Raw genomic sequence first — 196,823 nt, 5'->3', positions numbered from 1 at the left:
TGCCTGGAGTGGAAATCAACGTCCAAATTGTACAAGCCATAAAAATAGACAAACTCGATTTTCATCGAGTTTGTCTATAGTCTGAAGCGGATGTCCGGTATAGGACATCCGCTTTTCTTATTTAAACTTTCTTCAGTTTAAATGGACTGACCATAAGTAATGATAATATAATCATGAGGGATAAGAAAAAGACCGGATGGAAATACGGGACGGCTAGATAACTTAAAGTAGCGATGCAGCCCGCAACCGTAATTGGCACTCCTGTAAAATATCCATTGCTTTCACTTACATTGAAGCGAGCGAGACGAAATGCGCCGCAGCCAATATAGAAAACCGTGAATAGTGTGCCAGGTGCTCCGAATTCTATTAATATTCCTTGGTATAATAATAGAGCTGGTGCGACGCCAAAGGATATGATGTCACACATCGAATCAAGTTGCTTACCCAATTCCGATTCAATGTTGAATTTCCGTGCAACCATACCGTCAAAGCGATCTGCAAGGGCAGCCAGGAAGATTAATAGCAGGCTTAAATTCAATTGGCCGTGCATTACGGCAATTATCGCAAATCCACCAAGGGATAAATTAATTAAAGTAAGTATATTTGCTGTTTGTGCTTTCACTTTTTTAATGGTTTGATCTAGGGCGTGTAATAAAAACATCTTTTCACTCCTTTCAAATGAAACAAATTAAAACAAAATATAGTAAACATAAGTATTTATTATATAATAATATTTTATTTAACACAATTTATGCAAGAGATTTTTAGAATAATTTTACAATTTGGAGTGGTTTTATTTGTTTCAGTCTTTGTATCGCATTCTTATTGAACTGACGAATGGTCAGTATTCATCAGGTTTATTAAAGCATTTTAGCCAATCTCGTTGGAGCAGGCCCTTAATTTTACTTTATGTAAAAACATTCAAACTTAATCAACAGGAATTTGGTAAGGAGGTAAAAGCTTATACTAACCTGCATGAGCTATTTACCAGGCAGTTAAAGGCGGATGCCAGGCCAATTACGGCAGTTCCTTCTGCGGTAGCTTGTCCTGTGGACGGTGTTCTTGAGGATTCGGGGGAGATACGCGCTGATAAAAATATCGTCGTTAAGGGAAAGGTATATTCAATGGAGGAAATGCTTGGGGATGAGCTTTTTTTGGAAAAGTACTTAGGGGGCAAATATCTCGTGTTATACTTAAGCCCGAGTCATTACCATAGGATCCATGCACCAATCAAGGGTTCCGTGGTCAAACGTTGGACCCTTGGAAGGAAATCGTACCCCGTTAATAAATGGGGGATGAAATATGGAAAAGAGCCTTTATCAAAAAATTACCGGACAATAACTGAACTTCAAAATGAAGCGGGAAGTCTGGCAATGGTGAAAGTCGGGGCCATGTTCATAAATTCGATCGTCATTACTGATGAATCGGATGAATTGGAAAAAGGACAGGAATTTTCTTATTTCAGCTTTGGGTCCACAGTGGTGCTTCTTTTTGAAAAAGGAAGTTTTGAACTTGAAGGAAACATATCCATTCCCGCAGATGTCCGTGTGGGTGAAAAAATCGGATTCATGAGAGCCGTCTAACTTCAAATGAAAATAAGAGGCTGACATTTGATGTCAGCCTATGTATTTCATATTAAAATATTGATCGGATTTTATGTGTTAGGGATCTTCGATGAATTTCCGTTTCTATGAGGCGGATGAAATCGGTACTCAACTTTAAATTCTGTGCTTTAAAATAGGATTCAAGCAACAGGTCATCAGATAGTTTTTGCATCAGAACGCCATTTGCGGCTGCTCACCTCCATTAGGGATTGCGAGGAATATTTTGGTGTTTCCTTGCATATATTGATAAGTCATCCTTGATGTACCCCTACTGTATCAGAAATAAACGTGGAGAACAATCGTTCTGTTATCCACAGTTGAAAGTGGATAACTTGTGGTTAAGTTGTTTACAAGGTGAGCGAAATGGTGCACATCAGTATGGAAAATGTTAGTAAAGTTATCCACAGTTTGAATAAATGAAATTTTTGTCGAAATCTTTTATGAATAAATAGTTCTTTTGTTCTGGTCATCCTGCAAATTTCCCGTTATTTAATGAAAAATGCCTTTCCATATCATAAAACATACATTATGATGTTTCTTTACCGTCAGCCTTTCTTTCCTAATTTTTTTTGAAAGTGTGCTGAAAATTCGATATGATGGAGACGGTAAATTTTAACGAAAATATAGAGGTGTCAATATGCTTAAATTATTTTTGCCGAGTGAACATGTTAAAAGCATTTTTAATATAGATCCTCAAGAATTGAAAAAAAGAGGGATTAAGGGAGTCATTACCGATTTGGATAATACTCTCGTTGAATGGGACAGGCCAACAGCCACCCCCGATTTAATCAAATGGTTCGACAATATGCGGGATCATGGGATTTTAGTGACGATTGTGTCCAATAATAATGAAAATCGGGTTCGGGCTTTTTCCGATCCGCTTCACATTCCGTTTATCTTCCAGGCCAGAAAACCGATGGCAAGAGCTTTCCATAAAGCCCGTAAGACAATGGGACTGAAATTGGAAGAAACGGTGGTAATCGGCGATCAGTTATTGACGGATGTATTGGGAGGGAACAGAGGCGGGTTTCATACGATCTTAGTGCTCCCTGTAGCACAAACCGACGAATTCAGAACAAGGATTAATCGTTATTTTGAAAGAAAGATCATGGCGTTTTTTAAACGAAAAGGAATGATAGAATGGGAGGATCACAATTGAACAATCATCAAGAATTAGTGTGCATCGGCTGCGGTGTGAAGGTCCAGACTGAAGATCCGAAGGAATTGGGCTTTGCCCCTAAATCAGCTCTGGAAAAGGAGACCATCGTTTGTCAGCGCTGCTTTAAATTGAAACATTATAACGAAGTTCAGGACGTTTCCTTAACAGACGATGACTTCCTGAAAATCTTGAATAAAGTAGGCGAAACCGACTCTTTAATCGTCAAAATCGTCGATATTTTTGATTTCAATGGAAGCTGGCTGCCTGGCCTGCATCGATTTGTAGGAAGAAATGATGTTCTTCTGATTGGAAATAAGGTTGATTTATTGCCTAAATCCGTAAAACCGAACAAGTTGATCAATTGGATGAAGCAATCGTCCAAGGAATTGGGTCTTAACCCGGTTGATGTCCTGCTTGTCAGTGCGGAAAAGGGAAAGCACATACTTGAAGCGGCTGATGCGATTGAGCGGTATCGCAGAGGTAAAGATGTCTATGTGGTGGGCTGTACGAATGTAGGGAAATCGACTTTCATCAACCGTCTTATAAAAGAAGTGAGCGGTGAAAGTGATATCATCACGACTTCCCATTTCCCTGGGACTACCTTGGATATGATCGAAATTCCTTTGGAAGATGGACAGGCATTGATCGATACACCAGGAATCATTAATCATCATCAAATGGCTCACTATGTGGATAAACGGGACTTCAAGGTGATTATGCCGAAAAAGGAAATCAAGCCAAGAGTGTACCAGCTGAACGAAGCGCAGACGCTATTTTTCGGAGGGTTGGCCCGGTTGGACTATGTCTCAGGCGGAAGGCGTTCATTGACTTGCTACCTTTCGAATGAATTGAATATACACCGTACGAAACTGGAAAAGGCCGATGAATTGTATAAAAACCATGCCGGCGAATTACTGACACCCCCACGGCCTGAACAAATCGAGGAGTTTCCGAAGCTGATTCCACATGAATTTTCCTTGAAAGATGGTAAAATGGATATTGTGTTTTCTGGTCTTGGTTGGGTGACGGTCAATGAGCCAGGAGCGAAAATCGTTGCACATGTTCCAAAGGGCGTCAATGTGATCGTTCGCAAATCATTAATCTAAATATAGGGGTCGTCTAGTCTATGAAAAAGATATATGGGGTAATGGGAGATCCAATTGCACATTCGATGTCACCGGACATTCATAATGATGCATTTGAAAAAGAAAATATAGAAGCGGTTTATCATCATTTCCATGTGACGAAAGAAGGTTTGATCGATGCCGTTAAAGGCATGAAAGCCCTTGGTATAGAAGGGTTTAACATCACGATTCCTCATAAGACTTCGATCATCCCTTTCCTTGATGAAGTGGATGAACTGGCCCTTGCAATCGGTGCTGTAAATACGGTTGTTAACAAAAATGGTCGGTTTATAGGGTATAATACAGACGGAAAAGGATTTTTTAAATCTTTATGCGATGAAATATCAGGTGACATCAAGGCTAAAAAAACGTTAGTGATCGGAGCGGGCGGTGCTGCGCGTGCGATTTATTTTACCCTCGTAAAAGAAGGGGTAAAGCAAGTTGATATTGCAAACCGGACAAAGGAAAGAGCGGCCCAGCTTGTTTCTGATTGCCCATATGATAAAGTATCGAAGGCACTCTCGATTATCGAAGCGGAAGAAAGCTTATCACAATATGATTTAATCATCCAAACGACTTCTTCTGGAATGAGCCCGGAATTGGATCATTCACCGTTAAAGGTCGACCAGCTTAAAACCGGTGCAATTGTCAGTGATATCATCTATAACCCTCTGCAAACCAAACTGCTGCGTGAAGCGGGGGAAAAAGGGGCGGAAACGCAAAATGGTTTGGGGATGTTCATCAACCAGGCCGCGCTCGCATTTGAGATATGGACAGGCATTATGCCGGATACAGCAAGAATGACAGATATTGTCTTGAACAAACTAGGAGGTAACACATGTTAACAGGAAAACAGAAAAGATTTTTACGATCAAAGGCCCATCACCTCAATCCAATTTTTCAAGTTGGTAAAGGCGGCGTCAATGATAATCTCATCAAGCAAATTGGTGAGGCGCTTGAAGTACGTGAATTAATCAAGGTCAGCATCCTGCAAAACTGTGAAGAAGACCGCAATGATGTTGGACTTTCTTTATCAAAAGGTGCACGGGCGGAATTGGTTCAGATTATCGGCAACACAATTGTGCTGTATAAAGAATCAAAAGAAAACAAACAACTTAAATTACCTTAAGGGACCTATCTATGAAAAAAATTGGAATTCTTGGCGGTACATTCAATCCTCCGCATATCGGGCATTTAATTATAGCGAATGAAGTGCTGGATGCCCTTGAGCTAGATGAAATCAGGTTCATGCCGAATCACGTTCCTCCACATAAGGAAAAATCGGAGGAAGTAACCGATATGGACAGGCTGGCCATGTTGGAAAACGCGATAGCCGGAAACTCATCTTTTTATATTGAGGGTATTGAAATAGAAAGAAAAGGCACATCTTATACGTATGACACAATAAAATTGCTGAAAGAACTTGAGCCAACCAATGAGTTCTATTTCATAATTGGCGCAGATATGATTGAGTACTTACCAAATTGGCACCGTATCGACGAGCTGGTGCATATGGTCAATTTCGTCGGGGTGAAGCGCCCTGGATATAACGAAAAGACCGTATACCCAATCACGATGGTGAAAGTCCCCCAGATGTTCATTTCGTCTTCCATGATACGAAGGAAGTTAAGAACGGGGAAAACCGTGAAATATTTAATAGCAGATCCAGTGGTGAAGTATATTAAAGGGAATGGTTTATATGAATCGTGAGAAAGCATTAGCACTTGTCAAAGAACAAATCACAGAGCGCAGGTACATTCATACCTTGGGTGTGGTCGAGTCTGCGATTGAACTTGCAAAACGGTATGGTGCCGACGTCAAAAAAGCGGAACTGGCTGCCATTTTCCATGATTATGCAAAATTTCGTCCAAAAGAGGAAATGGAGCAAATAATAATCGCTGAAAAAATGGACCCGGCGTTACTTGAATACAATATGGAGCTGTGGCACGCTCCTGTCGGGGCTTATCTGGTGAAAAAGGAAGCTGGCATTCAGGACGCTGAAATCTTGGATGCGATTGCCTATCACACGTCTGGCAGGGTTGGCATGAGCCTATTGGATAAAGTCGTATACCTTGCTGACTATATTGAGCCGGGACGTTCTTTTCCCGGTGTCGACGAAGTCAGGCAGACAGCAAAGCAAAATTTGGATCATGCTGTCATACAGGCTTTAAGGAATACAGTTGTTTTTTTAATGAAAAGAAATCAGGCAATTTACCCTGATACATTTAAGACATATAATGATTTGATCATGAATTTGAAGGAGAAGATGTAATGACTGAACGTGAACTTCTTGTAATTGCAGCAAAAGCGGCGGATGATAAAAGAGCGGAGGATATCGTGGCATTGAACATGCAAGGTATTTCCCTTGTAGCGGATTACTTTTTGATCTGCCACGGTAATTCTGAAAAACAAGTACAAGCAATAGCTCGTGAAATGAAGAGCAAAGCTGATGAATCAGGAATCAATGTAAAACGTCTTGAAGGTTTTGACGAGGCGAAATGGGTGCTTGTGGATCTTGGCGATGTAGTGGCCCACATTTTCCATAAAGATGAAAGAAACTACTATAACCTCGAACGTTTATGGGGAGATGCACCTTTTGAAGATCTAGAGAGTGAACTGACTTCATGACCTACGAACGCTTTGCCTATGTATACGATGAATTGATGAAGGACGCACCTTATGAAAAATGGCTGATGATCCTTACGGCGAAGCTGGAACAGTATGGAATTGGCGGAAGGAAAGTCCTGGATTTAGCGTGTGGAACCGGGGAAATGACCGTTGAATTGGCGCAACACGGATTCGAAGTCACCGGTGTGGATTTATCTGATGAAATGCTTCTTGTTGCTAATGAAAAAGCGGTTAAGCTTGGATTATCGATCCCGCTTTTCCAGCAGAATATGGCAGAACTCGAGGGACTTGGCCAATTTGATTGTGTCACGATTTTTTGTGATTCGCTGAACTACCTTCGCGATGAGGAGGATATAATCAAGACGTTCAGCCGGGTTCATGAGCATTTGAAGGATGGCGGATTATTTTTATTTGATGTCCATTCCATTTATAAAATGGAAGAAATCTTTCGTGATAATACGTTTGCTGTCAATGGAGAAGAAGTATCCTATATATGGGACTGCTTCCCAGGTGAAGAACCTTACAGTGTGGAACATGATTTAAGTTTTTTCGTAAGGGACGATGAAAGCGGTCTGTATGACCGATTTGATGAGTTGCATTATCAACGGACCTATCCGGTTGAACAATATAAAAAGTGGCTGGAGCAAGCAGGTTTTACGGTTTCTGAAGTTTTGGCGGATCTTGAAGACGCACCGCTTGAAGCGGAAACCGAAAGAATCTTATTTGTAGCCAGTAAATGATAAAGAGGTCAAGAGCCCCGGTTCGTACATCTTACTGTACGAGCGGAGGTCTGACCTCTTCTTTTTTTATACTTTTAGAAGGAGTTAAAGATATTGAATGCGAATATTAATAAGGATGGCCGAACTGCTTTTCAACTTCGTGAAGATCCTCAGCAAACTTTTCATGTGTCGCTTGAAAAAGATGATGGAACATTTCCCCGGTTTCAGCTTCTAAAACCTTGATCCCCTCACCTGTTATTCCACCCTTTACACAAACCTTTTCCTGTAAGGTCGGCAATGTATAAACCCCTTTACCGAGCAGATCCCCTAAGCCAACCAGCATATTCTCAGTCAAAGTCGTAGCCGTTTCTTTATCTATCTTCGTCGTTTGGCAAGCCGCGTCAATAAAAGCTTGTGCTAAATAGCTGAAAAAGGCAGGACCGCAGCTGACGATATCGGAAGCTACCCGGGTGATATCATTTTCAATGATGACCGGTGCCGATATGGCAGAGGCCAAATCAAATAAAGCTGACACTTTCTCCTTACTGCAACTCTTGCTGAAACTCAGTAACGATACCCCTGAACCCACACGGTTCGTTATGCTCGGGATAAAACGGGCACAAGGGGCATTCACGGCGGATTCAAGCTGGGAGACTGAAAGAGGGCTTGTGATGGAAATAACCAGCTGATCCCTTTTTATATGATGTTTGATGCCCTGTAATAGGCTGTTAATTTGCAATGGCTTTACACATAGAAAGATAAAGTCCGCTTGTTGGACGATTTCGGCTGCGCTTTCCGCAACCTTGATACCAGGGTGTTTTTCTTTCAGCACCAATGCTTTGGAAAGCGTGCGATTTGTAATGATTAGATCTGCCGGATTCAATATTTTTGCCTCCAGCCATGCCTCGATTAAAATGGTACCCATATTTCCGGTTCCGATAACACCGATTTTCTTCAATTCCGATCAACTCCTCTCACTTAAAGCGATTGATTCTCCTAAAAACACTATGTATTTTTAATCTGTCCTATGACAATGTATCGTGCGAAATCCAACAAGGAGGTAAAGAAATGGAAGGGATTTTTAAAAGGAAATTGATGATGATAACCGTTGCTGTGGCTTTTGTGGCAGCGGGTATTTACTTTTTTTTGCAACAAGGGGGGGATCAGGCTGATACGGAAGATATATTTTCCATTCCTGCTAAAGAAGCTGAAATTAAACAAAGTGAAGATGAAACGCCTTCCGAACCTGAAATCATTAAAGTGGACGTTAAAGGAGCGGTCAAGTCCCCAGGCATATTCACTGCACAGGCAGGTGACCGGGTAATCGATTTGATTTCGGCTGCGGGCAGTTTTACGGACAAGGCTGATAAGGATAAAGTGAATTTTGCCCAAATCGTCGAAGACCAAATGGTCATTTATGTTCCGGAAATAGGTGAAGAAGACGAGGGGAAGTTGGAGAATATACAAGTCGGGTCGTCTGGTGATGCCGTCTCTGGGAGGACATCAGGAGGACTGGTGAACTTGAATACAGCTACACAGGAAGATTTGGAAACCTTGACGGGAATTGGACCATCAAAAGCGAATGCGATCCTGGAATACAGGGAAACGGTAGGCAAATTCAAGGAGGTCGATGATTTGAAGAAGGTAACGGGAATCGGCGATAAAACGTTTGAAAGGTTACGGGAATCCATTTCGGTGAAATGAATGATTGAATATGCTACACAAATGGACAGGAAGAGGGTAAAATTGAAGAAAATCATTCTAGTGGTAAGGGGATTGAACATGAACAGAATTAGTTGGGATCAATATTTCATGGCGCAGAGCCATTTATTAGCTTTAAGAAGCACATGTACACGCCTCACTGTAGGGGCGACCATCGTCAGGGACAACCGAATCATTGCGGGGGGATATAATGGGTCCATAGCGGGGGGGACGCATTGTATTGATGACGGCTGTTATGTAATTGATAATCATTGTGTCAGAACGATACATGCAGAAATGAATGCCCTTTTACAATGTGCGAAATTTGGGGTACCTACTGATGGGGCAGAAATATATGTGACGCATTTTCCGTGTCTTCAGTGCTGTAAATCACTCATCCAAGCTGGCATAAAGGCTGTTTATTATGCAGAGGATTACAAAAACCATCCATATGCCCAGGAATTATTCAAACAGGCTGGTGTCAAGACCGAGAAGGTTGAAGCAAAAGGGGCCATCGATGTTAATGGAAAACAAAAAAAGGACTTTGTATTCTCATTGCTGGCTCAACTTGAACGATCAGACCTGGGAAAAGAAGATTTATTGGAGTTGGAAAAGCAGGCCAATCAAATATTTGAAAATTAAATAGGACGGGGGGCAGGCATGGCTAGACATCTTATCTTACTAGCCGTTTCGGCTACATTTGGTGTTACGGCCCATTCTTTTTTTAATGTAAGGCTGCTGATCATTATCCTTATTTTTCTCTGTTTCCTTTATTTTTCGTTGGGGTTAAGCGTGAAGGCCCTTAGTTTTCATTTGGTGATCATGGGGATATTTATAGGGGCCGCCTCCTTCTCCGATCACCGAAACAAAACGGCCTATCATGGAACGGAAAGCCGATTTATCATCACATTTACCGACCAACCGAATATAGATGGAAATTCGTTAAAAGGATTCGTGCGCGGTGAGAAAGGTGAACGGCTAGTGCTTCGTTATAAAATCACAACCGAATTGGAACAGGAAAAGCTGAGTCGGTTTCTGCGAATCGGTTTATCATGTCCGGCTGGAGGGACATTGCAAATTCCCGACAAAAACAGGAATGAAAACAGTTTCGATTACCAGCGTTATCTTTTCCGCCAAGGCATCCATTGGATATTCAAAGCGGATTCCATTTCATTTGAAGAATGCAAAAAGGCTGGAAACTCGATTCCAGTTTCGATTCGTAATTTGCGCCTGAAGGGAATCACGTATATTAGGGAACACTTTCAGGAAGAATCGAGTGGTTTTGTCACAGCTCTCATATTCGGCGACCAGACATATATAGATGAAGGCGACCTTACTAATTACCAGCGGTTGGGTCTGGTTCATTTACTGGCGATTTCCGGTCTCCATGTCAGTTTTTTAACGGGGATGTTATTTTACTTCGGCATCAGGGTTGGGATTACACGGGAAAGAATGATGGTGGCCATCTTAATCTTCCTTCCGGTTTACATGTTACTTTCAGGTGCCAGTCCATCTGTGGTGAGATCCTGTTTAATGGCTATGCTTTTCTTTCTAATCCTGCTATTCAAGAAGCGGATCTCGGCGGGTGCCGCTATCGGATCGACCTATATGGCATTATTGTTTTTTCGGCCTAATATGATCTATGATATAGGTTTTCAGCTTTCATTCGCAGTCACTTTCTCCATTATCATGTCTTCAAGCATATTCTTACAATATCCTAAGAAAACAACGCAGCTATTCATCATCAGTTCCATCTGCCAATTGGCAGCCCTTCCGATTTTGCTTTTCCACTTTTTTGAAGTATCCTTTCTTGGCGTGTTTCTAAACGTATTGTATGTTCCGCTTTATTCCATCATATTGCTGCCACTTTCACTGATTTCCCTCCTTATTCATTTATTGCTGCCTCCCTTGGGGCAACCCCTCCTATCATTATTGAATTTCACATTCGTACTCTGCAATAAAGCCGCGGATGCAGCATCGGATTTGCCGCTGGCTTCCATTCCGTTTGGAAAACCACCTTTCATCATAATGGCATTACTTGTTATTTCCCTTTTAGGGTTATACCTGACATGGGATGTATCTTTTGAAAAAAGTAAAATCTGGTGCGGAATAATTATTGTCCTTTTGCTTTTTCAATATAATTTACAAAGGTTTTCTCCTTTTGGTGAAGTGCAGATCATCGACGTTGGACAAGGTGACTCCATTTTAATTATCCTGCCGTTCAATCGCGGCAATTATTTGATTGATACGGGTGGACAAATTACATTTCCAATCGACACGTGGGCAAAAAAGCGAAAGAAGTTCAATACCGCAGATGATATCATTATTCCATTATTGAAAAGTAAGGGAATCCACCAATTGGATAAACTCATTTTAACCCATCCGGATGCAGATCATATGGGAAGTGCAAATGAACTGATTGAAAATTTTAAAGTTGGGGAGATCATCATTGGAGGCTGGAGTGAAGAGCAATATAGGGATATGGATTTTGTATCCACGGCAAGAGATAAAAAAATGAAAATGACTGTCCTGAGAAGGGGGGACAATTGGGTGGCGGGCGGAGCGCCGTTTGCTGTGCTAAGTCCATTTGAGAAAGAAGAAAATAAGAATGATTCATCCATAGTTCTATTCACGGAGCTTGGGGGATTGTCATGGTTATTAACCGGTGATATGGGAGAAGAAGGGGAAAAGGAACTATTGAGCACATTTCCGCAGTTGCAGGCGGATATCTTGAAGGTTGGACACCATGGCAGTAAAACTTCTTCTTCCGCGGCCTTCCTTGAACAGCTGCAGCCGAAAGCGGCGCTAATTTCAGTTGGAAAAGATAATGGCTACGGTCACCCTCATGGAGACGTAATTGGGAATCTGGAGAGAAATGGCATAAAGGTGTTCAGGACGGACGAGGATGGTTCTATTATTTACAAGTATTACAAAAGCAGTGGAACCTTTCGGAAGACACTCCCATAGTATGTAGAAAATCAAAAAGAAAGAGACTGCAGCGGCAGCCTCCATCAGGAAAAATAAGTGCATGTAGTTAAAGAAATCAGGATCCGACAGCTTTAATGACGACAGCTATGGTGAACATGGCAGCGAAAAATACAAAAGAACCGATGAATCCTATAGCGGAATCAGCGACGTCATCTGTTTTTGACTGAACATTCTTTTCGAATTCGTTCATTATTTACCCCTCCTATTTCTGCTAATAGTATAAAACATTACCAAAAAAAAATCTACAGGCTTCATTCCTTCATTTCCTTTACTGACAAGAGTTGTCACAAATAGTTTGGGATTTTGAGGTCAAAATAAAAGTACAAACAAAGTAAGCGAAAAAGAAAAGCTCATTTTTTGTTCTACATGAATACTTTACCCGCTTTCAAGGGAGATAACCCGGGCCTTTCTTGAAAGTGTTCATATAGATCCGGAACTAGCCCTTTTTATGGGCTAGTTCCCTTTATAGCTTGTCAAATGGTCCATCCACCTATACCATTAGAGAAGAATACATAGTAAAGAGGCGGATTCTATTGGTATTAGACGTTTGGAAAAGTATAAAAAAAGGGCAATTCGCGCCAATATACTTGTTATATGGGACAGAAGCCTATCTAATTAATGAAACGAAGCAGCTATTGATCGAAAATGTCCTTCACGAAGATGAGATGGATTTTAACTTTGCTCAATTTGATTTAGAAGAGACGCCTGTTGAAACTGCGCTTGAAGATGTCGAAACCCTCCCGTTTATCGGGGAAAGGCGCCTTGTTTTCATGCAAAACCCATTTTTTTTGACAGCTGAAAAAACGAAGTCAAGAGTTGAGCATAATGTGAAAAGACTGGAAGCGTATTTGGCTGACCCGGTCCCTTATTCTATTGTCGTATTGACCGCACCTTATGAGAAACTGGATGAACGGAAAAAAATCACCAAGGAACTGAAGCGTAAAGCGGTTCTCGTTGAAGCGAAGAAGCTTGGTGATCATGAGTTAAAGGGGTGGGTGAAGGAGAGGGTCGAAGCTTCTTCAGTCCAAATAGATGAGCAGGCAACAGAGCTTTTACTTGAACTTGCAGGAACGAATCTGATGATGCTGACGAATGAGCTGGATAAAATGGTGCTTTATGCGGAAGCTGAGAAACACATTACGGTCGAGATAGTGGAAAAGCTGGTCGCTAAATCCCTTGAACAGAATATCTTCACGCTTGTTGATCATGTGTTACAGCGAAAGATGGAGAGTGCCATGACGATACTGCACGATCTTCTCAGGCAGAATGAAGAGCCCATCAAGATCTTGAGTGTCATTGCAGGTCAGGTCAGGCTCATGTACCAAGTGAAGGAGCTTTCCCGTCAGGGCTATAGCCAGCAAAAAATTGCGGGTCAACTGAAGGTGCACCCATACAGGGTAAAGCTGGCACTTGAAAAGACGGGGAAATTCCAGGAACGCGAGCTGTTGAGCATCATGAACGACTTAGCGGAAGCGGATTATAAAATGAAGACCGGCCAAGCAGATAAGGCAATCACGCTTGAGCTGCTGCTTTTGAAAATTAGATGATAAAAAAGGTGACAGATATCCTGTCACCTTTTTTATGCAAAAAACGGCACAAAAAAAACGATCCGATTGGATCGTTTATTTTTTGTCATTATGCGTTAAGAGCGTTAAGTCTTTTCGCTAAACGAGATTTTTTACGGGCTGCCGCATTTTTATGGATTAATCCTTTAGATGCAGCTTTGTCTAATTTCACAGCAGCTGTTAAAAGAGCTTCTTTAGCAGCTTCAACGTTTTCACCAGCTAATGCAACTTCAGCGTTTTTCACTGTAGTACGCATAGTTGATCTAACAGTAATGTTATGAACGCGTTTTTTGTCGTTAATTTTTACACGTTTAATAGCAGATTTAATGTTTGGCATTCCGTTCACCTCCTACAAAGAAATCGAGATTATATGAACTCGACTTTTCAAATCCATATCAAATAGCACAAGTGATATTCTATCAGAATGCTCATAAATATGCAATACTTCAGATTGAGAATCGAAAAGGAATTATAATTTCGGGAATAAATTCATCTCGTCATCACTCATTGTACCAAAAAAATGAATAATAAAAAAGCAAAAATGACAGAATGTTTAAGAGAGACTATTGAAAATACTAGATTAGATACAATTCAAACATCAGGAGGCCGTTATGGAAAATAATTTGGACCTTAGTGAATACGGAATTCGTACAGATTTGGCGATAGAAGCAAAGGAAATTGCCCTTGAACATAAAGGTGTTGTAGAGGAAGTTGATGTATCCCGTATCGAAGGGGTCATTATTAAGGAAAAAGAAGTGGATGATCTGAAGGTATCCTTGGTCGAGGTCACGGCTGAGGGTGAAAAAGAAATCGGTAAGAAACAGGGCAGTTATTTGACCATCGAAGTGCAGGGCATCCGCCAGCAGGATACGGAAACGCAGCAACGGGTGGAAAAGGTGTTCGCCAACGAACTGGCTTACTTCTTGAAACGGAATAAAATCACTAAAGAAAGCAGTTGTTTGGTTGTCGGTCTTGGTAATTGGAATGTTACTCCCGATGCTCTGGGACCAGCAGTCGTTGAGAACCTTGTAGTCACAAGACATTTGTTTGAATTGCAGCCGGAGTCCGTCAAGGAAGGCTATCGGCCGGTCAGTGCGATTTCCCCAGGGGTGATGGGGATTACGGGAATCGAGACGAGTGACATCATTAAAGGAGTCATCGAAAAAAGTAATCCTGATTTCCTGATCGTCGTTGACGCATTGGCTGCCCGCTCGATCGAACGGGTAAATTCCACGATTCAAATTACGGATACAGGCATCCATCCAGGGTCTGGTGTTGGAAATAAACGAAAAGAATTGAGCCAGGATACACTGGGAGTTCCTGTTATAGCAATTGGAATACCTACCGTCGTGGATGCCGTATCAATTACAAGCGATACGATAGATTATATTTTGAAGCACTTTGGCAAGGAACTGAATGAAGGGGACAGACCATCACGATCGTTGGCACCTGCTGGATTCAGTTTTGGGAAGCGCACGAAGCTGACCGAAGAGGATATGCCAGGTGAAAAGGAGCGCCAAACCTTCTTGGGAATGATAGGTGTCCTCCCTGATGAAGAGAAACGGAAATTGATTTATGAGGTGCTGTCACCGCTTGGTCAAAATTTAATGGTTACACCGAAAGAAGTCGATGTTTTCATTGAGGATATGGCCAATTTGATAGCCAATGGTTTAAATGCAGCCTTGCATCATTCCATAAATCAGGATAATACCGGCTACTACACCCGTTAAATCACTTTCAGTGCCCAAAAATGGTGTTCTACCCTTTCTAGCAAAGTCATAGGTATTAATAGACAAGCTATAGAGAGGGTGGAAAGATGAAAAGAAGAAATTCCCCAGGAATCATAACAGCCGTTCACGGATCAACAATAATAAAAACTTTTCTAGGTATTCTCGCCTTGCTTCTTTTTGTTTTTTCAGTCAGTGGGGTCATGACCTCCCTAAGACCGGAGTATCGGATATCTTCTAATTCCGTACATACTGTAGCCAACCAATTCTCGGGAAAAATGCTGTTCTCGATGCTGGCCAATGAAAACCATTATCTTTTTAATGCCCTGCCGGAAGGTAAGCAGGAATCAGTGATCACGAATCAATTGATAAAAGTCTCGACAAACATTTCACTCGAGGACCCGCGAAGTTTACTTGGCAGGGAACTACCTGGCTTTTCGATTTTTGATAATGAGATCCTTGTTGCTGGGGAAGGCACGAATTATACGAATATGCCATATGAATCCTCGCCGCCAGTAGACGTCCTGAATGAAGAAAGGGATGCATCCCTGCAAAACCTCGATGAGATTGAAGAACCGGAAAAAGGAGCGGCCAATCAGCCGAAACAAACGACCAATGGACGGAAAGTGGTCGAGATTTACCATAGCCATAATCGGGAGTCATATCTTCCATATTTAAAAGGAGTGACCAATCCGGACCTGGCCTACCATTCTAAAATCAATATTACGAAACTCGGTGAACGGATGGTTGAAGATTTGGCTGATAAGGGGATTGGCTCCTCGCTCGATAAAACGGATATCATGGGAAACCTGAATAATAAAGGCTTGAATTTTACCAAATCCTATCAAGAATCCCGAAGGTCTGTTCAGACGGCATTGGCCAATAATAAAGATTTAGAATATCTGATCGATATTCACCGCGATTCAAAGCGGAAAAAAGATACGACAATTACGATCAAAGGTAACGAGTATGCCAAAATCGCCTTCGTGATCGGGGGTAATAACCCGAACTTTGAAAAAAATGCGGCGCTTGCCAATAAGCTTCATAAAGCATTGGAGAAAAAATACCCAGGTATTTCACGAGGGGTTATGAAACAGGGCGGATCTAGCCATAATGGTATATATAATCAAGATTTATCAGGCAATGCCATGCTTATTGAAGTTGGCGGTGTTGATAATACGTTCGAGGAAATGTACTTGACCGTTGATGCCTTTACCGATGTTTTCAGTGAATTTTACTGGGATGCCAAAGCAGTGGATAACCCAACCGGGGATTCGGAAGCGAAGTAATTTGAAAGGAGTTCTCTTATCATGGTTCGATTTTGGTTGAAATGTACAGGGATCGTGCTCGTATTATTCTTAGGTGTTCTGATTGGGATGCAGCAAGCGAACGACGGGATGAAAAAAATGAAGGGGTATGAAGATCCCTCTTTGAATAGTGCATTCATTATTAACCAATCGGACCAAGGGGAGCTGGAAGCGGATATCCTTGGCGAAAAAGTAACAAGTCATGATTTGGAGACGAAAAAAGAAAAACTTGAAGAAATGAAAGCCTTCAACTTTTTTTCATCGATCGGCAAAACGCTTGGAGAGTCCATATCAGGTGCCTTTCAAGCTCTGATTGATATGATCTAGGTATGAATAAGTTGAGTGTGCCCTGCCAAAAGGTTGCATCCGAATCCGGAATGCAGCCTTTTTTTATCCTTTGCCCTGCAATGATGCTTCTTTTGTAACTATTCTGTTGAATCTTGCATTTTCTATTGATATAATAAAAAATAGTGTATTGTGTCGACTAGTGGGAGTGAACGTCATGAATAGAGAAGAAAAATTAAAAAGACAATCAAAAATTCGTAACTTTTCCATCATCGCTCATATTGATCATGGTAAATCTACATTGGCGGATCGTATCATTGAAAAAACGAACGCCATGACTCAGCGTGAAATGAAGAGTCAGCTGTTGGATTCCATGGATTTAGAGCGTGAGCGCGGAATTACGATTAAATTGAATGCGATTCAATTGAAATATAACGCGAAAGATGGAGAAGAATATATCTTCCATCTTATTGATACACCGGGACATGTCGATTTTACGTATGAAGTGTCACGAAGCCTTGCAGCGTGTGAAGGCGCTGTCCTTGTTGTCGATGCGGCACAGGGTATTGAGGCCCAAACGCTTGCAAACGTGTATTTAGCATTGGACAACAACCTTGAAATCATTCCGGTCATCAATAAAATTGATTTGCCGAGTGCAGATCCGGAACGGGTGCGCGGAGAAATCGAGGATGTGATCGGATTGGATGCTTCCGATGCAGTCTTGGCTTCGGCTAAAGCCGGAATCGGAATCGAGGAGATTTTGGAACAGGTCGTTGAATTGGTTCCAGCTCCACAAGGTGATCCAGATGCTCCTTTCAAGGCGCTTATTTTCGATTCACTGTTTGATGCGTACCGCGGTGTTGTTGCCTATATCCGTGTTGTCGAAGGTTCTGTTAAAGTGGGAGACAAAATCAAAATGATGTCCACTGGCAAGGAATTCGATGTTACCGAATTGGGTGTCTTCAACCCTAAGACCCAGCTGTTGGATGAACTGAACGTCGGTGATGTAGGTTTCCTTACGGCATCCATTAAAAACGTTGGTGATACGACTGTTGGTGATACGATTACAAGTGCCGTGAATAGTGCGACAGAACCATTGCCGGGTTACAGGAAGATGAATCCGATGGTATATTGCGGTTTATACCCAATTGACGCATCGAAATTCAATGATTTACGGGATGCATTGGAGAAATTGGAATTGAACGATTCAGCGCTTCAGTTCGAAGCGGAATCATCGCAAGCATTGGGCTTCGGTTTCCGTTGCGGATTCCTTGGACTCCTTCATATGGAAATTATCCAGGAACGGATTGAACGTGAATTCAAAATCGATCTGATCACCACTGCACCGAGTGTTATTTATGATGTGGTCCAAACAGACGGAACGGTCCTGAAAGTGGATAACCCGTCTAATATGCCTGATGCTCAAAAGATCGAACGGGTCGAGGAGCCATATGTAAAAGCAACGATGATGGCACCGACGGAGTTTGTTGGGACGATCATGGAAATCTGTCAAAACAAACGCGGTAACTTCATTGATATGGAATATATCGATGAGACTCGTGTGAGCATTCATTACGAAATTCCATTATCTGAAATCGTGTATGATTTCTTCGATCAATTGAAATCCAATACAAGAGGCTATGCTTCATTCGATTATGAGCTGATCGGCTACAAACCGTCCAAGCTTGTGAAGATGGATATCTTATTGAATTCTGAAACTGTCGATGCTTTAAGTTTCATCGTTCATAAGGACTTTGCTTATGAACGCGGTAAAGTCATTGTTGAAAAATTGAAGAAGCTGATTCCAAGACAACAATTTGAAGTGCCGATCCAAGCGGCAATCGGGCAAAAAATCATAGCCCGTTCTTCGATTAGTGCAATGCGCAAAAACGTATTGGCTAAATGTTACGGCGGCGATATTTCCCGTAAACGTAAGCTGCTCGAAAAACAGAAAGAGGGTAAAAAGCGGATGAAACAAGTAGGTTCCGTTGAAGTTCCGCAAGAAGCTTTCATGGCTGTTTTGAAAATGGATGATACGACACCCAAAAAATAAATAAAATAAACGATAGTTAGAAAAAGAGGGTAGAGGAGATCTAGCCTCTTTTTCTATCGACTCATTCGATTAAAAGGTTGTGAACACAATGATCAAAAGCGCCTACCTCCATATACCATTTTGTGAACATATTTGTCATTATTGTGATTTCAATAAAGTATTTTTGCAGGGGCAGCCGGTCGACGAATATTTACAGATGATGAAAAGGGAAATGGTGATGCAGCTTTCCAAATACCCGACTGCAGGTTTGGATACGGTTTTCGTCGGTGGAGGGACACCGACCTCTCTAGATGAAAAGCAGCTTGCATTCTTATGTGAAGCAATCAATGAAACCCTTCCCTTTGATGCTAAAAAGGCTGAATATACATTCGAAGCCAATCCAGGGGATCTTTCGAGGGAAAAACTCGAGATACTTTATGATTCAGGGGTCAATAGACTTAGCTTTGGTGTGCAAAGCTTCAATGATGAATTATTAAAACGAATTGGCCGGACTCACCGGGCTCTAGAAGTATATGAAACGATTCATTTGGCTCAAGAGGTTGGCTTTACGAATATAAGCATCGACTTGATTTATGGATTGCCGGGCCAAACGATGGAAGATTTCAAGGATACGCTGGATAAAGCGATTGCCCTTCAATTGCCGCACTATTCCAGCTACTCATTGATCGTTGAGCCGAAGACGGTTTTTTATAATCAGATGCGAAGGGGTAAATTAAACCTGCCGCCGCAGGAGCTCGAGGCTTCGATGTATGAGAGGCTGATGGAAGAGATGGAGAAGCATGGTCTGCATCAATATGAAATCAGTAATTTTGCCCGAGCAGGGTTTGAAAGCAGGCACAACCTGACATATTGGGATAATGCGGAGTATTATGGGATTGGTGCAGGTGCACATGGCTATACTGGGGGTAAAAGGGTGGCCAATCATGGGCCTGTTAAGAAATATATCATGCCATTGCTGGCGAACGAGCTGCCTGTGTTGGAAGAACACCCTGTACCGCTTCATGAACGGATGGAAGAGGAGATGTTTTTGGGGCTCCGGAAAACGGAAGGAGTTTCATTGGAAATCTTTAAGAATAAATTTTTTGTTGAAATGACGGAGATTTTCAGGAAACCGCTCGAAGAAGGGTCGGTAAAGGGTCTGCTAAAGGTGGAAGACGGGTTTGTGCGCTTGACTGAGCGGGGCAAACTGCTGGGAAATGAAGTGTTCCAATCATTTTTAGGCGTTATTGATTCCGACTGAAGGAAATCTATGTTATTTTAACGATGAATTAGCGGTTTTCATTGTTGACATCATAAGCTTCATTTGATAATTTATTAGTATATTAGCACTCGATGAGACAGAGTGCTAACAGAGGTGATCATACATGCTAACTGATCGTCAATTATTGATTCTACAAGTGATAATCGAGGATTTCATCCATTCTGCCCAGCCAGTCGGGTCACGAAGCTTGTCGAAGAAAGATGAAATTACGTTCAGCTCTGCCACAATTCGCAACGAAATGTCTGATCTTGAAGAAATGGGATTTTTAGAAAAAACCCATACTTCTTCCGGTAGGGTCCCTTCTGAAAAAGGGTATAGATATTATGTGGATCATTTACTTTCTCCTCAAGCTCCGAAAAAGAATGAAATGAAGATATTAAAATCCGTTTTTGTAGAACGAATTTATGAATTGGAAAAAATCGTTCAGAAGTCAGCGAAAATCCTTTCGGAACTGACGAATTATACGGCGATTGTACTCGGGCCAAAAGTGAATGAGCATAAGCTGAAAAAAATCCAGATCATTCCTTTAAGTCCTGAAACGGCAATAGCCATCATTATTACGGATACAGGTCATGTGGAAAATCGAATGATTTCCTTACCGCCTTCTTTTGATATAAACGAAATTGAAAAGATGGTGAACATATTGAATTCCCGCTTGGTCGATGTTCCGCTAGTTGATCTAAAGGATAAGATCTATAAGGAAGTTGCAGTTCTATTGAGCCGCCACATTCATAACTATGGATCGATGGTCTCGATCCTTGCGGAGACCCTGACGGACACAAAGCCCGAAAAAATATTTTTCGGCGGGAAAACGAATATGCTGAGGCAGCCGGAGTTCCATGATATTGCTAAAGTAAGCACGCTTTTATCGATGATTGAGCAGGAACAGGGATTTTATGAACTCATTACTCAAAATCCATCGGGCATCCACGTCAAGATCGGCCGTGAAAATCAAAACACAGTGCTCGATGACTGCAGTTTGATTACGGCAACCTACTCAATCGGGCAGGAGCAAGTTGGCACATTGGCCATATTGGGTCCAACGAGAATGGAATATTCGAGAGTGATCAGTTTGCTTTCGTTTTTCTCGAAAGATTTAACGGCCCTGATGACAAAACTGTATCAAAAATAGTAGCAAAGGTAATATTGTTAAGGTGGCGGAGGAGTATATTCCGCGGCCTCGCATATTACTTTAGCATAAATTGTATAACCCTTTTAGGGAGGTGAGATTGTGACAGAAAATAAAAACGAAGAACAAACATTGGAAAATGAAACAATCGAGGAAAGCGCTGCAGAAGCAGTTTTCGCTGAAGAAGAAATTCCAGCGGAAGAAAACCATGGCCAGGTTGAAAAGGATGAACTTCAATTGGCTCATGAAAAGATTGCCGAACTTGAGGCGAAAATCGAAGAAATGGATAACCGTTATCTTCGTCTGCAGGCCGATTTTGATAATTCAAGACGCCGTGCCAAGCTTGATATGGAGGCGGCTCAAAAATATAGAGTTCAAAGTATTGCTAGTGATTTGGTGGAGGCTCTTGATAATTTTGAAAGAGCTACAAAAATCGAAGCGGATAATGAACAGACAAAATCCTTGCTATCTGGCATGGAAATGGTCTATAAAGCGATTACTGATGCATTGACTAAAGAAGGCATCGAACCGATCAGTTCGGTTGGCGAAGAGTTCGATCCGCGTTTGCATCAAGCGGTCATGCAAGTTCAAGATGAAAACTTCGGTTCGAACATCGTCGTCGAGGAATTCCAAAAAGGATACATCCTTAAAGACCGTGTGATTCGACCTGCAATGGTAAAAGTGAACGAATAGGATTTTTACATATAAATAATTGGGAGGTAGTGAAACTATGAGCAAGATTATTGGTATTGACTTAGGTACAACAAACTCTTGTGTATCTGTACTTGAAGGCGGGGAACCAAAAGTAATCCCGAATCCAGAAGGAAACCGTACAACTCCATCCGTAGTGGCATTCAAAAATGGAGAAAGGCAAGTAGGGGAAGTGGCGAAACGCCAAGCGATTACAAACCCTAACACGATCATTTCCATTAAACGCCATATGGGTACCAACCATAAAGAAGTAATTGAAGGAAAAGAATACTCACCTCAAGAAGTTTCTGCAATCATCCTTCAATACTTGAAATCATACGCTGAAGAGTATCTTGGCGAAAAAGTTACTAAAGCGGTTATCACTGTACCTGCTTACTTCAATGATGCAGAACGTCAAGCAACTAAGGATGCTGGTCAAATTGCCGGCCTTGAAGTGGAACGTATCATCAACGAACCGACAGCTGCAGCACTTGCATACGGTTTGGATAAAACGGAAGAAGATCAAACGATCCTTGTATTCGACCTTGGCGGCGGTACATTTGACGTTTCGATCATGGAACTTGGAGACGGCGTTTTCGAAGTTAAGTCCACAGCTGGTGACAACCGTCTAGGCGGGGATGATTTCGACCAAGTCATCATCGATTACCTAGTTGAAGCATTCAAGAAAGAAAACGGAATCGACCTTTCAAAAGATAAAATGGCGGTTCAACGTTTGAAAGATGCAGCTGAAAAAGCGAAAAAAGATCTTTCCGGCGTAACTTCAACCCAAATTTCTTTACCGTTCATCACTGCAGGAGAAGCTGGCCCGCTTCACTTGGATGTAACGATGACTAGAGCTAAATTCGATGAGCTTTCTACAGGACTTGTGGAACGTACTATGGGACCAACTCGTCAAGCATTGAAAGATGCTGGTCTTTCAGCATCTGAAATCGACAAAGTAATCCTTGTTGGTGGATCTACACGTATTCCTGCGGTTGTTGAAGCGATCAAAAAGGAAATCGGTCAAGAACCAAGCAAAGGTGTAAACCCTGATGAAGTAGTGGCTATGGGTGCTGCAATTCAAGGTGGCGTATTAACAGGGGATGTTAAAGACGTTGTCCTTCTTGATGTAACACCACTTTCACTTGGAATTGAAACGATGGGCGGAGTATTCACGAAACTGATTGACCGTAATACTACGATTCCGACAAGTAAATCACAAGTATTCTCGACAGCGGCTGATAATCAAACGGCAGTTGATATCCATGTCCTTCAAGGTGAGCGTCCAATGTCAGCGGATAACAAAACTCTTGGTCGTTTCCAATTGAGTGACATTCCACCGGCACCGCGTGGAGTTCCACAAGTTGAAGTGACATTCGATATCGATAAAAACGGTATCGTGAACGTTCGTGCGAAAGATCTTGGCACGAACAAAGAACAAGCGATCACCATCAAATCATCTTCAGGACTTTCTGATGAAGAGATCGAACGCATGGTACGTGAAGCGGAAGAAAATGCCGATAGCGATAAACAACGTAAAGAAGAAGTCGAACTTCGTAACGAAGCTGATCAATTAGTTTTCCAAACGGAAAAAACGCTTAAAGATCTAGAAGGTAAAGTGGATGAAGCGGAAGTAACAAAAGCGAATGAAGCGAAGGATGAACTGAAAGCTGCAATCGAGAAAAATGAGCTCGAAGAAATCCGCGTGAAAAAAGATGCGCTTAACGAAATCGTTCAAGCTCTGACAATGAAGCTTTATGAAGAAGCGGCAAAAGCTCAGCAAGCTGGCGAAGCCGGTGCTGGCGAGTCTGCTAAAGACGATAATGTAGTCGATGCTGAATACACGGAAGTTAACGAAGAAGAGAAAAAATAAAAAGTGGCCCAATCGGGACACTGATATATTGGGCAGTGTTTCTGCCTGCCATTGTAAAAAAGTCAAAGTCAGGTTATCTTGACTTTGGCTTTTTTACAGTGAATGGAATCATTGTCGGGAAGTGCTACAATCACTGGTGGGGAATCGTTGGATTTTAGAGGGAAATGTATGCAAATTGGCGCTGGCAATACCATTTGCAAAAATGTGTTAAAGCCGTTTGTACTTTTCTAGTTGATTATTATCTTCGTTCAGTGATAATATTACCTTTATGTGAATCGAATCGGGAGTGGATTTTAGATATGAGTAAACGCGATTATTATGAGGTGTTAGGCCTTTCGAAGAGTGCTTCGAAGGATGAAATCAAAAAAGCGTATCGAAAGCTCTCCAAACAATATCACCCTGATATTAATAAAGCGGACGATGCTGCGGATAAATTCAAGGAAATCAAGGAAGCTTACGAAGTATTGAGTGACGAACAGAAAAAGGCCCATTATGACCAATTCGGACACACAGATCCAAATCAAGGCTTTGGCGGTCAGGACTTTGGCGGTTTCGGCGGTTTTGAAGATATTTTCAGTAGCTTTTTTGGCGGCGGCGGACGCAGGAGAGATCCTAATGCACCGCGTCAAGGGGCGGATTTACAGTATACGATGACGCTTTCTTTTGAAGAGGCTGCATTCGGAAAAGATACTGAGATCGAAATTCCGCGTGAAGAGGATTGTGATACTTGTAAAGGATCTGGTGCCAAACCAGGTACAAAAGTGGAAAACTGTTCACATTGCCATGGAACCGGTCAATTGAATGTTGAACAAAACACAGCGTTCGGAAGGATTGTGAACCGGAGAGCATGTCACCATTGTCAAGGAACAGGAAAAATCATTCCTAATAAATGTTCAACATGCGGCGGTGACGGAAAAGTCCAAAAACGTAAAAAGATCCAAGTCAAGGTGCCAGCAGGAATTGATGATGGCCAGCAGTTGCGTGTAACCGGCCAAGGAGAGCCAGGAATCAATGGCGGTCCGGCAGGAGACCTGTATGTAGTCTTCCATGTACGCAGCCATGAATTCTTTGAGCGGGATGGCGATGATATTTATTGTGAAATGCCGGTTACTTTTACCCAGGCAGCATTAGGCGATGAAATAGAAGTTCCGACGCTTCATGGAAAAGTGAAGCTGAAGATTCCTGCAGGTACACAAACAAGCACTCGTTTCCGTTTAAAAGGCAAAGGAGTTCCGAATGTCAGAGGATATGGCCAAGGAGATCAGCATGTGGTCGTATTAGTGGTCACGCCTAAGAAATTAACGGAAAAACAAAAGGACCTGCTTCGTGAGTTCAGTGATATCAGCGGACAAGGTGTAGATGAACAAGATGATGGCTTTTTCTCAAAAGTAAAGCGTGCTTTTAAAGATAGGTGAATAAAAGTAAAAGAACAAATTGGGAGTTGGTAGATTATGAAGTGGTCTGAATTTGCAATCCAAACAACGAATGAAGCGGTTGAACCTGTTTCGAATATTCTTCATGAGGCAGGTGCGAGCGGTGTTGTCATTGAGGATCCTCTAGAATTAGTCAAGGAACGAGAAAATGTTTTTGGCGAAATCTACCACTTAAACCCAGATGATTATCCGGATGAAGGTGTAGTCATTAAGGCTTATCTGCCTGTTAACAGCTTCCTTGGCGATACTATTGATGCTATTAAGGAATCAATCAATAATCTCCTTCTTTTTGATATAGACCTTGGGAAAAATGTTGTTTCAATTAGTGAAGTGAATGAAGAAGAGTGGGCGACGGCTTGGAAAAAATATTATAACCCCGTCAAGATATCCGAACGTTTTACCATCGTGCCAACATGGGAAGACTACACTCCAGTAAGCAGTGACGAATTGATCATTGAACTTGATCCAGGCATGGCCTTCGGAACGGGTACACACCCGACGACGGTCATGTGCATCCAAGCGCTGGAGCGTACAGTACAGCCTGGGGATTTAGTCGTTGATGTAGGAACTGGTTCCGGGGTTCTGAGCATTGCAGCTGCATTATTGGATGCAAAACGAATCCAGTCTCTTGATTTGGATGAAGTGGCAGTACAGTCAGCCAAGCAAAATGTGGAACTAAATAACGTCCAGGATAAAGTGTCCGTCTCACAAGGCAATTTACTGGATGGCGTGAATGAACAAGCGGATATCGTCGTGGCTAATATTCTTGCCGAAGTGATCATGCGTTTTACGGATGATGTAGCGAAAGTGGTTAAACCTGGCGGATATTTCATCGCTTCGGGAATCATTCAAACTAAGAAACAAGATGTGAAGGAAGCGATTATAGCATCTGGATTCACCATTGAGGAAACGATCTTGATGGAAGATTGGGTGGCAATAATCGCGAAAAGAAATGATTAATTGAAAAAGTTACTCTGATTATCGGGTTTTTTGATAGTCAGAGTACCTTTTTTTAGCTTGAATCTTTGCACGGCTTGCATTCTGGATTCCTGACTGTTAGCCTGTGAGTTTTTTAGACTAGACGAAGTAGGTGGCAGTGTGCAGCGGTATTTTCTTAACGAAGTAGACATCAATGGAAACACGGTGAAGATATCAGGCGATGATTTTCACCATATCGCCAGGGTGATGAGAATGGGACCAGGGGAACGGATCATCACGGTGAAAGGTAATGGCATGACAGCTATCGCGGAAATTTCGGAAATTACTGATGATGCTGTTATAGGGACAGTTACCGAATGGAAGAATGAAGAAAAGGAACTTCCTGTAAGGGTTGTGATAGCGAGCGGTCTGCCTAAAGGGGATAAGTTGGAATATATCGTTCAAAAGGGTACTGAACTGGGTGCCGTTGAATTTATCCCTTTTATTGCTGCTCGTTCGGTGGTAAAATGGGACCACAAAAAGGTAGGTAAGAAATTGGAGAGACTCCAGAAGATTTCAAAAGAGGCGGCTGAGCAATCCCACCGCACGGTTATTCCTGCCATCAAGGAACCGATGACGGCAGATCAGCTAGCTGGGTATGCAACTGGTTTCGATCATAAATTAATCGCTTTTGAAGAAGAGGCAAAACGGGGGGAAACTTCTGTACTCGCTTCGGTCTTGAAAGATATTACCGCTGGGCAATCCATCCTATTCGTATTTGGGCCTGAAGGTGGTTTAGCAGATAAGGAAATTGAAAAACTGACTGATGCCGGTTTTATGGCTTGCGGTCTTGGACCAAGAATATTAAGAACTGAAACAGCACCTTTATATGCACTTTCCGCTGTTTCTTATCATGTAGAACTTTTGAGGTGATGAAAAATGGCAACGGTCGCTTTCCATACATTAGGCTGTAAAGTGAATCATTATGAAACAGAGGCTATATGGCAATTATTCAAAACTGGGGGATATGATCGTGTTGAGTTTGAAAATGCATCAGATGTATATGTCATCAACACATGCACGGTGACAAACACTGGCGATAAGAAAAGCCGTCAGGTCATCCGTCGTGCCATCCGTAAGAACCCGAATGCCGTCATAGCGGTAACGGGATGTTACGCACAGACATCGCCGGCAGAAATCATGGCCATACCAGGTGTGGATATTGTTGTAGGAACACAAGACAGGGTTAAACTCCTTGATTACATTGAGCAATTCAAGGTGGAACGTGAACCAATCAATGCCGTAGGAAATATCATGAAAAACCGTGTATACGAAGAGTTGGATGTACCTGCTTTTACAGACCGTACACGCGCTTCACTTAAGATTCAGGAAGGTTGCAATAATTTCTGCACTTTCTGCATCATCCCTTGGGCTCGTGGCTTGATGCGTTCTCGGGATCCAAAAGAAGTCATTCACCAAGCTGAACAGCTTGTCGAGGCAGGCTATAAAGAGCTAGTCCTCACCGGAATTCATACAGGCGGCTACGGAGACGATTTAAAAGACTATAATTTGGCGATGCTGCTGCGGGACTTGGAAAAAGTCGATGGGCTGAAGCGCATCCGTATTTCATCCATTGAAGCCAGCCAAATTACAGATGAAATCATTGAAGTGCTGGCGAATTCGAAAAAAGTGGTACGTCATTTGCATATACCAATCCAATCGGGTTCCGATACAGTTCTAAAACGGATGAGACGTAAATATACGATGGATTTCTTCGGTGATCGAATCGAAAAGTTGAAAATTGCACTTCCGGGTCTTGCTGTTACCTCTGATGTCATCGTAGGTTTCCCGGGTGAAACCGAAGAAGAATTCATGGAGACATATAACTTTATAGAAAAATATAAATTCTCCGAACTTCATGTTTTCCCTTATTCAAAACGGACAGGGACTCCGGCTGCCCGTATGGAAGATCAAGTGGATGAAGATATCAAAAATGAACGCGTCCACCGCCTTATCGCGTTGTCCGATCAGCTGGCAAAAGAGTATGCCTCCCGATTCGAGGGGGAAGTTCTGGAAGTCATTCCTGAGACGAAGTTGGAAAATGGCCTTTATGAGGGCTACTCCGATAATTACATGAAAGTCGTCTTCCCGGCTTCGGAAGAAATGGTCGGTGAAATCGTCAAAGTGAAGATTACAAAGTCTGGCTATCCATTTAGTGAAGGTCAGTTCGTGACGGTAGTGAAGGATTTTCCGTTGCAACAAGCATCCAATATCTAAGACAGCGGTTAATCGCTGTCTTTTTTTTATCCTCTTTTTGATGTGTTTTCTTGGCACTTTCGGGTAAAGACTATATATATCGTCAAAGTGGAAAAACTATGGTATCATGAGAGGTACGTACAACTAGGTATAGATTGTTTTTGAGGAGGATTTATTAATGTCACAAAATGTAGCAGGTTTAATTGACCACACGTTATTAAAAGCAGATGCAACCAAAGAGCAAATAAAGGTATTATGCGAAGAAGCGAGAGAGTATAACTTTGCTTCCGTATGCGTAAACCCGACTTGGGTGAAATATGCAAGCGAACTTTTGGAAGGTTCAGAAGTGAAAGTTTGTACGGTCATCGGCTTCCCACTAGGTGCAACCACACCGGAAACCAAAGCTTTTGAAACGAAAGACGCCATCTCCAATGGCGCTCACGAAGTCGATATGGTGATCAATATCGGCGCATTGAAGGACAAGGATGATGAGCTGGTAGAGCGGGATATCCGTGCTGTTGTAGCGGCATCCACTGGTAAGGCTCTTTCAAAGGTGATCATTGAAACTTCTTTATTGACTGATGAAGAAAAAGTCCGTGCATGTGAATTGGCTGTAAAAGCAGGAACGGATTATGTGAAAACATCAACTGGTTTTTCGACCGGCGGAGCGACTGTTGAAGATATCACGCTTATGAGAAAAACGGTTGGCCCGGATATCGGTGTCAAAGCTTCAGGCGGAGTCCGCAACACGAGCGATGCCCAGAAAGTGATTGAAGCTGGTGCAACAAGAATTGGAGCGAGTGCAGGTGTCTCCATCGTAAAGGGCTTAACGGCTGATTCCGATTATTGATTTTAAAAAGGGACCGTATATAATAAGTCCCTGAAATAAAAAAGGCGGAGAAAAATATTTTATTTTTCTCCGCCTTTTTTTTATTACTTCCATAAAAAAATCGGATTGAAAAAAGAGAACCCGTATCATTTTTGGAACCCATAAATTCAGGAAAAAAGCTTATTGTGGATTTAATAAATATTAGGGGGTATCAAACAGGGATTAAACTTGCTTATATAAATGCATAAACAGGGGGAGGGAAATGAAAAAAGGTTTTTTTTATCATTAACACTACTTTAGATGAGTGGTGAAATTTTGCAGCTGCATATGATGTCCAATCTTCACACGAAGCTGCCCTAAAAGAAAGTCACTAATGACTTTTGGACAGCTCCTTATTTTTTTAAGTGTGGCCGATGCACCAAGAGAATGAGGTTGGAGAATTGCCTTGCTAATGGCAAGACGGCCAAAGAAGTCAAGATATTGAAAATGACACTGGCATGGGCCAGCTGTGTCCCCTTGTTTTCGGTGAAAAAGGCAGCAGTGCTTTCCAGGATGTCCACAAAAGGCAGGAATGCGGCAACACCGATGACGTTTAGCCAAATATGTGCATAAGCTGTGAAGGCAGCTTGTCTACCGGAACCGATGCTGGCCATGTATCCGGTGATGCAAGTGCCTATATTCGATCCGAGCATGATGATGATTGCGGAAGGGACGGATAACTCCCCATTCATCAAAAAGCTCATGGCTATTCCGATGGTTGCCGAACTGGAGTGAATGAGTGCTGTCAATAATATTCCTGCTAAAAGTGCATAGCTCATATGGCCCTCTATGTAATGGATGAGCGTTTGAATGGATGGATAGGCTGCAATCGGTGTCGAAAGCGTTTTAAAACCACTCATCGCCGCGAAGATGGCCGAGATTCCGACCAGTGACATCCCTATGCTTCTCGGTAATGCTTTTGGCATGAAGCAAAGGAAAGCGCCGCTTACGACACCGGGAATGATCCAACGATCCAGAGAGAAGCTCATGAACTCTGCTGTGAAGGTGGATCCGATATTCGTTCCAAGAATAATCCCGATTGTTTGCGGGAACGTTAAGCTTCCTGCGGAAACGAGGCCGACCGTCATGACCATGACCGCCGAGCTGCTCTGCAGGATCCCGGTAAATATGGTTCCGGCCATCAAGCCTTTCCATGGCTTATCCGTAACCTTTGAGAGAAAAGTTTTTAATGCGGCACCCGACATATTGAACAGTCCGATTCGTAAAACCGACATACCTGCCAAAAATATCGCAATGAATAAAAGGAATAAAAATAGCTCATGCATGACTGTCACCTCATAGTAAGCTTATGGCCCAATGACGGGAGACATGCTATAAATTGGATTTTCATGCAAGTTGAATCATCGTTTAGTGAAAAATTATGATAATAACATGATGATATTCAAAATAAGTTTGATTTTATTGGTTGACCTGCTAAAGATGATATATTATAATTGTTTAGTACATGTATAACATGTTGACAACTTGAGTTAGTGTGTTGTTTTCGGAGGGAGGGAAAGAGATGTCTAAAACCGTCGTTCGTAAAAACGAATCGCTTGAAGATGCTCTTCGTCGTTTCAAACGTACTGTATCTAAAGCAGGATCGCTTCAGGAAGCTAGGAAGCGTGAATTTTATGAAAAACCAAGCGTAAAACGTAAGAAAAAGTCTGAAGCTGCAAGAAAACGTAAATTCTAAGAGAGGGTGGAAAGATGAGTCTTCTCGAGCGTTTAAATAATGATATGAAACAAGCGATGAAGAACAAGGAAAAGGACAAACTATCTGTTATTCGGATGCTGAAAGCTTCTATTCAAAACGAAGCCTTGAAGCAGAGACAAGATTTAACAGATGATGAAGAATTGACAGTGCTCTCTCGCGAATTAAAACAACGCAAAGACTCCCTCCAGGAGTTTGAAAACGCAGGTCGTTCAGATCTCGTGGATAAAGTCCGCACCGAACTAGTATACGTAGAGGCATATATGCCTGAGCAACTTTCAGAAGAAGACATTTCTAAAATCGTTAAACAAACGATTGAAGAAGTCAATGCAACATCCAAAGCAGATATGGGCCGAGTTATGGGAGCTTTAATGCCTAAAGTTAAAGGTAAAGCGGATGGTTCTCTAGTAAACAAATTAGTACAACAACATCTATCTTAAACTCTAAACTTAAAACTCGAAACCTAACCGCAGGCAAATTGCCTGTGGTTTTTGTGTATTTCATGAATTTTATGCGTATATTATTGAAACGTAGCCCAAGGTAATGAGGGCACTTTTAATTTTATTTGCTTTTTTTTGAAACCTTTTTCATATACATACGTAATAACTAAAGAACAGAGTAAAGGGTTGCTTCATTTGCTCCTTATTCGAATTTTAGTTGCGTGCTGAATTTACTGGTAGGTTTTCTTCCTGAACATTGGAGGCACTTACCGCGTTTAATACGGGAAAGGGGGCGTTCCGTTGAAAATTTGGCGTTATTTATCTGTACTCTTATTTGGATTGCTGTTCACCATGTCTTCTTTTGGGGGGGCGACGGCATCTGCAAACGAGAAGATCGTGTACCATGTTCCAATTGAAGAAACGGTGGAAAGGGGACTCTCGGCCTTTTTGGAACGCGCGCTGACCACTGCTGAAGCAGCTGATGCAGATCTTGTCGTTTTCGAGGTGAATACCCCTGGAGGTGCTGTGGATGCAGCGGGGGAAATTGCAAAGTTACTGTCGGGTTCACCAATCAAGACAGTTGCCTACGTCAATAACAGGGCTTTATCTGCAGGGGCATACATTTCTCTAAGTGCAGATGAGATCTATATGGTTCCGAGCGCCACCATGGGATCTGCGGCTGTAATAGATTCAACGGGGAACGCTGCAGGTAAGAAAGCGCAATCTTATTGGTTAGCTGCCATGAAGACTGCTGCAGAACAAAATGGACGTGATCCCATATATGCACAGGCGATGGCGGATGTTGACATCGATCTACCCGAATATGGAGCGGAAAAAGGGAAGTTGCTGACATTTACAGCTGAACAGGCAAAAAAGGCTGGATATAGTGAAGGCACCGTCTCTGGGAAAGCGGAGCTGTATAGTATACTTGGAGTCGAGGATGCTGATATTCGGTCAATCGAAGAAAGCTTTCCTGAGAAACTTGCCCGCTTTTTGACCAACCCGATCGTCGTTCCCATTTTGTTAACGATAGCTGGAATCGGGATTGTGATGGAATTGTTTTCACCCGGTTTTGGAATTCCGGGGGTCATTGGAATCACCAGTCTTATCTTATTCTTCTATGGTCATCTTGTCGCCGGTATCACCGGATACGAATCGTTAGCGATGTTCATCATTGGGGTCATTCTCGTACTAATTGAATTTTTTATCCCAGGGGGGATTATCGGGCTGCTCGGATTTACCGCGATAGTGGGGAGTTTATTCCTCGCAACAGATGATCCGGTCCATATGACGATATCCTTGCTAATTGCGGTCACCGTATCCATTTTGGTATTCATCCTACTTGTAAAGGTGTTTGGAAAACAGATGAAATTTTTCAGGAAAATGATATTAACCGATGCAACAAAAACGGAACAAGGATATGTCAGCAATCCGAATCGTTTGGATTTATTAGGTGTAGAAGGGAAGGCCCTTACAGATTTGAGGCCTTCAGGAACAGCTTTGGTCAAAGAAGAAAGAGTGGATGTCGTGACCGAAGGAAGCTTTATTTCCAAAGGTTCGCCAATCATCATCGTTAAAGTTGAAGGATCAAGGGTAGTCGTCCGGGAAATTCCGGATTCTAATTAAAATTAAAAGATACAGGAAGGATGAATCATTAAGTGATAACTTCAGGAACGATATTTATTGTACTGGCAGTGATTGCTGCCATCATCGTATTGGCAGTGTTTTTCACATTCGTACCAGTAATGTTATGGATTTCCGCTTTAGCGGCAGGAGTCAAAATCAGTATATTTACATTAGTTGGGATGAGGCTTCGCCGTGTTATACCAAGCAGGGTCGTCAACCCGCTTATCAAGGCCCATAAGGCTGGAATCAATGTTTCAACGAATCAATTGGAGAGCCATTACCTTGCAGGTGGTAATGTCGATCGAGTGGTGAATGCATTAATTGCTGCAGAACGCGCCAATATCACGTTACCTTTCGAACGGGGTGCAGCCATTGACCTTGCCGGTCGTGATGTACTGCAAGCCGTTCAAATGAGCGTTAACCCGAAAGTGATCGAAACTCCATTCATCTCAGGTGTGGCGATGAATGGTATTGAAGTGAAAGCGAAGGCAAGGATCACGGTCCGGGCCAATATTGAACGCCTGGTCGGTGGTGCCGGTGAAGAGACGATCATTGCCCGTGTAGGGGAAGGGATCGTATCGACGATCGGTGCTTCGCAAATGCATACGGATGTACTGGAACATCCCGATTTGATTTCAAGAACGGTTTTATCGAAAGGGTTGGATTCAGGGACGGCATTCGAAATTCTTTCCATTGATATTGCTGAAGTGGATATCGGTAAAAATATCGGGGCCATATTACAGACGGACCAAGCCGAAGCCGATAAGAAAATAGCCCAGGCAAAGGCCGAAGAACGACGTGCGATGGCTGTTGCACTTGAACAGGAAATGGTTGCCCGTGTTCAGGAAATGAGAGCGAAGGTTGTTCAATCCGAAGCGGAAGTTCCGCTGGCCATGGCCGATGCACTGAAAAGCGGAAATCTTGGAGTGATGGATTATATGAATATCCAAAATATCACGGCCGATACGGATATGCGCGGTTCCATCAGTAAAATATCCGAAAATCCAAAAGATAACAACAATAACCATAATAATAATTAGGTCAGGGAAGGAAGGTCTTTAAATGGGAGATTTTATTGATTTCTTTCTCAAGAACCCATTCCTTATCATTGTCTTGATCGGTATTTTAACGTCCATGTTAGGAAAAAAAAAGCAGCCTCAGCAATATGATGATCCTAACACGCCTCCGAAAAAGAAATGGCAGGAGGTCATGCGGGAGCTTCAAGGTGAATTGCAGCAAGGGAATCCGCAGCAAAGGCCTGCCCCTGCTCCCGTAAGGAAAGTCGAACAGCAGGCAGCTCAGGCGGCCGAAGTGATCGATGAGACGACGAACGAAGCGAACAAAAGGATTGTGGAGCTTAGAAGGCTTCAGCAGAAGTACGATCAGGAGCGTTTATATCAAAAAGCGAAGGCGGATCAACTTGCATCAACGATTTCTGATAATAACAGTCCGGTCTATCGCAAAGGGCCGTCTTTTGGTAAAAAGCAGTTGATTGATGGCATCATCATGTCAGAAGTGCTGGGACCGCCAAGGGCGAAGAGAAGTCTTCAGAGGTCCAGAAGGTGATTCTGAGCCCCGGGCTTTTTTAAGCCCGTCATTAAAGGGGCATGAAAAAATAGACTTTCATTCACTTATAATTTTGTGCTAGAACCCTCTTTCATTTCATACATTGAGATGAAAGGGGGTTCTTTTTTATGGCTCGCAATTGGGGAAAAAAAGTGAAACAGCTTATGACCAAAACAATGGACCTTCCGCAAGATGTCATGATGGACCTGCCGCGAATTACAATGATCGGACAATTACATATTTATATTGAAAACCATCGTGGCTTATTGGCTTTTACAGACAGCGAAGTACGATTGATGCTGAAAAATGGGCAGTTGCTGATAAAGGGAAATGCCTTTGTCATAAAGACGATTTTGCCGGAAGAAATCATGCTCGAAGGCAAAATTGATAAGGTCTATTTTATCAATGAATGATCCCGGGAGGTCTCCATGAAAAACCAATGGACAAACTATTATACAGGCTATGTAAAGGTGAAGGCTTTTGGAAAAGGTGCAGAACGGCTGATTAATATGCTGACGAGAAGGGGGCTTCATATCTGGGATGTGAAGCGTGTAGGAAGTGAAACCCTGATTTTCCATATGGATATCAGGGATATCCCCAAACTACGTCAGGTCATGCGTAAGAGCGATTGTAAAGTAAAGTTCATGCAGGGAAAGGGTTTCCCTTTCCTAATGAAGAGAGTCATGAAAAACAGCGGGTTTTTAGCGGGGATGATCGCTTTCCTGCTTTGTATATTTGTACTTTCCAATATGGTATGGGGCATCGAGGTTCAAGATGCCAAACCTGCAACCGAGCATGCCATCCGGAAAGAATTGGACAAGATGGGCGTGAAGATCGGGAAAGTGCAGTTCTTTGTTGATGATGTGGATACGATTCAGCGTAAGCTGTCGGACCGGATTGGGGCATTGACATGGGTAGGGGTAGAGCTAAAGGGAACGACATACCATTTTCGGGTTGTAGAAAAACGGCAGCCTAAAGAGGTCGAGAAAACATCTCCGCAAAATTTGGTAGCTTCAAAAAAAGCGATCATCACTGATATGTTCGTTGAAAAGGGACAATCTATTGTTAATGTGAATGATTATGTAGGAAAAGGACAGCTTCTTGTTTCAGGATTGATTGGAAAAGAGGATAAACAGGAAATTGTATCCGCGCAGGGAGTAATAAAAGGGAAAACGTGGTATAAAGCGAAAGTGGAAGTTCCGTTAAAAACCAAGTTTTCTGTTTTTAACGGAGATGAAACGAGCAGGCACTTTTTGAAAATGGGGGGCTTTTCCCTTCCGGTATGGGGTTTCAAGGATCCGGGATACGAAAAACAGGAGAAAGAAACGACGGTGAGGCCTTTCCACTTTCTTCAATGGGAACTTCCCATTTCCTATAAACAAGAGACTTTGAGGAGCAAGGATGATATTGTACGAAGTTATACGGAGAAAGAAGCGGTGAAGGAAGGCAGGAAAATGGCTAAAGCGGAATTGAAAAAGCATTTAGAAGAGGAAGATGAAATCATCGAGGAAAAAATTTTGCACGAAAGCATGGAGAATGGTAAAGTTAAATTATCTATACATTACCAAGTTATTGAAGATATAGCGATTGGACAGCCAATCATTCAAGGAGACTAACGAATGGCAGATGATGTGAAAGTAATTAAGCTCGAAATAGAATCACCCAATGAAGCGATCGCATTATTGGGCAATGGAGATTCAAATGTAAAAGTGCTCGAAGAGGAGCTTGGCATTTCCGTCATAACCCGAGGTGAAGCGGTGAGTGTTGCCGGGGATATCGAGCGGGTAACGATGGGGGAGGAAATCCTCAAGGCATTATTGACAGTGGTCAGAAAAGGAATTGCAATCAGTTCCAGAGATGTGCTTTATGCAATTGAATTGGCAAGAAAAGGCACATTGGAGTATTTCGGTGAATTATATGATGAGGAAATCGCTAAAACGGCTAAGGGGAAATCCATTAAAGTCAAAACCATCGGGCAAAGATACTATATCCAGGCTATAAAGAAACAGGATCTAGTATTTGGAATTGGGCCTGCCGGAACCGGGAAGACCTACCTTGCTGTAGTGATGGCCATCAATGCATTGAAAAATGGACATGTTAAACGGATCATCCTGACACGGCCTGCCGTCGAAGCAGGGGAAAGCCTTGGTTTTCTGCCTGGTGATCTGAAGGAAAAGGTAGATCCTTATCTACGGCCGCTGTATGACGCTCTCCATGACCTCCTAGGGATGGAACAGACGCTAAGGATGATAGAGCGCGGAACGATCGAAATAGCTCCTCTGGCTTATATGAGGGGCCGTACGCTTGAAGATGCCTTTGTCATATTGGATGAAGCCCAGAATACGACGGAAGCCCAAATGAAGATGTTCTTGACCCGGCTTGGTTTCGGATCGAAAATGGTCATTACGGGAGATCGGACCCAGATTGACCTTCCGAAAGGTATGAAGTCAGGTCTAGTCCGGGTAGAAGAGATCTTGAAGAATGTTAAAGGCCTTTCCTTTGTTTATTTTGAACAAAGTGATGTAGTAAGACATCCGCTTGTCGCCAAAATCATTACTGCTTACGAGCAGGCGAAGTCATAAGAAAAAATCCGCCATTTCAATCGGCGGATTTTTCGTGATGTGTCTAAATGACAAACTTTATGGGGAAAAAGTGGATAAGAAGCTTCATTTATCAATACGAAGGTGAAAATTCACATAAAAACTGTTATGATTTTACATATCTAGAATAATAAACATCATTTTTTTAGGAGGACCTTCCTTGAATCGTATCCAGAAATTTTTCACTCAAATAAAAGGGCTGTTGGTCCATCGCTTTTTTCAAGTGCTTTTGTTCATCATACTCGGTTTGTTTGCGTATGGGTTAATGTTCTCCAATGTTAAGCCGGAAAGGGTCCAGGTAGAGCTTTTTAAGCCTGCGGAACAAACAATCCGTTCAACCAAGACTGTGGAAGATACCTATAAGACGGAACAGGAAAAAGAAGAGATTTCAAAACAGGTGGCGGATGTTTATTCTTTAAAAAAGGAATATGCCAAAAATAAAGTCGATTTGATTTCATCCATTTTCGATTCAGCAATAGAGGTGAATAAAGAAACGGACCCTGATGAAGATCATAAAGAAGATGAGGATAAAAAAGAGCTCGTAAAGACGGATGCTCAAAAAGTTTCCATATTAAAAGAAAAATTGACCGATGAAGTGAATAAAAATATCGAGGAATCCGTTTTCCAGGCATTAGTGCAGGCGGATGAAGATGAGTTGAAAATAGCGAAGGATTCAACCATTACAGCCGTGAATAATGTGATGAGCTCCCGAATCGCTGCAAGTGACGTCGAAAATGCCAAGAAGAAGGTTGTAGAGGAATTGGGTTATATGAGCATTAGCGGCGATATGAAAAAAGCCTCCACTTCCCTTGCACGTACGGCAATCATTCAGAATGTATTTTTCGATAAGGACAAAACCGAGGAACAGCGAAGGAAAGCGGTTGAAAGCGTGGAGCCGATCAGGATCCTTCAAGGTCAAATCATCGTTGAAGAAAATCAATTAGTGGACAGGGATGTATATAGGCAGCTTGAACTGGCAGGCTTCTTAAATACGGAGTCTACCATTTACCCGTATATCGGCCTGCTCTTATTCATATTCCTGACTTTTGCCGCTTTTTATTACTATTTCTACTATTCCATTTCCAAAAAGGATAACAAGTACAATCAGTTATTGATCTTCAGTCTTGTCTTTATCCTTTCAATGGCTACCATGAAAACGGTCAGCATTCTGGCAGACCTGAAAAACTCGAACTTGGAATACATTTTTCCGGGTGCCATGGCGGCCATGCTCATCAAGATTTTATTGAATGATAAGTTAGCGGTGGCAATGATCATATTGTTAGGTTCATATGGTACGATTATATTTAATGGTGATACACCTGGAAATCTGGATTTCTCGATGGGGCTTTATATCATTTTCGGGGGATTGACGGCAATCATCATTCTATCTAGGCCAAATTTCAAATCAAAGGTGCTGGTAGCGGGGCTGCTATTGGCTTTAATCAATATGGCATTTGTTTTTTCGCTCATTTTTATTATGGACAGCCATTATACTAGAATGGAGTACTTGTATTATGCTGCCGCTGCCATGGGTTCTGGAGTGGGTTCAGCCGTTTTGACAATGGGCCTGTTACCGTTTTTCGAGGCTGGTTTCGGGATCTTATCATCGATTAAGCTTATCGAGCTCGCGAATCCCAATCATCCGTTATTGCGGAGGATCTTGATTGAGGCACCGGGGACATATCATCACAGTGTAATGGTCGCCAATTTGGCGGAATCGGCTTGTGAAGCCATCGGGTCGAATGGATTGCTGGCAAGGGTCGGCAGCTATTATCATGATATCGGTAAAACGAAGCGGCCGCACTTCTTCATCGAAAATCAGATGAATGAAGAGAACCCGCATGATCGGCTGCAGCCGGAAACGAGCAGGGATATCATCATTGCCCATGCCGTCGATGGCGGGGAGATGCTGCGCAGTCACAAATTCCCGAAAGAGATTGTGGATATTGCAGAGCAGCATCACGGTACCACTTTATTGAAGTTCTTCTACCATAAGGCAAAAAAACAGGATGAGGCCACACTCGAAGCGGCCTACCGATATCCCGGTCCGAGGGCGATAATGAAGGAAGTAGCCGTCATCGGCATAGCCGATAGTGTGGAAGCGGCAGTGAGATCGATGAAGCACCCAACTCCGGATAAGATTGAAGAGCTGGTAAGTTTCATCATTCAGGACAGGATTTCTGATGGTCAATTTGATGAATGTGACATTACTATGAGAGAATTGAGTATCGTGAAGCATTCCTTATGTGAATCGCTGAATGGTATCTTCCACTCCAGGATTGAATATCCGGAGCCGGATAAATTAGGACAGAAGGTGAAAGAATGATTTTAGCTATCGATTTAATGGATGAAACGAATGAAGTAACGGAGGAAGCTCAGCGGCTTGTTGAAAGCATTCTGCAATTTGCGGCAAGAAAAGAAAACATTGAAAAAGACACCGAGCTGTCAGTTACATTTGTAGACAATGATAGGATTCGGGAAATCAATAAAGAATATCGACATAAAGATTCAGCTACAGATGTCATTTCTTTTGCACTTGAAGAAATGGGAGAAGATGAGGTGGAAATTGTCGGAGCGGAAATGCCCCGCATGTTAGGGGATATCATCATTTCCATTGAACGCACGAAAGAACAGGCTGAAGAATATGGTCATTCATTTGACCGGGAACTTGGATTTTTAGCACTGCATGGTTTTCTGCATTTATTAGGATTCGACCACATGAATGAAGAAGATGAAAAAGTGATGTTCACTAAACAAAAGGAGATCTTGGAAGAATATGGACTTTCAAGAGAAGGATAAAAAAAGGTATCCTTTATTAAAAAGTTTCTCTTTTGCCTGTCAGGGAATTTTGGAGGCTGTTCGGACTGAACGCAATATCAAGATACATTTCGCGTTAACGGCAATCGTCGTATTCTTTGGTTGTTACTTCTCATTGAATGGGATGGAGTGGCTTTTCATTTTAGCGGCCATAGCCGGTACGATTACGTTGGAGCTCGTTAATTCAGCGATCGAAAGGGTAGTGGACCTCGTAACGGATCAAATCCATCCGCTTGCCAAGCAGGCAAAAGATATTGCAGCCGGAGCTGTATTCATATATGCTATATTTTCTATAATAGTTGGATTGATTATCTTTTTGCCCAAGTTTGGCCTGTAGGTAGCCGAAATGGTACTCAATTTGAAAGGAAGATGTGAATTGAATACAAAAGAATTGATTGAGGAAGCTAAAAAAGCAAGGGATAAAGCTTATGTGCCTTACTCCAAATTTAAGGTGGGGGCAGCCCTATTAACCGCTGATGGAAAGGTTTATCATGGTTGTAATATAGAAAATGCTGCATACAGCATGTGTAACTGCGCCGAAAGGACAGCTTTATTCAGCGCTTATGCCCATAACGATAAAAAATTCACTAAACTTGCAGTCGTGGCTGATACCGATGGTCCCGTTTCCCCATGCGGGGCATGCAGGCAGGTTATTTCGGAACTGTGTGAAAAGGATATGCCGGTCGTTTTGACCAACTTACATGGGGATATAAAAGAACTAACAGTACAGGAATTGCTTCCAGGAGCTTTTTCACCGGAGGATTTAAATGGATAAACTATTTGATGATACACAAGTAAAAGGTTACAAATCAGGTTTCATTTCGATTATTGGACGACCTAATGTTGGAAAGAGTACATTTCTGAATCGGGTCATCGGTCAAAAGATCGCCATTATGAGCGATAAACCGCAAACTACAAGAAATAAGGTCCAGGGTGTACTTACGCAAAACGATTCACAAATGATTTTCATCGATACACCCGGCATTCATAAACCAAAGCATAAGCTTGGTGACTTCATGATGAAAGTGGCAACGAATACATTGAAGGAAGTCGATTTGATTCTCTTCATGATCAATGCGACTGAAGGATACGGACGCGGTGACGAGTTTATCATCGAAAAACTTCAATCCGTAAAAACGCCTGTTTTCTTGGTTGTAAACAAAATCGATGCGATGCATCCAGATGATTTACTTCCGATCATTGAAAAATACCAAAAGCTTTACCCTTTTGCTGCGGTCGTTCCGATTTCTGCGCTTGAAGGGAATAATGTTGATACACTGCTTGAACAAATCAAGGAACATCTGCCAGAAGGTCCCCAGTTTTATCCAGCTGACCAAGTGACCGACCACCCGGAACGTTTTATCATTTCCGAATTGGTCCGCGAGAAGGTACTGCATCTGACACGTGAGGAAATTCCGCATTCAGTGGCTGTTGTCATCGATTCAATTAAAAAAATGGACAACAGTGACACCATTAATGTCATGGCGACGATCGTTGTCGAACGTGATTCACAAAAAGGCATTGTCATCGGAAAGCAAGGGAAAATGCTTAAAGAAGTCGGTAGCCGTGCCAGAGTGGATATCGAAAACTTATTGGGCTCGAAAGTTTTCTTGGAACTATGGGTGAAGGTACAGAAGGATTGGCGGAACAAAGCAAGCCAGCTTCGCGATTATGGCTTCAATGAGAGCGAGTATTAATTAACAAAATTTACGCGTCATGAAAGTTCGGAAAACGGTCAAGCTAACCATATGGTCGGATATTCATATTGCTAGTTAAAAATGAAAGGTGGGCTTTATATGTTGGATTTTACCTGGGAGTTATTTACTGAAACAGGTAATGTGGACACCTATTTGCTGTTTAAGGAGATAGAAGTCGAGAGACAGGAAAGACACTTGGTATTGAATAATGAGCTAGCAGAAATTGATTTTCCTGTTTCATAGGTTAGTCTTGGCGAGCATGGGTGGTGTCTTGGTATGCTCCAAAAATGTGAGGGCATTGTCATAAGGCGAACTGCATATGGAGAAAATAACAAAATCATTACTATATATACCCGCGAGCTAGGAAAAATTGGCGTTATGGCTAGAGGAGCCAGTAAACCTAACAGCAGGCTTTCTGCAGTCACACAGCTTTTTTGCTCCGGGTATTTTCTTGTAACCACATCAACCGGACTCGGGAGTCTTCAGCAAGGCGAAATGGTCGATTCACTCCGTTTCATAAGGGAGGATCTTTTTGCCACTGCTTATGCTTCATATATTGTTGAATTGCTTGATAAAAGCGTCGAGGATAAGAAACCGAATCCATATTTGTATGAATTGCTTTCGCAAACATTGCATTACATAAACGAGGAATATGACGCAGAGGTTTTGAAATTCATTTTTGAAATGAAGATGCTGCCCGTCAATGGGATTAACCCAGTGCTGAATCAGTGTGCTGTTTGTGGTGAAACGGAAGGGGAATTCTCTTTCTCGCTTCGGGAAGCGGGCTTTATCTGTCACCGTTGTCTGGGGAAAGACCCTTATCATTATAAAATTTCACCTGCAGCCGTCAAATTGCTTCGAATCTTTTATTATTTCGATTTATCAAGGCTCGGAAACATTTCCGTTAAGCCTGAAACGAAAAAAGAACTTCAGAAGATCATCGATGCATATTATGAGGAATATTCCGGTCTGCATTTGAAATCAAAAAAGTTCCTGAAACAGATTGATACGATGAAAGATATGTTTTAGGATTTGACCTATTGACATTCCATGCTAGTTTGTATAAAATTCTAATCATCAAAATAAGAAGATTGCGTTGATGGAAAAGAGTATCTGTCATTCTCCATAAAAAGCGAACCCGGGACGGTGGAAGCCGGGATATGGATTTACAGGGAAGGGCGTTTCCGGAGCATGTAGCTTTGAAAAGAGGCCGTTTTATTAACGGCAATTAGGGTGGAACCGCGGGTATACTCTCGTCCCTATGCATTTCGCATAGGGACGGGAGTTTTTTGTTTGCCAAAATGTAATGGGTTCCGACCTTTAATTTTAAAAAGAGCCGCTTTAAATAACCTGGAGGTGTACGATGAATATTCAAAATATGATTTTAACGTTACAAAAGCATTGGTCTGAACAAGGCTGCATATTGATGAATGCTTATGATGTCGAGAAAGGGGCAGGAACGATGAGCCCATACACGTTCCTGAGAGCGATTGGACCGGAGCCATGGAGCGTTGCTTACGTAGAGCCTTCCCGCCGTCCTGCTGACGGCCGTTATGGCGAGAACCCTAATCGACTGTATCAGCATCATCAGTTCCAAGTGATCATGAAGCCCTCGCCTGACAATATCCAAGAGTTATATTTGGATTCATTACGCGCATTAGGGATAAATCCGCTTGAGCATGATATTCGCTTTGTGGAGGACAACTGGGAAAATCCATCACTAGGGTGTGCTGGTCTAGGTTGGGAAGTGTGGCTTGATGGAATGGAAATCACTCAATTTACATATTTCCAACAAGTGGGCGGCCTTGAGTGTAAGCCGGTTTCCGTGGAAATTACATACGGGATCGAACGTCTCGCCTCTTACATTCAAGATAAGGAAAATGTATTTGACCTAGAATGGACAGATGGATTCACAGTTCGGGATATATTTGGTCAGCCGGAATACGAACATTCGAAATATACGTTCGAAACCTCCGACCTTGATATGCTGTTTCAGCTTTTCACGATGTATGAAAAGGAAGCGCATCGCCAAATGGAAGAAGGACTTGTACATCCTGCATATGACTATGTTTTGAAATGTTCACATACATTTAACCTTTTGGATGCCAAAGGAGCCATCTCGGTGACGGAAAGAACGGGTTATATTGCCCGGTGCCGTAACTTAGCGCGTAAGGTTGCCAAAACCTTCTATGAAGAGCGGGAAAAATTAGGCTTCCCGATCCTGAAAGTGAAAGGGGAGAATACAAATGAGCAAGCGTGATTTGTTATTGGAGATTGGATTGGAAGAGCTGCCTGCCCGTTTTGTGACAGCATCAATGAAACAGTTGTCAGATAAAGTACAGCAATGGCTAACTGAAAAAGCGATTGAATTCGGAACGGTTGAAGCTTTTTCCACACCAAGACGTTTAGCCGTATTGGTGAAAGACGTGGAAGAATCCCAAAAGGATATCGAAGAAGAAGCAAAAGGTCCGGCTAAGAAAATCGCTTTGGACAGTGAAGGCAACTGGTCTAAAGCCGCATTGGGATTCGTCAGGGGTCAAGGCATGACTTCAGAGGACATTTATTTTAAAGAACTCAAGGGTGTGGAATATGCCCATGTGAATAAATTCATAAAAGGAAAGCAAACTGCTCAGCTTTTATCTGAGCTTGCTGAAATCATCAGCGGCATGACGTTCCCGAAAAATATGCGCTGGGCCAATCAGGAGCTCCGCTTCGTCCGTCCGATTAAATGGCTGATTGCCTTATTCGGCAATGACATAGTTCCATTTGGCATTGCTGACGTGGAAACGGGCCGTGAAACAAAAGGACACCGTTTCTTGGGCGATAGCGCAATCATCGAGCAGCCGGAACGGTATGAAGATACGCTAAAAGAACAATTTGTAATGGCGGATCCAGATAAACGCCGACAAGTTATATTGGATCAGATTAAAGAGCTTGAGCAGGAGAAAGGCTGGATCATCCCGGTCGATGAAGATCTGCTTGAAGAAGTCAATAATTTGGTAGAGTATCCAACGGTGTTATTTGGACATTTTGAAGAAGAATTCCTAGAGCTTCCTTCTGAGGTACTTATCACATCAATGAAGGAACACCAACGTTATTTCCCTGTTAAAGATAAGGACGGGAAACTGCTTGCTTACTTTGTAACCGTGCGTAACGGCGATGACCGCCATTTGGATAAGGTTTCTAAAGGTAATGAAAAAGTATTGCGTGCCCGCTTATCGGATGCAGCATTCTTCTATCAAGAAGATCAGAAAAAAGAGATTTCGGATGCTTTGAAAAAGCTTGACAGCATCGTTTATCATGAAGAAATTGGTACCTTAGCCGAGAAAACTGCCCGGGTAACTGCAGTGACCGGTGCCCTTGCGGATGCTTTGAATTTAAAGGCGGAAAAAGAAATGGCGCTTCGTACAGCGGCAATTGCCAAGTTCGATTTGGTGAGTCATATGGTTTATGAATTCCCTGAATTGCAAGGGTATATGGGTGAAAAATATGCTCTCTTAAAAGGGGAAGCCAAAGAAGTGGCCGCGGCTATCAATGAACATTATATGCCAAGACATGCGGATGACAATGTACCGCCTTCAGTCATTGGAGCGGTTGTGAGTTTAGCTGAAAAAATTGATACTTTGTCTTCATTCTTCGCTATTGGTGTCATTCCGACAGGTTCCCAGGATCCTTACGCATTAAGAAGGCAGGCGAGCGGGGTCGTCCAAATCCTAGCTGAGAAGAAATGGAATATTTCTTTAGAGGAGCTTATTGTTTTAGGCCTTGAAGGACTGGAATCAAAAGGCATCTTAAAACGTGATCTTGAAGAAGTTAAAGCGGATATGTTCACATTCTTTAAAGCCCGTGTCAAACACCTGCTTCAAGAACAGCAAATCCGTTACGATTTGATTGATGCAGTTCTGTTCAATGAGATCGGCTATATCCACTCTATCGTGGAACGTGCACATGTCTTGAATGCGAAAAAAGACGAAGCTGACTTTAAAGAAAGCCTGGAAGCTTTAAGCCGGGTCATGAACATTGCCGTAAAATGTGACAATAAGGTGACAGTCGACCCTAGTGCCTTTGAAAATGATCAAGAGAATGCGTTATACGTAAAATATCAAAAAGTTGCAATGCGTTATATGGAATCTAAAGATGAGAATGAGCGGTTTGAACAGCTTGTTTCGCTTCAAACGGAAATAGAGTCATATTTCGAGAATACAATGGTCATGGCAGAGGATGAAGCAATCCGCAATAACCGTTTATCCTTAATGAAGGAAATCAGTGATTTGGTTGCAGGTTTTGCTGCCATGAATAAAATCATCCTTACATGATCGAAAGGATGTATGGAAATCGGAAACACTTTAAATAAGGGTTTCCGATTTCTTAAAAAGATAAATGGTCATTAAATAGGACAAAAATGCCCTAATTAAATAATTTAGTATATAATTATTAAATGAATAACTTTTGTTACTTTACTCTGCGAAAGCAGTGGGGTGGTGATTATAATCCAATTGAATAAGCGTCAGGAACTAATTTTACAAATCGTAAAAGAAAACGGACCGATTACTGGAGAACATATTGCGGATAGATTGAACCTTACCAGGGCGACACTTCGTCCAGATTTAGCGATTTTAACGATGGCAGGTTTTCTTGATGCCAGGCCCCGAGTGGGGTATTTCTATACAGGCAGGTCTGGGACTCAGCTTTTGACAGATAGCCTCAACCATCTTTATGTACGAGACTACCAATCGATACCTGTCGTTGTTGACGAGGGCATTTCCGTATATGATGCAATAGTCATGATGTTTTTAGAAGATGTCGGAACAATGTTCGTCGTCGATAAGCATGCATTGCTTGTTGGTGTCTTATCAAGGAAAGACTTGTTGCGTGCTAGTATTGGGAAACAAGAGCTTAACTCCATTCCAGTCAATATCATCATGACTAGGATGCCCAATATTACAATGTGTTCAAAAGAAGACCTTTTGATTGATGTGGCCAAAAAATTGATTGATAAACAAATCGACTCATTACCGGTCGTCAAAGACACAGAAAAAGGCTATGAAGTAATTGGAAGGATTACAAAAACCAATATTACGAAAGCATTCGTAGCTTTGGCTGATGAAGGCTATTAGGGGGCTTGCAAAAGGAATGACGGAGAATATGAACGGTTCTATTATATATGTTGTATCGGATTCAGTAGGGGAAACAGCGGAATTGGTTACAAAAGCCGCTGCAAGCCAGTTCTCGGGATCTGCATTTTCCATAAAGAGAATTCCGTATATTGAAGATGAACAAAACGTGGATGAAGTGATATCACTGGCTAAGTTGGATGGGGCGATAATTGCTTATACTCTTGTCAAGCCAGCCATTAGAGCGTATATGAAAGCACAGGTCGAGAAAGAAAACCTGTCTGCTTATGACATTTTAGGGCCGCTCATGGACATCCTTCAGGAAAGGGCGCCAAAAGGGCCGCTTAATGAACCTGGTCTGGTGAGAAAGCTGGATGATGACTATTTCAAGCGTGTGGAAGCCATTGAATTTGCTGTAAAATATGATGATGGACGTGACCCTCGGGGCATTTTACGTGCGGATATCGTCCTTGTGGGTGTTTCACGCACTTCCAAAACGCCATTATCACAGTATTTAGCCCACAAACGCTATAAAGTGGCGAACGTACCTTTAGTGCCTGAAGTGGAACCTCCAGAAGAGCTGTTCCTGGTACCTCCTGAAAAATGCATTGGTTTAAAGATCAGCCCGGAAAAGCTGAACCATATTCGTAAAGAACGATTAAAGTCACTTGGGCTCAATGATCATGCCATTTACGCAAATGTGGAGCGCATAAAAGAAGAATTGACATACTTTGATACCATCATATCAAGGTTGAACTGTCCTATCATTGATGTAACCAATAAAGCTGTTGAAGAAACAGCCAATTTGATAATCAATATCCTTCAAAACAAAAACCGTTGATCCTTATAATTAAGGAAAATCAAAATGTGAGCTAGACACTCTTGTGTCAGCTCACATTTTAATGCCAAGGTCAAATAAGGGAATAACAAGAATAAGTTCAAAATAATTACATAAAATTCCTCTTGGTTTCCAAGTGTGAATCCGTTGATTTGCATGAAAAAACATTCGGAATTTAAATGTTGGCATCTTCTAATCAAATAGACTATAATAAAAAAAAGTGAGAAAAAAGTAATCTTAAGGTTTAGACTTAATTAATAAGGAATAAACTAAAGGTTAATGAGATGTCAAGGTTTTTATCATAAAAATAATTCGACATGTTCCGTATAATTCAGGAAGGGCTGGTCTTTTTCAAGGCAAAAGAGGTGCTTTCACTTAAATAAGCAGGTATTCTTTGAAGAATGATGTGTGCTCTTTTTAGAGGGAACCCTCTGAATCAATGCTGAAAATCACCATATCTTCATAAAGTTTAGGGGAGAAAAAGGATTATGCAGAAAGATGTAGAATTAGAAGGTATGAATAATAAACCTACGATACACGTCGATGCCGATGCATGCCCGGTGAAAGACGAAATCCTTCATTGTGCAAGTTTGCACGATGTTGAAGTCTGTTTTGTTGCATCATATAAAAATATGATGAATAACCCCGAAGGTAAATGGGTTTATGTCGATGCAGACAAAGAAGCGGCAGATCTTTATATAGTAAACTCAGTAAAAAAGGGTGATATTGTCGTTACTGCAGATATTGGTTTGGCTGGGACCCTGCTTCCTAAAAACGTTTATGTCCTTTCGCCAAGGGGAAAAGAATACACAGATGAGAATATTTTCATGCTCTTGGATATGCGTTATCAGTCGGCGAAACTCCGCAGGCAGGGGAAGCATACGAAAGGGCCGAAAGCATTCACAAAGGAAGATCGTGCATGTTTTACAAATAAACTTATGAAAACATTGTCGAACTTTGCAGGGAATTAGGAAACAGTATCGAATTAGAAACTATCACCAATATTGCAAGGTGGAAAAATGATAAATGGCCGTATAGAAGATGAGAAAATTAATCAAATTCGTGAAGCTGTTGACATTGTTGATTTAATTGGGGAGTATGTCCAGCTGAAGAAGCAGGGGCGCAATTACTTTGGCCTATGTCCTTTTCATGGTGAAAACTCGCCCTCGTTTTCCGTTTCAACGGAAAAACAAATCTTTCACTGTTTTGGTTGCGGGGCAGGCGGAAATATTTTTACCTTCTTGATGGATATAGAAGGCTACAGCTTTGTGGAATCTGCAAAAGTTTTAGCTGAAAAAGGAAATGTTCCTTTGGATGTTGAAATCAATAAGGACTCCAAGCGATCTAACATGCCGGCAGGCTCTCAGCAAATGGTTGAAGCCCATGACCTGCTGAGGAAGTTTTATCATCATCTCCTCGTTAATACGAAAGAGGGGCAGGATGCTCTCGAATATTTACTTAAACGCGGGTTTACTGAAGAGACGATAGAAAAATTCCAAATTGGATACTCTTTGGATTCATGGGACTTCGTGTCAAAGTTCCTTTTAAAACGCGGGTTTCCAGCGGAATACATGGAGCAGGCAGGGCTTATTATTTACAGGGAAAAAGACGAGTCATATTTTGACCGTTTCAGAAATAGAGTCATGTTTCCAATTATGGATCATCAAGGAAATACGATTGCGTTTTCAGGAAGAGCGATGGGGGACGATGAGCCCAAATATTTGAATAGTCCTGAAACGCCAATCTTTAATAAAAGTAAAACTTTATATAATTTCCATCATGCAAGACCACACATACGAAAGAAAGAACAAGCAGTCATTTTTGAAGGCTTTGCCGATTGCATTTCAGCAGTTGGCGCAGGTGTGGAGAATGCGGTCGCTACAATGGGTACTGCCCTGACGGACCAGCATATCCAGCTTTTAAAAAGAAATACTGACCAGATACTTATTTGCTACGATTCGGACTCTGCGGGATTGAACGCTGCCAATCGTGCAGTTAATATGCTACAGGACCATGAGTTTTCCGTGAAAGTCGCTCTCATGCCTGATAACTTGGACCCCGATGACTACATAAAGGAATTCGGTGAAAAAAGCTTTGTTTCTGAAGTAATAGGGGCCAGTTTAACCTACATGGCATTCAAAATGCATTATTTGCGCCGAGGGAAAAATGTAAATAATGAAGGAGATCGAATTCAATATATCGAAGAAGTCCTTAAAGAAATTTCGCGATTGCCCAATGCAGTGGAGAGGGATCATTATCTCCGGCAGCTATCCTCTGAATTTTCCCTTTCATTGGATGCGCTGGAACAGCAGCAGCGTCAGGTGTTCTTTACGGAACGCAAGAAGGGGACACTGCCGCAGCCAGCAGCTCCAAAGAAAATGGCCCTGCAATATGAGCATAAGTTAAAGCCTGCTCACCATAATGCTGAAACGAAGTTGATTGCCCATATGCTAAAAAGCAGGGATATGACTTTCAAAATTCAGCAGTTGCTTGGGCAAACGGTATTTCATGTAGATGAACATCAGGCAATCATCACCTATTTATATGCGTTCTATGAAGATGGACACGAACCGGATACAAGCTTTTTCCTTACTTATTTACCGGATCCAAACTTGAGAAGGATCGTTTCGGAAATAGAAATGATGTCAGTGAATGAGGAAGTTACCGATAAAGAACTGACCGATTGTATAAATCAAGTGTTGAAATACGAAAAGTTGTTAAAGATAAAAGAAAAACAAGTTGAAGAAAAAGATGCAGTTAGACGTAGTGATTATGTCACTGCTGCACAAATTGCCATGGAAATCATTAAATTGCGTAAAATGTTGTAGTCGTTTAGGTGTAAGTCCTGGAAGGAGGGGAACTAATGGCTGAAAAACCAGCACGTTCCAAACAAGTTGATAATGAATTTAGCCTTGAACAGGTGAAAGAAAAATTACTAGAGCTAGGTAAAAAACGGGGCTCTTTGACTTTAGAAAAAATTGCTGAAATGATTGGCGGTTTTGAGTTGGATTCCGATCAAATGGATGAGTTCTATGAGGTGTTAGCAGAAAACGGCGTCGAAATACTCACTGATGGTGAGGAAGACGAAGATGAAGACGATCCAGATGAGAAGAAACTTGCAAAAGAAGAAGAGTTTGACTTAAATGATTTAAGTGTTCCTCCTGGCGTTAAAATTAATGACCCAGTACGCATGTATTTAAAGGAAATTGGTCGGGTCGACCTTTTATCGGCAGAAGAGGAAATATCTCTGGCGACGAGAATTGAAGATGGAGATGAAGAAGCGAAACGCCGTTTGGCAGAAGCTAACCTTCGTCTTGTTGTCAGTATCGCCAAGCGCTATGTCGGACGCGGAATGCTTTTCCTTGATTTAATTCAGGAAGGTAATATGGGACTTATCAAAGCTGTGGAAAAATTTGATTACCGCAAGGGATTCAAATTCAGTACGTATGCAACATGGTGGATTCGCCAAGCGATAACCCGTGCCATTGCCGACCAAGCAAGAACGATCCGGATACCGGTGCATATGGTGGAAACCATCAATAAATTGATCCGTGTCCAAAGACAGCTTCTTCAGGATTTAGGACGTGAACCTTCTCCGGAAGAAATTGCGGAGGATATGGACTTAACTCCTGAAAAAGTTCGTGAAATCTTGAAAATAGCTCAGGAGCCTGTTTCATTGGAAACGCCAATAGGTGAAGAAGACGATTCACATTTAGGTGATTTCATTGAAGATCAGGATGCGACTTCCCCATCGGAACATGCAGCATATGAACTTTTGAAAGAACAGCTTGAAGACGTATTGGATACTCTTACTGACCGTGAAGAGAACGTCTTGAGACTCCGCTTTGGACTTGATGATGGCCGCACCCGCACACTTGAAGAGGTAGGTAAAGTGTTTGGGGTCACCCGCGAGCGTATCCGTCAAATCGAAGCGAAGGCGCTACGTAAACTGAGACATCCAAGCCGCAGCAAACGCTTGAAAGATTTCCTGGAATAGAATATATATATGCCCTTAACAGAGCCCTCTTTGAATGCCTAGCGTTCGGGAGCGGCTCTTTTTTCAATTTCGATGTAAAAATATTCTTGTAAGAACAATACTTATCCGTTTTTTCGTATAATGGAAATAAATTATGCAACAGAAACAATTTTAGAAAAAGCTAAGCCATTAAAAAGAAATGATCATCATGAGGATGTGAGATTCATGGATGAGATGCGAAAGAAAATCATCATTCAAGAAATAAACTCCTGTAAGGAAAGTCGTATACTTCGGGAGCAATATTGTAATTACCTGCTTGCATTATACTGTCAAGGCGAACTGCCGCCATCTAAATCGAATAAAACCGAAAGCAAAAAAAACGACATCTTTTCAAGGGTGTTGATTGGGACTCTTTTTGCATTTATTGTATTTTTGAATTATTTTACTGAAATACCCATAAGAATGCAAATGCTTATGACAACAATTTCAATTCTTGTCTTTTGGCTGGCAGTCCGCCGCTTTAACGGCAGGAAAATCATTTTTCAAATGTCGTTGATGGGAATGGCGCTATCATTGTTATTATTAACTGTCAGTTTGGCGGAATTGATGGCACCCGGCAAAGTGGGTATCCTTTATATTTTCTTGTTCATTAATTGCGGACTCTGGATTTTAATGGGCAATAAACTAAAAGCTGCTCCATTTTTCCATAGCGGCGGGAGGCCTGGGAGCACTGGTCACTCTTTACTTTTTATTAATATAACCAGCGGTTTTAAATAATGATTTTAGGGTAGTATGAAACATATGTAAGAAAAAGTAAAATGTTTGGAAATACACATAAGTTTTTGACAATTTTAAGAAATTATATAATATCTTCTATTTTTGGGCTTTTACTTGAAACTCTTTTCAAGTAAAATAATATATAGCTGTTTGTATATAATATTAATTATGGTAAGTTTAGGTTCTACATAGGGGAGGAAATACTATGAATCGCAATCCAGTAATGCCTTTTATTATTATCATGGTTTTTGGTATTGGACTTATGTTTTTACTTTCGTTTAAAGGTTTGGGTGATGCCAAAGATCTTGCTAAGGAAAAAGAGGGCGGCGAAAAGACAGAAGAAACAGAAAATGCCTCAGCATCACCTGAGGACATTTATAAACAAAACTGTATCTCTTGTCATGGTAACGCCTATCAAGGCGGTGTCGGGCCTGCTCTAAAAGGAGTTGGCGATCGTCTGTCGGTGGACGAGGTAAAAAACGTGATCACTAATGGACGAGGTGCAATGCCATCAGGTTTAGTCGAAGAACAGAACATTGACGCCATGGCCGAATATATTCATGGACTGAAATAAGTCATGAAACTGACTCAAGAAATCGTTGGAAAGCGAACTTTTTGAGTCAGTTTTTCATTTTTCGGAAAAGGAAGATTCCAGATGGAAGGTTTCTTTTGTCCACTGATAGTTGGGGCCCTATTTCTCCTTTCTGTAATTTTTCGATTGAACTTGGTATAATCGAATGGGAAACTAATTATAGTAAGACATTATTTGAATTAAGAGAGTTGATAAATATGAATCATGAAAAACTATCGATGAGATTAGAACGTGTTGCCATACATATACCAAAAGGAAGCATCCTTGCAGATATAGGTTCAGATCATGCTTACTTGCCGTGCTATGCGGTGACAAACGGCTTGTGTGACAGCGCTATAGCAGGTGAGGTTGTAGAAGGTCCCTATCAGTCAGCACGCAAGCAAGTGGCAATGACGGGGCTTGGGGACAAGATAGAGGTCCGTAAAGGAGACGGGCTTGAAGTATTGAATCCTGATGAAGCGACATGCATTACGATTGCAGGCATGGGCGGGACTTTAATATCAAGTATATTGGAAAGCGGAAAAGGGAAACTCGGCAAGGCAGAAAGGCTTATCCTTCAGCCTAATGTCGGTGCAGCGAATGTTCGCAGCTGGCTAATCGAAAACGGCTGGGAACTTAGTGGAGAGGAAATCCTTGAAGAAGATGGGAAAATCTACGAGATCTTAATTGCCAAAAAAGGGGACCCGCTCCGCCCTTATGGGGTAAACAAGCAAGCCGGCCTCACTTTCGGTCCATACTTAAGAGAGCAATTCAGTGACATTTTCATAAAAAAATGGCAGCTTGAGAAAAAACATTTGGAAAGAATCATCGAACAATTGGATGAAAGCGGAAGAAGCGGACTGGAAACGAAGCGCAATGAATTAAAATCTCAAATTTCAGTAATTGAGGAGGTGCTTAAAGGGTGAAGAAAGTGAATGGCCACGAAATCATTGAAACGTTTGAACAATTCTCCCCAAAGCATTTTGCAATGGAGGGAGATCCAATCGGGCTGCATGTCGGGCAGCTCAATAAGCCCGTTACTAAAGTGCTGATTGCCCTTGATGTGCTGGAAGAGGTTGTAGATGAAGCGATAGAACATGGCGTGGAATTGATCATCGCCCACCATCCGCTTATTTACCGACCATTGAAAAGAATCGATACAAACGCAGCTGGAGGCCGCATCATCGAAAAGCTGATCAAACATGATATCGCTGTTTATGCTGCACATACCAATTTGGATGTTGCTAAGGGCGGAGTGAATGATTTACTTGCAGAAGCGCTACAATTGCAGGACACAGAGGTATTGATTCCAACTTACGAGACAACTCTAAAGAAATTGGTCGTATATGTTCCAAAGACCGACGAACAAAAGGTGAGGGAAGCCCTAGGTAAGGCAGGGGCCGGAGCGATCGGGAATTACAGCAATTGTTCATTTTCGGGGGAAGGTACAGGACGCTTCTTGCCAGGTGAAGGCAGTGAACCGGTAATTGGCTCTAAAGGAAAGCTTGAAGAAGTAGCTGAAATGCGGGTTGAAACGATATTCCCGGAAAATATCGAGAAGAAAGTGCTAGCTGCGATGATTAAAGCCCATCCATATGAAGAAGTTGCTCACGATATATATAAACTGGAGAATAAAGGGGAGTCTCTTGGCTTAGGAAAGATTGGTGTACTTGCTGAAGAAATGACACTTGAACAATTTTCCGAACATGTGAAGCGGACTCTCGATGTTGAAAAGGTGCGTGTCGTTGGAGATTTGCAAAGTCCGATAAAAAAAGTGGCCGTTTTGGGCGGAGACGGCAATAAATACTTTACGACAGCGAAATTCAAGGGAGCAGATGTTTACGTTACAGGTGATATGTATTACCATACAGCCCATGACGCGATGATGATTGGATTGAATATCGTGGATCCGGGCCACAATGTTGAAAAGGTGATGAAAAAAGGTGTAGCACGAATCCTTGAAAAAATGTGCCGCGAAAAGAACTACGATGTGGAATTCATTCCATCCCGGCTGAATACAGACCCTTTCCGTTTCATTTAAATAACACGAAAAAGGCAGCCCTCAGTGGCTGCCTTTGTTTTTGTGCAATCATTTCTTCACTTTAATCTTAGGTAAAATCTTATGCAATGGCGTTTTCTTTTCGGTATTCCAAGTCGATTCATCATTTGCTTCGTATTGCTCTAGAAATGCGATAACTTCCTTCGTGATCGGAGTTGGTGTAGAAGCCCCCGAAGTGACGGCAACCGTTTCTGCATCCTTTAGCCATTCAAGGTTCAGCTCGGAAATGTCAGCGATTCGATAAGCTCTCGTGCCGGCAATCTCTTGGGATACTTGTGCAAGACGGTTTGAATTATTACTCTTGGGATCTCCGACAACGATTAAAACATCAGCTTCGCCAGCTTGCTCGGCAACCGCTTCTTGGCGAACCTGTGTCGCTAAACAAATTTCTTTATGGACTTCGGCATGCGGGAACTTTTCCTTGACCTTATCCATGATATCCAAAACATCCCATTGGCTCATCGTTGTTTGATTGGTGACGATGATCTTATCACTATTCAAAGTCAAGGCTTCCACATCTTCATCCTTTTGAACCAGGTGAACGACATCAGGAGCAACTCCGACAGCACCCTCTGGTTCCGGATGGCCTTTTTTGCCTATATAAATGATTTGATAGCCTTCCGCTTGTTTTTCCCGAATTAAGTCATGTGTTGCGGTAACATCGGGACATGTTGCATCGAGCGTCACAAGACCTTTTTTCTCAGCGATCTTCCTAATCTCAGGTGAAACGCCGTGAGCAGTAAAGATGACGGTTCCGCTGTCCACCTGTTCGATGATATCGTTGCGGTTGCTTCCGTCCAACGTGATGATGCCTTCTTCTTCGAACGCATCCGTCACATGTTTGTTATGCACGATCATTCCTAAAATGTAAATGGGACGTGGCAAGGTTTTATCTAAAGCCGCATTTCGGGCGATGACCATGGCATCGACAACGCCATAACAATAGCCGCGCGGGGAAATTTTAATCACTTTCATCTATGTGTCCTCCTTCAAGGCAAGAAACTCCCACTTTTTATACCTTTCTATTATATAAGACCATAGATGATATTACAAAACATCATATTTACATAAAATCAGTTATTGGAAAATTTTTTGCAGACATTATATATAAAGCTTGGGGCCGGATGTTCTATCCCTTTTCGTTTCGGTACGAACTTGGGCGACGGGGCTAGCTTCTTTAGCTTTATCTTTTTTCTTGGAATCCGTTTTTACCTCACTGTTTTTTTGTTCCTCAACCTTTGGCCCGCTTTCAACGGAAGCTCCCTCGTCCTCGGTCTCACCGGCTGATGATATGCTCCTGAAAACTTTCCACATGGAAGGCAGATTTTTAATCACTGGCCCGTATTGTTCCACCATAGGCGTGAATTGTTCCGCCGCCTGCAACACTTTTTGCGTGTTGGAAAGCATATTATTAAGCGAATCGGGGTTTTTTAATGTTTCTAAGATACCGCCTCCGCTGCTTCTTGAAGAACTTTTGTTAGTGGAAGCGGCTGGCGCAAACAAATTGGGAGAAGCTCCTTTTTGTTTCGACTTACCGAGTATTTTTGACAATAACCCTTCTTTCTTTGCTGGCGGCATTTCCTGCCGCTGCGGTTGGGTGAAAGGGCCTCGGAAACCTTGAGGTCCCTGTGGCATCTGCGGTCTGTTTTGAACCATCGGCCGCTGCATCTGCTGATAAGGATGGGGAATTTGCCGTGGCTGTCCGAATGGAGCAGGGTGCTGCTGCATCCTTCGACCATTGGGTGGCTGAAAACCGGGTCCGGGTTGACGATTTCTATTTGGGAACATAGGTTTCACCTCCTCAGTTTTTATATGCGGTGTAATCTTCTATATAAATTATGCAACTCGGCAAAAAAGGTTTGAGGAAAGAGTGACTGGGCAGTTGTGAAGTAACCGGAAAGAAGGTAAGATGGTAACGGTAGTCTTTTAGCTCCATGTCTGCGGGGGATACGCTATGACCAGGACAGGGGCTTTTCGTTTGCAAGAGTCCATTTTAAGAGAACTAACCTCAGCGCATGCGCTTTTGTGATTTAAGTAAATGGGTCACAGGGAAAAAAGTAGATGGCCTGACCATTATGGGTCAATCCCTATTTTCTTCACGAGCAACCCAGGCGCTTGCGCTTTTTGAGTAATCCAGCTTCAGCGCCTAGCTCGTTGTGAAAAAGAAGATTGCCCTCACAAGGCAAAAAGCGCCTTATGGGACAATCCCTATTTTCTTCACGAGCAACCCAGGCGCTTGCGCTTTTTGTGTAATCCAGCTTCAGCGCCTAGCTCGTTGTGAAAAAGAAGATTGCCCTCACAAGGCAAAAAGCGCCTTATGGGTCAACCCCTATTTTCTTCACGAGCAACCCAGGCGCTTGCGCTTTTTGTGTAAAATTTATTATAATAATAGGACATGTCTAATGACTGACAGGATAAAGGAGTTTTTTGATGAAACAAAATCAATTTGAACGATTTAATTTGAAAAGCTACATTCTAGATGCGGTTCGTACTTTGGGGTTCGATAAGCCGACGGAAATTCAAGAGCGCGTGCTTCCGTCGCTTTTAAAGGGAAGTAGCTTAATTGGCCAGTCGCAGACAGGTACAGGAAAGACACATTCCTATTTGCTGCCGATCATGAACAGGCTTGATGCTGGTAAAAATGAGGTTCAAGCGATTATTTCCGCACCAACCCGTGAGTTAGCGAACCAAATCTATAAAGAAGCTTTGAAAATTGCTGACCATTTCCCTGAGGATGAGCAGATTCAAGTCCGTTGTTACATCGGTGGTACTGATAAACAGCGAATGATTGATAAATTGAAGACACAGCCACAATTGGTAATTGGTACGCCGGGCCGGATCAAAGACTTGGTTGAAGCTCAGGCATTACAGGTGTATACAGCTAAAATGCTTGTAGTCGATGAAGCGGACCTTATGCTAGACATGGGATTCATTGAAGATGTCGATTTATTTGCATCACGTATGGCTGAAAAAATTCAAATGCTTGTCTTTTCGGCAACCATCCCAGAAAAATTGAAGCCGTTTTTGAATAAATATATGGAGAATCCAAAGTATGTTCAAGTGAATCCCAAGCAGGCGACAGCTTCGAAAATTGAACATGTTCTTATCCCGCTCCGCCACCGTAACAAAGAGCAGTTACTTCATGATATAATCGTTCGTTATAATCCATATTTGGCGATTGTTTTCACGAACACAAAGAAAATGGCGGATCATGTGGCTAATTCCTTGAGCGAAAAAGGATTGAATGTCGGTCGTATTCACGGGGATTTAACGCCTCGTGAGCGTAAAAAAATGATGAAGCAAATCAATGATTTGGAGTATCAATTCATCGTTGCGACAGATCTGGCTTCCCGTGGAATCGATATTGAAGGTGTAAGTCATATCATTAACTATGAATTGCCTTCAGATTTGGATTTTTATATCCATAGGACGGGTAGGACGGCTCGTGCAGGATATTCAGGCATTGCCACTACCATTTACGATACTTCCGATGAAGATTCATTGAACCGCCTTGAAAAAATGGGCATTCAGTTCCGTGATGCCGATATCCAAAACGGTGATTGGGTCGATATCGACGAACGGAATAAACGGAAAAACCGTAAAAAACAAAAATCTGATATTGATGTTAAAGCGACCAGGCACGTCAAGAAGCCAACTAAAGTCAAGCCAGGATACAAGAAGAAAATTCAACGTGATGTGGAAAACTTTAAAAAACGCGAACGTCGTATACAGAGAAAGAAATAGGGGAGAAATCAGATGCTGAAGATTGGATCGCATGTTTCAATGAGCGGGAAAGGTATGCTTCTTGCTGCGAGTCAAGAAGCGGCTTCGTATGGCTCCAACACATTCATGATCTATACAGGGGCCCCTCAAAACACAAGGCGTAAAAAAATCGAGGATTTGAATATCGAAGCCGGAAGACTGCATATGGAGGAGAATGGAATCAGCGATATCGTAGTCCATGCTCCGTATATCATTAATATAGGAAATACCACGAATCCAGCCACATATGAGCTTGGAGTCAACTTCTTACGCAGCGAAATCGATCGGACCGAAGCGATTGGCGCAAGGCAAATCGTACTTCATCCAGGTGCGCATGTTGGTGCAGGAAGTGAACTGGGAATCAAGAGAATCATCGAAGGTTTGAATGAAGTGCTGACTGCCGACGATAAAGTTCAGATTGCCCTTGAAACGATGGCGGGTAAAGGTTCTGAATGTGGCAGGTCTTTCGAGGAGCTGGCGATGATCATTGATGGTGTGACCCATAATGAAAAATTATCGGTTTGCTTCGATACTTGCCATACTCACGATGCCGGATATAATATCATCGAGGATTTTGATGGCGTACTGAATGAATTTGATAAATTGGTCGGTGTTGACCGCATCAAGGTCCTTCACATAAACGATAGCAAAAACGAACGCGGCACGCGCAAGGATCGCCATGAAAACATAGGATTTGGTTATATTGGTTTTAAGGCGTTGAATGCTATTGTTCACCATCCGCAATTAAGCAGTGTTCCGAAAATCCTGGAAACACCTTATGTAGGGGAAGACAAAAAAGACAAAAAGGCACCATATAAATTTGAAATTGATATGTTCAAGAATAATCAATTTGAAGAAGATTTATTGGAAAAGATCAGATTCCAACAATAATCATAATAGAAAAGGACGATTCATTGATAAAGATGAATCGTCCTTTCATTTTGCATTTGGAGTAAGTATGCTCAAATAAAGACTGTCAGCAACAGGCTTAAGATCTTTAAAAAGTGGAAGTAAGGTTATTGAAGAGGGATTCTATCTCCCTGGCTGTGCTTGCTCCGGCAACTTTTGTAATTTGACCAAGTACGTTCTGTCTTTGACGTATATCAAAAATGTTAATATTTTTACCGGCTAGAAGTGCAGTGATATCCTGTGCCTGTTTTTGAGTGAGTGCAACCTTATGCTGTTTAGCAAGGGAAAGCAGTTCATCGGGGCGTATATTGTTGATTTTATGATTGACCATCATTTCAAATAATTTCAAACGATCTCCTCCTTTGTTAAAACATATGAAGGAGGAAGTCGTATTTGAACATGAAACTTCGTTTTGTTTAAGGTAAATTGGTTCAGATGACATTTTTTAGTATTCAGGGCGTATCGGCACTTGTTAAGAAGACCGGATTCTTTACATCTGGACTTCTTTGATTTATACTAACGATTGTTAATCGTAATGATTCTTAAAAAATAGGTGATCTCTTTGGATAATGTAGTAAACCCCATAGTTAAATTTGAAGATATATCTTACAAATATACAAAAGATCTAGTGCTGGAACATGTTTCACTTGAAATTCCTAGAGGGGCCTTCTTAGCTATCGTCGGGCCGAATGGATCTGGTAAGTCAACGCTTTTGAAGTTGCTGCTTGGTCTGTTCAAGCTTCAAAAGGGCAAAATTGAAATATTCGGGGAAGACATACGACGCTTTAAAGATTGGCATAAGGTCGGGTTCGTTTCCCAAAAGGCAAATTCCTTCAACTCAGGATTCCCTGCCACTGTTTTTGAAGTGGTACAGAGCGGTTTGACCAAAAAAATTGGCTTGTTTAAGTTTGCAGGCAAAGAGGATAAGCAAAAGGTGAAGAAGGCTCTGGAATCCGTGGATATGCTTGAATATCAGAACCGTAATATCGGGGAATTGTCCGGAGGCCAACAGCAAAGGGTATTCATTGCCCGTTCACTGGTCAGCGAACCGGAATTGATAATATTGGATGAACCCACGGTTGGCGTTGATTCAAAAAACGTCCATCAATTTTATGAAATGCTTGAGATGTTGAATAAAAAATTAGGAATAACCCTGATTTTAGTAACCCATGATGTTGGTACTGTGACCGATAAAGTCACACATGTCGCCTGCTTGAATAAAAAGCTTCATTTTCATGGGGATGCCCGTGAATATAATGAATTGGATGAAGGTGAGCTCTCGTCCATTTATGGACATGGGGTCCAATTTTTAAATCATGATCATTAATATGTTTTGGAGGATAGCCCAATGATATCGGGGATATTGCAATTTGAATTTTTGCAGAACGCATTCTTGACTGGAATCATCATCGGAGCGATTGCGCCATTAGTGGGCGTTTTTGTCGTGGTAAGGCGGATGTCGATGATTTCCGATGCGCTCAGTCATGTAGCGCTTGCTGGTATAGCGTTTAGTTTATTGCTGCAGAAGAGCTTTCTATCTTTAGCAGGATTGAATCCACTTTATATTGGAATGGCGTTTTCCGTAGGTGGTTCATTATTCATTGAAAAATTAAGAGGGGTGTACAAGCATTACCAAGAGCTTGCAATCCCGATCATAATGTCCGGCGGCATGGGTCTTAGTGTCATTTTCATATCCATTGCAGATGGTTTCAATACCGATTTATATGGTTATTTATTCGGCAGTGTCAGTGCCGTCAGCCGAGCGGACCTGTATGTCATTTTGGCAGTGGGGCTAGTCGTAGCCTTGATGCTTACCTTATTGTATAAAGAATTATTCCTGTTATCTTTTGATGAAGAGCATGCAAAAGCGTCTGGAATACCTTATAAAGCGATTCATTTTATTTTTATTGTCATGGTCGCATTGGTCATTGCGGCTTCCATGAAAATCATTGGCATATTACTTGTTTCTTCGCTCATGACGCTCCCGGTAGCAGCTAGTCTCCGCTTTGCGAAGGGCTTTAAGCAGATGATTGGTTATTCGGTATTATTCGGTGAAGTTTCTGTCATTGGCGGATTATTCTTATCATACAACCTTGACCTCGCTCCCGGTGGGACCATTGTAATAATAGCTGTACTAATGCTCATCTTGTCAATTTTGTTTGATAAGTGGAAAAATCGATAGATGGGGGGATGTATTTTGAACGTAACTACTGCCATGCAACTTTTAAAAGATAAAGGTTTTAAGCATACAGGAAAGAGGGAGGAAATGCTTCAGCTTTTCTCTTCCAGTGATAAATATTTAACGGCCAAAGATGTATTGGAGAATATGAAACAGGATTATCCAGGTTTAAGCTTCGATACGATCTACAGGAACCTTTCCTTATTTGTCGAACTTGGCATCTTTGAAGCGACCGAGTTGGAAGGGGAAAAGCGTTTTCGTTTTACATGCGGTCATTCTTCCCACCATCACCACTTCATCTGTTTGAATTGTGGAAAAACGAAAGAAATCGAACTGTGCCCGATGCAGGAACTTCAGGAAAGCTTGAAGGACTACGATGTTTCGGGGCATAAATTTGAAATTTACGGACGCTGTCCCGCATGTAGCGTATCTTTGGAAGCATAAAAACCATTGACCTCCAGTCAATGGTTTTTTCTTGTCTCATTTTATAGTCGCCACTTTCCCTGTCATCCAATTATTCACCCAGGCTGAGGCTTCTTGCCAATTGTTGACCCGAATCACTCTTTCAGGCACGGGATCTTGGTTGTAGGGGGTATTAAATAAAATCACGGGTATTTTACACTCTTCCGAAATCGCCACTGCGTTATCGTGCTTGTCCTCTAAAAAGAGATCGACTTCGAATTTTTTGGCTGCAGCAATCTTATCGTGTGAACCTACAAGTTCTATATGATCATATAGGACTTGATTAGTCGTGAACCAATCCTTCGTTACATCCAATAAACGGGTGCTCCTGGCACTGATGAAATAAAGGTTGGCTTGTTCTGTCCATTTTTCCAATACATCTTTCGCACCCTCAGCCAATAATGATTCGGAATAGATGAGAGGCTCGGTCTCAATGAACCATTTAGTGAAATCCTCTTTTGGAACATTCACGAAAGGGAATAGGTCATATTCGGTAATGTCTTCATAAGCTAAATTCAGCTGAAAAGCTTTATTTAAAAAGGGGACCATGGAATCCGGTCTTGTGACAGTCCCGTCTATATCGATGCCAAAACGTTTTTTCATGATGAATCTCTCCTCATTTTCAGGTACTTGTAATAGTGTAACATATCCCCTCATAGCTTTGGTAAAAACCCGTATTTATTTCCAAGACATGAAACCATTTTCACGATGGTTCCTGCAATTTTTACATACACTATAAATGCTTCACAAACGAAAGTGAGGGATGCGCGAATGGAAAAAGATCAATACTCCAGTATTGACGATGAAATGCAATTGGCGAAAGAGGGCAGTGAACCATCCGTTGTGGATGATCAGCATCATGAACGGTATTATAATGAAGATACACCTGAGGATGACAGACGATATGAAAGTCGTGGGACCATAACCAATATGGATAACCGGTATCAGGAAGAAACGTCTGCCGAGATTTCAACACCTCCTCAGCGAATCAGGTCATTTAGAAATGATGAGCCTGCAGAGGATAATGGTTCGGGGTTTGTGGCATCAAAAGGAAAAGCGATTGGTGTCATAGCATTGATCATCTCCATTTTATCGTTATTCATGATGCCTTTCATATTAGGGATTGTAGGTATCATTGTAGGAATCGTGGCCAGAAGCCGAGGATCGAACCTGGGTACTTGGGCCATCGGCATAGGTGCAGTCTCCATCATCGTTGCCATATTCATCCTGCCGTTCTTTTAGCATCATTTAACCCTTTGATGTCATTATGCATCAAAGGGTTTTTCAAATAAAACAAAAAAATCCCGATAATGAAAATTCGGGATTTTTTTGTTTTATTTATTTAGTGAAGCTGCAGCAGCGGCTTCGGCTCTTTGTTTTTCATAGTACTCTTCAGCGATTTTGTCAATTTCCTTTTTCAGTTCCTCGACCATCGTCTCTTCAGGTACTTTACGTACGATTTGACCCTTTCTAAACAGTAAACCTTCACCACGGGCCCCGGCAATGCCGATATCGGCCTCACGGGCTTCTCCAGGGCCGTTTACCGCACAACCAAGCACTGATACCTTGATTGGTGCTTTAACCGTCTGGATGTACTCTTCAACTTCGTTGGCGATGGAAATCAAATCAATCTCGATTCGACCGCAAGTAGGGCAGGAAATTAAAGTGGCCATGTTAGAAGCAAGGCCAAATACTTTTAGAAGCTCCCTTGCCACCTTCACCTCTTCGACAGGGTCGGCACTTAAGGAAACACGCATCGTGCTCCCGATTCCTTGACTTAGGATGGCACCTAATCCGGCAGCGCTTTTTACGGTCCCGGAGAACAGTGTCCCTGATTCCGTGATCCCAAGATGTAAAGGATAATCGAATGCTTTTGAAGCTTTTTCATATGCCTCGATGGCTAAATTGACATCGGAAGCCTTCATGGAAACGATAATGTCATGAAAATCGAGGTCTTCCAGGATCTTGATATGGTGTAAAGCACTTTCCACCATTCCATCAGCAGTCGGGAAGCCATATTTCTCGATGATTTTCTTCTCAAGAGAACCAGCATTTACCCCGATGCGGATTGGGATTCCTTTAGCCTTTGCAGCTTTCACGACTGCTTCAACCTTTTCACGGCGTCCGATGTTACCAGGATTTATCCTGATTTTATCCGCTCCGCCTTCAATGGCCTTCAGAGCAAGTTTGTAATCGAAATGAATATCGACTACAAGAGGGATGTTTATCCGTTTTTTTATCTCAGAGATTGCATCAGCTGCCCTTTCATCCGGACAGGCGACACGTACGATTTGGCATCCGGCTTCTTCAAGACGAAGGATTTCTGCAACCGTTGCTTCAACATCGTGTGTTTTTGTCGTTGTCATGCTTTGTACAATAACTTCATTATTGCCGCCAATCGTTAAGTTTCCGACTTTAATTGGCCGCGTCTTGGTGCGATGTATGATTTCACTCAAGTGGAATTCTCTCCTTTAGGAAAAAATCAGTTTTGATTTTTAATTTGCTTCTCTGAAATATTGTATCAATGTACATACCGCTTGACAAGGAAATAGGACGCATAATCTTTTTTCAATATGAGATATTTCCTATTTCAGGATAAACCAGGTACTTGGAAATCCCCTTTAATGGTTCTTGTGAAGGCGCAAAACCCTTTTGACAGTTATTTATAAACGGGAATCTTATATGTTTTGCCAATCTGCATATTTTCGGGCTTCAATCCTTCATTCAAACTTTGAAAGTCAGCGATGATCGTTTCGATTGGCTGATTGGATCCGTCTTTTTCCGTTTCAACAATGGAGAGTAAGGTATCCCCGGGTTTCATGGTGATTTCTTTATAAGCGACAGATGGTGCGGATGCAGGCTGGCTGGCCGGTACGGCCGGTTCGCCTGTAGAGGCCGGTGGATGGGAAGCCGGCAGGGTACCCGTAGTCAAATCAAAATAAATAATAAATAAAGTGAAACAGAATGAGATAAAAAGAAGTAGCCGTTTCAATTTTCCATCCTCCCAAGCTTGTCTTTAATTCATCATACTTGGAGGGGACAAAAAATATGCCTAAAAATGGGCGATTTTTTTCAAAATGGAAAGTGAGATTGACCAATCATATTTTCTATTTCGGTTGAGTAACATCCTTATTATTTGAATGTGTGCTAAGAAAGGAGCGAATTTCCTTTGGGGTCAGACCAATCTTTTTTGCCTCCATTATGAGTAACAACCACTGTACATCAATATGACTCTCCTTCACGTCTACCACCTCTTAAATACTATTTCAACCATAAGTATAGGAATAACTTGGTGAGTATTTTGTCGAATTAAGTAGATATAAAAAAATGATTACTGTAGTCATATGCGGGCTCGATTTTATGCAAAAGCAAAATGATCCGGACCAGGTGGGTCGGATCATGGTTTAGACTAATGAGTTCTATCTAAATTTAACAAGTTGATTGGAACGGGTGTGCGGGACTCCTGCTTAGAAAAGAGCGTCTAAGGGAGAACCTGCAGGCGCAAAGCGGACCGCCGGCGGAAAGTTAGTGCCCTATGTTCCAATCAACGTTCGAATTTTACAAACCCATAAAAGACTGAAGGCAAACTTGATTTTCATCGAGTTTGCCTTCAGTCTGAGTTCGAAACTTTTTAATGTCAATTTCCGATCTTATTGGCTGACGTTTCTTTAATGGATAAATATAACATCACCAATGTCACAAACCAGCTAATGATGGAAGCGAATGGTACAATTGCTTGAAAAGCATCCATGATGGTGAAGAATATGGTGGCAAGCGTTATGCTGTATGCACCAATTCTCCAAAGATGCCGATAGGAAAGAGGACGGCCAAGAGCATTTTTGAAAAAAAGACCGAAAGCGGCAAGGATTGTCACTTTAATGAAGATTCCGCTAGCAGTAAACAGGTATAATATAAGTAGAAGCAATGGAAGGATGATCGGCAGCACAGATTCAACTGAATCAAGCCAAGTGGATATTTCCCGATTATCTCCCTCCAGAACTGAATATGGAGAGGATTGCACGTTGCCTCCGGATACGAAAACCAGATCAGACTTTAAAAGCGCGACAGCCTCATCAGCTTTTGCAGCTACTTCTTCCGGGGTCAGGGCTCCCGTGCCATCTACAAAAATTTGATATCCGTTTTTATTCAAGCTAAATGGCTCATCTTTTTCAGTCGTCAACGTGCCATTTTTGATTTCAAATGGCGGTAAGTCTTCGGATACTGTTTCGTGCATGGCATCTATCCCGTCAACCACCATTGTACCGAAATAAAAAGCTGAAGGGAGAAAGGCGATGAGACTTATAAAGAAAACGAATAAAATCGTTTTCCCGATACCTTGGTTTTGAAAGGAAGCGATATCTTTAGGAGAATATAAGCTTACCCACAGTTGTTTGAATATGTTCAATGTTTTCAGCACCTAACTATATAAGATTCCTAACCAATTTTAACTATATGGGAAAAATAAAACAACCTGTATTCCGCTTCATTGGTTTCAACCATCAGTAATGAGGTAATTATGGAGTGATAAAGTCAAATGATAAATGAAATGAGAAAGGGGCGTTTTAGTTATGGATACACTATTTTGGATAATAATTACCCTCATGTTCATAATGGGATTTGTCGGTCTGATTTTTCCAATCATCCCAAGTGTTTTGTTCATTTTCGGCGGAATATTGTTATATGGACTATTTTATTCTTTTGAACCATTTGGCTGGTTTTTCTGGACGGTCCAAATTTTATTCGTCATCCTTTTATTCGCAGCTGATTATATTGCGAACATGGTTGGTGTCAAAAAGTATGGCGGCACGAAAGCGGGAATTTGGGGCAGTACGATCGGGCTTCTGGTCGGGCCATTCGTGATTCCGTTCGTCGGAATCCTAATAGGTCCATTCATCGGGGCATTCCTGGCTGAGATAATAGTACATAAAAAAGACCCGGTTACTGCTTCAAAAATCGGCCTTGGTTCCGTTGTAGGCTTTATAAGCAGCGTAATCACAAAAGGCATCATTCAACTTCTGATGATTGGATATTTTATATTCGTGGTATTCTCATAGGAAATATAATCGAAAAATGAAAAATTGAGGCATAAGGTTTGAAACGGTTACAAAAATTTGATACTCTATTGCTAGCGAGCTTTAGGTATCTTTCGAGAACTGAAGCCCTCAAAAAAACAGCTTACATAGGGAGGAATTTTATTATGGCTTTTGAACTTCCACAATTACCGTATGCATATGATGCATTAGAACCACACATCGACAAAGAAACAATGAACATTCACCACACTAAACATCACAACACATATGTGACAAACCTGAACAATGCGCTAGAAGGCAACCAAGAACTTCTAAGCAAAAGCGTTGAAGAAATCGTCGCTAACCTTGACGCAGTACCTGAAGCTGTTCGTACAGCTGTACGCAACAATGGTGGCGGACATGCTAACCACACTTTATTCTGGGAAATCCTTTCACCTAACGGCGGCGGACAACCAACTGGTGAATTAGCGGATGCTATCACTTCAAAATTCGGAAGCTTTGACAGCTTTAAAGAAGAGTTCGCTAAAGCGGCTACTACTCGTTTTGGATCTGGCTGGGCTTGGCTTGCAGTCAACAATGGCGAGTTGGAAGTAACAAGCACACCAAACCAAGACAATCCATTATCAGAAGGTAAAACACCGCTTCTTGGATTGGACGTTTGGGAACATGCTTACTACTTAAACTACCAAAACCGCCGTCCTGAATACATCAATTCTTTCTGGAATGTTGTAAACTGGGATGAAGTTGCAAAACGTTACAGTGCTGCAAAATAATTTGTAATTAAAAAAGACAGGATTCCTTTTGTGAAAAGGAATCCTGTCTTTTTTTGTTTCTTTTATCCGAACGGGAAATTAAAGAAAAACAATATAAAGGCAACTCGTATTGCTGTTTCGCCAAAAGAAGTGAAAGAAATTCACGAGTAAAATCTTCAAATTCACGAGTAAAAGCCTAAAACTTACGAGTAAAAGCCTAAAATTCACGAGTAAAAGCCCGAAATTCACGAGTAAAAGCATCGAATTCACGAGTAACGCACAAATTCAAGAGTAAACACTCCATTTCCTGAGTGAAATCTCGAAACTCACGAGTAAAAGCCTAAAACTTACGAGTAAAAGCTCAAAATTCACGAGTAAAAGCCCGAAATTCACGAGTAAACACTCCAAATTCATGAACATCTCCTTCGTTCTTCGCCAATCGAAGAGTTTTCTTTACACTTTTTTATTTTTCAAGTTCAAAAGGAAAACAGTGTAAGTGCAACTACTTCTCTGCCTTCGTCAATCGAAGAGTTTTCTTTACACTGTTTCTGTAATGGGAAAGGCTATTAAGGAAAACAGTGTAAGTGCAACTGCTTCTCTGCCTTCGTCAATCGAAGAGTTTTCTTTACACTGTTCCTGAGTGGAAAGTATATTAAGGAAAACAGTGTAAGTGCAACTACTTCTCTGTCTTCGCCATCCGGGCTCGCCAATCGAAGAGTTTTCTTTACCTTTTTTTACATAAATTCTTTTGTTTTTTCAAACACTAGAGTGGAATTTAAAGGAGAGTTAAAACAATGGGTATTTTAGAGAGATGGTTGGGTGAAGCGGGAGGGAAGAAGGATCTGCACCTCCTTTTGTTTATTGGCGGGCTGTACAGCCTAAGTATTGCTTTATCCAATACATTCGTTAATGTGTACTTGTGGAAACAATCCGGTCAAATTGTTGATATTGCCGTATATAATCTAACCGTGGTGCTTTTTCAACCGCTTACTTTTGTCTTTGCTGGCAGGCTGGCGAAAAAGGTTGATCGAATCATTGTTTTGCGTCTGGGTGTAATCTTTTTGGCCCTATTTTATTTATCAGTCCTATTGGTCGGCACACGTGCTACGGATTTTCTTTGGTTGCTTGGAGGACTGTTAGGAATCGGTTATGGGTTTTATTGGCTTGCCTATAATGTATTGACTTTTGAGATAACTGAACCGGAAACAAGGGATTTCTTCAATGGTTTTTTAGGGATTTTATCATCACTTGGGGGAATGGTCGGTCCGATTCTTTCAGGGTTCATCATTTCGAGACTAGAAAAATTCACGGGTTATTCCATTGTATTCGGATTGTCTTTGCTTTTGTTTTCCGTTGCGGTTTTTCTTAGCTTTTCGTTAAAAAGACGTCCAGCGCATGGCAGGTACTATTTCCTTCGGATATTGCAAGAACGGAAAAATAATCGGAATTGGCTCTTGATCACTCGTGCTCACTTTTTTCAAGGGTTACGAGAGGGCACATTCATGTTCATCATTTCGATTACCGTTTTCATTCAGACGGATAGTGAACTTGCATTAGGGAGCTATGGTCTGTTAAATTCGGCCATATCATTCGTTGCGTATTTTTTTGCTTCACGGTATATAAAACAGCCGATGCGAAAAAAAGCAATTCTTATTGGAGGAATCCTGTTGTATGCAGGTGTCTTATTGATTGCATTTGATATCACATTCGGGAAGCTTCTCATTTATGGGGCAATTGTCGCTACAGCTTATCCTATTCTTTTGGTCCCTTATATATCATTGACTTATGACATTATAGGCCGCGCTTGGAAAGCAGCGGAAATGAGGATTGAATATATCGTTGTCAGGGAACTGTTCGTTCATATTGGAAGGATTGTATCCATATCAGGATTCATACTTTCCGTCATGATATTCGACCTAAAGCAATTATTGCCGATTTATCTGTTAATTGTCGGTGCTGGGCATACCGTGATATATTGGTTTGTACGGAAAATCGATATCATTGACCAAGATTGAAAAGAGGCCTTAAAGGCCTCTTTTCGATATACATGACTTACGGTTTTAGGATATATGAGCCGTAAGTCACTTTTTATGTAAAGTTCGTTAGATGTTTAATATTTCTAGAACACTAAGGTAGAAAAAAATATAAATGTTCTATAGAATAGTATAGGACCTATTATGACTATGTAAAAAGGATGTGTGGCTTAGTGTGAATAAAAAGAAAAAGAAAAAGACGCATGTGCCTTTCAGATTGAATATTCTTTTCTTTTTAGTGTTTGTTTTGTTTTCCGCTTTAATTTTACGCTTGGGTGTTGTACAGATTGTTTATGGTGATGATTACCGGCGTGAGATTGAAAGAACAGAGGAAGTGACCGTGAATAATTCGGTGCCCCGTGGGAAAATGTATGACCGGAATTTAAAACTGATGGTCGATAACCAACCACTGGATGCAATTACATATACACGAAAGCAAGGTACGAAACAAACAGAAATGGTGGAAACGGCTGAGAAACTCGCGAAGTTGATCGAAAAGGAAACAAACAAAGTGACTGAGCGCGATAAAAAGGATTTTTGGATTTTGAAAAATCCAAAGCTGGCCGAGAAAAAGATTACGGATAAAGAACGGAAAAAAGTGGAAGAGGGCGAGATGGAAGAAAGTGATTTGTATAAGCTTCAGCTTGATCGGATTACTGATGAAGAAACAAAGCTTTCTGAAAAAGATCTGGAAGTCCTTGCCATCTACAGGGAATTTGCAAGCGGATATGCCCTTACCCCGCAAATTGTGAAAAATAAGAAAGTAACAAAAGAAGAATTCGCCAGGGTGAGTGAAAACCTTGATTCTCTCCCAGGGGTCGATATATCTACAGATTGGGATCGTTTTTATACATATAATAAAACACTTAAATCTGTATTGGGTAAAGTTTCCTCATCTGAAGAAGGGTTGCCTAGTGAAAGCTTGAACTACTACCTTGCACGTGATTACAGCCGGAATGACCGTGTAGGTAAGAGTTATATTGAGGCGCAATATGAAGATATCCTCCAAGGGCAGAAAGCGAAAGTAAGGAATGTGACCGATAAATCAGGAAATGTTGTCGATTCCGAAGTGATTACTGAAGGTTCGCGAGGAAAAGATCTTATATTGACAGTTGATATGGATTTACAGCTTGCAACAGAGGAAATCATTGAAAAGCAATTGATTGCCAAGAAAAAAATGGGCAACACTAAGTTCTTGGATAGAGCTTTTGTCGTTATGATGGATCCTAATACAGGGGAAATTTTAACGATGGCGGGCAAGAAATATGAGAAGGATTCAAAAACAGGGAAATCTTCCATAGAGGACTTTGCATTAGGGAATATTACGACTTCCTATACAATGGGCTCCTCAGTAAAAGGCGCAACTGTTTTGACTGGTTATCAGCAAGGAGCCATTCAGCCAGGTACATACTTTTATGATACGAAGCTGAAGATTAAGGGTACAAAGGAAAAAGGCTCATATAGTAACTTCGGGAACATTAATGATTTGACTGCCTTAAAAGTATCCTCGAACGTTTATATGTTCAGAACGGCAATTAATATTGCAGGTGCGCATTATGTGCCGAATGAGCCATTGAATATTAGTTCTAGCGCCTTTTCGACCATGCGGAATTCATTTGCCCAGTTTGGCTTGGGTGTCCGCACGGGGATTGATCTCCCGAATGAAATGAGTGGATTCAAAGGTTCGGAAACGTCACCAGGTAAGCTGCTTGACCTCGCTATCGGACAGTACGATACGTACACACCGATGCAGCTTGTGCAGTATGTTTCAGCCATTGCAAATGGCGGTAACCGTATGAAGCCGCATATGGTTAAGGAAATCCGTGATCCTGTTGATAATAATGAGGAATTGGGTCCTGTTGCCGAAGACGTTTCACCAACTGTCCTTAATCGTCTTGAGATGAAGGAAGAATGGATAGAACGTGTGCAGAGCGGTTTCGAGAAAGTTTCGATGGAACAAGGCGGAACAGCTTATACTTACTTTGGGAATAAGTCATATACGGTAGCGGCTAAAACCGGAACGGCGCAAGCGTTCTATGATGGTCCGAACCGAGCGGATTATAGCGAACCTCAAGATACGATGAATATCACGTTGGTCGGCTATGCCCCTGCTAAAAATCCGGAAGTGGCTTTTGCTGTTGTTGTCCCGTGGGCTTATCAAGGACATTCGGGCCATAGCATGAGTAAAGAGATAGGTGAAGAAATTATGGATACTTATTTCGAACTGAAAAAAGAACGGGCTAAGAAGGAAAATACCGAAACCTCGACTGATTTGAAAGTGGAGAATGGTAAAGACGTTCAAGAGGACCAGGCTGAAGTTAGGAAAAGCCAGGAAAATGAATAAAAGGTTAACACACGTTTTTGGGTAAAACCGAAAACGTGTTTTTTTTGTCATAAAGTAAAATTGCTCAGTGGTGTCATGCTATCAGTATGCCTCGACCTTTGCACTTTCCCCTTATGAAAAAGACTTATAATCACTTCAGTTGGAGTTGGAGTAATTTTCCGCTCATGTAAACAGCCACTGGGCACAAAATAAGAGAGTGATTAAAGTATTAGATACTGTTGTTAATTACTTTCTGACTACCTTTACAATATATAAACAATTATTTACTGAACATTTACAATTGCTTTAAACGGAATTTACAGTCTGAAAGTATGATGTGATAGTAGGACAAAATATTCATACAAAATTCTTAGGGGGATATACAAATGAGACGTTTCAAATTTATGGCAATGACTGCAGTAATGGGTGGAGTAATCGCAGTGGCAGCTGGATGTGGATCTAATGATACTACAAACAGCGGTAAAGGAAATGAAACGGCTTCAGATCAACTCAAGGGCGAAGTGATTATGGATGGTTCATCGACTGTGTTTCCAATCATGGAGGCAGTTGCTGAAGAATATATGGCGGAACAACCTGATGTTAAAGTATCTGTAGGATCATCGGGAACAGGTGGCGGATTTAAAAAATTCATCGCTGGTGAAACGGATCTAAGTAATGCGTCCCGACCAGTCAAAGACGAAGAAAGTGCGTTACTTGATGAAAAGGGAGTTAAGTATACAGAAATGAAACTTGCGTTTGATGGTATTTCTATCGTTGTCAATAAAGATAATGAGTTCATCGATAAAATGACAGTTGACGAACTAAAAAAGCTTTGGGTTGACAATGGCTCAGTGAAGAAATGGTCTGATATACGTCCGGAATGGCCGAATGAAGAAATTAAATTTTACTCTCCGGGAACTGATTCTGGCACATACGATTATTTCAACGAAGTTATTTTAGAGGAAAAACCAATGGTCGAAAATGCGACTCTTTCTGAAGATGATAACGTTCTTGTACAAGGGGTCGAAGGTGACAAAAATGCGATTGGTTTCTTCGGATTTGCTTACTATGCAGAAAATAAGGATAAATTAAAAGTTGTATCCATTGATAATGGTAAGGGTGCTGTTGAGCCTACCCATGAAACGATTAAAAGCGGAGAGTATGCACCACTGTCTCGTCCTCTGTACACATATGTATCCAATAAAAGTGTAGCTGAAAAGGAACAAGTGGCTGATTATACTCAATTCGTCATTGAAAATGCTGGAGAGCTTTCTGAAGAAGTAGGCTACGTCAGCTTACCTGAAGAAGAGTACAAGAAGGATCTTGAAAAATTGAATGAACTAAAAAAATAATCTATTTAACAGGCTGCCCAATCTCTTCTTATAAATAGAGGGATTGGGTAGCCCCTTAATATTGCGTGTCTGAATGGAGGATACATGTTGGAACCGAAACAAACAGATACCTATTCTGTACAGCGATTGATTCTAGAAAAGAAAAGCAAAAAAAGATGGAATATAGAGAAATTCATTCCTAAGCTGTTGTTCCTTACAGCAGTGATTTCTGTATTTATAACCATTGGGATAGTCCTTACGTTGATTTTTGAAACTTTTATATTTTTTGAGAAAGTGTCCATCGTGGAGTTTTTAACAGGACATAAATGGTTACCCTTTGCATCCACGCCTTCCTTTGGGGTTATGCCACTTGTTGTTGGAACATTAAAGGTAACGGTAATAGCGGCGATAGTTGCAGTTCCGATAGGTCTAGCAACCGCCATTTTCTTGAGTGAATATGCATCTGAGAAAACACGGAGAATCATTAAGCCGATTTTAGAAGTTTTAGCTGGAATCCCTACTATCGTTTACGGCTTCTTTGCCTTAACCTTTGTAACGCCAGTATTGCGGGATATATTCCCTTCCCTTGACATGTTCAATGCCCTAAGTCCTGGGATTGTGGTAGGAATCATGATCATGCCGATGATTGCCTCTTTATCGGAAGATGCACTTGTCTCAGTACCGAAATCGATTCGTGAAGGTGCGTATGCTCTTGGTGCTACGAAACTGGAAACGACGATTAAAGTGGTATTACCAGCGGCTATGTCCGGTATCGTTGCTTCAATTGTCCTGGCTTTATCCAGAGCTATTGGAGAGACCATGATCGTAAGTGTCGCAGGTGGATCGACTCCAAGTATGAGTATGGACGTCACAAATTCTATTCAAACGATGACTGCCTATATCGTACAGGTGAGTACTGGAGACGCAGGGTATGGGACAACGATTTACTACAGCATATATGCGGTTGGAATGACACTGTTCGTCTTTACGCTTATTATGAATCTATTGGCGCAGTTCATCTCCCGCAAGTTCAGGGAGGAATATTAAAACATGAAACTGATAAACAAAAATCATGTTGTAAAAAAAATGCCCACTCGGCTGGCGGTTAACTCGATATGTAAAGGCTTATTCTTCTTAGCAACTTTATTTGGCCTTCTGGTATTGGCCATCTTATTTTATCGGATATTGACTCAAGGAATTGGTCATTTAAATTTTGATTTCTTCCAGAATTTCGCTTCTAGGAGACCGGAAGAGGCTGGTGTAAAGGCAGCTCTTATCGGTTCGATATGGTTAATGGCCGTCGTTACCCCAGTTTCCCTTCTTCTCGGTGTGGGAACGGCGATTTATTTAGAGGAATATGCACGAAAGAATTGGATCACATCTTTTATAAAATTGAATATATCAAACCTGGCAGGTGTTCCGTCAATTGTATTTGGATTGCTCGGTTTGACGGTTTTCGTTAGGGCTCTAGCCTTGGATCGCTCCGTGTTGGCAGCAGGTTTGACGATGAGTCTACTCGTCTTGCCAGTCATCATTGTTGCAGCTCAGGAAGCCATTCGTTCTGTACCGCGTGATTTAAGGGAAGCTTCTTATGGAATGGGTGCAACGAAATGGCAGACGATTTTGAAAGTGGTTCTTCCAGCTGCGATACCTGGTATTTTGACAGGTGGAATACTCGCTTTATCCCGGGCGATTGGGGAAACGGCACCATTAGTGGTGGTTGGTATCCCGTTGTTCATCGCCTTTTTACCGCAATCGGTCATGGATACATTTACGGTGCTACCGATGCAAATCTATAACTGGACATCCCGGCCACAGGAAGAATTTCAGCAGGTTGCGGCTGCAGGTATCATCGTTTTACTTGCTCTGTTAATTTTAATGAATTCGATAGCTGTCATAATCCGTAACAAATTCCAGAAAAGATACTGATTGGAGGAAGGAAAGAATGAATATGACATTAACGGGACCCAAAAAGGCTCCAACAGTTGGAATAGAAAATGCAAATGCAGATTCCGTTTTCTTAAAAGAAACGGTGTATGAAACGTCAGATCTCAATTTATGGTACGGTGAAAACCATGCTTTAAAAAATATTAACCTGGATATGTATCAAAATGAAGTGACCGCCATTATCGGGCCTTCAGGATGTGGGAAATCCACATACATCAAAACATTGAACCGAATGATTGAGCTAGTTCCGGATGTGAAAACGACAGGCCAGATTAAATATAGGAACAGAAATATCCTCGATCAGTCCTATAAGGTGGAAGATTTAAGGACACAGGTGGGGATGGTCTTCCAAAAGCCTAATCCCTTTCCTAAATCAATTTATGAAAATGTTGTATACGGACCAAAGATCCATGGAATTAAAAATAAAAAAATTCTTGATGATATCGTTGAAAAGAGTTTAAAAGGAGCAGCCATTTGGGATGAAGTGAAAGACCGTCTGCATGAAAATGCATATGGACTTTCAGGTGGACAGCAACAGCGCCTTTGTATTGCCAGATGTTTGGCAATCGAACCAGATGTCATTTTAATGGATGAACCGACTTCTGCCCTTGATCCGATATCCACCTTGAAAATAGAAGAACTGGTTCAAGAACTGAAAAAGGATTTCAGCATCATCATCGTTACCCATAACATGCAGCAGGCTGCGCGTATCTCTGATAGAACGGCCTTCTTCTTAAATGGGGAAGTCATCGAATATACTGATACAAACACCATCTTCTCTAATCCGAATGATAAAAGAACAGAAGATTATATTACCGGACGTTTTGGCTAATGAAAAGGAGATGCGACAATGGTTGTTCGTGAAAATTTTGAGCTTCAATTAAAAGAATTGCAAGAGAAAATAGTGAGGTTGGCTAATTTAGCTTCAGGTGCGATATCAAAATCATTTACCGCACTGGAAAACAAGAATGTTGAAGAGGCTCTTGAAGTTATTGATGATGATACAATAGCTGATTTACTAGAAGAGGAAATTAATGACTTTGCAATTTTGCTGATTGCTAAGCAGCAGCCGGTTGCGATTGATTTAAGGCGTATCATTGCTGCCATAAAAATAGCTTCAGATATTGAAAGGATGGCGGACTTTGGCGTGAATATCGCTAAATCAGCCATCCGAATCGGTGACCAGCCATTTATTCTGCCATTAACACCATTAAAGCAGATGCATGATATTACATTAAAGATGATTGAACTTTCGATAGATGCATTCGAGAAGGAAGATGTGGTTCTTTCAAGAGAAATCATTGAAATGGACGATGAGGTCGATCGCTTTTATGGAGAGATGATTCGAAGTCTCCTTCGACTTTCAGATGAAAAAAACCTTCAGCAGATCACACAACTTTCTTTAATTGCCCGTTATTTAGAAAGAACGGCTGACCATACAACGAATATAGCTGAAAACATTTATTTTCTGGTAAGAGGGAGATATATTGGCAGGAATGAATGAACCCTTCCTAATTTAAAAAAGAGAGGCTTTTTCTCGGACATCGTCCATTTAAAAGTCTCTCTTATTCTTTAATGGGTCAAAGTATTGGCCAATTGTCTATATGTCATATTATTAGTAACAACAAACTCGCCGATTTGTATTTTTTTTGAGAAATCACGGTTATTCATGTAAGCTTCAATTTCAACAGCATCATCGATGATTTTTTCCTTGGAAAGGCTATCGGCAATTTCGGTTGCGGTCATATTCGTTTTCACTTTAATTGTATAGGTGACGATGGAGGGATTTTTTTTGAAGCCTCTTTCTCCATTGAATCCTTATCCGGATCCTTTGGTTGGACGGTTTTTTTAGCTTCCTCCTTAGGAAGTGTAACGACGAATCCCTTCTTCACGAGCAATTCCTTAGCTTCCTCCGCAGTAGGGGTGGTGCCTTCGAATAATCCGGTGCTATAATGAAAGCCAGCAAAGATTGTTGTGGTAAAAATGATACCGGCGGAAAGACCTTGCAGTCTTGCTTTGTTCATTTTCATTCACCCCCTTTGCTGCTCGAGCACTGAAATGGTTTGTTCCTTCGTTAACGAGGATTGTCTAGCGATCTGGTCCAAAGAAAGTCCTTGATTATATAAAGATAGAACCTGGCTTTTTAGAATTTCATGAATGGGTTCGATATCATTGGGATTGACAGGTGATCTATCCTTTACAGGGGGAACAATGTCGTCCTGGATAACGAATTCCTCTTCAAGAATCTTAACCTTCATCTTTAATTGGTAGATATCCTGCATATACGTTAGTGTCATCTGTTCTAAATCTTCTTCTAATTTGGCAACTTTATCTGTACCGAAAAAGGAAATGATGAGAAGGACAATCGCTAATGAAAAAAGAAGGATGATAAGTGTTTCCATAGTTTTCACCTCAAAAGATAAATTTCGACAATATACTTATATTTTACACATAGTTTAAAAAAGTTGGAGATTTTCATATTCAAAATGGGCCGTATATTTCATTTATGGACTGTTTTTTAAAAAATATTGTCGAAAATCCTTATGAACGTCTTTGAAGAAAAAAAATTAGGTATTAAAATGGGAAAAAAACCTTTGAGAGATAACATACATAAAATTCGACAAAAAGTGTTTATTGTCCATCAGCCAATTCAGTGCTAACATAAAGATAGAATAAATCGAAAAAACAAAATATTTTGAATAGTTAAAAATCGGTCGACCTATAAGAAAATGGTGTGCGGATTCTAAAGTGGATTGTTTCACTGTCAGCGCCTAACGATAAGTTATATAAGGATAAATAAAGGGGAAGGGATGATTATTATGAATTCACTATTCGCGTATATGCCGCAGGATAACCAGGACATATTTCGTAAGGGTCTAAAGGCTGGACTATGGATGGATGAGAGTTTTGATTGGTATCCTGAGGAAGATATGATGAGTCATCCTAATGGAGAGATCCGGACACTTTCACAAACATATACTCAAGGGAAGGTGACCTTTTCGAAGTTCACGATTAGGAATACCTCATTCGAGACTAAGCGCCCTAAAGTGTTTTTTCACTATGAAAACGCTTTCGAGAGGCAGGCAGTAGCCTTTTACAGCCCGAATGAACGGGCGATTTTACATGTAGCCCCTCAATCGATTGCCTTATTGGGTGGATTGGTGAAAGGAAAAAGCATCTCTCAATATTGCATCCAAGGTAAGGGAAGCCTTTATCAAGAGGGATGCTTCAAATCATTGAAAGAAGGACTCCTTGCTTATTCACCGCTCGCCAAAGGGGAAGTTACCAGCGTGTTTACGTTAGAGACGGAAATCTTACCGAAAGAATGTGTGGAAGCTGTGGCTTGGGTCATTCATGCTGAAACGAAAGAAGAAGCGAAAGTTATAAATAATCAGCTCCTCCTGACGATGCAAAACGTAAACAATTAAGAATTCAAAAAAGTTAATGTTGGATTTCCCAAAAAACATACTAGCAATTCGCATTGAATAATGATATTATAGAAAAGTCCTATGTGAAAATGTCAATATGTTTGGAGGGAAATACACAATGCGCGTGAATATTACATTAGCTTGCACTGAATGTGGAGACCGTAACTATATTTCTAAAAAAAATAAACGTAACAATCCAGACCGTCTTGAGCTTAAAAAATACTGCTCAAGAGAAAAACGTAGCACGACTCACCGTGAAACAAAGTAAGCAACAGGATTTTTCCTGTTGTTTTTTTTATTCATTTTTTTAATTCCTTCTTTCTCAATTTCCTTTAGTGAATATTTTCAGAAAGACTAATGATTCGGCGATTTCCGACACGGTATTTTCGAAAATGAACAAATATTATGAGATAATGATAGAAGTAGACTAAAGGAGTCGGAAGAGATGAGAGAAAACAAGAATAAGCTCCGTCAAGAAGTTAGGTCCCGTTTAATGGAGCTGACTAAAGAGGAACATGAAGAACTATCGAGCAGAATCGCTGAAAACTTATTTTCACTGGAGGAATGGAAAAAAGCTGAAACAATTGGCATCACCATCTCAATCCCGCCTGAAGTTCCAACGGTACGGATCATCGAACAAGCATGGAGTGAAGGAAAAGAAGTGGCAGTACCAAAATGTGATCCAGAAAAAAAGACAATGGAATTCAAAAAAATTTCGTCCTTCAATCAGCTGGAGTCTGTTTATTACGGGTTGCTAGAACCAGTGGCTGATACAGCCAAGGCTCGCAAAGAGGAATTGGATGCAATGATCGTACCCGGTCTTGCTTTTACCAAGGAAGGGTATCGCCTAGGCTTTGGAGGGGGCTATTATGACCGTTTCCTATCCTATTACCGGGGAGATACATTGGCACTTACATATGAGCTTCAATTAATGGATGAACTCCCGATAGAGGTTCATGATATAGCGGTCGGCAAACTCATTACCCCATCCAGGGTTATACGCACATACGCCCATTAAGAAGAAGTTTATTAATTATCACTTTTAACTCATAAAAATCCTGTCCTGTATCAAACTATTGATAGGAGGGATTGTTATGCTTCGATTAATTATTCAAATCTTCTTGGTTGGTTTAGTTGTTTATGCAGGTTACCAAAACCGGTACCGCCTGATAAATGTTGTGCTGTCCAACGGCATACTGAGAAGATTTCTAGTGACTAAATCCTTGGATATGCCAATGTTCAGGGATAAAATGATGCAAAGCATGTTCACTCAGACCAAATGAGGATGCCGGCATCTTTAAAAGGAACCTGATCAGGGGTTCCTTTTTTATTTATAAGGATAGGGGAGAGTGGATTTTAAACAGTCTCCTTTTTACTTTTTACATGATTTCGTCTATAGTTTTAATTAAAGAAACAGGAATTTTAGAAGCTTAAGTTTCATTGGAAAGTGGGGAAGGTATTGGGATTTAAAGAGGATTATTTGTTTTGGGAAACCATAAGGGAGCTGTCTGCCCATTATGATTATCGAATGATCACTGTCACGGAAAACCATCAGGAGATTTGGCTTGAGAGCGATAAGAATAAGGAGTTTCCAGTCATAAGATTTATTCGACATGATTTGGATTGGGCTAATTGGCTGAAACGCGATATCGACCGAACATTGCATAATGGGGAAAGGATCAGAAGGAAATTATACAAGAAGCCCATAAACATATTAAGTATCTATGTTAGTAAATTCGCCCCGGTGGATGATCATGACTTTAGTTCACGGGTGGCTTCCTTAAAAAAAACGAATGTTCACACGTTTCTTCTAACGTGTGAAAACTTTCATGATTCGTTGCAAAACCTTGAACTTGTTTTGAAAAAACCACTTTCAATTCAAATTCTTGAAGAAAATGAAATAGATGAGGAAAAGGTCCTCGCAGTAAAGAAGGCCGCCATCTCGGAGTCAGTCAAAAAGGCTAAGGCAGAGCAGAAGGTATTTCAAAATGCCAATAAGCCATTCTTTACATATATATTCATGGCGATACAAATAGCAGTGTTCGTCTTGATGGAGTTTAATGGGGGCAGCACCAATTCCAAAACATTGATCGAGTTTGGCGCTAAATTTTCCCCTTATATCATGCAAGGGGAATGGTGGCGGTTCTTTACACCGATGATTGTCCATATCGGGTTCATTCATTTACTGATGAATACATTTTCGTTGTATTTAATCGGAGCTGAAGTTGAAAGGATTTACGGTAATGCCAGGTTCCTTATCATCTATATATTCGCTGGTTTCACTGGAACTTTAGGCAGCTTCATCATGACCCCGAATCTTTCCGCAGGAGCGAGTGGAGCCATTTTTGGCTGTTTTGGAGCACTTCTGTACTTTGGCATCGTCTATCCGAAATTATTCATGCGCTCGATGGGCTCATCGGTGATCGTGTTAATCATCATTAACTTAATATATGGTTTCACCGTTTCGGGAATTGATAATGCAGGCCATATCGGAGGTTTGATCGGAGGGTTCTTGGCTGCTGGAGTGGTCCATCTGCCAAAATCCAAGAATATCTTTCGGCAGCTGGCTTTTCTGATAGGGACGGTAATACTGACCTTTGCCCTGCTGCAATATGGTTTCAATCATCAGGAAAGTGCAGCTATAGATGATAATACCATGGCCATGCTGGCCCAAAAGTATATAGATGATGATGAAGAGGACAAAGCGGAAGAGATGCTATTCAAATATGTGGATGCAAATCCTGAAGCACCGCTATCGCTTTTTATGCTAGGAAATTTATCTTTTGATAAAAAGGACATATACAAAGCTAGGGATTATTATGAAAAAGCGATTGAAAGTAATCCGGATTTGCATGAAGCCCATTACAATCTTGCTTTAGTCTACATGAATCTCGAATCATTCGATCAAGCTAAGGAGCAAGCGGATAAGGCTATTGAGCTTGCCCCGGATAATAAGTCATACACTAAACTGCTGGCGAAAATTGAAAAGCAACTATAACTTTTGACGCAGCATGATTGGGGTACCGTCTTTCAGGGTAAACAAGACAAGTATTTCACTTTGATTCTTCGCCATAAGCAATAGGGGGGTGGTGCTGCCTTGTGGACTCACAGTGGATCCATCCTCCTTTTTTATTCCCAACACATAATTTTTGTAAAGTCCTTCCCATAGTTTTCCCACAATTTCCTCCCGTTTGAATTGGGGGAAGGCAGCAAGCCATTGATTTTTCTTTGAGGGCAAATCTGTTAAAGAGATGATATTATACTGTTCCAGATTAAGCTGAAAAGCTTGACCTGCTTTCTCCAAACCATTTCGAACCGTTTGATCTGTCAAGCCGTCCAGCGTTTTTTTCCACTGAACCTGTTCTTCTGAAAGTGGACGGTGGAAAAATTGAAAAACCGGTGTCGTTACTGTATAGAGTTTATCTTTACTGAGCTGCTGGGCACTGGTGAAAATTGTGTCACTCGGATGAACCTCGGCATAATGAAACGTTACCGCTTCATAACGCCCACTCTCGGATTCTTTAGATTTCGCTTTTTGAGAGAGTTCTTGTTTATTTTGGCGCCAATTTTTTAAAGCTCCTGCCAATTTTCCATTTTTGTATAAAAGCGATACGTCCTGACGTAAGTAAGCAGGCTGGTCCAAAGAAGAATCCACCCTCCAAGTGATGGTATAGGTGGAATCCCCGGTACCCTTCGGTGTCAGATGGGTGGAGGCATGTTCAAAATGGAGCGAGGAATCGATGGGAAAAAAAATGATGGTTTCCTCTGTCTGTTTATGATTTGATAAATAAAGGATGACAAAAATGGTGGTTAAAACCAAAAAGACCGTATACTTCAATTGTACTTTCATTTTTCCCCTCCGTTTTCACGCGTGATGAATGCATTAAAAACATTAAGTTGTTAAATCAAATCGAAAGAGTCCACATTCTTGATATTTCATCATATGAATACAATTGGACATGTATGAGGGGGGATGGGGGAAATTATCAAAGGGGAAATGGGCGCTTGTTACAAAGAGGCTGATTCGATATACTTTCCTATAGAAAAGAGTAAAGAGGTTTACTATGAAAACATATTATGATCTTCAACAATACTTGAAAAGATTTGGTACATTTATCTATATTGGTGATCGCTTAGCCGAGCTTGAACTGATGGAATCCGAAATAAGGGAAATCCACCGTATGCAGATGATGGATACGAAAGATTATCAAATGGCGATCCTTTTAATTAGGCAGCAATTGTCTCTTGAAAGGGAAAAACAGAAAAAAAATTGATAAAAAAGGTGAGAATGATGGAAAAGTGGCTGATGGGTGTGGATTTAGGCGGTACAACTACCAAACTGGCTCTGATCAATCTTTACGGAGAGATTATTCATAAATGGGAAATCGGCACGGACATCTCCGAAAAGGGAAAATTCATTACGATTAACATTGCCAAAGCAATTGATGCGAAGCTCGTGGAACTTAATGAACCGAAGAGTAAGATAGTAGGGATAGGGATGGGTGCTCCCGGGCCTGTGAAATTTGTTAACGGTTCCATATATGAAGCCGTCAATCTAGGCTGGAAGGACTATCCTTTAAAAGATTTATTGGAGGTGGAGACATCTCTTCCGGCTGTGATCGATAATGATGCCAATATGGCAGCTTTGGGAGAAATGTGGAAAGGTGCCGGTAATGGTGCCAAAGACCTCGTTTGTGTAACTCTAGGAACGGGTGTAGGCGGCGGTATCATCCATAATGGGCAAATTGTCCACGGTACCAGTGGGGCTGCTGGAGAAATAGGGCATATAACGGTCGTAACGGACGGAGGGGCACCATGCAATTGCGGTAAGACTGGTTGTTTGGAAACGGTTGCTTCGGCAACGGGAATCGTCCGTATGGCTTTAGAGGCCTTGAATACCGCCGATGAACAGTCAATGCTTCAGCAGAAAGTCGAAGAGGGAAATGCGGTTACTTCCAAACTGTTATTCCAATGTGCTGCAGCAGGTGATTCTTTGTCCAAAGCTGTGGTAAATAAGGTAGGCAATTACTTGGGGCTGGCACTATCACATGTTGGGAATGTCATGAATCCAGATAAAATCGTCATTGGTGGGGGCGTTTCGCAAGCGGGAGACATTTTGCTTGATCCTGTCCGTTCTGCCTTCGGAAAGTATGCATTCAAACGGGTTGGTAAATCAACGAAAATCAGCCTGGCCACACTAGGCAATGATGCAGGGGTAATAGGTGCAGCCTGGCTCATTAAAAGCCAACTGAATACGTGATCCCTTGCTGCCCTGTGGCAAACAGGGTTATGAGAAAAAGATGGAATTTTCAAAAAAGTTACCCGTTTTGAGGGGTGGGGGTCAATCGTTCCTGCTTTTGCAAAGGGGGGAGAACCATGACCCATGATTGAGGCGCTCTGCATCATGGCTCCAGCGCTTTTTCGATGAGGAGGGACCAGGATTGAAAAAGGTCTTCAAAAAACAGGGATATTCATTGTTTTGGGTCGTATTGATTTCACTTTGGCTTAAAACATATATTGCTTATAAAACAAGTTTTGAGATAGATATTGATAATTGGATCCAGGAGTTCATACTATTCATCAATCCTGTCAGTTTCCTCTTACTTACTCTTGGCGTGAATATATTTTTAAAAGAAAATAGAAGGACAGCATACTTATTGATCATGAGTTTTTTCATCACCTTCGTCCTTTTTGCCAACCTTGTTTTTTTTCGCTTTTTCAATGACTTTTTAACCATTCCCGTTCTTTTTCAAACGAGCAATATGAACGACCTTGGAAGCAGTGTACATGAATTGATCAATCCGAGTGACCTTTTGTATTTTGCCGATATTCCGGTCTTGATGCTTCTGCTGAAATACAAACCAAAAACATTCCATGAATGTCGATACAATCCCCAGGACCGTAAATTCTTTTTGTTAATGACTTTGGGAGTGACATTTTTTAACTTAGCTTTAGCGGAAGCGGTTCGTCCTGAACTCCTGACAAGAACGTTTGACCGCGAAATCCTCGTTAAGAATATCGGTACGTATCATTATCACGTTTATGATGCAATATTACAGACGAAATCATCAGCTCAACGGGCCCTTGCGGATGGCAGTGAATTGTCGGAAATTGAAAATTATGTCCGTGCGAATCAAAAAGAGGTTAATGATGACCTTTATGGTCTGGCAAAAGGCAAAAATGTGATCCTAATATCATTGGAATCCACTCAAAGCTTTGTCATCAACAAAACTGTCAACGGTGAAGAAATCACTCCTTTTCTGAACCAATTCATTAAAGAGAGCTATTATTTCAATAACTTTTATCACCAAACTGGCCAGGGGAAAACATCCGATTCAGAATTCATTATTGAGAATTCCCTCTATCCTTTAGGTAGGGGTGCAGTATTTTTCACTCATGCCCAAAATGAATACAAAGCCACCCCCGAAATCTTAACGGAAAAAGGTTACAATACGGCTTCCTTCCATGCCAATAATAAAAGCTTTTGGAATCGTGACATAATGTACGCTTCTCTTGGGTACCAACGGTTTTATGATAGTGATGAATACAAAGTCTCTGAAGGGAATTCCATTAATTGGGGTTTGAATGATAAATCGTTCTTCAAGCAATCAATCTCTCACTTGAAGCGGTTGCCTGAGCCTTTTTATGCCAAGTTCATAACGTTAACCAATCATTTTCCATTCACTTTGAATGAAGAAGACCGGACATTGGAACCATACGATTCGAATTCCAAAACATTGAATCAGTATTTTCCGACCGTACGTTATACAGACGAAGCCTTGGAACAATTTATCGGTGATTTGAAACGTGATGGATTATATGAGGAGTCCATTATTGTCCTATATGGTGACCATTATGGAATTTCGGAAAATCACAACTCTGCCATGAGCCAGTTCCTTGGGAAGGAAATCACGCCTTTCGAATCCATCCAACTTCAGCGTGTACCGTTCATCATACATATCCCTGGGCAGGAGGGGAAAACGATTTCCACCATTTCCGGCCAAATTGATGTAAGGCCGACTCTCCTTCATTTATTGGGGTTTGAAAATGATGATTATATCGAATTCGGCAAAGATCTATTTTCTGAAGAGAAATTAGAATTCACCGTTCTTCGCGATGGCAGTTTCATCACAAAGGATTATCTCTATACGATGGATACCTGTTATGATAAAAAGACCGGAGCGGCGACTGCAAAGGATTCATGTGAAGAGTATTTGGATAAGGCAAAGCAGGAGCTTGAGTACTCCGACAAAATCATTTATGGGGATTTGCTCCGATTTTATGAGCAACGTTGAAAAAGGAAACCTGGGGCAATCCGGGTTTTTTTGTTTTTTCAGGAGAATCAGTAGCATTACAATTATGAAACACGTGAGACTTCCTGAACATCTTTCTGTTTTTCGCTTCATAAAGATAAAACAATGAAAGGGGCGGAGGCTGAATGAAAGTTATGAGCAGAAGCGGGGATGATTTGGCATATTACAGTCAATTGTTCCAAATTCCTCGGGTTTTGATTGAGGATGCCAATCCCGCCATTACCGGCGGGGTTTTGCCAAATGGCATGGAAGTACAGATACCTGGGTACATTGTTCAGGAAGAGTCCCGGTTAGATATCGATTTTGCCGAAATCGCTTTACAATATCACCTGCCCATCGATGGGATAATATTGTTGAATCAAGATGGACAAAAACCTTTTTCCGTACCCGTCCGGGTGATGAATCCCATGATTGTCACCGACAAGCCCTATGAATATCAATCACTTCTTGACGATCTTGATATTCTATCTTTTCATTACCCCTTTATTAAGGTTGAATCGATCGGGAGGAGTGTGTTGGGGAAAGAACTACTTGAGGTAAGAATCGGTCAAGGTGAAAAGGTCATACATTATAACGGTTCATTCCATGCTAATGAATGGATCACTACGGCGGTTTTGATGAAATGGCTGAATGATTTTCTGCTGGCAGTAACGAATGATCGTACACTATGTGGAATGGATTGTATGCCCTTCTATCGGGATATGACCATTTCGATGGTTCCAATGGTGAATCCGGATGGAGTCGAGCTTGTCCTAAAGGGGGAGGAGGCGGCAGAGGGGAAGGTTGATGTTTTAAAAATTAATAATGGCAATCCTGCCTTTTATGCTTGGAAAGCCAATATCCGCGGTGTAGACCTGAATAATCAATATCCTGCCAATTGGGAGATTGAAAAGCGCAGAAAGATTCCGAAAGCCCCTGCCCCGAGGGATTTTCCAGGAGAGACCGCGCTATCAGAACCAGAAGCATTGGCCATGAAGGAGCTGGCAATAAGACGGAATTTTGAAAGAGTGCTTGCACTTCATACCCAGGGAAAAGAATTCTATTGGGGATATGAGGGCCATGAACCTGAACAGGCAGCGAATGTTGCGAGGGAGTTTGAGGAGCGCAGCGGATATCGGGCAGTGCAATATGTTGACAGCCATGCCGGGTATAAAGATTGGTTCATTCAGGAATTTAAACGCGGCGGATTCACAATCGAACTGGGAAAGGGCATCAATCCGCTTCCGCTATCCCATTTGCCTGGTATATATGAAGATTCTGTCAAGATTTTGATGGCAGGCCTATATATGTGATGCATCCTCCTAAGGAATTTACTTCCAAAAAAATATAAGATCATTATCCGCCACATTTTCTCTTTTTTACTTTATAATGAAAGAGAGTAAGGATTCGATTGGACAGTCCTTACTCTCTTTCTAATGTCTCGCTCACATATGCCAGGCGTTTTAGTTTTGAAGTGGGAGGTGTGTGGAGATTAAAGTATCCAAAGCGGCACTTTGTATGCGGCTTTCCATTTGTAAGATGTTGTGTTTCGTCCCATTAGTTATCTCCACTATCCTTCTTATCTCGGCTTGTGAGCCTTCCAAGGACCTTAGTAAACCCGTAAAAGATACGGAAAAAGAACACTCTCAATCTAACCTGGAAACTTCAGTAAGCAATTTAAAGGTCCCGACTGCAGAAACGGAAAAAATCGAAGCCATTTTTGGATGGCTCGATTCTAAAACCATTTTATATTCTGTGAAGCGGGATGGTAATGAATTATCCCAGTTGATGTCATGGAATTTGGAAACGAATGATACTTCCGTTTTCTATCAGCCGGCTTTTGCGTTTTCTGAAGTATCGATCAGTCCGTCTGGTACGCATATTTTGTTATCGTCCTTAACCTCTTCGGATAAAGCATCAATCACAATACTCGATAAAACGGGAAATCCATTGTATTCCGTGGCGATCCCAGCCTATGAATTAGCTTATGAGTGGAATTCATATAAAGATGGCCAGTTGTTTGTATCGAGTTTTAATGAAGATTGGACATACAGCAGTTATGTGTTGAATCCAGATGAACAAACTATGGAAACTCTGGACTTTCCGCAGCCCTTTGCTCAATGGGCAAGTGAAAATGAATTGATGTTTCTGGATTGGGACAAGGAAGAACCTGCTTTGACGGCTCCCCTAGAAAGAAAAGCGCTGAATGAGGATGGAGCGGACAGTCTTATGCTCGATGTCATTCACTTTAAAAAAATGAAACAAGCGCTGATGACGATTCAAGTGGAGACAGAAAAACAAGATCGGGGTACATATGCATTTTATGATTCAACAAACAAGCCGATCTTCTCTTTTTCCGTGCCGCTATTGAAAAGCTTTTCAGATTGGGTGATTCCATCCTATGATTTCATTGAAAGAAACAAGGAATTCATAACGTTCATTCCTAATGAATCAAAAGATGCGGACCAATATGAGGGAAGGTTTACCTTAACTAAATTAAATTGGGAAAAAGGCACACAAGAAGAATTGATGAAGGACATGGAAAATGAACCATTAAGCTGTTCGCTTGATGGCAACTTCTGCTTATATGGATATCAATTTGAGAAAATCATTGATATGAAAACCCATCAAATACAAAGATTGTTCAAACAAACATGATGACCTAAAACAAAAGCTCGCCGGATGGCGAGCTTTTTTCTTCAATGGGCAACAGGAAAACCGCTGTTGATGACAGTCATGACAGTGAACCAGCCAAACACGACTGCACTGCCGGCTGCAAAAATGAATCCTAAGAAGTTTCTCTTTTTTAATGAGGTAAACACAGCTGCTACTCCTAATATAGCCACAAGTCCGAAAACAACCATTAATATCATGTCAAAACCCCCTTTTTACGTAATGAATACCTAATCCCTAATAATATACCCAGAGAATAAAGCAACTACCAAAAATATGTAGAAAAGATTGCATTTGTTAATATCTTAATATTTTTTCAATTATTTGTCGAGGTTTAATAGGTGACACTTCTATGACTTGAGTAAACTGGATTAACATTAGCAGCTTAATTAGTGTAAGATGAAGATAGAAAATCATATTGGAGTTGATGGAAATGAAATGGAAACAAATTCCTCTAGGCCCGCTGCAAACGAATTGTTATGTAGTTTCCGATGGACAGGATTGCATCATTTTCGATCCGGGTGAAGAGCCACAGAAAATCATACAGTACATACAAACAAAAAATTTAAAGCCTTTGGCGATTTTATTGACACATGCACATTTTGACCATATCGGTGCTCTTGATGCTATTCGGGATCATTATGGGATACCTGCCTATATTCATGAAAAAGAGGCCAAGTGGCTGCTTGATCCCGCGTTGAATGGTTCCCAAAACTGGTTCCCTGAAAATCCGATGCGAATGAAGCCTGCCGATCACATCCTGGCAAATGAGCAGGAGCTTACTATTGGAGGATTCACTTTCGAAGTATTCGAAACTCCCGGACACTCACCAGGGAGCGTTTCGTATTATGTGAAGGAAGAACGTTTCCTCTTTTCAGGGGACGTCTTGTTCCAAGGAAGCGTTGGCAGAACCGATTTAATAGGCGGAAGCGAGGCAGTGCTGTTAAATAGCATTGAAACGAAGCTGCTGACACTTTCTGATGATGCTATCGTTTTTCCTGGTCATGGGCCTGTCACGACCATTATGGATGAAAAGAATACGAATCCCTTTTTGAGATAATGACTTTTGCAGGTGCCATATGGCACCTGTTTTATTTTTAGCATTTTATAATGTAAAAATATTGAAATGGGTCATTTCCGCAACTATACTGAATATAAAAAACGTTTTGACACTCACCGTTAAAAGGCTTAAAGAAATTTCTCGGGTCTTCCTAGTGTGGATGACTCTTCAGATTCTGCTCTGAAGTAAGATGCATATTTTACTATTTGCTGTAAACTTTCATTTTTTTTAATGGTGGCACTCTTAAGAACTGTGAGATGAAAAATTGAACATTTTGTGAACCTTAAATTTGTTTTCGTGTATGATTGTCGCTAAAAAAACTTATTTATGTGTTTTATTAAGAAAAAGGAAGGTTTAATTTTCAATATGATGGAAGAACATGGAGACGGAGGCTATTGTGTTGGAAAATCACTTGAAGGAATTGGTTGCAGGAAGCCCCCAAAAAAGAATTTCCTATCATGACTATATGGATGCTGTTTTATATACGCCAAATATAGGCTACTATGCACGCGCAAAAGAGAAAATTGGCTCAAGAGGGGATTTTTATACGTCTGGCAATGTTGGGGATGCATTTGGGAGATCACTGGCCAGGTGGTTCGTTTATTTGATAAAAAGGTGCGGAGTTTCACCAAGAATCATCGAGGTCGGCGCAGGGGACGGTAAGCTGGCTTATGACATTCTCGTTTTCATAAAAGAAATGGAACCGCAGATATGGGACTCTCTGACTTATATCCTTGTGGATGGCAGTCCATTTCATAGAAAGGTTCAGCAAGAACGAATAGGGATGTTCAAACAGGCTGTTTCTGCCGCCAGTTTAGAAAAATGCACGAATGTAAATGGAATCGTCTTTTCAAATGAACTTTTCGACGCCTTGCCTGTACATGTCATTGAAAAGTTTAAGGGAGCCCTGGTAGAGGTATTCGTCACTGAAAAAGAAGGCGATTTGATAGAAGTGAGGGAACCTTTGGACAACCCTGACATTCTATCTTACCTTACAGAACGAGCTATCACCTTAAATGAAAATCAACGATACGAAGTTCCGCTAAAAATGGTCCATGAATATGAGAAAATCGTTTCCTGTATCGAATCGGGTATTCTCCTTACAATTGATTATGGCTATACCGAAAGGGAATGGAAGGAGCCAGCTCATCTTCAAGGGAGCTTGAGGGGCTATTATCAGCATCAAATGATTAAAGATGCACTTATGTATCCTGGTGATATGGATTTGACGACACATATCCATTTTGACACATTAATCGAGATTGGAAAAAGAAAGGAGCTTTCCAATCAGGGACTTTTTCTCCAAAATGAATTCTTGCTTAAAGCAGGGATACTAGAGGAATTGAAGGACCATCAAGGAACTGATCCATTCTCGAAAACGGCAAAGCGTAATCGTGCAATTCGGGGGCTAATCGTTCCAGGGGGATTTAGTGAACATTTCAAAGTGTTGCTTCAATCTAAGAATTTAGCAGAAGATGTGAGGATCTTTCCTGAATGGTGACAAGTAAAAACCCATGAATCAAAATTCATGGGTTATGTAATATTGCTTGTTCTTAATGCGCAGTACCCGGAGTCATCATAAATACGCTCCAGTATGAAAATCCTGCAAAGAAAACGGTAAGATAGGCGCCGAAAACATAAATATACATGCGCTCAGATAATTTCAAATAACTTAAAAGTACAAAAAAGATCGTTTGTGCAAAGAAAAGCAAAGACGTTTGATGCATATGGCCAAGATAAAAGAAAATTGCCATAATTCCTGTCCAAAATCCACATACTCTGAACATGCGTTCCACCCGAATCCCTCCTTTTGTCTAGACGTGTACATTCTAAATAATTATAAATGAAATTGTAAGGTAATGTAAAGGATGCCTTTTGTTTCTATGTGAGAACCGAAGCCTGGTATGAGCATGCTGCACAATTGGACATCATATTTTCTAATTCCACAATATGGACATTCTCAAACAAGGCTTCGAACATTCCTTCTAAAAATGAGTTGTGCATGGAGCAGATTGTTCTTGGCTCCACTTCAGCAACTTCCTTAAACGGGCAATTGAAGATACGGAAGTATATTTTATTTTCTTCTTCGCTTGCTTGTATTTCAGGAGATAACCCTGCGATGGTAGCCGCATTTTTAAGCATGTTGACCTTTTCCCCAAAACCAAGTTGATCGATCGATGTCGAATTCAGGGCTAGTTGCTGATTGATCAATTCCTCCCCGAATGCTTTTCCCGTTTCATAAAATGCCTGTTTTCCTTGTTCCCCTAATGTCATCATCGTCTGGATGGCAATCCTTGAAAGCAGCTGATAGTTCCTATATGGAAAATGAAGCTGAATGACTTTATCAGATAATCGGTAAAGTCTGCTGGGACGACCGCCTTTCCCGGTCTTTCGGGCATCCGAGGTCAACATATCGATATCCTCAAGTTTTGACAAATGCAGACGGGCAACATTTGGGTGGATGTTAAAAGAATCGGCGATTTGCTGTACCGATACATCACCATGCTTGTTCACAATATGCTGATATATATAATATCTGGTGGGATCAGCTAACACGTTTGTTATTTTTAACGTTTGTTCCATTACACCCTCCTGCTATTCCATAGTTTAACTATGTCCATTATAATGCAGGCAGAAAAAAATGGAATAAGAGAAAGGGCAAACACCCTTTAGTTTAAAAAATGTTCACAAATAAAGCGGATTAATAAGCAAAAATATATACAATAATTGTACAAATGTTATACAATCATTATATAGATTATTAATGTATACAAAATGTGAACGGGGAGTGATTAGTATGGCACAGTTAACCTTCTTTTCGTATCCAAGTTGTACATCTTGCCGCAAAACAAAAAAATGGTTAAGGGCCAATCAAGTTTCCTTCGATGAGCGACATTTATTCAGAGAGACTCCAACTGTAGCAGAGTTAAAAAGAATTCTTGAATTGACATCGGAAGGGCTTGATGAAGTCTTAGCAACAAGAAGTGAAGCATACAAAGACTTACAAGTTAATATTGACGAAATGATGCTTTCTGATGTAATCCAATTATTAACAAAAGAACCGAAGTTATTAAGAAGGCCCATTCTCATAGACGGGCAAAAACTGGTGATTGGTCATAATGTAGACGCATTAAGAAATTTGGTTTCCCGAAGGCTTGATTTAAAAATGAGCATGTGAGATGATTCTCGAAGTTTTTTCGGGAATTTTTTTTTTTTTTTTCTGAAGCAGGAATTTGTCGTGGATTGTCGAATCCATACAACAAGAAACATAGGAGGTGATGAATGAATTGATATCGATTGAAAAGACCGCAGAAAAAATACTGACCCGTGCTGTACAGGAATCGGCATCGGATATCCACATTTTTTTTCGCAGGGAGGGACCTCTCATCCAATTCAGGATAGACAATAAGCTTGTTCCAAAGGAAACACTATCATTCTTTGAAGCTGAGAGGCTGATCGCCCATTTGAAGTTCCTTGCCTCGATGGATATAGGGGAGAAAAGGAGGCCACAGAGTGGTGCCATCACCATCAATTTGGCTAACCAGGTGGTCGGACTCCGCCTTTCCACTTTACCCACCGCCCATCTCGAAAGTTTGGTCATCCGCTTAATACCCCAACAGAATATCCTTCCTCTAGAACAGTTATCCTTATTTCCAAGCACCGTTCAAAAATTGATTGCACTCCTGAAGCATTCCCATGGCATGCTCATATTTACCGGTCCGACCGGCAGTGGAAAAACCACGACACTATATTCCCTGCTTCACCATGCCCATGAGATGATCAATCGAAATATTATTACACTTGAAGATCCCATTGAAAATGTATCCGAAAAGGTATTGCAAGTCCAAATCAATGAAAAGGCGGGCATTACGTATTCTGTCGGTCTAAAAGCTGTACTGAGGCATGACCCTGACGTGATTATGGTAGGGGAAGTCAGAGATGCAGAAACCGCTAAAATCGCAGTGCGTGCTGCATTGACCGGTCATTTGATACTGACAACCATGCATACAAGGGACGCCAAGGGCGCCATCTCCAGGTTACTGGAATTTGGCGTCAGCTTGCTTGAAGTTGAACAGAGTTTGATTGGCGTGACAGCACAGCGGCTGGTTGAATTGCGATGTCTTCCATGTAAAGGGGACTGTGCTTTAGCTTGCAAAATGACTGCCAGGAATAAAAGGGCAAGTGTTTATGAATTGCTATATGGAAAAAGCCTGGCTGAGGTTCTCCGGATAATGGGAGATGAAAAAGGAAAGGCAACGGTCAGCTACCGCCAATTGAAGGATGAAATCGGAAAAGCGGTTGTGATGGGTTATGTGGATTCCGAGGAATATGAACGGCTGGTATACGATGAAACCAAAAAGTAAATGGAAGGTAAAAGAACAGGCGGTCTTTATTTCGAAGCTAGGTGAATTATTGATTCATGGTTATCCTTTGGCGGACGCTTTACATTTTCTTGAGTTTCAGGAATCAAAGAAGAAAGCGGAAGACTTCACTCAGGCTAAAGCCGATTTAAGGAACGGTTACCCGTTGCACATGGTGCTGACCCATCTTGATTTTCATCCGCAGCTTGTAAGTTATATATTTTATGGAGAACAGTATGGCGACCTGGAACGGGCGTTGAAAGAAGGAGGGCGATATTGGAAGAAAAGAACCGAGGATATGGATAAAGTAAAAAAGTTAATGATGTATCCCGTATTCTTAGTCTTTTTTGTAAGCATCGTTTTTTATATTCTTCAGAGTGTTCTCCTTCCCAAATTCCAGACAATCTATTTCACGATGGATGTCGATCAGCATACTCTCTTAAAATTAATGTCAGCATCCACATTCATTCTTCCAGCACTCCCCTTCTTTTTACTCGGATTGCTCCTAATCTTGTATGTACTCAAACGATTTTGGTTTAACGGATTGTGCCCATTAAGGCAGCGAAGGATTTTGATGGGAATTCCGATATTCGGGACCTTCATCAAATTATACGAAACTTATTTTTTTGCTAGCCAATTCAGTGGCTTACTTTCCGGAGGGCTATCGATAAACGATAGCATCAAATTATTCTCGATAAATCAACAGCAGCCTTTTTACCAAAAACTATGCAATATCATTAAGGATGATCTGATCGAGGGCAGATCACTTGAAATGATTTTTCGGGAGCTCCCATATTTTGATGTGAATTTACCGGTGGTCGCTGCAAATGGTCAAAAATACGGCAGACTTGATGCGGAGCTGCTTCATTACAGTCGTTTTTTACTGGAGAAAATTGAAGAGAGAATGAATGCAATATTGAAAATCATTCAGCCTCTTATGTTTTCACTTATAGGTCTTTTGATCGTATCCATTTATTTGGCAGTTTTGCTGCCGATGTTCTCACTGCTCGAAGGTATATAGGATTTCATTTTTGTATTCCGGAGGTGAAAATGCTCGAAGGTCATCTGGTATTCAGATGGTTTCAGGAGCATGATGATATGTTGAAGAAAGTGATGAATGAACGAGGTTTTACACTAATTGAGATGCTTATTGTTTTACTGGTAATATCCATCCTTTTGATTATAACGATCCCCAATATCACGAAGAACCAATCTACAATCCAGTCTAAAGGATGTGAAGCATTCGTGAAGATGGCCCAAGCACAGGTACAGGCTTATGAGATCGACAATGCTAAACTGCCCGGAAGTATCGGTGAATTGGAAAGTCAAGGCTATCTCAAACAGACATCCTGTCCTAATGGGGATGAACTTAGTTTGGATAGTAAAGGAAAGATAACGGTCGTTGAGTAGGAGAGAAGTGAATATACGGCCTTCCAATGGGGGGTATACATTATCTGAAACCCTCATTGTCCTCGTTATTTTTGTACTTCTGATTTCCATCGGTCCTAATCTATATCCTAGCTTCACTAAAGGAATGGAAAATAGGCTATTCCTTTCTCAATTCCATGAAGATCTTTTCTATGCACAACAGTATGCCATCAGTCATGAGAGCTTGATTTACCTCCATATTGATAATACCAAAAAGGTTTATACCGTTTCGTCTTATAAGGAGGGGGTCGTTCTTGAGAGAAGCATACCAGAGGATATACAGTTTTTAAGTGGCACTTTGGGCTTCAGCTTTCATTTTAATCAGTATGGAAATGCTTCAAAAGCCGGAACGATTATGATTGACACCTCAAAGGGAAAGTACAAGTTGATCCTCAATATCGGTAAAGGGAGGTTCAGGATTGAGAAATTGTAAAGGTTACGTCTACCTTGAGCTGATAGCCGCATTTGCCGTTTGTATATTCCTGGTCCTTGCCATTTTACCAATTCTTGAAGAGTTATTGATGCATCGGAAAGATATTGCCGTAAGGACAGAAGCCCACCATTTATTATATGAAAGATTGACGGCGTTCATGGATGGGGAGATACAAGCAGTTGGTCAGGAAATCATTTATAAAAAAAAATCCTATGAATTGGTTTGGAAGGACCATGGGGATATCCCGGGAATGATTGAAGGGTGTATACGTTATGAAGATGAATCGGGTAATCTGGAATCCATTTGTGATGCTGCGAAAAAATGATGGCTTTACGATGATCGAAATGCTTTTTTCTTTAATGATTTTAATGACGACGTCCCTTTTTGTTCTACAGCTTTTTTCTATCATTCACACCCAGATGGGGTCCGTTGATAAATTGCACCCTAAAGAGTGGGAGGTCTTTACCATGCAAATGAAGCAGGAGGTCCGGAGTTCCAAAGTTCAGGATGTAATGGGAAATAAATTATATTTGCTTTCAGGTGAGCAATTATCATCGTTTGAACAATATGAAGATAAGGTCCGAAGACGAGTGAATGGAATGGGGCATGAGGTCATCTTGCAGAACATTTCGGAATTCCGGGTTGAGAAGGATGGCGGTGTCATTGTTATAAATATAACGGATAAAGCAGGAACTACTTTCAGTCGAAGATTTCACCCTTTCATTAGGAATGTTACGAAAGTCGATGAATAATCAAAAAGGAGTCGTTTTCCCGATGGTCATGATTGTAGCGAGTGTTTTCATCATGTTCACGATACTAATGATAGACCAGTTTATCATTGATAAAAAGTTTTATAAAGAAGTGGAAGAATCGCTTGTGGCCGACCATCTTGTCCATCTAGCCATCAAGGATGTGACGGCAGAGTGGGGCGAAGAGATCCCAAAAATCATCCAAGGTGAAATTTCATATCCCAATGGTGTGGTGCGGTATTCTTTGATGAAACAAGAAGATCCTTACGTATTTATCGAGTTTTCTTCCACGACTAAAAATGGCCGTGTGGGAAGGGTCATCATTCAATACGATAAAGAAGCGGGGAAAGTGAAAGAATGGTTGGAAAAGCAGGCTGTGTAATGCGTAAAATCAACACTCTTTTAAACGACGCGACAGGTTCACGTGTTCAGGGACCAAGCGAAGGAATAAAAGGAGCGTAAACCGGGCATAATTTGCATAGGGTGATGATTTTATATGTCTACAAATGCTTATATTAAATATTTGACGCAGCAGCTTGTCGAGTATTTTAATCTGACGAAAAAAGAACGAAAAGAAAAGCGCCGTCACAGAAAAGAGGATAAAACTCATGGTATGTCCCATTGGTTTGGCATTGTCCCTTTTGCTTTGTCGATGTTCGTAAGGAAAAATATCAAAAAGTGAAACAGATGTCCCGAACTTAGGACATCTGTTTCTTTTCGTGCTTTACTTATCCCAACGCCCTATCTGAAAGGTAAAATAATCCTCCGTTGATGATGGATATTCTGATGTTGGGTTCATATTGAGCTTTTAGTGCTTCTTTCTCGGTATAATAACTCTCACTTTTTTCGTCCATATCCTTGTAAAAATGCTCCAATAAATTCAAATCATTCTGCCAGCGCAGCATTGCTTCCTCCGCCCAGGAATGGTCATCATCCTCGAAACTGGTCCTGATGTATGTATCCAGTCTTGCCAATCCACTCTTGGGCATGATCAAAGGTGAAAGCGTAAAGGAGTAATCCGGTATTTTTGGGGTGACCTTTACCGGTAAAACCCGATGGTGAAACCTTTCCATGATTTCACCCGAGATTAAATTCAATCCGATCGACATGAAAGTATCTTTTTTACGGTCGCATTGATAGGATATTTTCACATTCAGGGTCAGCCAAGGAAACAAAGGATTATTTCCGCCGCCTTTTGATGGAGGAGTATCCTCAAAAAGTCTAGTATAACCTGCCAGCTTTTTGGTTGATTGAATAATCTGATGAAGGCGTGGGGAGCCAAAATGAATCATTTCTCCCTTTAAATCGGATGGAGCTTGTTCTGGATCGGTAATGAAAGTCATCTGTGCTGGGTTTGGAACGCCACCTGTTTTTTCTAGATAATGCCAATAAAAGGGTCTATTCATTAATTCTTTATCCATTTCAATCGTCAATTGGACTGTAAGGTGGGTTGGTGCATTATCCAGTATTTCACAATCGTTGGCCTTAAAGTAAGTTATTAAAAAATCATGAATTTCCTGTTGCTGCATGAACCTCACCTTCCTTCATTGATTGAGCGAATTGGATTAATGATGAAAAATTATCCATCTTGATTTTCATTTCGCCCTCTGTTTTGGACTCGCCGACCACATCGATTAAATATTCTTCAATGTTGTTAATATCCAGTTTGGTTAGAATATCATCCAATTCTCCAATTACTTTTTCGAATAAATTAATTTTTTCGTATAGTAACTTCAGAATATGTTCTTCTACTGTATTTTTCGTGGCAAAGTTATAAATCATCACATCTTCTTCCTGGCCAAGACGGTGAATCCGTCCAATTCTCTGTTCGAGCCTCATGGGGTTCCATGGCAGGTCAAAATTAATCAAGTGATGGCAAAACTGAAGGTTTATCCCTTCCCCGCCAGCTTCTGTTGCAATTAATACCTGGATATTCTTTTGGAATAATTCTCGCATCCAGTCTTTCTTTCCACGCTTAAAACCGCCCCGGAAAGGAACCGAAGAAATTCCATTCTGCTGTAGGTACCATTGGAGATATAGCTGAGTCGCCCGGTATTCGGTAAAGATAATCACTTTGTCATCAATTTTCTTGATCAGTTCCAAAGCTTTTTCAGCCTTGGAGTTCTGAACTGTTTCATTCACTTTAGAAAATAAATCATCAAGCTTTGCCAAATAGTCAGGGGAAGGCTGATCATATTTTTCTTTCATATTCTTTAATGTATAAAAGACCGCCTCTCTGCTGCTGCATGCTTCCCTTTGAAGAGTGAGAGCCGAAAAGGCGCTTCCTTTTGATCCATCCGAAATAGGCTTGAATTTGGAAACAGCATCGTACAATGCCTGTTCCGTTGGAGAAAATTCAATGGTGATGGTTTCCACATGCCGTTTTGTCCATTCAATGCCAGTATCGGCCCGCCGGTTTCGAATCATGACAGTATTGACCAGTTCCTTTAGGTGTTCATCTTCAATGATGTTCCGGCCTTTCCCTTTATACTTTTCCGAAAAGAGTGAGGCATTTCCCAAGTGGCCCGGTTTCAATAACGAAACGAGGTGAAAAATCTCCTCGACTTTATTTTGAATCGGTGTGGCTGTCAGGAGTAGACAAAATTTCTTTTTCAGATTTTGGACGAATTCATAGTTCTTCGTCTTATTGTTTTTAAGTTTATGAGCTTCATCAATAATGATGAAGTCATATTCCTGAGTGAAAATGATATCTCGATGTGGAGCGCGTTTCGCTGTATCAATGGATGAAATGACAACATCACAGGAGTCCCAAACATAACTTTTTCTCTGAACGACTGCCGGAATATGAAACTTGGTATTCAATTCAAAAGCCCATTGTGTGACAAGGGAGGCTGGAACAAGGATCAATACCTTTTTTACTAGGCCTCTAATCATATACTCTTTTAGGATCAAGCCTGCTTCAATTGTTTTTCCGAGCCCCACCTCATCAGCTAAAATGGCCTTTCCATTCATCTTTTCCACCACTTGCTTGGCTGCTTCCAATTGATGGGGAAGCGGGGTTAACTGCGGAAGGTGCTTGGGCGCCTGTAAACCTTCAAAATCAGGGATGATAAGATTTTCCTCCATTTGAACCGCCAACTTATAAAGCTCCCAATTTCCCCATGGACCGTCATTTTCCATTTTTTGCAGAAACTCGTCATTCCATTCAGAATTGAAGGATATATTGATTTTCATAGAAATAACTCCCTCTTAAATCATAATTTCCTTAATAAAAGGTCAAAACCCGAACATTTCGTATGTGAAGTAAGAAAAATATTTCTCTTCAAAAGATATTGCAGAGATAAGTTTCTTAGGGTAGGATATAAGTATATTTAGAAAATTCCAATTTCCAAATGCTACAAAGAATCTTTGTACATCGATTTTGCAGTTCGCGTTTTCTTAGTATGGGCTATAGGCTCCTAATTTATCCAAGATTACTGAAGGGGATCACTCAAACGGTTTCTGAAGTTTTAGGAGAATTGGCAGAGAATGCTTCCATGATGCTCAAAGGTTTTACCGATGCTTGGGGCTATTTCGCTTCCTTTCATTGGTAGACCATTCATATGCGGGTGAAGATAAGGGGAGAGACTACGGATGTAGCGCCGAAGGAGCAAACTTAGCAGTGAATCTCTCAGGCAAAAGAACTCTTATTGGACGCAACTCTGGAGAGCGCCGCCCGTTTTGGGACGGCCACCAAAGGGGAAAACCTATTACATAGGTAAACTTTCAGGTTTCAGGACAGAGAAAAAGCTCAAACGGGCTTTCTCTGTCCTTTTTTGTGCTTTTTTCACATCATGAATCAGGATATACCTGATGCGTAATGACAAAAGCTTTTGATAATGAAGCCAATTAATTTTAAAAAAATCTGAAGGGGGTCATTTTTTGACCAATTTAAAAAGAACACCACTATTTGAGGTTTATCGTGAATACGGAGGTAAAACGATTGATTTTGGCGGCTGGGAACTTCCTGTCCAATTTTCGGGTATAAAGGACGAACATGAAGCCGTACGTACAAAAGCGGGGTTATTTGATGTTTCCCATATGGGGGAAGTCGATGTTAAGGGTCCTGGGAGCCTTTCCTTTTTACAGAAGATGCTGACTAATGATATATCAAAGCTGCAACAGGGCGGTGCCCAATATACCGCCATGTGTTATGAAAACGGAGGCACAGTTGATGATCTTATCGTGTATAAAAGGGCTGAGGACGACTATCTGCTCGTGGTCAATGCAGCGAATACAGAAAAAGATTTCAATTGGCTGCAAGCTAATTTAACGGAAGATGTCCAAATTACGAATGTATCGAGTGACTATACACAGCTGGCACTTCAAGGACCATCTGCAGAAAAGATATTACAAAAACTATCGGAAAATACTGACTTAAGTGAAATTGGATTTTTCAAGTTCAAGGAAAATGTCCTGATCAACGGTATCTCCACGTTGGTATCCCGTACTGGATACACTGGTGAAGATGGTTTTGAGATATATAGCGACAGTGAAAATGGTCCTGCCCTTTGGAAGGCGATTATGGAAGCCGGAAAGGAAGAGGGGGTTCAGCCGATTGGTTTAGGTGCTCGTGATACCCTGCGTTTTGAAGCGAAACTGCCGCTGTATGGGCAGGAGCTTTCAGCGGACATCACCCCGATGGAAGCCGGTATTGGTTTTGCAGTAAAAGTGGATAAGGAAGTGGATTTTTTCGGGAAAGCCGTTCTTGCTGAGCAAAAGGAGAAAGGAGCTCCCCGCAAGCTTGTGGGAATTGAAATGATTGACCGTGGCATTCCACGTCATGGGTATAAGGTCTACAGCGGTGATAAAGTCATTGGCGAGGTCACGACCGGTACCCAATCACCAACGTTGAAGAAAAACGTGGGATTGGTACTTATCGATAAGGAATTTTCGGTGCTGGATGCGGAAGTCGAAGTGGAAATCCGTTCCAAACGTTTGAAAGCCGTTATCATACAAACACCTTTTTATAAAAAACCACGTAAATAGAGAGGAATGGTCATTAGATGAAACATCGTTATTTACCCATGACAGAGCAAGATAAACAAGAAATGCTGCAAGCGATAGGGGTATCTACTGTTCAAGAACTTTTCAATGATATCCCTGAAAGCGTTCGTTTTCAAGGAGAATACGATATCAAGCCTGCTAAATCGGAACCTGCATTAATGAAAGAATTATCAAGGCTTGCTGCCAAGAATGCGGACCTTAAAAGCTATGCTTCCTTCCTTGGTGCGGGTGTCTATGACCATTACGCACCGGTCATCGTCGATCATGTTTTATCCCGTTCTGAGTTTTATACGGCTTATACACCCTATCAGCCTGAAATTTCACAGGGTGAGCTTCAGGCGATCTTTGAATATCAAACGATGATATGTGAATTGACGGGCATGGATGTAGCTAACTCCTCCATGTATGACGGCGGGACGGCGCTAGCTGAAGCAGCCATGCTTGCTTCAGGCCAGACACGACGCAAGAAGATTCTCATTTCAGGAACCGTTCATCCTGAATCAAGAGAAGTTGTGAAGACATATGCGAAAGGGCAACGCGTGGAAGTGGTCGAAATTCCTTATAAAGACGGTGTGACGGACTTAGCTGCTTTAAGTGAATTGGCGAATGATGACATTGCAGGAGTGATCGTGCAATATCCGAACTTTTTTGGCCGCATCGAGCCATTGAAAGAAATGGAGGAAATCATTCATGGAGTCAAGTCCATGTTTATCGTTTCCAGTAACCCGCTTGCATTGGGAGCTTTGACATCCCCTGGTGCACTCGGTGCAGATATCGTAACGGGGGATGCCCAGCCATTCGGCATTCCAGCGGCATTCGGGGGACCTCATTGTGGATATTTTGCCGTTACTAATAAACTTGTTCGGAAAGTTCCGGGCCGACTCGTCGGTCAAACGGTGGATGAAAATGGAAAAAGGGGATTTGTACTGACGCTTCAAGCTCGTGAACAGCACATCCGCCGTGACAAAGCCACATCCAACATTTGTTCCAATCAAGCTTTGAATGCCTTGGCAGCTTCTGTTGCAATGACCGCGCTTGGGAAAAAGGGTGTCAAAGAAATGGCCGTGCAAAATATTCAAAAAGCGCATTATGCGAAAAAAGCAATCATGGCAAAAGGGGCGGAAGTGATATTTGACGGTCCTTCGTTTAATGAATTTGTCATTAAACTGCCTGCTTCGTTTTCAGAAATCAATAAAAACCTTTTTGAAAAAGGGATGATCGGCGGCTTCGATTTAGGAACGGTTTATCCTGAGCTGAAAGACCATATGCTGGTCGCGGTAACTGAACTTAGAACAAAAGAAGAAATTGATGCACTTGCGCAGGAATTGGGGGATCAACATGAATAATCAAGATCAATCACTCATTTTTGAAATCAGTACTTCCGGTCGAATCGGATACAGTCTGCCAGAAATGGATGTTGAAACTATTCCGCTCGAAGAAATTCTTCCTGCCGGCTACATCCGTGAAGAAGAGGCAGAGCTTCCTGAGGTGTCCGAACTGGATATCATGCGTCACTATACAGCACTTTCCAAACGGAATCATGGGGTGGATTCGGGTTTTTATCCGCTGGGTTCATGCACGATGAAATATAATCCGAAAATAAATGAAAATGTGGCACGCTTCAACGGTTTTGCCCATATTCATCCATATCAGGATCCGGCTACTGTTCAGGGAGCATTGGGACTATTATTTGATCTGCAGGAACACTTAACGGAAATCACCGGGATGGACCAAGTGACATTGCAGCCTGCAGCAGGTGCTCACGGTGAATGGACTGGATTGATGATGATTCGCGCTTTTCACGAAGCGAATGGCGATACAGAACGAACTAAAGTGATTGTACCTGATTCTGCACACGGTACGAATCCTGCCTCTGCAACTGTTGCCGGACTTGAAACGATTACAGTGAAGTCCGATGAAAATGGGTTAGTCGACCTTGAAGATTTAAAGCGTGTTGTCGGACCGGATACGGCGGCATTGATGCTGACGAACCCCAATACATTGGGATTGTTTGAAGAAAACATTTTGGAAATGGCACAACTTGTCCATGACGCAGGTGGGAAGCTTTATTATGATGGAGCCAATCTGAATGCAGTCCTATCAAAAGCACGCCCGGGTGATATGGGCTTTGATGTGGTGCACTTAAATCTCCATAAAACATTCACAGGCCCGCATGGCGGCGGCGGCCCGGGTTCTGGTCCTGTAGGGGTGAAGTCGGACTTGATTCCTTACTTGCCTAAACCGCTTGTGGTCAAACAAGGTGAGCAATTCGTTCTTGATTATGATCGTCCGCAATCCATTGGCAGGGTAAAACCTTATTATGGTAATTTCGGGATAAACGTGAGGGCATATACGTACATTCGGTCAATGGGTCCTGATGGCCTTAAAGCCGTCACCGAGAATGCGGTCATCAATGCCAATTATATGATGCGTAGATTGGAACCTTATTTTGACTTACCATATAATCGTCATTGTAAGCATGAATTCGTATTAAGCGGACGCCGGCAAAAGAAATTAGGGGTAAGGACACTCGATATAGCAAAAAGATTGCTGGATTTCGGGTATCATCCCCCAACCATTTACTTCCCGTTGAACGTGGAAGAAGGAATGATGATAGAACCGACTGAAACCGAGTCAAAAGAAACGCTGGATGCGTTCATCGATGCGATGATCCAGATTGCCAAAGAAGCGGAAGAAACCCCGGAAATCGTTCAGGAAGCTCCGCATACAACCGTTATTAAGCGGCTTGATGAAACTCTCGCTGCAAGAAAACCTGTTCTGCGTTATCAAGCATAGACTGATAGCTTACACGAAAAAAATCCCTGCCTGCCGGCGGGGATTTTTCATGTTTTATGTATTAGAATTCATTAAAGTCCAACAGTTAACTTTCATTTTCCTAGGCCCGCATGATGCACATGAAGGCTTTTTAATTTAAAAGAGCCCATGCGGAGATGGGGTCTTATTTCTTTGCTTTGATTTTCCCGGTCCACATCTTGAAACCGCCCTTTAAGTGAAAAAGTTCCCTGTAGCCCTTTTTGTATAGCATGGCTGCAGCTCTTCCGCTGATGATTTCGCTTTGAGCGTACAAATATACAGGCTTGTCCGGCCTAATTTCGACCAAGCGGGTTTTCATTTGAGTCATAGGGATGTTTCTTGCGCCTAAGATATGACCATTATCGAAATCATTCGGTTCCCGCACATCGATTAGCTGCACTTTTCTGTAGTTAGCGATAAATTCGTCCTGTGTTAATGTTTTAACGATTTTACGCTGGCGGTACCAATTAAAAAGTGAATACGCAATAACCACTCCTAAGATGATGAGCAGTGTATATAATATTTCCAAACATAAAAACTCCCTTCTACCTTAACGAATACAGACAATCTTTATTATATAATTGCTTTACCCAATAATCAAAAAGAATTTTCATCAAATTCTTCATCGACTTGATAGCACTTTCTTTTTTACAGTGTTAAAGTCTGTTAAACTACTACATGTGAGTTTTTTGTGGGGTATTGAAAAACAGTTTATTGAAACGAGGGGTAAGGATGACTAAAGAAAAATGGGGTTTTATAGATTCGGGGTATTGTTCACCGGCTTTTAATATGGCGCTGGACGAAGCACTGTTAAACTGGCAAAGCAAAGGGGAAATTCCGCCAATCATACGCTTTTACGGCTGGGATCCAGCGACATTGTCGATTGGTTATTTTCAAAAGGCAGAAGCGGAAATTGATATGGAAGAGGTCAAAAGGCAGGGCCTTGGTTTTGTTCGCAGACCAACAGGAGGACGAGCGGTACTGCACGAGCATGAATTGACTTATAGCGTAATCGTTCCAGAATCCTATCCAGGAATGCCAACTACCGTTACTGAAGCATATCGTGTCATTTCTGAAGGGATATTAATGGGGTTCAGGAATCTTGGATTGGATGCTTATTTTGCCGTGCCTCGAACCGAGCAGGAAAAAGCGGCTTTAAAAGCGCCCAAGTCTTCCGTCTGCTTTGATGCTCCAAGCTGGTATGAACTGGTCGTTGAGGGCAGGAAGGTCGCTGGCAGCGCTCAAACCAGGCAAAAAGGCGTCATCCTTCAACACGGGGCCATTTTGCTTGAACTTGATGATGAAAAGCTCTTTAGCGTATTTAAATTCTCAAATGACAGGGTTAAAGAGAGAATGCAAAAAAGCTTAAAAAATAAAGCAGTGGCCATAAATGACGTTGCTGGAAGAAAGGTTACCATCCCCGAAGCGAAAGAAGCTTTTGAAAAAGGTTTTGCCGAAGGACTTTCGATCGATTTAGAGCCATACGTCCTCACCGAAAAGCAATTGCAGGAAGTGAAGGCCATTGCGGAAAGCAAATATGAAAGCGATGAATGGAATTTCATGAGATAGACGAAGTGGGATAATTGGAGTGATTAAATAAAAAAGTTTTTTCAGATTTTTTTGACCAAATAAGCTTTCCCTTTCAGGGATAAGCCCTAAAAGGGATGGGGAAAAAGCAAGGTCCAAATTAATTGAAATCTGATGAAAAATTATTGTAAATCGACATTTTCCTCCCTTTTGCTAACTATATTAATTGATTTTACGTTTGACAAAATTAAAAGTTATTCAAAACAAACACAATATATAGTAGTTGAAATATTTAATACGACACTATATATTGATTTTTGAGTTTCGCTATGATAAATTTAGGGTACTTGTTAAGCGAAACGGACATGTAAGGCTACATAAGGATTTTTGCGGCAGCAAGAACGGATCTTGAAACATATAAAGGAGAGGGAATTATGTCGGTTGTAATAAAAGAAGCTTTAAAGGTTGATCTAGAAAGGTTGAATAAGGATATTTCTTTATTTCCCCAGGTTCACCCTGTAACTGCTGATATGAAAATGGCGCATAAGGGAGTGTCCCGTCTAGTCATGCTTGACCGCTATTCTTTTAAGGATACTGAAAAAATCACACTCTCGGCAGGCGATTTCGTCGTGTTGACGATTAAGGAAGATCCGAAATTCCCGGCAAGGGGTCTCGGTTACATCGTTGAAATTGATTGGGAAACCAAAAAAGCCAAGGTATTGGTGGATGACGAATTCCGTGGCGTTTTGGATAATCCGGAAGAAGTGGAGACGGGAATTGTAAACCGTCCGTTGGATATAATCGAAAAGCCGCTTGAAATATACTATGAACAAATTGCGAAACGTAATGCAACGGGCTTGGCATCAGTGGAAACCACGGAAGAAAAAAGAACGGAATGGTTCAATAAATTCTATGAAGAATTAAAGAACCTTAATTTTGTTCCGGCAGGGCGAGTATTATACGGTGCGGGTTCCAATACGGACGTTACTTATTTCAACTGCTATGTAATGCCATTCGTACCGGATTCACGTGAAGGGATTTCAGAACATAGGAAACAAGTGATGGAAATCATGAGCCGCGGCGGCGGAGTGGGTACGAACGGATCGACACTGCGTCCAAGAAACACTCTGGCAAAAGGCGTAAATGGAAAATCCTCGGGTTCAGTGTCATGGCTTGACGATATTGCGAAATTGACGCATCTTGTTGAACAGGGCGGTAGCAGACGCGGCGCGCAAATGATCATGCTTGCTGATTGGCATCCTGATATTGCAGAGTTCATCATTTCCAAAATGCAAAATCCAAGGATTCTGCGTTACCTAGTGGAAAACACTAAAGATGAAGCCATCAAGAAATATGCGACGGATAAATTGAAATTCACGCCGCACACGGAACAGGAAACGGCTATGTATCAAGGGATCATCAATTATAAGGAGATTCCTGGCCAAGGTGGTTTCAGCGAGAAAATCATTAGGGATGCAGAAGAAAAGATCCGTACAGGTGGAACGTACAGTGTCCATAATTCGGATTTTCTGACTGGAGCCAACATCTCTATTTGCCTGACTAAGGAATTTATGGAAGCGGCGGAACAAGATACGGAATACGAATTGCGTTTTCCTGATGTAGAGAGCTATAATGCCGAAGAAATGGCCATTTACAATGAAGAATGGCATAATGTCGGTGATGTTCGTGAATGGGAGAAAATGGGTCACAAAGTACGTGTTTACCGTAAAATCCGAGCTAAAGAGCTTTGGAACTTAATAAACATTTGTGCGACATATTCTGCTGAACCAGGTATTTTCTTTATCGATAATGCTAATGAAATGACGAATGCCAAAGCATACGGTCAGCAGGTCGTTGCCACGAACCCTTGTGGCGAACAGCCATTGGCCCCATATTCAGTATGTAACCTTGCGGCAGTCAATCTGGCTGAAATGGCTGATAAAGATAGCAGAACGGTTAATTTCGAGAAACTTAAGCAAACCGTCGAAGTCGGTGTGCGTATGCAGGACAACGTCATTGACGCAACTCCTTATTTCTTGGATGAAAACAAAAAACAGGCACTGGGCGAGCGCCGGGTTGGACTTGGTGTAATGGGTCTGCATGACCTGTTGATCTACTGTGAAACGGAATATGGCTCTGAAGAAGGAAATATCCTGGTTGACAAGGTGTTTGAAACGATTGCGACTACAGCTTACAGGGCTTCCGTGGAACTCGCTAAAGAAAAAGGCAGTTTCCCGTTCCTGACCGGGTCAACGGACAAAGAAACCAATGAACTTAGAACACGTTTCACACAAACCGGATTTATGGAAAAAATGCCGGAAGATATCAGGGAAAGTGTTGCTGAACATGGTATCCGTAACTCTCATTTATTGACAGTGGCTCCTACAGGAAGCACAGGAACGATGGTTGGGGTATCAACGGGTCTTGAACCATATTTCTCCTTCACGTATTTCCGCAGCGGCCGTCTGGGTAAATTCATTGAAGTGAAGGCTGACATTGTACAGGAATACTTGGATCGTCATCCAGAAGCCGATACAGAAGAGCTTCCAAAATGGTTCATTTCCGCGATGGAATTAGCTCCAGAAGCACATGCTGATGTTCAATGCATCATTCAACGCTGGATTGACAGCTCGATCAGTAAGACAGTAAATGCTCCAAAAGGATATACTGTCGAACAAGTTGAAAAAGTATATGAACGTCTATACAAAGGCGGAGCAAAAGGCGGTACTGTATATGTGGATGGCAGCCGTGACAGTCAGGTCCTTACGCTCAAAGCGGAAGAAAACCAAATGGACGAGCAGCTTGAAATGGATGAATTGACAGATGTGGAAGTTAAGAAAAAAGTTGTATTGGTCGATACGATAAATGAACTGCGTTCGACGAATGTTACAATTGGATCGGAAGTGGGTAACACTTGCCCGGTCTGCCGTAAAGGTGAAGTCCAGGAAATGGGCGGATGCAATACTTGCACGAATTGCGGAGCCCAATTAAAATGCGGGCTATAAGCTGATGGAAGGGAAGTCGTTAAGTATGCTGCGAAGCTATCTTAACGGCTTTTTTTCATATATGTGAGGTAGTAACAGTCAGTTCAGTTACATAGAAGACCGAATCATCGTAAATTCGGTCTTCTTTTTGCGTTCAATCAACCATTTTCATTTTGCTGCCTTATTTCCTTTTCGGCTAGATATTGGTTTCCGTCCTTCAATACCGAAAATTCATCGACCGAGTCTCCAGGTATATTCCTTGGATTTGGATATTTATTATCTGTTTGCACGGTAATCGTTTGTTTCCCCATTCCATTTGTCAAGAAGTTTCGTTTATTAACCATATCGCATCTCCTTCATTTTGAGTTTCCAAGTAAAAACAATCATGAGGATAACAGAATAAAGAAAAACTATCCTTATGAATTAGATTGTGTAGTTCGATTGAAAGTATGAACAAATCGATAAAAGAATGGAGAACGAAATGAAACCATTTATGCCACAGTTAGTATATATCGAGCCCAGGGCACTGGAATACCCGCTCGGCCGTGAATTGAAAAAGAAATTCGAAGATTTGAACATTGAAATCCGTGAGACCACATCGCATAACCAAATTAGGGATCTTCCTGGAGAAAATGATTTGCAAAAATATCGTGTCGCCAAATCGACCCTTGTTGTAGGAATCAGGAAAACATTGAAATTCGATTCTTCGAAGCCATCTGCTGAATATGCCATCCCTCTTGCTACAGGCTGTATGGGGCATTGTCACTATTGTTATTTACAGACGACACTCGGATCAAAGCCATATATTAGGACATATGTGAATCTTGACGAGATTTTCGAGGCAGCCGAAAAATATATAAATGAGAGAAAGCCTGAAATTACCCGTTTTGAGGCAGCCTGTACATCGGATATCGTCGGAATTGACCATTTGACACATTCGTTAAAAAGGGCTATAGAATATTTTGGCAAAAGTGAATATGGGGTTCTTAGGTTCGTAACTAAATTTCATCATGTCGATCATCTGTTGGATGCTGAACATAATGGAAAAACGAGATTTCGCTTCAGTATAAATTCACGTTATGTGATAAAGAATTTCGAGCCCGGAACTTCGAGCTTCGAAGAAAGGATGGAAGCGGCACGTAAAGTGGCAGGTGCCGGATATCCCCTGGGTTTTATCGTAGCACCCATATATCGTCATGAATCATGGAAGGAGGGCTACCATGAATTATTCGAACGGTTGAGTGAGTCGTTAAAAGGGGTGGATATCCCTGACTTGACTTTCGAATTAATCCAGCATCGGTTTACTGGTCCGGCAAAAAAAGTGATTCAAAAAAACTACCCGAAAACAAAATTGGAACTGGACGAAACGAAGCGTAAATATAAATGGGGCCGATATGGAATCGGTAAATATGTTTATCAAAACGAAGAAGCCGCAGAACTGGAAACGACCATACGTGGGTATATAGCGGAATTCTTCCCGAAAGCGGAAATTCAGTATTTTACCTGAATCAAGGTAAATATCTATTTAAAACTGTCATAAATCGCTCCAATCCTGCTTAGAAATGTAAAGACCGGATTAGGGGAGGGCAGCTATGATTATTGACGGCGTTTTTTCCGGAGGCGGGATTAAAGGCTATGGTTTAGTGGGAGCCCTGCAGGAATTAGAGGAACGGGGATTTGTATTCCATCGGACAGCCGGTACAAGTGCAGGCTCCATAATTGCAGCTTTCGTAGCAGCTGGGTACACAGGAAAAGAAATGGAAAAGCTTTTTCTTGATATAGATTTAAGCGGACTGCTGGATAAAAGGCGTGGTCTTTTGCCTATCCCGCTTGCCAAATGGCTCCTTGTATACTGGAAACTTGGCCTTTATAAAGGCGACGCTTTGGAAGCCTGGGTCGCCAGTAAACTTGCCGTAAGGAATGTATTCACTTTTAAGGATGTTCGACCGAAATCTCTCCGTATCATAAGCTCTGACATTACAAATGGGAAATTGGTGGTACTGCCTGATGATTTACCGAACTATGGAATTGATCCGAGCACTTTTCCAGTGGCAAAGGCAGTAAGAATGAGCTGTAGCATTCCTTATTTCTTTGAGCCAGTCAAACTTGATGTCGGAAAAAGCAAGTTCCTTTTTGTTGATGGAGGTGTGTTAAGCAATTTTCCAATGTGGCTATTCAATTCAGATCATGTAAGAAAGGAAAGGCCGGTCATCGGCTTGCGGCTAAGTGTCGATGAGATATGGAAACCGCATGAGGTGGATAATGCGGTTGAATTGTTCTCCGCACTATTCAAAACGATGAAAGATGCCCATGATGCACGGTATATTTCCAAGAAACACGTCCATAATATTGTATTTATCCCGATGAAGGGAATTTCTGCAATGGATTTCAACCTGAATGATGAAAAAAAGGGTGAATTGATGAATCGGGGAAGGCAGTGCACGAAAGAATTCCTTAAAAATTGGACTTATTGATGATAAATAAAAAATCGGGCTCTTAAAAAGAAGCCCGATTTTTCTTTTTATTCTTTTTCCCTTCGATGACGGTTAAGTGACTATCCGTTTTCTTTCTCCATTTTATTTTCTTTGATGATTTTGCTGCAGAGAAGCTAGCCACATTATCTTTTTTCGAAGTTCGGTTTTTTAGCCTTTTTTTCGATTGGCGGGCAGCCTTTCGGAATGCTTGCTGCTCTTTCTTAACTGGTTTTCCCTTTGTTAATCCGGTATAAATCATATAAATAATCCCTGCGACAATGGCTATTATGAGAATGTTCCTAAAAAAGCCAATCGGGTCATTAAATAGTCGGCTCATTAGTCCGAGGACTCCGAGGGCGATGATTCCGTATATCATGAAAGATATGAAACGTTTCAACAAAGACACCTCCTTAAGAGCATCATAAGCATTTTTAGCTTTTTTTAAACATTGTTAATGTAAAATATTTGAAAAAAAGTGAAGAGCATTCCCTTAGTTAGTATATGATTTTCCATAATCAAAATGTGTATAGAAGTTTTACACAATTACATCGGATTCTAAACTTTTTTCTGTCTCTTTTTCCATCCTTAACAGTTCTTGGAAGGATGCCAATGCGACTTCGACTTGATCATCGGTAGGGGCTTTGGTTGTCAATAACTGAAGCCAAAGGCCGGGATAGCCAAGGTAACGCAGAATGGGAATATCTCTTACTTTGTTGGTCAACTGCAGTACCTCGAAGGCTATGCCAAGCACGACGGGGATAAGCAAAATGCGATTGACGACACGAACCCATAACGGATCCGTTGGTACGAGAAGATAGACGAACATGCCTACAATGACAGTAAATAAAATAAAACTGCTGCCGCAGCGATAATGAAGGCGGGAACTTGCCTGCACATTTGCCACAGTCAATTCTTTTCCGTTTTCGAAGCAATTGATCACCTTATGCTCAGCTCCGTGATATTGAAAGACTCGCTTGATTAATGGCGTCAAGGAAACTACATAAATATATACGAGCAGTAAGATCAGCTTGAACAAGCTTTCCACTAATACCTGAGCCGTATGGCCACTGAAAATGGGTTCTGTCAATTTTGCGAGGAAGACAGGAATCAAGGTGAAAAGCAATTTCCCAAATAGGAAGGAGATCACACCGATCACGGCAACACCTAGCCAAAGACTTAATTTGGAGGGTTCTTTGGTTTCTTGTTTCGTTTCGACCTGTTTTTCCCCGTCTTCTTCTTCATACTGTTCTGTGGAAAAGTTCAGATGTTTCGAGCCGGTAGCACTGGATTGGATCAATGATACGATCCCCCGTAGAAACGGTATTTTTTTCATAAGCTTTACAGCAGGTTTCGATTCACGCGGTAAATGATAATAAGCGATCGTTGAATCTTTGCGGCGTACCGCAGTGACTGTGTGATGTTTGCCGCCGAACATGACGCCTTCCACTACAGCCTGCCCTCCATAAACGGGTTTTTGAACCTCAGACATTTCTACACCAACCTAATAGTTATTCACGTAGCTCTCTCAAGGGTGCTAACATGTTTATTATCAAGCATCACAAGGGTTTAAAGGCGTTCCAATAAAAATGAATGGAAGCTCTAACCCTGCGATTACTTTATGAATGTTGAATCACAGGAAGGTAGTATCCTGTGTACATTATAAACTTCAACAGAGGATGGGTATTTTCCTCTGAAAAAAGTAGATTATTTATGATTTAATCATACAGAATAAATCACAAAACCTCTAGTGATTCTCCTTCCTAAGAATAAAAAAAAATAGTTCTAATTAACAAAGGGCATACTACGTAGCGGAGGTGATTGATATGTCTTCTAATGAAAATGGACAAATTCAACAGGAATATCAAAGCATGTTAATCTACAATGTACTTGCTGTCGGTTTTGTTGGGGGGGCTTTAGCCAGTTTTATCGGAATCTTAGCCCATTATGTTAATTTTATGGATTTTAGCCCGAAATTCATACTAACTTCATGGTCCAACATGACCTGGATCGATCATTGGCTCGGTACGGTAATGACCATAATTTTATTCGGAATTCTATCCGTGGGGATCGCTTTTATATACTCTAGTCTTTTTAAAAGGATGAAGAGCATTTTTTCGGGTGTATTTTTCGGAGTGGTTTGCTGGGCTTTGCTGGTTTTTGTCCTAAAACCGATGTTCGTCGATTTGCCAACCTTTTCTAAAATGTCAGCAAATACGGTTATAACAAGTGTCTGCATTTTTATTATATACGGTCTTTTTATAGGGTTTTCTATATCATACGATCATCAGGAATATATACGTCAAAAAAACAAAGCCGAGAAGCAATCGGAAAGCTGATTGCTTCTTGGTTTTAAAAAAGTAGTAAGACAATTTGTAATTATGATAGAATGTTCATGGAAAGCATTCTTTTAACATGAGCAGGTGTTTGATGATGACAAAAATTTTACTAATCAATGGTCCGAATTTAAATCGCTTGGGGAAGCGGGAACCTGCGCATTATGGATCCTCGACGCTTGCGGATGTGGAAGCGCAATTAATGCAGCAAGCTCAAGGGTTAAATGTGGAACTAACCTCTTTTCAAACTAACCATGAAGGAGCGATTATCGACAAGCTCCATTGGTCAGAGGATCATGGGATCGACGGGATTATCATTAATCCTGGAGCTTTTACTCATTATAGCTATGCGATTCGTGATGCAATAGCCGGAATTGATGTTCCAGTGGTGGAAGTGCATATTTCGAACATACATGCCCGTGAAAGCTTTCGGCATGAATCAGTGACCGCGGCGGTATCGGCGGGACAGATTGTCGGATTGGGGATACACGGATATGAATTGGCGTTGCAGGCGATCACAAAGATTGCAAAGGGGAGAAATTAAATGAATAAACTAATGCGCTTAAGGGCCTCAATGGAAAAGGTGGGCATTGATGGTTTTTTGATCACCAGTACATATAACCGCCGATTCATGACCAACTTTACGGGAAGTGCAGGCGTTGTCCTTATTTCCCAAAAAGAAGCTAAATTCATCACTGATTTCCGATACGTGGAACAAGCGGGCAAGCAGGCACCGGATTATGAGATCGTTCAACACAAAGGAACCATCATCGAAGAAGTAGGCAAGCAGGCTAAAGCGATGAATATCGGCAAGCTGGGCTTTGAGCAAGAGCACCTATCTTATGCTACATATAAGGCATACGAAGCGGCCATTGATGGTCAACTTTTGCCGGTGTCGGGTGTTATTGAGAATTTACGCTTGATAAAGACTTCATCAGAGATTAAGATATTAAAGGAAGCGGCTGCTATTGCTGATGCTGCGTTTACACATATGCTGGATTTCCTGCGTCCAGGGATCTCGGAACTGGATGTATCCAATGAACTTGAATTCTTTATGAGGAAACAAGGGGCAACTTCTTCTTCCTTCGATATCATTGTAGCATCCGGCATAAGGTCCGCACTTCCGCATGGAGTGGCTACGGATAAAATCATCGAAAAAGGCGATTTTGTCACATTGGATTACGGGGCATACTATAACGGGTATGTGTCTGACATCACTCGGACATTAGCAGTTGGCAAGCCAAGTGAAGAACTTATTAATATTTATGACATTGTTTTGGAAGCTCAACTGCGAGGAATGGCTGGAATCAAACCTGGTATGACTGGCAGGGAAGCGGATGCACTAACTCGTAATCTAATTGAAGAAAAGGGATATGGGCAGTATTTTGGTCATTCGACCGGACATGGAATCGGTCTTGAAGTTCATGAAGGTCCAGCATTATCCTTTAGGTCTGATATCATTTTAGAACCAGGTATGGCTGTAACCGTTGAACCGGGCATTTACTTACCGGGTGTAGGCGGAGTACGGATTGAAGATGATACAATCGTTACAATTGAAGGTAACGAAGCACTTACTCATTCAACCAAAGAGTTAATCATTCTGTAAACATGTACATGTAGGAGGACAAATTTATGATTTCTGTAAACGATTTTCGCACGGGTGTTACAATTGAAGTAGATAATGGAATTTGGCAGGTTATCGAGTTCCAACATGTTAAACCTGGTAAAGGTGCAGCTTTTGTACGTTCTAAACTTCGTAACCTTCGTACGGGTTCAATCCAAGAGAAAACATTCCGTGCTGGTGAAAAAGTCGCTAAAGCACATATCGAAAACCGCAAGATGCAGTACCTTTATGCAAGTGGAGATAGCCATGTATTCATGGATAACGAAACGTATGACCAAATCGAACTGCCTGCTTCAAGCATTGAACGTGAACTTAAATTCCTTAAGGAAAATATGGAAGTACATATCATGACTTTCCAAGCGGAAACACTTGGGGTCGAGCTTCCAAACACAGTGGAACTTGAAGTGGCGGAGACTGAGCCGGGAATTAAAGGAGATACATCTTCAGGCGGCACGAAATCAGCCGTACTTGAGACGGGCCTTTCGGTTCAAGTTCCATTCTTCATCAACCAAGGTGACAAATTATTGATCAACACTAATGAAGGTTCTTACGTATCACGTGCATAAATGAAAGGAGGCCGAGATTAATTTCTCGGTCTTTTTTTTTGTTTTTTTTTTGATCTGGGAGATATAAAAAATCAATAATAGGTCTGTTTCTTTAATAGCTGTCATCATTATGGGCTTGTCGGCATATATTTTATTGAAAGTGGTGTATACAGGAGGATTGTCAAAATGGAAACGATTCTTTCTTTTTTACCGAAAAAATTAAACGAGCAACTCCGGGGTATGACACCGATGATGATCGATAAGATGGAAGAGCTGCGAATTCGGGTTGGAAGGCCGCTTGAGGTCATTGTAGGAGGGGAACCATACTTCTTTTCCTATGAAGTGACCCATCTGGATGCAGATCAATTATTGAATCAAATAGGTCAATTTTCGTTATATACACTTGAGGAAGAATTAAAGCGAGGTTATATAACCATAGCAGGCGGACATCGGGTGGGGCTTGCTGGGAAGGTGATCCTTGAAAATGGGTCGGTCAAAGCGATCAGGGATATATCCTCATTCAATATTCGGGTTGCACGTGAAAAAATAGGTGCAGCCGAACCACTCACTTCATATTTATATGACGGGGAATGGCAGCATACTATGTTGATCGGTGCTCCGCAAACGGGAAAAACGACCATATTACGTGATATTGCAAGAATGATATCCAGTGGTAATGAAAAACGCGGCATTGCTCCTCAAAAGGTGGGGATAGTGGACGAGCGCTCGGAAATTGCCGGATGTGTTCATGGAGTGCCGCAGCTCGAATTTGGAACAAGGGTTGATGTGCTCGATGGATGTCCTAAAGCGGAAGGGATGATGATGATGATCCGTTCGATGTCCCCGGATGTATTGATCGTGGATGAAATAGGTCGCGCAGCGGATACACAGGCTGTGCTGGAAGCGGTGAATGCAGGTATTAAACTCATGATAACCACACATGGCCATACACTGGATGAGATTAAGAAGCGACCTATTATCGCCGAAATATTAAAGCAAAACATCTTTGAACGTTTTATAGAATTACAGAGAAATAAATCCGGTAAGAGGAGCTACAAAGTCCTTGATGCAGCGGGGGTTCCCATTTTCTTGGGAGAAGGTGTGAACCCGCATGTTTAAGATAATAGGAGCAGCGATAATTATTATTGCAACGACATGGGCAGGTTTCGAAGCTGCGAAAAAATTAAGTATGAGGCCTCGTCAATTGAGACAGCTGAAAGTCGCCATGCAATCGCTTGAAGCTGAAATCATGTATGGTCATACACCTTTGAAAGAAGCGGCAAGGAAACTTTCTAAACAGATGGCCAAACCTTTATCCACCTTTTTCGATACATTTGCAAATCGACTCGAGTCAGGTGAGACCACCGTCAAAGAAGCATGGGATGATAGTTTGAAGAAAATATGGCAATCCCTTGCTTTACAACAGGGGGAATTCGAGATTCTTTCACAGTTTGGGGAGACGCTTGGAAAAAGCGATAAATATCATCAGCAAAAGCAAATCATGCTAACGATGGCACACTTGGAACGGGAAGAGAGCGATGCACTCGACCGCCAGGGAAAATATGAAAAAATGATGAAAAGTCTTGGTTTTTTAACAGGGCTATTATTGATCATCTTGCTGATGTAGGAATATGTGGGGGGAATGAAAATGGGCATTGATGTGGACATCATATTTAAAATAGCGGGGGTTGGGCTAGTTGTGGCATTTCTTCACACGATACTCGATCAGGTTGGGAAGAAGGAATATGCCCAGTGGGTGACACTTTTCGGATTTATCTATATTTTATTCATGGTTGCTTCTGTTGTAGAGGATTTATTTCAAAAAATTAAATCTGTATTTCTATTTCAGTAAGGGAGGGATTCGCGATTGAAATCATAAAAATCGTGGCCATTGCCCTAGTTGCCACCTTTTTGGCACTGATCGTCAAAGAGCAAAAACCAAATTTCGCATTCCTGTTAGTCGTTTTTGTTGGATGTTCCATTTTTCTTTTTTTAGCTGACAAAATATACGAAATCATTTTAATGTTAGAAAAAATTGCAGTTAATGCGAATGTAAATACCGTGTATCTAGAGACCATCTTAAAAATAATCGGAATTGCCTATATTGCAGAATTCGCTTCTCAAATTACAAAAGATGCGGGGCAAGGCTCGCTCGCTTCCAAAATAGAATTGAGCGGAAAAATCTTGATTCTTGCCATGGCGATTCCGATTTTGACGGTCATTATCGAAACGATTTTACAGATGCTCCCAAGTTAACGGATTACTCCTACTAGTCAATGAGGTGAATGTATGAAGCAGCGGATGCCTTACTTATCCATTCTATTCGTTTTACTCTTTTTTTTGCATGCATCTATTGGACAAGCTGCCGAAAATCCGGAAAATGGCGAAATTGATCAAGAGCCGATCATGCAGTCCGAACTGGTACAAGACCAAATAGAAAGGCTGGGTGTCGATGAGCTCAAACAATATTGGGATGACATCGTTACGGAATATGGAGGATTCTTACCGGAAAGCCAGAAAGGGAGCTTCATGGATTTTGTAAGCGGCGATAAGAAATTTTCCTTTGACCAATGGATAAAGGGAATGACAAAATTCATCTTTCATGAACTGCTCGTGAATGGAAAGCTGCTGGGATCACTCATTTTATTAACCGTTTTCAGCATGTTCCTCCAGTCTTTGCAGAATGCGTTCGAGCAAAGCTCCGTAAGTAAGGTCGCTTATGCAATCGTTTATATGGTTCTGATCATTTTGGCACTTAACAGTTTTCATGTGGCGATTGAATATACAAAAGATACGATAGATTTGATGATTTCCTTTTTAATGGCGCTCATCCCTTTACTCTTGGCATTGATAGCTGCTTCAGGCGGACTTGTATCTGCAGCATTCTTTCATCCGGTATTGATGTTTTTGATGAATACAAGCGGCATCTTGATCCAGTTTGTCGTCCTTCCGTTATTATTCTTTGCTGCGATTTTAAGCATAGTCAGCACTCTGACCGAACATTACAAAGTGACTCAGATGGCACAACTTCTCCGTAATTTTGCCATCGGTATCCTTGGAGCATTCATGACCATATTCCTTGGTGTGATCTCCGTTCAGGGAGCATCCTCAGCTGTAGCTGACGGAGTGACCATCAGGACAGCCAAATTCGTGACAGGTAACTTTATACCGGTAATAGGGCGCATGTTTACCGATGCAACGGATACGGTCATCAGTGCCTCCGTCCTTTTGAAAAATACAGTGGGCTTGTCAGGCGTCATCATTCTCTTGCTCATTACCACATTTCCCGCCATAAAAATCTTGATGATATCTTTTGTATATAAATTGGCAGCGAGTCTTTTGCAGCCGCTGGGCGGAGGACCTGTAATAAAATGCCTTGACATTATAAGTAAAAGCATGATTTATATTTTCGCTGCATTGGCCATTGTCTCACTCATGTTTTTTTTAAGTGTCACGGTAATTATCGCCTCTGGAAACATTACCCTGATGGTTCGTTAGAAAGGAGGAGGGCTTGGTGAGTTTTTTAGCTGGCTGGGTATCCAACATCATCATATTTGTATTGCTGGCTACTGTGATTGATATGCTTCTTCCGAATTCAGCTTTACAGAAGTATGCCAAAATGGTCATCGGACTTTTACTGATTGCGATCATCATCACTCCTATATTGGGATTATTCAATATGGATTTCGACGATATTCTCGCTGCGGCTACTAGTGAATTTGAGGATCAGGAAAAAAAAGATTTAGGAAATTTGACAGAAATGAAGAAAAAAGAAATACAAGCTACCCAGGGTGCATATATTTTAAAACAAATGGCTGTTGACTTACAGGCAGAAGTGGAAGAGGAGCTGATGGTGGATTATAACATGAAGATTAGTTCAATTGATGTAGGGGTCAAGAATGAGGAAGAACCGGGTGTTGATGATCTGCAGAACATAACCATCTCATTGGAAAAGGCAGAAGGGAAAGAAAACTCGGAGATAGAAGCAGTAGCGAAGGTTGATATCAATGCAGATAGCCCATCCACTTCGAATGATGCCAATCTGGATGCTGTCAAAAGGTTTCTGGCAACAAGTTGGTCTGTTGATGAAGAGATCATTGAAATCGCCGGGGAAAGGAAGTGACTGAGTATTGAACAAAGACAAAGGTCCATTATCCTGGCTGCAAAAACTATTAAATAAAGACCCTGACCAAAAAGAGCCTAAGGAAAAAAAACCTTCCCTGTATGTCTATGCTCTAATAGTTGTCCTTTTGGGAGCGGGAATCATGATGGCCGGGAATTTGTTAACCACCAACCAGACTGGACAAACACCTGAAGTGAAGACTGTATTCAATAATGATAAACAGCAGGATGATGAGGGGGATGTTGAAACATTCGGCCAGAAGAAATCAGAATTCAAAACAACAAAAGACTATGAAATATATCTTCAGAATGAAATGAAGGAAGCGCTTGAATCCATCGCGGGCGTCCAGGATGTAAAAGTCGTAATCTACGTCGATGCATCCGAGAAAAAAGTTTATGAAAGAAACAAAGTCACCCAAAAACAAGTCACTGAAGAAACCGACCAGGAAGGCGGCAAAAGGACGGTCGAAGACACATCTGTTGATGAACAGCTAGTTTTGGTCAAGAGCGGTGAAAAAGAAGGACCGATCATTTCGGAAACGAAAAAACCTAGTGTACGAGGAGTCCTGGTTGTCGCTAAAGGGGCCGAAAACATTCAAATAAAGAAGTGGATCATCGAGGCTGTCACACGCTCACTTGATGTACCGAGTCACAGGGTTTCTGTCATGCCTAAAAAATAAGGGGGAAAATCTACATGTTATTAAAAAAACAAACCGTTTGGTTATTGACTATGCTAAGTCTGGTCGTTGTGCTTTCAGTCTATTATTTAACCGCTCCTGAAGAAAATGCGGCCGATATGACGGCAACAGAGCAAAAGGAAGAAAATAAAACAGAAAGTAAAACAGAGAACAAAGCGGATACAAAAGAGGAAAATAAAAGTGAAAAAGAAACGTCCAAAAATACAGAAGGTTCCTCTGTAACCATTGCATCTGGAGATGAGTTCGAATCGTTAAGGATGCAGATTGAAGATGAACGGGCGAAGCTGAATGAAGAATTGACTGCAAAGATGGGCAACACAGAATTATCAGCTGAAGAAAGAGACGAGGCTTATGCAAAAATCGAACAATTAAGTGAAACGAAAGTAAAAGAAAATATCATCGAAAACTTAATAGTCGCCATGGATTACAATGCCGCACTGGTCCGGGTGGACGGTACGGATGTAAAGGTGAGTGTCAAGGCCGATAAACAAACGAAAACAGAGGCCAATAACATTATCCGCCTCGTAAGGAAAGAAGTGAGCGATGCACAAAATGTTGTGGTCGATTTCCAACCGGAAAAGTAAATACTTACAGAAAATAATGCTGATACAGAACAGTTCAACATCATAAAAATTTGAAAGCCCCCTTAATAAAAAAAAGGAGGCTTTTTTTATTATGTTTTTTTAAACTATCTTACAACCTGGAAACTTTAGAGGAAAAGTTTTTTTATGTCAATTCGCATAAGGAACTCAAATAAAAATGGTGATAACGACCATCCGTAATATTCTAGAAAAGTAATTATACTGGATATTATTGCTAATTTTTTAGGAATTAAATGCGAAATTCAAGAGAAGGCGTAAAGGTGCCATATTCACAATATTATAATAAAGGTGTAAGATAGAAGTATGGATAATAAGTTACAACTAATCTAGCATTGAATTTGTATAAGCTAATATTGTATGATGTTAGAAGCTGGTCATAAACTTTTCAATTCTCTTAGGGAAACAATATTTTGAGAAAGTGAAATATCTGTTATAATACAGAAGAGGTTTGTATTCAGTTTATTCGCATTCACATAAAGAAAGCGGCTACTTTGTGCAGTATTGGACAAAGTAGGATAAGCTAAGGGTAAGGTTACATAAAATATTATTGCCTCACAAACTCATATTAAATTAGACAAGGGGTGCCACAAAATGAAAGTGCAAGAAATTCGTGAAATTATTAAGCTAGTCGATCAATCAAATATCAGTGAATTCGTTTTTGAAAATGAAGGAACGAAAATTAAATTGAAAAAAACTGAAACGGGTACAGTATTACAACCAGTAGCTGCTCCAGATGTTGTTCAAGCCAATGCAGCTGTAGAGGTCAAGCCCGCAGCGGCCCCTGCAGTGCCGAAAGCTGTTGAGCCTGCAAAACCTGCTGCTGCCGTCAGCGAACAGGAAAATTTACATAAAATCACTTCTCCGATGGTAGGAACATTCTACCAATCTCCTGCACCGGATTCACCTGCATACGTAAAAACAGGCGATAAAGTAACGGGGGATTCCATTGTCTGCATCGTGGAAGCCATGAAACTTTTCAATGAAATCGAAGCTGAAGTAAGCGGTGAAATCGTGGAAGTCCTTGTAAAAGAAGGTCAGCTTGTAGAATATGGTCAACCATTATTTTTAGTAAAGCCGGAATGAGGAGCTGTTTCTAAATGATTAAAAAGGTATTAATTGCCAATCGTGGGGAAATTGCTGTCCGAATCATCCGGGCATGCAAGGAATTAGGAATCGAGACTGTTGCTGTCTATTCAGAAGCAGATAAAGAAGCATTACATGTTCAAATTGCTGACGAAGCATATTGCATCGGTCCTAAATTATCAAAAGACAGTTATTTAAATAAAACCAACATTATCAGCACAGCCAAGAAAACGGGATCCGATGCAATTCATCCGGGATATGGTTTCCTAGCTGAAAATGCCGACTTTGCCGAGCTATGCCGTGAATGCAATATCATTTTCATCGGTCCTAGCCCCGAAGCGATCAATAAAATGGGAACAAAGGACGTGGCAAGGGAAACCATGCGCAAAGCTGGTGTACCGATCGTGCCAGGTTCTAAAGGCATAATCAAAGATACGGATGAGGGTGTAGCACTAGCTAATGAAATGGGCTACCCAGTCATCATCAAAGCTACTGCAGGCGGAGGCGGTAAAGGTATCCGCGTCGCAAGGACGGAAGAAGATCTCATTAAGGGCATTAACATCACGCAACAGGAAGCCGCGACGGCATTCGGGAATCCTGGCGTGTATATTGAAAAGTTCATCGAGGACTTCCGTCACGTTGAAATACAGGTCATGGCAGATAATCATGGCAACGCCATCCATTTAGGTGAGCGTGATTGTACGGTCCAACGACGTTTGCAAAAACTTGTTGAAGAAACCCCGTCACCGGCGTTGGATGGTGAAATACGTGCGGAAATGGGGCAGGCCGCTGTGACGGCTGCGCTTGCCGTAAACTATTCAGGTGCCGGAACAGTAGAATTTATTTATGACTATGTGAATAGGAAATACTACTTTATGGAAATGAATACACGTATCCAGGTTGAGCACCCAGTTACAGAAATGGTAACGGGCGTGGATTTGATTAAAGAACAGATCAAAGTTGCTTCAGGCAACAAACTATCGCTTTCGCAAGAGGATGTCACTTATAACGGATGGTCTATCGAATGCCGGATAAATGCCGAAAACCCAGAAAAGAATTTCATGCCTTCCGCAGGTAAGATTCAAATGTATTTACCTCCAGGCGGCTACGGAGTTCGTGTTGATTCTGCGGCATACCCTGGGTACTCGATACCGCCGTATTACGATTCCATGATCGCTAAATTGATCGTCCATGCACCGACTAGAGAAGAGGCGATCGAGAAGATGAAACGCGCCTTGGGTGAGTTTGTCATTGAAGGGATCAGTACCACAATTCCTTTCCATATTAAGTTACTTCAGCATGAACAATTTGTTTCCGGGGAATTTAATACCAAATTCCTTGAAATATATGATGTAATGAACTCATAATGTAAAGGAAGACAGGAGGTGCTTTTGAATGAGTGAAATGGAAGGCCAATTACTCGAAATGAATGATTATAATAGTGGGCTGGGCAAAGTGGAGATTGCGCCTGAGGTGATTGAGGTGATTGCGGGTATCGCTGCATCGGAAGTTGAAGGTGTTGCACATATGCGCGGGAATTTCGCTACGGGTGTTGTTGAAAAGCTTGGTAAAAAGAACCACGGTAAAGGTGTTAAAGTGGACTTAACGGGAGAATCCATCAAAGTCGAACTTTATTGTGTCATGAAGTTTGGTGTTTCAATTCCGAAAGTTGCTCAGGAAGTGCAAGATAACATTCGTGAAGCTTTATTGAATATGACCGCTATCGACGCTGGCGAAGTGAACATTCATGTAGTGGGCATTGCGTTTGAAAACGCTAAACAAGAAGCGGATTACGAACAAGAAGTGTAAGTGGGCTTCATTCGATTCACACCTGCAAAAACCCGGCAAAAAGCCGGGTTTTTGTTTTTTGAATGTAAACTCAAAGATACCCGTTTTTGGAGCCTGCTTATAATATTAAATTTAAATGAACATAATAAGGCGGTGTCTGGAAATTTCCCTTTAATTCAAGGGTGATTTCTGTTAGAGTGTAAAAGGTGAAATATGAGCATGAAAGCTAGGCAAGAGCTTTTCGACACTTTCAAAAAGTATGGGACTGTGTTGGCCGTTTAATTGGAAAATAATCTTGAAATGTAATCTTGAATCAAGATATTGAATCATTTGGCCTTTAATTTAGTGGGATTTAGCTTGTTTTTATAAATAATATAGCGAGAATCTTAATATTTTTGAAAAAATGTTATTTAATGTTCGTTTGTTCTAGCATTTTCATATATAATAGTAGATGTAAAAGGAGTAAGATTATGAAAAGAAGAGAAGCCCGTGAAAAATCCCTTCAAGCACTATATCAGATAGATATTGCCAACTCAAATGCAGAAGAAGCAATGGAAAGCGTACTGGATGGTGCTCCCACTGATGAATATTTCAAAAAATTAGTAATGGGGATAACGGAAAATCGAGAACGAATTGATGGAATGATCAGGGACAACTTAGAGAATTGGACGTTGGAAAGACTGGCGAACATTGATCGGAATTTACTGCGGATCGCGGTTTATGAAATGGTTCACAGTGAAGATGTTCCTGTAAGTGTTGCAATGAATGAAGCTATTGAAATTGCTAAGAAATTCGGTGATGATCAATCGAGCAGCTTTGTAAATGCCGTTTTATCCAAAGTAAAGGTGAAAAGCGGCAGCTAAAGTTGCAGCCTCGAACAAGGATTCTCACAGCAATTTCTTTAGGGAAATTAACTTGGGAGGAAATAAACACATGTCAGCTCAAATCATTAATGGTAAAGAAATTGCGGAGTCAGTTAGGCAGGAAATCAGTAAGGAAGTTCAACAATTACGAAAAAAAAATATCGTTCCGGGTTTGGCTGTAATCCTGGTGGGTGACAATCAAGCATCACAAACTTATGTGCGCAATAAGCAAAAGGCCTGTGAGGACTTGGGCATGCATTCCGTATTGATTAAAAAGCCTGCGGAACTCTCTCAGGAGGAATTAATTCAGAGCATTGCTGAATTAAACCAGGATGACAGCATTCATGGTATATTGGTGCAGCTGCCATTGCCTGGACATATTCAGGAAAAAGCGATCATTGAAGCGATTTCTCCTGAAAAGGATGTTGATGGATTCCACCCGATTAATATTGGGCGGATGATGACGGGCCAAGATGCATTTTTACCTTGTACTCCATATGGCGTCATGGTGATGCTTGAGTATATCGACTATGACCTTGAAGGTAAGCATGTTGTCATCGTAGGGAGAAGTAATATCGTCGGTAAGCCAGCCGGACAATTATTTTTAAATGCAAATGCAACCGTTACATACTGTCATTCACGGACAAAGGATCTTGCCTATTATACTAAGCAAGCCGATGTCGTTGTGGCAGCTGTCGGAAAGAGGGACACGATCACGAGTGACCATATTAAAGAAGGCGCAGTCGTCATTGACGTCGGAATGAACAGGAATGATGAAGGGAAGCTTTGCGGTGATGTGGCGTTTGATGAAGTGAAAAATAAGGCTTCATACATTACACCTGTTCCTAAAGGCGTTGGTCCAATGACGATTACGATGCTTATGAAGAATACGGTCAAATCTGCTCAAAAAGCACTTGAACAGAACGAGCAAGCATTAAAAAGCTGAAAAAAACGTTAAATTATTTTAAAGAAGCGGACCTCTTGTTTTATAATAACGGGAGACCGCTTTTTTCCATTCATGGATTGATCAAGTTTCAAGTATAATCTATAGGCGGTTTTCTTTATATCCGATTTCCATCGGAAGGAGACATTATATGAGCAACCAACAATATTTGAGTGTGTCGGCTTTAACGAAGTACATCAAAAGGAAGTTCGATGCCGATCCCCATTTGCAAAATGTATACATAAAAGGTGAAATTTCAAATTTTAAACAACATACAAGCGGACATATGTATTTTACTTTAAAGGATGAGAAGGCCCGACTCCTCTCCGTTATGTTTGCCGCCAATAATAAAGGGATGAAATTCCTGCCCGAAAATGGTATGAAGGTACTTGTTAAGGGCGATATATCCTTATATGAAGCAGGGGGACAGTATCAGCTTTATGTGAAAAGCATGGCCCCTGATGGTGTGGGGGATTTGTATCTTGCTTATGAACAGCTGAAGAAAAAGCTGGAGGCGGCTGGTTTGTTTTTGGCCGAACACAAGAAGCCGATCCCGCAGTACCCTAAGTCTGTAGGTGTCATAACATCGCCGACCGGAGCTGCATTAAGAGATATTCTGATAACCATCAAGCGGAGATATCCAATCGCCAGGATCATCGTTTATCCAGCACTTGTACAAGGGAATAATGCAGCTAAATCGATTGCCAAGGCAATTTCCATGGCTAACGCAAGGGCGGAAAGCGATGTTCTCATTGTCGGAAGGGGCGGCGGGTCGATCGAGGAACTATGGGCGTTTAATGAGGAGATAGTGGCTGAATCGATTTATGATTCCGATATACCGGTAATTTCTGCTGTCGGTCACGAAACCGATTTTACAATTGCTGATTTTGTCGCCGATATGCGTGCTCCTACACCGACTGGTGCAGCAGAGTTAGCGGTTCCTCACTTGAATGAAATTCTCGAACGCCTGATGAACCGCAAGAATCGATTGACCCGCTCCATTCAAGAAGCGGTGAATTTTGAACGGACCCGTTTAACAAGGATGGAGAGGTCTTATGCTTTCCGTTATCCACATAAAATGTATGAACAAAAGCTGGAACAGCTGGACAAGACGATGGACAGGCTAGGTAGGACCAGCACGCGATATTTCATGAAAAAGAGAGATGAGCTGAATCAGCTGAACGAAATTCTGAAAAAGCAGCATCCTGAACAAGCGGTGAAAAATGCGAAAGGTGAATTACAGCAGCATGCAAAGGTTTTACGAAGGGCCATGGAAGCCATCTATCGGCAAAAATCACAGCAGTTCGTCCATATAACAGCCACTTTATCTGCCCTAAGTCCACTAAAAATCATGGAACGGGGCTATGGTTTGGTTTTTGCTGAGGATGAGACATTAGTGAAAAGTACACATCAAGTATCCAAAGGGGATAAGATAGCGGTTTCGATAAAAGATGGAACCCTTGAATGTGAAATTAAAGAAATAAAGGAGCGGATTGAACCATGACAAAAAAACAGGAAGCTACATTTGAAGAAGCGATGGAGAATCTCGAAAAAATTGTAGAGCAGTTGGAAGAGGGCGATGTACCCTTGGAAGAAGCCATCTCCATCTATAAACAAGGAATGGATTTATCAAGGCTTTGCCATTCAAAGCTTAAGGCTGTTGAAGATCAGTTGACTCAAATTTTACGCGAAGATGGGGAACTTGAAAACTTCGCTGTACAGGAGGAAGAATGACATGGGTACGGCGTCCTTTGAAATGTTTTCTAAAGAATATAAGGCGGTTATAGAACGGGAAATCGTGGAATATGTCAATAAACTTAAAGCTCCGGCAGTGGTCAAAGAAGCCATGATCTATTCACTGGAGGCAGGAGGTAAACGGATTCGCCCGTTATTGGTCTTTGCAGTTCTGGAGGCCTTTGGAAAAAACTTAAGGATGGGGATTCCTGCAGCGGCTGCCATTGAAATGATTCATACATATTCTTTGATTCATGATGATCTTCCGGCGATGGATGATGATGATCTCCGGCGCGGAAAACCGACGAACCATAAAGTGTTCGGTGAAGCGGTAGCAATACTGGCAGGAGATGCGCTTCTTACATATAGCTTTCAATTGGTGACGGATATAATCGATCCCGAGGTGACGGCTGAAATGAAGCTGAACCTAGTAAGTGAAATTGCCAATTCTGCCGGAGCCGAAGGAATGGTTGGAGGGCAAGTTGCGGATATGGAAGGTGAAAATAAACAGTTGACCCTTCAGGAATTGGAGTATATACATGAACATAAAACAGGGAAGTTATTGACTGCAAGCATCCTTTCAGGTGCTATATTAGCCGGGGCGAATGAAGAACAGCAACTGCATTTACGTGATTTTGCTTACCATCTGGGGCTTGCTTTTCAAATTCGCGATGATATCCTGGATATTGAAGGGTCAGTCGAGTTGATCGGCAAGCCGGTTGGCAGTGATGTGGGGAATCATAAAAGCACATATCCATCTTTGCTTACGCTTCAAGGAGCAAAGGAAAAGTTGGAACATCATATAGAACTTGCCCATGCCGCTTTAGGAAAAACAACATTACAAACGGGTTTGTTGAATGAACTAACTGATTTAATAGCGAACCGTAATCATTGATTGTGGCTAAATTTGTTATCAATTGAGGTTTTATGGTATACTCATTGTGCAAAAATATGTGAAAATCAAAATGAATTTTTTTATTGAGATACGTGATAAAATAGGTATAATAAGCCGCCGAAATCACCTGGGTGTTGGCGGCTATTTTTTAACTTAAAACCATTTTTTCGGTCTAGTCATCCATAGTCCTTTTTTAATGAGGCTTTGTTTATGCTTACAACCGAAAACTACAGAAAGTGAGTGGTCCTGTTTGGATCTTCTATCTATAAAAGACCCTTCTTTTTTGAAGAAGATGAATAATGAAGAACTTGTCGAGTTAAGTGTGGAAGTACGTAAATTCCTTGTGGAAAAATTATCGGTGACCGGTGGGCATATTGGGCCCAATTTAGGTGTTGTCGAGTTGACTATAGCTTTGCATAAAGAATTCGACAGTCCGAATGATAAAATTTTATGGGATGTCGGACATCAATCCTATGTCCATAAAATCCTGACTGGCAGAGCAGGAGAGTTCGACACCTTAAAGAAATATAAAGGCCTTTGCGGTTTTCCTAAAATGATTGAAAGCCCCCATGATGTTTGGGAAACAGGTCACAGTTCGACTTCCCTTTCAGCTGCAATGGGAATGGCGGCTGCCCGTGATATCAAAGGTGAAAGCAGTTTTATTTTGCCTGTAATCGGGGACGGTGCACTAACAGGCGGAATGGCGCTTGAAGCGTTGAATCATATCGGTGATGAAAAAAAGGACATGATCGTTATCCTGAATGATAATGAAATGTCCATAGCCCCTAACGTAGGTGCCCTGCACACGGTATTGGGAAGATTGCGGACAGCAGGTAAATATAACTGGGCAAAAGATGAATTGGAACTGCTTTTGAAAAAAATTCCTGCAGTCGGTGGTAAACTTGCAGCTACAGCTGAACGATTGAAGGATAGCATGAAGTACTTATTGGTCTCAGGAATCTTTTTCGAAGAGCTTGGTTTCACATACCTTGGACCAGTAGATGGTCATAATTATGAAGAATTGCTGGAGAATTTAAGATATGCCAAGAAAACGAAGGGACCTGTACTGCTGCATGTCATCACGAAAAAAGGCAAAGGATATTCACCTGCCGAATTGGATACAACAGGGAACTGGCATGGGACAGGCCCATATAAGATAGAGACTGGCGATTTCGTTAAATCCCCTAGTAAAGGTCCTGCTTGGAGCGCTCTTGTAAGCGATACTGTCAGCAGGCTAGCTCGTGACGATGAGCGGATTGTCGCGATTACACCTGCTATGCCCGTAGGATCGAAGTTGGTGGGCTTTTCTCAAGAGTTCCCAGAGCGTTTCTATGATGTAGGGATTGCCGAGCAGCATGCTGCAACTTTTGCCGCAGGATTGGCAACGCAAAAAATGAAACCTTTCCTGGCTATATATTCAACCTTCCTGCAAAGAGCTTATGACCAGGTCGTTCATGATATATGCCGTCAAAATTTGAACGTATTCATAGGGATCGATCGTGCCGGATTGGTTGGTTCCGATGGTGAAACGCATCAAGGCGTTTTCGATATTGCTTTCTTACGCCATGTACCGAATATGGTGTTGATGATGCCTAAAGATGAAAACGAAGGTCAGCATATGGTCAATACAGCCTTAAACTATAATGATGGTCCGATTGCTATGCGTTTCCCTCGTGGGAATGGTTGGGGAGTTGTGATGGATACCGAATTAAAGCAGATTCCAATCGGTTCGTGGGAAGTTCTTAAAGAAGGAACGGATGCTGCCATCTTAACGTTCGGAACAACGATTCCCATGGCTCTTGAAGCGGCAGAACTGCTGGAGAAAGAGGATTATTCAGTTAAGGTGATCAATGCCCGGTTCATTAAGCCTTTGGATGAGAACATGCTAAGCAGTCTCCTTGGTGAAAAAATGCCAATCTTGACAATAGAAGAAGCGGTTCTTCAAGGTGGTTTTGGTAGCTCTGTACTTGAATATGCTCATGATCAAGGTTTTTATGGGGCAACTATAGATCGAATGGGAATACCTGATTATTTCATTGAACATGGAAGTGTCGATGAACTTCTTGAAGAAATCGGTTTAACGACTGAGACAGCCATCAAAAAGATTAAAATGATAACACCCAAAAAAGAAAAAAGGGCCTGACAATATGAAAGTGATGAAAGAAAGAGTAGATGTATTACTTGTAGAACAAGGCTTGGCCGATACACGTGAAAAAGCGAAGCGTATGGTTATGGCAGGCCTTGTCTACGCGAATGAAGAAAGGTACGAGAAACCGGGGGAAAAAGTGCCGGTCGATCTCGAATTTACGATCAAAGGAAAAGTTATGCCTTACGTTTCAAGAGGCGGTCTTAAACTTGAGAAGGCATTAAGGGAATTCGATTTACAAGTGAATGGAAAAATACTGCTTGATATAGGATCATCAACTGGTGGGTTCACGGATTGTGCTTTGCAAAATGGCGCCATAATGTCTTATGCGCTTGATGTCGGCTATAATCAGCTTGCCTGGAAGCTTAGGCAGGATGAGCGGGTAAAAGTAATGGAACGGACCAATTTCCGTTATGTTACACCCGCCGATCTCGATGGGGAGATGCCAAACTTTGCAAGCATTGATGTTTCTTTCATCTCGCTTACGTTAATTTTACCGGTGCTAAAGACCTTGCTCGTCCCGAATAGTGATGTTGTTGCCTTGGTTAAACCGCAATTCGAAGCTGGGAAGGATCAAGTGGGTAAAAAGGGGATTGTTCGTGATCCCAAAATCCACAAACAAGTGTTGGATAAGATCATTTCTTTTTCTTTAAAGGAAGGCTATGATATTAAGAATGCCTCCTTCTCACCTATTACCGGCGGTGATGGAAATATTGAATTCTTACTTCATTTACACTGGCAAGGGTCGAAGGAAGAAGGAGCGATATTGCTTTCGAAAACGGTTGATGACATCGTTGGAGAGGCCCATGCCCAATTTAAAAAAGAATAGCTAGAACTTTGTATGGGCTCCTTTGGCTGAATGGTTGGCTAAAGGAGCTTTTTAACTATACATTGTGCGTCATGAACTGAATCATTTAACGGTTGATACATAAAAAAGGTAAGTACAAATAATAGACTTGTATTCATTTTTAGAGAAAAAGTTGTACAATTGCATAAAAATCCGATAACATTAATATTAGCCACTTTCTAAAGCGGCCTATTTGCACGTACTGATGACCGAAGCAATCCCGTAGTGGGACAGCCTGCTTAAGTAAGAAATGAAAGTGATACCATTACCATTAAATGAGCAACAGTTGAGAAGAGGTGCTTCTACTTATGAATAAAGGACAACGACATATAAAAATAAGGGACATTATAACGAATAATGATATCGAAACCCAGGATGAGTTAGTTGAAGAATTGAAATTAGCTGGATACAATGTAACTCAAGCCACTGTTTCTAGGGATATTAAAGAGCTTCACCTTGTAAAAGTTCCTTTAACGGATGGAAGGTATAAATACAGTCTGCCGGCCGACCAACGTTTCAATCCACTTCAAAAATTAAAGAGAATCCTTGTCGATGCATTTGTACGCATTGACTCAGCCAACAATTTACTGGTTATGAAGATGCTCCCAGGTAATGCCCAGGCAATCTGTGCATTGATTGATAATTTAAATTGGCAAGAAATACTCGGGACGATCGGCGGCGACGATACTTGTTTAATTATCTGCCGTTCTGAGGAAGATGCAAAGATCATTTCCGGCAAATTCTTGGACATGCTCTAATAATGTTGTGAGGTGACCTAGTTTGTTAACAGAACTATCGATTAGGAATTTTGCGATCATAGACAGCCTGTCCGTTTCATTTGAGAAAGGCTTGACGGTCTTGACAGGAGAAACAGGGGCAGGGAAGTCAATCATAATAGATGCCGTTCATCTTTTGGTTGGGGGACGTGGTTCTGCAGAGTTCATTCGGCATGGTGAGTCGAAGGCTGAAATAGAAGGATTATTCCAAATTGAAGATGAAAAACACCCGGTCTTTGCCAAAGCGGAAGAGTTTGGCATCGATATGAATGATGGGATGGCGATACTTCGAAGGGATATCTCACTGAGCGGCAAAAGCGTTTGCAGGGTAAATGGAAAGCTTGTAACGATTTCCACCTTACGTGAGATAGGACGGACGTTGATAGATATCCATGGTCAGCATGAACATCAGGAATTAATGGACGAACGACTCCATCTTCCACTGCTCGATCAATTCGGCGGTGAAAAAATCGCATCTGCACTCACTGAATACCAAAAGCTATATAAACGTTATGAAACCGCTTCTAAACAATTGAATGGTTTGAGCCAAAATGAACAGCAAATGGTCCACCGCCTTGATTTGATCCAATTTCAATTCGATGAAATCCAAAAAGCTGATTTGAAATTACGCGAAGATGAAGAATTGATGGAAGAGCGGAAGAAAATTAATAATTTTGAAAAAATCCATGAAGCGCTGCAAACCAGTTATAATGCTTTAAATGGTGAGCAGCATGCAATTGATTGGCTTTCCGTAGCCATGAATAATTTGGAGGAAGCGGCAGGGCTTGATGAAGGATTAAAGAACAGCTCTGAAACCGTTTCAAATAGCTACTTCCTGCTTGAAGAGGCCGTGTCCAACATCCGTGACCAATTAGACTCTTTGGATTATGATACAGAACGAGTGGAATTCATTGAAAGTCGCCTTAATGAAATAAATCAATTAAAGCGTAAATACGGGCGGACCATCGAGGAAATCCTGGAATATGGGGCCGCTATTGAAGAAGAAGTCGAAAAGCTGCTAAATAGGGAAACCCATATAGCGAAGCTTGAAAAGGAAATGAAATCCATCAAGGCAGATTTAATTGTCGAAGCAAAGAATCTGTCTGAACTTCGCCAGAAATTTGCTCAGCAGCTAACCAAAAAGATTCATCAGGAATTAAAAGATTTATACATGGAAAAGACAATTTTCGAACCACATTTCCTTCAAACGGCCTATACTTTCGATGAATTGTCAGATAGGGGCATCAATCAGTCAGGGCTGGATTCAATGGAATTTTATATTTCCACCAATCCAGGTGAACCATTAAAACCTCTTTCTAAAATCGCATCTGGTGGAGAGCTGTCTAGGATCATGCTGGCATTGAAAAGCATATTCTCCAAGCACCAAGGTATAACGTCCATTATCTTTGATGAAGTGGACACAGGTGTGAGCGGACGGGTTGCGCAATCCATTGCCGAAAAGATCTATAAAGTGGCAACTGGATCACAAGTACTGTGCATATCCCATTTGCCACAAGTGGCAGCTATGGCGGATACTCACCTTTTCATAGCGAAAAATGTAAGGGCCGGACGCACGAATACATCGGTAAAGCCGTTAATTGAAACTGAAAAAATAAAAGAAATTGGCAGGATGATTTCAGGAGTAGAGATAACGGATTTGACGAAACAACATGCAAATGAATTAATCCAGCTTGCCAAAAGGCTGAAGATAACATCTTGAAGGGCCGGTAAGAAGATTAATTAAACTTATCATAAGCATTCATTGTAAAGCTATCCAAAAACGGATAGCTTTTATTTTTTGCATCTGTTATAAATGACTGTCATGAGGGCTAAATTAAAGGTGTAGCCATTAAGTTTCAGAGAGCGAGGAGAGTGAATGGATTGAAATTTATATGGATAAACAGGATCATCGGTGGAATTCTCCTTGTTTCGCTATTAACATTAGGGTTATACCAGCCATCTCGTGAATATTTTTTAATTCCAAATCATCTTGTACTATTTGAAGGAAGTCAATATAGTATTTCCAAATCATTGCCTGTTACTGCAAAAACTTCGGGATCCAGTGATGGAATATCGCTTCATGATGAACAAGCTTCGATTACGCTTGGTGCTGAGAAACCAGGTACGAATGAAGTGTTACTAGATGTAGCAGGCTTGCCTGCCAAAAAGGTCGACATCAGGGTGTTAAAAGACTTTAAAGTCATGCCTGGAGGCCAATCGATTGGAGTAAAGCTTAATACTCTTGGGGTGCTTGTAGTAGGTCATCATCTTATTGATACTGCGCAGGGGAAAAAATCACCGGGAGAAAAAGCGAAAATTGAAATCGGTGATATTATTACAGAAATCAATGGTCAGACGATAAAGAAGATGGGGGATGTAACCCCTTTTGTTCAGCAGGCAGGCGAAAAGGGTGAGGCGTTGAATCTTGTCATTAACCGTGATAATGAAGTGCTCCACAGTACCCTATTACCTCTAAAAGATAAGAATGAAGGAACTTACAAATTGGGTTTGTATATCCGTGATTCGGCAGCTGGTATCGGAACGATGACGTTTTATCACCCGGATTCAAAAAAATATGGGGCGTTGGGACATGTCATATCCGATATGGATACAAAAAAGCCGATTGTTGTTAAGGACGGACAGATTGTTCAATCGACGGTCACATCCATCGAAAAGGGAAGCAATGGTGATCCCGGAGAAAAATTGGCACGCTTTTCTTCTAATAAAGAAAAAATAGGAAATATCAATCGCAATAGCCCCTTTGGAATTTTTGGGAAATTAAATCAAGATTATAAAAATGGAATTAACGACAAGCCACTCCCCATAACCCTTTCCCATGAGGTAAAGGAAGGACCAGCAAAAATCCTTACAGTGGTGGATGGTTCTAAAGTGGAGGAATTCGATGTCGAAATCGTCAGTTCCATACCACAGAAGTTTCCTGCCATTAAAGGAATGGTCTTAAAAGTGACGGATAAAGAATTGCTGCAAAAAACAGGTGGGATCGTTCAAGGTATGAGCGGCAGTCCTATCATACAAAATGGGAAATTAATCGGTGCAGTCACCCATGTATTCGTTAATGATCCTACAAGTGGGTATGGAGTCCATATCGAATGGATGTTAAACGAAGCCGGTATAAATATATACGACAAAAATAATTATGAAAAGGCAAGCTAAGAATCCGGGTATCCTTTTGGATGCCCCTTTTTAATGGGAAGTTATGGTTAGCATAGGTTGTGGGTAGGAATTAAATTTGATTTCTTCAAAAAATAGAGGTTTTTTTGAAACGATGTGATAAAATAATAACGATATGAAGATTTTTCGACAATCGCTTAATTCGAATAGCAAACGAAGTCGAAAACAAGAGATATCCGGAGAATAATATTGAATTCCTTATATTTTTTCAAAAATAAAAGGAATTTAGTTTCCATTGTCGAAAAGTTCAATTACAATAGAATTTAGTCATATAGAAAAAAAGACCAATTGTAGTTGAGGAGGAAATCAAGCGTGAAAAAAATTAAGGTGTGCGTTGTAGATGATAATAGAGAACTTGTTGGCCTTCTGGAAGAATACATTTCTGCACAGGAAGACATGGAAGTAATTGGGGTGGCACATAACGGTCAAGATTGCCTGGGGATGCTTGAAAGCGTTGATCCGGATATATTGATCCTCGATATTATCATGCCTCATTTAGATGGGTTAGGTGTACTTGAAAAACTTCGTGAAGTAAAACGGGGTGCTATGCCTAATGTGATTATGCTTACTGCCTTTGGTCAAGAAGATGTAACGAAAAAAGCTGTTGATTTGGGTGCGTCTTACTTTATCCTGAAACCATTCGATATGGAAAATCTGGCCAATCACATACGTCAGGTAAGCGGTAAAGGGCAGGCGGTTTTAAAAAATCATAGTCAATTTAGCTATCGTCCCCAAAATGAATCCAAGCCGAAGAACCTCGATGCCAGTATCACAAGCATCATTCACGAAATTGGAGTGCCTGCACATATTAAGGGCTATTTGTATTTAAGGGAAGCGATATCAATGGTATATAATGATATTGAACTATTGGGTTCTATCACCAAAGTTTTATATCCGGATATCGCAAAAAAATACAATACTACGGCCAGCCGTGTTGAACGTGCTATCCGTCATGCGATTGAAGTGGCCTGGAGCCGTGGAAATATAGAATCCATATCATCTCTTTTCGGATATACCGTAAGCATGACTAAGGCAAAACCTACAAATTCCGAATTCATTGCCATGGTTGCCGATAAGCTGCGCCTCGAACATAAAGCTTCTTGACAGGGGTAGGGGAACACCGGTTGTAAGGATTCAGGGTAACAACAATTGACCATATAAAGGCTAGAGCCGCTAAATATAAATAGGAACTCTCCGTCTGGAGGTAAAGGACAGGAAGAAGTTGCTTCTTGATTTTTTCTAATCGGCAACTTCAAATTTTTTACGCCGGTTAAAAAAAATTAAACGCCTTTTATTTATTGGATTTTGAAGGAAATCCCATAAATAAAAGGCGTTTTTGTTTGGTTGAAAAAGCGATTTTAGGCGAAGTAGATGCTATATGGCTCCCTTTTCTTAATTTTTAGATATATAATTATAGGTATATATGACCATGCGGAAAGGAGGGTTAGTAAATGATTTATGAAAAATATGGGCATTTTGTATTAGAAGCGGATAGAGATATGGTTTTTATCACCGTTTTTCAAAAAGGGTTTTCCATTCTTCAATTGAATCCTATCCTGTTGGAATTTCCGCAAATCATGCTTGAGAACGTCAAAGACTTGAAGGGTGCACTGACAGAGGCAAGCGGGGAAAGAATTCAAGTGGGAAGACGGAAACCGATTACGGAGTTGGACATAGCAGCTGATAAAATGTCCGCAAGTGTAAAACTCAATTGTTCAGAAAACTACCTGAAAGAGAACTATTCAGTAATTATGTGGAATATTTTAGAGAGTCTTCAAAGTGAAGGTATTACCGAAGGGATTTTAATGCATGTCTTGCAAAATGAGCTGAGCATCAAAGAGCAAACAGTTATTGCGAAAGGAATGGAACCAGTCCATGCCAAAGATGCAGTGGTTACCTATTTTAAAAGATCGGAAAGAAAACCAGCGGTCCGTGAAGATGGGAAAGCTGATTATTATGATATGAGTTTTCTTGATGAAGTGAAAAGGGGGGATTGGCTGGGGGAAAGGATACCGCCTTCATCTGGTGAGATGGGGAGGCGAATTACAGGGGAGATAGCCTTGCCCAGGAAAGGAAAGGATAAGAAACTTCTATATGATCAAAAAACGGTTGCTGCTATCGAGGAAGACGGAAAGATCATTCTAAGGGCATTGATTGATGGTGTGGTGCAATTTAGGGAAGGGAAGATCGCGGTAGGTGATCACCTATTGATTGACGGTGATATAGGCAATAAAACAGGGAATATCGAATTTGATGGAAGTGTGACCATTAAAGGTACGGTTATCGATCATTTTTCCGTGACGGCTACGAAGGATATTTCCATTTTAAGTGAGCTTGGTGTAAGTAATGTGAAGGAAATCAAGTCAATGGAGGGGGATGTATTCATTAAAGGGGGGATATTTGGTAGAGGTGTGTCCAAAATATCTGCAGCAAGGAACATCTTTGTAAAACATGCCAACGAATGCCACTTATCAGCAGGGGAAAATATACATATAGGATCATATTCGCTGGGGAGTTTCCTGAAAGCCAAAAATATCTTCACGGATGAAAAGAAGGGGAAATTAATCGGTGGCGTGATTGAAGCGCATGGAAAAGTGAGGGCGGCTGTACTCGGGAATCGAATGGAACGGAAAACGTTAATAAACGTGAAGGGATTTAACCGTGATCTTTTAAAAGAAGAATTGAAAGAGACTTTGCTTTTATATAAATCAAAAATAATGAAACTTGAATCAATAAAGGAAAATCTGGATGTATATGAAATGTCTCCGGGACAATTGAATGATGTCTCAAATATATCAATGGGACGAAAAACGGAAGTCAATCATGGACATGCTTGAATCAAAAGGTGAAGGGGAAATTACGATTGGTCAAATGGCCTTCCCGGATACCCGCTTGCAAATCAAAAGCTTGGAAAAGAAATTGAGTGGTTTACGAAAGGGACATTCTATGCAGAAAATAATCACCTGCATTTTGATTGAAGGATTGATCTAGATGAAAATAATTTGCTGTTTCCTTTCATAAAATTGGGTTATAACAATTATTGAGAGAGGCGGCTTTTCATCATGACCTTAATCTTTGCGCATCGAGGATCTGCAGGAACACATCCGGAAAATACGATGTCGGCGTTCAAAGAAGCTGCCCGTGTCGGGGCGGACGGAATTGAAACGGATGTCCAGCTCTCGAAAGATGGAGAAGTGGTCATCATTCACGATGAAAAGCTCGATCGGACCACGAATGCCTCGGGGTATGTAAAAGACCGGACCTTGATGGAGTTGAAAACACTTAATGCTTCTGCAACCCATAAGGGTAAATTGGGTAAAGAAAAGATTCCGACGCTTGAAGAACTATTTATTTGGCTTTACGATAATCAGCTTTTTTGCAATATTGAATTGAAAAATACGCTTTTTCTGTATCCAGGCTTAGAAGAGAAAGTCATCCGGCTCATCCGTACTTATGAAATGGAGGAAAGAGTGATCCTTTCTTCCTTCAATCATTACAGTTTGGTCAATTGCCATCAATTGGCACCTGATTTGGAAACCGCACCCCTGTATAGGGATGTTCTATACATGCCGTGGATATATGCCAAGGCAATAGGCGGAAGTGCAATCCACCCAAATATCCGGGCTGCCCCTGATGCACTAATTCAAGCATCGGTGAGTATGGGTGTTCCTGTAAGGCCATATACCATTAATAAAGAAGCCGAGATGAAGCGGTTATTCAAACTGGGGTGCAGCGGCATCATAACCGATTTTCCCGAGGCAGCCATACGGATCAGAGAAGGATTGAAATCAAGATAAAGAAAGAAGGTGCCATATGATACATGGCACCTTCTATTTACGTTTAAAATTTAGTGAATCTGCTTTGAACCTTATTTTGTTTTCGATCTCGATGAAGGACGAAGCCGGCGATAAAGGCGATTCCGCCAATGGTAATGAGCAGTCCTATTAAAAATTGCAGCCAAAGGACTGGATAGGGAGGCTGTAAAATACCGAACACCATGTCCCTCATTATTTTTATGCCATAGGCAGCAAAGGCACCGGGTATAAAAAGAATCAAAAAAGCGATTAAACGTTTCATGCGGTCAAATCCCTTCCGAAAATTCCGTCTTTAAAAAATGATAAAGGATATAAATTATTTGTCAAGTTTCGGGAATCTAGATAATGACTGGGAGTTGGTGGCTGTTTTTAAAGGGTACCGATATGGTAAAATGTTTGGGAGTATGAAAAAAATTGCAGGGAATGAACTATTAAAAGGGGTAATTATATCTTAAGGGGGATGGCTCATGCAAAAGGTCATGATAGTAGGGGGAGGAGTGGGAGGGACAACCGTGTTGAAGCTCCTATCGGAAAGTGAAGTATTCTCCATTGTTTGTATGGCTGATACGAATGAATCCGCTGAAGGGATGCTTGCCGCAAAGGAACGAAGGATTCCTACAGTGACTGATTGGAGCATGGGATTGGAGCGGGATTTGGACATCATATTTGATACGACCGGAGACCCATCTGTCTATAAAAAGATAAAAAGGGACATGGGCGAACAAACGATTCTCATTCCAGGAAGTGTCGCCCACATTATGACTAAGTTGTTTGAAGAGAAAAATCGTTTAATAAGTAAATTGGAGAATACCTCGGCAAAAATGGACTTGATCCTAAATACGACCAGTGAAGGGATGGTGGTGATTGATCATGAAGGATTCATCATCATGTTCAATGATAGTGCGGAACGTGCATCTGATACAAAGCGCGAAGATGTGATAGGCAGACATATCAAAGATTTCATCCCTTCAACTGGATTGCTGCGAGTGATGCAAACGAACCAAAAAGAAGTAAATCAGGAAATCACCCTTAGCAATGGGATGGAACTCATAACGACAAGGATACCTCTTGTGAATGCCGATAAAGAAATCATAGGGGCTTTTTCCGTGTTTAGGAATAAAACGGAAGCTGTACAATTGGCAGAGCAGATCACTGATTTAAAAGAGATACAAACGATGCTCCAGGCGATCATTCAATCCAGTGATGAAGCCATATCTGTTGTGGATGATCAAGGAAGGGGGCTTTTGATCAATCCGGCATATACAAGAATCACCGGCTTAACAAAGAGCCAAGTGATCGGTAAGCCGGCTTCCATCGATATTTACGAAGGTGAAAGTATGCATATGAAAGTGCTTCAGACAAAAAAGCCTGTGCGGGGTGTCAATATGCGTGTCGGCCCAAAACATAAGGAAGTGATCGTGAATGTTGCTCCAATCATTGTGGATGGGTGCCTGAAAGGGAGCGTTGGCGTCATTCATGATGTATCGGAAATTCAAGCCTTGACCCACGAACTGAATCGGGCAAGACAGATTATCCGGACATTGCAGGCTAAATATTCCTTTGATGATATAATTGGGGCTTCCGAAGAGATGAAGCTTCCCATTGAACAGGCGAAATTATCGGCAAGAACACCTGCTACTGTCTTATTAAGAGGGGAATCAGGGACTGGCAAAGAGTTATTTGCACATGCCATCCATAATGCGAGCGATAGGAAATTCAATAAATTCGTACGGGTAAATTGTGCGGCCATCTCGGAATCATTACTTGAGAGTGAACTGTTCGGTTATGATGAAGGAGCTTTTACTGGGGCAAGTAGGGGGGGAAAGGTCGGTTTTTTTGAAGAGGCAAATCAAGGGAGTATCTTTTTGGACGAAATTGGTGAATTGCCAGCCAACATCCAAGCTAAATTACTTCGGGTATTACAAGAAAAGGAAATCATCAGAGTGGGGGGGACGAAGCCGATCCCCATCAATGTCCGGGTCATAGCCGCTACGAATATCAATCTTGAACAGGCCATCGCAAACGGATCATTCAGGGAAGACTTGTATTTCAGGCTGAACCGCATGCCCATTTTCATTGCACCATTAAGAAAGAGAAAAGAAGATCTAAGAGAATTGGCGGAGCATTTGATTAATAAAATCAATCAGGAGTATGGACGGAGCATAGAGGGAATTACAGCAGCAGCTATACATAAAATGCAAATGTACAACTGGCCAGGAAATGTGAGGGAACTGGAAAATATCTTAGGACGGGCAATCATTTTCATGAAATTGAACGAGACGGTCATTGATATAGATCATATTCCGGATTTTATTGAAGAGATTCCATTAAAACAGGAGAAATTATTAATGAAGCCTTCTGGCTACGTATCGGGGAAAACGCTCTCGGAGATAATAGACCAGTATGAAGCCGAAATCATTCAGCAAGCGTTCCATACCCACAAGGGAAATAAAACACTTACGGCAAAAGCGCTGGGGATTTCAGTTAGAAATCTATATTACAAAATGGAAAAACTAAAACTGTGAAAATTCTTGCACGCAAATAATTGCATACTATGAAAAAAACTGCGCGGAATTTTCTGATTTATTTTAATTTAAGCGAGACTCCACTTCTAACATGAAATTTTTTTGAATTTGTTATAGGCTATAGTTGCCCAACATATTAACCAGCATCTCCTTTATTTGGATAAAAAGGCTCTCATTATGTATTTTATTGGCATGTTATTTGCATATTTAAAAAGTGCATGGATCTTTCAAGGGAACCATTCCCCATGGGGAAAATATCATGCTAGTAGCGGATTTTATTTAAAATGAACGTAGTAACAAGTAAGAATGAGGAGTAATTCAGTGTCCTCATATCTGATATGTATTAAAACATCTAGGGAGGATTCCTTTATGGAAATTTTTAAATATCTTGAGAAGTATGATTACGAGCAATTGTTATTCTGTCAGGATAAACAATCGGGTTTGAAAGCGATTATTGCCATTCATGATACGACATTAGGGCCTGCGCTTGGAGGCACTAGGATGTGGACTTATGCATCTGAAGAAGATGCCATTGAAGATGCCTTAAGGCTTTCAAGAGGAATGACATATAAGAACGCAGCTGCCGGCTTGAATTTAGGCGGGGGAAAAACCGTCATCATCGGCGATCCCCGTAAGGATAAAAATGAAGAAATGTTCCGTGCATTCGGAAGGTATATCCAAGGGCTGAATGGGCGTTATATAACAGCGGAAGATGTAGGTACAACGGTTGAGGATATGGATCTCATTCATGAGGAGACGGATTTTGTCACTGGGATTTCCCCTGCATTCGGTTCTTCGGGGAATCCTTCCCCTGTAACTGCTTATGGGGTATTTCGCGGTATGAAAGCTGCTGCAAAAGAGGCATTCGGAACTGATTCCTTAGAAGGCAAGGTGATTGCGGTCCAAGGCGTCGGGAATGTTTCTTATAACTTATGCCGTCACCTTCATGAGGAGGGCGCCAAGCTGATCGTTACGGATATCAATAAAGAAAGCGTGGCCCGTGCGGTTGAATCCTTTGGGGCGACTGCAGTTGATCCTGATGAAATTTATGGAGTCGACTGTGATATCTATGCACCTTGTGCATTAGGGGCTGTCATAAATGATCATACAATCAATCAAATCAAGGCGAAGGTCATTGCAGGTGCTGCCAATAATCAATTAAAGGAACCTGTTCATGGCGATCAAATTCATGAAAAAGGTATTATATATGCACCTGACTATGTAATTAATGCAGGTGGAGTCATAAACGTAGCCGATGAGCTTCTAGGGTATAATCGGGAAAGAGCCCTTAAGAAAGTGGAAACGGTTTATGATACAATTGAAAGAGTCATCGAGATTGCAAAACGTGATCAAATACCAACTTATAAGGCAGCGGATAGGATGGCAGAGGAGCGAATTGCTCGCATGAGGAATTCAAGGAGCCAATTCTTGCAAAATGAAAAACATATCTTGAATGGAAGAAAATGAATGTAATTGTACAAGATATAGATTCCTGTGTTTTTTTTAATAAACACAGGAATTTTCAACATGGATAACGTAATAAACATAGGGCAAGTAAAAATGGGATAAATAGTATGCATTTGTGAGGAGGAGTGGTTTTGGCTGAAGAATTTGACCTCGTTATCCTCGGAGGAGGAACAGGCGGGTATGTGGCGGCAATAAGGGCTGCTCAATTAGGATTGAAAACGGCTGTCGTGGAGAAAGGCAAGCTCGGCGGTACGTGTCTACATAAAGGCTGTATCCCTTCGAAAGCACTTTTAAGGAGTGCGGAAGTTTATCAGACTGCAGTGAAAAGTGAGGAATTCGGTATTGTTACCGGGGATGTAAAGGTAGACTTCCTTAAGGTGCAGGAAAGAAAGAATAAAGTGGTCGATCAACTCTATAAAGGTGTTCAGCACTTGATGAAACAAGGAAAGATAACGGTTTATGACGGGTTAGGGCGTATACTTGGTCCTTCTATATTTTCACCGATGCCTGGTACTATTTCCGTGGAAATGAATAATGGCAGTGAAAATGAAATGCTCATTCCTCATAATGTCATCATTGCTACCGGTTCGCGTCCGAAGACACTGCCCGGTTTAACGATTGATGGGGAATTGGTGCTTACATCGGATGAAGCTCTAAAGCTTGAGAGCCTGCCAAAATCAATGATTATTGTAGGCGGTGGAGTTATCGGCATTGAATGGGCTTCGATGCTCAATGATTTTGGTGTGGAAGTGACAGTACTGGAATATGCAGATAGAATCATCCCGACCGAGGACCATGATATTTCCAGTGAAATGCTTCGTCTCCTAACGAAAAAAGGCGTCAAATTCGTTACAGGTGCCAAGGTATTGCCTGAATCCCTGAAAACGGATGTTTCAGTTTCCATTTCTGCAGAAGTCAAAGGTTCGGTAGAGGAATTCACAGCTGAAAAAATGCTGGTTTCCGTAGGCAGATCAGCAAATGTTGAAGGGATCGGCCTTGAAAATACGGAAATTGTGAAAGAAAAAGGTTTTATTGAAACCAATGACTTCTTCCAAACGAAGGAATCACATATCTATGCAATCGGTGATTGTATCGGCGGCCTGCAATTGGCTCACGTTGCCTCCCATGAAGGTATTACGGCCGTTGAACATATAGCAGGCCAAAAACCGGAACGGCTGGATTATTCGCTCATTTCCAAATGTGTGTATTCAAGCCCTGAAGCTGCAAGTGTCGGTTTGACGGAAGAACAGGCAAACAAGGAAGGCTATGATCTTAAAATCGGGAAATTCCCATTCCGTGCAGTTGGTAAGGCCCTTGTTTTCGGGGAAGCGGATGGTTTTGTCAAGATTATCGCCGATAAGAAAACGGATGATATACTGGGCGTTCATATGATCGGGCCACATGTTACGGATATGATTTCAGAAGCGGGACTTGCAAAAGTGCTTGATGCGACACCTTGGGAGATAGGTAAGACAATTCATCCGCACCCAAGTCTTTCTGAAGCAATCGGAGAGGCGGCCCTTGCTGTCGATGGACGTGCCATTCATTCATAAAGAATAAGGTCAGGAGGTTTTATGATGGTAGAGAATCGTCATGAACAATTAGGCTTAAATGAGGAAACGGTTTTAGATATGTACCGGACAATGCTTTTGTCCCGCAGAATTGATGAGCGCATGTGGCTTTTAAACCGATCCGGGAAAATTCCCTTCGTGATTTCCTGCCAAGGGCAAGAAGCTGCACAGGTTGGGGCTGCGTTTGCGCTTGATCGGCAAAAGGATTATGTACTGCCTTATTATCGGGATGTAGGTGTGGTTCTTACCTTCGGAATGACCGCAAAAGACTTGATGCTTTCAGGTTTCGCGAAAGAGGAAGATCCCAATTCCGGCGGGCGCCAAATGCCTGGACATTTTGGTCAAAAGAAAAATAGGATCGTCACTGGTTCATCGCCTGTAACGACACAGGTCCCGCATGCTGTTGGAATTGCCCTTGCAGGGAAGATGGAAGGTAAGGATTTGGTGACATTCGTAACATTTGGGGAAGGTTCATCCAATCAGGGCGATTTTCATGAAGGGGCCAACTTTGCAGGTGTGCACAAGCTACCGGTCATTTTCATGTGTGAAAATAATAAATATGCGATTTCAGTTCCTATTGAGAAACAGCTATCGTGTGAAAATGTTTCCGACAGGGCGATTGGCTATGGGATGCCTGGAATAACTGTGGATGGCAATGATCCATTGGAAGTGTATGCAGCGGTGAAAGAAGCGGCTGACCGTGCACGAAGGGGAGAAGGCCCTACACTGGTAGAAACCGTTTCATACAGGCTCACGCCTCATTCAAGTGATGATGATGACCGAAGCTACCGTACTGCGGACGAAGTGGCCGAAGCCAAAACGAAGGATTCCATAATGACATTTGGAGCGTATTTAAAAGAAGTGGGAATCATGGATGATGAACTTGAGAAACAAATGAATGATGAAGTCATGAAGATAGTAAACGAAGCAACCGATTATGCTGAAAATGCTCCATATCCGAAGGCTGAAAGTGCTATGAATCATGTGTATGCACAAAAGTAAGGGGGTAATAGAATGCCAGTGATTTCTTATATAGATGCCGTGACAATGGCAATGAGGGAAGAGATGGAACGTGATTCCCGTGTATTCGTATTGGGAGAGGATGTTGGAAAAAAAGGTGGGGTCTTTAAAGCCACTCATGGTTTATACGACCAATTCGGTGAAGCCAGGGTCATCGATACACCGCTCGCTGAATCTGCAATTGCAGGAGTGGGAATTGGAGCCGCCATGTATGGTCTTCGGCCGATAGCTGAGATGCAATTTGCTGATTTCATCATGCCTGCCATTAACCAAATTGTTTCAGAGGCAGCCAAGATTAGATACCGTTCCAATAATGACTGGAGCTGTCCTATGGTAATCCGTGCCCCATATGGAGGAGGAATTCATGGAGCTCTTTATCATTCACAATCGGTTGAAGCGATCTTTGCCAATCAGCCGGGTTTGAAAATTGTGATGCCTTCCACTCCGTATGATGTAAAGGGTTTGCTTAAAGCTGCCATTCGCGATGAAGATCCAGTGCTTTTCTTTGAACATAAACGCGCATATCGCTTGATCAAGGGTGAGGTACCGACTGAAGATTATGTACTTCCCATCGGTAAGGCGGATGTGAAAAGGGAAGGGGAAGACATTACTGTCATCTCCTATGGCCTTTGTGTGCATTTTGCCCTTCAGGCAGCAGAAAAATTAGCTGCAGATGGAATCTCTGCACATGTTCTTGACTTGCGCACCGTCTACCCTTTAGATAAAGATGCTATCATAGAAGCGGCATCTAAAACGGGGAAAGTTTTACTGGTTACGGAGGACAATAAAGAAGGAAGCATCATGAGTGAGGTCGCAGCCATCATTGCCGAGCATTGCCTTTTTGATTTGGATGCTCCTGTAAAACGGTTGGCCGGACCTGATGTACCTGCCATGCCATATGCGCCTACGATGGAAAAACATTTTATGGTGAATCCAGATAAGGTGGAAAAAGCTATGAGGGAATTGGCTGAGTATTAATGACTGTTAAGAAGGAGGAACGATTTATGGCTATGGAATTAATGAAAATGCCTCAACTAGGCGAAAGTGTCACAGAGGGAACCATCAGTAAATGGCTTGTGAAGCCTGGGGATCATGTCACGAAATACGACCCGTTAGCTGAAGTGATGACGGATAAAGTAAATGCTGAGGTTCCTTCTTCCTTCACCGGCATCATCAAGGAATTGAAAGCGGATGAGAATCAAACATTGGCAGTCGGGGAAGTCATTTGCTCGATTGAAGTTGAAACGGCAAAGACGGATAACGGAAATGCTGGGCAAGTTTCTCATAGTGAGGAAAATGTTGATGCACCTGTTACAAGAGATGTGCAGCAAGCGTCGGCCGAACCATCAAGGAAAGCTCGCTATTCGCCAGCTGTGTTAAAACTTTCCCAGGAGCATGACATCGATCTTTCAAAAGTTAAAGGAACGGGGAATGAGGGACGGATCACCCGTAAAGATTTACTGAAACTTGTTGAATCAGGGAATCTTCCTAAGGCGGATGAGCCTTCCGCAATATCCGATTCGGCTCCTGTAGAGATCGCCCCTCAAGTTAATCGCCAAACCAGTTCAGTACCTAACGTGCCGACTGCGGCTGGGGACAAGGAAATACCTGTTACCGGCATCCGTAAGGCAATTGCGTCCAATATGTTGAAAAGTAAGCATGAAATTCCGCATGCTTGGACGATGGTGGAAGTTGATGCAAGCAATATGGTGAAGTTGCGTGATAATCTTAAATCCGAGTTTAAACAAAAAGAAGGCTATAATTTAACGTACTTTGCCTTTTTCGTCAAAGCGGTTGCTCAAGCCCTTACGGAATTTCCAGAGCTAAATTCGATGTGGGCAGGCGAAAAAATCATACAAAAGAAAGAAATCAATATATCGATAGCCGTTGCAACCGAAGATGCCTTATTTGTACCGGTCATTAAAAATGCCGATGAAAAATCAATCAAAGGTATAGCAAGGGAGATACAGGAACTTGCATCCAAAGTGAAGGCGGGTAAGTTAAAAGCAGAGGATATGCAAGGTGGTACGTTCACTGTTAATAACACTGGCTCATTCGGTTCTGTCCAGTCCATGGGAATCATCAATTATCCACAGGCGGCCATTTTACAAGTTGAAACGATTGTAAAACGTCCAGTGGTCATAAATGATATGATTGCAGTACGAGATATGGTGAATCTCTGTTTATCACTTGATCATCGTGTTTTGGACGGACTGGTATGCGGACGATTCCTTGCAAGGGTTAAAGAAATCATCGAAAAGATTACCAAAGATAACACTTCCATATACTAAAATGAAGAAAAGGAAGGCCGCAAGGTTATTCCTTCAGACTGTAGGCAAACTCGATGAAAAAATCGAGAGTTTGCCTACAGTTTTTTTTGATTGGTACAATTTGCACGTTGAATGGAACTCCAGGCACTCGATTTCCCGTGCGGGTCCGCCCTCGGCGCTCTTGGCTCCTGTGGGGTCCCTCCTTGGACGCGCTATTCCCGTTGGAGTCTCGCACACCTGTTCCAATCACCTTTTTTAAAAAAAATTGATAGTGTGATGATGGTAGTTCTTGATCATCATTTAGTCCAGCAGTTATTGATTCCCCTTGCTTTTCTATTTGGTGAGAGCTGCTATGCCGAAGTCGATCGCCAAAGTTTAGACCCTGTCATTTCTCTTTTCCGTAGAAAAACATCGACAAAAATTTTATTTTTGCTATTATTTTATTAAGAGCTGTTCTAATACAGATCAGGGGCTGTACTTGATTTAGAAAAGGCGAAATAGGCTAGTTGTTTCCCTAATAACAGATTTGCTAATTTCTATTGTCTTAAATTTCAAGAAAATTATGGTAGAATGTTAGTATAATCCAGATCAAATTGACGGGAGGGTGGTTTTCTTATCCAAAACTGACTGAGCGTTCGTTCTCTCAAAGAAAGGACAGGGCGTATGATACGGCAGAAGATAAGAAAGCGATTACAAATGGAACTGAAAGATGTAAAAAACATAACCTTTCCTAAGCCTTCTTTTGAAGAGTGGAAAGAAGCTGCGGAAGCAAGTTTAAAAGGGAAAAGTGTAGAGAAATTAAAAACGAATACATATGAGGGCATCACTTTATATCCGCTCTATACAGAAAAGGCGGATTCAACGGAAAAAGTAGCTGAATTTCCAGGATTTTCCCCTTTCACCCGAGGAACGTCCCCAACGGGATATCACGAAAAACCTTGGCTTGTCGTTCAACCTGTAAGCGGTATCACGGCTGAAGAAGCAAATGAAAAGATGAAGGCTTCATTCAAGCGCGGTCAAAATGTCGTGGCATACCCTGCACGATTGCTTGCCGAGGGCGCAAGGGCAGAAAGATTGTTTAAGGATATCCCATTAAAAGAAATCCCGGTTTTCATTGACCTTAAGGGGAAACAAAAAGGATTATTCCCTCAATTCAAAGCTGTTGCCGAAGCACAAAATACCCAATTGACAGGCGTTATTGCTGAAGATCCCATTGCTGAATGGCTCATTTGCGGTCAGCTGCCAGAAGATACGGATAACTATTTTGCAGACTGGCTGAAGACGATCCAAGATTATCAGAGTGTGGGCAGGGATTTAAAAACAGTTTTGATTAATGCGGCAGTCTATCATAATGGGGGAGCTAGTGCCGTACAAGAAATAGCTTACGGATTATCGGCTGCCGTCCAATATCTATTGGAAGGTCAAAAACAAGGGCTTTCTATTGCTTCGGTTTCCGAAAAAATAGTATTCTCTTTTGCTTTGGATTCAAATTACTTCATGTCCATCGCTAAACTGCGGGCTGCCAGAAGGCTTTGGGCAGGACTTGCAGAAGCTTTCGATACAGCATCGGACCATTTTAAAATGGCGATACATGCCGTTACTTCCGAGTTGACAGAAACGCTATATGATCAGCACGTCAATATTCTTCGGACCACAAACCAAGCTTTCGCTGCAGCTATTGGAGGCATTCAATATCTTCAAATTCATCCATTCACACACGCAACTGGTGAAACCGATGATTTTTCAGAAAGAATTGCCCGTAACACTCACTTGATTTTAAAAGAAGAAACAAATATCACAACAGTGGTCGATCCTGCTGGCGGTTCATGGTATGTAGAGCAACTCACGGATGAATTGGCTGAAAAGGCTTGGGCGAAATTCCTTGAAATCGATGCAGTTGGAGGGATTCTTGAGCTAATAAAACAAGGCGCCCTTCAGAAAGAAATAGCTGACGTTTACCAAGGAAGAGTCCAAAATGCAGCTTTCAGAAAAGAAAGCATCATCGGAACGAATGTCTATCCGAATCCCGCTGATAAGGTTAAAACCCCGACACGGAATAACAATGTGTCATATATGAAAGTGGAGAAGCCCGTTGGCATTACCCCGCTTGACTTCGATCGGGTATCCATTCAGTTCGAACAGATAAGACTACGCAGCGAAAAGTATAAAGAAATAAGTGGAACGGCTCCAACTATTGGTTTGATTAATTTGAAAAATCTCAAATCCTATAAACCTCGTGCAGATTTCGTTAAAAGTCTTGCTGCAGCAGGTGGTATGGAAACAATCGGCAGTAAGGGGTGTCAAACCGTTGAGGAAACAGTCGATTATGTAGCTGGGACCAAGCTCCCTATCTATTGTGTTTGCGGCAGTGATGCTGACTACTCGGAATTAGCGCCAGTCACCATTAAAGAAATTAAAAAGCAATTCCCTGAAATCACTATTTATTGTGCCGGCAAGCAAAAAGAAGAATTGGAGATTACACTAAGTGAAGCCGGAGTCAAAGATTTTATCCATGTTAAAACGAATGCAATATCCATTTTATCGAAATTATTGCAAAAGCTGGGGGTGAACTGAAATGAAAAGACCGAATTTTTCTGCTATAAATCCTGCTAAGTCTGAGATTAAAGGTACGGTGGAAGCATGGAAAAAGGAAGCCGAAAAAGCAGTTGGGAAAAACATTGAAGATCTTCTGTTTGAAACCAATGAACAAATAAAAATCAAACCGCTTTATGTTGAGGAAGATAATCGCGATTTGGAGCATATGGAAAGTGTGCCAGGCATCGCTCCTTTTACAAGAGGGCCCTATCCTTCCATGTATGTCAATCGTCCTTGGACGGTACGTCAGTATGCAGGTTTTTCGACTGCTGAGGAATCCAATGCGTTTTACAGGCGTAATCTGGCGATGGGGCAAAAAGGGCTCTCAGTTGCTTTTGATTTAGCTACACATCGCGGTTATGACTCCGATCATCCACGCGTTGTCGGAGATGTGGGGAAGGCGGGAGTTGCCATTGATTCCATTCTTGACATGAAAATCCTGTTCGACGGCATTCCGCTTGATCAGATGTCCGTGTCAATGACGATGAACGGTGCTGTATTACCCATCCTTGCATTTTATATCGTGACAGCTGAAGAACAAGGCGTAACACAGGATAAGCTTTCAGGCACGATTCAAAATGACATCTTAAAGGAATACATGGTACGGAATACGTATATCTACCCACCAGAAATGTCCATGAAAATCATAGCTGATATATTTGAGTATACATCCAAATATATGCCCAAGTTCAATTCCATTTCCATCTCCGGTTATCATCTGCAAGAAGCGGGGGCGCCGGCTGATATCGAACTTGCCTATACGTTGGCGGATGGGCTTGAGTATGCACGTACCGGAATGAAAGCAGGTATTGATATCGATAAATTTGCACCACGCCTGTCATTCTTCTGGGCTGTAGGAATGAACTATTTCATGGAAGTGGCGAAAATGAGGGCAGCCCGTTTCATTTGGTCCAAATTGATGAAACAATTCGAACCGAAAAATAATAAAGCGATGGCATTGAGGACGCATTCCCAAACTTCAGGCTGGAGCCTCTCCGAGCAGGATCCGTTTAACAATGTCGCAAGGACCCTTATTGAAGCGCATGCGGCTGCACTTGGGCATACACAGTCCCTGCATACGAACGCATTGGATGAGGCCATTGCCTTGCCAACTGATTTCTCGGCACGAATTGCACGTAACACACAGCTATATCTGCAGGAGGAAACCGGGATCACAAAAGTAATCGATCCATGGGCGGGTTCATACTACGTAGAATCGCTCACTAATGAATTAATCGAACGGGCTTGGGCTCACATAGAAGAAATCGAAGGTCTGGGTGGAATGGCGAAGGCAATTGAAACCGGCCTTCCAAAAATGAGGATCGAGGAAGCAGCTGCAAAGCGTCAGGCTAAAATCGATTCTCAAGTTGAAACGATCGTAGGCGTCAATAAGTATCGTTTGAAAAAAGAAGATCCTATTGAGATACTGGAGATTGATAATACGGTAGTTCGCGAAAGTCAGCTTAAGCGTTTGAGCGAATTAAAAGCGAAACGTGATCAGGCAAAGGTGGATGAAGCTCTTCAAACGCTATCCATGGCTGCCAGAACTGGCGAAGGTAACCTTCTTGAACTGGCTGTTCAAGCTGCAAGAGTACGCGCTTCATTAGGTGAAATATCCGATGCGATCGAAGAGGTGGCTGGACGTCACAAAGCAACGATCCGTTCTATCAGCGGCGTATATAGCTCTGCATACTCAAAAGAAGCGGAAATCGAGGAAGTCGTCCGCATGACGGAAGAGTTCCTTGAAAATGAAGGAAGAAGACCGCGTTTGTTAATGGCTAAAATGGGTCAGGACGGTCATGATCGTGGAGCTAAAGTAGTAGGAACGGGATTTGCGGATTTAGGCTATGATGTCGATATCGGTCCATTATTCCAAACACCGAAAGAAACAGCCATCCAGGCCGTGGAAAATGATGTGCATGTAGTCGGAATGAGTTCGCTTGCTGCCGGCCATAAAACTTTGTTGCCGCAGCTTATGATGGAACTGAAGAACTTGGGCCGTGAGGACATTATAGTGATCGTAGGCGGCGTCATCCCTGCACAGGATTATGATTACCTAATGGAAAATGGGGCTACAGCCATTTTTGGACCTGGTACGGTCATTCCACAGGCAGCGAAGAAAGTGCTTCAGGAAATATACAATCGCCTCGGATATGAGGAAGTGGCCCAATAATGAGTGAAGACAAGAAGCCGGAATGGGTCGATCTTAACAATCAGGAAGGTTTTGCTTCTTCATTAAAGCCAGGTGTGGAATTAGCAGCCAGCCAAAACAAGCCTTCAAAAAGCAAATTCGTCAAAAAGCATAATGTAAACATACCGGTCCTTGAACTTAAAGAGGGAATCATAAAAGGGGACAGGGCCAAGCTAGCTAAAGGGATTACATTGGTTGAAAGCAATGCATCCCACCACTTGGATCATGCACAGGAATTATTGCATGCCATCCTTCCTCATACAGGGAACTCGATTCGCATCGGGATTTCCGGAGTGCCCGGTGCCGGAAAAAGTACTTTTATCGAGACGTTCGGAACATACTTATGTGACAGGGGTCATAAGGTTGCCGTTTTAGCCGTCGATCCAAGCTCTTCGATCAATGGCGGAAGTATACTAGGTGATAAGACAAGGATGGAGGAACTGGCAAGAAACCCCCATGCCTTCATAAGACCCTCACCATCCGAAGGCACTCTAGGCGGAGTTCACCGCAAAACGAGGGAAACGATGTTGCTTTGTGAAGCGGCAGGATTTGATGTGATTCTGATAGAAACTGTCGGTGTCGGTCAGAGTGAAGCTATAGTTCGCAGTATGGTCGACTTCTTCATGCTCCTTGTCCTAACAGGTGCCGGAGATGAATTACAAGGGATGAAAAAAGGGATTCTGGAACTTGTGGACGGAATTGTGGTCAATAAAGCCGACGGAGAGAACATTCCGCTGGCGATTAGGACGAAGTCCGAATATAGCAGAATTTTGCACTTCCTTCAGCCAGCAACAAAGGGATGGGCAGGAAAGGCATATGCTTGTTCCTCCATAACCGGTAAAGGAATCCCTGAACTTTGGGATGTATTGAATGAATTTTCCGATATGACCAAGGAATCGGGTGTTTTTCAAGAACGGAGAAGAATGCAATCTAAGGAATGGCTTTATTCTTTGATTGATCACCAGCTTAAAACGATGTTTTATAAAAACGAAACCGTCAAAGGTCTTCTCCCTATACTCGAGAATCAAGTGATGTCAGGGAATAAAACGGTCACTGCTGCTGTTAAGCAGGCCTTTGAATCTTTTACAGAAACATTTAAATCAAATTAAAAGAGATAAAGGATGGGGCATGAGTGGAATGTCTCCTAGCATGTCCCATCCTTTTGTAAGTCTTGTTGTTTCACACATGATTCTCGCTTCTATTTCGTAACATGTTCAAAACGGTTTATGCGGTTTTAACAGGTAAATTTATTGAATCACGAAGTGGCAATTGTTATGATAGGATTGAAGAGAAAACTTGGAAGGAGCAAATGCCATGAATATGGATTTTAATTTTTTAATGAACGACGTAGTCAAACAGGCTCGCGATGAGATAAAGACTGCTGGATATACAGAATTGACTACTCCCGAGGAAGTAGAGGAAGTATTTGCACAAAAAGGAACGACACTTGTTATGGTCAACTCCGTTTGTGGCTGCGCTGGGGGAATTGCTAGACCTGCAGCTGCTCATGCAATCCATAATGATAAACGCCCAGATCAGCTTGTAACCGTTTTTGCTGGGCAAGATAAAGAGGCGACGGAGAAAGCCCGTGATTATTTCGAAGGGTATCCGCCGTCATCCCCATCATTTGCATTGCTGAAGGATGGGAAAATCATCACCATGATAGAGCGTCATGAAATTGAAGGGCACCACCCGATGTCTGTAGTAGAAAAATTACAAGACTACTTCGATCAATATTGCGAAGAAGTGTAAGCCAATAGCCATAGCTAAAAAACCGCCCATCCGGCGGTTTTTTTATTCATGATTTTGCATAATTCAGAGGCATTTAGGAAAGAAGATAGATAAGGATGCCGATATATTCCCTTTGGAGCTTAAAGCGCGAAACTTAGAAGTGGAATTATAGCAATATTCTGAAAAATAAATCTATTATTTACGTTATTGAATAATTATAAGAGTGTGTTAAAATACACATTAGTGTATGAATATTAGTTATTCAAATTTTAACTAAACCAAATTCAATAACAAGAGAATTGAAAATATCATTTTGGAGGAATAATAATGAAGTTGAAAAAGCAGTTAGCATTGTTGCTTACTTCTGTTTTATTAGTAGGTATTTTAGCAGCATGCGGAACATCCGGGAAAGAAGATAAGGACACAGCTGGTACAGAAGACAAAAAGGTCCTGGTAATGGGAACATCTGCGGATTATCCGCCATTTGAATATGTTGAAACATCTAAAAGTGATGAAATCAAAGGATTTGACATCGATATCGCTAAAGCAATCGGAAAAAAATTAGGTTATGAGGTTAAAGTCAAGGACATTGACTTTAATAGTCTTGTTCCGGCTCTCGAAAATAAATCGGTCGATTTCGTTATCTCTGGAATGACTCCAACAGAAAAACGTGAGCAATCAGTCGATTTCAGTGATATTTACTATACAGCTAAAAATATGATCGTCACGACAAAGGACAGTAAAATCAAAACTGTTGAAGATTTAAAAGGGAAAACTGTAGGCGTACAGCTTGCATCCATTCAGGAGACATTGGCAAACGATTTGAATAAATCCCAAGATCTAGGGATGAAAATTGAAAAACGGAATCGTATTCCTGAGGTTGTTCAAGAAATGTCAACAGGACGCTTTGACGCCGTGATCATGGAAGATACTGTGGCAAAAGGCTACTTGAAAGATAATAAAGAATTGGTGGGCCATTTGATTAAGTCTGGTGAAGAAGATGCCGGTTCGGCAATCGCTTTCCAAAAAGGAAGCAAGTTAACTGAAGAATTCAATGCCGAGTTGAAAAAAATGATGGAAAATGGTGAAATGGAAAAATTAATATTAAAATGGTTCGGTGGCAGTGAAACTGAATAATACAGAGAGATGAAAAGCGTTCAGAAGAGATTTAGTATGCCTTCTGAACGTTTTTCCGCGCTTTATTGGTATTAAAATGAAGCAGGAGGAAGGACCTAAGATAAAGGCCTTCATAAGAGAGGATGAATGGAGTGAATCTGGAATTTGAAAGGATTATGCCTTCCCTTCCATATATCCTGGAGGGGATACCGACTACATTAAAGGTTGTAGCGGTAGCGGCAGTAATCGGATTTGTTTTGGGAATATTATTATCTATACTTAAAATCAGCAGAATCAAGCCCTTAAATTGGATTGCTGACTTTTATACATCCATTTTTCGCGGTACACCTTTGGTGTTGCAATTAATGCTGATTTATTTTGGTTCACCACAAATATTAGGGATTCAAATCGAAGCGTTCCAAGCAGCATTTTTAGCATTCGGGCTAAATTCAGCGGCATATATCTCTGAAATTATCAGGGGAGGCATTTTAGCTGTCGATAAAGGCCAACGAGAGGCTTCGCTTGCACTTGGGGTTCCCTATTCAGGGATGATGCTTAATATTATCCTTCCGCAGGCGATCAAGAATATCCTGCCATCGCTTGTGAACGAATTGATTTCCTTAACGAAGGAATCAGCCGTTGTCACAATTATTGGATTAGGGGATATCATGCGCCGTTCTTATATTGTCGGCGGTGAGACATATAAATTCTTCGAGCCGATATTATTTGCCGGCCTCATTTATTATGTGATGGTCATGGTTCTCACCATCTTAGGCAAAGTGATTGAAAGGAGAATGAGACGCAGTGATTAAAATTGATGGACTCAAAAAAAATTATGGTAAGCTCGAGGTATTAAAAGGAATCAGCACCGAGATAGGGCAGGGTGAAGTGTTAGCGATCATCGGTCCATCCGGTTCGGGAAAATCAACTTTCTTACGCTGCATCAATATGCTTGAAACTCCAACTGATGGTGAAATCAGGTTTAAAGATCAAATCATCACTGAAAAAAAGACCAATATCATGAAAGTGCGTGAAAATGTCGGAATGGTATTTCAACATTTTCATTTATTTCCGCATAAAACCGTCCTGGAGAATCTGACATATGCACCTATGAAGGTGAAAAAACTATCAAAGGCCGAGGCTGTGAAACAAGCTCGTGAGCTCTTGACTAAAGTCGGTTTGTCCGATAAAGAATCTACTTATCCGAATCGTCTGTCAGGCGGGCAAAAACAAAGGGTCGCGATTGCACGGGCATTGGCAATGAACCCGGAAGTAATCCTTTTCGATGAGCCGACTTCAGCGCTTGATCCCGAGATGGTAAAAGAAGTGCTCGAGGTTATGAAGTCACTGGCACATACTGGGATGACCATGCTGATCGTAACGCATGAAATGGGATTTGCCAGAGAAGTGGCCGATCGTGTACTATTCCTGGACGGAGGTCTGCTCGTTGAGGAAAGTGCTCCGGAAGAATTCTTTTCCAATCCGAAAAGCCAGCGTGCAAAAGACTTCTTGGAAAAGGTTTTATAAGCTAAAGGAAATAGTATATAATTATGAAAAAAAGGTAACGTTTAGGTTACCTTTTTTATTTTTTTCCTATAATGTATTTTTGCGTGAATGTATTTAGAAAAATTGGAAATTTAACTCGCAAAGGACTGTGAAAATATCTGATTTCCTGATAGTATTATAATAGATAGAGAAAGAGCCAGGTGATACATAACAATGTTTAAAATCGGATACAGGACGATTAAAACTGCTTTGGGGGCCACCCTGGCAATTATTATTGCACAAATGCTTAATCTCGAATATTTCTCTGCTGCGGGAATAATTGCGATCTTATGCATTCAAGTTACAAAAAAGAAGTCGGTGTATGCCTCCTGGCACCGGTTTTTAGCTTGTTTGATCGCAATGGCCTATGCATCCCTATTCTTTCATTTCATCGCATTCCATCCGCTGATAATAGGTTTGATCCTCTTGATTTTCATTCCAACGACAGTTGCCTTGAAGATTAATGAGGGGATTGTGACGAGCAGCGTCATCATCATGCACCTATACGGGGCGGGTGACATCACTTTTTCCCTGCTGATCAATGAAACGATATTAATTGCAGTTGGAGTTGGAGTGGCACTTGTCATGAATCTGTACATGCCCAGTGTCGATGACAAACTGCTGGCCTACCAAGAAAGCATCGAAACGAACTTTAGTGCGATCTTGATGGGAATTGTCCGCTATTTAAGGGATAATGATCACACATGGGATGGTAAGGAAATCACCGAAACAGCCAATCTTCTTAATCAAGCCAAAAGCCTTGCCTTCAGGGACGTGGAAAATCATTTTTTAAGGGAAGAAGACCTGTATTACCATTATTTCAAAATGCGTGAAAAGCAATTTGAAATAATTGAACGAATTCTGCCCTTGGTCACGAATATTCCACTGGTCGTCAAGCAAAGCGGGATAGTGGCTGATTTTATAGAAGATTTGGCAGAAAACGTCCACCCACAAAATACGGCCATCCTTTATCTGAAGAAGCTTGAAGAAATGGAGATTCATTTTAGGGGAATGGCACTGCCGCAGACACGGGAAGAGTTCGAATCCAGGGCCGCATTACTGCAGCTCATGAAGGAAATGGAGCGTTATTTATTGTTGAAGCATTCCTTCAAGGGACTACCCAAGCAAAACAGCAACCGAATGAAAAAGAGGCACTTGGCTTAAACTAAGCAAAAAAGTGAAGGAATTGATACAAATGAAATGGATCCTTTCTTTGTTGCTTATGCTACCTTTGTGGCCGTTGCAGGTACAAGCCCAACCTCAATCGGTTAAGCCTGGCGATCCGTTTATCATCATCAATAAAGCTAACAATAAATTGGCGTTCATTGATGATAACGAGGTCAAGGAGATTTTGCCGGTCGGTACGGGAAAGAGTCAGGAACTTACACCTGAAGGGATTTTCACGGTCAAAGTAAAAGCAGTCAATCCATATTACCGGAAAAAAAATATTCCTGGCGGCGATCCCAGGAACCCTCTGGGGTCGCGGTGGATTGGATTCGATGCACGAAATACCGATGGGAGGATTTACGGCATTCATGGTACGAATCAGCCATCATCAATTGGTAAATACATTTCAAATGGCTGTGTACGGATGCATAAATCCGATGTAGAGCGTTTGTACGAAAAAGTCCCCATCGGCACTAAAGTGTTGATCACCATATCGAACGAGGATTTCAAAACGTTGGCAAAGAAAAATGGAGCGATAAAATAAAGAGAGGGAAGCTTTGCTCCCCTCCCAACGGTTTCTATTACAAAAGAAATGCGATACCTGATAATAAGCTCATTAATAACATTGAGATAAGCATTAAATACACGACGATTTTTCTGATTTTCTTGTTTCCCATATGCTCTCTCCCTTAAAACAGTTTAATTGATTTTATTTTAACTTGAACATTTAGTAGAAACAAGTAAAAGTATAATGTTCATATTATTCCGAATCTTAAAAGGCTTTAATGCAAGATTAGTAGTATTTTAATGGAGTCATCCAATAATACATAGCATGGGGGTTTTTATGATGATTAAAAATATCGATCATATAGGTATTGCCGTCAAGTCACTGGAGGAGGCCTTGCCACTTTACACGGAAATATTGAAATTGAAACTTGAAGGAATCGAGACAGTGGAGAGGCAAGGAGTGAAAGTGGCCTTCATCCTGGCAGGCAATACCCGTTTGGAGTTGTTGGAAGCGTTATCACCGGCAAGCCCAATCGCCAAATTCATCGAAAAACGCGGTGAAGGGATTCATCATGTGGCACTTGGCGTCGATGACATCGAAGAGAGAATAAAAGAAATCAAAAAATCTGGATTGCGTATGATTGATGATTCATCAAGAAAGGGAGCGCACAATGCGGATGTTGCTTTCGTTCATCCCAAGTCTACCGCGGGTGTATTATATGAGCTTTGTGAACAAGCATTATCAAAGGAGGAGCAGGAATGACAGATATATACGATACGATCAATGACCTATATGACAGACGCCGCAAAGTGGAAATGGGCGGCGGTGAAGAAAGAATCGATAAGCAGCATGAAAAGGGCAAACTTACTGCAAGGGAAAGAATTGAACTTTTAGTTGATCCGGGTACTTTCATAGAGCTTAATCCTTTTATCAAACACCGTAATACCAATTTTGGCATGGAAAAGGAAGAAGGGCCAGGAGAAGGGGTTGTCACCGGTTACGGAAAGGTCAACGGCCGTGATATTTATCTGTTTTCACAGGATTTTACTGTTTTTGGCGGGGCACTCGGTGAAATGCATGCTCTGAAAATTGCCAATGTTATGGATTTGGCAGCGGAAAATGGAGCCCCTTTCATAGGTTTGAACGATTCTGGTGGGGCGCGTATTCAAGAAGGCGTGGTTTCGCTTGACGGATACGGCCAAATTTTTTACCGGAATTCCATTTATTCAGGGGTCATTCCACAGATTTCGGTTATTATGGGACCTTGTGCAGGTGGAGCCGTATATTCCCCAGCCATAACCGACTTTGTCTTCATGGTTGAAAAAACGAGCCAAATGTTCATAACAGGTCCTAAAGTCATTGAAACGGTTACAGGGGAAAAGATTTCATCTGAAGGATTGGGTGGAGCGGCAGTACATAATACGATAAGCGGTAATGCCCATTTCAAGGGAGCATCTGAGGAGCAAGTATTGGCGGACGTTAGACGTCTCCTGAGTTATCTTCCACAAAATAATGAAGAGAAGCCGCCGGTTTTGGAAGCTGACGATGGGGATGACTACCGTCCGGACTTAACGGATGTAGTCCCTTATGAAGGGATCCGTCCATATGATGTTCGGAAAGTATTGGAGCAGGTTGTCGATGAGGATTCCTTTATGGAAGTTCAAGAGGGCTTTGCGAAAAACATAGTGGTCGGCTTGGCGCGTATCAAAGGGAAATCAGTGGGGCTTGTCTGTAACCAGCCAAAGGTGTTGGCTGGGGGACTTGATATTGATTCATCAGATAAGGCTGCCCGTTTTATTCGTTTCTGTGACTCGTTCAACATTCCGCTAATTACGTTTGAAGACGTTTCAGGGTTTTTCCCGGGCGTTAAACAAGAACATGGCGGGATCATTCGCCACGGTGCAAAGCTGCTATATGCTTATTCGGAAGCAACAGTACCAAAATTGACGATCATTCTGCGTAAAGCATACGGAGGAGCTTACGTGGCCCTTAATAGTAAATCCATCGGTGCGGATCTTACGTTTGCATGGCCGAATGCTGAAATCGCGGTAATGGGTTCTGCTGGAGCGGCAAATATCATTTTTGCCCGTGAAATTCAAAATAGCCAAGATCCGGAAGCGACACGTGCAGCTAAAATTGAAGAATACCGTGAGAAGTTTGCCAATCCATATGTTGCCGCAAGTCTTGGAATGGTGGATGATGTTATTGATCCCCGTGAAACCAGGATTAAGATCATTCAATCTCTTGATATGCTACGCAACAAAAAAGAAAACCGACCATGGAAAAAACACGGAAATATCCCGTTGTGATCCAACATTGCAAGGAGCCCAAACTATCTGTTTTGGGCTCTTTTCCATACTGGGGAAGATATCATTTAAAAGAAAACCATTTATAAGCCATCATTCACCCAGAATGCCATTCTGGGGTCTTCCTTTTCACATTATTTGCCGGGGCGCTGCTTTTAGAAGTATAATTAAAGAGGAAAACTTTTTTGGAGGTTTTATTTTATGATAAATGAAGAACGTTTAGTTAATGAATTTATGGAATTGGTGCAGATTGATTCCGAAACGAAAAATGAAGCAGCCATCGCCAAAGTGCTGAAAGAAAAATTCGGGGCACTGGGTGTAGAGGTTTTTGAAGATGATACAACAGCAGTTACCGGTCATGGTGCAGGGAATTTAGTATGTACTTTAAAAGGAATGAAAGAAGGCGTAGATACCATTTATTTCACCTCCCATATGGATACGGTTGTACCAGGTAATGGAATCAAGCCTTCCATCAAAGATGGATACATAGTGTCAGACGGAACGACCATTTTAGGTGCGGATGACAAAGCTGGATTAGCGGTCATGTTAGAAACGCTTAAAGTGTTAAAAGAACAGAATATCGAACATGGTACAATCGAATTCATCATTACAGTCGGTGAAGAATCTGGCTTGGTAGGGGCAAAGGCATTGGATCGCTCCCTTGTAACGGCTAAATTCGGTTTTGCACTTGATAGTGATGGAAAAGTGGGAAATGTGGTTGTTGCTGCACCTACTCAAGCGAAAGTATCTGCAACCATTTTAGGCAAGACTGCTCACGCTGGTGTCGCTCCTGAGAAAGGCGTTTCGGCCATTACGATCGCTTCAAAAGCAATCTCTAGAATGCCATTAGGCAGAATCGACGAGGAAACGACAGCCAATATCGGACGTTTCCAGGGAGGACAGCAAACCAATATTGTTTGTGACCATGTTGAAATCCTTGCAGAAGCAAGATCCTTGATTCCTGAAAAAATGGAAATACAGGTAGCGAAAATGAAAGAGGCATTCGAGACTGCAGCCATTGAAATGGGCGGACGTGCTGAAGTTGAAGTTAACGTCATGTATCCTGGTTTTAAATATGGTGCTGGTGATCATGTAGTCGAAATCGCAAGAAAGGCAGCAGAGAAAATCGGCCGTCCTTGTGAGCTGGTTAAAAGCGGCGGAGGGAGCGATGCGAATGTCATTGCAGGCTTTGGCATCCCTACTGTCAATCTCGCAGTGGGCTATGAAGATATCCATACTACGAATGAAAGAATCCCAGTTGAGGAATTAACGAAGCTAGCTGAAATGGTTGTCAGTATCATCAAAGAAGTATCAGGGGAATAATCACCCGAAATATGACAGGGAGATGGAGGAGAGTTTCCTGAGTAAATCGAAAAAGGCTTTCGTATTTCTTGCAGGGGACGATGAATATCCTTGTCGATTGAATTCGTGTTTCGATCGAAAGACCTGGTGCCTTGCTTTCCGGGGTTTCCTGCAACCAGGTAAATCAGCCCCGGCTAGATGGTCAAAGGTGGATTGAAATAAAGACGGATATCCTCCATCAAACATTGTCCAGGAACCCGTGAAATCTTGATTTTTACCAAATACCTTTGAACGGTGTCCTATTAGCAATCAAAAAACAAAGTATATTCAAGGTGTTGCCATTTGATTTACGATCATTGATCAGCAAAAACTCGTATATATTTGCCAAGGTGTTCTAAGTATTGAAGGAATATATGTACAGTCATCAATGACATGATGGCTGTTTTTCTTGGAGTGGAAGCATCTTTCAACGTGGTTACCAAAGATAAATAGGGGTACCTTAATAGAAATGGTTTTTTATTGGGCCTATTATCCGGTATTTTTTAATTTTACAAGGATGTGACGGTCAAACATGAAGGACATGTATCCCAAAAATGGCAGGGTCATTCTCCATGTAGACATGAATAGTTTCTATGCTTCAGTGGAAATGTCATATGATGTTTCATTAAAAGGCAAACCGCTTGCCATTGCAGGCAATGTTGAAGAGAGAAGGGGCATAATCGTCACCTGCAGCTATGAGGCGAGGAAGTTCGGGGTTAAAACGACCATGCCGATTTGGCAGGCGAAAAAACTATGTCCTCAATTAGTCATTCAGAAACCGAATTTCGAGCGCTATCGAAAGGCATCACTGGCTATTTTTGATGTTTTAAGGCAATATACAGAGATGGTTGAACCGGTTTCGATAGATGAGGGGTATCTCGATATTAGTGAATGCGCCGAATTGGGTTCGCCTTTAGATATAGCCAATAGCATTCAGGAAAGAATTTTTAATACGATGGATCTCCCTTGCAGCATCGGGATTGCCCCTAATAAATTTTTGGCTAAAACTGCTTCTGATATGAAGAAGCCAATGGGAATCACCGTGTTAAGGAAACGGGACATTTCGGAAAAGCTCTGGCCTTTACAAGTGGGCCAAATGCATGGCATCGGGGATAAGACCTCGGAAAAACTTCAAACTATCGGGATAATGACGATCAGGGACCTTGCACACGCCAATGATAGCCAACTTAAACAGCTTCTAGGGATCAATGGCATCCGTTTGAAAGATAGGGCTAATGGAATTGACTCAAGGGTAGTGGATCCTGAAGCGATTTTTGAGCATAAGAGCATTGGGAACTCGACAACTCTTCCGCATGACTCCACCAATCAAAAAGAATTGATCGGTGTATTGGATAAGCTTTCCGGGAAGGTAGCCGTCCGTTTGAGAAATAAACGCCTGCTTGGTCAAAAAATAGGTGTGACGATCCGTTACAAAGACCGCCGCACAATAACGAGAAGCAGAACGGTCCCTAATCCAGTTTTTGAAAAAAAGGATATTTTGGGTGGAGCTATCGATCTCTTTATGAAAAATTGGAATGGGGAAGGAATCAGGCTTCTTGGTGTCACTGCGTATGATGTCATCGAAAAAGAGTCGGCCTTCAAGCAACTGGATATTTTCTCCTTTCAAGAGGATGCAGAAAAAGAACCTCTGTATGAAGCGATGGAACACTTGCAAAATAAGTACGGAGAAAATATTATTAAAAAGGGATTACCCTTGAAAAACCGTTCAATAGGAACAGACACTAGCTTCAGCAAAGATTTCTTTGGGCAATCCAGGAGGAATGATCCTTCTTTTGACAAAGAATAGCGTACAAGCTGTGTAAAGATATAGAGAAGGGAAAGATGAAGCATGACAAAACAGCAGATTGGCGTTATCGGACTGGCCGTAATGGGTAAGAACCTTGCATTTAATATTGAAAGCAGAGGATATTCAATTTCCGTGTATAATCGCTCAGGATCAAAAACGGACGAAATGATGAAGGAAGCGGAAGGCAAAAACGTAACAGCCGCTTATACGCTTGAAGAATTCGTCAATTCTTTGGAAACGCCACGCAAAATTTTATTGATGGTTAAAGCCGGAGCGGCAACAGATGCAACGATCGAGCAATTAAAACCGTTACTTGAAAAAGGTGATATCGTTATTGATGGAGGTAATACCTTCTTCAAGGACACTCAGCGCCGCAATGAGGAATTAAGCAAGCTTGGCATCCATTTCATCGGTACAGGCGTCTCAGGAGGGGAAGAAGGAGCTCTAACAGGTCCATCCATCATGCCTGGAGGTCAAAAAGAAGCATATGAACTTGTTGCACCAATCTTGAAGGATATCTCAGCTAAGGTCGATGGTGATGCTTGCTGTACATATATCGGACCGGATGGGGCAGGTCATTATGTTAAAATGGTACATAATGGTATTGAATACGGGGACATGCAGTTGATTTCCGAATCTTATTTCCTTTTGAAAAATCTCCTTGGATTATCTGCTGAAGAATTTCATGAAGTCTTTACTGAATGGAATGAAGGGGAACTTGATAGCTATTTAATTGAAATTACTGCTGATATTTTCAAAAAATATGATGAAGAAACTGGCAAGCCGATGGTCGATGTCATTTTAGATAAAGCTGGCCAAAAAGGTACAGGGAAATGGACAAGTCAAAGTGCGCTTGATCTTGGTGTTCCACTTCCAATCATTACGGAATCCGTGTTTGCCCGGTTTATTTCAGCAATCAAGGACGAGCGTGTTGAAGCGAGTAAAATCCTTCGTGGTCCAAAAGCCGAATCATTTACAGGCGACAAAAAGGCTTTGATTGAAAATATCCGTAAAGCACTTTATATGAGCAAAATCTGTTCATATGCACAAGGATTTGCACAAATGAAAGCAGCATCAGAAGAAAATGACTGGAACTTGCAATATGGGGAAATCGCGATGATTTTCCGTGGCGGCTGTATCATTCGTGCACAATTCCTCCAAAAAATCAAGGAAGCGTACGATCGTGAAGCGAACTTGAACAACCTTCTTCTAGATCCATACTTCCAAGGGATCGTCGAAAGCTATCAAGGAGCTTTACGTGAGGTAGTGTCAACGGCTGTGATGAACGGAGTTCCGGTTCCTTGCTTGTCATCAGCACTTGCCTATTTCGACAGCTATCGCACAGAAACGCTGCCAGCTAACCTGATTCAAGCTCAGCGTGACTATTTTGGAGCTCATACTTATCAACGTATTGATAAAGAAGGAACGTTCCATACCGAATGGATGGAAAAATAAAAAGTTCAAGCCGGTATAAAAGGGGATTCCCTTTTATACCGGCTTTTTTTTGTTGTAATATTCATCATGTTAAGGACCTCGAATGCACAGAAAAAAAGAGGGCGCTTCTATGTAAACTGGCACCCATGTCAAGGACACTATAAAAAAAGAGATTAAGCAACTAGAAGATGATTCCTATATTGAATTGGAGTCATCTTTTTTAAATTCCACTGATATCGATAATTGTTATAGTAAACCGTATAATGATTTATTTTCCTCTTTAATTCTTTCAATGTTCTAGCCGACCGATAATCTACTTCATCTTTTAAATGACCAAAGAATGATTCCTGTGGGGCATTATCCCAACAGTTCCCTCTCCGAGACATAGATTGGCCTAAACCATATTTTTTTACTAACTTTTGATACCTTGGGCTGGTATAAAGGCTTCCTTGTTCCGAGTGGATAAAGGCTTCTGAATGTAGAATAACTTTCTTTTTGTTTATTAATTTCTTGATCGTCTGAGTTGCGATGTCTAAAGTGATACGGTCAGAAACATGATGAGCTACTATTTCGTTAGTGGAGGCATCTTTTACGGTCGACAAATAGGTCGTGCAATTACCGTTATATGGCAAATAAGTAATGTCGGTTAATAACATTTTCCCAGGAACTCCTTGCTTAAATTCTCTGTTTAGCTTGTTTGGAACGACATGGTGCTCTTTTGTTGCCTTAGCGATCTTTTTATAAGGATTGGGCCTTCTATGAGGGCAGACCATTCCAAATTCCCTCATGATTCTTTGAATCTTTTTTCGGCTGCAGAGATGGTTATAGTCATTCTCCAATATCATTTTAATGGAGCGTGAACCTTTCTTATATTCCCGATGATTAAACGCCTTTAATATCATCTCTTTCGCTTCTAAGTCTAATTGTTCTCTTGCTTCTCGGCTATCGGATGCTTTTAGATAGCTATAGTACCCCGAACGGGAGACCCCTAAAAGGTCACAAAAATATTTGGTCATACGCTTAAATTGATGCTGTTCAATGGTCTCATAAATCAACTGAAATACTCTACTCGGATCTAGGTTTTCGCTTGCGTTTAGCAACCTCCTTTCTGTCGTTTCTAGCTTTTTTAACAGCTCCACCTGTCCCTCTAGAAGCTTAATCTTCGCTTCTTGCCTTTCAATAATTTCTGACTGAGAAAGTTCCCGTTTCATTGGCATGCCAGAAGCTATTTTCCTTGAATCCGTAAGCCCAATTAACCCTTTCTTTTCATAAGCTTTATTCCACCTGTAGGCAGTTTGTTCAATTCGCTTAATTCCTAAAAGATCCACGTCAAAGCCATTCTCCACAAAAATTTGACGTGGGAGTTTGCCAGCTAGATATTCATTCATAAATCTATTTTTAAAGTCGTCCGTATAGGTAATAGCTAAATGACTAACACGTTGTACATTGGGATTCTTCTGAGTATTTTTATCTCGTTAGTTGAAAATGTTATCTTGCTCATGTTGTCTCCTAATCCACATATCTTGAAATTCAAGTATATAAAAAAATACCTGTAGATAAAACACTCTTTTTCAAGTGTCCTAACTACAGGTACCCTATTACTATGCACCCTCTTTTTTTACTATCTTCGATGCTCTACAAGGTCAATGACCCCTAATACAACATGTGCCAAACCGAAACCAAAAACCGTATTAGCTACCATTTTGTTTGAGCCCCGGGTCTGCTTCATTGCATAACCCGCAGCTGTCACGGCTGTGCCCAACGCTGTTGGAATTAATCCTTCACGAATGTCCATAAGTTTTAATCCCTCCACACCAAAGTTAGTGGTGCCATCCTCTGACACCTTTTCTAGTGTAACCTTAGCAAGGACTTAGCATTCTTTTTCCATGAGGGTGAAAAATGGTAAAAATGAACTAGTTGTAAATAGTCCCAATTAATTTACCTTTTTTAGGAAAAACGTAGTATGATGTATGTCATTCATCCTTGCTTTTTAGGTTTAAACACCTGCGGAAAAAGGAATATGGACATTGAAAGAGTTCGACGGACCGTAGGATACAGTAGGCAGAAAGAAGAGAGAAGGAGCGGAGACTTATGTTCATCATCTGGTGGGCTGTAGCCATTTTTTTATTTTTCATTGCCTTGGAATCTGGTGTTTCCTTTTGGCTTAATTCAGAAATAGAGGAAGAAATGTTTAAGCCCAAGGAAATGTTTGATATTATCCGGAATAAATTGCTGAGGAAGAGTGTTTCATGAATAAAGAAGGGATGCAGAATCAAATCTGCATCCCTTCTTCATTTCAATCAACATCATTTTCGTTTTTCTTGATTTCCCACCAAATATGTCCATCTTCTGCCAGGAGTTCATCAGATGCCAGTGGACCTGTGGATCCCGCTTCATAGTTAGGGAAAGACTCTTCCTTTGTATTTTCCCATGCATTGGAAATGGTATCGACGAACTTCCATGATAGGGCAACCTCGTCCCAATGCGTAAAGTTTGTAGCATCCCCGCGCATGCTGTCAAACAATAGCTTTTCATATGCCTCGGGAGAATTGATGTGTTCGATCCCTTTGTTGGAGACGGTCAGCTTCACTGGCTTTGTATTTGATGTCGTTCCGGATTTTTTAACATTTAAGTACAGTGTGATCCCTTCATCAGGCTGGATATGGATAACGAGAAGATTCGGGTTCAGCGTTTCTTCCGTTTTATAATACAGATTCATTGGGATATCTTTGAATTGAACGACGATATTCGTTGATTTGACATCCATCCTCTTTCCGGTACGGATATAAAAAGGAACACCGGCCCAACGGAAGTTGTCAATCATCAATTTACCCGCCACATAGGTCTCTGTGTTGGACTCGGGATCTACGTTATGTTCATTGCGGTAGGCCGGAAGTGTTTGACCGTCTATCGTTCCTTCACCATATTGGCCACGGACGAAGTATTGATTGACTTCGTCCACTTTCATTGGTCGAAGTGAGCGCAATGCCCTCACTTTTTCGCTTCGAATCTCTTCTGTCGTCAAAGCGATCGGAGGTTCCATGGCAAGCAAGGCCACCATTTGCAGCAGATGGTTTTGGACCATATCCCTTAGGGCACCGCTGGTTTCATAATAACGCCCACGTTCTTCAACGCCAAGAGTTTCGCTTGAAGTAACCTGGATATTGGATATGTATCTGTTATTCCATAGCGGCTCGAATAGGGCATTTGAAAAACGTATGACCTCAATATTTTGTACCATTTCTTTACCTAAATAATGATCGATACGGTAGATTTCATCTTCAGCGAATGCCGTTCGAATCTGCTCATTCAATTTTTGTGCTGTTTCGAAACTGTGTCCAAATGGCTTTTCTATGACAAGGCGCTTATATCCATTCGTGTCAGTAAGGCCTTGAGCTTTAATCTGTTCGGCAATCGTTCCGAAAAACTCGGGTGCCATCGCCAAATAGAAGATCCGGTTTCCTTCTAATTGATATTGTCCGTCCAATTTTTCGGCAATGTCTTTCAACTGCAGGTATGATTCCGAACTGGAGACATCATGGGAGTGATAATGGAAATGGGAAATGAATTCGTCGACCTTTTCTTCCGCATGTCCGAACGTAAGTATGGAATCCTTGACACTTGTTTGGAACTCCTCGTTCGTCAAGGGCCTCCTTGCTACTCCAACGACGGCGAACTTATTGATTTTCTCTTTTTGAAATAGTCGATATATGGAAGGGAATAATTTCCTCTTCGCTAAATCTCCGGTAGCACCAAAAATCATGATCAATGCTGTGGGTTTATTATTTTCTGTCATGTTAAAACCTCAACTTTCCGTTAAATCTGTCTATAAAGTTGGAATTCCCGTATGTGTACCAATTTCTAATTTTACGTTTAGCTTTCCCTCAAAGCAATCAATTTGCGCATTTTTTCTCATATTTCATTAAAAGTTTAATTTGGGTTCGGTTTTAATGAGTCATAAATGAAAGAGCACCTTGGTTATGCTATAGTTAAGTCATAAAGTATTTGCAACGGAGGTAGTATGAGTGGATTTCGTTTTATTGGGTACAGGCGCTGGCGTTCCGGCTAAAGCACGCAATGTGACATCAATCGCCCTTCAATTATTGGAAGAACGAGGGACGGTTTGGTTATTCGATTGTGGGGAAGCAACACAGCATCAAATATTAAAAACGGCGGTCAAGCCGCGAAAGGTTGAAAAGATATTCATCACCCATTTACATGGTGACCATATCTTCGGACTACCTGGATTTTTAAGCAGCAGATCTTTTCAGGGCGGAGTGGATAAATTGACCGTATATGGTCCACGAGGCATAGATGCATTTATTAAGACGAGCTTGCAGGTGAGTGGAACTCATTTAAAATATCCCTTGGAAATCATCGAAATAGAAGAAGGCGCAGTGTTTGAGGACGAAAAATTCACGGTGACGGCCATGTCGCTTGATCATGGCATTTACAGCATCGGTTACCGGATTGTGGAAAAAGATCGTCCAGGAAGCTTACTGGTCGACCGGCTGCGGTCTGAAGGTGTGGAGCCGGGGCCTCTTTTTAAAGCATTGAAAAATGGACAAACGGTCTGTCTCGATGATGGCCGTGTCTTAAATGGGAAGGACTATCTCAGTGCTCCGCAAAAAGGCCGGATCATCACGATTCTTGGTGATACAAGAACGTGCAGCAATGCGCTCATTCTTGCTGAATCGGCGGATTACCTTGTTCATGAAGCTACATTTTCAGCGGAAGAATCCGAAATGGCATCAGCCTATTATCATTCGACCACCGTTCAGGCTGCAGAAACGGCTTTGAAAGCGGGAGCTAAGCATCTAATCCTTACGCATATCAGCTCACGATATACTCCGGAGGATGCTGAGAGGCTAAAAGAGGAGAGCAAAGCGATCTTTGCAAACACGATTATGGGTGAAGATCTAATGGCAATTAAAGTTCCTTTGTATTCAGAGGAATCGGGCAGCTGAAATCAAAGCCAATGTTTGGTATAATTAATCAATTATTCATTGGATATTTAAAGGAGTGTAAATATGACTGACAAAAGTGACCTACATACTAAAGCAATGGATTTTCTCCTAAAAACAAGCCGTACTTTTTTCATTCCAATCAGCTATCTTCCAAAGGGATTAAAAGAGGCTATTGGAGCTGCGTACCTTTGCATGCGCGCCATCGATGAGATCGAGGACCACCCAGGTCTTCCTGCAGATATTAAGGTTTCCCTTTTACAGGCTCTTAGTGAGCTGCTTGATGCGGATTTCAGGGAAGAAGACCTTCAATCGTTATTTGAACCATATAAGGATGATCTTCCCGAGGTGACCCTGTTTCTTTCGGACTGGATTGAATTTTGTCCTCCCGGTGCAAAAGACAAAGTCTTGGAGTCGACAAAGGAAATGGCCGAAGGCATGGCAAAATGGGTTACGAAGGACTGGCAAATCCATAATGAAGAGGAACTCGATGATTACACATATTATGTTGCAGGTTTAGTGGGGGTCATGCTGTCTGATATGTGGAATTGGTACGATGGAACCGAAACGGACCGTGAACTTGCCGTCGCATTTGGCCGTGGTCTTCAAACGGTCAATATCCTTCGTAACCGTGAGGAAGATGCAGAACGCGGTGTAAACTTTTATCCGGATGGCTGGGGTTTCGACGAGATGCTTGCCCATACGGAACATAATCTTGCATTAGCCGATGCATACATTGGAGAGATTGAAACGAAAGAGATCATCCACTTCTGTAAAATACCCTTGGAATTGGCAAAAGCCACATTGAAAGCCCTGAAAGAAGGCAAAGAAAAAATCGATCGTACTACAGTTACCGAAATTGTCAGCCAGGTTGTCGAACACTGATTTTTCATAAAGCTGCTGTGAAAGATACCATACCTTTCACAGCAGCTTTTTTCATGTTTTACATTCAGAACTCGAAAAATTCTAAAAAGTTAAAAAATATATTGGAATAATTGGGACTAAACGATTATAATTTAGGAAATAAAAGCGAAAAAGTTGACGTCGCTAGAAAAAACCTAATCTTAAATAAGAAAAAAGCGGGGGGAAAATATGAAAAAGAAATTATATTCAACTGCAGCTATGACATTGGTCGCAGGGTTATTATTGGCTGGGTGTGGAAATGACAAGGAAAAAGATGCGGCAAAGGGTGACAGCAAAAAGGATACCTTCAACATTGGGGTAACACAAATCGTTCAGCATGATTCGCTGGATCAGGCTTATGAAGGATTCCAGGCGGCATTGAAGGATAGTGACATCAATGCCAAATATGATCTTCAAATTGCACAGGGTGACCAAAATAACAGTCAAACGATCGCCAATAACTTTGTTGGGGATAAAGTGGATTTAATCTTTGCCAATTCTACTCCTAGTGCTCTTAGCGCTTTGAATGCGACAAAGGATATACCAATCGTTTTTACATCGGTTACCGATCCTGTAGCGGCGGAGCTCGTTACATCTTTGGATAAGCCAGGCGGAAATGTGACGGGTACGACGGATTCCCATCCTGAAGCCATTGCCAAATCAATGAAATTCCTGGCAGAAGAAATTGGCGCCAAGACAATTGGGACCGTTTATAATACAGGGGAGCAAAATTCCGTCGTCCAAATAAAAAACGTGAAAGCGGAAGCGAAAAAAGCGGGATTGAAAGTCGTGGAAGCATCTGTCTCCACTTCTGCCGAGGTTAAACAGGCAACGGAATCATTAATCGGAAAAGCCGATGCTTTCTATATCATTACTGATAATACCGTTGTCTCCGCACTGGAATCGGTCATTTCGGTGGCAAATGATAAAGATATCCCATTGTTTGTTGGTGAGCTTGATTCCGTGAATGCTGGTGGTTTTGCAGCATATGGCTTCAGTTACTATGATATCGGTTATGAAGCGGGGCAAAAAGCGGTTGAAATCTTGAAGGATGGCAAAAAGCCTGGAGATATCGCAGTTCAATATCCACAAAAACTGAAATTGGTCATCAATGAAAAGGCAGCAAAAGATATGGGTGTTGAAATAAAAGAAGAATGGAAAGCAGATGCTGAGTTTGTAAAATAAACTCTGCTTTTGTTCGGGGAAGGAAGAAAAAAATGTTCTCAGCTTTATTCAACTCTTTTGAGTCGGGAATGATTTATGCGATCATGGCACTAGGTGTCTATTTAACATTCAGGATTCTCGACTTCCCGGATATGACAGTGGAAGGCAGTTTTGTGACAGGGGCCTCTGTGGCCGCCATTATGATCGTAAACGGTTTCTCGCCAGTCATAGCCACGTTTTGTGCCATGTTGGCAGGTTTCATTGCTGGGACAATTACGGGATTCCTGCATACGAAAGGAAAAATCAATCCACTCCTGGCAGGTATCTTAATGATGATTGCCCTCTATTCCATCAATTTAAGGATCATGGGTGCATCTAACATTCCGTTGCTTTCTCAAACGACCATTATCACGAATATCCAGGATGCCTGGGCTGGCACTGGCCTGGACAATATGTTGAATGGTCTTTTATCGATCGTGGGCCTCGGTGATAGCTTGCCAAAAACGTGGGCCATACTAATTATTATGTTGCTTGTAGCTTTAATCATTCAAGCTGGAATGTCAGCTTTTTTAAAAACGGAAATCGGTCTTGCTTTACGTGCGACGGGTGATAATGAAGCAATGGTCAAGAGTTTTTCCGCCCATACAGGCAACATGAAGATCCTGGGACTTGCAATCGGAAATGCACTTGTGGCTTTTTCGGGATCGTTGGTTGCCCAATATAACGGGTTTAGCGATATTGGCATGGGGATTGGAATCATCGTCATCGGATTGGCATCCGTCATAATTGGCGAAGCATTATTTGGCTCAAAAACGATTGCACGTGCGACACTTGCGGTCATTGGGGGAGCGATCATTTACCGAATTGTCGTAACATTGGCACTTCGCGTGGAATTCCTTGAAACAGGTGATGTTAAATTAATTACGGCACTTATTGTGGTCGGGGCACTTGTCATTCCGAAAATTACCGATAAACAAAAAGAGAAAAGCCGAAAGAAAAGGCGTCTCAAAGAAATACAGATGCGCCATGGTGAGACTTTATCGAAAGGGGGAGAAGGATATGCTTCAGTTAAATCAGATTTATAAGGTCTTCAATGAAGGGACACCAGATGAAAAGCTAGCCCTTGGGAATCTGGAACTGCAGATGACAAAAGGCGAATTTGTAACAGTCATCGGGAGTAATGGAGCAGGTAAATCGACGCTGATGAACATGATATCCGGCAAAATTCTCCCTGATGCCGGTGAAGTCTTCATTGATGGGGAAAACGTGTCGGCTATTGAGGAACATGCCCGTGCTAAAATGATTGGCCGCGTTTTTCAGGACCCCATGCTTGGTACGGCACCACATATGACAATTGAAGAAAATATGGCGATCGCCTATGGCAGAACCAATAGAAGAGGTTTAGGCTTCGGGGTGACAAAAAAACGGAAAGAGCTTTTTAAAGAATGTTTGGGTACCCTTCATTTAGGTTTGGAAAATCGGATGACTGCAAAAGTGGGATTATTATCAGGAGGGGAGCGCCAGGCATTATCATTGTTGATGGCGACCTTCACCGATCCTAAAATCCTGCTTCTTGATGAACATACTGCCGCTCTCGATCCTTCCAGGGCAGAGCTTGTTACAAATCTGACGAAGGAAATCGTCGAAAAGAACAAGCTAACGACGTTGATGGTGACTCACAATATGCAGCAGGCAATCGATCTTGGAAATTCCTTGATCATGATGGATAAAGGACAAATCATTTTTGAAGCAAGAGGTGCTGAAAAGCAGCAGCTTACCGTTGAAAAACTGCTTAACGAATTCCAGCGCATCAAAGGGGAAAAAATCCTCAATGACCGTGCAGTGTTGATTTAAGATGAGAAAAGGCCCGACCCAGGCGAGATTGATCCTTGGGTCGCGCCTTTTTATTTTTGGGGTGATTAATTAGAGCAGGTCCTATTACTGAAGAAATGCTCGGCATAAGAAAAATGGCTATCGGTGGGGTGCTCATGATCCATCTTGAATGATAAATCGATGTTAATCGCTGTCGGCTGTGCTCCATGATGAACTATCATTCTTTCTGTTTCCAAAAATCATTTTTATGAATGGCTTTTTCTTCGTCTTTTTAGTGGCAGCAGCTTCTTCAGCCGCGAGGAAATAATCAAACGGCTGACCCATTGGTGTTTCTAACGCTTCGATACGGGCTTCGAGTTTCTTAACGAGTTTGTGCATTTCTTCCATTTCACTTCTGTGCTGTAAAAGCTGATAGGATACAACATCGTCCGCTTTTGTTTTCAGACCATTTTCAAGCCGGGTGACCCGTTCTAGCAGTTGATCATGTTCTTTATCCGGTTCGGAGTGTTTCTGGATGGTTGCTTTTCTAATCTTTTTCTCTGAGATGCTGACCTTTTGGAGAATGATGCCCTCGTTCAGCTGATCTTGGATTTTTCTCAATAATGCAATGTCTTCATCCGAAAACTGGTAGTGGCCAAGCTGATTCCGTTCTACTTCCATGTTCAATTGGGTGACCCAGCGTTGAATCGTACTATGGGAAACATTCAGTAACCGGGCAACTGCACTTGTATTCATCGAGATTCCCCCTTTTGGTTGTTGAATTCGATAAGTTTGAGGGAATTCCTTTACAGATGACAAAACATGTATTCATTCGGCAAAGAAAGTGGAATTCCTACGTAATTTGCATAAGGAGCAATGTTGAGCGTTGTTAGGAACTTTAAGAAGCATTTGTGATGTTGTGGCTGATGGTCAGTCAAGCTATAAAGGGAAAAGTGATCCAGATGTCGAATTTACCCTTAAAGCATGGAAAAAGGAGGACTAGTATGAACAGGATCAACATTATAACTTTAGGTGTCAGGGATATTACTGAATCATTAAGGTTTTACCGGGACGGGCTGGGATTCCGTACATCGATTAAAGAGGACGAACCTGCAATCGTTTTTTTTAATAATGCCGGAACGAAACTTGCATTGTATCCTTTAGAGGAGCTAGCAAAAGACATCAATGAGAAAGAACCGCCTAAGAAAAAGGGTTTCCCGGGTCTTACGCTCGCTTATAATGCCAAATCAATTGAAGAAGTGGATGATGTGATCAACAAGGCTGAAAAGGCTGGGGGAACAATCGAGAAATCACCTCAGGATGTTGTTTGGGGAGGATACAGCGGATATTTTTCAGACCCCGATGGTTACTATTGGGAGGTTGCGTATTCGAAGGATTGGAGTTTCGATGAAAATGATATGCTGATTATCAAGTAACGCTCACTCCGGAAGGATTACCCTTTATAAGATGTCCGGATCATAAAAAGGGCTGTTGCCTGAGTGGCCAGGCAACAGCCGATCATCATCATGCGGCTTACTGCGAAACTACATATTTGGCTAGTTCTTTACTTATTTGATTGCCCATACGCTTCGATTGCTCTGTCGCTTCTTGTACACAGGCAATGAATGCTTCTTCCACTTGATGTGCTTGAAGTGCTTTCAAACCAGCCTCAGTCGTTCCGCCTGGTGAAGTTACTTCCTTTCTTAGTACGGCAGGCGTTTTAGGTGATTTCTGTAACATATCGGCCGCACCCATCAGTGTCTGGAGAATCAATTGCTTGGCGGTTTCGGAATCGAGACCTATTTTTTCTGCTGATTTTTCCAATGCCTCGACCAAGTAATAAATATAAGCCGGACCGCTGCCTGATAAGCCTGTTACCGCATCTAGCTGGGTTTCGTCGACGACTGCCACCGTACCTACCGTTTCAAAAAGGGTAATCGCCGTTTGTAATTGCGAGTCTTTCGTATGACAGTTAGCCGCAAGGGCCGTTGCTGATTTTCCTACAGCTGCCGATGTATTAGGCATGGCACGGACGATCGAGAACCGCTTGTTGGCGATTCCTTCCAAGCTTGTTGTATGAACCCCGGCAACAACGGAAATGAACAGCATTTCTTCACGAATGTATTCTTTTATTGATTGCATCGTTTCTAAAATATCTTTCGGTTTCACCGCCAGTACGACAAGGTTTGCATCCTGTACTAATAGCTGCAGCGATCTTGTTGCAGTTACACCATATTGGTTCTTTAAATAATCGAACCGATCATCATTTGATTTATTTGTTACAAAAATATTTGCTGGTTCAATCACCTGTTGGGTCACCAGCCCCGAAATGATTGCTTCTGCCATCGATCCAGCTCCGATAAACGCGATTTTTTTCATATTTCCCGCTCCTTTTTCTTTTGAATTTTCGGCCTTTTTTTGAAAAACAAAAAGACCCCTCATCCAATAAAGGACGAAAGGTCTGGCTTCCGTGGTACCACCTTTGTTCAACTTTTCCATAACAAATAAACAGAAAAGCTGCACTTGAATCCTCTAACGCGGGAATTACGTCAGGTTTTCCTGAAGGCTCATAAGGTAGGTTCAATAATGAGGGGGCGATGAAGCCTTTCAGCAATTTCCGAGCTTCACTCTCTTTACGCCATCATAAATTTACTTGGCCTTAATCAATGCCACGCCGTCTTTAATTACTTGTGATTATGAAGGATATATCAGTACTCTGTCAATGATAATATATGCAAGGACGACAAAAAGTAGACATGAATTATGTGAAAATAATGACAGTGATTTAAAATACATGTAAAATGGTAATTATACATGAAAAGTGTACTAGGAATCCTGTTTAGCGTATAAAAAGATTTATATAAATATAATTTTCTAAGGTGGATAAGATTATGGCGAATTGGAATGGAGATATTGCAAAACTTGCTTTGCCCACGCCGTTTGCAGTGGGTGATGTGAATGTTTATGTAGTTAAAGGGGATGCTTTAACGCTAATCGATACTGGAGTGAAAACAAAACGATCAAAGGAAGCCCTGACTAACGGGCTTGGGGATTTGGGTCTGAAACTGACTGATATCGAACAAATCATTTTAACCCATCATCATCCTGATCATGCTGGTGCACTCGATTTCTTTGAAAAGGAAATCCCGGTTTATGGACACAAAAACAATCAGCGCTGGCTGACTATCAGTGATGAATTCCTTGAAACCCATAATCGTTTTTTTCTTGATTATGCCACAAAGTTTGGAGTGGCAGAAGAGCTGAAAAATAAACTGATCCATAACCGCGACGAAATCAGTTTCCTTAGTGAACGGAAGCTTCATGGATATTTGGCTGAGGGAGATGAGCTCCCTGGTCTTCCAGGCTGGAAAGTGATCGAGACTCCAGGGCATGCTCAAAGCCATTTATCTTTTTACCGGGAAAGTGACGGTGTCATGATCGCAGGCGATCACTTGCTTGCCAAGATCTCACCTAATCCATTAATGGAACCACCTTTACTTCCCGGCGGTATAAGGCCTCGTCCGTTACTGCAATATAATGCATCACTTCAGAAATTATTGGATCTTTCCATATCCACTGTTTACTCTGGACATGGATCTGAAGTGGAAGGAGATGCGGTTGCCGACTTGATTCAATATCGATTCGAGCGGCAGCACAACCGTGCCATGCAGGTGAAAAGCATGCTTCAAGATAGGCCTTTATCGGCCTTTGAAGTGTGTCAGCAGCTTTTTCCGAAAGTATACCTTCAGGAAGTGGGCCTGACACTTTCGGAAACGGTCGGTCAGCTGGACTATTTAGAAGACTTGGGTGAAGTCGAAACAGAAATCCAATCAGGGGTCATTCTGTATTCAATCGCTTAATGTTCGCAAGGAGGCTCACTTTTTTGAATAAGTTGCAAGGCAAAGTTATTGTTATTACCGGTGCTTCCGGAGGGATTGGCAAGGAAGTTGCCATTCAAAGTGCAAAGCAGGGAGCCCGTCTCGTCCTCTTGGCCAGAAGCCTGGATAAATTACTACAGCTAAAGAATGAACTGATTACCCAATATGGGATTGATGCATATGCCTATAAGCTTGATGTTGCAGATACTGATCAGGTGACAAATGTATTTAATGACATCCATGCGCAAATAGGAGAAGTGGATGTATTGGTCAACAATGCTGGTTTCGGCACGTTTAAAGAAGCACAGGATACGGAATTAAATGAAACGAAAGCAATGTTTGCTGTCAACGTCATTGGATTAATGGCCTGCACAAAGCTGGTTCTTCCGTATATGAAGCAGAGAAAAGCGGGGCATATCATCAACATAGCTTCACAGGCCGGTAAAATCGCCACTCCTAAATCAACATTGTACTCTTCGACCAAGTTCGCGGTTCTTGGTTATTCAAACGCACTTCGGCTCGAGCTGATGGAAGATCATGTTTTTGTGACCACCGTCAATCCTGGCCCCATAGAAACGAATTTCTTTAACATTGCGGATGAATCAGGTACATACTTAAAGAATGTTGAAAAATTCATGCTTAAGCCTGGAGATGTCGCTGCCAAAATCGTAGCGGCGATGCTGACCAATAAGAGGGAAATCAATCTCCCTGGCTGGATGAATTTAGCCGGGAAATGGTATAACATGTTTCCGAAAATCACCGAAACATTAGGAAAAAAAGCATTTTTTAAAAAGTAGGCTAGACTTTCGAAACTGGAAAAGGCGAAAGTTGGCCTAATAATAGGCAAAGGGGAATGTTGATGACATTCCCCTTTTTGAAATGACCGAAGTTTTCTATGTTAATAAATGGGTAACTATTTCAGGAGGAATCCGTCTATTTCTATTAGGAGGGATTTGTATGAAGATGATAGTGAACCTTTATATCTCTATATTCGTTGCCTTTATTCTGGGTAGTTGCCAATCCCCTGAATGGAACATGGATGAAGTCATTGATAAGGGGGAAGAAGGTTTCATTACGGCTCTTGACGATAAAAGGATTTTGATTAAAGGGACGTATTATAAGGTGACCAATGATACATATATTCAAGATCAACATGGTAATGACCTCGATTATTCCGATCTGGAAATCGGGATGAAAGTGAAGCCATGGCACCGGGGCGGGGTGAAGAAATCATTTCCTGGGAAAGCGAAAGCGGAACTGATTCTTGTTTTGACGGATGAAAATAGCTTAGCCGAACAAAGGGTTGTCACTGCTGCCCTCGATCATGTCAGCAAAGCGGAAAGTCAACGATTCATGGTTCTCGAAGTCGTCCATTTCCCCTCAGAGCATGTTTATAATATCGAAATGATGAATCGTTCCAACTTAGACTCTTCATTCACGGTGACAGTAGAGGATTTAACGGATGAAATATTATATATAAAATAAAATAACCGGACTGAATCACTTTGGAATTCTGTCCGGTTGTTTTATGGGGATTCGCTCACAAGAATAAGTTCTTGTCCTGATTTTATAAAGTTTTCGCACCTAAATATTTTGGTTTCCAATAAGAATTATCCATATCCGTGATGGTTATTCCTTTAGAAGACGTAGCACTAATGAATTGACCATTTCCGATATAGATCCCAACATGGGATACTCCTGTTCTTCCAGAAGAAGTATCAAAGAATACAAGGTCACCCTTAGCTGGTGAAGATACTTTTAAACCTGTATTGGAATAGAGCAATGATGTTGTACGCGGTAAGGTAATTCCTTGCGATTTCTGGAATACATAATAGACGAAGCCTGAGCAGTCGAATCCAGTCGGTGTCGTCCCGCCCCATTTGTAAGGTTTGCCTATTAAGGTTTTTGCATAGCTTATCAGGCTGGTATTATTGACATTATAAACACCAAGTGCATTAAATGTGCCTCGGCCGGCAATTCCATCGACAGTTAACCCTTTGGCTTTCTGGAATTTTTTTACTGCAGATACAGAATACGTGCCGTAATATGTAGTCAGTGAACCTGAATATGTGAAATAACCTTTGGTTTTTAAAAGTTGTTGTAGTTGTTTGACATCGCTGTGTGTCATACCGGGTCTGAGGGTTTGATCTCCAATATTTGCAAAGGCTTGCAGTGGGGTTAGCATCATGGCAGATGCAACAGCAGCTGAAGCGATCCATTTCTTCATAATTTTCATTTCCTCTCTAGCTATCTCTCTATTATTCTTAACAATATTATCCTACAATACCATTATGACAATTAGACATAATTTTGGTTACAGTTTCATTACAAAAAATGAGCAGTAAGACTGAATTATAAATAGACGAAAGCCTGTTGAAAAGGGTGGACGAATTTTAAAAAACTGAGCATATGGATCCATTAAAAATTATTCAAGCTACTAATTGATTCTTTTTAAAAAAACAATTTGGATGTTTAGTTTAAAATTGGTATTTTATCCATTTTCAGTATCAATTATATTTTTCAAGGAAATTACAATAAAAAGTAGAAATTTGTATGAAAACTTCCATTGAATAAGAACGTATATTCGGTTAAAGTTATGAATATAATAAAAGCGAACGTATATTCTTGTTAGGGTGAAGAAATGATGGATTATGGGACGATGCTGAAACAATCAATTATGTGTATCGATATGAAAAGTTTTTATGCAAGCTGTTCAGCAGTCATGCTTGGTCTGGACCCGCTTGATTGTTATCTGGCGGTGGTTGGAGATTTGAAGAGGACAGGGAGCATTGTGCTCGCGGCTTCTCCAAAAATGAAGAAGGAATTTGGCATCAAGACAGGTTCGCGGATGTTTGAGATCCCCAATGATCCGAGGATTATCGTCGTTGAACCTAAAATGGCGACCTATTTAAGGGTTTCGACGGAAATCATCCGCTTGTTCAACCGTTATGTGCCCAAAGAAGCGATTCACGTATATAGTGTGGACGAAAGTTTTGTGAAAGTCGATGGTGCCGCTTCTTTATGGGGAGATGCCCGGATGATAGCTGAAAAGATAAAGGATGAAATCGAACGCGAATTACAGCTCCCTTGTGCAATTGGAATTGGACCGAACATGCTTATGGCAAAACTTTGCCTTGATTTGGATGCCAAACATAAAGGGATTGCAGAATGGAAGTATGAGGATGTGCCAAGCAAACTTTGGCCGATTTCCCCGCTTCGTGAAATGTGGGGGATCGGCAGGCGCGTTGAAACAACCCTTCATGGAATGGGGATATTTACGGTTGGGCAGCTTGCCAATTATGATCTTGAATTACTTGAAGCGAAGTTTGGGATTATGGGCAATCAGCTTTACCACCATGCGTGGGGAATAGATTTATCAGATATGGGGGCAGCGATCATCGAAGGGCAGGTAAGCTTCGGCAAAAGTCAAATCCTGCTGCGGGATTATAAGGAGGAGCATGAGGTAAAGCAGGTCATGCTGGAAATTTGCGAAGAAGTTGGAAGAAGGGCACGCACCCATCGCAAGGCAGGAAGAACGGTGAGCCTAAGCATTGGTTACAGCAAGGATGAGTTTGGCGGAGGTTTCCATCGTTCGCGTTCGATTAGCGAACCGACCAACATTACGATGGAGTTATATAAAGTTTGCCTGGAGCTTTTTCATGAGAACTATAAGCAAAAAACGGTTCGGAGCATAGAGGTCAGACTCTCGAATATTGTGGATGATAACGAAATGCAGCTGACTTTATTCGATGCTTCGCGCTGGAAGAAGCGGGAATTGAGTTACACGGTTGATCGAATCCGCCATAAATATGGAGCCAAATCGTTATTGCGTGCGGTTTCGTATACGGAAGCGGGTACAGCCGTTTACCGAAGCAGGCTGCTTGGTGGGCATAAGGCGTAAGGGTGACTTTGAAGGGAGGGAAAAGAATGATTCGTGATCGCGGCCGTATCAAATGGACATCGATGATGTTACCGGAGCATGTGAAGATGCTGCGGGATTGGGTGGTGGAGGATGGCTATGAAACGAAGCGCATCCTGGATGAGCAGCAACTGGAAGAAATGAATGCGGTAATGGGGGAAGCGATGGAGGAAAGAAAGGATGTTACGATTGCTCATTATGAAGGAAACCGGTATCAGCTGTTAATCGGCAGGATCCATTATTATAATGAGCCCACCCAAAAGCTTCATATCGTTGATCGGTTTCAACAGGCTCACTATATCAGGCTTTCCGATATAGCGGATGTAAGGATAATGGAATGATGAGCGGAAAGGCTGTTCCAAGGGACAGCCTTTCATTTTCGAAACGGCATCGTGATGAAGGGATCACGCGGGGCGTAAGAGAATCGGCATTTGTTAGCACGGTCTTCGTGTGGCTGATCTTGCAAAAGGAAGCAGGCAGTTTCTTTAACAGAAGCGTTTTTATCGTTTATAATGGGGAAAGGAAAGACATCGGGAGGCGTGCAATCATGTATATTGAATGGACGGAAACAGCGGCTGAGAAAATAGTCGATAAGGTACAGGGACAAGAAGGATATTTACAGTTGAAATATGATACTGATGGCTGTGGCTGCGTGGTAAGTGGTGTGACCGCGCTATGGTGGGTCAACGAACCTGAAGAAGGTACCGAAAAAGTGGAAACAAACGGGATTCCTCTATATGTGGAGAAATCAAAAATGATTTTTCTTGATGAAGTCATGAAAATAGACTTTGTTCCGGAAGCGAACAGCTTTCAATTAAAAAGTCCGAATCAAATCTTAAATCCGAGGATGAGCTTTTTTAATAAAATCTAAATGAAGCAAAGAGGGAATCTTGGATTCCCTCTCTTTGCTTCTCAGACAAGTTTTAGAAACTGGTCGATTTGATCTTCATATTCTTTTGGATTTTCATTATAAGATTGAGCGTGGGCCCCTTTTTTAGCGATGTACAGCTGCTTTGGGCCCTCTTTTGCTGCATATAATTCCGCTGTCATGGAAGCGGGAATGAAACTGTCATTTTCACTATGGATGAAGAGCACAGGGTTTCGGATATTTTTCATATAATCGATTGGTGACACTTCATTGGTCCAATACCCATCACGGAGTTTGATGAACGTACGCCCAAGCGGAAACACGGTCCAAGAGGGAAGTGGGACTACATGTTTAAGCTGGTGTTTGATCTGATCCTCGAAATTTGAAAATGGACAGTCGGCAATGTAAAAATCAGCGCCATCTTCAAGCATTCCGGCATATAAAAGCAGGGTTACAGCCCCCATGGATTCTCCATGAATGCCAATATGAAGGTCGGGACCTTTACGTCTTTTCAATTCATCGATTACGGCCTTCAGGTCGAATTTTTCATAATGTCCATAACTGCTCGTCTTGCCACCGGAATCCCCATGCCGGCGGTGGTCATAAATGATTGCATTGAAGCCCCGCTTAAGAAAAATATTCATGTATTTAATCGAATTGACTTTGTTCTCCGTCACGCCATGAGAAATGACCACCCATTTATTAGTATCATGCGGTTCGATAAACAAGCATTTCAAGGAATATCCGGATGGTGACGATACCCAAATTTCCGTTTTAGGCAGATTATCAAAATCCTCCGTGATCAGGCGTTTAGCCATGATTTCACGATTTTGGATAAAATCATCTTCCTTCTTTTTCATGTACATGATCCGATTGGAAAAATAAATGCCGACACCGATGATATACGATAGGATTCCAGCCAGTGTAAACCACCATTTCTTCATGAGATGTCCTCCTCGGTTGATTTTCTTTATTTTACCATGAGGGAAATGGGAAAACACTGTTTGCTAAACCATGACGAGGAAAACGGCAGTCGTGTTATAATAATTTCATAAATGGCCAGGAGGTTTTAAGGGTGAAAAAGAAACAGCAGCGAAATCAAAATCAAAGCAAAAACCAAGATAAAGATTCATCTTCATTGAAACTTGGTGATATGATCAATCAAGATATCATGTCCCAGCTTCGTCAAAAGCAAAAGGAACTTAATGAGGCTGAACAAGAAAAAAGGGCAGCGGAAGAAGAAAAAAAACGCGAAGAAAGAAAGCGTCGGGAGAAGAATAAATCATTCGAAGAACTATTGGGTGAAAGCAATCTGAACTGGAAGAACTATAAATGAAGAACAGGGGGCAGTTTAAGTTTTAAGAGGGCTGACTCCCTTTTTCCGTTCAGGAAGACCATTCCTTGCTGATATTCCTTTATTTTATAAAGTATAACGATTATATTAAAGATAAGTTCGATATGCTTTCATATCGGATGGACTACAATTAGCTGGTGATATGATGCAAAGTAAAATAGAAAAAGTACTGGAAGACCAATTATGTTTCCTGCTTTATGCAAGTTCAAGGGAAATGACGAAGAAATATAAACCGCTGCTTGATAAACTCGAAGTGACATATCCTCAATATCTTGTTCTTCTTCTATTATGGGAACAGGATACACTTACAGTAAAAAAACTAGGGGAGCTCCTTGCCCTCGACTCAGGAACGCTTACCCCCATGTTGAAACGAATGGAGCAGAATGGCTTGATTGTCCGTGAACGTTCGTCTGAAGATGAACGGTCTGTCATGATTAAGTTGACGGAAAAGGGACTTGGTTTACAGGAAGAGGCCTGTTTCATTCCCGATCGCATTTCGGCAATGTCGGGTGATGATAAGAAGGTGGTTGAGGATTTAAAAGCTTCGCTGCTCCAACTATTGAAAACATTACAGAAATTTTAGCAAAGAAAAGACGCTTGGTGACCCCAAGCGTCTTTTTGTCGGATTTAATCTACATCTATTTCAAAGGCGACGTCCACATTGCCATTGATTGCTTTTGAATAAGGACACATTTGATGCGCTTTATGAACAAGGGTTTCGAATGCCTCCTTGTCGACCCCGGATCCCTTCACGGCCAAAGTTACAGCCAAGCTGTACTGATGCATCTCACCCATCAAAAGACTGACGCTTGCGGTGACTTTGGAATCGAAAGAAACGCGTTCAATTTTACCAACTGATTGCAAAGCACTATCAAAACATGCAGCATATCCAGCTGCAAAAAGCTGTTCCGGATTAGATGCTTCAGGCATCTGTTTAGCCCTAGGTGTTCCAGGCATTGCAATATCAACCGTGAAGTTGCCGTCAGCAGAAATTGCCGTTCCTTCTCTTCCGCCATCAACTGTTACAGACGTTGTAAATAATGTTTTTGTCATCATTTTTTCTCCCTTATCTTCTTATTTTTAATTGTGCACAATTGAATTTTACAATATTTAATTTGGAATGTCCAATGAAAAAGGGAAAACGTTGGTATGAAGTTAAATTGGTTTGGAAATGGATTGGAATGATGGGAAACTTGAAAGCGGTATAGAAGCAGTAAGACGAAAAAAACGAAGGAACGGAAAAAGGCTGCCTATCAAGTTGGTTAAACGGAGATAGTGCAGCCTAAAGGTTGTCCTGGCATTCCTTTGAAACATTTAGTTTAGTTCTATTCTTTTTACTCCCGGTGACTTTCATATTTGTTCGCTTTGGTTAACCGCTTCAAGATATCCAACTCGGTTTTGGACAGTGAAGGGCTGTTAGCGGCCTGGCAGTTCTCACGGAGCTGCTGTACTGAGCTTGCTCCTGGTACAACGGTAGCGACGCTTTGATGTGACAATACATATTGAAGTGCCGTTTCATTCAACTTCCTATCAGAAAGTTTGTCCTTTATTTGCGGAAGCAAATCTTTAAGTTCGTGATGGCTATAGTCAAGGTATCCATCCTCATTTGCCTTTTCAAGCATTTTTTCACTGAGCAGCCCTTTGGCAAGGGGGCCGCGGGCGATAATGCTGATCTGGTTGTTGTCCAAAAGGGACAGCCACTCTTCTGGGCGGCGGTCGAGTAGATTAAACTGCATCATCACGGAATCAAGCTCAGACTTTTCAGTGAATTCCTTGATTACATTCGGACGAATCGAGGAAATTCCATAATGTCGGATATAGCCTTCTTTTTTCAAATCTTCAAATGCTTCTACCGTTTCTCCGATATTGTCTGAAATGGTGCCGCCATGTAACTGATAAAGATCAATATAATCAGTCCCCAATCGCTTTAAGCTATCTTTTACAGCCGTTTTAATATAGGCGCCAGATGGATCCCAGCTCCAGGAATCTTTATTTTCATTCCAGCGGTTTCCGACCTTGGTGGCTATGTATACCTTATCGCGGACCGATTTTAAATTCTTTCCGACGATTTCTTCATTCATACCGAAATCATATAAGTCAGCAGTATCAAAATAATTGATTCCTTCATCTAAAGCGGCCTGTATGATTTCGGATGCCTGATTTTCAACAGTCCCCAATGACATGCATCCGAGCCCGATTTCAGAAACTAGCAAGTCAGAATTTCCTAGTCTGCGTTTTTTCATGTTATCCACTCCCTTTACATTCATTGTAAAGGAGAAATCCATTTCACTCAAAGATTCACTTGATCCGTTTTAAAGGCGTGGGCGGCACCTGATCATGTATGTCGGCAATCCAATCATTGATATAGACATATTGATTTTGTAATTGTTTTAGTTTTTGAAGGATTTCCCAACTCTTTCCGGATAAAGTAACGCTTTTTTCCAATACGTAAACTTTCATTAAATCGCCCTCCATCTCTATTATGGTAAAATGTATGAGGAATCATGCTGCAATTAGAACAGAGGAGTGGTCAGGATGAAAAAATTTGAAGAAAAAACGCTGTCTTCGAAAAAAATCTTCAAGGGAAAGGTAATCAGCCTGCAAGTGGATGATGTAGAGCTTCCAGATGGGAAAACGGGTAAACGTGAAATAATCAAACATCCGGGGGCGGTTGCCATCATAGCTCTCACGGCAGACAATAAAATCATCATGGTTGAGCAGTACCGTAAAGCGCTGGAGAGGAGCTTGGTGGAAATTCCTGCAGGAAAGCTGGAAGTAGGCGAAGAGCCGGTTCTGTCGGCTAAACGGGAGCTGGAAGAGGAGACAGGTTATGAATGTGGAAAAATGGAGCACATCATATCCTTCTATACATCCCCAGGTTTCGCCGATGAATTGGTCCACCTGTATATGGCCCACAATTTGAAAAAGAAAGAAAATGCGGCCCCACTGGATGAAGATGAATTTGTCGAGATGCTTGAACTCACGTTGGAGGAAGCTCAAACTTATATGGATGAAGGGAAAATCCAGGATGCCAAAACGGCATATGCAGTTCAGTATCTGCAGTTGAAAAAGGCGATGACATCATAAATGAAAGAGTTTTACGCTGACCTGCATATCCATATAGGCAGAACGAGAAGCGGAAGGGCCGTGAAAATAACAGGTGCTAAAACGTTAACCTTCAGCAATGTGCTGCAAGTGGCAAGTGAAAGGAAGGGCCTTGATCTAATAGGGATAATCGATTGCCATTCTCCTGAAATTATCGAAGAGATCGAAGCGGGGATTCTTGATGGCGAAATCACGGAAAAGATTGAAGGCGGACTTCAATACAAGAATACAACCATCATTCCAGGCTCGGAGATTGAAATTTATGATCAGAATTGTAATGGACCGATCCATGTCCTCGCTTATTTTCCCACTTTAAAAGCGATGAAGGAATTCTCCTCATGGATGAGCGGACATGTTAAAAATATCACCTTGAGCTCCCAAAGGATTTATTGTGATGGAAGAACGCTGCAAAAGATCGTGAAGTCACTGGGCGGCCTGTTTATCCCGGCACATGTCTTTACCCCATTTAAAAGCTTATATGGAAAAGGGGTGCGATCCAGTCTGACAGAAGTATTCGATCCGAAGCTAATTGACGCCATCGAACTTGGTTTAAGTTCAGATACAGAAATGGTCAAGGATATCGAGGAGTTGGACTCCTATGTATTCGTGACAAATTCCGATGCGCATTCGCTTGGGAAAATCGCCCGTGAATATCAAAAAGTCCTGCTTGAAGAACCAAGTTTCAATGAGCTGGCAAAAGCCCTTAAAGAAAAAGGGAATCGTAAGGTGGCCGTTAATTATGGATTGAACCCCTTATTGGGAAAGTATCATCAAACCGTATGTTCAGGGTGTTTACACCAAGTATTGAGGGATGATGAACAATGTCCCGAGTGTGGTAATAAATCCATTATTAAAGGGGTATCGTCCAGGATCGAAGAACTCTCCATTTCCGAGTTGGACGGAAGAAAAGGAAGGGAAAGGCCGCCGTATATCCATCAAGTGCCACTTGATTTCATCCCAGGACTCGGACCGAAATCCATGGAAAAACTGCTGGCGGCATTTGGAACAGAGATGAATATCCTTCATGAAGTTACGCTTGAACAGCTCATGGAAATCGTTCCTGAAAAATTGGCGTGCTACATCGATTCTGCCAGAAAAGGGACGCTTTCTTTTGAAGTGGGGGGCGGAGGAAAGTACGGAAAGGTCAAAAAGGAATTAACCTGAAAAAAGTCCTGACAGATGAGATCTGTCAGGACTTTTTTAGTTTGTTGTTTTTGCATAAATGGAGGTGTCCCGCACTTCCTTGCCGTCTGCACTAAGGCAGTCATTACGCAAAATACCTTCAAGGGTATATCCCAACCTCTCAGGAATCCGTTTGCTGGCAATATTATTAGGGTCACAGCGGATTTCGACTCGTTTTGCGCCATAATGGTAAAAGGCAAATTTAGTTAACTTTTCCACTGCCTCCGTTATGTAGCCTAGTTTACTGTATCTCGTATCAATCCAATAGCCAATTTCGAATTTAGGGATATCCCAGTTAATTCGGTGGAGACCAGTGGAGCCGATGAATTGATCGTCTTCTTTCCTATAAATATGGAGTCTGATATCCTCTTTTAAAATAAAGTCCGCAAAGGACTTAAGGACGTTCTGTTCAGAAGTTTCCAACGAAACATCTTGATGTGCAAACGGCAGCCGCTGTTTCAATTCAGGTTTAGAATGGACAATGGCTTCGTAAAGATCCAGGCCATCGCCCGGCTGACAAGGTCTTAGATATAATCGTGGGGTTTCAATTTTTTCGGGAAAATCCATTAATATAGCTTTCATATCCTGCCTCCATATCATTCATATGGAAAATTATAACACGAATTAGGTTCAAGGTGTTCGGCTGATGGGGAAAGTTTTCTTAGCATAAATGAGAGAGTGAAAACATAGATTCTAGTAAGCGGAGTTGGGAGGATGAAAGATGAAAAAAAAATCTGTCGTACAAAATGCCGTAATGAAACATATTAACGAACATTCCTCATTATATGTCTTTATCACTGTGCTTTTTTTGATGGGTGTCATTTTTGGGGCAATATTGGTGAATAGTTTGAGCTTTACCCAAAAGGAAGACTTGTTCTATTATTTATCGCAATTTTTCGGACAAGTATCCAAGGGTGAATTTGCATCTTCGCATGATATGTTCAGCCAAAGTATTATGCATAATATAAAATATATCGGGGTCATCTGGATTCTCGGAATATCGGTCATCGGTTTGCCTGTCATCCTGGTTTTGTTATTTATAAAAGGGATGGTTGTTGGATTCACAGTCGGCTTTTTAGTCAATCAAATGGGATGGAGCGGGTTCTTATTATCGTTTGTCGCCATTCTGCCCCAAAATATATTCATCGTCCCGATATTCATCGTAATAACCGTCCTTGCCGTCTCACTATCAATGAAAATGATCAGCCGGATTTTCCTAAAGCAGGTTCGTGAACCGCTGAAGCCGATAATTTCGCGGTATATTTTCTCATTGGTTTTATCGGGGTTATTTTTGATTACGGCTGCCGCGTTTGAAGCGTACCTATCCCCTTCTTTAATGAAAAATGTCGTAAGTTTATTGGGTCATTGATGAAAATTTACCGTTCCCGCAAATTTTTTTATCATTAACAAGAAATCTATTTTGACAGTTTTCCCTCTTTTGATATAATGGATAGGATAGCGGCGCGGGAGGGAATATTAGGTATGGAAATAGAAAACAGAATTGATAGGATAAAAAAGCAGTTACACTCGTCCAGCTACAAATTAACGCCTCAGCGAGAAGCGACCGTCCGCGTTTTACTTGAGCATGAAGAGGATCATTTAAGCGCAGAAGACGTTTACCTCCTTGTCAAAGAAAAGTCGCCGGAAATTGGATTGGCAACAGTTTACCGTACGCTAGAGTTGCTGACTGAATTGAAGATAGTAGATAAAATTAACTTTGGAGACGGGGTTTCCCGTTATGATTTAAGGCAAGAAGGAGCTGCGCATTTCCATCATCATCTTGTTTGTGTGGAATGTGGTGCGGTAGATGAGATCCAGGAAGACCTACTTGAAGACGTGGAAGACATTGTGGAACGCGACTGGAACTTCAAGATTAAAGACCATAGATTAACCTTTCATGGCATTTGTCATCGATGTCATGACAAAGAAGAAAATTAAGGTGAATGAAGTCGGACCTTTTCCATTTAATGGAGAAGGTTTTCTGCATTTTAAAAACCTATTTTCTCAAGGAAGAGCTGTTTTTGTTTTCTCCTTTCCGAAACACGTATAAAACTTGTCCTGTTGGGCATAGATTGATACAAAGGATCGAATGGGAGGGGAAAGATGATGAAAACATCATTATCGCTTGTTTTGCACACGGCTAAAGTGATGGTTCTCTTTGTTAGCTTCACTGTTCTTTTTTATATAGGAATGGTATGGTTAAATCAGGAATATCAAAGTTATCATCGTTATGATGAACCGAAAGGCATGGCCGTAAAAGTATCGAAGGCTGTTGATACGGGTGATGATGCATGGCTTGAACGCTTAATGTTGTTTTATTTAAACGGGGAGTAATGAATATGGAGAATCAAATTAGGGATTTCATTCATTTTTTAACCATTGAAAAAGGACTTGCCAAGAATACGCTCGTCTCGTATGAGCGTGACTTAAGATCATATTGGAGCTATCTGAAAGATGTTGAAGCCATTGAAGCTTGGAATGATTTACGGCGGGTGAACATCCTGCATTTTCTCGTACATTTGAAGGATCAAGGGAAATCATCGAAGACGGTGGCGCGTCATATAGCTTCCATTCGGTCTTTTCATCAATTTCTTCTAAGGGAAAAAGTAACCGAGCAGGATCCGTCCATACATATAGAAACGCCAAAACCTGACCGAAGCCTTCCAAAGGTATTAAGCATGGAAGAGGTTGAAGCACTATTGGAAGCCCCGAAGAAAATGGATGAATTCGGTTTACGCGATAAGGCGATGCTAGAACTGATGTATGCGACGGGTATGCGTGTCAGTGAGTTGATATCCATGGATGTGAGTGATGTCCATGCATCGATGGGGTTTGTCCGATGCGTAGGGAAAGGAAATAAAGAGAGGATCATTCCGATTGGACAAACTGCATTGGGTGCAATTGAACATTATATGGAAAGTTCCCGGGAGAAAATGGCCAGTCCCAAGCACAGGACAGATTCACTTTTTTTGAATCATCATGGAAACAGGCTGACAAGGCAGGGATTTTGGAAGATTCTAAAAAAACTTGTAAAATCGGCACAAATTGAAAAAGAAATTACACCGCATACATTAAGACATTCTTTCGCGACACATCTATTGATGAACGGGGCTGATTTACGTGCCGTCCAAGAAATGCTTGGTCATGCGGATATTTCGACAACTCAAATTTATACACATATTACGAACGTACGGATCAAGGATGTATATTCAAAATTCCATCCGCGAGCTTAAAAGAATAGTAGAATGATAGAAAAGGTTGTGAATTTAACTGCGAGGCAGTTGGATGAGCAGCCTTTTTTCTCCGTTTGTACTCGACTGCTATAAGGGCTGCAAATGATTCCAATGTGCATCTTGGGGCACTTTGTTTCATTCCGAAATATATTATTTGTCTCCATCATGGTAATCGTTTACAATGTAGAGAGGTCAGACTTCTGACGTTCTCGCGATTTCATTTAAATGAAGAGTAACTGAGCAGAATAAGGGTATTATAGAGAGTATAAAAAGTGATTTACTATTTTAGGAGGAATGACTCATGAAAGGGAATTCAGCATTTAAACGAATATTTGTAATAGTTATGGATTCAGTTGGGATTGGCGAAGCACCTGATGCAGATTTATTCGGCGATAAAGGGGCGGATACACTTGGACATATCGCAGAAAGAATGAATGGATTGAACATGCCGACACTCGCAAAATTGGGTTTAGGCAATATCCGTGAAATCAAGGGGATCGATAAAGCTCAGCAACCTCTCGCATACTATACGAAAATGAAGGAAGCCTCTACAGGAAAAGATACGATGACTGGACATTGGGAAATCATGGGGTTGAATATATCGACTCCGTTCCGTGTATTTCCAGATGGTTTTCCGGAATTATTAGTCAATGAACTCGAGGCAAAGATGGGTCGGGGAATTATTGGGAACGTCCCGGCAAGCGGCACGGAAATCATTGAAAGGCTTGGCGAGGAACATATGAAAACGGGTGCGCTGATCGTTTATACATCAGCTGATTCCGTATTACAGATTGCTGCACATGAAGATATCGTCCCGATAGACGAATTATATAAGATTTGTGAAATTGCCCGTGAAGTGACAATGGCTGATGAGTTCAAGGTTGGACGCGTGATTGCCAGACCGTTCACAGGTGAACCAGGCAACTTCAAAAGAACGCCTAACCGACATGATTATGCGTTGAAGCCTTTTAACCGGACAGTAATGGATGAATTGAAAGATTCTGGATATGATGTGCTCGCAATCGGGAAGATCTCTGATATCTTTGATGGGGAAGGCGTCACTGAATCATTGAGGACCGTATCCAATATGGATGGAATGGATAAATTAATCCAAACGGTTGAACAGGATTTCAAAGGGTTAAGTTTCCTTAATCTAGTCGACTTCGATGCTTTATACGGTCACCGCCGCGATCCAGAGGGATACGGAAAGGCATTGGAAGAATTCGATGCTCGGATGCCGGAAGTCCTTGATAAACTGAAAGAGGATGATTTATTGATCATCACTGCCGATCACGGGAATGATCCGGTCCATGAAGGGACCGATCACACACGTGAATATGTACCATTATTAGTTTATTCCAAACGATTTACAGAAGGTGCCGAACTCCCGATAAGAGATACATTTGCTGATATTGGGGCGACGGTCGCTGCTAATTTTGATGTGAAGATGCCTGCCTTTGGAAAAAATATATTGGGCGATCTAAATTTAGGGGAGATTAAATAGATGTTTAATAAAATAGAGACTGCTGCGTCATTTATAAAAAGTAAAATTGAAGGCTCTCCGGAGATAGGGCTGATTCTTGGTTCCGGTCTTGGAGTATTGGCGGATGAAATTGAAAATCCGATAACTATTCCATACCACGAAATCCCGGAATTCCCGGTATCTACTGTTGAGGGACACGCTGGACAGCTTGTCATTGGACATTTAAGTGGTAAAAAAGTTGTAGCCATGCAAGGACGTTTCCACTTTTATGAGGGTTACTCCATGGAGAAGGTCACTTTTCCTGTACGTGTAATGAAACTACTTGGTGTTGAGCGGTTAATTGTAACGAATGCTGCCGGAAGCGTAAATGAAAGCTATGAACCAGGTGACTTGATGCTCATTACGGATCATATTAATCTAATGGGGGCGAACCCATTGATTGGTCCTAATGAAGAGCGTTTCGGCCCTAGATTCCCTGATATGTCGGAGGCTTATAATAAAGACCTTCGGACGCAAGCAAAAAAAATAGCAGCTTCACTAGGATTGGATATTAAAGAAGGTGTCTATATCGGCAATACAGGACCGACCTATGAGACACCGGCAGAAGTGAAAATGGCAAGGATCCTTGGCGGGGATGCAGTTGGTATGTCGACAGTTCCGGAAGTTATCGTAGCTAGGCATAGTGGTATGAAGGTGCTCGGAATTTCATGCCTTACAAATATGGCCGCAGGCATTCTTGATCAGCCTTTGTCGCATGAAGAGGTAATTGAAACGACTGAAAAAGTGAAAAGCAGTTTTCTTGAATTTGTTAAGCTTATCGTTAAAGACATATAAAATGAACAAAAAAATACAAGTACACCTAAGAGAAGCGGTGTCTTTGAAAAAGCGGGGATTCTAATATGAGAATGGTAGATTTAATTGAGAAAAAGCGTGATGGAAAGGCTCTTACTACGGAAGAAATACAGTTCATCATCAAAGGGTTTACCGATGGATCGATTCCGGATTACCAAATGAGCGCTTGGTCAATGGCAGTTTATTTCAAAGGCATGAATGAGCAGGAACGTGCTGATCTAACCATGGCAATGGTCGAATCAGGAGATCAAATTGATTTATCGATGATTGAAGGAATTAAGGTCGATAAACATTCAACAGGCGGTGTTGGTGATACCACAACTCTAGTGCTTGGACCTTTGGTTGCTGCTGTAGGTGTTCCAGTGGCAAAGATGTCAGGACGCGGTCTTGGTCATACAGGCGGAACGATCGATAAGTTGGAGTCTGTAAAAGGATTTCATGTCGAAATAGAAAATGACGAGTTCATTCGACTTGTTAATAAAAATAAGATAGCTGTCATTGGACAAAGTGGTAACCTGACTCCAGCCGACAAAAAGTTATATGCATTGCGCGATGTTACGGCTACCGTTAACAGTATCGGTTTGATTGCTGGTTCGATCATGAGTAAGAAAATCGCCGCTGGTGCTGATGCAATCGTACTTGATGTTAAAACGGGAGCGGGCGCTTTCATGAAAACTCTCGAAGATTCTGAAGAGTTGGCGCATGCAATGGTTAGCATTGGAAACAATGTGGGACGAAACACGATGGCCGTCATTTCCGATATGAGCCAACCGTTGGGTTACGCAATCGGAAATGCTTTAGAAGTGAAGGAAGCCATCGATACGCTTAAAGGAGAGGGACCGGAAGATTTAACGGAACTTTCTTTGACGCTAGGAAGCCACATGGTATATCTCGCCAAAAAGGCAAGCTCGCTGGAAGAAGCAAGAACCTTGCTGGAAAATGCGATTAAGGATGGTTCTGCACTTAACTCATTCAAGGTTTTCCTAGAAGCGCAGGGAGGCGATGGTTCGGTTGTAGATCAGCCGGAAAAACTACCGCAGGCTGCTCATACTTTCGAGCTGGAAGCGAAAGAGGACGGATATGTATCGGAAATCATCGCTGATGAGGTAGGAACTGCGGCCATGCTGTTAGGCGCCGGGCGGGCAACAAAAGAATCAGAGATTGATTTGGCAGTCGGACTGGTACTTCGTAAAAAAATCGGGGAAACCGTGGCAAAAGGTGAATCCCTAGTGACGATTTACAGCAATTTTGAAGATGTTTCAAAGGTAAAAGAAAAATTGTATGAAAGCATTGCGATTTCAAAAGAGAAAATAGAAAAACCTACATTAATCTATAAAGAGATCATGGAATAAACATTTTCCAAAAAGGGCCGCTCAAGAGCGGCCTCAGACTGTAGACAAACTCGATGAAAATCGAGTTTGTCTATTTTTATGGCTTGTACAATTTGGACGTTGATTGGAAC

The 196,823-nt window shown here is 41.6% G+C and carries 209 protein-coding genes, 2 riboswitches and 1 other annotated feature; of the genes, 168 read left to right on the top strand and 41 right to left on the bottom strand.

Going from position 1 to position 196,823, the window contains the following annotated elements:
• Window positions 1-121 precede the first annotated feature (121 nt).
• Window positions 122-661: a CDP-diacylglycerol--serine O-phosphatidyltransferase gene (gene pssA, locus ACFX4I_RS07475; protein WP_230303720.1), complete on the bottom strand. Its 540-nt coding sequence runs from the start codon at window positions 659-661 to the stop codon at window positions 122-124.
• Between the two features lie 136 nt (window positions 662-797).
• Between pssA and ACFX4I_RS07470 the strand changes: the two genes are divergently transcribed.
• Window positions 798-1,583: a phosphatidylserine decarboxylase gene (locus ACFX4I_RS07470; protein ID WP_309518716.1), complete on the top strand. Its 786-nt coding sequence runs from the start codon at window positions 798-800 to the stop codon at window positions 1,581-1,583.
• Between the two features lie 52 nt (window positions 1,584-1,635).
• Here ACFX4I_RS07470 and ACFX4I_RS07465 read toward each other — a convergent pair whose 3' ends face one another.
• The gene (locus ACFX4I_RS07465) at window positions 1,636-1,776 is read right to left on the bottom strand and encodes a sporulation histidine kinase inhibitor Sda (protein ID WP_034311351.1); all 141 of its coding nucleotides are present in this window, start codon (window positions 1,774-1,776) and stop codon (window positions 1,636-1,638) included.
• Between the two features lie 465 nt (window positions 1,777-2,241).
• Here ACFX4I_RS07465 and ACFX4I_RS07460 point away from each other — a divergent pair, with 465 nt between their 5' ends.
• Genes ACFX4I_RS07460 through ACFX4I_RS07425 form a run of 8 tightly spaced genes read left to right on the top strand, consistent with a single transcriptional unit; the run spans window position 2,242 to window position 7,255 of the window.
• Entirely contained in the window at window positions 2,242-2,763 is a 522-nt protein-coding gene (locus ACFX4I_RS07460) for a YqeG family HAD IIIA-type phosphatase (protein WP_192205677.1), read from the top strand.
• The gene (gene yqeH / locus ACFX4I_RS07455) at window positions 2,760-3,869 is read left to right on the top strand and encodes a ribosome biogenesis GTPase YqeH (protein ID WP_377419845.1); all 1,110 of its coding nucleotides are present in this window, start codon (window positions 2,760-2,762) and stop codon (window positions 3,867-3,869) included. Before ACFX4I_RS07460 ends, yqeH begins: the two co-directional genes overlap by 4 nt.
• Before the next feature lie 20 nt (window positions 3,870-3,889).
• The gene (aroE, locus tag ACFX4I_RS07450; protein ID WP_230303723.1) at window positions 3,890-4,732 is read left to right on the top strand and encodes a shikimate dehydrogenase; all 843 of its coding nucleotides are present in this window, start codon (window positions 3,890-3,892) and stop codon (window positions 4,730-4,732) included.
• The gene (yhbY, locus tag ACFX4I_RS07445) at window positions 4,726-5,016 is read left to right on the top strand and encodes a ribosome assembly RNA-binding protein YhbY (RefSeq protein ID WP_098369748.1); all 291 of its coding nucleotides are present in this window, start codon (window positions 4,726-4,728) and stop codon (window positions 5,014-5,016) included. The genes aroE and yhbY overlap by 7 nt, the downstream gene beginning before the upstream one ends.
• 11 nt (window positions 5,017-5,027) lie before the next feature.
• Entirely contained in the window at window positions 5,028-5,597 is a 570-nt protein-coding gene (locus ACFX4I_RS07440; RefSeq protein WP_309518717.1) for a nicotinate-nucleotide adenylyltransferase, read from the top strand.
• Window positions 5,587-6,159 carry a bis(5'-nucleosyl)-tetraphosphatase (symmetrical) YqeK gene (gene yqeK, locus ACFX4I_RS07435; RefSeq protein ID WP_230303976.1) on the top strand — a complete coding sequence of 191 codons (573 nt, stop codon included), beginning with the start codon at window positions 5,587-5,589 and terminating at the stop codon, window positions 6,157-6,159. Before ACFX4I_RS07440 ends, yqeK begins: the two co-directional genes overlap by 11 nt.
• Window positions 6,159-6,515 (top strand): ribosome silencing factor, encoded by a 357-nt coding sequence (rsfS, locus tag ACFX4I_RS07430; RefSeq protein WP_034308569.1) that lies wholly within the window; start codon window positions 6,159-6,161, stop codon window positions 6,513-6,515. The genes yqeK and rsfS overlap by 1 nt, the downstream gene beginning before the upstream one ends.
• Window positions 6,512-7,255 (top strand): class I SAM-dependent methyltransferase, encoded by a 744-nt coding sequence (locus ACFX4I_RS07425; RefSeq protein WP_283931941.1) that lies wholly within the window; start codon window positions 6,512-6,514, stop codon window positions 7,253-7,255. The genes rsfS and ACFX4I_RS07425 overlap by 4 nt, the downstream gene beginning before the upstream one ends.
• A 106-nt stretch (window positions 7,256-7,361) precedes the next feature.
• Here ACFX4I_RS07425 and comER read toward each other — a convergent pair whose 3' ends face one another.
• Complete coding sequence (comER, locus tag ACFX4I_RS07420) at window positions 7,362-8,192, bottom strand: late competence protein ComER (RefSeq protein ID WP_290369731.1); 831 nt, start codon at window positions 8,190-8,192, stop codon at window positions 7,362-7,364.
• A 110-nt stretch (window positions 8,193-8,302) separates the two neighbouring features.
• On the opposite strand from comER, the gene ACFX4I_RS07415 reads away from it, so the two are divergent.
• The 3 genes from ACFX4I_RS07415 to ACFX4I_RS07405 all read left to right on the top strand — a co-directional run bounded on the left by ACFX4I_RS07415 (window position 8,303) and on the right by ACFX4I_RS07405 (window position 11,902).
• Entirely contained in the window at window positions 8,303-8,938 is a 636-nt protein-coding gene (locus ACFX4I_RS07415) for a helix-hairpin-helix domain-containing protein (RefSeq protein WP_377419843.1), read from the top strand.
• A gap of 78 nt (window positions 8,939-9,016) precedes the next feature.
• Window positions 9,017-9,577: a ComE operon protein 2 gene (locus tag ACFX4I_RS07410; protein ID WP_230303985.1), complete on the top strand. Its 561-nt coding sequence runs from the start codon at window positions 9,017-9,019 to the stop codon at window positions 9,575-9,577.
• Window positions 9,578-9,595: 18 nt separating this feature from the next.
• Window positions 9,596-11,902 (top strand): DNA internalization-related competence protein ComEC/Rec2, encoded by a 2,307-nt coding sequence (locus ACFX4I_RS07405; RefSeq protein WP_377419841.1) that lies wholly within the window; start codon window positions 9,596-9,598, stop codon window positions 11,900-11,902.
• Window positions 11,903-11,978: 76 nt separating this feature from the next.
• Here the strand turns inward: ACFX4I_RS07405 and ACFX4I_RS07400 are convergent, their stop codons facing one another.
• The gene (locus tag ACFX4I_RS07400) at window positions 11,979-12,113 is read right to left on the bottom strand and encodes a YqzM family protein (RefSeq protein ID WP_034308559.1); all 135 of its coding nucleotides are present in this window, start codon (window positions 12,111-12,113) and stop codon (window positions 11,979-11,981) included.
• A gap of 343 nt (window positions 12,114-12,456) precedes the next feature.
• On the opposite strand from ACFX4I_RS07400, the gene holA reads away from it, so the two are divergent.
• Entirely contained in the window at window positions 12,457-13,470 is a 1,014-nt protein-coding gene (gene holA / locus ACFX4I_RS07395) for a DNA polymerase III subunit delta (RefSeq protein WP_230303980.1), read from the top strand.
• Window positions 13,471-13,558: 88 nt separating this feature from the next.
• On the opposite strand, the gene rpsT is transcribed toward holA, so the two are convergent.
• Window positions 13,559-13,825: a 30S ribosomal protein S20 gene (rpsT, locus tag ACFX4I_RS07390; RefSeq protein ID WP_034308554.1), complete on the bottom strand. Its 267-nt coding sequence runs from the start codon at window positions 13,823-13,825 to the stop codon at window positions 13,559-13,561.
• Window positions 13,826-14,099: 274 nt separating this feature from the next.
• On the opposite strand from rpsT, the gene gpr reads away from it, so the two are divergent.
• The 13 genes from gpr (at window position 14,100) to deoC (ending at window position 29,270) form a co-directional block, all read left to right on the top strand.
• On the top strand, window positions 14,100-15,218 hold the full coding sequence (gene gpr, locus ACFX4I_RS07385) for a GPR endopeptidase (protein WP_230303981.1): 1,119 nt from the start codon (window positions 14,100-14,102) through the stop codon (window positions 15,216-15,218).
• Between the two features lie 86 nt (window positions 15,219-15,304).
• Complete coding sequence (spoIIP, locus tag ACFX4I_RS07380) at window positions 15,305-16,504, top strand: stage II sporulation protein P (protein WP_230303982.1); 1,200 nt, start codon at window positions 15,305-15,307, stop codon at window positions 16,502-16,504.
• A 21-nt stretch (window positions 16,505-16,525) separates the two neighbouring features.
• Window positions 16,526-16,849, top strand: coding sequence for a YqxA family protein (locus ACFX4I_RS07375; protein ID WP_230303983.1), 324 nt, complete (start codon window positions 16,526-16,528; stop codon window positions 16,847-16,849).
• A gap of 175 nt (window positions 16,850-17,024) precedes the next feature.
• Window positions 17,025-18,860: a translation elongation factor 4 gene (gene lepA, locus ACFX4I_RS07370; protein ID WP_377419839.1), complete on the top strand. Its 1,836-nt coding sequence runs from the start codon at window positions 17,025-17,027 to the stop codon at window positions 18,858-18,860.
• 88 nt (window positions 18,861-18,948) lie between these two features.
• On the top strand, window positions 18,949-20,100 hold the full coding sequence (gene hemW, locus ACFX4I_RS07365; protein WP_377419837.1) for a radical SAM family heme chaperone HemW: 1,152 nt from the start codon (window positions 18,949-18,951) through the stop codon (window positions 20,098-20,100).
• A 124-nt stretch (window positions 20,101-20,224) separates the two neighbouring features.
• Entirely contained in the window at window positions 20,225-21,253 is a 1,029-nt protein-coding gene (hrcA, locus tag ACFX4I_RS07360; RefSeq protein WP_098369762.1) for a heat-inducible transcriptional repressor HrcA, read from the top strand.
• 99 nt (window positions 21,254-21,352) lie between these two features.
• Window positions 21,353-21,943, top strand: a complete 591-nt coding sequence (gene grpE / locus ACFX4I_RS07355; protein WP_214789827.1) for a nucleotide exchange factor GrpE — start codon at window positions 21,353-21,355, stop codon at window positions 21,941-21,943.
• 37 nt (window positions 21,944-21,980) lie between these two features.
• On the top strand, window positions 21,981-23,813 hold the full coding sequence (gene dnaK, locus ACFX4I_RS07350) for a molecular chaperone DnaK (protein WP_098369764.1): 1,833 nt from the start codon (window positions 21,981-21,983) through the stop codon (window positions 23,811-23,813).
• A gap of 299 nt (window positions 23,814-24,112) precedes the next feature.
• Window positions 24,113-25,228, top strand: a complete 1,116-nt coding sequence (gene dnaJ / locus ACFX4I_RS07345; RefSeq protein ID WP_230303776.1) for a molecular chaperone DnaJ — start codon at window positions 24,113-24,115, stop codon at window positions 25,226-25,228.
• 36 nt (window positions 25,229-25,264) lie between these two features.
• Window positions 25,265-26,206, top strand: a complete 942-nt coding sequence (prmA, locus tag ACFX4I_RS07340) for a 50S ribosomal protein L11 methyltransferase (RefSeq protein WP_283931933.1) — start codon at window positions 25,265-25,267, stop codon at window positions 26,204-26,206.
• Between the two features lie 138 nt (window positions 26,207-26,344).
• Window positions 26,345-27,097 (top strand): 16S rRNA (uracil(1498)-N(3))-methyltransferase, encoded by a 753-nt coding sequence (locus ACFX4I_RS07335; RefSeq protein ID WP_230303774.1) that lies wholly within the window; start codon window positions 26,345-26,347, stop codon window positions 27,095-27,097.
• Between the two features lie 6 nt (window positions 27,098-27,103).
• On the top strand, window positions 27,104-28,441 hold the full coding sequence (mtaB, locus tag ACFX4I_RS07330) for a tRNA (N(6)-L-threonylcarbamoyladenosine(37)-C(2))-methylthiotransferase MtaB (RefSeq protein ID WP_230303773.1): 1,338 nt from the start codon (window positions 27,104-27,106) through the stop codon (window positions 28,439-28,441).
• Between the two features lie 157 nt (window positions 28,442-28,598).
• Window positions 28,599-29,270, top strand: coding sequence for a deoxyribose-phosphate aldolase (gene deoC, locus ACFX4I_RS07325; protein ID WP_063233000.1), 672 nt, complete (start codon window positions 28,599-28,601; stop codon window positions 29,268-29,270).
• A 371-nt stretch (window positions 29,271-29,641) separates the two neighbouring features.
• Here the strand turns inward: deoC and ACFX4I_RS07320 are convergent, their stop codons facing one another.
• Window positions 29,642-30,574, bottom strand: coding sequence for a Na/Pi symporter (locus tag ACFX4I_RS07320; RefSeq protein WP_377419834.1), 933 nt, complete (start codon window positions 30,572-30,574; stop codon window positions 29,642-29,644).
• A 236-nt stretch (window positions 30,575-30,810) separates the two neighbouring features.
• On the opposite strand from ACFX4I_RS07320, the gene rpsU reads away from it, so the two are divergent.
• The 26 genes from rpsU to ACFX4I_RS07190 all read left to right on the top strand — a co-directional run bounded on the left by rpsU (window position 30,811) and on the right by ACFX4I_RS07190 (window position 55,065).
• Window positions 30,811-30,984, top strand: coding sequence for a 30S ribosomal protein S21 (rpsU, locus tag ACFX4I_RS07315; RefSeq protein WP_028391853.1), 174 nt, complete (start codon window positions 30,811-30,813; stop codon window positions 30,982-30,984).
• 14 nt (window positions 30,985-30,998) lie between these two features.
• Window positions 30,999-31,442: a GatB/YqeY domain-containing protein gene (locus tag ACFX4I_RS07310; protein WP_063233003.1), complete on the top strand. Its 444-nt coding sequence runs from the start codon at window positions 30,999-31,001 to the stop codon at window positions 31,440-31,442.
• Window positions 31,443-31,793: 351 nt separating this feature from the next.
• Window positions 31,794-33,068 (top strand): NfeD family protein, encoded by a 1,275-nt coding sequence (locus tag ACFX4I_RS07305; protein ID WP_377419849.1) that lies wholly within the window; start codon window positions 31,794-31,796, stop codon window positions 33,066-33,068.
• Between the two features lie 50 nt (window positions 33,069-33,118).
• Window positions 33,119-34,108, top strand: coding sequence for a flotillin-like protein FloA (floA, locus tag ACFX4I_RS07300; RefSeq protein WP_373567482.1), 990 nt, complete (start codon window positions 33,119-33,121; stop codon window positions 34,106-34,108).
• 22 nt (window positions 34,109-34,130) lie between these two features.
• Window positions 34,131-34,634: a hypothetical protein gene (locus tag ACFX4I_RS07295; protein ID WP_377419832.1), complete on the top strand. Its 504-nt coding sequence runs from the start codon at window positions 34,131-34,133 to the stop codon at window positions 34,632-34,634.
• A gap of 128 nt (window positions 34,635-34,762) precedes the next feature.
• Window positions 34,763-35,047 (top strand): sporulation protein YqfC, encoded by a 285-nt coding sequence (yqfC, locus tag ACFX4I_RS07290; protein ID WP_034308511.1) that lies wholly within the window; start codon window positions 34,763-34,765, stop codon window positions 35,045-35,047.
• A 15-nt stretch (window positions 35,048-35,062) separates the two neighbouring features.
• Window positions 35,063-36,250, top strand: a complete 1,188-nt coding sequence (gene yqfD, locus ACFX4I_RS07285) for a sporulation protein YqfD (RefSeq protein ID WP_377419830.1) — start codon at window positions 35,063-35,065, stop codon at window positions 36,248-36,250.
• Window positions 36,251-36,253: 3 nt separating this feature from the next.
• Window positions 36,254-37,216 carry a PhoH family protein gene (locus ACFX4I_RS07280; protein ID WP_057278839.1) on the top strand — a complete coding sequence of 321 codons (963 nt, stop codon included), beginning with the start codon at window positions 36,254-36,256 and terminating at the stop codon, window positions 37,214-37,216.
• A gap of 178 nt (window positions 37,217-37,394) precedes the next feature.
• A complete protein-coding gene (locus tag ACFX4I_RS07275) occupies window positions 37,395-39,560 on the top strand; it encodes an HD family phosphohydrolase (protein WP_309518726.1) in 2,166 nt (721 codons plus the stop codon).
• Window positions 39,557-40,033: an rRNA maturation RNase YbeY gene (gene ybeY / locus ACFX4I_RS07270; protein WP_076365237.1), complete on the top strand. Its 477-nt coding sequence runs from the start codon at window positions 39,557-39,559 to the stop codon at window positions 40,031-40,033. The genes ACFX4I_RS07275 and ybeY overlap by 4 nt, the downstream gene beginning before the upstream one ends.
• Complete coding sequence (locus ACFX4I_RS07265; protein WP_377419828.1) at window positions 40,011-40,388, top strand: diacylglycerol kinase family protein; 378 nt, start codon at window positions 40,011-40,013, stop codon at window positions 40,386-40,388. Before ybeY ends, ACFX4I_RS07265 begins: the two co-directional genes overlap by 23 nt.
• Window positions 40,389-40,427: 39 nt before the next feature.
• Window positions 40,428-40,826, top strand: a complete 399-nt coding sequence (locus ACFX4I_RS07260; RefSeq protein WP_076365241.1) for a cytidine deaminase — start codon at window positions 40,428-40,430, stop codon at window positions 40,824-40,826.
• The gene (gene era / locus ACFX4I_RS07255) at window positions 40,819-41,748 is read left to right on the top strand and encodes a GTPase Era (protein ID WP_230302623.1); all 930 of its coding nucleotides are present in this window, start codon (window positions 40,819-40,821) and stop codon (window positions 41,746-41,748) included. The genes ACFX4I_RS07260 and era overlap by 8 nt, the downstream gene beginning before the upstream one ends.
• Before the next feature lie 99 nt (window positions 41,749-41,847).
• On the top strand, window positions 41,848-41,991 hold the full coding sequence (locus ACFX4I_RS07250; protein WP_377419826.1) for a YqzL family protein: 144 nt from the start codon (window positions 41,848-41,850) through the stop codon (window positions 41,989-41,991).
• A gap of 33 nt (window positions 41,992-42,024) precedes the next feature.
• Entirely contained in the window at window positions 42,025-42,777 is a 753-nt protein-coding gene (recO, locus tag ACFX4I_RS07245; RefSeq protein WP_230302621.1) for a DNA repair protein RecO, read from the top strand.
• 58 nt (window positions 42,778-42,835) lie between these two features.
• Window positions 42,836-43,012, top strand: a binding site (T-box leader).
• Window positions 43,013-43,111: 99 nt separating this feature from the next.
• On the top strand, window positions 43,112-44,008 hold the full coding sequence (glyQ, locus tag ACFX4I_RS07240) for a glycine--tRNA ligase subunit alpha (RefSeq protein WP_034308488.1): 897 nt from the start codon (window positions 43,112-43,114) through the stop codon (window positions 44,006-44,008).
• Window positions 43,995-46,064, top strand: coding sequence for a glycine--tRNA ligase subunit beta (gene glyS / locus ACFX4I_RS07235; protein WP_377419824.1), 2,070 nt, complete (start codon window positions 43,995-43,997; stop codon window positions 46,062-46,064). Before glyQ ends, glyS begins: the two co-directional genes overlap by 14 nt.
• Before the next feature lie 162 nt (window positions 46,065-46,226).
• Window positions 46,227-46,865: a transcriptional regulator CcpN gene (gene ccpN, locus ACFX4I_RS07230; protein WP_063233015.1), complete on the top strand. Its 639-nt coding sequence runs from the start codon at window positions 46,227-46,229 to the stop codon at window positions 46,863-46,865.
• A 16-nt stretch (window positions 46,866-46,881) separates the two neighbouring features.
• Window positions 46,882-47,703 carry a pyruvate, water dikinase regulatory protein gene (locus tag ACFX4I_RS07225; RefSeq protein WP_370662553.1) on the top strand — a complete coding sequence of 274 codons (822 nt, stop codon included), beginning with the start codon at window positions 46,882-46,884 and terminating at the stop codon, window positions 47,701-47,703.
• A 512-nt stretch (window positions 47,704-48,215) separates the two neighbouring features.
• Window positions 48,216-48,671, top strand: a complete 456-nt coding sequence (locus ACFX4I_RS07220) for a YaiI/YqxD family protein (RefSeq protein WP_076366289.1) — start codon at window positions 48,216-48,218, stop codon at window positions 48,669-48,671.
• Between the two features lie 51 nt (window positions 48,672-48,722).
• A complete protein-coding gene (dnaG, locus tag ACFX4I_RS07215; RefSeq protein ID WP_230302630.1) occupies window positions 48,723-50,528 on the top strand; it encodes a DNA primase in 1,806 nt (601 codons plus the stop codon).
• 35 nt (window positions 50,529-50,563) lie between these two features.
• Entirely contained in the window at window positions 50,564-51,697 is a 1,134-nt protein-coding gene (gene rpoD, locus ACFX4I_RS07210; protein WP_034308477.1) for an RNA polymerase sigma factor RpoD, read from the top strand.
• A gap of 204 nt (window positions 51,698-51,901) precedes the next feature.
• Window positions 51,902-52,453 carry a hypothetical protein gene (locus ACFX4I_RS07205; protein ID WP_377419822.1) on the top strand — a complete coding sequence of 184 codons (552 nt, stop codon included), beginning with the start codon at window positions 51,902-51,904 and terminating at the stop codon, window positions 52,451-52,453.
• A gap of 205 nt (window positions 52,454-52,658) precedes the next feature.
• The gene (gene cccA / locus ACFX4I_RS07200) at window positions 52,659-53,027 is read left to right on the top strand and encodes a cytochrome c550 (protein WP_214789789.1); all 369 of its coding nucleotides are present in this window, start codon (window positions 52,659-52,661) and stop codon (window positions 53,025-53,027) included.
• Between the two features lie 215 nt (window positions 53,028-53,242).
• Window positions 53,243-53,950, top strand: coding sequence for a tRNA (adenine(22)-N(1))-methyltransferase (locus ACFX4I_RS07195; protein ID WP_230302618.1), 708 nt, complete (start codon window positions 53,243-53,245; stop codon window positions 53,948-53,950).
• Window positions 53,947-55,065, top strand: a complete 1,119-nt coding sequence (locus tag ACFX4I_RS07190; RefSeq protein WP_230302617.1) for a Nif3-like dinuclear metal center hexameric protein — start codon at window positions 53,947-53,949, stop codon at window positions 55,063-55,065. The genes ACFX4I_RS07195 and ACFX4I_RS07190 overlap by 4 nt, the downstream gene beginning before the upstream one ends.
• Window positions 55,066-55,113: 48 nt before the next feature.
• Here ACFX4I_RS07190 and ACFX4I_RS07185 read toward each other — a convergent pair whose 3' ends face one another.
• Together ACFX4I_RS07185 and vrrA are read right to left on the bottom strand one after the other, a co-directional pair.
• Window positions 55,114-56,058, bottom strand: coding sequence for a 4-hydroxy-3-methylbut-2-enyl diphosphate reductase (locus ACFX4I_RS07185; RefSeq protein ID WP_048685698.1), 945 nt, complete (start codon window positions 56,056-56,058; stop codon window positions 55,114-55,116).
• Between the two features lie 126 nt (window positions 56,059-56,184).
• The gene (gene vrrA / locus ACFX4I_RS07180) at window positions 56,185-56,871 is read right to left on the bottom strand and encodes a VrrA/YqfQ family protein (RefSeq protein WP_230302616.1); all 687 of its coding nucleotides are present in this window, start codon (window positions 56,869-56,871) and stop codon (window positions 56,185-56,187) included.
• A 642-nt stretch (window positions 56,872-57,513) separates the two neighbouring features.
• On the opposite strand from vrrA, the gene ACFX4I_RS07175 reads away from it, so the two are divergent.
• Entirely contained in the window at window positions 57,514-58,827 is a 1,314-nt protein-coding gene (locus ACFX4I_RS07175; RefSeq protein ID WP_230302615.1) for a DEAD/DEAH box helicase, read from the top strand.
• 12 nt (window positions 58,828-58,839) lie between these two features.
• The gene (locus ACFX4I_RS07170; RefSeq protein ID WP_377419819.1) at window positions 58,840-59,736 is read left to right on the top strand and encodes a deoxyribonuclease IV; all 897 of its coding nucleotides are present in this window, start codon (window positions 58,840-58,842) and stop codon (window positions 59,734-59,736) included.
• Window positions 59,737-59,842: 106 nt separating this feature from the next.
• On the opposite strand, the gene ACFX4I_RS07165 is transcribed toward ACFX4I_RS07170, so the two are convergent.
• Entirely contained in the window at window positions 59,843-60,103 is a 261-nt protein-coding gene (locus ACFX4I_RS07165) for a DUF2624 family protein (protein ID WP_076365270.1), read from the bottom strand.
• A 213-nt stretch (window positions 60,104-60,316) separates the two neighbouring features.
• Between ACFX4I_RS07165 and ACFX4I_RS07160 the strand changes: the two genes are divergently transcribed.
• The 3 genes from ACFX4I_RS07160 to ACFX4I_RS07150 are packed head-to-tail and all read left to right on the top strand — an operon-like array spanning window position 60,317 to window position 62,377.
• A complete protein-coding gene (locus tag ACFX4I_RS07160; RefSeq protein ID WP_377419817.1) occupies window positions 60,317-61,081 on the top strand; it encodes a metal ABC transporter ATP-binding protein in 765 nt (254 codons plus the stop codon).
• A 21-nt stretch (window positions 61,082-61,102) separates the two neighbouring features.
• Window positions 61,103-61,936 carry a metal ABC transporter permease gene (locus ACFX4I_RS07155; protein WP_377419815.1) on the top strand — a complete coding sequence of 278 codons (834 nt, stop codon included), beginning with the start codon at window positions 61,103-61,105 and terminating at the stop codon, window positions 61,934-61,936.
• Window positions 61,937-61,951: 15 nt separating this feature from the next.
• Window positions 61,952-62,377: a Fur family transcriptional regulator gene (locus ACFX4I_RS07150; protein ID WP_034308449.1), complete on the top strand. Its 426-nt coding sequence runs from the start codon at window positions 61,952-61,954 to the stop codon at window positions 62,375-62,377.
• 36 nt (window positions 62,378-62,413) lie between these two features.
• On the opposite strand, the gene ACFX4I_RS07145 is transcribed toward ACFX4I_RS07150, so the two are convergent.
• Window positions 62,414-62,998 carry a 5' nucleotidase, NT5C type gene (locus ACFX4I_RS07145; protein ID WP_230302611.1) on the bottom strand — a complete coding sequence of 195 codons (585 nt, stop codon included), beginning with the start codon at window positions 62,996-62,998 and terminating at the stop codon, window positions 62,414-62,416.
• Window positions 62,999-63,166: 168 nt separating this feature from the next.
• On the opposite strand from ACFX4I_RS07145, the gene ACFX4I_RS07140 reads away from it, so the two are divergent.
• Entirely contained in the window at window positions 63,167-63,637 is a 471-nt protein-coding gene (locus ACFX4I_RS07140; protein WP_230302610.1) for a DUF4190 domain-containing protein, read from the top strand.
• A 92-nt stretch (window positions 63,638-63,729) separates the two neighbouring features.
• Here the strand turns inward: ACFX4I_RS07140 and ispG are convergent, their stop codons facing one another.
• The 4 genes from ispG to ACFX4I_RS07120 all read right to left on the bottom strand — a co-directional run bounded on the left by ispG (window position 63,730) and on the right by ACFX4I_RS07120 (window position 66,800).
• Complete coding sequence (ispG, locus tag ACFX4I_RS07135) at window positions 63,730-64,851, bottom strand: flavodoxin-dependent (E)-4-hydroxy-3-methylbut-2-enyl-diphosphate synthase (protein WP_377419813.1); 1,122 nt, start codon at window positions 64,849-64,851, stop codon at window positions 63,730-63,732.
• 203 nt (window positions 64,852-65,054) lie between these two features.
• Entirely contained in the window at window positions 65,055-65,387 is a 333-nt protein-coding gene (locus tag ACFX4I_RS07130) for a hypothetical protein (protein ID WP_377419811.1), read from the bottom strand.
• Between the two features lie 115 nt (window positions 65,388-65,502).
• Window positions 65,503-65,637 (bottom strand): anti-repressor SinI family protein, encoded by a 135-nt coding sequence (locus tag ACFX4I_RS07125; RefSeq protein ID WP_283931926.1) that lies wholly within the window; start codon window positions 65,635-65,637, stop codon window positions 65,503-65,505.
• A gap of 395 nt (window positions 65,638-66,032) precedes the next feature.
• Entirely contained in the window at window positions 66,033-66,800 is a 768-nt protein-coding gene (locus ACFX4I_RS07120) for a DUF1189 domain-containing protein (RefSeq protein WP_230302608.1), read from the bottom strand.
• 163 nt (window positions 66,801-66,963) lie between these two features.
• Here ACFX4I_RS07120 and ACFX4I_RS07115 point away from each other — a divergent pair, with 163 nt between their 5' ends.
• A complete protein-coding gene (locus ACFX4I_RS07115; protein WP_098369794.1) occupies window positions 66,964-67,449 on the top strand; it encodes a DUF456 domain-containing protein in 486 nt (161 codons plus the stop codon).
• Window positions 67,450-67,592: 143 nt separating this feature from the next.
• Window positions 67,593-68,201, top strand: coding sequence for a superoxide dismutase SodA (sodA, locus tag ACFX4I_RS07110; RefSeq protein ID WP_034308436.1), 609 nt, complete (start codon window positions 67,593-67,595; stop codon window positions 68,199-68,201).
• Window positions 68,202-68,465: 264 nt separating this feature from the next.
• On the opposite strand, the gene ACFX4I_RS07105 is transcribed toward sodA, so the two are convergent.
• Window positions 68,466-68,594 (bottom strand): hypothetical protein, encoded by a 129-nt coding sequence (locus ACFX4I_RS07105; RefSeq protein WP_377419809.1) that lies wholly within the window; start codon window positions 68,592-68,594, stop codon window positions 68,466-68,468.
• 380 nt (window positions 68,595-68,974) lie between these two features.
• Here ACFX4I_RS07105 and ACFX4I_RS07100 point away from each other — a divergent pair, with 380 nt between their 5' ends.
• The 7 genes from ACFX4I_RS07100 (at window position 68,975) to phoU (ending at window position 77,318) form a co-directional block, all read left to right on the top strand.
• Entirely contained in the window at window positions 68,975-70,195 is a 1,221-nt protein-coding gene (locus ACFX4I_RS07100) for an MFS transporter (protein WP_230304289.1), read from the top strand.
• A 193-nt stretch (window positions 70,196-70,388) separates the two neighbouring features.
• Window positions 70,389-72,557, top strand: coding sequence for a peptidoglycan D,D-transpeptidase FtsI family protein (locus ACFX4I_RS07095; protein ID WP_283931924.1), 2,169 nt, complete (start codon window positions 70,389-70,391; stop codon window positions 72,555-72,557).
• A 365-nt stretch (window positions 72,558-72,922) separates the two neighbouring features.
• Window positions 72,923-73,888 (top strand): PstS family phosphate ABC transporter substrate-binding protein, encoded by a 966-nt coding sequence (locus tag ACFX4I_RS07090; protein WP_230303040.1) that lies wholly within the window; start codon window positions 72,923-72,925, stop codon window positions 73,886-73,888.
• An 87-nt stretch (window positions 73,889-73,975) separates the two neighbouring features.
• Window positions 73,976-74,914: a phosphate ABC transporter permease subunit PstC gene (gene pstC / locus ACFX4I_RS07085; RefSeq protein ID WP_377419807.1), complete on the top strand. Its 939-nt coding sequence runs from the start codon at window positions 73,976-73,978 to the stop codon at window positions 74,912-74,914.
• Between the two features lie 3 nt (window positions 74,915-74,917).
• Complete coding sequence (gene pstA / locus ACFX4I_RS07080) at window positions 74,918-75,796, top strand: phosphate ABC transporter permease PstA (protein ID WP_056528691.1); 879 nt, start codon at window positions 74,918-74,920, stop codon at window positions 75,794-75,796.
• A 16-nt stretch (window positions 75,797-75,812) separates the two neighbouring features.
• Window positions 75,813-76,646: a phosphate ABC transporter ATP-binding protein PstB gene (gene pstB / locus ACFX4I_RS07075; RefSeq protein WP_230303038.1), complete on the top strand. Its 834-nt coding sequence runs from the start codon at window positions 75,813-75,815 to the stop codon at window positions 76,644-76,646.
• 18 nt (window positions 76,647-76,664) lie between these two features.
• Entirely contained in the window at window positions 76,665-77,318 is a 654-nt protein-coding gene (gene phoU, locus ACFX4I_RS07070; protein WP_230303037.1) for a phosphate signaling complex protein PhoU, read from the top strand.
• Between the two features lie 68 nt (window positions 77,319-77,386).
• On the opposite strand, the gene ACFX4I_RS07065 is transcribed toward phoU, so the two are convergent.
• The 3 genes from ACFX4I_RS07065 to ACFX4I_RS07055 are packed head-to-tail and all read right to left on the bottom strand — an operon-like array spanning window position 77,387 to window position 78,216.
• The gene (locus tag ACFX4I_RS07065; RefSeq protein WP_377419804.1) at window positions 77,387-77,560 is read right to left on the bottom strand and encodes a hypothetical protein; all 174 of its coding nucleotides are present in this window, start codon (window positions 77,558-77,560) and stop codon (window positions 77,387-77,389) included.
• 8 nt (window positions 77,561-77,568) lie between these two features.
• Window positions 77,569-77,838 carry a hypothetical protein gene (locus tag ACFX4I_RS07060; protein WP_377419802.1) on the bottom strand — a complete coding sequence of 90 codons (270 nt, stop codon included), beginning with the start codon at window positions 77,836-77,838 and terminating at the stop codon, window positions 77,569-77,571.
• 6 nt (window positions 77,839-77,844) lie between these two features.
• A complete protein-coding gene (locus tag ACFX4I_RS07055; RefSeq protein ID WP_377419800.1) occupies window positions 77,845-78,216 on the bottom strand; it encodes a hypothetical protein in 372 nt (123 codons plus the stop codon).
• 417 nt (window positions 78,217-78,633) lie between these two features.
• On the opposite strand from ACFX4I_RS07055, the gene ACFX4I_RS07050 reads away from it, so the two are divergent.
• From ACFX4I_RS07050 to ACFX4I_RS07030, 5 genes are all read left to right on the top strand, one after another.
• A complete protein-coding gene (locus ACFX4I_RS07050; protein WP_142323937.1) occupies window positions 78,634-79,242 on the top strand; it encodes a hypothetical protein in 609 nt (202 codons plus the stop codon).
• Window positions 79,243-79,360: 118 nt separating this feature from the next.
• Entirely contained in the window at window positions 79,361-79,510 is a 150-nt protein-coding gene (rpmG, locus tag ACFX4I_RS07045; RefSeq protein ID WP_028391797.1) for a 50S ribosomal protein L33, read from the top strand.
• Window positions 79,511-79,687: 177 nt separating this feature from the next.
• A complete protein-coding gene (locus ACFX4I_RS07040) occupies window positions 79,688-80,260 on the top strand; it encodes a 5-formyltetrahydrofolate cyclo-ligase (protein ID WP_377419798.1) in 573 nt (190 codons plus the stop codon).
• Window positions 80,261-80,336: 76 nt separating this feature from the next.
• The gene (locus tag ACFX4I_RS07035; protein WP_230303033.1) at window positions 80,337-80,525 is read left to right on the top strand and encodes a hypothetical protein; all 189 of its coding nucleotides are present in this window, start codon (window positions 80,337-80,339) and stop codon (window positions 80,523-80,525) included.
• A 176-nt stretch (window positions 80,526-80,701) separates the two neighbouring features.
• Window positions 80,702-82,240, top strand: a complete 1,539-nt coding sequence (locus tag ACFX4I_RS07030; RefSeq protein WP_377419796.1) for a rhomboid family intramembrane serine protease — start codon at window positions 80,702-80,704, stop codon at window positions 82,238-82,240.
• Here the strand turns inward: ACFX4I_RS07030 and ACFX4I_RS07025 are convergent.
• Complete coding sequence (locus ACFX4I_RS07025) at window positions 82,235-83,092, bottom strand: hypothetical protein (RefSeq protein ID WP_377419794.1); 858 nt, start codon at window positions 83,090-83,092, stop codon at window positions 82,235-82,237. The two genes, ACFX4I_RS07030 and ACFX4I_RS07025, sit on opposite strands and share 6 nt — an antisense overlap.
• A 214-nt stretch (window positions 83,093-83,306) precedes the next feature.
• On the opposite strand from ACFX4I_RS07025, the gene ACFX4I_RS07020 reads away from it, so the two are divergent.
• The 5 genes from ACFX4I_RS07020 (at window position 83,307) to ACFX4I_RS07000 (ending at window position 89,192) form a co-directional block, all read left to right on the top strand.
• Window positions 83,307-83,516 carry a YqgQ family protein gene (locus tag ACFX4I_RS07020; RefSeq protein WP_230303030.1) on the top strand — a complete coding sequence of 70 codons (210 nt, stop codon included), beginning with the start codon at window positions 83,307-83,309 and terminating at the stop codon, window positions 83,514-83,516.
• 14 nt (window positions 83,517-83,530) lie between these two features.
• Window positions 83,531-84,502: an ROK family glucokinase gene (locus ACFX4I_RS07015; protein ID WP_283931921.1), complete on the top strand. Its 972-nt coding sequence runs from the start codon at window positions 83,531-83,533 to the stop codon at window positions 84,500-84,502.
• Between the two features lie 181 nt (window positions 84,503-84,683).
• Window positions 84,684-86,537, top strand: coding sequence for an LTA synthase family protein (locus ACFX4I_RS07010; protein WP_377419791.1), 1,854 nt, complete (start codon window positions 84,684-84,686; stop codon window positions 86,535-86,537).
• Between the two features lie 143 nt (window positions 86,538-86,680).
• Window positions 86,681-87,847 (top strand): M14 family metallopeptidase, encoded by a 1,167-nt coding sequence (locus ACFX4I_RS07005; RefSeq protein WP_377419789.1) that lies wholly within the window; start codon window positions 86,681-86,683, stop codon window positions 87,845-87,847.
• A 172-nt stretch (window positions 87,848-88,019) separates the two neighbouring features.
• The gene (locus ACFX4I_RS07000; protein WP_283931918.1) at window positions 88,020-89,192 is read left to right on the top strand and encodes a YqgU-like beta propeller domain-containing protein; all 1,173 of its coding nucleotides are present in this window, start codon (window positions 88,020-88,022) and stop codon (window positions 89,190-89,192) included.
• Window positions 89,193-89,233: 41 nt separating this feature from the next.
• Here ACFX4I_RS07000 and ACFX4I_RS06995 read toward each other — a convergent pair whose 3' ends face one another.
• Window positions 89,234-89,407, bottom strand: a complete 174-nt coding sequence (locus ACFX4I_RS06995) for a DUF2759 domain-containing protein (protein ID WP_034308396.1) — start codon at window positions 89,405-89,407, stop codon at window positions 89,234-89,236.
• 233 nt (window positions 89,408-89,640) lie between these two features.
• On the opposite strand from ACFX4I_RS06995, the gene ACFX4I_RS06990 reads away from it, so the two are divergent.
• Window positions 89,641-90,267 carry an MBL fold metallo-hydrolase gene (locus tag ACFX4I_RS06990; RefSeq protein WP_230303025.1) on the top strand — a complete coding sequence of 209 codons (627 nt, stop codon included), beginning with the start codon at window positions 89,641-89,643 and terminating at the stop codon, window positions 90,265-90,267.
• A 400-nt stretch (window positions 90,268-90,667) separates the two neighbouring features.
• Window positions 90,668-91,768 carry a class I SAM-dependent methyltransferase gene (locus ACFX4I_RS06985; RefSeq protein WP_377419787.1) on the top strand — a complete coding sequence of 367 codons (1,101 nt, stop codon included), beginning with the start codon at window positions 90,668-90,670 and terminating at the stop codon, window positions 91,766-91,768.
• 52 nt (window positions 91,769-91,820) lie between these two features.
• On the opposite strand, the gene ACFX4I_RS06980 is transcribed toward ACFX4I_RS06985, so the two are convergent.
• Both ACFX4I_RS06980 and ACFX4I_RS06975 read right to left on the bottom strand, forming a co-directional pair.
• Window positions 91,821-92,063 carry a DUF2626 domain-containing protein gene (locus ACFX4I_RS06980; RefSeq protein ID WP_076365317.1) on the bottom strand — a complete coding sequence of 81 codons (243 nt, stop codon included), beginning with the start codon at window positions 92,061-92,063 and terminating at the stop codon, window positions 91,821-91,823.
• A gap of 85 nt (window positions 92,064-92,148) precedes the next feature.
• Complete coding sequence (locus ACFX4I_RS06975) at window positions 92,149-92,850, bottom strand: helix-turn-helix transcriptional regulator (RefSeq protein ID WP_377419785.1); 702 nt, start codon at window positions 92,848-92,850, stop codon at window positions 92,149-92,151.
• 214 nt (window positions 92,851-93,064) lie between these two features.
• Between ACFX4I_RS06975 and ACFX4I_RS06970 the strand changes: the two genes are divergently transcribed.
• The 9 genes from ACFX4I_RS06970 (at window position 93,065) to ACFX4I_RS06930 (ending at window position 97,920) form a co-directional block, all read left to right on the top strand.
• The gene (locus tag ACFX4I_RS06970) at window positions 93,065-93,445 is read left to right on the top strand and encodes a Spx/MgsR family RNA polymerase-binding regulatory protein (RefSeq protein WP_230303022.1); all 381 of its coding nucleotides are present in this window, start codon (window positions 93,065-93,067) and stop codon (window positions 93,443-93,445) included.
• Between the two features lie 109 nt (window positions 93,446-93,554).
• On the top strand, window positions 93,555-94,631 hold the full coding sequence (gene comGA, locus ACFX4I_RS06965) for a competence type IV pilus ATPase ComGA (RefSeq protein ID WP_230303042.1): 1,077 nt from the start codon (window positions 93,555-93,557) through the stop codon (window positions 94,629-94,631).
• Window positions 94,615-95,649 carry a competence type IV pilus assembly protein ComGB gene (comGB, locus tag ACFX4I_RS06960; RefSeq protein ID WP_283931915.1) on the top strand — a complete coding sequence of 345 codons (1,035 nt, stop codon included), beginning with the start codon at window positions 94,615-94,617 and terminating at the stop codon, window positions 95,647-95,649. Before comGA ends, comGB begins: the two co-directional genes overlap by 17 nt.
• Window positions 95,650-95,678: 29 nt before the next feature.
• Complete coding sequence (comGC, locus tag ACFX4I_RS06955; RefSeq protein WP_377419783.1) at window positions 95,679-96,038, top strand: competence type IV pilus major pilin ComGC; 360 nt, start codon at window positions 95,679-95,681, stop codon at window positions 96,036-96,038.
• A gap of 7 nt (window positions 96,039-96,045) precedes the next feature.
• Entirely contained in the window at window positions 96,046-96,489 is a 444-nt protein-coding gene (gene comGD / locus ACFX4I_RS06950) for a competence type IV pilus minor pilin ComGD (RefSeq protein WP_377419781.1), read from the top strand.
• Complete coding sequence (locus ACFX4I_RS06945; protein WP_230303019.1) at window positions 96,476-96,814, top strand: hypothetical protein; 339 nt, start codon at window positions 96,476-96,478, stop codon at window positions 96,812-96,814. The genes comGD and ACFX4I_RS06945 overlap by 14 nt, the downstream gene beginning before the upstream one ends.
• Window positions 96,762-97,241 (top strand): competence type IV pilus minor pilin ComGF, encoded by a 480-nt coding sequence (gene comGF / locus ACFX4I_RS06940; protein ID WP_230303018.1) that lies wholly within the window; start codon window positions 96,762-96,764, stop codon window positions 97,239-97,241. The genes ACFX4I_RS06945 and comGF overlap by 53 nt, the downstream gene beginning before the upstream one ends.
• Window positions 97,234-97,620, top strand: a complete 387-nt coding sequence (gene comGG, locus ACFX4I_RS06935; RefSeq protein WP_283931914.1) for a competence type IV pilus minor pilin ComGG — start codon at window positions 97,234-97,236, stop codon at window positions 97,618-97,620. The genes comGF and comGG overlap by 8 nt, the downstream gene beginning before the upstream one ends.
• 114 nt (window positions 97,621-97,734) lie before the next feature.
• Complete coding sequence (locus tag ACFX4I_RS06930) at window positions 97,735-97,920, top strand: YqzE family protein (RefSeq protein ID WP_230303016.1); 186 nt, start codon at window positions 97,735-97,737, stop codon at window positions 97,918-97,920.
• Between the two features lie 46 nt (window positions 97,921-97,966).
• Here the strand turns inward: ACFX4I_RS06930 and ACFX4I_RS06925 are convergent, their stop codons facing one another.
• Entirely contained in the window at window positions 97,967-98,767 is an 801-nt protein-coding gene (locus ACFX4I_RS06925; protein WP_377419779.1) for a YqhG family protein, read from the bottom strand.
• Window positions 98,745-100,433 carry a DEAD/DEAH box helicase gene (locus tag ACFX4I_RS06920; protein WP_283931913.1) on the bottom strand — a complete coding sequence of 563 codons (1,689 nt, stop codon included), beginning with the start codon at window positions 100,431-100,433 and terminating at the stop codon, window positions 98,745-98,747. The genes ACFX4I_RS06925 and ACFX4I_RS06920 overlap by 23 nt, the downstream gene beginning before the upstream one ends.
• Window positions 100,434-100,807: 374 nt before the next feature.
• A riboswitch (glycine riboswitch) is annotated at window positions 100,808-100,895 on the top strand.
• Window positions 100,896-100,898: 3 nt separating this feature from the next.
• Window positions 100,899-100,982: riboswitch (glycine riboswitch) on the top strand.
• A 138-nt stretch (window positions 100,983-101,120) separates the two neighbouring features.
• Here ACFX4I_RS06920 and gcvT point away from each other — a divergent pair.
• Genes gcvT through gcvPB form a run of 3 tightly spaced genes read left to right on the top strand, consistent with a single transcriptional unit; the run spans window position 101,121 to window position 105,041 of the window.
• Window positions 101,121-102,227, top strand: a complete 1,107-nt coding sequence (gene gcvT / locus ACFX4I_RS06915) for a glycine cleavage system aminomethyltransferase GcvT (RefSeq protein WP_309518742.1) — start codon at window positions 101,121-101,123, stop codon at window positions 102,225-102,227.
• 17 nt (window positions 102,228-102,244) lie between these two features.
• Window positions 102,245-103,591, top strand: a complete 1,347-nt coding sequence (gene gcvPA / locus ACFX4I_RS06910; protein ID WP_377419777.1) for an aminomethyl-transferring glycine dehydrogenase subunit GcvPA — start codon at window positions 102,245-102,247, stop codon at window positions 103,589-103,591.
• On the top strand, window positions 103,584-105,041 hold the full coding sequence (gene gcvPB / locus ACFX4I_RS06905) for an aminomethyl-transferring glycine dehydrogenase subunit GcvPB (RefSeq protein WP_230302553.1): 1,458 nt from the start codon (window positions 103,584-103,586) through the stop codon (window positions 105,039-105,041). The genes gcvPA and gcvPB overlap by 8 nt, the downstream gene beginning before the upstream one ends.
• Window positions 105,042-105,204: 163 nt before the next feature.
• Here the strand turns inward: gcvPB and ACFX4I_RS06900 are convergent, their stop codons facing one another.
• Window positions 105,205-105,588 carry a rhodanese-like domain-containing protein gene (locus tag ACFX4I_RS06900; RefSeq protein ID WP_076365383.1) on the bottom strand — a complete coding sequence of 128 codons (384 nt, stop codon included), beginning with the start codon at window positions 105,586-105,588 and terminating at the stop codon, window positions 105,205-105,207.
• A 203-nt stretch (window positions 105,589-105,791) separates the two neighbouring features.
• Between ACFX4I_RS06900 and ACFX4I_RS06895 the strand changes: the two genes are divergently transcribed.
• On the top strand, window positions 105,792-106,628 hold the full coding sequence (locus ACFX4I_RS06895; protein ID WP_230302554.1) for a lipoate--protein ligase family protein: 837 nt from the start codon (window positions 105,792-105,794) through the stop codon (window positions 106,626-106,628).
• Between the two features lie 392 nt (window positions 106,629-107,020).
• Entirely contained in the window at window positions 107,021-109,591 is a 2,571-nt protein-coding gene (locus tag ACFX4I_RS06890; protein ID WP_230302555.1) for a vitamin B12-dependent ribonucleotide reductase, read from the top strand.
• A 137-nt stretch (window positions 109,592-109,728) separates the two neighbouring features.
• Here the strand turns inward: ACFX4I_RS06890 and ACFX4I_RS06885 are convergent, their stop codons facing one another.
• On the bottom strand, window positions 109,729-109,914 hold the full coding sequence (locus tag ACFX4I_RS06885) for a hypothetical protein (protein WP_230302556.1): 186 nt from the start codon (window positions 109,912-109,914) through the stop codon (window positions 109,729-109,731).
• A 137-nt stretch (window positions 109,915-110,051) separates the two neighbouring features.
• On the opposite strand from ACFX4I_RS06885, the gene splB reads away from it, so the two are divergent.
• On the top strand, window positions 110,052-111,077 hold the full coding sequence (gene splB / locus ACFX4I_RS06880) for a spore photoproduct lyase (protein ID WP_283931911.1): 1,026 nt from the start codon (window positions 110,052-110,054) through the stop codon (window positions 111,075-111,077).
• An 85-nt stretch (window positions 111,078-111,162) separates the two neighbouring features.
• Window positions 111,163-112,044, top strand: coding sequence for a patatin-like phospholipase family protein (locus tag ACFX4I_RS06875; protein WP_230302558.1), 882 nt, complete (start codon window positions 111,163-111,165; stop codon window positions 112,042-112,044).
• Between the two features lie 22 nt (window positions 112,045-112,066).
• On the opposite strand, the gene ACFX4I_RS06870 is transcribed toward ACFX4I_RS06875, so the two are convergent.
• Window positions 112,067-112,441, bottom strand: a complete 375-nt coding sequence (locus tag ACFX4I_RS06870) for an SA1362 family protein (RefSeq protein ID WP_081395494.1) — start codon at window positions 112,439-112,441, stop codon at window positions 112,067-112,069.
• Window positions 112,442-112,579: 138 nt separating this feature from the next.
• Window positions 112,580-113,533 carry a DUF1385 domain-containing protein gene (locus ACFX4I_RS06865; RefSeq protein ID WP_230302559.1) on the bottom strand — a complete coding sequence of 318 codons (954 nt, stop codon included), beginning with the start codon at window positions 113,531-113,533 and terminating at the stop codon, window positions 112,580-112,582.
• A 334-nt stretch (window positions 113,534-113,867) separates the two neighbouring features.
• On the opposite strand from ACFX4I_RS06865, the gene ACFX4I_RS06860 reads away from it, so the two are divergent.
• The 29 genes from ACFX4I_RS06860 to ACFX4I_RS06720 all read left to right on the top strand — a co-directional run bounded on the left by ACFX4I_RS06860 (window position 113,868) and on the right by ACFX4I_RS06720 (window position 140,032).
• Complete coding sequence (locus tag ACFX4I_RS06860; RefSeq protein WP_230302560.1) at window positions 113,868-114,380, top strand: YqhR family membrane protein; 513 nt, start codon at window positions 113,868-113,870, stop codon at window positions 114,378-114,380.
• 94 nt (window positions 114,381-114,474) lie between these two features.
• Window positions 114,475-114,921: a type II 3-dehydroquinate dehydratase gene (gene aroQ / locus ACFX4I_RS06855; RefSeq protein WP_076365401.1), complete on the top strand. Its 447-nt coding sequence runs from the start codon at window positions 114,475-114,477 to the stop codon at window positions 114,919-114,921.
• Window positions 114,922-115,983: a M24 family metallopeptidase gene (locus ACFX4I_RS06850; RefSeq protein WP_230302561.1), complete on the top strand. Its 1,062-nt coding sequence runs from the start codon at window positions 114,922-114,924 to the stop codon at window positions 115,981-115,983.
• Window positions 115,984-116,009: 26 nt separating this feature from the next.
• Window positions 116,010-116,567, top strand: coding sequence for an elongation factor P (efp, locus tag ACFX4I_RS06845; protein WP_034308328.1), 558 nt, complete (start codon window positions 116,010-116,012; stop codon window positions 116,565-116,567).
• Window positions 116,568-116,732: 165 nt separating this feature from the next.
• Entirely contained in the window at window positions 116,733-117,665 is a 933-nt protein-coding gene (spoIIIAA, locus tag ACFX4I_RS06840; protein WP_377419774.1) for a stage III sporulation protein AA, read from the top strand.
• Complete coding sequence (gene spoIIIAB, locus ACFX4I_RS06835) at window positions 117,658-118,173, top strand: stage III sporulation protein SpoIIIAB (RefSeq protein WP_230302563.1); 516 nt, start codon at window positions 117,658-117,660, stop codon at window positions 118,171-118,173. Before spoIIIAA ends, spoIIIAB begins: the two co-directional genes overlap by 8 nt.
• 21 nt (window positions 118,174-118,194) lie before the next feature.
• Window positions 118,195-118,398, top strand: a complete 204-nt coding sequence (spoIIIAC, locus tag ACFX4I_RS06830) for a stage III sporulation protein AC (protein WP_034308319.1) — start codon at window positions 118,195-118,197, stop codon at window positions 118,396-118,398.
• Between the two features lie 14 nt (window positions 118,399-118,412).
• Window positions 118,413-118,802: a stage III sporulation protein AD gene (spoIIIAD, locus tag ACFX4I_RS06825; protein WP_094246647.1), complete on the top strand. Its 390-nt coding sequence runs from the start codon at window positions 118,413-118,415 to the stop codon at window positions 118,800-118,802.
• Between the two features lie 33 nt (window positions 118,803-118,835).
• Complete coding sequence (spoIIIAE, locus tag ACFX4I_RS06820; RefSeq protein WP_230302564.1) at window positions 118,836-120,044, top strand: stage III sporulation protein AE; 1,209 nt, start codon at window positions 118,836-118,838, stop codon at window positions 120,042-120,044.
• Between the two features lie 16 nt (window positions 120,045-120,060).
• Complete coding sequence (gene spoIIIAF / locus ACFX4I_RS06815; RefSeq protein WP_230302565.1) at window positions 120,061-120,669, top strand: stage III sporulation protein AF; 609 nt, start codon at window positions 120,061-120,063, stop codon at window positions 120,667-120,669.
• A gap of 7 nt (window positions 120,670-120,676) precedes the next feature.
• Complete coding sequence (gene spoIIIAG, locus ACFX4I_RS06810) at window positions 120,677-121,348, top strand: stage III sporulation protein AG (RefSeq protein WP_063233088.1); 672 nt, start codon at window positions 120,677-120,679, stop codon at window positions 121,346-121,348.
• A 14-nt stretch (window positions 121,349-121,362) separates the two neighbouring features.
• On the top strand, window positions 121,363-121,950 hold the full coding sequence (locus ACFX4I_RS06805; RefSeq protein ID WP_230302566.1) for a SpoIIIAH-like family protein: 588 nt from the start codon (window positions 121,363-121,365) through the stop codon (window positions 121,948-121,950).
• A 609-nt stretch (window positions 121,951-122,559) separates the two neighbouring features.
• Window positions 122,560-123,051 (top strand): acetyl-CoA carboxylase biotin carboxyl carrier protein, encoded by a 492-nt coding sequence (gene accB / locus ACFX4I_RS06800; protein WP_230302567.1) that lies wholly within the window; start codon window positions 122,560-122,562, stop codon window positions 123,049-123,051.
• 14 nt (window positions 123,052-123,065) lie between these two features.
• Entirely contained in the window at window positions 123,066-124,418 is a 1,353-nt protein-coding gene (gene accC, locus ACFX4I_RS06795) for an acetyl-CoA carboxylase biotin carboxylase subunit (RefSeq protein ID WP_057278794.1), read from the top strand.
• 37 nt (window positions 124,419-124,455) lie between these two features.
• Window positions 124,456-124,860, top strand: coding sequence for an Asp23/Gls24 family envelope stress response protein (locus ACFX4I_RS06790; protein WP_222620245.1), 405 nt, complete (start codon window positions 124,456-124,458; stop codon window positions 124,858-124,860).
• 449 nt (window positions 124,861-125,309) lie between these two features.
• A complete protein-coding gene (gene nusB, locus ACFX4I_RS06785) occupies window positions 125,310-125,702 on the top strand; it encodes a transcription antitermination factor NusB (RefSeq protein ID WP_230302569.1) in 393 nt (130 codons plus the stop codon).
• Window positions 125,703-125,772: 70 nt separating this feature from the next.
• Complete coding sequence (folD, locus tag ACFX4I_RS06780; RefSeq protein ID WP_377419772.1) at window positions 125,773-126,648, top strand: bifunctional methylenetetrahydrofolate dehydrogenase/methenyltetrahydrofolate cyclohydrolase FolD; 876 nt, start codon at window positions 125,773-125,775, stop codon at window positions 126,646-126,648.
• A gap of 148 nt (window positions 126,649-126,796) precedes the next feature.
• Window positions 126,797-128,149 carry an exodeoxyribonuclease VII large subunit gene (gene xseA, locus ACFX4I_RS06775; protein WP_377419770.1) on the top strand — a complete coding sequence of 451 codons (1,353 nt, stop codon included), beginning with the start codon at window positions 126,797-126,799 and terminating at the stop codon, window positions 128,147-128,149.
• The gene (locus tag ACFX4I_RS06770; protein WP_034308286.1) at window positions 128,146-128,379 is read left to right on the top strand and encodes an exodeoxyribonuclease VII small subunit; all 234 of its coding nucleotides are present in this window, start codon (window positions 128,146-128,148) and stop codon (window positions 128,377-128,379) included. Before xseA ends, ACFX4I_RS06770 begins: the two co-directional genes overlap by 4 nt.
• A 1-nt stretch (window position 128,380) precedes the next feature.
• Complete coding sequence (locus tag ACFX4I_RS06765) at window positions 128,381-129,274, top strand: polyprenyl synthetase family protein (RefSeq protein WP_377419768.1); 894 nt, start codon at window positions 128,381-128,383, stop codon at window positions 129,272-129,274.
• A 250-nt stretch (window positions 129,275-129,524) separates the two neighbouring features.
• Entirely contained in the window at window positions 129,525-131,417 is a 1,893-nt protein-coding gene (gene dxs, locus ACFX4I_RS06760; RefSeq protein ID WP_377419766.1) for a 1-deoxy-D-xylulose-5-phosphate synthase, read from the top strand.
• Between the two features lie 4 nt (window positions 131,418-131,421).
• On the top strand, window positions 131,422-132,249 hold the full coding sequence (locus tag ACFX4I_RS06755; RefSeq protein ID WP_377419764.1) for a TlyA family RNA methyltransferase: 828 nt from the start codon (window positions 131,422-131,424) through the stop codon (window positions 132,247-132,249).
• Window positions 132,250-132,575: 326 nt separating this feature from the next.
• Window positions 132,576-133,025: a transcriptional regulator AhrC/ArgR gene (gene ahrC, locus ACFX4I_RS06750; RefSeq protein ID WP_034308279.1), complete on the top strand. Its 450-nt coding sequence runs from the start codon at window positions 132,576-132,578 to the stop codon at window positions 133,023-133,025.
• A 22-nt stretch (window positions 133,026-133,047) separates the two neighbouring features.
• Complete coding sequence (gene recN, locus ACFX4I_RS06745) at window positions 133,048-134,763, top strand: DNA repair protein RecN (protein WP_283931908.1); 1,716 nt, start codon at window positions 133,048-133,050, stop codon at window positions 134,761-134,763.
• A gap of 161 nt (window positions 134,764-134,924) precedes the next feature.
• A complete protein-coding gene (spoIVB, locus tag ACFX4I_RS06740; RefSeq protein ID WP_230302574.1) occupies window positions 134,925-136,217 on the top strand; it encodes a SpoIVB peptidase in 1,293 nt (430 codons plus the stop codon).
• A 330-nt stretch (window positions 136,218-136,547) separates the two neighbouring features.
• Window positions 136,548-137,339: a sporulation transcription factor Spo0A gene (gene spo0A / locus ACFX4I_RS06735; RefSeq protein WP_034308269.1), complete on the top strand. Its 792-nt coding sequence runs from the start codon at window positions 136,548-136,550 to the stop codon at window positions 137,337-137,339.
• 347 nt (window positions 137,340-137,686) lie between these two features.
• Entirely contained in the window at window positions 137,687-139,072 is a 1,386-nt protein-coding gene (locus ACFX4I_RS06730) for a flagellar assembly protein A (RefSeq protein ID WP_377419762.1), read from the top strand.
• Window positions 139,059-139,226 carry a hypothetical protein gene (locus tag ACFX4I_RS06725; protein WP_377419760.1) on the top strand — a complete coding sequence of 56 codons (168 nt, stop codon included), beginning with the start codon at window positions 139,059-139,061 and terminating at the stop codon, window positions 139,224-139,226. The genes ACFX4I_RS06730 and ACFX4I_RS06725 overlap by 14 nt, the downstream gene beginning before the upstream one ends.
• A gap of 71 nt (window positions 139,227-139,297) precedes the next feature.
• Window positions 139,298-140,032 carry a glycerophosphodiester phosphodiesterase gene (locus ACFX4I_RS06720; protein WP_377419758.1) on the top strand — a complete coding sequence of 245 codons (735 nt, stop codon included), beginning with the start codon at window positions 139,298-139,300 and terminating at the stop codon, window positions 140,030-140,032.
• 43 nt (window positions 140,033-140,075) lie between these two features.
• On the opposite strand, the gene ACFX4I_RS06715 is transcribed toward ACFX4I_RS06720, so the two are convergent.
• A complete protein-coding gene (locus tag ACFX4I_RS06715; RefSeq protein ID WP_283931906.1) occupies window positions 140,076-140,312 on the bottom strand; it encodes a DUF2627 domain-containing protein in 237 nt (78 codons plus the stop codon).
• 205 nt (window positions 140,313-140,517) lie between these two features.
• Here ACFX4I_RS06715 and ACFX4I_RS06710 point away from each other — a divergent pair, with 205 nt between their 5' ends.
• The 15 genes from ACFX4I_RS06710 to ACFX4I_RS06640 all read left to right on the top strand — a co-directional run bounded on the left by ACFX4I_RS06710 (window position 140,518) and on the right by ACFX4I_RS06640 (window position 159,792).
• Window positions 140,518-142,575: a sigma 54-interacting transcriptional regulator gene (locus tag ACFX4I_RS06710; RefSeq protein WP_377419756.1), complete on the top strand. Its 2,058-nt coding sequence runs from the start codon at window positions 140,518-140,520 to the stop codon at window positions 142,573-142,575.
• A gap of 369 nt (window positions 142,576-142,944) precedes the next feature.
• Window positions 142,945-144,042 carry a Leu/Phe/Val dehydrogenase gene (bcd, locus tag ACFX4I_RS06705; protein ID WP_230303890.1) on the top strand — a complete coding sequence of 366 codons (1,098 nt, stop codon included), beginning with the start codon at window positions 142,945-142,947 and terminating at the stop codon, window positions 144,040-144,042.
• Window positions 144,043-144,173: 131 nt separating this feature from the next.
• Window positions 144,174-145,595, top strand: a complete 1,422-nt coding sequence (gene lpdA, locus ACFX4I_RS06700) for a dihydrolipoyl dehydrogenase (protein ID WP_377419754.1) — start codon at window positions 144,174-144,176, stop codon at window positions 145,593-145,595.
• 24 nt (window positions 145,596-145,619) lie between these two features.
• Entirely contained in the window at window positions 145,620-146,615 is a 996-nt protein-coding gene (locus ACFX4I_RS06695) for a thiamine pyrophosphate-dependent dehydrogenase E1 component subunit alpha (protein ID WP_230303896.1), read from the top strand.
• Between the two features lie 12 nt (window positions 146,616-146,627).
• Window positions 146,628-147,611 (top strand): alpha-ketoacid dehydrogenase subunit beta, encoded by a 984-nt coding sequence (locus ACFX4I_RS06690; RefSeq protein ID WP_061463982.1) that lies wholly within the window; start codon window positions 146,628-146,630, stop codon window positions 147,609-147,611.
• Window positions 147,612-147,637: 26 nt separating this feature from the next.
• Entirely contained in the window at window positions 147,638-148,924 is a 1,287-nt protein-coding gene (locus tag ACFX4I_RS06685; protein ID WP_377419752.1) for a dihydrolipoamide acetyltransferase family protein, read from the top strand.
• 675 nt (window positions 148,925-149,599) lie between these two features.
• Window positions 149,600-151,477 carry a methylmalonyl-CoA mutase family protein gene (locus ACFX4I_RS06680; protein ID WP_377419750.1) on the top strand — a complete coding sequence of 626 codons (1,878 nt, stop codon included), beginning with the start codon at window positions 149,600-149,602 and terminating at the stop codon, window positions 151,475-151,477.
• Between the two features lies 1 nt (window position 151,478).
• Window positions 151,479-153,671, top strand: coding sequence for a methylmalonyl-CoA mutase (scpA, locus tag ACFX4I_RS06675; protein WP_377419748.1), 2,193 nt, complete (start codon window positions 151,479-151,481; stop codon window positions 153,669-153,671).
• The gene (gene meaB / locus ACFX4I_RS06670; protein WP_377419746.1) at window positions 153,671-154,798 is read left to right on the top strand and encodes a methylmalonyl Co-A mutase-associated GTPase MeaB; all 1,128 of its coding nucleotides are present in this window, start codon (window positions 153,671-153,673) and stop codon (window positions 154,796-154,798) included. Before scpA ends, meaB begins: the two co-directional genes overlap by 1 nt.
• Before the next feature lie 205 nt (window positions 154,799-155,003).
• Window positions 155,004-155,441 (top strand): BrxA/BrxB family bacilliredoxin, encoded by a 438-nt coding sequence (locus tag ACFX4I_RS06665; RefSeq protein WP_034308239.1) that lies wholly within the window; start codon window positions 155,004-155,006, stop codon window positions 155,439-155,441.
• 312 nt (window positions 155,442-155,753) lie between these two features.
• Window positions 155,754-156,557, top strand: a complete 804-nt coding sequence (locus ACFX4I_RS06660; protein ID WP_230304241.1) for a transporter substrate-binding domain-containing protein — start codon at window positions 155,754-155,756, stop codon at window positions 156,555-156,557.
• A gap of 131 nt (window positions 156,558-156,688) precedes the next feature.
• Window positions 156,689-157,348, top strand: coding sequence for an amino acid ABC transporter permease (locus ACFX4I_RS06655; RefSeq protein ID WP_207439437.1), 660 nt, complete (start codon window positions 156,689-156,691; stop codon window positions 157,346-157,348).
• Window positions 157,341-158,063: an amino acid ABC transporter ATP-binding protein gene (locus ACFX4I_RS06650; RefSeq protein ID WP_230304239.1), complete on the top strand. Its 723-nt coding sequence runs from the start codon at window positions 157,341-157,343 to the stop codon at window positions 158,061-158,063. Before ACFX4I_RS06655 ends, ACFX4I_RS06650 begins: the two co-directional genes overlap by 8 nt.
• A 192-nt stretch (window positions 158,064-158,255) precedes the next feature.
• Window positions 158,256-159,245 (top strand): aromatic acid exporter family protein, encoded by a 990-nt coding sequence (locus tag ACFX4I_RS06645; RefSeq protein WP_283931900.1) that lies wholly within the window; start codon window positions 158,256-158,258, stop codon window positions 159,243-159,245.
• A 31-nt stretch (window positions 159,246-159,276) separates the two neighbouring features.
• The gene (locus ACFX4I_RS06640; protein WP_230302521.1) at window positions 159,277-159,792 is read left to right on the top strand and encodes a L,D-transpeptidase; all 516 of its coding nucleotides are present in this window, start codon (window positions 159,277-159,279) and stop codon (window positions 159,790-159,792) included.
• A gap of 37 nt (window positions 159,793-159,829) precedes the next feature.
• On the opposite strand, the gene prli42 is transcribed toward ACFX4I_RS06640, so the two are convergent.
• Complete coding sequence (gene prli42 / locus ACFX4I_RS06635; protein ID WP_156404416.1) at window positions 159,830-159,925, bottom strand: stressosome-associated protein Prli42; 96 nt, start codon at window positions 159,923-159,925, stop codon at window positions 159,830-159,832.
• Between the two features lie 167 nt (window positions 159,926-160,092).
• Here prli42 and mce point away from each other — a divergent pair, with 167 nt between their 5' ends.
• The 5 genes from mce to gndA all read left to right on the top strand — a co-directional run bounded on the left by mce (window position 160,093) and on the right by gndA (window position 166,665).
• Entirely contained in the window at window positions 160,093-160,518 is a 426-nt protein-coding gene (mce, locus tag ACFX4I_RS06630) for a methylmalonyl-CoA epimerase (RefSeq protein WP_230302520.1), read from the top strand.
• Window positions 160,515-162,065 carry an acyl-CoA carboxylase subunit beta gene (locus ACFX4I_RS06625; protein WP_377419743.1) on the top strand — a complete coding sequence of 517 codons (1,551 nt, stop codon included), beginning with the start codon at window positions 160,515-160,517 and terminating at the stop codon, window positions 162,063-162,065. Before mce ends, ACFX4I_RS06625 begins: the two co-directional genes overlap by 4 nt.
• Window positions 162,066-162,263: 198 nt before the next feature.
• Window positions 162,264-163,385, top strand: coding sequence for a tripeptidase T (locus ACFX4I_RS06620; RefSeq protein WP_377419741.1), 1,122 nt, complete (start codon window positions 162,264-162,266; stop codon window positions 163,383-163,385).
• A gap of 550 nt (window positions 163,386-163,935) precedes the next feature.
• Window positions 163,936-165,210, top strand: a complete 1,275-nt coding sequence (locus ACFX4I_RS06615) for a DNA polymerase IV (RefSeq protein ID WP_230302517.1) — start codon at window positions 163,936-163,938, stop codon at window positions 165,208-165,210.
• A gap of 42 nt (window positions 165,211-165,252) precedes the next feature.
• The gene (gene gndA / locus ACFX4I_RS06610; RefSeq protein WP_230302516.1) at window positions 165,253-166,665 is read left to right on the top strand and encodes an NADP-dependent phosphogluconate dehydrogenase; all 1,413 of its coding nucleotides are present in this window, start codon (window positions 165,253-165,255) and stop codon (window positions 166,663-166,665) included.
• Window positions 166,666-166,817: 152 nt separating this feature from the next.
• Here gndA and ACFX4I_RS06605 read toward each other — a convergent pair.
• A protein-coding gene (locus ACFX4I_RS06605; RefSeq protein WP_377419739.1) for an IS3 family transposase occupies window positions 166,818-168,145 on the bottom strand; the annotation gives its coding sequence in 2 pieces (ribosomal slippage) (window positions 166,818-168,103 and window positions 168,103-168,145; 1,329 coding nt in all).
• Between the two features lie 120 nt (window positions 168,146-168,265).
• Window positions 168,266-168,439, bottom strand: a complete 174-nt coding sequence (locus tag ACFX4I_RS06600) for a hypothetical protein (RefSeq protein ID WP_034308217.1) — start codon at window positions 168,437-168,439, stop codon at window positions 168,266-168,268.
• A 296-nt stretch (window positions 168,440-168,735) separates the two neighbouring features.
• On the opposite strand from ACFX4I_RS06600, the gene ACFX4I_RS06595 reads away from it, so the two are divergent.
• Complete coding sequence (locus ACFX4I_RS06595; RefSeq protein ID WP_230302515.1) at window positions 168,736-168,897, top strand: hypothetical protein; 162 nt, start codon at window positions 168,736-168,738, stop codon at window positions 168,895-168,897.
• A gap of 43 nt (window positions 168,898-168,940) precedes the next feature.
• Here ACFX4I_RS06595 and zwf read toward each other — a convergent pair whose 3' ends face one another.
• The gene (gene zwf, locus ACFX4I_RS06590; RefSeq protein ID WP_230302514.1) at window positions 168,941-170,440 is read right to left on the bottom strand and encodes a glucose-6-phosphate dehydrogenase; all 1,500 of its coding nucleotides are present in this window, start codon (window positions 170,438-170,440) and stop codon (window positions 168,941-168,943) included.
• Window positions 170,441-170,669: 229 nt separating this feature from the next.
• Between zwf and rnz the strand changes: the two genes are divergently transcribed.
• From rnz to ACFX4I_RS06565, 5 genes are all read left to right on the top strand, one after another.
• Window positions 170,670-171,611 (top strand): ribonuclease Z, encoded by a 942-nt coding sequence (gene rnz / locus ACFX4I_RS06585; RefSeq protein WP_230302513.1) that lies wholly within the window; start codon window positions 170,670-170,672, stop codon window positions 171,609-171,611.
• A gap of 63 nt (window positions 171,612-171,674) precedes the next feature.
• Window positions 171,675-172,493 (top strand): squalene/phytoene synthase family protein, encoded by an 819-nt coding sequence (locus ACFX4I_RS06580; protein WP_230302512.1) that lies wholly within the window; start codon window positions 171,675-171,677, stop codon window positions 172,491-172,493.
• A 207-nt stretch (window positions 172,494-172,700) separates the two neighbouring features.
• Entirely contained in the window at window positions 172,701-173,696 is a 996-nt protein-coding gene (locus ACFX4I_RS06575; protein WP_377419736.1) for an ABC transporter substrate-binding protein, read from the top strand.
• Between the two features lie 32 nt (window positions 173,697-173,728).
• Window positions 173,729-174,760: an ABC transporter permease gene (locus ACFX4I_RS06570; protein ID WP_377419734.1), complete on the top strand. Its 1,032-nt coding sequence runs from the start codon at window positions 173,729-173,731 to the stop codon at window positions 174,758-174,760.
• Window positions 174,735-175,529: an ABC transporter ATP-binding protein gene (locus tag ACFX4I_RS06565; RefSeq protein ID WP_377419732.1), complete on the top strand. Its 795-nt coding sequence runs from the start codon at window positions 174,735-174,737 to the stop codon at window positions 175,527-175,529. Before ACFX4I_RS06570 ends, ACFX4I_RS06565 begins: the two co-directional genes overlap by 26 nt.
• Before the next feature lie 162 nt (window positions 175,530-175,691).
• On the opposite strand, the gene ACFX4I_RS06560 is transcribed toward ACFX4I_RS06565, so the two are convergent.
• Entirely contained in the window at window positions 175,692-176,243 is a 552-nt protein-coding gene (locus ACFX4I_RS06560; RefSeq protein ID WP_098369874.1) for a MerR family transcriptional regulator, read from the bottom strand.
• Between the two features lie 248 nt (window positions 176,244-176,491).
• On the opposite strand from ACFX4I_RS06560, the gene ACFX4I_RS06555 reads away from it, so the two are divergent.
• The gene (locus tag ACFX4I_RS06555; RefSeq protein WP_144526733.1) at window positions 176,492-176,923 is read left to right on the top strand and encodes a VOC family protein; all 432 of its coding nucleotides are present in this window, start codon (window positions 176,492-176,494) and stop codon (window positions 176,921-176,923) included.
• 97 nt (window positions 176,924-177,020) lie between these two features.
• Here ACFX4I_RS06555 and proC read toward each other — a convergent pair whose 3' ends face one another.
• Complete coding sequence (gene proC / locus ACFX4I_RS06550; RefSeq protein ID WP_230302508.1) at window positions 177,021-177,866, bottom strand: pyrroline-5-carboxylate reductase; 846 nt, start codon at window positions 177,864-177,866, stop codon at window positions 177,021-177,023.
• Window positions 177,867-178,378: 512 nt separating this feature from the next.
• Between proC and ACFX4I_RS06545 the strand changes: the two genes are divergently transcribed.
• The 3 genes from ACFX4I_RS06545 (at window position 178,379) to ACFX4I_RS06535 (ending at window position 180,850) form a co-directional block, all read left to right on the top strand.
• Window positions 178,379-179,347, top strand: a complete 969-nt coding sequence (locus ACFX4I_RS06545) for an MBL fold metallo-hydrolase (RefSeq protein WP_230302507.1) — start codon at window positions 178,379-178,381, stop codon at window positions 179,345-179,347.
• Window positions 179,348-179,370: 23 nt separating this feature from the next.
• Window positions 179,371-180,162, top strand: a complete 792-nt coding sequence (locus tag ACFX4I_RS06540) for an SDR family NAD(P)-dependent oxidoreductase (protein ID WP_260397969.1) — start codon at window positions 179,371-179,373, stop codon at window positions 180,160-180,162.
• A 160-nt stretch (window positions 180,163-180,322) separates the two neighbouring features.
• On the top strand, window positions 180,323-180,850 hold the full coding sequence (locus tag ACFX4I_RS06535; protein ID WP_230302505.1) for a YobA family protein: 528 nt from the start codon (window positions 180,323-180,325) through the stop codon (window positions 180,848-180,850).
• Window positions 180,851-180,932: 82 nt separating this feature from the next.
• Here the strand turns inward: ACFX4I_RS06535 and ACFX4I_RS06530 are convergent, their stop codons facing one another.
• On the bottom strand, window positions 180,933-181,592 hold the full coding sequence (locus ACFX4I_RS06530; RefSeq protein WP_063575710.1) for a C40 family peptidase: 660 nt from the start codon (window positions 181,590-181,592) through the stop codon (window positions 180,933-180,935).
• 414 nt (window positions 181,593-182,006) lie between these two features.
• Between ACFX4I_RS06530 and ACFX4I_RS06525 the strand changes: the two genes are divergently transcribed.
• From ACFX4I_RS06525 to ACFX4I_RS06515, 3 genes are read left to right on the top strand one after another with little or no spacing between them, the layout of a single operon-like run.
• Window positions 182,007-183,266, top strand: coding sequence for a Y-family DNA polymerase (locus tag ACFX4I_RS06525; protein WP_377419730.1), 1,260 nt, complete (start codon window positions 182,007-182,009; stop codon window positions 183,264-183,266).
• A 26-nt stretch (window positions 183,267-183,292) separates the two neighbouring features.
• Window positions 183,293-183,625 (top strand): YolD-like family protein, encoded by a 333-nt coding sequence (locus tag ACFX4I_RS06520; RefSeq protein WP_309518757.1) that lies wholly within the window; start codon window positions 183,293-183,295, stop codon window positions 183,623-183,625.
• Complete coding sequence (locus ACFX4I_RS06515) at window positions 183,625-184,155, top strand: iron-sulfur cluster biosynthesis family protein (RefSeq protein WP_377419728.1); 531 nt, start codon at window positions 183,625-183,627, stop codon at window positions 184,153-184,155. Before ACFX4I_RS06520 ends, ACFX4I_RS06515 begins: the two co-directional genes overlap by 1 nt.
• A 41-nt stretch (window positions 184,156-184,196) precedes the next feature.
• Here the strand turns inward: ACFX4I_RS06515 and ACFX4I_RS06510 are convergent, their stop codons facing one another.
• Window positions 184,197-185,096 (bottom strand): alpha/beta hydrolase, encoded by a 900-nt coding sequence (locus ACFX4I_RS06510; protein WP_063233135.1) that lies wholly within the window; start codon window positions 185,094-185,096, stop codon window positions 184,197-184,199.
• Window positions 185,097-185,227: 131 nt separating this feature from the next.
• Between ACFX4I_RS06510 and ACFX4I_RS06505 the strand changes: the two genes are divergently transcribed.
• A complete protein-coding gene (locus ACFX4I_RS06505) occupies window positions 185,228-185,488 on the top strand; it encodes a YqkE family protein (RefSeq protein ID WP_098369883.1) in 261 nt (86 codons plus the stop codon).
• Window positions 185,489-185,651: 163 nt separating this feature from the next.
• A complete protein-coding gene (locus ACFX4I_RS06500) occupies window positions 185,652-186,089 on the top strand; it encodes a MarR family winged helix-turn-helix transcriptional regulator (protein WP_377419726.1) in 438 nt (145 codons plus the stop codon).
• A gap of 44 nt (window positions 186,090-186,133) precedes the next feature.
• Here the strand turns inward: ACFX4I_RS06500 and ACFX4I_RS06495 are convergent, their stop codons facing one another.
• The 3 genes from ACFX4I_RS06495 to mciZ all read right to left on the bottom strand — a co-directional run bounded on the left by ACFX4I_RS06495 (window position 186,134) and on the right by mciZ (window position 187,966).
• Window positions 186,134-186,559, bottom strand: coding sequence for an Ohr family peroxiredoxin (locus tag ACFX4I_RS06495; RefSeq protein WP_377419847.1), 426 nt, complete (start codon window positions 186,557-186,559; stop codon window positions 186,134-186,136).
• Window positions 186,560-186,840: 281 nt separating this feature from the next.
• Complete coding sequence (locus tag ACFX4I_RS06490; RefSeq protein WP_377419724.1) at window positions 186,841-187,749, bottom strand: aldo/keto reductase; 909 nt, start codon at window positions 187,747-187,749, stop codon at window positions 186,841-186,843.
• Between the two features lie 55 nt (window positions 187,750-187,804).
• Window positions 187,805-187,966, bottom strand: coding sequence for a Z-ring formation inhibitor MciZ (gene mciZ, locus ACFX4I_RS06485; RefSeq protein ID WP_076365517.1), 162 nt, complete (start codon window positions 187,964-187,966; stop codon window positions 187,805-187,807).
• A 75-nt stretch (window positions 187,967-188,041) separates the two neighbouring features.
• Between mciZ and ACFX4I_RS06480 the strand changes: the two genes are divergently transcribed.
• Window positions 188,042-188,593, top strand: coding sequence for an NUDIX hydrolase (locus tag ACFX4I_RS06480; RefSeq protein WP_230302501.1), 552 nt, complete (start codon window positions 188,042-188,044; stop codon window positions 188,591-188,593).
• Complete coding sequence (locus ACFX4I_RS06475; protein WP_377419722.1) at window positions 188,594-189,775, top strand: endonuclease Q family protein; 1,182 nt, start codon at window positions 188,594-188,596, stop codon at window positions 189,773-189,775.
• Window positions 189,776-189,811: 36 nt separating this feature from the next.
• Here ACFX4I_RS06475 and ACFX4I_RS06470 read toward each other — a convergent pair whose 3' ends face one another.
• Window positions 189,812-190,375 (bottom strand): GNAT family N-acetyltransferase, encoded by a 564-nt coding sequence (locus tag ACFX4I_RS06470; RefSeq protein WP_377419720.1) that lies wholly within the window; start codon window positions 190,373-190,375, stop codon window positions 189,812-189,814.
• A gap of 139 nt (window positions 190,376-190,514) precedes the next feature.
• Between ACFX4I_RS06470 and spoIIM the strand changes: the two genes are divergently transcribed.
• The 7 genes from spoIIM (at window position 190,515) to ACFX4I_RS06435 (ending at window position 196,713) form a co-directional block, all read left to right on the top strand.
• Window positions 190,515-191,162: a stage II sporulation protein M gene (gene spoIIM / locus ACFX4I_RS06465; RefSeq protein ID WP_034308157.1), complete on the top strand. Its 648-nt coding sequence runs from the start codon at window positions 190,515-190,517 to the stop codon at window positions 191,160-191,162.
• Between the two features lie 119 nt (window positions 191,163-191,281).
• Complete coding sequence (gene fur, locus ACFX4I_RS06460; RefSeq protein ID WP_034311309.1) at window positions 191,282-191,731, top strand: ferric iron uptake transcriptional regulator; 450 nt, start codon at window positions 191,282-191,284, stop codon at window positions 191,729-191,731.
• A 165-nt stretch (window positions 191,732-191,896) separates the two neighbouring features.
• A complete protein-coding gene (locus ACFX4I_RS06455) occupies window positions 191,897-192,127 on the top strand; it encodes a YqzK family protein (protein WP_370662551.1) in 231 nt (76 codons plus the stop codon).
• 5 nt (window positions 192,128-192,132) lie between these two features.
• Complete coding sequence (gene xerD / locus ACFX4I_RS06450) at window positions 192,133-193,026, top strand: site-specific tyrosine recombinase XerD (protein WP_377419718.1); 894 nt, start codon at window positions 192,133-192,135, stop codon at window positions 193,024-193,026.
• Window positions 193,027-193,327: 301 nt separating this feature from the next.
• On the top strand, window positions 193,328-194,530 hold the full coding sequence (gene deoB / locus ACFX4I_RS06445) for a phosphopentomutase (protein ID WP_230302497.1): 1,203 nt from the start codon (window positions 193,328-193,330) through the stop codon (window positions 194,528-194,530).
• Window positions 194,531-195,343 carry a purine-nucleoside phosphorylase gene (locus ACFX4I_RS06440; RefSeq protein ID WP_377419716.1) on the top strand — a complete coding sequence of 271 codons (813 nt, stop codon included), beginning with the start codon at window positions 194,531-194,533 and terminating at the stop codon, window positions 195,341-195,343.
• Window positions 195,344-195,408: 65 nt separating this feature from the next.
• Window positions 195,409-196,713 carry a pyrimidine-nucleoside phosphorylase gene (locus ACFX4I_RS06435; RefSeq protein ID WP_076365531.1) on the top strand — a complete coding sequence of 435 codons (1,305 nt, stop codon included), beginning with the start codon at window positions 195,409-195,411 and terminating at the stop codon, window positions 196,711-196,713.
• Window positions 196,714-196,823 lie beyond the last annotated feature (110 nt).

The organism is Peribacillus sp. YIM B13472, assembly GCF_042788005.1.
Taxonomy (GTDB): domain Bacteria; phylum Bacillota; class Bacilli; order Bacillales; family DSM-1321; genus Peribacillus; species Peribacillus simplex_E.
The sequence above is the reverse complement of the archived record's forward strand: the minus strand, read 5'-3'. Positions and strand labels throughout refer to the sequence as shown.

Bases quoted from the DNA above. Each gene is read 5' to 3' on its own strand.
- pssA (WP_230303720.1), bottom strand. From the start codon at position 661: ATGTTTTTATTACACGCCCTAGATCAAACCATTAAAAAAGTGAAAGCA.
- ACFX4I_RS07465 (WP_034311351.1), bottom strand. From the start codon at position 1,776: ATGCAAAAACTATCTGATGACCTGTTGCTTGAATCCTATTTTAAAGCA.
- ACFX4I_RS07460 (WP_192205677.1), top strand. From the start codon at position 2,242: ATGCTTAAATTATTTTTGCCGAGTGAACATGTTAAAAGCATTTTTAAT.
- aroE (WP_230303723.1), top strand. From the start codon at position 3,890: ATGAAAAAGATATATGGGGTAATGGGAGATCCAATTGCACATTCGATG.
- yhbY (WP_098369748.1), top strand. From the start codon at position 4,726: ATGTTAACAGGAAAACAGAAAAGATTTTTACGATCAAAGGCCCATCAC.
- ACFX4I_RS07440 (WP_309518717.1), top strand. From the start codon at position 5,028: ATGAAAAAAATTGGAATTCTTGGCGGTACATTCAATCCTCCGCATATC.
- yqeK (WP_230303976.1), top strand. From the start codon at position 5,587: ATGAATCGTGAGAAAGCATTAGCACTTGTCAAAGAACAAATCACAGAG.
- rsfS (WP_034308569.1), top strand. From the start codon at position 6,159: ATGACTGAACGTGAACTTCTTGTAATTGCAGCAAAAGCGGCGGATGAT.
- ACFX4I_RS07425 (WP_283931941.1), top strand. From the start codon at position 6,512: ATGACCTACGAACGCTTTGCCTATGTATACGATGAATTGATGAAGGAC.
- ACFX4I_RS07415 (WP_377419843.1), top strand. From the start codon at position 8,303: ATGGAAGGGATTTTTAAAAGGAAATTGATGATGATAACCGTTGCTGTG.
- ACFX4I_RS07410 (WP_230303985.1), top strand. From the start codon at position 9,017: ATGAACAGAATTAGTTGGGATCAATATTTCATGGCGCAGAGCCATTTA.
- ACFX4I_RS07405 (WP_377419841.1), top strand. From the start codon at position 9,596: ATGGCTAGACATCTTATCTTACTAGCCGTTTCGGCTACATTTGGTGTT.
- ACFX4I_RS07400 (WP_034308559.1), bottom strand. From the start codon at position 12,113: ATGAACGAATTCGAAAAGAATGTTCAGTCAAAAACAGATGACGTCGCT.
- rpsT (WP_034308554.1), bottom strand. From the start codon at position 13,825: ATGCCAAACATTAAATCTGCTATTAAACGTGTAAAAATTAACGACAAA.
- gpr (WP_230303981.1), top strand. From the start codon at position 14,100: ATGGAAAATAATTTGGACCTTAGTGAATACGGAATTCGTACAGATTTG.
- spoIIP (WP_230303982.1), top strand. From the start codon at position 15,305: ATGAAAAGAAGAAATTCCCCAGGAATCATAACAGCCGTTCACGGATCA.
- ACFX4I_RS07375 (WP_230303983.1), top strand. From the start codon at position 16,526: ATGGTTCGATTTTGGTTGAAATGTACAGGGATCGTGCTCGTATTATTC.
- lepA (WP_377419839.1), top strand. From the start codon at position 17,025: ATGAATAGAGAAGAAAAATTAAAAAGACAATCAAAAATTCGTAACTTT.
- hemW (WP_377419837.1), top strand. From the start codon at position 18,949: ATGATCAAAAGCGCCTACCTCCATATACCATTTTGTGAACATATTTGT.
- hrcA (WP_098369762.1), top strand. From the start codon at position 20,225: ATGCTAACTGATCGTCAATTATTGATTCTACAAGTGATAATCGAGGAT.
- dnaK (WP_098369764.1), top strand. From the start codon at position 21,981: ATGAGCAAGATTATTGGTATTGACTTAGGTACAACAAACTCTTGTGTA.
- dnaJ (WP_230303776.1), top strand. From the start codon at position 24,113: ATGAGTAAACGCGATTATTATGAGGTGTTAGGCCTTTCGAAGAGTGCT.
- prmA (WP_283931933.1), top strand. From the start codon at position 25,265: ATGAAGTGGTCTGAATTTGCAATCCAAACAACGAATGAAGCGGTTGAA.
- mtaB (WP_230303773.1), top strand. From the start codon at position 27,104: ATGGCAACGGTCGCTTTCCATACATTAGGCTGTAAAGTGAATCATTAT.
- deoC (WP_063233000.1), top strand. From the start codon at position 28,599: ATGTCACAAAATGTAGCAGGTTTAATTGACCACACGTTATTAAAAGCA.
- ACFX4I_RS07320 (WP_377419834.1), bottom strand. From the start codon at position 30,574: ATGCATGAGCTATTTTTATTCCTTTTATTCATTGCGATATTTTTGGCA.
- rpsU (WP_028391853.1), top strand. From the start codon at position 30,811: ATGTCTAAAACCGTCGTTCGTAAAAACGAATCGCTTGAAGATGCTCTT.
- ACFX4I_RS07310 (WP_063233003.1), top strand. From the start codon at position 30,999: ATGAGTCTTCTCGAGCGTTTAAATAATGATATGAAACAAGCGATGAAG.
- ACFX4I_RS07305 (WP_377419849.1), top strand. From the start codon at position 31,794: ATGTCTTCTTTTGGGGGGGCGACGGCATCTGCAAACGAGAAGATCGTG.
- ACFX4I_RS07295 (WP_377419832.1), top strand. From the start codon at position 34,131: ATGGGAGATTTTATTGATTTCTTTCTCAAGAACCCATTCCTTATCATT.
- yqfC (WP_034308511.1), top strand. From the start codon at position 34,763: ATGGCTCGCAATTGGGGAAAAAAAGTGAAACAGCTTATGACCAAAACA.
- yqfD (WP_377419830.1), top strand. From the start codon at position 35,063: ATGAAAAACCAATGGACAAACTATTATACAGGCTATGTAAAGGTGAAG.
- ACFX4I_RS07280 (WP_057278839.1), top strand. From the start codon at position 36,254: ATGGCAGATGATGTGAAAGTAATTAAGCTCGAAATAGAATCACCCAAT.
- ybeY (WP_076365237.1), top strand. From the start codon at position 39,557: ATGATTTTAGCTATCGATTTAATGGATGAAACGAATGAAGTAACGGAG.
- ACFX4I_RS07265 (WP_377419828.1), top strand. From the start codon at position 40,011: ATGGACTTTCAAGAGAAGGATAAAAAAAGGTATCCTTTATTAAAAAGT.
- era (WP_230302623.1), top strand. From the start codon at position 40,819: ATGGATAAACTATTTGATGATACACAAGTAAAAGGTTACAAATCAGGT.
- ACFX4I_RS07250 (WP_377419826.1), top strand. From the start codon at position 41,848: ATGTTGGATTTTACCTGGGAGTTATTTACTGAAACAGGTAATGTGGAC.
- recO (WP_230302621.1), top strand. From the start codon at position 42,025: ATGCTCCAAAAATGTGAGGGCATTGTCATAAGGCGAACTGCATATGGA.
- glyQ (WP_034308488.1), top strand. From the start codon at position 43,112: ATGAATATTCAAAATATGATTTTAACGTTACAAAAGCATTGGTCTGAA.
- glyS (WP_377419824.1), top strand. From the start codon at position 43,995: ATGAGCAAGCGTGATTTGTTATTGGAGATTGGATTGGAAGAGCTGCCT.
- ACFX4I_RS07225 (WP_370662553.1), top strand. From the start codon at position 46,882: ATGACGGAGAATATGAACGGTTCTATTATATATGTTGTATCGGATTCA.
- ACFX4I_RS07220 (WP_076366289.1), top strand. From the start codon at position 48,216: ATGAATAATAAACCTACGATACACGTCGATGCCGATGCATGCCCGGTG.
- rpoD (WP_034308477.1), top strand. From the start codon at position 50,564: ATGGCTGAAAAACCAGCACGTTCCAAACAAGTTGATAATGAATTTAGC.
- ACFX4I_RS07205 (WP_377419822.1), top strand. From the start codon at position 51,902: ATGGATGAGATGCGAAAGAAAATCATCATTCAAGAAATAAACTCCTGT.
- cccA (WP_214789789.1), top strand. From the start codon at position 52,659: ATGAATCGCAATCCAGTAATGCCTTTTATTATTATCATGGTTTTTGGT.
- ACFX4I_RS07195 (WP_230302618.1), top strand. From the start codon at position 53,243: ATGAATCATGAAAAACTATCGATGAGATTAGAACGTGTTGCCATACAT.
- ACFX4I_RS07185 (WP_048685698.1), bottom strand. From the start codon at position 56,058: ATGAAAGTGATTAAAATTTCCCCGCGCGGCTATTGTTATGGCGTTGTC.
- vrrA (WP_230302616.1), bottom strand. From the start codon at position 56,871: ATGTTCCCAAATAGAAATCGTCAACCCGGACCCGGTTTTCAGCCACCC.
- ACFX4I_RS07175 (WP_230302615.1), top strand. From the start codon at position 57,514: ATGAAACAAAATCAATTTGAACGATTTAATTTGAAAAGCTACATTCTA.
- ACFX4I_RS07170 (WP_377419819.1), top strand. From the start codon at position 58,840: ATGCTGAAGATTGGATCGCATGTTTCAATGAGCGGGAAAGGTATGCTT.
- ACFX4I_RS07155 (WP_377419815.1), top strand. From the start codon at position 61,103: ATGATATCGGGGATATTGCAATTTGAATTTTTGCAGAACGCATTCTTG.
- ACFX4I_RS07145 (WP_230302611.1), bottom strand. From the start codon at position 62,998: ATGAAAAAACGTTTTGGCATCGATATAGACGGGACTGTCACAAGACCG.
- ACFX4I_RS07140 (WP_230302610.1), top strand. From the start codon at position 63,167: ATGGAAAAAGATCAATACTCCAGTATTGACGATGAAATGCAATTGGCG.
- ACFX4I_RS07115 (WP_098369794.1), top strand. From the start codon at position 66,964: ATGGATACACTATTTTGGATAATAATTACCCTCATGTTCATAATGGGA.
- sodA (WP_034308436.1), top strand. From the start codon at position 67,593: ATGGCTTTTGAACTTCCACAATTACCGTATGCATATGATGCATTAGAA.
- ACFX4I_RS07105 (WP_377419809.1), bottom strand. From the start codon at position 68,594: ATGAATTTGGAGTGTTTACTCGTGAATTTCGGGCTTTTACTCGTGAAT.
- ACFX4I_RS07100 (WP_230304289.1), top strand. From the start codon at position 68,975: ATGGGTATTTTAGAGAGATGGTTGGGTGAAGCGGGAGGGAAGAAGGAT.
- ACFX4I_RS07090 (WP_230303040.1), top strand. From the start codon at position 72,923: ATGAGACGTTTCAAATTTATGGCAATGACTGCAGTAATGGGTGGAGTA.
- pstA (WP_056528691.1), top strand. From the start codon at position 74,918: ATGAAACTGATAAACAAAAATCATGTTGTAAAAAAAATGCCCACTCGG.
- pstB (WP_230303038.1), top strand. From the start codon at position 75,813: ATGAATATGACATTAACGGGACCCAAAAAGGCTCCAACAGTTGGAATA.
- phoU (WP_230303037.1), top strand. From the start codon at position 76,665: ATGGTTGTTCGTGAAAATTTTGAGCTTCAATTAAAAGAATTGCAAGAG.
- ACFX4I_RS07065 (WP_377419804.1), bottom strand. From the start codon at position 77,560: ATGACCGCAACCGAAATTGCCGATAGCCTTTCCAAGGAAAAAATCATC.
- ACFX4I_RS07060 (WP_377419802.1), bottom strand. From the start codon at position 77,838: ATGAACAAAGCAAGACTGCAAGGTCTTTCCGCCGGTATCATTTTTACC.
- ACFX4I_RS07055 (WP_377419800.1), bottom strand. From the start codon at position 78,216: ATGGAAACACTTATCATCCTTCTTTTTTCATTAGCGATTGTCCTTCTC.
- ACFX4I_RS07050 (WP_142323937.1), top strand. From the start codon at position 78,634: ATGAATTCACTATTCGCGTATATGCCGCAGGATAACCAGGACATATTT.
- rpmG (WP_028391797.1), top strand. From the start codon at position 79,361: ATGCGCGTGAATATTACATTAGCTTGCACTGAATGTGGAGACCGTAAC.
- ACFX4I_RS07040 (WP_377419798.1), top strand. From the start codon at position 79,688: ATGAGAGAAAACAAGAATAAGCTCCGTCAAGAAGTTAGGTCCCGTTTA.
- ACFX4I_RS07035 (WP_230303033.1), top strand. From the start codon at position 80,337: ATGCTTCGATTAATTATTCAAATCTTCTTGGTTGGTTTAGTTGTTTAT.
- ACFX4I_RS07025 (WP_377419794.1), bottom strand. From the start codon at position 83,092: ATGAAAGTACAATTGAAGTATACGGTCTTTTTGGTTTTAACCACCATT.
- ACFX4I_RS07020 (WP_230303030.1), top strand. From the start codon at position 83,307: ATGAAAACATATTATGATCTTCAACAATACTTGAAAAGATTTGGTACA.
- ACFX4I_RS07015 (WP_283931921.1), top strand. From the start codon at position 83,531: ATGATGGAAAAGTGGCTGATGGGTGTGGATTTAGGCGGTACAACTACC.
- ACFX4I_RS07005 (WP_377419789.1), top strand. From the start codon at position 86,681: ATGAAAGTTATGAGCAGAAGCGGGGATGATTTGGCATATTACAGTCAA.
- ACFX4I_RS06995 (WP_034308396.1), bottom strand. From the start codon at position 89,407: ATGATATTAATGGTTGTTTTCGGACTTGTGGCTATATTAGGAGTAGCA.
- ACFX4I_RS06990 (WP_230303025.1), top strand. From the start codon at position 89,641: ATGAAATGGAAACAAATTCCTCTAGGCCCGCTGCAAACGAATTGTTAT.
- ACFX4I_RS06975 (WP_377419785.1), bottom strand. From the start codon at position 92,850: ATGGAACAAACGTTAAAAATAACAAACGTGTTAGCTGATCCCACCAGA.
- ACFX4I_RS06970 (WP_230303022.1), top strand. From the start codon at position 93,065: ATGGCACAGTTAACCTTCTTTTCGTATCCAAGTTGTACATCTTGCCGC.
- comGB (WP_283931915.1), top strand. From the start codon at position 94,615: ATGAAACCAAAAAGTAAATGGAAGGTAAAAGAACAGGCGGTCTTTATT.
- comGC (WP_377419783.1), top strand. From the start codon at position 95,679: ATGCTCGAAGGTCATCTGGTATTCAGATGGTTTCAGGAGCATGATGAT.
- comGF (WP_230303018.1), top strand. From the start codon at position 96,762: ATGAAGATGAATCGGGTAATCTGGAATCCATTTGTGATGCTGCGAAAA.
- comGG (WP_283931914.1), top strand. From the start codon at position 97,234: ATGAATAATCAAAAAGGAGTCGTTTTCCCGATGGTCATGATTGTAGCG.
- ACFX4I_RS06930 (WP_230303016.1), top strand. From the start codon at position 97,735: ATGTCTACAAATGCTTATATTAAATATTTGACGCAGCAGCTTGTCGAG.
- ACFX4I_RS06925 (WP_377419779.1), bottom strand. From the start codon at position 98,767: ATGCAGCAACAGGAAATTCATGATTTTTTAATAACTTACTTTAAGGCC.
- ACFX4I_RS06920 (WP_283931913.1), bottom strand. From the start codon at position 100,433: ATGAAAATCAATATATCCTTCAATTCTGAATGGAATGACGAGTTTCTG.
- gcvPA (WP_377419777.1), top strand. From the start codon at position 102,245: ATGAAACATCGTTATTTACCCATGACAGAGCAAGATAAACAAGAAATG.
- gcvPB (WP_230302553.1), top strand. From the start codon at position 103,584: ATGAATAATCAAGATCAATCACTCATTTTTGAAATCAGTACTTCCGGT.
- ACFX4I_RS06895 (WP_230302554.1), top strand. From the start codon at position 105,792: ATGACTAAAGAAAAATGGGGTTTTATAGATTCGGGGTATTGTTCACCG.
- ACFX4I_RS06890 (WP_230302555.1), top strand. From the start codon at position 107,021: ATGTCGGTTGTAATAAAAGAAGCTTTAAAGGTTGATCTAGAAAGGTTG.
- ACFX4I_RS06885 (WP_230302556.1), bottom strand. From the start codon at position 109,914: ATGGTTAATAAACGAAACTTCTTGACAAATGGAATGGGGAAACAAACG.
- splB (WP_283931911.1), top strand. From the start codon at position 110,052: ATGAAACCATTTATGCCACAGTTAGTATATATCGAGCCCAGGGCACTG.
- ACFX4I_RS06875 (WP_230302558.1), top strand. From the start codon at position 111,163: ATGATTATTGACGGCGTTTTTTCCGGAGGCGGGATTAAAGGCTATGGT.
- ACFX4I_RS06865 (WP_230302559.1), bottom strand. From the start codon at position 113,533: ATGTCTGAGGTTCAAAAACCCGTTTATGGAGGGCAGGCTGTAGTGGAA.
- ACFX4I_RS06860 (WP_230302560.1), top strand. From the start codon at position 113,868: ATGTCTTCTAATGAAAATGGACAAATTCAACAGGAATATCAAAGCATG.
- aroQ (WP_076365401.1), top strand. From the start codon at position 114,475: ATGACAAAAATTTTACTAATCAATGGTCCGAATTTAAATCGCTTGGGG.
- ACFX4I_RS06850 (WP_230302561.1), top strand. From the start codon at position 114,922: ATGAATAAACTAATGCGCTTAAGGGCCTCAATGGAAAAGGTGGGCATT.
- efp (WP_034308328.1), top strand. From the start codon at position 116,010: ATGATTTCTGTAAACGATTTTCGCACGGGTGTTACAATTGAAGTAGAT.
- spoIIIAA (WP_377419774.1), top strand. From the start codon at position 116,733: ATGGAAACGATTCTTTCTTTTTTACCGAAAAAATTAAACGAGCAACTC.
- spoIIIAB (WP_230302563.1), top strand. From the start codon at position 117,658: ATGTTTAAGATAATAGGAGCAGCGATAATTATTATTGCAACGACATGG.
- spoIIIAC (WP_034308319.1), top strand. From the start codon at position 118,195: ATGGGCATTGATGTGGACATCATATTTAAAATAGCGGGGGTTGGGCTA.
- spoIIIAE (WP_230302564.1), top strand. From the start codon at position 118,836: ATGAAGCAGCGGATGCCTTACTTATCCATTCTATTCGTTTTACTCTTT.
- ACFX4I_RS06805 (WP_230302566.1), top strand. From the start codon at position 121,363: ATGTTATTAAAAAAACAAACCGTTTGGTTATTGACTATGCTAAGTCTG.
- accB (WP_230302567.1), top strand. From the start codon at position 122,560: ATGAAAGTGCAAGAAATTCGTGAAATTATTAAGCTAGTCGATCAATCA.
- accC (WP_057278794.1), top strand. From the start codon at position 123,066: ATGATTAAAAAGGTATTAATTGCCAATCGTGGGGAAATTGCTGTCCGA.
- ACFX4I_RS06790 (WP_222620245.1), top strand. From the start codon at position 124,456: ATGGAAGGCCAATTACTCGAAATGAATGATTATAATAGTGGGCTGGGC.
- nusB (WP_230302569.1), top strand. From the start codon at position 125,310: ATGAAAAGAAGAGAAGCCCGTGAAAAATCCCTTCAAGCACTATATCAG.
- folD (WP_377419772.1), top strand. From the start codon at position 125,773: ATGTCAGCTCAAATCATTAATGGTAAAGAAATTGCGGAGTCAGTTAGG.
- xseA (WP_377419770.1), top strand. From the start codon at position 126,797: ATGAGCAACCAACAATATTTGAGTGTGTCGGCTTTAACGAAGTACATC.
- ACFX4I_RS06770 (WP_034308286.1), top strand. From the start codon at position 128,146: ATGACAAAAAAACAGGAAGCTACATTTGAAGAAGCGATGGAGAATCTC.
- ACFX4I_RS06765 (WP_377419768.1), top strand. From the start codon at position 128,381: ATGGGTACGGCGTCCTTTGAAATGTTTTCTAAAGAATATAAGGCGGTT.
- ACFX4I_RS06755 (WP_377419764.1), top strand. From the start codon at position 131,422: ATGAAAGTGATGAAAGAAAGAGTAGATGTATTACTTGTAGAACAAGGC.
- ahrC (WP_034308279.1), top strand. From the start codon at position 132,576: ATGAATAAAGGACAACGACATATAAAAATAAGGGACATTATAACGAAT.
- ACFX4I_RS06730 (WP_377419762.1), top strand. From the start codon at position 137,687: ATGATTTATGAAAAATATGGGCATTTTGTATTAGAAGCGGATAGAGAT.
- ACFX4I_RS06725 (WP_377419760.1), top strand. From the start codon at position 139,059: ATGGACATGCTTGAATCAAAAGGTGAAGGGGAAATTACGATTGGTCAA.
- ACFX4I_RS06720 (WP_377419758.1), top strand. From the start codon at position 139,298: ATGACCTTAATCTTTGCGCATCGAGGATCTGCAGGAACACATCCGGAA.
- ACFX4I_RS06715 (WP_283931906.1), bottom strand. From the start codon at position 140,312: ATGAAACGTTTAATCGCTTTTTTGATTCTTTTTATACCCGGTGCCTTT.
- ACFX4I_RS06710 (WP_377419756.1), top strand. From the start codon at position 140,518: ATGCAAAAGGTCATGATAGTAGGGGGAGGAGTGGGAGGGACAACCGTG.
- bcd (WP_230303890.1), top strand. From the start codon at position 142,945: ATGGAAATTTTTAAATATCTTGAGAAGTATGATTACGAGCAATTGTTA.
- ACFX4I_RS06695 (WP_230303896.1), top strand. From the start codon at position 145,620: ATGGTAGAGAATCGTCATGAACAATTAGGCTTAAATGAGGAAACGGTT.
- ACFX4I_RS06690 (WP_061463982.1), top strand. From the start codon at position 146,628: ATGCCAGTGATTTCTTATATAGATGCCGTGACAATGGCAATGAGGGAA.
- ACFX4I_RS06685 (WP_377419752.1), top strand. From the start codon at position 147,638: ATGGCTATGGAATTAATGAAAATGCCTCAACTAGGCGAAAGTGTCACA.
- ACFX4I_RS06680 (WP_377419750.1), top strand. From the start codon at position 149,600: ATGGAACTGAAAGATGTAAAAAACATAACCTTTCCTAAGCCTTCTTTT.
- scpA (WP_377419748.1), top strand. From the start codon at position 151,479: ATGAAAAGACCGAATTTTTCTGCTATAAATCCTGCTAAGTCTGAGATT.
- meaB (WP_377419746.1), top strand. From the start codon at position 153,671: ATGAGTGAAGACAAGAAGCCGGAATGGGTCGATCTTAACAATCAGGAA.
- ACFX4I_RS06665 (WP_034308239.1), top strand. From the start codon at position 155,004: ATGAATATGGATTTTAATTTTTTAATGAACGACGTAGTCAAACAGGCT.
- ACFX4I_RS06645 (WP_283931900.1), top strand. From the start codon at position 158,256: ATGTTTAAAATCGGATACAGGACGATTAAAACTGCTTTGGGGGCCACC.
- ACFX4I_RS06640 (WP_230302521.1), top strand. From the start codon at position 159,277: ATGAAATGGATCCTTTCTTTGTTGCTTATGCTACCTTTGTGGCCGTTG.
- prli42 (WP_156404416.1), bottom strand. From the start codon at position 159,925: ATGGGAAACAAGAAAATCAGAAAAATCGTCGTGTATTTAATGCTTATC.
- mce (WP_230302520.1), top strand. From the start codon at position 160,093: ATGATGATTAAAAATATCGATCATATAGGTATTGCCGTCAAGTCACTG.
- ACFX4I_RS06625 (WP_377419743.1), top strand. From the start codon at position 160,515: ATGACAGATATATACGATACGATCAATGACCTATATGACAGACGCCGC.
- ACFX4I_RS06620 (WP_377419741.1), top strand. From the start codon at position 162,264: ATGATAAATGAAGAACGTTTAGTTAATGAATTTATGGAATTGGTGCAG.
- ACFX4I_RS06615 (WP_230302517.1), top strand. From the start codon at position 163,936: ATGAAGGACATGTATCCCAAAAATGGCAGGGTCATTCTCCATGTAGAC.
- gndA (WP_230302516.1), top strand. From the start codon at position 165,253: ATGACAAAACAGCAGATTGGCGTTATCGGACTGGCCGTAATGGGTAAG.
- ACFX4I_RS06600 (WP_034308217.1), bottom strand. From the start codon at position 168,439: ATGGACATTCGTGAAGGATTAATTCCAACAGCGTTGGGCACAGCCGTG.
- ACFX4I_RS06595 (WP_230302515.1), top strand. From the start codon at position 168,736: ATGTTCATCATCTGGTGGGCTGTAGCCATTTTTTTATTTTTCATTGCC.
- zwf (WP_230302514.1), bottom strand. From the start codon at position 170,440: ATGACAGAAAATAATAAACCCACAGCATTGATCATGATTTTTGGTGCT.
- ACFX4I_RS06580 (WP_230302512.1), top strand. From the start codon at position 171,675: ATGACTGACAAAAGTGACCTACATACTAAAGCAATGGATTTTCTCCTA.
- ACFX4I_RS06575 (WP_377419736.1), top strand. From the start codon at position 172,701: ATGAAAAAGAAATTATATTCAACTGCAGCTATGACATTGGTCGCAGGG.
- ACFX4I_RS06570 (WP_377419734.1), top strand. From the start codon at position 173,729: ATGTTCTCAGCTTTATTCAACTCTTTTGAGTCGGGAATGATTTATGCG.
- ACFX4I_RS06565 (WP_377419732.1), top strand. From the start codon at position 174,735: ATGCTTCAGTTAAATCAGATTTATAAGGTCTTCAATGAAGGGACACCA.
- ACFX4I_RS06560 (WP_098369874.1), bottom strand. From the start codon at position 176,243: ATGAATACAAGTGCAGTTGCCCGGTTACTGAATGTTTCCCATAGTACG.
- ACFX4I_RS06555 (WP_144526733.1), top strand. From the start codon at position 176,492: ATGAACAGGATCAACATTATAACTTTAGGTGTCAGGGATATTACTGAA.
- proC (WP_230302508.1), bottom strand. From the start codon at position 177,866: ATGAAAAAAATCGCGTTTATCGGAGCTGGATCGATGGCAGAAGCAATC.
- ACFX4I_RS06545 (WP_230302507.1), top strand. From the start codon at position 178,379: ATGGCGAATTGGAATGGAGATATTGCAAAACTTGCTTTGCCCACGCCG.
- ACFX4I_RS06535 (WP_230302505.1), top strand. From the start codon at position 180,323: ATGAAGATGATAGTGAACCTTTATATCTCTATATTCGTTGCCTTTATT.
- ACFX4I_RS06530 (WP_063575710.1), bottom strand. From the start codon at position 181,592: ATGAAGAAATGGATCGCTTCAGCTGCTGTTGCATCTGCCATGATGCTA.
- ACFX4I_RS06525 (WP_377419730.1), top strand. From the start codon at position 182,007: ATGATGGATTATGGGACGATGCTGAAACAATCAATTATGTGTATCGAT.
- ACFX4I_RS06520 (WP_309518757.1), top strand. From the start codon at position 183,293: ATGATTCGTGATCGCGGCCGTATCAAATGGACATCGATGATGTTACCG.
- ACFX4I_RS06515 (WP_377419728.1), top strand. From the start codon at position 183,625: ATGAGCGGAAAGGCTGTTCCAAGGGACAGCCTTTCATTTTCGAAACGG.
- ACFX4I_RS06510 (WP_063233135.1), bottom strand. From the start codon at position 185,096: ATGAAGAAATGGTGGTTTACACTGGCTGGAATCCTATCGTATATCATC.
- ACFX4I_RS06500 (WP_377419726.1), top strand. From the start codon at position 185,652: ATGCAAAGTAAAATAGAAAAAGTACTGGAAGACCAATTATGTTTCCTG.
- ACFX4I_RS06495 (WP_377419847.1), bottom strand. From the start codon at position 186,559: ATGACAAAAACATTATTTACAACGTCTGTAACAGTTGATGGCGGAAGA.
- ACFX4I_RS06490 (WP_377419724.1), bottom strand. From the start codon at position 187,749: ATGAAAAAACGCAGACTAGGAAATTCTGACTTGCTAGTTTCTGAAATC.
- mciZ (WP_076365517.1), bottom strand. From the start codon at position 187,966: ATGAAAGTTTACGTATTGGAAAAAAGCGTTACTTTATCCGGAAAGAGT.
- ACFX4I_RS06480 (WP_230302501.1), top strand. From the start codon at position 188,042: ATGAAAAAATTTGAAGAAAAAACGCTGTCTTCGAAAAAAATCTTCAAG.
- ACFX4I_RS06475 (WP_377419722.1), top strand. From the start codon at position 188,594: ATGAAAGAGTTTTACGCTGACCTGCATATCCATATAGGCAGAACGAGA.
- ACFX4I_RS06470 (WP_377419720.1), bottom strand. From the start codon at position 190,375: ATGAAAGCTATATTAATGGATTTTCCCGAAAAAATTGAAACCCCACGA.
- spoIIM (WP_034308157.1), top strand. From the start codon at position 190,515: ATGAAAAAAAAATCTGTCGTACAAAATGCCGTAATGAAACATATTAAC.
- ACFX4I_RS06455 (WP_370662551.1), top strand. From the start codon at position 191,897: ATGATGAAAACATCATTATCGCTTGTTTTGCACACGGCTAAAGTGATG.
- xerD (WP_377419718.1), top strand. From the start codon at position 192,133: ATGGAGAATCAAATTAGGGATTTCATTCATTTTTTAACCATTGAAAAA.
- deoB (WP_230302497.1), top strand. From the start codon at position 193,328: ATGAAAGGGAATTCAGCATTTAAACGAATATTTGTAATAGTTATGGAT.
- ACFX4I_RS06440 (WP_377419716.1), top strand. From the start codon at position 194,531: ATGTTTAATAAAATAGAGACTGCTGCGTCATTTATAAAAAGTAAAATT.
- ACFX4I_RS06435 (WP_076365531.1), top strand. From the start codon at position 195,409: ATGAGAATGGTAGATTTAATTGAGAAAAAGCGTGATGGAAAGGCTCTT.